This is a genomic window from Streptomyces sp. NPDC111507, from assembly GCF_055638955.1.
Genome location: NZ_JBVKBU010000012.1, coordinates 1 through 225,241, shown reverse-complemented (window position 1 = coordinate 225,241; position 225,241 = coordinate 1). Strand labels below are relative to the sequence as shown.

Annotated in this window: 209 protein-coding genes, 1 rRNA gene, 4 pseudogenes and 1 riboswitch (1 of these 215 cut by a window edge); of the genes and pseudogenes, 80 read left to right on the top strand and 134 right to left on the bottom strand. The window is 70.6% G+C overall.

The annotated features are described in order from the left end of the window. Both ACZ7M2_RS36955 and ACZ7M2_RS36950 read left to right on the top strand, forming a co-directional pair. Positions 1–252: the 3' end of an alkaline phosphatase D family protein gene (locus ACZ7M2_RS36955; protein ID WP_471599000.1), read on the top strand. The gene continues 1,347 nt to the left of window position 1, outside the view; 252 of the gene's 1,599 nt are visible here — the last part of the coding sequence; the start codon falls outside the window, past its left edge; its stop codon occupies positions 250–252. 224 nt (positions 253–476) lie between these two features. Next, positions 477–1,913, top strand: a complete 1,437-nt coding sequence (locus ACZ7M2_RS36950; RefSeq protein WP_471598999.1) for a GNAT family N-acetyltransferase — start codon at positions 477–479, stop codon at positions 1,911–1,913. Positions 1,914–1,961: 48 nt separating this feature from the next. Here the strand turns inward: ACZ7M2_RS36950 and ACZ7M2_RS36945 are convergent, their stop codons facing one another. Then, positions 1,962–3,302, bottom strand: coding sequence for a trans-sulfuration enzyme family protein (locus tag ACZ7M2_RS36945; RefSeq protein WP_471598998.1), 1,341 nt, complete (start codon positions 3,300–3,302; stop codon positions 1,962–1,964). Between ACZ7M2_RS36945 and ACZ7M2_RS36940 the strand changes: the two genes are divergently transcribed. Both ACZ7M2_RS36940 and ACZ7M2_RS36935 read left to right on the top strand, forming a co-directional pair. Beyond that, positions 3,264–3,782, top strand: coding sequence for an Lrp/AsnC family transcriptional regulator (locus tag ACZ7M2_RS36940; RefSeq protein WP_471598997.1), 519 nt, complete (start codon positions 3,264–3,266; stop codon positions 3,780–3,782). The two genes, ACZ7M2_RS36945 and ACZ7M2_RS36940, sit on opposite strands and share 39 nt — an antisense overlap. A 63-nt stretch (positions 3,783–3,845) precedes the next feature. Next, complete coding sequence (locus tag ACZ7M2_RS36935; RefSeq protein WP_471598996.1) at positions 3,846–5,537, top strand: DUF885 domain-containing protein; 1,692 nt, start codon at positions 3,846–3,848, stop codon at positions 5,535–5,537. A 94-nt stretch (positions 5,538–5,631) separates the two neighbouring features. Here the strand turns inward: ACZ7M2_RS36935 and ACZ7M2_RS36930 are convergent, their stop codons facing one another. After that, entirely contained in the window at positions 5,632–6,564 is a 933-nt protein-coding gene (locus tag ACZ7M2_RS36930) for an MBL fold metallo-hydrolase (RefSeq protein WP_471598995.1), read from the bottom strand. A 148-nt stretch (positions 6,565–6,712) separates the two neighbouring features. Here ACZ7M2_RS36930 and ACZ7M2_RS36925 point away from each other — a divergent pair, with 148 nt between their 5' ends. After that, positions 6,713–7,582 carry a LysR family transcriptional regulator gene (locus tag ACZ7M2_RS36925; RefSeq protein WP_471598994.1) on the top strand — a complete coding sequence of 290 codons (870 nt, stop codon included), beginning with the start codon at positions 6,713–6,715 and terminating at the stop codon, positions 7,580–7,582. A gap of 6 nt (positions 7,583–7,588) precedes the next feature. Here the strand turns inward: ACZ7M2_RS36925 and ACZ7M2_RS36920 are convergent, their stop codons facing one another. Continuing rightward, positions 7,589–8,095 carry a rhodanese-like domain-containing protein gene (locus ACZ7M2_RS36920; protein WP_471598993.1) on the bottom strand — a complete coding sequence of 169 codons (507 nt, stop codon included), beginning with the start codon at positions 8,093–8,095 and terminating at the stop codon, positions 7,589–7,591. Positions 8,096–8,257: 162 nt separating this feature from the next. Between ACZ7M2_RS36920 and ACZ7M2_RS36915 the strand changes: the two genes are divergently transcribed. After that, positions 8,258–8,704 carry an Lrp/AsnC family transcriptional regulator gene (locus tag ACZ7M2_RS36915; protein ID WP_095858239.1) on the top strand — a complete coding sequence of 149 codons (447 nt, stop codon included), beginning with the start codon at positions 8,258–8,260 and terminating at the stop codon, positions 8,702–8,704. Positions 8,705–8,723: 19 nt separating this feature from the next. On the opposite strand, the gene ACZ7M2_RS36910 is transcribed toward ACZ7M2_RS36915, so the two are convergent. The 3 genes from ACZ7M2_RS36910 to ACZ7M2_RS36900 form a co-directional block, all read right to left on the bottom strand. After that, a complete protein-coding gene (locus ACZ7M2_RS36910; protein WP_471598992.1) occupies positions 8,724–11,726 on the bottom strand; it encodes an AAA family ATPase in 3,003 nt (1,000 codons plus the stop codon). A 70-nt stretch (positions 11,727–11,796) separates the two neighbouring features. Continuing rightward, the gene (locus ACZ7M2_RS36905; protein WP_471598991.1) at positions 11,797–12,960 is read right to left on the bottom strand and encodes an exonuclease SbcCD subunit D; all 1,164 of its coding nucleotides are present in this window, start codon (positions 12,958–12,960) and stop codon (positions 11,797–11,799) included. Positions 12,961–13,029: 69 nt separating this feature from the next. Next, positions 13,030–13,656, bottom strand: a complete 627-nt coding sequence (locus ACZ7M2_RS36900) for a YigZ family protein (protein ID WP_099924016.1) — start codon at positions 13,654–13,656, stop codon at positions 13,030–13,032. 567 nt (positions 13,657–14,223) lie between these two features. Between ACZ7M2_RS36900 and ACZ7M2_RS36895 the strand changes: the two genes are divergently transcribed. Continuing rightward, positions 14,224–16,215 carry an APC family permease gene (locus tag ACZ7M2_RS36895; RefSeq protein WP_471598990.1) on the top strand — a complete coding sequence of 664 codons (1,992 nt, stop codon included), beginning with the start codon at positions 14,224–14,226 and terminating at the stop codon, positions 16,213–16,215. 10 nt (positions 16,216–16,225) lie between these two features. Here ACZ7M2_RS36895 and ACZ7M2_RS36890 read toward each other — a convergent pair whose 3' ends face one another. Together ACZ7M2_RS36890 and ACZ7M2_RS36885 are read right to left on the bottom strand one after the other, a co-directional pair. After that, positions 16,226–16,771: a SixA phosphatase family protein gene (locus tag ACZ7M2_RS36890; RefSeq protein ID WP_471598989.1), complete on the bottom strand. Its 546-nt coding sequence runs from the start codon at positions 16,769–16,771 to the stop codon at positions 16,226–16,228. After that, positions 16,768–17,448, bottom strand: coding sequence for a hypothetical protein (locus ACZ7M2_RS36885; protein ID WP_471598988.1), 681 nt, complete (start codon positions 17,446–17,448; stop codon positions 16,768–16,770). Before ACZ7M2_RS36885 ends, ACZ7M2_RS36890 begins: the two co-directional genes overlap by 4 nt. 256 nt (positions 17,449–17,704) lie before the next feature. Here ACZ7M2_RS36885 and ACZ7M2_RS36880 point away from each other — a divergent pair, with 256 nt between their 5' ends. The 3 genes from ACZ7M2_RS36880 (at position 17,705) to ACZ7M2_RS36870 (ending at position 20,846) form a co-directional block, all read left to right on the top strand. Beyond that, a complete protein-coding gene (locus tag ACZ7M2_RS36880) occupies positions 17,705–18,385 on the top strand; it encodes a response regulator transcription factor (RefSeq protein ID WP_471598987.1) in 681 nt (226 codons plus the stop codon). Positions 18,386–18,498: 113 nt separating this feature from the next. Further along, positions 18,499–19,674: an acyl-CoA dehydrogenase family protein gene (locus ACZ7M2_RS36875; protein WP_471598986.1), complete on the top strand. Its 1,176-nt coding sequence runs from the start codon at positions 18,499–18,501 to the stop codon at positions 19,672–19,674. 2 nt (positions 19,675–19,676) lie between these two features. Then, positions 19,677–20,846 (top strand): acyl-CoA dehydrogenase family protein, encoded by a 1,170-nt coding sequence (locus tag ACZ7M2_RS36870; protein WP_471598985.1) that lies wholly within the window; start codon positions 19,677–19,679, stop codon positions 20,844–20,846. 224 nt (positions 20,847–21,070) lie between these two features. Here the strand turns inward: ACZ7M2_RS36870 and ACZ7M2_RS36865 are convergent, their stop codons facing one another. Continuing rightward, positions 21,071–21,589: a MarR family winged helix-turn-helix transcriptional regulator gene (locus ACZ7M2_RS36865; RefSeq protein WP_471598984.1), complete on the bottom strand. Its 519-nt coding sequence runs from the start codon at positions 21,587–21,589 to the stop codon at positions 21,071–21,073. 84 nt (positions 21,590–21,673) lie between these two features. Continuing rightward, positions 21,674–22,339, bottom strand: a complete 666-nt coding sequence (locus tag ACZ7M2_RS36860) for an SDR family NAD(P)-dependent oxidoreductase (protein WP_471598983.1) — start codon at positions 22,337–22,339, stop codon at positions 21,674–21,676. Between the two features lie 201 nt (positions 22,340–22,540). Between ACZ7M2_RS36860 and ACZ7M2_RS36855 the strand changes: the two genes are divergently transcribed. Then, positions 22,541–22,948: a CoA-binding protein gene (locus ACZ7M2_RS36855; RefSeq protein WP_352053563.1), complete on the top strand. Its 408-nt coding sequence runs from the start codon at positions 22,541–22,543 to the stop codon at positions 22,946–22,948. A gap of 75 nt (positions 22,949–23,023) precedes the next feature. Next, entirely contained in the window at positions 23,024–23,464 is a 441-nt protein-coding gene (locus ACZ7M2_RS36850; protein ID WP_352053562.1) for a GNAT family N-acetyltransferase, read from the top strand. A gap of 30 nt (positions 23,465–23,494) precedes the next feature. Here ACZ7M2_RS36850 and ACZ7M2_RS36845 read toward each other — a convergent pair whose 3' ends face one another. The 3 genes from ACZ7M2_RS36845 to ACZ7M2_RS36835 all read right to left on the bottom strand — a co-directional run bounded on the left by ACZ7M2_RS36845 (position 23,495) and on the right by ACZ7M2_RS36835 (position 26,947). Further along, the gene (locus ACZ7M2_RS36845; protein WP_471598982.1) at positions 23,495–24,343 is read right to left on the bottom strand and encodes an alpha/beta fold hydrolase; all 849 of its coding nucleotides are present in this window, start codon (positions 24,341–24,343) and stop codon (positions 23,495–23,497) included. Positions 24,344–24,480: 137 nt separating this feature from the next. After that, the gene (gene katG / locus ACZ7M2_RS36840; protein ID WP_471598981.1) at positions 24,481–26,703 is read right to left on the bottom strand and encodes a catalase/peroxidase HPI; all 2,223 of its coding nucleotides are present in this window, start codon (positions 26,701–26,703) and stop codon (positions 24,481–24,483) included. Next, positions 26,687–26,947 carry a hypothetical protein gene (locus ACZ7M2_RS36835; protein WP_471598980.1) on the bottom strand — a complete coding sequence of 87 codons (261 nt, stop codon included), beginning with the start codon at positions 26,945–26,947 and terminating at the stop codon, positions 26,687–26,689. Before ACZ7M2_RS36835 ends, katG begins: the two co-directional genes overlap by 17 nt. A gap of 135 nt (positions 26,948–27,082) precedes the next feature. On the opposite strand from ACZ7M2_RS36835, the gene ACZ7M2_RS36830 reads away from it, so the two are divergent. From ACZ7M2_RS36830 to ppk2, 4 genes are all read left to right on the top strand, one after another. Continuing rightward, entirely contained in the window at positions 27,083–27,499 is a 417-nt protein-coding gene (locus tag ACZ7M2_RS36830; protein ID WP_352053558.1) for a Fur family transcriptional regulator, read from the top strand. 197 nt (positions 27,500–27,696) lie between these two features. Beyond that, a complete protein-coding gene (locus ACZ7M2_RS36825) occupies positions 27,697–28,851 on the top strand; it encodes an inorganic phosphate transporter (RefSeq protein WP_471598979.1) in 1,155 nt (384 codons plus the stop codon). A gap of 19 nt (positions 28,852–28,870) precedes the next feature. Then, complete coding sequence (locus ACZ7M2_RS36820; protein WP_095855944.1) at positions 28,871–29,107, top strand: hypothetical protein; 237 nt, start codon at positions 28,871–28,873, stop codon at positions 29,105–29,107. A 21-nt stretch (positions 29,108–29,128) separates the two neighbouring features. Beyond that, complete coding sequence (ppk2, locus tag ACZ7M2_RS36815; protein ID WP_352053556.1) at positions 29,129–30,013, top strand: polyphosphate kinase 2; 885 nt, start codon at positions 29,129–29,131, stop codon at positions 30,011–30,013. Positions 30,014–30,030: 17 nt separating this feature from the next. Here ppk2 and ACZ7M2_RS36810 read toward each other — a convergent pair whose 3' ends face one another. Then, positions 30,031–30,390, bottom strand: coding sequence for an ArsR/SmtB family transcription factor (locus ACZ7M2_RS36810; RefSeq protein ID WP_352053555.1), 360 nt, complete (start codon positions 30,388–30,390; stop codon positions 30,031–30,033). A 17-nt stretch (positions 30,391–30,407) separates the two neighbouring features. Here ACZ7M2_RS36810 and ACZ7M2_RS36805 point away from each other — a divergent pair, with 17 nt between their 5' ends. Then, on the top strand, positions 30,408–31,619 hold the full coding sequence (locus tag ACZ7M2_RS36805) for a cation diffusion facilitator family transporter (protein WP_471598978.1): 1,212 nt from the start codon (positions 30,408–30,410) through the stop codon (positions 31,617–31,619). Positions 31,620–31,630: 11 nt separating this feature from the next. Here the strand turns inward: ACZ7M2_RS36805 and ACZ7M2_RS36800 are convergent, their stop codons facing one another. Then, complete coding sequence (locus ACZ7M2_RS36800) at positions 31,631–32,188, bottom strand: YbaK/EbsC family protein (protein WP_267061231.1); 558 nt, start codon at positions 32,186–32,188, stop codon at positions 31,631–31,633. A 43-nt stretch (positions 32,189–32,231) separates the two neighbouring features. Further along, on the bottom strand, positions 32,232–32,804 hold the full coding sequence (locus ACZ7M2_RS36795) for a helix-turn-helix domain-containing protein (RefSeq protein WP_054229045.1): 573 nt from the start codon (positions 32,802–32,804) through the stop codon (positions 32,232–32,234). 116 nt (positions 32,805–32,920) lie between these two features. Here ACZ7M2_RS36795 and ACZ7M2_RS36790 point away from each other — a divergent pair, with 116 nt between their 5' ends. Beyond that, on the top strand, positions 32,921–33,778 hold the full coding sequence (locus tag ACZ7M2_RS36790; RefSeq protein ID WP_471599039.1) for an EamA family transporter: 858 nt from the start codon (positions 32,921–32,923) through the stop codon (positions 33,776–33,778). Positions 33,779–33,794: 16 nt separating this feature from the next. On the opposite strand, the gene ACZ7M2_RS36785 is transcribed toward ACZ7M2_RS36790, so the two are convergent. After that, complete coding sequence (locus tag ACZ7M2_RS36785) at positions 33,795–34,562, bottom strand: acyltransferase (RefSeq protein WP_470057172.1); 768 nt, start codon at positions 34,560–34,562, stop codon at positions 33,795–33,797. 130 nt (positions 34,563–34,692) lie between these two features. Here ACZ7M2_RS36785 and ACZ7M2_RS36780 point away from each other — a divergent pair, with 130 nt between their 5' ends. Continuing rightward, positions 34,693–35,223: a gamma carbonic anhydrase family protein gene (locus ACZ7M2_RS36780; protein ID WP_471598977.1), complete on the top strand. Its 531-nt coding sequence runs from the start codon at positions 34,693–34,695 to the stop codon at positions 35,221–35,223. A gap of 48 nt (positions 35,224–35,271) precedes the next feature. On the opposite strand, the gene ACZ7M2_RS36775 is transcribed toward ACZ7M2_RS36780, so the two are convergent. From ACZ7M2_RS36775 to ACZ7M2_RS36760, 4 genes are all read right to left on the bottom strand, one after another. After that, positions 35,272–35,922 (bottom strand): DedA family protein, encoded by a 651-nt coding sequence (locus ACZ7M2_RS36775; protein WP_095855938.1) that lies wholly within the window; start codon positions 35,920–35,922, stop codon positions 35,272–35,274. A 74-nt stretch (positions 35,923–35,996) separates the two neighbouring features. Further along, entirely contained in the window at positions 35,997–37,622 is a 1,626-nt protein-coding gene (locus tag ACZ7M2_RS36770; protein ID WP_471598976.1) for a carboxylesterase/lipase family protein, read from the bottom strand. Further along, complete coding sequence (locus ACZ7M2_RS36765) at positions 37,619–40,090, bottom strand: beta-glucosidase (protein WP_471598975.1); 2,472 nt, start codon at positions 40,088–40,090, stop codon at positions 37,619–37,621. The genes ACZ7M2_RS36770 and ACZ7M2_RS36765 overlap by 4 nt, the downstream gene beginning before the upstream one ends. 331 nt (positions 40,091–40,421) lie before the next feature. Then, entirely contained in the window at positions 40,422–42,266 is a 1,845-nt protein-coding gene (locus ACZ7M2_RS36760) for a TIGR03767 family metallophosphoesterase (protein ID WP_471598974.1), read from the bottom strand. A 507-nt stretch (positions 42,267–42,773) separates the two neighbouring features. On the opposite strand from ACZ7M2_RS36760, the gene ACZ7M2_RS36755 reads away from it, so the two are divergent. Beyond that, on the top strand, positions 42,774–45,161 hold the full coding sequence (locus tag ACZ7M2_RS36755) for a beta-galactosidase (RefSeq protein ID WP_471598973.1): 2,388 nt from the start codon (positions 42,774–42,776) through the stop codon (positions 45,159–45,161). A gap of 214 nt (positions 45,162–45,375) precedes the next feature. Continuing rightward, complete coding sequence (locus tag ACZ7M2_RS36750) at positions 45,376–46,461, top strand: LacI family DNA-binding transcriptional regulator (RefSeq protein WP_471598972.1); 1,086 nt, start codon at positions 45,376–45,378, stop codon at positions 46,459–46,461. Positions 46,462–46,557: 96 nt separating this feature from the next. Here ACZ7M2_RS36750 and ACZ7M2_RS36745 read toward each other — a convergent pair whose 3' ends face one another. After that, complete coding sequence (locus ACZ7M2_RS36745; RefSeq protein WP_352051852.1) at positions 46,558–47,010, bottom strand: DUF4442 domain-containing protein; 453 nt, start codon at positions 47,008–47,010, stop codon at positions 46,558–46,560. Positions 47,011–47,176: 166 nt separating this feature from the next. Here ACZ7M2_RS36745 and ACZ7M2_RS36740 point away from each other — a divergent pair, with 166 nt between their 5' ends. Then, entirely contained in the window at positions 47,177–48,202 is a 1,026-nt protein-coding gene (locus ACZ7M2_RS36740; protein WP_471598971.1) for a DUF8017 domain-containing protein, read from the top strand. Positions 48,203–49,410: 1,208 nt separating this feature from the next. Here ACZ7M2_RS36740 and ACZ7M2_RS36735 read toward each other — a convergent pair. Beyond that, the gene (locus ACZ7M2_RS36735) at positions 49,411–49,626 is read right to left on the bottom strand and encodes a hypothetical protein (RefSeq protein WP_352051850.1); all 216 of its coding nucleotides are present in this window, start codon (positions 49,624–49,626) and stop codon (positions 49,411–49,413) included. Between the two features lie 66 nt (positions 49,627–49,692). Here ACZ7M2_RS36735 and ACZ7M2_RS36730 point away from each other — a divergent pair. Next, positions 49,693–49,830: pseudogene (locus ACZ7M2_RS36730) on the top strand (IS481 family transposase); the annotation flags it as partial. Between the two features lie 211 nt (positions 49,831–50,041). Further along, entirely contained in the window at positions 50,042–50,539 is a 498-nt protein-coding gene (locus ACZ7M2_RS36725; RefSeq protein ID WP_471598970.1) for a hypothetical protein, read from the top strand. Positions 50,540–50,722: 183 nt separating this feature from the next. On the opposite strand, the gene ACZ7M2_RS36720 is transcribed toward ACZ7M2_RS36725, so the two are convergent. The 3 genes from ACZ7M2_RS36720 to ACZ7M2_RS36710 form a co-directional block, all read right to left on the bottom strand. Continuing rightward, the gene (locus ACZ7M2_RS36720) at positions 50,723–51,568 is read right to left on the bottom strand and encodes a spermidine synthase (RefSeq protein ID WP_352051848.1); all 846 of its coding nucleotides are present in this window, start codon (positions 51,566–51,568) and stop codon (positions 50,723–50,725) included. Positions 51,569–51,712: 144 nt separating this feature from the next. Next, positions 51,713–52,882 carry an elongation factor Tu gene (gene tuf, locus ACZ7M2_RS36715; RefSeq protein ID WP_471598969.1) on the bottom strand — a complete coding sequence of 390 codons (1,170 nt, stop codon included), beginning with the start codon at positions 52,880–52,882 and terminating at the stop codon, positions 51,713–51,715. Between the two features lie 318 nt (positions 52,883–53,200). Then, positions 53,201–53,935, bottom strand: a complete 735-nt coding sequence (locus ACZ7M2_RS36710; protein ID WP_471598968.1) for a DNA alkylation repair protein — start codon at positions 53,933–53,935, stop codon at positions 53,201–53,203. Positions 53,936–53,984: 49 nt separating this feature from the next. On the opposite strand from ACZ7M2_RS36710, the gene ACZ7M2_RS36705 reads away from it, so the two are divergent. Beyond that, positions 53,985–54,764, top strand: coding sequence for a TVP38/TMEM64 family protein (locus ACZ7M2_RS36705; protein WP_471598967.1), 780 nt, complete (start codon positions 53,985–53,987; stop codon positions 54,762–54,764). 71 nt (positions 54,765–54,835) lie between these two features. On the opposite strand, the gene ACZ7M2_RS36700 is transcribed toward ACZ7M2_RS36705, so the two are convergent. Next, positions 54,836–56,005 (bottom strand): thiolase family protein, encoded by a 1,170-nt coding sequence (locus ACZ7M2_RS36700; protein WP_471598966.1) that lies wholly within the window; start codon positions 56,003–56,005, stop codon positions 54,836–54,838. Between the two features lie 102 nt (positions 56,006–56,107). On the opposite strand from ACZ7M2_RS36700, the gene ACZ7M2_RS36695 reads away from it, so the two are divergent. Continuing rightward, positions 56,108–56,569, top strand: coding sequence for a winged helix-turn-helix transcriptional regulator (locus ACZ7M2_RS36695; RefSeq protein ID WP_471598965.1), 462 nt, complete (start codon positions 56,108–56,110; stop codon positions 56,567–56,569). A 67-nt stretch (positions 56,570–56,636) separates the two neighbouring features. Here ACZ7M2_RS36695 and ACZ7M2_RS36690 read toward each other — a convergent pair whose 3' ends face one another. Genes ACZ7M2_RS36690 through ACZ7M2_RS36680 form a run of 3 tightly spaced genes read right to left on the bottom strand, consistent with a single transcriptional unit; the run spans position 56,637 to position 59,505 of the window. Next, on the bottom strand, positions 56,637–57,368 hold the full coding sequence (locus ACZ7M2_RS36690) for a cupin domain-containing protein (RefSeq protein ID WP_471598964.1): 732 nt from the start codon (positions 57,366–57,368) through the stop codon (positions 56,637–56,639). Then, complete coding sequence (locus tag ACZ7M2_RS36685; protein WP_471598963.1) at positions 57,365–58,306, bottom strand: DUF6807 domain-containing protein; 942 nt, start codon at positions 58,304–58,306, stop codon at positions 57,365–57,367. Before ACZ7M2_RS36685 ends, ACZ7M2_RS36690 begins: the two co-directional genes overlap by 4 nt. Continuing rightward, positions 58,303–59,505 (bottom strand): Gfo/Idh/MocA family protein, encoded by a 1,203-nt coding sequence (locus tag ACZ7M2_RS36680; protein WP_471598962.1) that lies wholly within the window; start codon positions 59,503–59,505, stop codon positions 58,303–58,305. The genes ACZ7M2_RS36685 and ACZ7M2_RS36680 overlap by 4 nt, the downstream gene beginning before the upstream one ends. A 378-nt stretch (positions 59,506–59,883) precedes the next feature. Here ACZ7M2_RS36680 and ACZ7M2_RS36675 point away from each other — a divergent pair, with 378 nt between their 5' ends. Further along, the gene (locus ACZ7M2_RS36675) at positions 59,884–60,759 is read left to right on the top strand and encodes an undecaprenyl-diphosphate phosphatase (RefSeq protein ID WP_352051839.1); all 876 of its coding nucleotides are present in this window, start codon (positions 59,884–59,886) and stop codon (positions 60,757–60,759) included. An 89-nt stretch (positions 60,760–60,848) separates the two neighbouring features. Here ACZ7M2_RS36675 and ACZ7M2_RS36670 read toward each other — a convergent pair whose 3' ends face one another. Next, a complete protein-coding gene (locus tag ACZ7M2_RS36670) occupies positions 60,849–61,412 on the bottom strand; it encodes a carboxymuconolactone decarboxylase family protein (protein WP_471598961.1) in 564 nt (187 codons plus the stop codon). A gap of 74 nt (positions 61,413–61,486) precedes the next feature. On the opposite strand from ACZ7M2_RS36670, the gene ACZ7M2_RS36665 reads away from it, so the two are divergent. After that, positions 61,487–61,978 (top strand): winged helix-turn-helix transcriptional regulator, encoded by a 492-nt coding sequence (locus ACZ7M2_RS36665; protein ID WP_471598960.1) that lies wholly within the window; start codon positions 61,487–61,489, stop codon positions 61,976–61,978. A 161-nt stretch (positions 61,979–62,139) separates the two neighbouring features. Beyond that, the gene (locus ACZ7M2_RS36660; protein WP_075032584.1) at positions 62,140–62,319 is read left to right on the top strand and encodes a hypothetical protein; all 180 of its coding nucleotides are present in this window, start codon (positions 62,140–62,142) and stop codon (positions 62,317–62,319) included. 60 nt (positions 62,320–62,379) lie between these two features. On the opposite strand, the gene ACZ7M2_RS36655 is transcribed toward ACZ7M2_RS36660, so the two are convergent. The 4 genes from ACZ7M2_RS36655 to ACZ7M2_RS36640 all read right to left on the bottom strand — a co-directional run bounded on the left by ACZ7M2_RS36655 (position 62,380) and on the right by ACZ7M2_RS36640 (position 65,706). Further along, positions 62,380–63,120, bottom strand: a complete 741-nt coding sequence (locus tag ACZ7M2_RS36655) for an SDR family NAD(P)-dependent oxidoreductase (RefSeq protein WP_471598959.1) — start codon at positions 63,118–63,120, stop codon at positions 62,380–62,382. A gap of 132 nt (positions 63,121–63,252) precedes the next feature. Beyond that, entirely contained in the window at positions 63,253–63,798 is a 546-nt protein-coding gene (locus ACZ7M2_RS36650) for a hypothetical protein (RefSeq protein ID WP_471598958.1), read from the bottom strand. 201 nt (positions 63,799–63,999) lie between these two features. Further along, positions 64,000–64,701: a maltokinase N-terminal cap-like domain-containing protein gene (locus ACZ7M2_RS36645; RefSeq protein ID WP_471598957.1), complete on the bottom strand. Its 702-nt coding sequence runs from the start codon at positions 64,699–64,701 to the stop codon at positions 64,000–64,002. A 3-nt stretch (positions 64,702–64,704) separates the two neighbouring features. Beyond that, entirely contained in the window at positions 64,705–65,706 is a 1,002-nt protein-coding gene (locus ACZ7M2_RS36640; RefSeq protein WP_471598956.1) for an LLM class flavin-dependent oxidoreductase, read from the bottom strand. Positions 65,707–65,822: 116 nt separating this feature from the next. Between ACZ7M2_RS36640 and ACZ7M2_RS36635 the strand changes: the two genes are divergently transcribed. Next, a complete protein-coding gene (locus tag ACZ7M2_RS36635; protein ID WP_388557996.1) occupies positions 65,823–66,308 on the top strand; it encodes a nuclear transport factor 2 family protein in 486 nt (161 codons plus the stop codon). 127 nt (positions 66,309–66,435) lie between these two features. Continuing rightward, positions 66,436–68,046: an apolipoprotein N-acyltransferase gene (gene lnt, locus ACZ7M2_RS36630; protein ID WP_471598955.1), complete on the top strand. Its 1,611-nt coding sequence runs from the start codon at positions 66,436–66,438 to the stop codon at positions 68,044–68,046. On the opposite strand, the gene ACZ7M2_RS36625 is transcribed toward lnt, so the two are convergent. Then, positions 67,964–68,875, bottom strand: a complete 912-nt coding sequence (locus ACZ7M2_RS36625) for a Gfo/Idh/MocA family protein (RefSeq protein WP_471598954.1) — start codon at positions 68,873–68,875, stop codon at positions 67,964–67,966. The two genes, lnt and ACZ7M2_RS36625, sit on opposite strands and share 83 nt — an antisense overlap. A 197-nt stretch (positions 68,876–69,072) precedes the next feature. Here ACZ7M2_RS36625 and ACZ7M2_RS36620 point away from each other — a divergent pair, with 197 nt between their 5' ends. Together ACZ7M2_RS36620 and ACZ7M2_RS36615 are read left to right on the top strand one after the other, a co-directional pair. Further along, positions 69,073–69,585, top strand: coding sequence for a DinB family protein (locus ACZ7M2_RS36620; RefSeq protein WP_471598953.1), 513 nt, complete (start codon positions 69,073–69,075; stop codon positions 69,583–69,585). Between the two features lie 131 nt (positions 69,586–69,716). After that, entirely contained in the window at positions 69,717–70,199 is a 483-nt protein-coding gene (locus ACZ7M2_RS36615; RefSeq protein ID WP_471598952.1) for a hypothetical protein, read from the top strand. Positions 70,200–70,221: 22 nt separating this feature from the next. Here ACZ7M2_RS36615 and ACZ7M2_RS36610 read toward each other — a convergent pair whose 3' ends face one another. The 7 genes from ACZ7M2_RS36610 to ACZ7M2_RS36580 form a co-directional block, all read right to left on the bottom strand. Further along, positions 70,222–70,821, bottom strand: coding sequence for a hypothetical protein (locus ACZ7M2_RS36610; RefSeq protein ID WP_471598951.1), 600 nt, complete (start codon positions 70,819–70,821; stop codon positions 70,222–70,224). Between the two features lie 151 nt (positions 70,822–70,972). Further along, positions 70,973–71,656: a uracil-DNA glycosylase gene (locus ACZ7M2_RS36605; protein ID WP_471598950.1), complete on the bottom strand. Its 684-nt coding sequence runs from the start codon at positions 71,654–71,656 to the stop codon at positions 70,973–70,975. Between the two features lie 113 nt (positions 71,657–71,769). After that, positions 71,770–73,350: an ABC transporter substrate-binding protein gene (locus ACZ7M2_RS36600; protein WP_471598949.1), complete on the bottom strand. Its 1,581-nt coding sequence runs from the start codon at positions 73,348–73,350 to the stop codon at positions 71,770–71,772. A 209-nt stretch (positions 73,351–73,559) separates the two neighbouring features. After that, a complete protein-coding gene (locus ACZ7M2_RS36595) occupies positions 73,560–74,321 on the bottom strand; it encodes an SDR family oxidoreductase (RefSeq protein ID WP_352051826.1) in 762 nt (253 codons plus the stop codon). Between the two features lie 16 nt (positions 74,322–74,337). Then, a complete protein-coding gene (gene fabG / locus ACZ7M2_RS36590; RefSeq protein ID WP_352051825.1) occupies positions 74,338–75,099 on the bottom strand; it encodes a 3-oxoacyl-ACP reductase FabG in 762 nt (253 codons plus the stop codon). 189 nt (positions 75,100–75,288) lie between these two features. Next, on the bottom strand, positions 75,289–75,672 hold the full coding sequence (locus ACZ7M2_RS36585; RefSeq protein WP_471598948.1) for a DUF3037 domain-containing protein: 384 nt from the start codon (positions 75,670–75,672) through the stop codon (positions 75,289–75,291). Next, on the bottom strand, positions 75,669–76,433 hold the full coding sequence (locus ACZ7M2_RS36580; RefSeq protein WP_471598947.1) for a HipA family kinase: 765 nt from the start codon (positions 76,431–76,433) through the stop codon (positions 75,669–75,671). The genes ACZ7M2_RS36585 and ACZ7M2_RS36580 overlap by 4 nt, the downstream gene beginning before the upstream one ends. A 224-nt stretch (positions 76,434–76,657) precedes the next feature. Between ACZ7M2_RS36580 and ACZ7M2_RS36575 the strand changes: the two are divergent. From ACZ7M2_RS36575 to ACZ7M2_RS36535, 9 genes and pseudogenes are all read left to right on the top strand, one after another. Beyond that, positions 76,658–76,780, top strand: a pseudogene (locus ACZ7M2_RS36575) (IS982 family transposase); the annotation flags it as partial. Between the two features lie 709 nt (positions 76,781–77,489). After that, complete coding sequence (locus ACZ7M2_RS36570) at positions 77,490–77,933, top strand: carboxymuconolactone decarboxylase family protein (RefSeq protein ID WP_471598946.1); 444 nt, start codon at positions 77,490–77,492, stop codon at positions 77,931–77,933. Beyond that, the gene (locus ACZ7M2_RS36565) at positions 77,930–78,667 is read left to right on the top strand and encodes an SDR family NAD(P)-dependent oxidoreductase (RefSeq protein ID WP_471598945.1); all 738 of its coding nucleotides are present in this window, start codon (positions 77,930–77,932) and stop codon (positions 78,665–78,667) included. Before ACZ7M2_RS36570 ends, ACZ7M2_RS36565 begins: the two co-directional genes overlap by 4 nt. A gap of 335 nt (positions 78,668–79,002) precedes the next feature. Beyond that, positions 79,003–79,941: a hypothetical protein gene (locus ACZ7M2_RS36560; RefSeq protein WP_471598944.1), complete on the top strand. Its 939-nt coding sequence runs from the start codon at positions 79,003–79,005 to the stop codon at positions 79,939–79,941. Then, entirely contained in the window at positions 79,938–81,554 is a 1,617-nt protein-coding gene (locus ACZ7M2_RS36555) for a flavin-containing monooxygenase (protein WP_471598943.1), read from the top strand. The genes ACZ7M2_RS36560 and ACZ7M2_RS36555 overlap by 4 nt, the downstream gene beginning before the upstream one ends. Continuing rightward, positions 81,554–82,495, top strand: a complete 942-nt coding sequence (locus tag ACZ7M2_RS36550) for an SDR family NAD(P)-dependent oxidoreductase (RefSeq protein ID WP_471598942.1) — start codon at positions 81,554–81,556, stop codon at positions 82,493–82,495. The genes ACZ7M2_RS36555 and ACZ7M2_RS36550 overlap by 1 nt, the downstream gene beginning before the upstream one ends. Next, positions 82,492–83,427: a cyclase family protein gene (locus ACZ7M2_RS36545; RefSeq protein ID WP_471598941.1), complete on the top strand. Its 936-nt coding sequence runs from the start codon at positions 82,492–82,494 to the stop codon at positions 83,425–83,427. The genes ACZ7M2_RS36550 and ACZ7M2_RS36545 overlap by 4 nt, the downstream gene beginning before the upstream one ends. Before the next feature lie 7 nt (positions 83,428–83,434). Continuing rightward, entirely contained in the window at positions 83,435–83,848 is a 414-nt protein-coding gene (locus ACZ7M2_RS36540; RefSeq protein ID WP_471598940.1) for a nuclear transport factor 2 family protein, read from the top strand. Positions 83,849–84,673: 825 nt separating this feature from the next. Beyond that, positions 84,674–86,131 carry an MFS transporter gene (locus tag ACZ7M2_RS36535; protein ID WP_471598939.1) on the top strand — a complete coding sequence of 486 codons (1,458 nt, stop codon included), beginning with the start codon at positions 84,674–84,676 and terminating at the stop codon, positions 86,129–86,131. A 744-nt stretch (positions 86,132–86,875) separates the two neighbouring features. Here ACZ7M2_RS36535 and ACZ7M2_RS36530 read toward each other — a convergent pair. Next, the gene (locus ACZ7M2_RS36530) at positions 86,876–87,742 is read right to left on the bottom strand and encodes a mycofactocin-coupled SDR family oxidoreductase (protein WP_471598938.1); all 867 of its coding nucleotides are present in this window, start codon (positions 87,740–87,742) and stop codon (positions 86,876–86,878) included. A gap of 205 nt (positions 87,743–87,947) precedes the next feature. Here ACZ7M2_RS36530 and ACZ7M2_RS36525 point away from each other — a divergent pair, with 205 nt between their 5' ends. After that, positions 87,948–89,090, top strand: a complete 1,143-nt coding sequence (locus ACZ7M2_RS36525; RefSeq protein WP_471598937.1) for a serine hydrolase domain-containing protein — start codon at positions 87,948–87,950, stop codon at positions 89,088–89,090. 77 nt (positions 89,091–89,167) lie between these two features. On the opposite strand, the gene ACZ7M2_RS36520 is transcribed toward ACZ7M2_RS36525, so the two are convergent. From ACZ7M2_RS36520 to ACZ7M2_RS36505, 4 genes are read right to left on the bottom strand one after another with little or no spacing between them, the layout of a single operon-like run. After that, positions 89,168–89,779: a GTP-binding protein gene (locus ACZ7M2_RS36520; protein WP_471598936.1), complete on the bottom strand. Its 612-nt coding sequence runs from the start codon at positions 89,777–89,779 to the stop codon at positions 89,168–89,170. Beyond that, on the bottom strand, positions 89,760–90,134 hold the full coding sequence (locus ACZ7M2_RS36515; RefSeq protein WP_352051805.1) for a DUF742 domain-containing protein: 375 nt from the start codon (positions 90,132–90,134) through the stop codon (positions 89,760–89,762). Before ACZ7M2_RS36515 ends, ACZ7M2_RS36520 begins: the two co-directional genes overlap by 20 nt. Further along, positions 90,131–90,568, bottom strand: coding sequence for a roadblock/LC7 domain-containing protein (locus ACZ7M2_RS36510; protein WP_352051804.1), 438 nt, complete (start codon positions 90,566–90,568; stop codon positions 90,131–90,133). Before ACZ7M2_RS36510 ends, ACZ7M2_RS36515 begins: the two co-directional genes overlap by 4 nt. Continuing rightward, positions 90,565–92,967: a sensor histidine kinase gene (locus ACZ7M2_RS36505; protein WP_471598935.1), complete on the bottom strand. Its 2,403-nt coding sequence runs from the start codon at positions 92,965–92,967 to the stop codon at positions 90,565–90,567. The genes ACZ7M2_RS36510 and ACZ7M2_RS36505 overlap by 4 nt, the downstream gene beginning before the upstream one ends. 739 nt (positions 92,968–93,706) lie before the next feature. Between ACZ7M2_RS36505 and ACZ7M2_RS36500 the strand changes: the two genes are divergently transcribed. From ACZ7M2_RS36500 to ACZ7M2_RS36490, 3 genes and pseudogenes are all read left to right on the top strand, one after another. Next, on the top strand, positions 93,707–94,501 hold the full coding sequence (locus tag ACZ7M2_RS36500) for an electron transfer flavoprotein subunit beta/FixA family protein (RefSeq protein ID WP_471598934.1): 795 nt from the start codon (positions 93,707–93,709) through the stop codon (positions 94,499–94,501). Between the two features lie 38 nt (positions 94,502–94,539). After that, a pseudogene (locus ACZ7M2_RS36495) lies at positions 94,540–95,355 on the top strand (electron transfer flavoprotein subunit alpha/FixB family protein); the annotation flags it as partial. A gap of 158 nt (positions 95,356–95,513) precedes the next feature. Next, positions 95,514–96,083 (top strand): annotated as a pseudogene (locus ACZ7M2_RS36490) (response regulator transcription factor); the annotation flags it as partial. Positions 96,084–96,093: 10 nt separating this feature from the next. Here the strand turns inward: ACZ7M2_RS36490 and ACZ7M2_RS36485 are convergent. The 4 genes from ACZ7M2_RS36485 to ACZ7M2_RS36470 form a co-directional block, all read right to left on the bottom strand. Further along, entirely contained in the window at positions 96,094–96,843 is a 750-nt protein-coding gene (locus tag ACZ7M2_RS36485) for an NADPH-dependent F420 reductase (RefSeq protein ID WP_471598933.1), read from the bottom strand. Continuing rightward, a complete protein-coding gene (locus ACZ7M2_RS36480) occupies positions 96,840–98,333 on the bottom strand; it encodes an MFS transporter (RefSeq protein WP_471598932.1) in 1,494 nt (497 codons plus the stop codon). Before ACZ7M2_RS36480 ends, ACZ7M2_RS36485 begins: the two co-directional genes overlap by 4 nt. 257 nt (positions 98,334–98,590) lie before the next feature. Next, positions 98,591–99,832 (bottom strand): cytochrome P450, encoded by a 1,242-nt coding sequence (locus tag ACZ7M2_RS36475; RefSeq protein ID WP_471598931.1) that lies wholly within the window; start codon positions 99,830–99,832, stop codon positions 98,591–98,593. A gap of 245 nt (positions 99,833–100,077) precedes the next feature. Next, on the bottom strand, positions 100,078–100,473 hold the full coding sequence (locus ACZ7M2_RS36470; RefSeq protein ID WP_471598930.1) for a carboxymuconolactone decarboxylase family protein: 396 nt from the start codon (positions 100,471–100,473) through the stop codon (positions 100,078–100,080). 179 nt (positions 100,474–100,652) lie between these two features. Here ACZ7M2_RS36470 and ACZ7M2_RS36465 point away from each other — a divergent pair, with 179 nt between their 5' ends. Beyond that, positions 100,653–101,534, top strand: coding sequence for an NAD(P)-dependent oxidoreductase (locus ACZ7M2_RS36465; RefSeq protein WP_471598929.1), 882 nt, complete (start codon positions 100,653–100,655; stop codon positions 101,532–101,534). A 249-nt stretch (positions 101,535–101,783) separates the two neighbouring features. Here the strand turns inward: ACZ7M2_RS36465 and ACZ7M2_RS36460 are convergent, their stop codons facing one another. From ACZ7M2_RS36460 to ACZ7M2_RS36450, 3 genes are all read right to left on the bottom strand, one after another. Beyond that, positions 101,784–103,388 (bottom strand): FAD-dependent oxidoreductase, encoded by a 1,605-nt coding sequence (locus tag ACZ7M2_RS36460; protein WP_471598928.1) that lies wholly within the window; start codon positions 103,386–103,388, stop codon positions 101,784–101,786. Between the two features lie 286 nt (positions 103,389–103,674). Beyond that, positions 103,675–104,520, bottom strand: coding sequence for a mycofactocin-coupled SDR family oxidoreductase (locus ACZ7M2_RS36455; protein WP_471598927.1), 846 nt, complete (start codon positions 104,518–104,520; stop codon positions 103,675–103,677). Further along, positions 104,517–106,376, bottom strand: coding sequence for a flavin-containing monooxygenase (locus ACZ7M2_RS36450; protein ID WP_471598926.1), 1,860 nt, complete (start codon positions 106,374–106,376; stop codon positions 104,517–104,519). Before ACZ7M2_RS36450 ends, ACZ7M2_RS36455 begins: the two co-directional genes overlap by 4 nt. A 260-nt stretch (positions 106,377–106,636) precedes the next feature. On the opposite strand from ACZ7M2_RS36450, the gene ACZ7M2_RS36445 reads away from it, so the two are divergent. Both ACZ7M2_RS36445 and ACZ7M2_RS36440 read left to right on the top strand, forming a co-directional pair. Next, complete coding sequence (locus tag ACZ7M2_RS36445; RefSeq protein WP_471598925.1) at positions 106,637–107,653, top strand: LLM class flavin-dependent oxidoreductase; 1,017 nt, start codon at positions 106,637–106,639, stop codon at positions 107,651–107,653. Between the two features lie 57 nt (positions 107,654–107,710). Continuing rightward, entirely contained in the window at positions 107,711–107,965 is a 255-nt protein-coding gene (locus ACZ7M2_RS36440; RefSeq protein ID WP_471598924.1) for a NifU family protein, read from the top strand. Positions 107,966–108,051: 86 nt separating this feature from the next. Here the strand turns inward: ACZ7M2_RS36440 and ACZ7M2_RS36435 are convergent, their stop codons facing one another. From ACZ7M2_RS36435 to ACZ7M2_RS36390, 10 genes are all read right to left on the bottom strand, one after another. Next, a complete protein-coding gene (locus ACZ7M2_RS36435; RefSeq protein WP_471598923.1) occupies positions 108,052–108,615 on the bottom strand; it encodes a flavin reductase family protein in 564 nt (187 codons plus the stop codon). A gap of 29 nt (positions 108,616–108,644) precedes the next feature. After that, entirely contained in the window at positions 108,645–109,826 is a 1,182-nt protein-coding gene (locus ACZ7M2_RS36430) for an acyl-CoA dehydrogenase family protein (RefSeq protein ID WP_471598922.1), read from the bottom strand. Continuing rightward, complete coding sequence (locus tag ACZ7M2_RS36425; RefSeq protein WP_471598921.1) at positions 109,816–110,715, bottom strand: alpha/beta fold hydrolase; 900 nt, start codon at positions 110,713–110,715, stop codon at positions 109,816–109,818. The genes ACZ7M2_RS36430 and ACZ7M2_RS36425 overlap by 11 nt, the downstream gene beginning before the upstream one ends. A gap of 106 nt (positions 110,716–110,821) precedes the next feature. Next, on the bottom strand, positions 110,822–111,832 hold the full coding sequence (gene dmpG, locus ACZ7M2_RS36420) for a 4-hydroxy-2-oxovalerate aldolase (RefSeq protein WP_471598920.1): 1,011 nt from the start codon (positions 111,830–111,832) through the stop codon (positions 110,822–110,824). Beyond that, positions 111,829–112,770, bottom strand: a complete 942-nt coding sequence (locus ACZ7M2_RS36415; RefSeq protein WP_471598919.1) for an acetaldehyde dehydrogenase (acetylating) — start codon at positions 112,768–112,770, stop codon at positions 111,829–111,831. The genes dmpG and ACZ7M2_RS36415 overlap by 4 nt, the downstream gene beginning before the upstream one ends. Further along, complete coding sequence (locus tag ACZ7M2_RS36410) at positions 112,770–113,567, bottom strand: 2-keto-4-pentenoate hydratase (protein ID WP_471598918.1); 798 nt, start codon at positions 113,565–113,567, stop codon at positions 112,770–112,772. The genes ACZ7M2_RS36415 and ACZ7M2_RS36410 overlap by 1 nt, the downstream gene beginning before the upstream one ends. A gap of 114 nt (positions 113,568–113,681) precedes the next feature. Next, positions 113,682–114,512 carry an IclR family transcriptional regulator gene (locus tag ACZ7M2_RS36405; protein WP_471598917.1) on the bottom strand — a complete coding sequence of 277 codons (831 nt, stop codon included), beginning with the start codon at positions 114,510–114,512 and terminating at the stop codon, positions 113,682–113,684. 77 nt (positions 114,513–114,589) lie between these two features. Next, positions 114,590–115,438 (bottom strand): SDR family NAD(P)-dependent oxidoreductase, encoded by an 849-nt coding sequence (locus tag ACZ7M2_RS36400; RefSeq protein ID WP_471598916.1) that lies wholly within the window; start codon positions 115,436–115,438, stop codon positions 114,590–114,592. 9 nt (positions 115,439–115,447) lie between these two features. Then, a complete protein-coding gene (locus ACZ7M2_RS36395) occupies positions 115,448–116,239 on the bottom strand; it encodes an SDR family NAD(P)-dependent oxidoreductase (protein WP_471598915.1) in 792 nt (263 codons plus the stop codon). An 83-nt stretch (positions 116,240–116,322) separates the two neighbouring features. Continuing rightward, positions 116,323–117,342 carry a GDSL-type esterase/lipase family protein gene (locus tag ACZ7M2_RS36390; RefSeq protein WP_471598914.1) on the bottom strand — a complete coding sequence of 340 codons (1,020 nt, stop codon included), beginning with the start codon at positions 117,340–117,342 and terminating at the stop codon, positions 116,323–116,325. Positions 117,343–117,579: 237 nt separating this feature from the next. Between ACZ7M2_RS36390 and ACZ7M2_RS36385 the strand changes: the two genes are divergently transcribed. Then, on the top strand, positions 117,580–118,359 hold the full coding sequence (locus tag ACZ7M2_RS36385; protein ID WP_471598913.1) for an SDR family NAD(P)-dependent oxidoreductase: 780 nt from the start codon (positions 117,580–117,582) through the stop codon (positions 118,357–118,359). 65 nt (positions 118,360–118,424) lie between these two features. Here the strand turns inward: ACZ7M2_RS36385 and trxA are convergent, their stop codons facing one another. The 6 genes from trxA to ACZ7M2_RS36355 all read right to left on the bottom strand — a co-directional run bounded on the left by trxA (position 118,425) and on the right by ACZ7M2_RS36355 (position 126,249). Beyond that, positions 118,425–118,751, bottom strand: coding sequence for a thioredoxin (gene trxA / locus ACZ7M2_RS36380; RefSeq protein WP_471598912.1), 327 nt, complete (start codon positions 118,749–118,751; stop codon positions 118,425–118,427). A 34-nt stretch (positions 118,752–118,785) separates the two neighbouring features. Beyond that, complete coding sequence (locus ACZ7M2_RS36375; protein ID WP_471598911.1) at positions 118,786–120,489, bottom strand: UGSC family (seleno)protein; 1,704 nt, start codon at positions 120,487–120,489, stop codon at positions 118,786–118,788. A gap of 63 nt (positions 120,490–120,552) precedes the next feature. After that, positions 120,553–121,938, bottom strand: coding sequence for an MFS transporter (locus ACZ7M2_RS36370; RefSeq protein ID WP_471598910.1), 1,386 nt, complete (start codon positions 121,936–121,938; stop codon positions 120,553–120,555). A 69-nt stretch (positions 121,939–122,007) separates the two neighbouring features. Beyond that, positions 122,008–122,943: a zinc-dependent alcohol dehydrogenase gene (locus ACZ7M2_RS36365; protein ID WP_471598909.1), complete on the bottom strand. Its 936-nt coding sequence runs from the start codon at positions 122,941–122,943 to the stop codon at positions 122,008–122,010. Positions 122,944–122,956: 13 nt separating this feature from the next. Continuing rightward, a complete protein-coding gene (locus tag ACZ7M2_RS36360; RefSeq protein ID WP_471598908.1) occupies positions 122,957–124,894 on the bottom strand; it encodes a flavin-containing monooxygenase in 1,938 nt (645 codons plus the stop codon). Between the two features lie 560 nt (positions 124,895–125,454). Beyond that, a complete protein-coding gene (locus tag ACZ7M2_RS36355; protein ID WP_352051664.1) occupies positions 125,455–126,249 on the bottom strand; it encodes a FadR/GntR family transcriptional regulator in 795 nt (264 codons plus the stop codon). A gap of 186 nt (positions 126,250–126,435) precedes the next feature. Here ACZ7M2_RS36355 and ACZ7M2_RS36350 point away from each other — a divergent pair, with 186 nt between their 5' ends. The 4 genes from ACZ7M2_RS36350 to ACZ7M2_RS36335 all read left to right on the top strand — a co-directional run bounded on the left by ACZ7M2_RS36350 (position 126,436) and on the right by ACZ7M2_RS36335 (position 130,971). Further along, complete coding sequence (locus ACZ7M2_RS36350) at positions 126,436–127,563, top strand: acyl-CoA dehydrogenase family protein (RefSeq protein WP_471598907.1); 1,128 nt, start codon at positions 126,436–126,438, stop codon at positions 127,561–127,563. Further along, positions 127,560–128,744 (top strand): acyl-CoA dehydrogenase family protein, encoded by a 1,185-nt coding sequence (locus tag ACZ7M2_RS36345; protein WP_471598906.1) that lies wholly within the window; start codon positions 127,560–127,562, stop codon positions 128,742–128,744. Before ACZ7M2_RS36350 ends, ACZ7M2_RS36345 begins: the two co-directional genes overlap by 4 nt. 65 nt (positions 128,745–128,809) lie before the next feature. Next, a complete protein-coding gene (locus ACZ7M2_RS36340; protein ID WP_471598905.1) occupies positions 128,810–130,000 on the top strand; it encodes an acyl-CoA dehydrogenase family protein in 1,191 nt (396 codons plus the stop codon). Between the two features lie 38 nt (positions 130,001–130,038). Next, positions 130,039–130,971, top strand: a complete 933-nt coding sequence (locus ACZ7M2_RS36335) for a cyclase family protein (RefSeq protein WP_471598904.1) — start codon at positions 130,039–130,041, stop codon at positions 130,969–130,971. 109 nt (positions 130,972–131,080) lie between these two features. Here the strand turns inward: ACZ7M2_RS36335 and ACZ7M2_RS36330 are convergent, their stop codons facing one another. Both ACZ7M2_RS36330 and ACZ7M2_RS36325 read right to left on the bottom strand, forming a co-directional pair. After that, entirely contained in the window at positions 131,081–131,851 is a 771-nt protein-coding gene (locus tag ACZ7M2_RS36330; protein WP_471598903.1) for a crotonase/enoyl-CoA hydratase family protein, read from the bottom strand. Continuing rightward, positions 131,848–132,615 (bottom strand): SDR family oxidoreductase, encoded by a 768-nt coding sequence (locus tag ACZ7M2_RS36325; RefSeq protein WP_471598902.1) that lies wholly within the window; start codon positions 132,613–132,615, stop codon positions 131,848–131,850. The genes ACZ7M2_RS36330 and ACZ7M2_RS36325 overlap by 4 nt, the downstream gene beginning before the upstream one ends. Before the next feature lie 145 nt (positions 132,616–132,760). Between ACZ7M2_RS36325 and ACZ7M2_RS36320 the strand changes: the two genes are divergently transcribed. Next, positions 132,761–134,326 carry a class I adenylate-forming enzyme family protein gene (locus ACZ7M2_RS36320; protein ID WP_471598901.1) on the top strand — a complete coding sequence of 522 codons (1,566 nt, stop codon included), beginning with the start codon at positions 132,761–132,763 and terminating at the stop codon, positions 134,324–134,326. Further along, a complete protein-coding gene (locus ACZ7M2_RS36315; protein ID WP_471598900.1) occupies positions 134,323–135,564 on the top strand; it encodes an FAS1-like dehydratase domain-containing protein in 1,242 nt (413 codons plus the stop codon). The genes ACZ7M2_RS36320 and ACZ7M2_RS36315 overlap by 4 nt, the downstream gene beginning before the upstream one ends. 16 nt (positions 135,565–135,580) lie before the next feature. On the opposite strand, the gene ACZ7M2_RS36310 is transcribed toward ACZ7M2_RS36315, so the two are convergent. Then, positions 135,581–136,384: an enoyl-CoA hydratase/isomerase family protein gene (locus tag ACZ7M2_RS36310; protein WP_471598899.1), complete on the bottom strand. Its 804-nt coding sequence runs from the start codon at positions 136,382–136,384 to the stop codon at positions 135,581–135,583. A 129-nt stretch (positions 136,385–136,513) separates the two neighbouring features. Here ACZ7M2_RS36310 and ACZ7M2_RS36305 point away from each other — a divergent pair, with 129 nt between their 5' ends. After that, positions 136,514–137,596, top strand: a complete 1,083-nt coding sequence (locus tag ACZ7M2_RS36305) for an acyl-CoA dehydrogenase family protein (RefSeq protein WP_471598898.1) — start codon at positions 136,514–136,516, stop codon at positions 137,594–137,596. On the opposite strand, the gene ACZ7M2_RS36300 is transcribed toward ACZ7M2_RS36305, so the two are convergent. The 4 genes from ACZ7M2_RS36300 to ACZ7M2_RS36285 all read right to left on the bottom strand — a co-directional run bounded on the left by ACZ7M2_RS36300 (position 137,577) and on the right by ACZ7M2_RS36285 (position 142,705). Then, complete coding sequence (locus ACZ7M2_RS36300) at positions 137,577–138,632, bottom strand: LLM class F420-dependent oxidoreductase (protein ID WP_471598897.1); 1,056 nt, start codon at positions 138,630–138,632, stop codon at positions 137,577–137,579. The genes ACZ7M2_RS36305 and ACZ7M2_RS36300 overlap by 20 nt on opposite strands. Before the next feature lie 76 nt (positions 138,633–138,708). Next, positions 138,709–140,352, bottom strand: coding sequence for an AMP-binding protein (locus ACZ7M2_RS36295; protein ID WP_471598896.1), 1,644 nt, complete (start codon positions 140,350–140,352; stop codon positions 138,709–138,711). A 34-nt stretch (positions 140,353–140,386) separates the two neighbouring features. Next, the gene (locus tag ACZ7M2_RS36290) at positions 140,387–141,535 is read right to left on the bottom strand and encodes a thiolase family protein (RefSeq protein WP_471598895.1); all 1,149 of its coding nucleotides are present in this window, start codon (positions 141,533–141,535) and stop codon (positions 140,387–140,389) included. A 60-nt stretch (positions 141,536–141,595) separates the two neighbouring features. Beyond that, complete coding sequence (locus ACZ7M2_RS36285; RefSeq protein WP_471598894.1) at positions 141,596–142,705, bottom strand: CaiB/BaiF CoA transferase family protein; 1,110 nt, start codon at positions 142,703–142,705, stop codon at positions 141,596–141,598. Between the two features lie 56 nt (positions 142,706–142,761). On the opposite strand from ACZ7M2_RS36285, the gene ACZ7M2_RS36280 reads away from it, so the two are divergent. After that, complete coding sequence (locus ACZ7M2_RS36280; RefSeq protein ID WP_471598893.1) at positions 142,762–143,949, top strand: acyl-CoA dehydrogenase family protein; 1,188 nt, start codon at positions 142,762–142,764, stop codon at positions 143,947–143,949. A gap of 88 nt (positions 143,950–144,037) precedes the next feature. Here the strand turns inward: ACZ7M2_RS36280 and ACZ7M2_RS36275 are convergent, their stop codons facing one another. The 5 genes from ACZ7M2_RS36275 to ACZ7M2_RS36255 form a co-directional block, all read right to left on the bottom strand. Then, positions 144,038–144,979: an SDR family NAD(P)-dependent oxidoreductase gene (locus ACZ7M2_RS36275; RefSeq protein ID WP_471598892.1), complete on the bottom strand. Its 942-nt coding sequence runs from the start codon at positions 144,977–144,979 to the stop codon at positions 144,038–144,040. 203 nt (positions 144,980–145,182) lie between these two features. Continuing rightward, complete coding sequence (locus tag ACZ7M2_RS36270; protein ID WP_471598891.1) at positions 145,183–145,377, bottom strand: ferredoxin; 195 nt, start codon at positions 145,375–145,377, stop codon at positions 145,183–145,185. Between the two features lie 19 nt (positions 145,378–145,396). Further along, complete coding sequence (locus tag ACZ7M2_RS36265; protein ID WP_471598890.1) at positions 145,397–146,584, bottom strand: NAD(P)/FAD-dependent oxidoreductase; 1,188 nt, start codon at positions 146,582–146,584, stop codon at positions 145,397–145,399. Between the two features lie 238 nt (positions 146,585–146,822). Then, positions 146,823–147,563, bottom strand: a complete 741-nt coding sequence (locus ACZ7M2_RS36260; protein WP_471598889.1) for an SDR family NAD(P)-dependent oxidoreductase — start codon at positions 147,561–147,563, stop codon at positions 146,823–146,825. A 114-nt stretch (positions 147,564–147,677) separates the two neighbouring features. After that, complete coding sequence (locus tag ACZ7M2_RS36255) at positions 147,678–148,070, bottom strand: carboxymuconolactone decarboxylase family protein (protein ID WP_471598888.1); 393 nt, start codon at positions 148,068–148,070, stop codon at positions 147,678–147,680. Positions 148,071–148,362: 292 nt separating this feature from the next. Here ACZ7M2_RS36255 and ACZ7M2_RS36250 point away from each other — a divergent pair, with 292 nt between their 5' ends. Further along, complete coding sequence (locus tag ACZ7M2_RS36250) at positions 148,363–150,024, top strand: flavin-containing monooxygenase (protein ID WP_471598887.1); 1,662 nt, start codon at positions 148,363–148,365, stop codon at positions 150,022–150,024. A 74-nt stretch (positions 150,025–150,098) separates the two neighbouring features. Here ACZ7M2_RS36250 and ACZ7M2_RS36245 read toward each other — a convergent pair whose 3' ends face one another. The 7 genes from ACZ7M2_RS36245 to ACZ7M2_RS36215 form a co-directional block, all read right to left on the bottom strand. Next, entirely contained in the window at positions 150,099–150,248 is a 150-nt protein-coding gene (locus ACZ7M2_RS36245) for a hypothetical protein (RefSeq protein WP_471598886.1), read from the bottom strand. A gap of 73 nt (positions 150,249–150,321) precedes the next feature. After that, positions 150,322–151,335, bottom strand: a complete 1,014-nt coding sequence (locus ACZ7M2_RS36240) for a hypothetical protein (protein WP_471598885.1) — start codon at positions 151,333–151,335, stop codon at positions 150,322–150,324. Between the two features lie 126 nt (positions 151,336–151,461). Further along, positions 151,462–152,199, bottom strand: coding sequence for a TetR family transcriptional regulator (locus ACZ7M2_RS36235; protein ID WP_471598884.1), 738 nt, complete (start codon positions 152,197–152,199; stop codon positions 151,462–151,464). A 316-nt stretch (positions 152,200–152,515) separates the two neighbouring features. Beyond that, positions 152,516–154,513 (bottom strand): alpha-ketoacid dehydrogenase subunit alpha/beta, encoded by a 1,998-nt coding sequence (locus ACZ7M2_RS36230; RefSeq protein ID WP_471598883.1) that lies wholly within the window; start codon positions 154,511–154,513, stop codon positions 152,516–152,518. Between the two features lie 267 nt (positions 154,514–154,780). Next, the gene (locus ACZ7M2_RS36225) at positions 154,781–155,935 is read right to left on the bottom strand and encodes an acyl-CoA dehydrogenase family protein (RefSeq protein WP_352051639.1); all 1,155 of its coding nucleotides are present in this window, start codon (positions 155,933–155,935) and stop codon (positions 154,781–154,783) included. A gap of 1 nt (position 155,936) precedes the next feature. Continuing rightward, positions 155,937–156,995, bottom strand: coding sequence for a 2,3-butanediol dehydrogenase (locus ACZ7M2_RS36220; protein ID WP_471598882.1), 1,059 nt, complete (start codon positions 156,993–156,995; stop codon positions 155,937–155,939). Next, a complete protein-coding gene (locus ACZ7M2_RS36215) occupies positions 156,992–157,819 on the bottom strand; it encodes an enoyl-CoA hydratase/isomerase family protein (RefSeq protein WP_471598881.1) in 828 nt (275 codons plus the stop codon). Before ACZ7M2_RS36215 ends, ACZ7M2_RS36220 begins: the two co-directional genes overlap by 4 nt. Positions 157,820–157,983: 164 nt before the next feature. On the opposite strand from ACZ7M2_RS36215, the gene ACZ7M2_RS36210 reads away from it, so the two are divergent. From ACZ7M2_RS36210 to ACZ7M2_RS36195, 4 genes are all read left to right on the top strand, one after another. Then, complete coding sequence (locus ACZ7M2_RS36210) at positions 157,984–159,522, top strand: acyl-CoA synthetase (RefSeq protein WP_471598880.1); 1,539 nt, start codon at positions 157,984–157,986, stop codon at positions 159,520–159,522. Further along, entirely contained in the window at positions 159,519–160,289 is a 771-nt protein-coding gene (locus tag ACZ7M2_RS36205) for an SDR family NAD(P)-dependent oxidoreductase (RefSeq protein ID WP_471598879.1), read from the top strand. The genes ACZ7M2_RS36210 and ACZ7M2_RS36205 overlap by 4 nt, the downstream gene beginning before the upstream one ends. Positions 160,290–161,104: 815 nt before the next feature. Continuing rightward, positions 161,105–162,562 (top strand): MFS transporter, encoded by a 1,458-nt coding sequence (locus ACZ7M2_RS36200; RefSeq protein WP_471598878.1) that lies wholly within the window; start codon positions 161,105–161,107, stop codon positions 162,560–162,562. Positions 162,563–162,734: 172 nt separating this feature from the next. Then, positions 162,735–163,559: a mycofactocin-coupled SDR family oxidoreductase gene (locus ACZ7M2_RS36195; RefSeq protein ID WP_471598877.1), complete on the top strand. Its 825-nt coding sequence runs from the start codon at positions 162,735–162,737 to the stop codon at positions 163,557–163,559. Between the two features lie 47 nt (positions 163,560–163,606). Here the strand turns inward: ACZ7M2_RS36195 and ACZ7M2_RS36190 are convergent, their stop codons facing one another. The 3 genes from ACZ7M2_RS36190 to ACZ7M2_RS36180 form a co-directional block, all read right to left on the bottom strand. Then, positions 163,607–164,614, bottom strand: a complete 1,008-nt coding sequence (locus tag ACZ7M2_RS36190; protein WP_471598876.1) for a zinc-dependent alcohol dehydrogenase — start codon at positions 164,612–164,614, stop codon at positions 163,607–163,609. A 150-nt stretch (positions 164,615–164,764) separates the two neighbouring features. Continuing rightward, positions 164,765–165,634 carry a sugar phosphate isomerase/epimerase family protein gene (locus ACZ7M2_RS36185; protein ID WP_471598875.1) on the bottom strand — a complete coding sequence of 290 codons (870 nt, stop codon included), beginning with the start codon at positions 165,632–165,634 and terminating at the stop codon, positions 164,765–164,767. Continuing rightward, positions 165,634–166,437 carry an SDR family NAD(P)-dependent oxidoreductase gene (locus ACZ7M2_RS36180; protein ID WP_471598874.1) on the bottom strand — a complete coding sequence of 268 codons (804 nt, stop codon included), beginning with the start codon at positions 166,435–166,437 and terminating at the stop codon, positions 165,634–165,636. Before ACZ7M2_RS36180 ends, ACZ7M2_RS36185 begins: the two co-directional genes overlap by 1 nt. 351 nt (positions 166,438–166,788) lie before the next feature. Here ACZ7M2_RS36180 and ACZ7M2_RS36175 point away from each other — a divergent pair, with 351 nt between their 5' ends. After that, positions 166,789–167,622, top strand: a complete 834-nt coding sequence (locus ACZ7M2_RS36175; protein ID WP_471598873.1) for a mycofactocin-coupled SDR family oxidoreductase — start codon at positions 166,789–166,791, stop codon at positions 167,620–167,622. Positions 167,623–167,651: 29 nt separating this feature from the next. Next, positions 167,652–168,410: an enoyl-CoA hydratase/isomerase family protein gene (locus ACZ7M2_RS36170; protein ID WP_471598872.1), complete on the top strand. Its 759-nt coding sequence runs from the start codon at positions 167,652–167,654 to the stop codon at positions 168,408–168,410. Between the two features lie 104 nt (positions 168,411–168,514). Here the strand turns inward: ACZ7M2_RS36170 and ACZ7M2_RS36165 are convergent, their stop codons facing one another. From ACZ7M2_RS36165 to ACZ7M2_RS36140, 6 genes are all read right to left on the bottom strand, one after another. Next, entirely contained in the window at positions 168,515–169,339 is an 825-nt protein-coding gene (locus ACZ7M2_RS36165) for an SDR family oxidoreductase (protein WP_471598871.1), read from the bottom strand. A 207-nt stretch (positions 169,340–169,546) separates the two neighbouring features. Then, positions 169,547–170,785, bottom strand: coding sequence for a cytochrome P450 (locus tag ACZ7M2_RS36160; protein WP_471598870.1), 1,239 nt, complete (start codon positions 170,783–170,785; stop codon positions 169,547–169,549). A gap of 45 nt (positions 170,786–170,830) precedes the next feature. After that, a complete protein-coding gene (locus tag ACZ7M2_RS36155) occupies positions 170,831–171,025 on the bottom strand; it encodes a ferredoxin (RefSeq protein ID WP_352053446.1) in 195 nt (64 codons plus the stop codon). A gap of 18 nt (positions 171,026–171,043) precedes the next feature. Continuing rightward, complete coding sequence (locus ACZ7M2_RS36150) at positions 171,044–171,565, bottom strand: SDR family oxidoreductase (protein WP_471598869.1); 522 nt, start codon at positions 171,563–171,565, stop codon at positions 171,044–171,046. 42 nt (positions 171,566–171,607) lie between these two features. Next, positions 171,608–172,024, bottom strand: a complete 417-nt coding sequence (locus ACZ7M2_RS36145; protein ID WP_471598868.1) for a carboxymuconolactone decarboxylase family protein — start codon at positions 172,022–172,024, stop codon at positions 171,608–171,610. A 180-nt stretch (positions 172,025–172,204) separates the two neighbouring features. Then, entirely contained in the window at positions 172,205–172,597 is a 393-nt protein-coding gene (locus ACZ7M2_RS36140; RefSeq protein WP_352053449.1) for a nuclear transport factor 2 family protein, read from the bottom strand. A gap of 254 nt (positions 172,598–172,851) precedes the next feature. On the opposite strand from ACZ7M2_RS36140, the gene ACZ7M2_RS36135 reads away from it, so the two are divergent. Next, the gene (locus ACZ7M2_RS36135; RefSeq protein WP_471598867.1) at positions 172,852–173,898 is read left to right on the top strand and encodes a cyclase family protein; all 1,047 of its coding nucleotides are present in this window, start codon (positions 172,852–172,854) and stop codon (positions 173,896–173,898) included. A gap of 184 nt (positions 173,899–174,082) precedes the next feature. Beyond that, positions 174,083–174,790 carry a TetR/AcrR family transcriptional regulator gene (locus ACZ7M2_RS36130; protein ID WP_352053451.1) on the top strand — a complete coding sequence of 236 codons (708 nt, stop codon included), beginning with the start codon at positions 174,083–174,085 and terminating at the stop codon, positions 174,788–174,790. A 65-nt stretch (positions 174,791–174,855) separates the two neighbouring features. Here ACZ7M2_RS36130 and ACZ7M2_RS36125 read toward each other — a convergent pair whose 3' ends face one another. Continuing rightward, a complete protein-coding gene (locus ACZ7M2_RS36125; RefSeq protein WP_471599038.1) occupies positions 174,856–175,611 on the bottom strand; it encodes an IclR family transcriptional regulator in 756 nt (251 codons plus the stop codon). 301 nt (positions 175,612–175,912) lie between these two features. Next, a complete protein-coding gene (locus tag ACZ7M2_RS36120) occupies positions 175,913–176,569 on the bottom strand; it encodes a TetR/AcrR family transcriptional regulator (RefSeq protein WP_471598866.1) in 657 nt (218 codons plus the stop codon). Positions 176,570–176,798: 229 nt separating this feature from the next. On the opposite strand from ACZ7M2_RS36120, the gene ACZ7M2_RS36115 reads away from it, so the two are divergent. After that, positions 176,799–177,671: a VOC family protein gene (locus ACZ7M2_RS36115; RefSeq protein WP_471598865.1), complete on the top strand. Its 873-nt coding sequence runs from the start codon at positions 176,799–176,801 to the stop codon at positions 177,669–177,671. A gap of 54 nt (positions 177,672–177,725) precedes the next feature. On the opposite strand, the gene ACZ7M2_RS36110 is transcribed toward ACZ7M2_RS36115, so the two are convergent. Beyond that, positions 177,726–177,914 (bottom strand): ferredoxin, encoded by a 189-nt coding sequence (locus ACZ7M2_RS36110; RefSeq protein ID WP_471598864.1) that lies wholly within the window; start codon positions 177,912–177,914, stop codon positions 177,726–177,728. 153 nt (positions 177,915–178,067) lie between these two features. Between ACZ7M2_RS36110 and ACZ7M2_RS36105 the strand changes: the two genes are divergently transcribed. Beyond that, complete coding sequence (locus ACZ7M2_RS36105; protein ID WP_471598863.1) at positions 178,068–178,931, top strand: mycofactocin-coupled SDR family oxidoreductase; 864 nt, start codon at positions 178,068–178,070, stop codon at positions 178,929–178,931. Positions 178,932–178,952: 21 nt separating this feature from the next. Here the strand turns inward: ACZ7M2_RS36105 and ACZ7M2_RS36100 are convergent, their stop codons facing one another. From ACZ7M2_RS36100 to mftA, 11 genes are all read right to left on the bottom strand, one after another. Next, the gene (locus tag ACZ7M2_RS36100) at positions 178,953–180,425 is read right to left on the bottom strand and encodes a FadR/GntR family transcriptional regulator (protein WP_471598862.1); all 1,473 of its coding nucleotides are present in this window, start codon (positions 180,423–180,425) and stop codon (positions 178,953–178,955) included. A gap of 162 nt (positions 180,426–180,587) precedes the next feature. Next, positions 180,588–181,790, bottom strand: coding sequence for a cytochrome P450 (locus tag ACZ7M2_RS36095; RefSeq protein ID WP_471598861.1), 1,203 nt, complete (start codon positions 181,788–181,790; stop codon positions 180,588–180,590). 172 nt (positions 181,791–181,962) lie between these two features. After that, on the bottom strand, positions 181,963–183,225 hold the full coding sequence (locus ACZ7M2_RS36090; protein ID WP_471598860.1) for an amidohydrolase family protein: 1,263 nt from the start codon (positions 183,223–183,225) through the stop codon (positions 181,963–181,965). 307 nt (positions 183,226–183,532) lie between these two features. Beyond that, positions 183,533–184,273, bottom strand: a complete 741-nt coding sequence (locus tag ACZ7M2_RS36085; protein ID WP_471598859.1) for a hypothetical protein — start codon at positions 184,271–184,273, stop codon at positions 183,533–183,535. 82 nt (positions 184,274–184,355) lie between these two features. Further along, on the bottom strand, positions 184,356–185,537 hold the full coding sequence (locus ACZ7M2_RS36080) for an acyl-CoA dehydrogenase family protein (RefSeq protein WP_471598858.1): 1,182 nt from the start codon (positions 185,535–185,537) through the stop codon (positions 184,356–184,358). 64 nt (positions 185,538–185,601) lie between these two features. Next, entirely contained in the window at positions 185,602–187,050 is a 1,449-nt protein-coding gene (gene mftF, locus ACZ7M2_RS36075) for a mycofactocin biosynthesis glycosyltransferase MftF (protein WP_471598857.1), read from the bottom strand. A 164-nt stretch (positions 187,051–187,214) separates the two neighbouring features. Then, positions 187,215–187,994: a mycofactocin biosynthesis peptidyl-dipeptidase MftE gene (gene mftE / locus ACZ7M2_RS36070; RefSeq protein WP_471598856.1), complete on the bottom strand. Its 780-nt coding sequence runs from the start codon at positions 187,992–187,994 to the stop codon at positions 187,215–187,217. Positions 187,995–188,011: 17 nt separating this feature from the next. Further along, positions 188,012–189,244, bottom strand: coding sequence for a pre-mycofactocin synthase MftD (mftD, locus tag ACZ7M2_RS36065; protein WP_471598855.1), 1,233 nt, complete (start codon positions 189,242–189,244; stop codon positions 188,012–188,014). Next, on the bottom strand, positions 189,237–190,424 hold the full coding sequence (gene mftC / locus ACZ7M2_RS36060; protein WP_471598854.1) for a mycofactocin radical SAM maturase: 1,188 nt from the start codon (positions 190,422–190,424) through the stop codon (positions 189,237–189,239). The genes mftD and mftC overlap by 8 nt, the downstream gene beginning before the upstream one ends. Next, positions 190,421–190,696 (bottom strand): mycofactocin biosynthesis chaperone MftB, encoded by a 276-nt coding sequence (gene mftB, locus ACZ7M2_RS36055; RefSeq protein ID WP_471598853.1) that lies wholly within the window; start codon positions 190,694–190,696, stop codon positions 190,421–190,423. The genes mftC and mftB overlap by 4 nt, the downstream gene beginning before the upstream one ends. A gap of 9 nt (positions 190,697–190,705) precedes the next feature. Continuing rightward, complete coding sequence (mftA, locus tag ACZ7M2_RS36050; protein ID WP_352053090.1) at positions 190,706–190,843, bottom strand: mycofactocin precursor MftA; 138 nt, start codon at positions 190,841–190,843, stop codon at positions 190,706–190,708. Positions 190,844–190,967: 124 nt separating this feature from the next. Here mftA and ACZ7M2_RS36045 point away from each other — a divergent pair, with 124 nt between their 5' ends. Together ACZ7M2_RS36045 and ACZ7M2_RS36040 are read left to right on the top strand one after the other, a co-directional pair. Then, entirely contained in the window at positions 190,968–192,575 is a 1,608-nt protein-coding gene (locus ACZ7M2_RS36045) for a GMC family oxidoreductase N-terminal domain-containing protein (protein WP_471598852.1), read from the top strand. Positions 192,576–192,950: 375 nt separating this feature from the next. Further along, complete coding sequence (locus ACZ7M2_RS36040) at positions 192,951–193,448, top strand: Rieske (2Fe-2S) protein (protein WP_352053088.1); 498 nt, start codon at positions 192,951–192,953, stop codon at positions 193,446–193,448. 18 nt (positions 193,449–193,466) lie between these two features. Here ACZ7M2_RS36040 and ACZ7M2_RS36035 read toward each other — a convergent pair whose 3' ends face one another. Then, the gene (locus ACZ7M2_RS36035; RefSeq protein WP_471598851.1) at positions 193,467–194,105 is read right to left on the bottom strand and encodes a cysteine hydrolase family protein; all 639 of its coding nucleotides are present in this window, start codon (positions 194,103–194,105) and stop codon (positions 193,467–193,469) included. 153 nt (positions 194,106–194,258) lie between these two features. On the opposite strand from ACZ7M2_RS36035, the gene ACZ7M2_RS36030 reads away from it, so the two are divergent. Further along, complete coding sequence (locus ACZ7M2_RS36030) at positions 194,259–194,726, top strand: pyridoxamine 5'-phosphate oxidase family protein (protein WP_471598850.1); 468 nt, start codon at positions 194,259–194,261, stop codon at positions 194,724–194,726. A 152-nt stretch (positions 194,727–194,878) separates the two neighbouring features. On the opposite strand, the gene ACZ7M2_RS36025 is transcribed toward ACZ7M2_RS36030, so the two are convergent. Beyond that, positions 194,879–195,781, bottom strand: coding sequence for a LysR family transcriptional regulator (locus ACZ7M2_RS36025; protein WP_471598849.1), 903 nt, complete (start codon positions 195,779–195,781; stop codon positions 194,879–194,881). A 74-nt stretch (positions 195,782–195,855) separates the two neighbouring features. On the opposite strand from ACZ7M2_RS36025, the gene ACZ7M2_RS36020 reads away from it, so the two are divergent. Further along, on the top strand, positions 195,856–196,791 hold the full coding sequence (locus ACZ7M2_RS36020; protein WP_471598848.1) for a DMT family transporter: 936 nt from the start codon (positions 195,856–195,858) through the stop codon (positions 196,789–196,791). 53 nt (positions 196,792–196,844) lie between these two features. Here the strand turns inward: ACZ7M2_RS36020 and ACZ7M2_RS36015 are convergent, their stop codons facing one another. Beyond that, complete coding sequence (locus ACZ7M2_RS36015; RefSeq protein WP_471598847.1) at positions 196,845–198,176, bottom strand: aminotransferase class I/II-fold pyridoxal phosphate-dependent enzyme; 1,332 nt, start codon at positions 198,174–198,176, stop codon at positions 196,845–196,847. A 35-nt stretch (positions 198,177–198,211) separates the two neighbouring features. On the opposite strand from ACZ7M2_RS36015, the gene ACZ7M2_RS36010 reads away from it, so the two are divergent. Then, a complete protein-coding gene (locus ACZ7M2_RS36010) occupies positions 198,212–198,901 on the top strand; it encodes a pyridoxamine 5'-phosphate oxidase family protein (protein ID WP_471598846.1) in 690 nt (229 codons plus the stop codon). Positions 198,902–198,975: 74 nt separating this feature from the next. Here the strand turns inward: ACZ7M2_RS36010 and ACZ7M2_RS36005 are convergent, their stop codons facing one another. The 3 genes from ACZ7M2_RS36005 to ACZ7M2_RS35995 form a co-directional block, all read right to left on the bottom strand. After that, a complete protein-coding gene (locus ACZ7M2_RS36005) occupies positions 198,976–199,956 on the bottom strand; it encodes a DMT family transporter (RefSeq protein WP_471598845.1) in 981 nt (326 codons plus the stop codon). Between the two features lie 229 nt (positions 199,957–200,185). Next, positions 200,186–201,196, bottom strand: a complete 1,011-nt coding sequence (locus ACZ7M2_RS36000; protein WP_471598844.1) for an EamA family transporter — start codon at positions 201,194–201,196, stop codon at positions 200,186–200,188. Positions 201,197–201,242: 46 nt separating this feature from the next. Further along, positions 201,243–201,869, bottom strand: coding sequence for a peptidase (locus ACZ7M2_RS35995; RefSeq protein ID WP_471598843.1), 627 nt, complete (start codon positions 201,867–201,869; stop codon positions 201,243–201,245). Positions 201,870–202,234: 365 nt separating this feature from the next. Between ACZ7M2_RS35995 and ACZ7M2_RS35990 the strand changes: the two genes are divergently transcribed. Beyond that, positions 202,235–202,663 (top strand): type II toxin-antitoxin system Rv0910 family toxin, encoded by a 429-nt coding sequence (locus ACZ7M2_RS35990; protein WP_471598842.1) that lies wholly within the window; start codon positions 202,235–202,237, stop codon positions 202,661–202,663. A 101-nt stretch (positions 202,664–202,764) separates the two neighbouring features. Here the strand turns inward: ACZ7M2_RS35990 and ACZ7M2_RS35985 are convergent, their stop codons facing one another. Then, complete coding sequence (locus ACZ7M2_RS35985) at positions 202,765–203,418, bottom strand: PadR family transcriptional regulator (protein ID WP_075032588.1); 654 nt, start codon at positions 203,416–203,418, stop codon at positions 202,765–202,767. Positions 203,419–203,593: 175 nt separating this feature from the next. Here ACZ7M2_RS35985 and ACZ7M2_RS35980 point away from each other — a divergent pair, with 175 nt between their 5' ends. Then, entirely contained in the window at positions 203,594–204,409 is an 816-nt protein-coding gene (locus ACZ7M2_RS35980) for a PhzF family phenazine biosynthesis protein (RefSeq protein WP_471598841.1), read from the top strand. A 96-nt stretch (positions 204,410–204,505) separates the two neighbouring features. On the opposite strand, the gene ACZ7M2_RS35975 is transcribed toward ACZ7M2_RS35980, so the two are convergent. Beyond that, a complete protein-coding gene (locus tag ACZ7M2_RS35975) occupies positions 204,506–205,306 on the bottom strand; it encodes a CPBP family intramembrane glutamic endopeptidase (protein ID WP_471598840.1) in 801 nt (266 codons plus the stop codon). A 199-nt stretch (positions 205,307–205,505) separates the two neighbouring features. Between ACZ7M2_RS35975 and ACZ7M2_RS35970 the strand changes: the two genes are divergently transcribed. Continuing rightward, positions 205,506–207,275 carry a substrate-binding and VWA domain-containing protein gene (locus ACZ7M2_RS35970; RefSeq protein WP_471598839.1) on the top strand — a complete coding sequence of 590 codons (1,770 nt, stop codon included), beginning with the start codon at positions 205,506–205,508 and terminating at the stop codon, positions 207,273–207,275. 344 nt (positions 207,276–207,619) lie between these two features. Here ACZ7M2_RS35970 and ACZ7M2_RS35965 read toward each other — a convergent pair whose 3' ends face one another. Continuing rightward, complete coding sequence (locus tag ACZ7M2_RS35965) at positions 207,620–209,140, bottom strand: glutamate-cysteine ligase family protein (protein WP_471598838.1); 1,521 nt, start codon at positions 209,138–209,140, stop codon at positions 207,620–207,622. A 537-nt stretch (positions 209,141–209,677) separates the two neighbouring features. Between ACZ7M2_RS35965 and ACZ7M2_RS35960 the strand changes: the two genes are divergently transcribed. Both ACZ7M2_RS35960 and ACZ7M2_RS35955 read left to right on the top strand, forming a co-directional pair. Continuing rightward, on the top strand, positions 209,678–210,262 hold the full coding sequence (locus tag ACZ7M2_RS35960) for a hypothetical protein (RefSeq protein ID WP_471598837.1): 585 nt from the start codon (positions 209,678–209,680) through the stop codon (positions 210,260–210,262). A gap of 392 nt (positions 210,263–210,654) precedes the next feature. Continuing rightward, positions 210,655–210,861, top strand: coding sequence for a DUF5999 family protein (locus tag ACZ7M2_RS35955; RefSeq protein WP_054229126.1), 207 nt, complete (start codon positions 210,655–210,657; stop codon positions 210,859–210,861). 99 nt (positions 210,862–210,960) lie between these two features. Here ACZ7M2_RS35955 and gcvP read toward each other — a convergent pair whose 3' ends face one another. Continuing rightward, positions 210,961–213,846 carry an aminomethyl-transferring glycine dehydrogenase gene (gene gcvP, locus ACZ7M2_RS35950; RefSeq protein WP_471598836.1) on the bottom strand — a complete coding sequence of 962 codons (2,886 nt, stop codon included), beginning with the start codon at positions 213,844–213,846 and terminating at the stop codon, positions 210,961–210,963. Between the two features lie 180 nt (positions 213,847–214,026). After that, positions 214,027–214,122, bottom strand: a riboswitch (glycine riboswitch). 114 nt (positions 214,123–214,236) lie between these two features. Between gcvP and ACZ7M2_RS35945 the strand changes: the two genes are divergently transcribed. Continuing rightward, the gene (locus ACZ7M2_RS35945) at positions 214,237–214,608 is read left to right on the top strand and encodes a PRC-barrel domain-containing protein (RefSeq protein ID WP_352053071.1); all 372 of its coding nucleotides are present in this window, start codon (positions 214,237–214,239) and stop codon (positions 214,606–214,608) included. Positions 214,609–214,718: 110 nt separating this feature from the next. On the opposite strand, the gene ACZ7M2_RS35940 is transcribed toward ACZ7M2_RS35945, so the two are convergent. From ACZ7M2_RS35940 to rrf, 11 genes are all read right to left on the bottom strand, one after another. After that, positions 214,719–216,113, bottom strand: coding sequence for a DNA polymerase IV (locus tag ACZ7M2_RS35940; protein WP_471598835.1), 1,395 nt, complete (start codon positions 216,111–216,113; stop codon positions 214,719–214,721). 44 nt (positions 216,114–216,157) lie between these two features. Continuing rightward, on the bottom strand, positions 216,158–216,841 hold the full coding sequence (locus tag ACZ7M2_RS35935) for a MerR family transcriptional regulator (protein WP_471598834.1): 684 nt from the start codon (positions 216,839–216,841) through the stop codon (positions 216,158–216,160). 290 nt (positions 216,842–217,131) lie between these two features. After that, entirely contained in the window at positions 217,132–217,605 is a 474-nt protein-coding gene (locus ACZ7M2_RS35930; protein ID WP_006123076.1) for a bifunctional nuclease family protein, read from the bottom strand. An 85-nt stretch (positions 217,606–217,690) separates the two neighbouring features. Next, positions 217,691–218,455 (bottom strand): transcriptional regulator FtsR, encoded by a 765-nt coding sequence (gene ftsR, locus ACZ7M2_RS35925; RefSeq protein WP_403700871.1) that lies wholly within the window; start codon positions 218,453–218,455, stop codon positions 217,691–217,693. A 42-nt stretch (positions 218,456–218,497) separates the two neighbouring features. After that, positions 218,498–219,463, bottom strand: coding sequence for an FHA domain-containing protein (locus tag ACZ7M2_RS35920; protein ID WP_471598833.1), 966 nt, complete (start codon positions 219,461–219,463; stop codon positions 218,498–218,500). Between the two features lie 61 nt (positions 219,464–219,524). Further along, positions 219,525–220,367: a DUF881 domain-containing protein gene (locus ACZ7M2_RS35915; RefSeq protein ID WP_403700874.1), complete on the bottom strand. Its 843-nt coding sequence runs from the start codon at positions 220,365–220,367 to the stop codon at positions 219,525–219,527. A 5-nt stretch (positions 220,368–220,372) separates the two neighbouring features. Continuing rightward, entirely contained in the window at positions 220,373–220,705 is a 333-nt protein-coding gene (locus tag ACZ7M2_RS35910) for a small basic family protein (protein ID WP_003988855.1), read from the bottom strand. Next, positions 220,702–221,598 (bottom strand): DUF881 domain-containing protein, encoded by an 897-nt coding sequence (locus tag ACZ7M2_RS35905; protein WP_351312001.1) that lies wholly within the window; start codon positions 221,596–221,598, stop codon positions 220,702–220,704. The genes ACZ7M2_RS35910 and ACZ7M2_RS35905 overlap by 4 nt, the downstream gene beginning before the upstream one ends. A 107-nt stretch (positions 221,599–221,705) precedes the next feature. After that, a complete protein-coding gene (locus ACZ7M2_RS35900) occupies positions 221,706–224,201 on the bottom strand; it encodes a mannose-1-phosphate guanyltransferase (protein WP_352053065.1) in 2,496 nt (831 codons plus the stop codon). Positions 224,202–224,317: 116 nt separating this feature from the next. Then, on the bottom strand, positions 224,318–224,926 hold the full coding sequence (locus ACZ7M2_RS35895) for a CDP-alcohol phosphatidyltransferase family protein (protein ID WP_067379101.1): 609 nt from the start codon (positions 224,924–224,926) through the stop codon (positions 224,318–224,320). A gap of 164 nt (positions 224,927–225,090) precedes the next feature. Next, positions 225,091–225,207: ribosomal RNA gene (rrf, locus tag ACZ7M2_RS35890) — 5S ribosomal RNA — on the bottom strand. Between the last annotated feature and the right edge of the window lie 34 nt (positions 225,208–225,241).

The following is a 225,241-nucleotide window of genomic DNA, read 5'->3' as shown; positions in this document are numbered from 1 at the left end:
TTCTGGGAGTTCGTCTCCGGACCGCTCAACGCGGGCGCCTTCCAGGCGAACGCACTGGACGGCACCTTCGGCCCCGACCGGGTCTTCGTCAAGGCTCCCGCCACCGCCAATGTCTCGCCGGCGGACGGTTACCAGTTCTTCGGCGAGGTCGACATCGACGGCGACAGCGGGGAGCTGACGGTGCGGCTGCGCGACCTGGACGGCACGGTGCTGTTCACACAGACGTTGCAGCCGGGGCGTGTGGGTCAGTAACGGCGCCCAACTCCCGTACCCTGGAAGGGTCGGGCCGCGCACCGGAGTCATCCCCCGGTGCGCGGCCGCTCTTGTGACCAGGCACGTAAGCCAGGTGATCCGAGGCAGGCAAAACAAGGGCAAAAAGAACCGCAAAAAGGATAGAACGACACTTTACCGATCAGTCACAGACCGTTCGTGATCACGCAACACCATTCCTTCACAGTGGTTGCATGACTCCAGACATGTCTGATGTAACCCGGGCGAAGCACGGACGCCCCGTCCACCACTGGCGACGCGACGTGGTCGAGCTCGCCGCGCTGTTCACGGCCGTCGCGGTCGCCGACGCCGTCGCTAACCTGATCGGACACGGCCCCGACGGCCCGGCCCTGCTGGTGATCTCGTCCGTGGTCCTGGTGGCCACGGCCGGATTCCACACATGGTGGGCACGCCGCCACGGTCACGCGCCGCCCACGGGCGATACCGGTGCCCGGACCCTCGCCGTGGGGCGAGAGGCCGGGCGGGCCGACCGGACCACGGCGGCGCCGGAGGCCGTCACGGGAGAGACCGTCCTGTGGCGGATGCGGACGACGGTGAAGGACGAGCCGGGTTCGCTGGCCGCGCTGTGCGTGACACTGGCCCACCAGCGGGTGGACATCCTGAGCCTGCAGACGCACCCGCTCGCCGAGGGCACGGTCGACGAGTTCCTGCTGCGCGCCCCCGTCGAACTGGACGCGTCCGAGATCACCCGCGCCGTCTCGCTGGCGGGCGGCACCGGGACCTGGATCGAACGGGCCGACGCCCACGACCTGGTGGACGCTCCGACGCGCGTCCTGGGGCTGGCCACGCGCACGGCTTTGGACGCGGCGGAACTTCCGCTCGCCCTCCGGCAGTTGCTCGGTAGGTGCACCATTCGTTCGCTGCCCGCCCGCTCCCCCGGGTCGGGCCGGGCGGAAGAGGGTGCGCCGGTCGAAGGAGTGCTGGAAGACACGGTGATGCGGTTGCGCGCACCGGAGGGTGGGGTGATCACGGTGGAACGGCCGTATCTGCCTTTCACGCCGACCGAGTTCGCTCGGGCGCGGGCGTTGGTGGAGCTGGACGCGCGGCTGGGTCCGCGCATCCCGCTCAGCCAGGACATGCTGACACTGCCGGAGGGTCCCGCGATCACGGTGCGTCGCGCCGACGTCTCCGATCTCGCCGCGGCGAAGGCGATGCACGAGCGCTGCTCCTCGCGCACGCTGAGCATGCGCTACCACGGGCCTGTCGGTGACGCGGACCGTTATCTGAACCACCTGCTCAGCCCGCGCTTCGGACGCACCCTCGCCGTGCAGACGGCTTCGGGACGCGTCGTCGGGCTCGGCCATCTCCTCTGGGACGGCGACGAGACGGAGATCGCGCTGCTCGTCGAGGACGACTGGCAGCGGCGCGGGATCGGCGCCGAACTGCTCGGCCGACTCGTGACGATGGCCGTCGAGGCGGGCTGCGAGAGCGTGTACGCCGTCACGCAGGCCTCCAACACCGGCATGGTCGCCGCCATGCGCGGCCTGGACCTCCCCCTCGACTACCAGATCGAGGAGGGCACCCTCGTCATCACGGCCCGCCTGGACGCCACACCGGTGACCTCCCGACTGCCCTACGACCAGGAGCAGAAGCAGGGGCAGGGGCAGAGGCAGAGGAAGTAGGACGGACACCGGGAGGCCCCGGGCACCTCGCCCGGGGCCTCTGCCTGGTCACCGCCCCAACGCACCGTCCAGATCGGCCCACAGGTCCTCCACGTCCTCCAGCCCCACCGACAGGCGCAGCAAGCGGTCACCGACCCCCGACTCGCGGCGGTCGTCGGCGGCCACGATGCGGTGGCTGATGGACGCCGGATGCTGGATCAGGCTGTCGACACTGCCGAGGCTCACCGCCGGGGTGATCAGGCGGACCCCGGCGATGACCTCGTGCGGGTCACCGTGGACCTCGAAGGCGATCATGGCACCGCCGATCCGCGGATAGTGGACGCGCTCGACGCGCGGATCGGCGGCGAGCCGGCGGGCGAGTTCGGCGGCGTTGGCGGACGCGGCCCGGACCCGTACGGGCAGGGTCGACAGGCCGCGCAGCAGCAGATACCCGGCCAGTGGATGCAGCACGCCCCCGGTCGCGAACCGCACTTGGCGCAGCCCCCGGGCGAACTCCTCGTCGCAGGCCACCACTCCGGCCATGACGTCCCCGTGTCCGCCCAGGTACTTGGTGGCGCTGTGCAGGACCAGGCGGGCCCCCTGCTCCGCGGGGCGTTGCAGCACGGGTGTGGCGAAGGTGTTGTCGGCGAGCAGCGGTACGGAGCCACAGGCGTGCGCCACGGCGCGCAGGTCCAGTTCGGCGAGCGTCGGATTGGCCGGGGACTCGACCATGACGAGGCCGGTGTCGGGGCGCAGGGCGTCCGCGATGCCCGCCGGGTCGACCCAGGTGACCTCGGAGCCCAGCAGCCCGGCGGTGAGCAGGTGGTCGCTGCAGCCGTACAGGGGCCGTACGGCGACGACATGCCGCAGGCCGAGCGCGTTCCGCACGAGCAGTACGGCGCTCAGCGCGGCCATGCCGCTCGCGAAGGCCACCGCGCTCTCGGTTCCTTCGAGGCGGGCGAGGGCGGTCTCGAAACGGGCGACGGTCGGGTTGCCGAGGCGCCCGTAGACGGGCGGCCCCTCCGGCTCGGCGCCGTCGGCCGCGAACGCGTCGATACGAGCGGCTTCGCCGCGGCTGTCGTACGAGGGGTAGGTCGTGGACAGGTCGATCGGCGCGGCGTGCAGTCCTTGCCGGGCGAGGTCCTCGCGCCCGGCGTGCACGGCCTCGGTGGCGAGGGCACGCGGCGCGCGGGCACGGGTGCCCTGAACGTCGTGGAGGTCGTGGAGGTCGTCCCGACCGTCATAGGAGTCGCCCCGAGGGTCGCAGGATTCGTCCTGAGCTTCGTATGCGTCGTGCACCACGGATTCCATGCACAGCAGACTGAACACCGGCCGGGGCCCCGGACGCACACTCCGTGTTACGTTCGGGCCATGGCCGAATCTGTCGTACTCGATCCGGTGGATCTTCATCTGCTGCGGCTGCTCCAGAACGACGCACGGACGACGTACCGCGATCTCGCCGCGCAGGTCGGAGTCGCGCCCTCGACCTGCCTGGACCGGGTGACGAGGCTGCGCCGTGCGGGGGTGATTCTCGGCCATCAGCTGCGCCTCGATCCGGCGAAGCTCGGGCGGGGCCTGGAAGCCTTGCTGTCCGTGCAGGTCAGACCGCATCGACGGGAGTTGGTCGGGCCGTTCGTGGAGCGGATCAGGGCGCTGCCGGAGTCCCGGACCGTCTTCCACCTCACCGGGCCCGACGACTACCTCGTCCTGGTCGCCGTCGCGGACATGGCCGACCTGCAACGGCTGGTCCTCGACGAGTTCACGTCCCGGCGTGAGGTGGCCCGGGTGGAGACCCGGTTGATCTTCCAGCAGTGGGACTGCGGCCCCCTGCTCCCGCCCTCCCCCGCGTCGCCCTCGTCCGCGGCCCCGACGTCGGCAAAATCAGGCTGATGCCCGCCCCATGCCCGGGCGACCGGGCTGACGCGGCACCCGTCCTCGTATGAGGATGTCGGCATGTCAGAGACGAAGAGCCCGCTGCCCCGCGAGGTCGCCGACGCGTATGTCGACGATCTCATCGCCCTCGATCCGGTCCTCGGTACCTACCTCGGTGTGAAGGAGAGTGCCGACAAGCTCCCCGACACCTCGCCCGCGGGGCAGGAGGCCGTCGCGGAGCTGGCGCGGACGACGCTCGCCCGGCTCGACGAGGCGGAGCGGCAGCCGGGGGCGGACAGCGACATCGAGCGCCGCTGCGCCCGGCTGCTGCGCGAGCGGCTCACCGCCGAACTGGCTGTCCACGACGCCGACGAGGGCCTGCGGGCCGTCGGCAACATGCAGACGGCCGCGCACTCCGTGCGCCAGGTGTTCACCATCGCGCCGACCGAGACGGACGAGGACTGGGCCGCGATCGCCGAGCGGCTGCGCGCGGTGCCGACCGCCCTCACGGGGTACCGCGAGTCCCTCGCCCTCGGCCTGGAGCGCAAGCTGTACGCGGGCCCGCGCCCCACCGCGACCTTCATCGAGCAGCTCACCGAGTGGTCGGACCCGGACGGGCAGGGCCGTGGCTGGTTCGAGGACTTCGTGTCCGCGGGGCCCGACGCCCTGCGGGACGAGCTGGACACGGCCGCCCGGACGGCCACGCGGGCCCTGCTGGAGCTGCGCGACTGGATGCGTGACGTCTACGCGCCCACGATCGAGGGCGCGCCGAACACGGTGGGCCGCGAGCGGTACGCGCGCTGGGCACGTTACTTCAACGGTACGGATCTCGACCTCGACGAGGCGTACGCGTACGGCTGGTCCGAGTACCACCGGCTCCTCGCGGAGATGAAGTCCGAGGCCGAGAAGATCCTGCCCGGCGCCGAGACCCCCTGGGTGGCGCTCGCGCACCTCGACGAGCACGGCAGGCACATCGAGGGCGTCGACGAGGTCCAGGCGTGGCTCCAGGGTGTGATGGACCGGGCGATCGAGGCGCTGGACGGCACCCACTTCGAACTCGCCGAGCCGGTACGGAAGGTGGAGTCGCGCATCGCGCCGCCCGGCGGCGCGGCGGCGCCGTACTACACCGCGCCGTCCTCGGACTTCTCTCGGCCCGGCCGCACCTGGCTGCCCACCATGGGGCAGACCCGCTTCCCCGTCTACGACCTCGTCTCGACCTGGTACCACGAGGGCGTCCCCGGCCATCACCTCCAGCTCGCCCAGTGGGTGTACGTGGTCGACGACCTCTCGCGCTACCAGGCCACCGTCGGTCTTGTCAGCGCCAACGCCGAGGGCTGGGCGCTGTACGCGGAGCGGCTCATGGACGAGCTCGGCTTCCTGGAGGACGCGGAGCAGCGGCTCGGTTACCTGGACGCGCAGATGATGCGCGCGGCCCGGGTCATCGTCGACATCGGCATGCACCTGGAACTGGAGATTCCGGCAGACTCCCCCTTCCACCCGGGCGAGCGCTGGACCCCGGAGCTGGCGCAGGAGTTCTTCGGCGCGCACAGCAGCCGTCCGGCGGACTTCGTGGAGAGCGAGCTCACCCGGTACCTCTCCATCCCGGGTCAGGCCATCGGCTACAAGCTCGGTGAGCGGGCCTGGCTGCTGGGCCGCGAGAACGCGAAGAAGCGGCATGGCGCCGCCTTCGACGCCAAGGCCTGGCACATGGCGGCCCTGTCCCAGGGCTCGCTGGGCCTGGACGACCTGGTGGACGAACTGTCCCGGCTCTGACGGACACCGGCGGCGGCCGGGCTCACGGTGACGACCGCGAGCCCGGCCGCCGCGTATCGAGGACGGGGAACATCAAGTACGGGGAGTACCGGAACTACTGGGCGTGCTCGGTGTGTTCGGCGTGCTCGGCGTGCTCGGCGTGCTCGGAGCACAGGCAGCCGACGCCCTTCTCGATCCACTCCCGGCCGACCCACTCCGGATGCCGTTCGATCATCAGTGCCGAGATCTCCTCGACGATCGTCCGCTCGGCCACGGCGGAGTCGCGGCGGGCCCACGTCTCGTCCCGCAGCAGCCGCAGGTAGTCGCGCACGTCGGCCAGCAGCCCCGCACCGCCGATCTCGCCGTGGCCGGGCACCACGATCCGGGGAGCCTGCGCCGCCAGCCTCTCCATCACCGCGATCCAGCGGGTTCCGGACACGTCGGTGTCGTACGGCGGGAACCAGGGGAAGATCGCGAACTGCCCGGCTTCCACGAGGTCCCCCGTGAACAGGACGTCCGCGTCCGGCACCCTGACCACCTGGTCGCCCCTGCTGTGGGCCCGGCCGGTGGCCCGCAGCTGCACCACCCGCCCGCCCAGATCCAGGTCGTACGCCCGGTCGTAGACGACATCGGGCCGCGCTGGCTCGACGCTCCGGAGCCGGCGCTCGACCGGCTTGCCGAGCCCCTTGAACATCTCCAGGTAGCCCGGCCCCTTCACCTTCAGGTCCTCGGCCTGGTCCCGGTTGAGCAGGAACGTCGCTTCCCCGGCGAAGGCCTGCGCCCCGAAGGCGTGCTCGGGGTGAAAATGCGTCGTCGTCAGGTAGATCCGACGTCCCTCGGCATGGTCGGCCGCGAACTCCAGCACTTTTTCGCCGTTGCTCGGGCCCAGGCCGGTCTCGACGACGAGCACGGCACCGTGACCGCCGATGACGCCGATGTTGGGCACGAGCTGCACCCGCCGGTCGGGGATGACCACCAGGTCACGGGCCAGCTCCTGAACACCCTCGACGTGCACGACGGGGTCCGTCGTCACCGCTTCCTCAGACACTGCGACTCCTCGGTGTTGCGCTGAGTCACCAGTCCAGCGCGGGACGTCCGGGGGCGTCCAACACCGATCTCGCAGACCCGATACCGCGCGGGTATCGTCGCAGTTGAGCGAAGTCGAGAGAGCGGCTCGGGACGGCGATGGAGCGATGATGGAGCTGCGGACCCTGCGCTACTTCGTGGCGGTCGCCGAAGAACTCCACTTCGGCCGCGCCGCCGCGCGACTGCACATGACCCAGCCCCCGCTGAGCCGGGCCGTCAAGCAGCTGGAGACCGACCTCGGCTGCGAACTGCTGCGCCGCTCGCCCTCGGGCGTCACCCTCACCCCGGCCGGGGCCCTCCTCCACGACGAGGCGTGCACCCTGCTGGCGCGGGCCGACCAGGCCCGGGCCCGGGTGGCCGCCACGGCCGGCACGGCCACCCTGACCATCGGCACCCTCGCCGACAGCGCCGAGCAGGTCGGCACCCGGCTGGCGGTCGCCTACCGGCACCAACACCCCGCCGTGCGCATCCGCATCCGCGAGGCCGACCTGACCGACCCGACCATCGGACTGCGGGCCGGACTCGTCGACGTGGCCCTGACGCGGGCGCCGTTCGACGACACCGGCATCACCACCCGCGTGCTGCGGTCGGACCCGGTCGGTGTGATCCTGCGCGCCGACGACCCGCTGGCCGACCGCGACCGGCTGCGCCTGGACGAACTCGCCGACCGCCGCTGGTTCCGGTTCCCGGAGGGCACGGACCCGGTGTGGCAGGCCTTCTGGACGGGCCCGCCCGGTGCCGACGGACGCCGTGACGGTCCCGTCATCCGCACCGCCCACGAATGCCTCCAGTCGGTCCTGTGGAACGACACCGTCGGACTGATGCCCCTCGCCCACTCCCAGCCCCTGCCCGAGGGCCTCACGGTGATCCCCTTGGCGGACGCGCCGCCCAGCGACCTGGTGATCGCGTGGAACAGCGCCCACACCACTCCGCTCATCCGCTCGTTCGTCAGCCTCGCGACGGGCCTCACGCGCTCCTAGGAGCGATCAGCAGCCGCAGTCCGCCGCGTCCACCGGAGCCGTCAGCGGGTCCGCCGCGCGCCGCTCGTCTCCCTCCCAGGTCTCGTACGCGAAGCCCTCGCGCACCCAGTACTCGAAGCCCCCGAGCATCTCCTTGACCGGGAAGCCGAGTTCGGCGAGGGCGAGTGCGGCACGGGTCGCGCCGTTGCAGCCGGGCCCCCAGCAGTAGGTGATGACGGGCACCGACCTGTCGAGGAGCTGCTCGGCCTGCTCGGGGATGAGCGCGGTGGGCAGGTGGATCGCACCGGGCACGTGCCCCTGGTCCCAGGACGCGGTCGAGCGGGAGTCGAGGACCACGAAGCCGGGGTCGCCGCCCGCCGCCAGCGCGGCGGCGACGTCGGAGACATCGGCGTGGAAGGCGAGGCTCGCGCCGAAGTGGGCGACGGCCGCGGCCGGGGACGCCGGGGCGACCCGCAGCACGGGGTTCGTCCTGGTCGCGGCGCTGGTCACAGTGGTGTCGACGGTCACAGTCATGGTCCGGCCTTCCCTCCGTGCCCCGCCGAACCGGCACCTTCGCGGCACCGGCCCCACGGGGACCTCCTGGCCAGAAATCTACGGCCGGTGATCCTCTTCCTGAAGTGGCGATCCACGGCATCGCTCTTGATCGGCCGGGGTTCTCCCTGCTATCCATCGCTCATGACCGCGTATTCCCCGGACGCCACCGACTGGCACATCCTCGACGTCCTCCAGCGCGAGGGCAGGGCCAGCTTCGCGGAGCTGGCCCGTGCCGTCTCGATGTCCGCGAGCGCGGTCACCGAGCGGGTGCGCCGTCTGGAGGAGGCGGGCGTCATCCAGGGGTACGCGGCCGTCGTCGACCCGGAGAGCCTCGGTCTGCCGATCCTCGCTTTCGTGCGGCTGCGCTATCCGAACGGCAACTACAAGCCGTTCCACGACCTCGTCGAGGCGACGCCCGAGATCCTGGAGGCGCACCACGTCACGGGCGACGACTGCTTCGTCATCAAGGTCGCGGCGCGCTCGATGAGCCACCTGGAGAAGATCTCCGGCCGGATCGGCACCCTGGGCTCGGTGACCACGAGTGTCGTGTACTCCTCGCCGCTCCCCCGGCGCCCCCTGGGGCACTGATCCCCCGGCGATCCGCGACTCAGTCCTGGACGCCCCGCTGCCGTACGACCGATCCCGTTCTGCCCTTCACGACCTCGAGCTGGGCGTGGATGCGCCGCCGCAGGTCGGCGACATGGCTGACGATGCCCACGCTGCGGTCACGCTCCCGCAGGGAGTCGAGCACGTCGAGGACCTCGTCCAGGGTCTGGTCGTCGAGGCTGCCGAAGCCCTCGTCGATGAAGAGCGTGTCCAGCCGCACCCCGCCGGCCTCGTCCGTGACGACGTCCGCGAGACCGAGGGCCAGCGCGAGCGAGGCGAAGAACGTCTCGCCCCCGGAGAGTGTCGCCGTGTCGCGCTCCCGGCCGGTCCAGGCGTCCACGACATGCAGTCCGAGCCCGCTGCGGCCACGGCCCGCGCGGTCGTCGGAGTGGACGAGGGTGTAGCGCCCGGAGGACATGCGCTGAAGTCGTACGGTCGCGGCGGCGGCCACCTGTTCCAGGCGGGCGGCGAGGACGTACGACTCCAGACGCATCTTGCGCTCGTTCTCCGCCGAGGTGCCCGCGGCCAGCCCGGCCAGGCGTGCCACCCGGTCGAACTCCTCACGCAGCGGCGCGAGCCGGCGTACGGACGTGGCCGCGCGCGTGGACAGCCGGTCCAGCTCCGTGCAGCGTCGGGCGGCCTCGTCCTGGGCGGAGGCGGCCTCCCGCAGCCGTCGGGCGGCGGACTCGGCGGCCCGTTCGGCGGCGGCCAGGTCGGCGGCCGGCCTCTCGGCGGCGGCCGCCGTGTCGGCCTCGGCGAGCACGGCGCGCACCGCGCTGTCCTCCAACTGCCAGACGTCCAGGCGTCGTTGGAGGTCCCGGTGGGCGGTGTCGTCGAGGAGCGCGGTGGCCGCGGCCTGGGGGGTGTCGAAACCGGCACGGAAGGCCGCGTCGGACAGACGGGCGTCGGCGTCCTTGAGACGCTGCGCGGTGTCCTCGGCCACGCGCACGGCCTCGGCGGCCTCCGTGAGCAGGGCGGCCTGCCGCTCCAGCTGCGTGGCGCGCACGGTGACGCTGTCGGCGGCGCCCCGCGCCTGCGCCAACTCCTCCTCCAGGGAGGCCCTTTCGCGGTCGTTCCGGTCGCGATGGGAAACCCGGGCGGCGGATCGCAGCGCGATCTCCTGCTGGGCCGCGACCCGCCGTTCGTGCTCGAGTCCCGCCTGCGCGAGCCGCTCCCGCGCGGCATGCAGCCCGGATCCCGCAGCCCGCGCCTCGGCGTACCGCAGCTCCAACTCCTCGGCCTGCTCGGCGAGTCGCGCGGTCGGTGCGTCGCCCGCCTCGGCGGTGGCGGCCGCCAGCGCCTCGCGTACGACGCCGAGCCTGCGCTCGTCCTCGGTGGCCTGTTCGTCGGCGCGCTGGTACGCGGCGAGGGCGCGCTCCTCGGCCTCCCGGTCGACGTGTCCGGCGTCCTTGCGCGCGGGTGCGGGGTGCGCGGAGCTGCCGCACACGGCGCAGGGCTCGCCGTCGACGAGACCGGCGGCGAGTTCCGCGGCGATGCCCTGAAGACGCTGTTCCTTCAGATCGAGCCAGTGGACCCGGGCGTCCGTCGCGCGTTCACGGGCGGCGAGGGCCTGGGCGTGGGCGGCTTCCGTGTCCCGCGCGAACTGGTCGCGCTGCCGGGCGGCCCTGAGCCGCGCCTGGGCGGGATCGCGACGCTCGGCGAGCTGCTCCGCGCGTGTGGTGGCCTCCTGCGCGGACTCGATGCGCGCCTGGAGCTCCACGCGGGTCGCCTCCCACGTGGCGAGCCAGCTCTCGGCGTCCTGGCGGACGTCCTCGTCCTCGCGCTCCTGGCGGTCCAGGGAGGCGCGCTCCCGGGTGAGTTCGCCGAGCCGGCGCTCCGCTCTGCGGGCCGACTCCAGTCCGCCGAGCTCCTCGGCCGCCTTGCGCGCCGCTGCCGCGAGCCCGGGCGCACCGGCTCCGGCGTAGGTGTCCGGCAGGGCGAGACGCGCGCGTGCCTCGTCCGTGGCCGCGCCGCGGTGCTCGGCCTCGGCGGCGTCGCGCAGATCAAGCGCGGGGGCCACCGTCTCCGCCTTGCGCGCCCGCTCCATCCGCGTCTGCGCCTCCCGATGGGCGTCGGCACGCTCCTCCAGCCGCGCGGCGCGCTCCCGCGCCTCGGTGAACCTGCGCTGCAGCCGGGCCACTTCGCGTACGCCGTCGAGTACGCGGTCGGTGGCGGCCTGCGCGGACTCGGCCGCCGTACGCGCGGTGTGCGCGAGGGTCAGCCGCTCGCGGGCCGTACTGCGGGCCACGGCGGCCCAGGTCAGGACGGCGTCGGCGAGGCCGGGCTCACCGGGCGTGAGAGCGGGCGGCGACACCTCGACGATGTCGCCGGCGGCCTGCCGCATGCGGTGCGCGTCGGCGAGCAACGCGGCGTCGCCCTCGCGTACTTCGGCCTCCGTGGCCCGGCGCCGCTCGGCGAGCCGCTTCTCGACCTCGGCGAAGCGGTGGGTGTCGAAGAGCCGGCCGAGCAGCTTGCCGCGGGCCTCGGCGTCGGCCCGCAGGAAGCGGGCGAAGTCGCCCTGGGGCAGCAGCACGACCTGGCAGAACTGCTCACGGCTCATGCCGAGCAGTTGGGTGATCTCCTCGCCGATCTCCTGGTGGGAGCGGCTGAGGTCCTTCCAGGTGGCCGCGGACGCTTCGTACTCGCGCAGCCAGCTCTGCGCCTTTTCGGTGGTCGTGCCCGTGCCGCGCTTCTTGGGGCGGGCCCACGGCGGCTGCCGGGTGACCTCCAACCGGCGTCCCGCGACGGTGAGTTCGAGAGTGATCTCGGTGCGCGTCCCGGGCGCCGCGTGGTCGCTGCGCAGGGTCAGGCCCTGGCCGCTCTGGCGGGCGCCCGGGACCGCCCCGTACAGCGCGTAGCAGACGGCGTCGAGGACGGACGTCTTGCCCGCGCCCGTCGGGCCGTGCAGCAGGAAGAGCCCCGCGGTCGACAGCTCGTCGAAATCGACGCTCTGGGTGCCGCCGAACGGCCCGAAGGCCGTGATGTCCAGGCGGTGCAGCCTCATCGGGCCTCCTTCGGGTCCAGCGGGTCCTGCGCGTCTCGCGGCGCGTCTCCTGTGTCGTGCGTACGTGGGGTCACCGGGCGACCTCCCGGACGGACTCATCGGCGCGGACGGCGTCGAACGCGTCTCTCAGTACGGCCTGTTCGTCGGCGTCGGGGCCCGCGCCGCGCACATGGGCCACGAAGTCCTCCGCGATCTCCTGCTCGCTGCGGCCCGCGAGCCGCCGGGCGTAGGAGACGTCCGGGTCCTCGGGGGCCCGCTCCGGTTCGAAGACGAGGCTGAGCGTGTGCGGGAAGCGCTCGGTCAGCCGGGCCATGGGCTCCGTGGGGCGGACCGGGTCGGTGAGGGTCGCCTCGACCCACGCCTCCTCGTGGCGCGCCAGCCGCGGATCGGCGAGCAGGTCTTCCAGGCGCCCCCGGACCCGGGCGAGCTTCCGGGGAACGGGACAGTCGACCCGCTCCGCGCCCACGAATCCCTCCGGCCCCAGGTCCACCAGCCACATGCCCTTGCGGTGGTCGACCTCCGAGAAGGAGTACGGCAGCGGGGAACCGGAGTAACGCACGCGCTCGGTGATGGTCTGGCTGCCGTGCAGATGGCCCAGCGCGGTGTAGTCGACGCCGTCGAAGACCCCGGCGGGTACGGCGGCGACCCCGCCCACGGTGATGTCCCGCTCACTGTCGCTGGCCGCCCCGCCGGTGACGAAGGCGTGGGCGAGGACCACGGAACGGGTGCCCGGCGCGCGCGTGGCGAGGTCGGCGCGGACCCGGTCCATGGCGGCGGCGAGGACGGTCTCGTGCCCCGCCTTCTCGACACCGAACTCGGCCTTGACCAGGGCCGGTTCGAGATAGGGCAGTCCGTAGAAGGCCACGTCGCCGTGGTCGTCGGCGAGCAGCACCGGCGTGCCGCAGGCGGAGGGCTCGGTCCGCAGATGGATGCCCGCGCGGCCTATGAGCCCGGCGCCGACGCCGAGCCGGCGCGCCGAGTCGTGGTTCCCGGAGACCATCACCGTGGGCACTCCGAGGTCGGCGAGCCGGTGCAGCGCGTCGTCGAAGAGCTCGACGGCGGCCAGCGGCGGCACCGCCCGGTCGTACACGTCCCCGGACACGACCACCGCGTCGACGTCGTGCTCACGCACGGTCGCGACGAGGTGACCGATGAACCCGGCCTGGGCATCGAGCATGTTCACCCGGTGGAAGGCCCGGCCGAGATGCCAGTCGGACGTGTGCAGAATCCTCATGATCCCCGAGACTAACGGGCGGGTCGGACATCACGGGCGGCTACTCCCGTATCGGTCCGCGCCGCCCGCCTATGCGTCCCCGTACGCCTCTCCACCCAGTTCGAACCCGGCCGTCCCGGCCGTCGCATCGGCGAGCCACGCCCGGAAGGGCTCGACGTCGGTGTCCGGCAGTCCGATCTCGATCGTGACGGCCTCGCCGTACCGGACGTCACGGACCTCGCGCCCGGTGGACCGCAGGTCGTTCTGAATCCTGCCGGCCCGCTGGTGGTCGACCGTGACCGTGGCCAGCCGGAAGCGTTTGCGCGTGAGTGTGCCGAGGGCGTCCAGTGCCTCGCCCACCGAGCCTCCGTACGCCCTGATCAGTCCGCCCGCGCCGAGCTTGACCCCACCGTAGTAGCGGGTGACGACGGCGACGACGTACCGCATGTCGCGGCGCAGCAGCATCTGGAGCATGGGCACGCCGGCGGTGCCGCCGGGTTCGCCGTCGTCGCTCGCCTTCTGGACGGCGGCGTCGGCTCCGATGACGTAGGCGTAGCAGTTGTGCGTGGCGTCGGCGTGCTCCTTGCGGACGCCCGCGATGAACTCCTGGGCCTCCTGCTCGGTGGCCGCCGGGGCGAGAGCGCACAGGAAGCGGGAGCGGTTGACCTCGGTCTCGTGCACGCCCGCGTGGGCCACTGTGCGGTACTCGTCCTGCATCACGCCAGCGTATGCGCTTGTCGCGCGCGTGCGGCACGGCGGACCCGGACCGCGCCGCACACGCGTGTGCGGCGCGGTCCGGGAATCTGGCAGACCCGGCGAGGGGGCGCGCTCCGACGCGCGGAGGTCGCGGCGCGCTCGACCGCTCGCGGCGCGGCCGGTTTCCGGCGCGGACGGCCCCGGTGACCGCGCACCCGGCGGCTCCGAGACCGCGACCGCGGCGGGCCGGCCGCGCGCCGTGGCTCCGCCGAGCACCGCACCCGGCCGCGGCGGCGGGTCCGCCGGTGATCACCTCCGGCGAGGGCACCACGCTCCTCCGGGCGCACAAGGCCCCCGTGGAGGCGCCCCGAGCCCCACGCCATCGCCCCGGCGACAGCACGACGGCCCCGGTCGCCTCGCGGACAACCCGTGTCACCCCGCGGCCGATGCCCGTCGCCGCCCCGGTCTCCGCGGGGCCCCTCCGGACGTCCGGACCCGGCTCAGGTGCGAGGGGCGGGGTGGTGGATACTCGCTCCTCGTTGCCCGAAGCCGGATCGCCGGCCCGACCGATCGCAGGGAGATCGCAGCATGACCGGCACCCAGGTGGACAGTTCGGACTCCGCGGAGCCCCTCGAACGGGAGCCCTCCGCAGCCGCGCCGCGCTGGCGGGCGTGGCTTCTGGAGGGACTCAGCGAGCAGTCGGCCAAGCACCCCGGCCCGCACGCCACCCCGGACGCCGAGCACCAGGGCCACAAATGGTGGCGGGTGATGTGCCTCACCGGCGTCGACTACTTCTCCACACTGGGCTACCAGCCGGGTATCGCGGCCCTCGCTGCCGGACTGCTCTCCCCGCTCGCGACCCTCGTCCTGATCGGGCTCACCCTGCTCGGCGCGCTGCCGGTCTACCGTCGCGTCGCCAAGGAGAGCCCGCACGGCGAGGGTTCGATCGCGATGCTGGAGCGGCTGCTGCCCTGGTGGGCCGGGAAGATCTTCGTCCTGGTGCTGCTCGGCTTCGCGGCCACCGACTTCCTGATCACGATCACCCTGTCCGGAGCGGACGCCTCCGCACACGTCGTGGAGAATCCTTTCGCTCCGCACTGGATGCACGGTGGGAACACCTGGATCACCCTCCTCCTCATAGCCGCGCTCGGCGCGGTCTTCCTGAAGGGCTTCAAGGAGGCCATCGGGATCGCGGTGGCGCTCGTGGCCACCTATCTCACCCTCAATGTCGTCGTTCTGGCCGTCTCCGCCTGGCAGGTGCTCAGCCACCCGGTGAAGATCGGCGACTGGACCGACGCGATGACGGCCGCACACTCCTCGCCGCTCGCCATGATCGGCGTGGCGCTCCTCGTCTTCCCGAAGCTGGCGCTCGGCATGTCCGGCTTCGAGACGGGCGTGGCGGTGATGCCACAGGTCGAGGGTGACCCGACGGACACGTACGAGAAGCCGACGGGCCGGATCCGCGAGACCCGCAGGCTGCTCACCACGGCCGCCGTGATCATGAGCTGTTTCCTGCTGCTGTCCAGCCTGGCGACAACGATCCTGATCCCGCAGGACGAGTTCAAGAGCGGCGGTTCGGCGAACGGCCGCGCCCTCGCCTACCTGGCCCACCAGCACCTGGGCGAGGCGTTCGGCACGGTCTACGACCTCTCGACCATCGCGATCCTCTGGTTCGCGGGTGCCTCCGCGCTCGCCGGTCTCCTCAACCTCGTCCCGCGCTACCTGCCGCGTTACGGCATGGCCCCCGAGTGGACGCGCGCCGTCCGCCCCCTCGTGCTCGTCTTCATGGCGGCCGCGGTCCTCATCACCCTGTGGTTCAACGCGAACGTCGACGACCAGAGCGGCGCGTACGCGACCGGTGTGCTGGTCCTGATGCTCTCCGCGTCCTTCGCCTCGGCGGTCGCCGTGCACCAGCGGGGCCACCGCGCCGCCGCGATCGGCTTCGGCGCGATCACCGCGGTCTTCGGCTACACCCTGGTCACCAACGTCATCGAACGCCCCGACGGCATCAAGATCGCGCTGATCTTCATCCTGGCGATCCTGATCACCTCGTTCGCCTCGCGGGTGCGCCGCGCCTTCGAACTGCGCGCCGCCGAGGTGACGTTCGACGAGGCCGCGGCCCGTTTCGTCGACGAGGCCGCGGCGAGCGGACCGCTGCGGCTGATCGCGAACGAGCCGCACGAGCACAGCACCCGGGAGTACCGCGCCAAGGAGTACAGCCAGCGCGAGCAGACGCACATCCCGGACGGCCGTCCCGTGCTGTTCCTGGAGGTGTTCGTGACCGACTCCTCGGACTTCACCGCCGACCTGGCCGTGCACGGCGACGAGAAGCACGGGGTGCGCAGGCTGCGCGTCGAGGGCGCGACCGTGCCCAACACCATCGCGGCCGTCATGATGCGGCTGCGCGACCGCACCGGCCAGGTCCCGCACGCCTACTTCAACTGGACCGAGGGCAACCCCCTCAGCCACCTGGTCCGCTTCCTCGTCTTCGGCGACGGCGAGGTCGCCCCGGTCACCCGCGAAGTGCTCCGGCGCGCCGAGCCGGACCCCGAGCGCAGGCCCCGGATCCACGTGGGCTAGCTCTGTCTCCTCAGTCCTTCTTCTTGCCCCGCGGCACGGTCACGCCCGTCAGCAGCGCCGTGCCCGGGGCGAGCGCGTCCCAGGAGTCCCCGTGCCAGGCGAGGACCGCCGTCGCGGAGGTCGGGAACTTCGTCCGTACGTCGTCCAACGCGTCATCGAGACTGTCCCCGGCCAGTTCGAGCACGAGTTCCTCCACTCCGGGGTTGTGCCCGATCAGCAGCAACGTCCTGATCTGGTCGGGGACTTCGTGCAGGGCCGCCAGCAACTCCGGTACCTCGGCGCCGTACAGCCGCCGGTCGAACCGTACGGGCGGCGGGGTGCCCCACTGCCGGGCCGCCAACTCCCAGGTCTGGCGGGCGCGTACGGCGGTGGAGCACAGGGCGAGGTCCGGCAGACAGTCCGACTCGGCGAGGGCGCGTCCGGCGGCCGGGGCGTCGCGGCGGCCGCGCGGGGCGAGGGGCCGCTCGTGATCGGCGACACCCGTGGGCCATGCCGACTTGGCGTGCCGCAGGACGACGAGTCTGCGCAGCGGGCCCGCTCCGGCGCGCGCGATCACCGCTGCGCCCCGATGTCACGCGTGAGTTCGAGCCCGAGGAGACGGTCCGCGTAGGCGTACGTCTCGAAGCGGGCGCCGTCCGGCACGTCGTCCGCGTGCTCGACGCGCCGCAGCACCTCGAGTACGGCGGGTACGTCGAGGTCGTCCTCCCACGCGGCGCGCAGTTCCTGGCGTACGCGCTCGGGGACGGGCTTGGACGGCCGGGTGGCCCAGGTCGCGACGGACTTGCGCCAGCGCGCCAGCGTCTCGCGGGCGCCGTCGAGGTCGGCGGCAGCGAGGTCGACGGACTGTCGGCGCGGGGCCGCGAGCAGGACCATCCTCAGCAGCGCCGGGTCGGCCGTGCCGTGCACCGGGCCGACCTCGATGCGGATGCCCTCCACGGTGGTGGCGTCGGGCGCGAGCACATGCAGGGCCGGGCCCGCACCGCTCCGGTCGCCCTCGGCCCGGCGGATGCCGAGCGCGTCGGCGCGCGCCCGGAGTTCCGGGGGCGGGTCGGCCACCGTGACGACGGGGGTCCCACCGAGTTCCAGGGTCCTGGCGAGCACGTCGGCGACCAGCAGCACGCGTAGGGCGGACAGATCGTCCCGCTCCACGTGCGCCTCGACGCGGGTCAGGCTCCGGCGGGCAGGGACGGCGTCGATGGGCTCGCCCGTTCGGGCGTCGGTGATACGCAGCACGGAGCGAGCGTAGGCGGGCGGGAGCCCGGGCGCAGGGAGGTCGGACCCATTCCGGACACGCGGGCTTCCCCTGCCGTCCCGCGTACGGGAGGTGGGTGGTTCCACCCCGGGAGGTGTAGCCCACTGCACCAGGGGTTCGGGAGATCGCTCTCTCGTGGGCGCGGCCGGGGGACGCGAGGGTTGATCCCGACGGACAACAGCCCGTCGAGATCAACCCTCCTCACCCTTCTTCGGCCCGGAAGAGGACCGCATCCCCATGACCATCCGTGTCCTGCTCGCCGACGACCAAGCCCTGTTGCGGGCGACGTTCCGCATCCTGATCGACTCCTGCTCCGACATGGAAGTGGTCGACGAGGCCGCCGACGGCCGGGCAGCGGTCTCACTCGCGCGTACCCACCGCCCCGACGTCGTCCTCATGGACATCCGTATGCCGGGGGCCGACGGGCTCACCGCCACCGCCACCATCTGCGCCGACCCCGGCCTCGCCACCACCCGCGTCCTCATCCTCACGACGTTCGAGACCGACGAGGACGTGGCCCGGTCCCTGCGTGCCGGAGCCAGCGGCTTCCTCGGCAAGGACGTCACCGCGGACGAACTCCTGAGCGGCATCCGCACCGTGGCGGCGGGCGACGCGCTCCTCTCCCCCCGGGCCACACGCACCCTGGTCACCCGGTTCCTCGCGTCCCCCGCACCCGGTGCCCAACCGGCGCTTCCCGGACGGCTGGCGGCTCTCACCGCTCGCGAGCGAGAGGTGACCGCGCTGGCGGCCGAGGGAAGGTCCAACGACGAGATCGCCGAGGAACTCGTCGTCAGCCCGCTGACCGTCCGCACCCATGTGCACCGCGCCATGACCAAACTCCACGCCCGCGACCGGGCTCAACTGGTCGTCATCGCCTACCGGTTCGGACTCGTACAGATCTCACGCCCCCCGGAGTGAGCGAGCCCGGCCCGCACGTCGTCCCCCTGGCCACAGCGCCCCACCGTGGGTGAGAATGCCGTATGCCAGAATTGGAGAATGTGACTTATGTCACTCACTAGGGGGCACGACTCGTGGACCTGGACTTCACGGACGACCAGAGTGCGCTTCGCGACACGTTGCGCACGTTCTTCGAGAAGGAGTCGTCCACCGCGGCCGTACGGGCGGCGGAGCCACTCGGGTTCGACGCGGCGCTGTGGCGGAAGGTCGTCGACCTGGGGCTCGCCGCGATCGCCGTACCCGAGCACCTCGGTGGCGGCGGTGCCGGTTTCGTGGAACTGGCCATCGCGGCGGAGTGCCTCGGGCGCTCCCTGGCTCCGGTGCCCCTGATCGAGGCGGCGGTGGCGAACGACCTCATCGCATCGCTGTCCGACATCGCATCGCTGTCCGACGGAGGTTCGCCGCTGCCCGGCGGGGGCTCGTCGTCGGCCGGCGCGCCGGATGCCCGTGTGGAATCCCTCACCGCGCGCGCCGTCGCGGGCGAGCTCCTGGCGACCCTGGCGCTGCGCCCGGCGACGGGCGACCTCGCGCGGCTGGTGCCGGCGGGCGCGGTGGCCGATCTCGTGGCCGTCCTGCGGGGTGACGAACTCCTCCTGCTCCGGCAGCCGGACCGCGGCCCCGCCGCGCCGGGCGGGGCCGTCCACAATCTCGGGGCACTTCCGCTCGCCGACTGCCCCATCGACACGGAACACGCCCTGGTGCTGGCGCGCGGACCGGCCGCCGTCCGCGCCTATCGCCGCGCCCTGAGCCGGTGGGAACTGCTGACCGGCGCGGCGCTCTTCGGCCTCGGCTCGAAGGCCCTCGACATCGGCGTCGACTACGTGATGCAACGCAAGGCGTTCGGCGTGCTCATCGGCACGTTCCAGACCATCCAGCACCGCCTGGCCGACAACGCGATCGCCCTCGACGGTGCCCGTCTGCTGGCCTACGAGGCTGCCTGGGCCCAGGACGAGAACCTGCCCACGGCCGACACCTCGGCGACCATGGCCTTTCTGTTCGCCGCGGAGACCGCCCACAAGACGGCGTCGGAGGTCCTGCACTTCCACGGCGGATACGGCTACACGCTGGAGTACGACATCCAGCTCTACTTCCGGCGGGCCAAGGCCTGGTCACTCGTCGCGGGCGACTCCCGCGCGGCGTACGCGCGGCTCGCGCACCGCGTCTTCGGCGCGACACAGGACCAGGGACAGGCACAGGCCCAGACCCAGGCACCGGCACCGGCACCGGCACCGGCAGAGAGGGCGGGCTGACGATGGACTTCCGCGAATTCGACGAACTGGCCTCGCACCGCGAGGCGGCCTGCGCTTGGGTCGAGGCCCATGTGCGACCGGAGTGGGGGGAGGAACAGCGCCGCTCCGGCACGCATCAGACCGCCGAGCTGCACACCCTGCTCGCGCGCGACGGGATCCTCGCGGCCGACTGGGCGCCCGAGTACGGCGGGAGCGGGGTCGATCCCGGCTTCGCCCGGGCCGTGTTCGACGAACTCGGCCGCAGAGGGCTCGCCTCCGACGGCTGGTCCACGACCTCCATGGTGCTGCGCACCATCGAGCACGTGGGAACCGAGGAGCAGAAGCGCGAGTACATCCCGGCCGCGCTCCGCGGCGACACGCTCATCGCCCTGGGCTACAGCGAGCCGGACTCCGGCTCGGACGTCGCCGCGGCGAAGACCACCGCGGTCCGGGACGGCGACGAGTGGGTCATCAACGGCCAGAAGATGTTCACCAGCACCGCCCAGCTGTGCAGCCATGTGTTCGTGCTGGCCCGCACCAGTCCGGACGTGCCCAAGCACAAGGGGCTGTCGATGTTCCTCGTGCCGACCGACAGCGCCGGGTACGACATCCAGCCGATCCACACGCTCGGCGGGCAGCGCACCAACGCCACGTTCTACGCCGACGTGCGGGTCCCGGATTCCGCACGCCTCGGCGGGGTCGACGGCGGGTGGGGCGTCATGCACGTGGCGCTGGTCCACGAACGCTCCGCGTCCAGCCCCGGCTCGGACGGCGGTTCCCTGGTCGGGGATCTGGCCGCCTGGGCACGCACCGCGCGACGCCCCGACGGGACGACGGTCCTCGACGACCCGCTGGCCGCCGAGCGGATCGGCAGGATGGCGGTCGACGAGGAGGTCACCCGCCTGCTCGCCCTGCGCAACCGGTGGCGCGCCCAGAAGGGCGACCTCCCCGGTGTCGAGGGGTCGATGTGGAAGTTGTTCGCCACGGAGGCCGCGCAGCGCCACTCCAGCGACATCCTCGACATCCTGGGCCCCGAGGGCGTACTGGCCCCGGACGCGGCCGGCGCCCCCGCGGGCGGCAGATTCGAGAAGGGCTTCCGGGCGGCGGTGGTCGGCACCATCTACGGCGGGACCAGCGAGATCCTCCGCGAGATCATCGCGGAGCGCCACCTCAGGCTGCCCAGGAACCGCTGACGGTACGGGGTCCTGCGGGGCGGCGGTGAGCGACATACGGCAGGCGCCCCTGACCTGCGGCGCCGAGGCTCGACCGGGCCTCGGCGCCGAGAAGCCGGACCCAGGAGCGCGACACCGGCCCCGAGGACCGCAACGGCGTTGTGGCCAGAAACGGCCCACGCGTCCGCCGGGACACGGCCACCGCGTCAGCCGGGTGACCCCCGCGTAGGCCGGCACCCCCGGCGTCAGGCCTTGCGAGGAGCCTCGGGCAGCAGGTCGATCTCGTCCTCGGCGTGTGCGAAGAAGTCGTCGGCCAGCCGATGGCACAGCGTGGCGAGCCGCTCCAGGTCTCTCGGCGACCAGTCCGCCAACGCGACCGACATGCCTCGGCAGCTCGCCTCCCGCACGCGGTCGACCGCGTCCCGGCCGGCCGGCGTGAGTTCGATGCGCTGGGCCCGGCGGTCGTTCGGGTCCGGGACGCGCGTCAGATAGCCGGTCTTCTCCAGCTGCTGCACCTGCCGCGTCACGTGGGACGCCTCGACGGACAGCAGATTCGCCAGCTCACTGGGCCGCAGCGAGCCGGAGTCGGCGACCTGTCGCAGCAGCGCCACGGCGGCCCGGTCCAGCGGCAGTCCGGCCAGCGCCATGAGGCGCTCATGCTGACGAACCCTGCTGGTCAGATACGAGATACGGGTGAGCGCACGCTCGATCTCGGCCACGTCCGTCAGCGCGGGATCTGCTGGTCTGGGCGGTGGTGTCGACATGGGACGACTCTAACGTCTACTTGCATAAGTCAAGCAATATCGAGTGAGGCCGAAAGGTCATGAGGACTGCTCGGGCCCCGCCTCTCAGGAGTCGAGGTCGTCGGCGAAGTGCCGGTAGCCGTGCCGGTCCTGATGGATGTTCCAGAGGGCCTCCGCGAGCGCGGCGGGATCCTTCCTGGGATGTCCGGGGCTGATCGCGCCGGGGATGACGAGTTGCGCGACATGGATGCCCTCGTCGGCGAGCGCACCGTGCAACAGGTGTCCGTAGGCGCTCTCGGCGGCGAAGGCGAGGGACGTACCGGCCCGGTCGGGGTGGGGTACCGCGGCGGTGCCGCCGTTGACGAACAGGATGGTGCCGCGGCCGAGGGCGCGCATGCCGGGCAGCACCTGGAGCACGGCGGCGACGGGGCCGTACACCGAGAACTCGATCGGTCCCACGAGGTCGGCCGGGGTGGTTTCCAGGACCGGCCGCATGAACTCCCGCTGCGGGACCGGGCTGTACTGCATGACCTCGATGGGCCCCAGGGTCGCGGTCGCCGCGTCCAGCGCCGCTTCGAGAGCCTTCGGATCGCGTACGTCGGCCGCGAAACCGCGCGCCGTCAGGCCCTCCCCCACCAACTCGGCGGAGAGGGTCTGCGCCCGGTCCGTGGTGCGGGTGATGAGGGCGACGTCGAACCCCTCGCGGCCGAACCGCCGTGCGACGGCGACTCCGAGGCCGGGTCCTGCTCCGATGATGGCGATGGTGGTCATGGTCTTCCTTGGGGCCGCGGGGGTGGGGCTGCCTACGAGGGGCAGCATGCCCCCCGTAGGCCCCCGCCGCTCGTCACTCACGGACAGGGCCCCCACGCCACGGGGAATCACCGTGTGCCTCATGCTGTTCTCCGGCTGAGCACGCAGAACAGGCCAAGCGGGCCCATGACAGTCCTTGACACCAGACCCAGGAGGCCGACCGTGTACGGCGACCCGGCAACGATCCGCAAGATCCTCACCGAACTCGGCGACACCTGGGCGATCGTGGGCCTCTCGTCCAACGAGGGGCGCGCGGCGTACGGAGTCGCCGACGTTCTCCAGCGCTACGGCAAGCGGATCGTCCCCGTGCACCCGAAGGCGGAGACCGTTCACGGCGAGAAGGGCTACCCGTCGCTGGACGCGATCCCGTTCGACGTCGATGTCGTCGATGTCTTCGTCAACAGCGACCTCGCGGGGCCCGTGGCCGACGAAGCCGCCGCCGCCGGTGCCAAGGCCGTCTGGTTCCAGCTCGGAGTCGTCGACGAGGGCGCGTACGGCCGCACCCGCGCCGCCGGACTCGACATGGTCATGGACCGCTGCCCCGCCATCGAGATCCCGCGCCTCGGCTGAGCGGCGTCCGCACGGCGAGTCGGTTCGGGGCAAACCCGGTTGACGGCCGGTGGCGGGGATCGGTTTGCTGCTCCGGTGTCCACACTCACCTTTCAGCAGTCGGACGACGAGGCCGGTCTCAAGGACTGGCAGTACGTCCACAATGTCATCGTGCCGCCCGCCGCCCTGTCGCTCGACGAGGTCCGTGAGCGGGCCGGGCGCAACCACCTGGAGATCGCGTACCTCGGCGACGTCCTGGTGGGCTGCTCGACCGTGCGTCCGCCCAAGGACGGCGGCGCGACGGCCACGGTGATCGCCCGGGTCCTGCCCGCACACCGTCGGCAGGGGTTCGGTGAGGAGCTCTACGAGCGCGGACTGAAGCAGGCGCGGGCGCTGGGCGCGGACGTGATCGAGACGGTCGTACTGGCGTCCAACGAGGACGGGCTGCGGTTCGCCGTGCAGCGCGGGTTCGTCGAGATCGAGCGGTATGTGCTGCCGGGCGAAACGGCCGAGTGGGTCGACCTGCGACTGGCCTGAGCCCGGCCGGCCCCGGTGACCGCGCCCCGGTCACCGCGCCCGGTCGAGGAACGCCGTCACCGTTTCCGTGAAGCGCCGGGGGTCGTCGAGCCACGGATGGTGGCCGGCCCCCGGCTGGACGATCAGCTCCCCCTCGGGGAACAGCTCCGCCACGGTGGCGGCCACGCGCGGCAGGGGCCCACTGTCGAGTTCACCCGCGAGCAGCAGGACCGGGGCGTCCAGCGTGGCGGCGACGGCGCGGGCCACGGCGGGTTCGAAGGCACCCGCGGACGCGTACAGGTCCGCGGCCTCCTCGTTGGTCTGTTCGACCTCGGTCCCGGCGTGCGCCTGCGCGGTCGCGTCCCAGCGGCCGTAGAAGAACGGGGCGACGGCGTCCCAGTCGGCATCGTCCGTCGAGCCCGCCCAGATCCGTTCGTAGGCGTCGTACGCCGCCGCGAACCACGGCTCGGCCCCGCGCCGCGCGGCGGCTTCCCTGCGGTGCTCCTCGGTGAAGTCGATACCGAGGGCCCGGGCGCGCCCGGTGACCGAGGTGAGGGTGCGGATGCGGTCCGGATACCGGGCCGCGTAGAGGAGCGCGAGGTCACCTGCCGCCGAGTGGGCGAGGAGATCGACCCGTTCCAACCCCAGGTGCGCCCGGAAGGCCTCGACGTCGTCCACCTGCCGGTCGCAGCGGTACGTCGCCGGGTCGGCCGGGACGGCGGAGTCACCGGTCCCCCGCAGATCCAGCAGGAGCAGCCGACGGTGCCGCGACAGCCCGCCGAGATCGCCGAGATAGGCGGAGGCACGCATGGGCCCACCGGGCAGACAGAGCAGCGGCTCTCCCTGGCCCGTGACGTGGTAGGCCAGTTCGGTCCCGTCGGGGGCGGGGAAGATCGGCATTCCGTCATCCTCATGACGACGGGACGCTCGGGGCAAGCGTTTTTGCGCGGCGCCGGGGGAGGTCACCGGACCAAAAACGTCCAGGCCGACCGGTACGGGTCGGCCTGGACGTCCTGTCCTGGATGATCAGACGAGCATCAGACCAGGTCGAACCGGTCGAGGTTCATGACCTTGTCCCACGCCGCGACGAAGTCCTTCACGAACTTCGCGTTGGCGTCGTCGCCCGCGTAGACCTCGGCGATCGCGCGCAGCTCGGAGTTCGAGCCGAAGACGAGGTCGGCACGGGTGCCGGTCCACTTGACCTCGCCGGTGGCGTCGTCGCGGGCCTCGAAGGTGGTCGCGTCCTCGGTCGTCGGCGTCCACGTCGTGCCCAGGTCGAGCAGGTTGACGTAGAAGTCGTTGGTCAGCGTGCCGGGGTTCGCGGTGAGGACACCGTGCGCCGACTGCTGGTGGTTGGCGCCCAGGACGCGCAGGCCACCGACGAGGACCGTCAGCTCGGGAGCGCTCAGGGTCAGCAGGTTCGCGCGGTCCAGCAGCAGGTACTCAGCCGGGAGGCGGTTGCCCTTGCCGAGGTAGTTGCGGAACCCGTCGGCGGTCGGCTCCAGCGCGGCGAAGGACTCCGCGTCGGTGTGCTCCTCCGTCGCGTCGACGCGGCCCGGGGTGAAGGGCACCTCGATGTCGTGACCGGCGTCCTTGGCGGCCTTCTCGACGGCGGCGCTGCCGCCGAGCACGATCAGGTCGGCCAGGGAGACCTTCTTGGCACCGGTGTTGAACTCCCGCTGGATGCCCTCCAGCGTGCGCAGCACCGCCGCGAGCTGGTCGGGGTCGTTGGCCTCCCAGCCGCGCTGCGGCTCGAGGCGGATGCGCGCGCCGTTGGCGCCGCCGCGCTTGTCGCTGCCGCGGAACGTCGAGGCCGACGCCCAGGCGGCGGAGACCAGCTGCGGGACGGTCAGCCCCGAGTCGAGGATCTTCGCCTTGAGGGCGGTGACGTCGTCGGCGCCGATGGCCTCGCCCTCCGCCTCCGGCAGCGGGTCCTGCCACAGCAGGGTCTCCTCCGGGACCTCCGGGCCGAGGTAGAGCGACTTCGGGCCCATGTCACGGTGGGTCAGCTTGTACCAGGCGCGGGCGAAGGCGTCCGCGAACTCCGCGGGGTTCTCGTGGAAGCGGCGGGAGATCGGCTCGTAGATCGGGTCGAGGCGCAGCGACAGGTCCGTCGTGAGCATCGACGGGGCGATCTTCTTCGAGGCGTCGTGGGCGGCCGGGACGGTGCCCTCGCCCGCGCCGTCCTTCGGCTTCCACTGGTTGGCGCCGGCGGGGCTCTGGGTCAGCTCCCACTCGTAGCCGAAGAGGTTGTCGAAGAAGCCGTTGCTCCACTGGGTGGGCGTGGTGGTCCAGGTGACCTCCAGGCCGGAGGTGATGGCGTCCGCGCCCTTGCCGGTGCCGTACGTGCTCTTCCAGCCCAGGCCCTGTGCCTCGATCGGGGCGGCCTCGGGGTCGGCGCCGACGCTCTCCGCCGGGCCCGCGCCGTGGGTCTTGCCGAAGGTGTGACCGCCCGCGATGAGGGCGACCGTCTCCTCGTCGTTCATCGCCATGCGGCGGAACGTCTCACGGATGTCGCGGGCCGCGGCGATCGGGTCCGGGTTGCCGTTGGGGCCCTCGGGGTTGACGTAGATGAGGCCCATCTGGACGGCGCCGAGCGGGTTCTCCAGCTCGCGGTCGCCGGTGTAGCGCTGGTCGTCGAGCCAGGTGGTCTCGGGGCCCCAGTACACGTCCTCCTCGGACTCCCAGACGTCCGCGCGGCCGCCGGCGAAGCCGAAGGTCTCGAAGCCCATCTGCTCCAGGGCCACGTTGCCGGTGAGGATCATGAGGTCGGCCCAGGAGAGGCTCTGGCCGTACTTCTTCTTGACCGGCCACAGCAGGCGGCGGGCCTTGTCGAGGTTGCCGTTGTCCGGCCAGCTGTTGAGGGGGGCGAAGCGCTGCTGGCCGGCGCCGGCGCCGCCACGGCCGTCGCTGATGCGGTAGGTGCCCGCGCTGTGCCAGGCCATGCGGATCATGAACGGGCCGTAGTTGCCGAAGTCGGCCGGCCACCAGTCCTGCGAGGTGGTCAGCACCTCGGCGATGTCCTGCTTCACGGCCGCCAGGTCCAGGGTCTTGAACGCCTCGGCGTAGTCGAACTCCTCACCGAGGGGGTTCGCGACGGCGGGGTTCTTGGCCAGGATCTTCAGGTTGAGCCGCTCCGGCCACCACTGGCGGTTTCCGCCGCCCTGGGTCGGATGCGCGGCGCGCCCGTGCGCGACGGGGCAGCCACCTGCGCCCTCCGACTTCGCATCGGTGACGATTGCATCATGGTTCTCGGACATGGGAATCCTTCCGGACGGGGCGGATCACTGTGCTCAGGAACTGCGGGCGGTGGAACAGTCGGTCGAAACAGTCGAAACAGCCGGGGCACTGCCCCCTGGGGATGTCGTCGACGACACCGTACGACCGGCGCATGACGTAGTGGTGGCAGTCGCCGACGCGTCGCTCGAACCGGGTCGGGCTGCCGGGCTCGGGGGTGCGCTCGCGACTGAAGTGGGCGAGCTCCACCCGTCTTCTGAACGTCACGTGCCTTTCCCTGCTGTTGTCCGGTCCCTTGGCTGTCGCCAGAACTGATCCTACGATGGACCCAGTCCAAGTCAATACGAGAACCAGACCCGTACGGATTCATTCGTCGGACGATGCATGATGAGGCTGGTGAGCATGAGTGACCTGCTCGAACGACTTCGCGGACGCGGCTGGCGGATGACCGCCCAGCGCCGGGTGGTCGCCGAGGTACTCGACGGCGAGCACGTGCACCTCACCGCGGACGAGGTGCTCGCACGCGCCACCGCCCGGTTGCCGGAGATCTCCCGCGCGACCGTCTACAACACCCTCGGCGAGCTCGTTTCGCTCGGCGAGGTGATCGAGGTGGCCACCGACGGCCGCGCCAAGCGCTACGACCCGAACGCCCACCACCCCCACCAGCACCTGGTGTGTTCGGGCTGCGGCGCCGTCCGGGACGTCCACCCCCACGGCGACCCCCTGTCCGATCTGTCCGCCTCCGAGCGGTTCGGCTTCACCGTCTCCCATGTCGAGGTGACCTACCGGGGCCTGTGCCCCGACTGCGGCCGCGCCTAGGACGGCACCGAGCGGAGGACGGGTACCGCACGCAGGACGAGTACCGCGCGTAGGTCGAGTTTCAGCCACCGCACACAGACCGCTCCCTGAGCCCACCGCGTCAAGGCCCGACCCCTCTACCGTCACCTTCACTCCGGCTCACACCGCCTTCGCCTCCGGTTCGCCCGGCGTACGCCTGCGCTCGCTTCCATGAAGGGATGGACCACATCACGTTCCTCGTGGCGGTCGTCATCGTCACGGCGCTGGCCTTCGATTTCACCAACGGATTCCACGACACGGCGAACGCGATGGCCACGTCCATCGCCACCGGGGCACTCAAGCCGAGAACAGCGGTCCTCATCAGCGGCGCCCTGAACATCGGCGGAGCGTTCCTGTCCACCGAGGTCGCCAAGACCATCTCGGGCGGCATCGTGGACGACACCCTGGTCACCCCAGGAATGATCTTCGCGGGCCTGGTCGGGGCGATTCTGTGGAATCTGCTGACCTGGCTGCTCGGGCTGCCCTCCAGTTCCTCGCACGCCCTGTTCGGCGGACTGATCGGGGCGGTCTGGGTCGGCGCGGGCGAGCACGGCGTGCACTTCGACAAGGTGGTGGAGAAGGTGCTGATCCCGGCCGTGGCCTCGCCGGTCGTGGCGGGCGTCGCGGCGCTGCTGGCCACCTACCTCGCGTACAAGATCACCGCACGGGCCCGCCAGGACTCGGTGACCAAGGGCTTCCGGCTCGGCCAGATCGCCTCGGCCTCGCTCGTCTCCCTGGCGCACGGCACGAACGACGCCCAGAAGACGATGGGCGTCATCACGCTGACGCTGATCTCGGCGGGGGCGCTGGGTCACGACGCCGGTCCCCCCGTGTGGGTGATCGCGTCCGCCGGTCTCGCCATCGGACTGGGCACCTACCTCGGCGGCTGGCGGATCATCCGCACGATGGGCAAGGGGCTCACCGACATCCAGTCGCCCCAGGGCTTCGCGGCCGAGGCCGCCGCCACCACCGTGATCCTCACCTCCGCCCACCTGGGTTTCGCGCTCTCCACCACACAGGTCTGCTCCGGCGGCATCCTCGGCGCCGGCCTGGGCAGGCGGCTGGCCGAGGTCCGCTGGGGCACGGCGGGCCGCATGGTGATCGCCTGGCTGGTCACGCTGCCCGCCGCCGCACTGGTCGGCGGGGTCTCGGCGAGCGTGGTGAAACACGGCGGCACCTTCGGCACCGTGGTGATCGCCCTGTGCGCCGCCGCCGTCGCCGCGTTCATCGTGCTCGCCTCGCGCCGCAACCCGGTGCGTGCGGACAATGTGAACGACGCCCACGAGGTCACCGTCCGTACCACTGGGCCGACGACCGTCGGCACCGTCGCCTGAGCCAGGGGGAAGTCGTACGATGCATGTGGACTGGACCGCACTGGGCGAGGTCACCGCGGTGAGCATCGCCGTCACTGTCGGAGTGGTGGTCGTCTTCGCGCTCGGCGTGCTGGGTGTCTCCCAGGTCGAGGCGGCACGTGAGAAGGACGCCGACGGCACCCACGCCCTCGGCTTCGCACAGGCCGGACTGTGTTTCCTGGCCTGCGCGGCGGTCGTCGCGTACGGAATTTACCTGATCGTGCCGCAGTTCCACTGAAATGAAGCCGGGGAGGCCGCGATGACACCATTGCTGACGGGTTTGACCGTCGATTACAGCGACCATGACGACCCGGTACTGATCCGGTCGGACGGCAGTCCGGTCGAGACCTGGCGTGAGAACTACCCGTACCACGAGCGCATGGAGCGCAAGGAGTACGAGTGGCACAAACGCCTCCAGCAGATAGAACTGCTGAAGCTGCAGAGTTGGATCAAGGCGACAGGCCGTCGCCTGGTCATCGTCTTCGAGGGGCGTGACGCAGCCGGCAAGGGCGGCACGATCAAGCGGTTCACCGAGCATCTCAATCCGCGCGGTGCCCGGGTGGTGGCGCTGGAGAAGCCGACCGAGCGCGAGCGCGGCCAGTGGTACTTCCAGCGGTACGCGGAGCATCTGCCGACCGCGGGCGAGATCGTGATGTTCGACCGGTCCTGGTACAACCGGGCCGGCGTCGAGCGGGTGATGGGCTTCTGCACGGACGACGAGTACCGCCGCTTCACGCGGCAAGCACCCGCCTTCGAACGGATGCTCGTCGACGACGGGGTGGACCTGATCAAGTTCTGGTTCTCCGTGTCACAGGGCGAGCAGCGCACCCGTTTCACGATCCGCCAGGTCGATCCCGTACGACAGTGGAAGCTCAGCCCGATGGACCTGGCTTCCTTGGACCGCTGGGACGACTACACCGCCGCCAAGGTCGCCATGTTCCGCGAGACGGACACCGAACAGGCCCCCTGGACCGTGGTGAAGAGCAACGACAAGAAGCGGGCGCGCGTCGAGGCGATGCGCAGCGTCCTGGCCCGCTTCGCCTACACGGACAAGGACGAGGAGGTCGTCGGCAGCCCGGACCCGAGCATCGTGGGCGCGGCGGCGAACCTGCTGGAGGCGGGCGAGGACGACACCGGTCACTGAACGCGGCGGGGGTTCACTCAGTCGTGCGACGGGCGATCGGTGAGGCGGTGGTCGGCCAGGTTCAGCGCCTCGTCGACCACCCGGCGCAGATGGCCGTCACCGAGTGAGTAGATGACCCGGCGGCCCTCCTTCCGGGTGCTCACCAGACCGGCGAGACGCAGCCGGGCCAGATGCTGGCTGACGGCCGGGCGCGCGGCCCCGCACGCCTCGGTGAGCGTCGTGACGTCGGCCTCTTGGCCGGTCAGCGCGTGCAGGAGGGCGAGCCGGGTGCGGTCGCCCAGGAGGGCGAGGAGTTCGGCGGCGAGCGCGAACTGTTCCTCGCCGGGGGTACGCGGATGCGCATCATGCGCAGGTGATAGGTGCATGCGTGCGCTCATACGCACATAATGGCCCCATGGACGCCGACACGTCCACTCCCGCGCACCGGAAGGGGACCCCCGTGAGCGACCCGCAGCACCAGCACGGCCACGACCACAGCGGCGGTCACGGCCACTCCCACGATCACGGCACGCCGCACGGCCATGACCACGGTCACGGCGACAGCCACGACCGCTCGGGGCACGACCACCCACAGCCTCATCCGCATCCGCATCCGCACCCCCACGCCCACAGCACCTCTTCCGGGCCCCTCTCCCGTCTCCGTCATCGCCTCACCCCCCACTCCCACGAGACCGGCGACAAGCTCGACTCCGCGCTGGAGTCCTCGGCGCGCGGTATGCGAGCCCTGTGGGTGTCCCTCGTCGTCCTCGGTACCACCGCCGTGGCGCAGGCGGTGGTGGTCGTGGTCTCCGGATCGGTCGCGCTGCTCGGCGACACGGTGCACAACGCCGCCGACGCGCTCACGGCCGTCCCCCTCGGCATCGCGTTCGTGCTGGGCCGGCGCGCGGCGACGCGGCGCTTCACCTACGGCTACGGCCGGGCGGAGGACCTCGCGGGCATCGTGATCGTGCTGACGATCGCCGCGTCCGGCGCCTTCGCGGCCTGGACCGCGGTCGAGCGGCTGATCGACCCGCGCCCCCTGCACCACATCCCGGTCGTCGCGGCGGCCGCGCTGATCGGCTTCCTCGGCAACGAGTGGGTCGCCCGGCACCGCATCCGGGTCGGGCGCGAGATCGGCTCGGCCGCCCTCGTCGCGGACGGCCTCCATGCCCGTACGGACGGATTCACGTCACTCGCGGTGCTGGTGGGGGCGGGCGGCGCGGCACTGGGGTGGCAACTCGCCGACCCGCTGGTGGGCCTGGCGATCACGGCCGCGATCCTGCTGGTGCTGCGCGACGCGGCCCGCGAGGTCTTCCGGCGTGTGATGGACGCCGTGGACCCGGAGTTGGTCGACTCGGCCGAACGGGCCCTGCGGGAGATCCCCGGCGTGCACGGCGTGGGTGAGCTGCGGCTGCGCTGGATCGGGCACCGGCTGCGCGCCGAGGTGGCGGTCGTGGTGGACGGCGAGGCGAGTGTGCGACAGGCACACCGGATCGCCGTCGAGGCCGAACACGCCCTGCTGCACGCCGTACCGAAGCTCACCGCGGCCCTCGTACACGCCGATCCCGCCCCCGCGCCGGGCGAGACGGACCCGCACCTGGCGCTGGCGCATCACATGGTCGCCTAGGACCTGTCCGGTCAGGCGATGCCCAGCCCCTCCAGCACCACCGCGTTCGGCAGTTCGGCGAACGCCTTGCCCGGCACCAGCAGCTTCCCGCGCCGCCGGCCACTGCCCACCAGGACGTACGGCAGCTCGACGACCGCCGAGTCCACCAGCACCGGCCAGTCGCCGGGCAGCCCGATCGGGGTGATACCGCCGTACTCCATGCCGCTCTCGCCGGTGGCGGTGTCCATCGGGGCGAACGAGGCCTTGCGGGCGCCGAGTTGGCGGCGCACGACGCCGTTGACGTCGACGCGGGTGGCGGAGAGGACCACGCAGGCGGCAAGCGTGGTCTCGCCGCCGCGCTTGCCCGCGACGACCACGCAGTTGGCGGACTGGTCCAGCAGTTCCTTGCCGTAGTGCTCGACGAAGGTCGCGGTGTCGGCCCACTCGGGGTCCGTGTCGACGTACACGATCTGGTCGGCGGGGACGGTGCCGCGCCAGTGGCGTACACCGTCCGCGACCGGGCGGGTGAGCTCGCCGAGGCAGTCGGGGGCGGCCGTGGCGTGGTCGAAGTGTCCGATGGGAGCGCGCATGGCGGCACGCTAACAGCCGCTCCGGTCCGCCCGGTGGGGCGTCTCAGTGCACGAGCGGGACCGACACCGCCATGACCATCTCCACCGGCACGTCGCCCTTGTTGGCGTACGTATGGGGGGTGTTGGCCTCGAAGGACACGCTCGCGCCCTCGGGGACGCGGTAGTCGGTCCCGTCGACGACGAGAGTGAGGTCGCCCGCCATGACATGGACGAGTTCGACCGTCCCCGTGGGGTGCGGGTCCGAGGGGCTGCCGTCGCCCGGCATGAGCCGCCAGTCCCACATCTCCAGCGGTCCGGGCGCCTCGGTACCGGCGAGGAGGCGGTTGTAGCTGCCCGCGTCCGTGTGCCACAGCCGTACGGCCTGCTCGGCCGGGACGATCCGGACCTTGGGGCCCTGCTCGTAGTCGAGGAGAGTCGTGATGCTGACGCCGAGCGCGTCACCGATCTTCACGACGGTACCGATGCTGGGGTTGGTCCTGGCCTGCTCGATCTGGATGAGCATGCCGCGGCTGACTCCGGCGCGGCCGGCGAGCACGTCCAGGGTGAAGCCGCGCTCGGTGCGCCAGCGCTTGACGTTGCGCGCCAGCGACTGGGTCAGCAGGTCGAGATCCGACACATTCCGTCCATGAGTCCGCGTCCAATATTCTAGATTACAGAGTTCAATAGAATGAACTATGCTGTGGTGCACCTGATCGTTCACTGAACTGTACTGCGAGGGGCCCGATGACGGCACTGACAGTGCTCTTCGCCCTGGCCACCAGCCTCCTGTGGGGCCTGGCCGACTTCGGCGGAGGGCTGCTGACCCGGCGTACGCCCGCGCTCACCGTGGTCGTCGTCTCGCAGTCGATCGCGGCGGCGGTACTGGGCGCGGTCGTGGTCGTGACCGGCGGCTGGAGCGCGGCGGGACCGCAGCTGTGGTTCGCGTTCGCCGCCGGACTCGTGGGACCGGTCGCGCTGCTCTCCTTCTACAAGGCGCTCGCCCTGGGCCCGATGGGCGTCGTCTCCCCACTCGGCTCCCTGGCCGTGGCCGTCCCCATCACCGTGGGAATCCTCCTCGGGGAGCGCCCCGGGCCGACGCAGGTGGCGGGCATCGCGGTCGCCGTCGTGGGCGTCGTACTCGCCGGCGGGCCCCAGCTGAGAGGCGCCGCCGTGCAGCGACAGGCGATCCTCCTCACCCTGATCGCCGCGCTCGGCTTCGGCACGGTGTTCGTGCTAATCGCGGAGGCGTCCTCGTCGGTGACCGGGCTGTTCCTCGCGCTGTTCGTGCAGCGCCTGACCAACGTCGCCACCGGCGGCGCGGCGCTCCTCGTCTCCGTGCGGCGCGGCGCCGCCGCCCTTCCCGAGGGCGGCTTCCCCTGGCGCTCCCTGCCCGCGCTCGCCTTCGTCGGCCTCGCGGACGTCGCGGCGAACGGCACGTACTCCGTCGCCGCCCAGCACGGCCCGGTCACGGTGGCCGCCGTCCTCGCCTCGCTCTATCCGGTGGTCACGGCCCTCGCCGCACGGGGCTTCCTCAGCGAGCGGCTGCGCGGAATCCAGGCGGCGGGCGCGGGCCTGGCGCTGGTCGGCACGGTACTGCTGGCCACCGGCTGATCCCTGCCGATCGGCTTCAGGACGACTCGGCGTCCAGCTCCGCCAGCCGCTCCACGGTCTCCTCGTCCAGCTCCGACAGCGCGAGCAGTTGCTCCGGGGTCACCCCGTCGGGAATCGGGACCGGCGCGGGCGTCCGCAGCGGCGGCTGCCAGCCACAGGCCGCGTCCCAGCGCCGTACGACCCGGGCGGGAGCCCCCGCCACGACCGAGTGGTCCGGCACCGTGCCGCGCACCACCGCACCGGCCGCCACCACGACGTTCCGCCCGATCCGCGCCCCCGGCAGGATCACCGCCCCGGTGCCGATCCAGCAGCCGGATCCGATCTCCACCGGCTCCATCCGGGGCCACTGCTTGCCGATGGGCACATGCGGATCGTCGTACGAGTGGTTCGTGGACGTCACGTACACATACGGCCCGAAGTAACAGTCGCTGCCGATCGTGACCGTCGTGTCGGCGATGACGTGGCTGCCGCGGCCGAGCACGACACCGTCGCCGACGCGCAGGATCGGGTCGGCGCCGAGGTCGAGGTCGGGCATCAGACCGGCGGTGAGGGTGACCTGTTCGCCGACGATGCAGTGGGCGCCGAGATGGATCCAGGGTTCACCGAAGACGGTGCCGAGCGGGAAGGCGAGTCTGGTACCCGTTCCCATCGCGCCGAAGCGCAGCCGCCCCGGGCGCTCGGCCGTCACCGAACCCGTGCGCTGCACCCAGGCCCAGCACGCGTGGACGGCGCGCTGCGCGAGGCGGCGCCGCCATGATGAGAACACGTTCCTGTTGCTGGGCACCCGCTCACCGTACTCAGGGCGGCCTGGGCCCAGCAGAGATCACCGCTGTGATCTTCGCCCCACCGGGGCCGGGAGCGATGACATACGGTGCCGCTGTACCGACGCCGACGACGACGACGAGGAGACGCTGATGACGCAGCAGGCGCTGATCATGGGGATCGGCGGCAAGGACCCGCAGGTGGACCCGGAGGCGTTCACGGCACCGATGTCCGTGGTGATCGGGGACGTCACCCTGCACGCGGGCGCGAGCGTCTGGTACGGCGCGGTACTGCGCGCCGACTTCGGTCCGATCGTCGTCGGCGCCGACAGCAACATCCAGGACAACTGCACCCTGCACGTCGACCCGGGCTTCCCGATCACGGTCGGCGAGCGCGTCTCGGTCGGCCACAATGCCGTGCTGCACGGCGCGACGGTCGAGGACGACTGCCTGATCGGCATGGGCGCCACGGTCCTCAACGGCGCGGTGATCGGCGCCGGTTCCCTGGTGGCGGCCCAGGCCCTGGTCCCCCAGGGGATGCGGGTCCCGCCGGGTTCCCTGGTGGCCGGAGTCCCCGCCAAGGTCAAGCGCCCCCTGACGGAGGAGGAACGCCAGGGCCTCACCCTGAACGGCACCTTCTACGTGGACCTGGCAAAGACGCACAAGGAAGCACACGAGAGCTGAAGCGCCTCTTTAGCCACGGACAACCCGCACACACACGACGGCGGAAACCTACTCGGCAGCCGCCACCGGCTCCCGCTCCCCCGTCTCGATCTCCGCCGCCGCCTTCTTCGCCTTGCGCTTCACGATCAGCATCGAGGCAAGCCCGATGAGGACGGCCACCACGAGCCCGACCCACGAGAACCGCTTCAGCCAGGACTCGGCGACGACACCCACGTAGTAGATGACCGCGGTGGTGCCCCCGGCCCAGATGATCCCGCCCAGCACATTGGCGATCAGGAACTTCCAGTACGGCATCTTCAGCACACCCGCGAGCGGCCCGGCGAAGATCCGCAGCAGCGCGATGAACCGGCCGAAGAAGACGGCCCACATGCCCCACTTCTGGAAGGACCGCTCGGCGGTCGCGACGTGCCCCTCGCTGAAGTGCCTGGGGAACTTCGCTCCCAGCCAGGCCAGCAGGGGGCGCCCGCCCTTGCGGCCGATGGCATACCCGATGGAGTCGCCGACGATCGCGCCGATGCTGGCGCACGCCCCGAGGATGACGGGGTTGATGCCCGAGTGCTGCGAGGACAGCAGCGCCGCCGAGACCAGGATGATCTCACCGGGCAACGGGATGCCCAGGCTCTCCAGGCCGATGACCAGGGCCACCAGCGCATAGATGCTGACCGCGGGCACCGTCTCGAGCCAATGCTGGACGTCCAACGCCGGTTCCTCCCGAATCGCACACTTCCCGGCGTGCGCCCGCGACGACGGGCACACGCCGGGAAGCCTACCGCTCAGCCTCGCGCGGCGGCGTCCCACAGGTCGCACCGATGCTCCCGGTGGACGGTCGTACTCACGAAGTTTCCGCCCCGGGAGGCGGTCCGCAGCGAGAGCACCGGACCGGCTCCGCCGGGCATCGCGGGCTGCCCGTCGGCCCGCGGCACCCCGCCCCTGACGAAGGACCCCCAGTACTGGACCATCTGCCGCGACAGCACCCGCTGCTCCGCGTTCAGCGGGGTGATGAGCCCGAAGTGCTTGAAGAGGTACTGCACCTCGTTCACATGGGTCGCCCCGAAGTCGAAGCCCGTGTGGAGGTCGCGCAACGAGGCGAACGGCGGCGAGGTGCGGTCGGCGAACTCGTACGCGTACACGGGCCCGCGCCCGGCGAGCACCGCGTCGAGCCGCAGCGCCGGACACGCCATGAGGTAGTCACCGAAGGCGGTGGCGTAGGCGAGGGTCGGCGACGGGTAGCCGTCGAGCGGATAGCGCTCGAGCACTCGCTCACCCAGATCGGCGCCCCAGGCCTCCTTCACGACCGCCGGGTACCCCTCGGCGGTGAGCGGGGTGCCGGCATGGTCGAACCGGGCGAACGCGAACAGCCGCCCCTCGTCCTCGTTCGCCCCGTTCAGCACGGGGACACGGGCCGCAGCCCCCTTCGCGTACGCCTCGAAGGGCTGTACCGGCAGGAAGGCGCCGCCCACGACGGGCCCCCAGTCGAATCCGCCCTGGGCGGCGAGGATCTCCGCGGACGACTTGCCGCGCAGACACGCCGCCGACAGATCGACGCAGCCCACCTTCCGTGCGAAGACCGCCCCGGCGGTCACGGCCGCCTCATGGGTGCGCGCCGCGCAGTTCCCATAGGCGCCGCTCTCGACGATCCCCGCCCGGTACAGGCCCTTCGAGGTCGGCGAGGCCAGCTGGGTGCAGACCGAACGGCCGCCCGCCGACTCGCCCGCGACGGTGACGCGGCCGGGATCACCGCCGAAGCGGCCGATGTCGGCGCGCACCCAGCGCAGTGCGGCCTGTTGGTCGAGCATCCCGAAGTTGCCCGAGACCCCGTCGCGTGCCTCGCCGTCGAGTCCGGCCGTGGCCAGGAATCCCATGGCGCCGAGGCGGTAGTTGACGGTCACGACGACCGTGCCGGTCTGGCGGGCGAAGGTGTCGGGCACGATGTCCTCGCCCGCGCCCGCGGTAAGCCCGCCGCCGTGCAGCCAGACCATCACCGGCCGGCTTCCGGCGCCTTCGGGGACGTACACATTGAGGTCGAGGCAGTCCTCGGTGTGGCTGGGCTGCTCGTAGCCGGGGTCCCAACTGGCCGTCTGCACACACCGGTTGCCGAAGTCCCGTGCGGTGCGCACACCGCGCCAGGGTGCGACCGGCTCCGGGTTCCTCCAGCGGAGAGCGCCGACGGGCGGCTGCGCGTACGGGATGCCGAGGAACTGGCGTCCCTCGGCGGTGACTTCGCCCCGGACCAGGCCGGCGGCGGTGCGCACGACGGTCGGGCCCTGCGCGGCGTGCGCCGGGGCCGGGGCGGCAAGGGCCGGTGCCGGGGTCGGGGCGGCGAGCGCGGCGGCGAAGACCGTCGCCCCCACCACCAGCGCGCGCAGGCGGCCGGACCGGGCGATCTGCCCCCTGTTCACGCGCCCACCCTCACGCTGCCGCGCAGCCGCAGGTCCCGCGACGACGACCCCACCCACACCGCGCGCCGCCCGGTGCCGAGGACCCAGTCGTGCCGCCCCGCGTCCCAGGACGACAGCGTGCGCGGGTCGAGGCGCACCGTCACCCGCCGTCGCTCCCCCGCTCGCAGCGTCAGCCGCCGGTACCCGGCCAGCACCCGTACGGCCTGGTCGAGCCGGAGATCGGGCGACGGCCCCAGGTAGACCTGCGCCACGTCGACACCGTCGCGCCGCCCGCTGTTGCGCACGGTGAAGCCGACCTCTCTCCCCCGGACCCGCAGATCCTCGTACGCGAACGAGGTGTACGAGAGTCCGTGCCCGAAGGGGAACAGCGGACGCACGCCCTGCGCGTCGTACCAGCGGTAGCCGACGTGGATCCCCTCCGAGTACTCCTCGGTGCCGTTCACGCCGGGATAGCGGTGCGGGTCGCCGGCGACCGGGTGGTGGGCGTCGTCGACCGCGAAGGACTGGGTGAGCCGGCCGCCGGGATCGCAGTCGCCGAACAGGACGGCGGCGGTTGCGGCCGCGCCCTCCTGGCCCGGGTAGTACATCTGGAGCACGGCGGCCGTGCCCTCCAGCCAGGGCATGGAGGTCGAGGAGGAGGTGTTGAGGACGACGGCCGTCCGGGGGTTGGCCGCGGCGACGGCCTTGATTAGCCGCTCCTGGTTGCCGGGCAGCGCGAGGGTGCCGCGGTCCAGGCCCTCGGTGGCGTCCTCGTAGGCGAAGAGGACGACGCTGTGGGCGGCGCGCGCGGCGTCGACCGCCTCGGCGACGTCCTGCGCGCGGGTCGCGCCGGTGATGCGCCGCAGCCGGAACAGCTGTCCCGTGTCGGCGCCCTGGGCGGTGATGGAGACCTGGTGCGCGCCTCGGGAGAGGTTCAGGGCCTTGCGGCGTACGGCGAGTCCGTCGGGCGCCGCGGAGACCAGACCGCCGCTGAAGTACTCGCCGAAGCCGGGCAGCGGCGGGAAGAGCTCGACGCCGTCGACGAGCACCGTGGGCCGGATGCCGGAGTAGTGGATGACGAAGGTCCACTCGTCGGCGTCCGCGACGGTGAGGGTCCCCGTGTACGTCCAGGCCCCTCCGGCGGCGACACGCTGGCCCTCGGTGTCGATGCCCGCGGTCAGCGCCCCGTCGGGGATCGCCTTGCCGAACAGGTCCTCACCGAGCGCGTACGACACCCGGGCGCCGCCTCCCGCGCGGGAGCGGATGGCGTCGAGCGGGCTGTCGGCGTGGTCCGGGACGACGTGCGCGCTGCCGCCGCCGCTGATGAAGGGCAGGGAGCCGGTGGGCCCGACGACGGCGATGCTGCGGGCGGCGGCGCCGGTCAGGGGCAGCGCGTGTCGCTCGTTGCGCAGGAGCGTCGCGCCCGCCTTGGCGACCTCCAGGGCGACGGCCGCGCCCGCCTTCGGGTCACGGGCGGGACGGGGCGGGACGCTGTCGTCGAGCAGCCCGAAGCGGTCCATCACGGCGAGGACGCGGCGTACGGCCCGGTCGACGTAGGACTCGGCCACGGCTCCGCTCTGCACGGCCGTCTTCAGGGCGGCCCCGAAGTACGTCCCGTCCGGCATCTCCATGTCGAGGCCCGCGGTGAGGGCGGTGACGGTGCTGTGGGCCGCGAACCAGTCGGTCATCACCCAGCCGCCGAAGCCCCACCGCTCGCGCAGGATGTCCGTGAGGAGCGTCTTGTTCTCGCAGGCGAAGGTGCCGTTGACCTTGTTGTACGCGCCCATGACCGCGCCGGTGCGGGCGGCGACGGCCGCCTCGAAGCCGCGCAGTTCGACCTCGTGCATGGTCTGCTCGTCGGCCCGCACGTCGATGGACATGCGGTCCTGCTCCTGGTTGTTCAGCGCGAAGTGCTTGACGGTCGCGATGAGGCCCTCGCCCTGGATACCGCGGATCTCGGCCGCGACCAGGTCGCCGGCGAGCAGCGGGTCCTCGCTGAAGGTCTCGAAGTTGCGGCCCGCGTACGGGGTGCGGATGAGGTTGACCATCGGGGAGAGCAGCACGTCCTGGCCGAGGGCACGGCCCTCGCGCCCGATGACCTGCCCGTACCGGCGGGCCAGGCCGGGGTCGAAGGCGGAGGCGAGAAGCACCGGGGCGGGCAGCGCGGTGGCGTGCCGGGTGACGCGGACTCCGGCGGGGCCGTCGGCCAGGCGGAGCGGGGGGATGCCGAGGCGGGGTACTCCGGGTACGTATCCGGCCTGGCCGAGCGAGGCGGGGTCGGTGGCGCCGTGCAGCAGGGAGATCTTCTCGTCAAGGGTGAGCTTGACTATCAAACCCTCTACGCGAGGGCCGGCGCCGGATCTGGACTCCGCCCGGGCGAGCGGAACGGGGCCGGCGGCGGTGGTGGCCGCCGCGGCGACCGCGATGGCGCCGCCCAGCAGACGCAGGGTCGAACGCCGGGAGAACCCATCGGAAGCAGCGTGGGACATGAGCCGTCACTCCTTCGGTGCGCGGACACGCCGTCGTGAACCGCGGGTACACGCGCCGACGACAACGGCCGCGTTCGGCCCTTGAACACACCGGGCATCAGCCCGGACGTGACACGCCGTCACACAGCACGGGTACGGCGCGAAAACTATGACCGCCGGTGACTCGTGTCAATGAAATGAACAAGAACCGCCGACACCCCGACAACAACCGAAGGGACCACAGCAGCGAGCGCAGTAGGGAGCGCCGCAGGGACCAGAGCAGCGAGCACAGTTGGGAGCGCCGCGGGGACCGCAGGAGGAACCGCAGCACGGACCCCGCAGCGAGGGCGGGTCATACCGCCGCCGGGCCTCCCGCCACCACCAGTTCCGCGTTGCGGTCCCCGGCACCTCCCGCCCAGCCCTCCTGGACGCCGTCCTTCATGCTCTCGGCGAGGCCGGGAGCGTTGTAGGCCACTTCCCGGTACAGAGAGGCGAGTCCCACCGCGGACAGGTCGTCGAAGTCCCGGGCGATGCGGTGCGGCGCGGCGGACTCGACGAGGGTGGTGAACAGGGACACCGTCCCGTCCCCGTTGTCGGTCAGCTCGATCAGCCGGGCATGGTGCGGATAGTCCACATGGGAGGCGGTGTTGACCTCCCAGAAGGAGCGGGCGGGCGTCGCGTGCGCGTGCGGCGTGATCCGGTTGACGTGACTGTGCCCGTTGATCCAGGCCACGACGTTCGGGAACCGGCTGAGCAGGGCGATGACCTCCGCTCCGTCGTGGCGCGGCTCGTCCGTACGGGCGGCGTCGGGACGGCGGGTCATGCTGGGGCTGTGATGGTGGCTGAAGACCAGGATGTGGGCGTCGTCGGCCCCGGTGTTGCGGACGAGTCGGCCGTCCGCGTCGTAGGACCGGGAGCTGTGCGCGGCCAGGGTCCTTTCCAGCCAGCGGAGTTGGTCGCTGCCGAGTGAACCCTCGTAGTGGCCGCTGCGGTACGTCGTGTCGATGCTGATGCCGAGGACGTTCTCGGCCACCTTGAAGGAGTAGTACATCCGCTCGCCGTCCAGGTTGTCCTGGGTGTAGCCGTGGCCGACCGGACCGGCACCGGCGTGAGCGGGGTCGAGATGCGCGGACAGATAGTCGTGCGGGGTGCACAGCCGGCGCCGCTCGTCGGCGGTCACGGTCCGCGCCGAGGCCGCGTTCCTGGTCAGGATCGCCTTGAGCACCTCGCTCTTCGGATCGTCGCCCGACCCGAGCGCCTTGGCATAGGCGGCCGCGTCCGCGGCGGACACCGACAACAGTTTGCGGGATCCGACGGCGAAGTCGTTCAGTGCGGGCGACAGGCAGCCGCCGGGAAGGTCGTCGTGGTTGCCGACCGTGGAGTACCAGGGGATGCGCAGCCCCGGGCTGGCGATCGGGCGGGTGGCCGCGGCGAGAAACCCGGGGATCAGGGGCAGCCCGCGCCGCTTGTCCAGGTCGCGCAGGTGGGGGTCCCCGGGGTGCCAGTACAGGGGGAGACCGGAGTTCTGGGCGCCTTCGTACGCCCGCGGGTCACCAGTGTTCGGCGTGATCCGGCCACCGCTCATCACGGTCAGGAACCACTCCAGCTCGATCGCGGAGTTGTTGTCGACGTTGTCGCCCGTGGTCATCACGAAGGCGGGGCGCAGCCTGGTGTTCGGTCCACCGCCGAGCGCGTTCACCTGCTCGACGAGCGCGACCGCCCCGGCCACCGTCAGCGCCTCCTGCGCCCGCCACGACGAGGCTCCGCGCGAGCGCAGGAACTCGGTGCGCAGCGGGTTCTGCACGTCGGCGAGATGGAGGTCGGTGAACTGTACGAAGCACGCGAGCGGGGTACGCCGGTCCTGGCGCCCCGCGCCAGGCCTGGCGAGCTCCTTGCGGACGACCAGGGGCCAGCCGGGGCCCGAGACCATCCGTCGGTAGGTGCCGGTGTGGGCGCTGCCGCCGAGGCGGGCCGTCGTCTCCAGGGTGGTCAGGGCGTAGGGCGCCGCCCGGGGGGCGGTGCGGGGCAGTGGCTGGGCGACGGTCCGTGCGGCGGGCTCGACGGCGGGCTGTTGGCGCTGGCGCGGCAGAAGCGCCCCCGCGCTGGTTCCGGCGACGCCGGCCGCTGCCGTGGCGCCCGAGGCGAGCAGAAATCGACGACGGTTGACGGCGGCGGATACGGGTTCGGTTCCGGCCATGGGGCGACCCTCCGGTGCCTCCGAGCGATTCACTTGCTGGAACCACTCAGCCAGGCCGCGGGGACACGGGCGTGGCCTCGCCGTGAACGCCTCCGGAACAGGCGGAACGCCACGTGGCCCCGGTGTTTCCGAGGGCGTCGCCCGGCCCGCGGGAGGTCCGGCGCGACGCGGACCACAGCCTTCCGGGGCCGTTCCGCCATCGACCCCAAAGTCCCTTGACGCGCCCGATGTTACCGATAACATCACTGAGTCTGGGAACGCTCCCAAACCCCAGGCTCGAGAGCGGGAACGGGACTGGGACCGGTACCGGGACTGGGGGTACCGGGAGTGGGATCGGTCCGGGTCCGGGACTGGGACTGGGACCGGGACCGGGACCGGGGCTGGGGACGAGTCACCGCACCCCACCGCACCCGCACCCCGTCGCACCCGCACTCGCATTCGCACCGCGCCGCACCCGCACCCCGCCGAAACCGACGCCCGCCCCCAACTCGGACCGGAGAAGTCCCGATGCCGCATCTCCTGCGCGTCCCCGCGCCCCCCGCACCGCCCCTGACCGGCCATCTCCCCTTCACCGACGCCCCGGGGGCGCCCGATCCCATCGAGGTGACCAGCCGCTACCTCACGCGCGGCGGCCGCCCCTGGTTCCCGGTCTCCGGCGAGTTCCACTACGCGCGCTACCCGGCCCGGGACTGGGAGGAGGAGCTGCTGAAGATGAAGGCGGGCGGGGTCACCGTCGTCGCCAGTTACGTCATCTGGATCCACCACGAGGAGATCGAGGGCCGCGTCCGCTTCGACGGCGACCGCGATCTGCGGCGCTTCGCCGAGTTGTGCGCCCGGCACGGCCTGGACTTCATCCCGCGCATCGGCCCCTGGTGTCACGCGGAGGTCCGCAACGGCGGCTTCCCGGACTGGCTGCTCGCCCGCACCCGCGCGCCCCGCACCGACGACCCCGCCTATCTGGAGCCCGTACGCGGCTGGTTCACGGCGATCGCGCGACAGCTGCGCCGGCTGGACCGGGCGCACGGTGGTCCGATCGTCGCGATCCAGATCGAGAACGAGCTCTACGACCAGCCCGGCCACCTCCTCACCCTGAAGCGGATGGCCCAGGAGGCGGGTCTGAGCGCGCCGCTGTGGACGTCCACGGCGTGGGGCGGGGTCCGACTGCCGCCCGACGAACTGCTCCCGCTGTACGGCGGCTACACCGAGACGTTCTGGACGGAGGCGGACGGCGGCTGGCCGGACACCTGCCGCAAGCACTTCTTCTTCACCCATCAGCGCGACGACGAGGGCATCGGCGCCGACCTGCGCCCGACGACCGTACGCGGCGGCGACCCCACGCCCGCGGACCGCTTTCCCTGGGCCACCTGCGAGCTCGGCGGCGGCATGGCCGTCGCCTACCACCGCAGGCCGCGCGTCGAGCCCGACGACATCGGGGCGCTCGGCCTCACCAAGATCGGCTGCGGTTCGGTCTGGCAGGGCTACTACATGTTCCACGGCGGCACGAACCCGGCGGGTGAACTCACCACGCTCCAGGAGTCCCACGCCACCGGCTACCCCAACGACCTGCCCGTCCTCACCTACGACTTCCAGGCGCCGCTGGGCGAGTACGGCCAGGTCCGGCCCTCGTACCACGCACTGCGCCTCCAGCACCTGCTGCTGGCCGACTTCGGCGACCTGATCGCCCCCATGGAGTCCGTGCTACCCGAGCGGCAGCCCGCCTCCCAGTCCGACCGGGAGACCCTGCGCTGGGCCGTGCGAGGCGACGGCGCCTGCGGCTTCCTGTTCGTCAACAACCACCAGCCGCACGAACCGCTGCCGGCCCACCCGGACACAACCTTCACGGTCGACTTCCCCGGCGCTCCCGCCCTGACGTTGCCCAGCGCCCCGGTCACCGTCCCGACCGGCGCGTACTTCTGCTGGCCGCTGCGTCTGGACGTCGCCGGTCTGCGGCTCGACTGGGCCACCGCCCAGCCGGTGTGCCGGGTCCAGGACGACGGGCGTACGGTCCTGGTGCTGGCCGCCACCGACGGCATTCCGGTCGAACTCGCCCTGGACGCGGACACGGTCGCGTCCGTCGACACGCCCTCCGGCGAGGTCACCGAGGCCGGCGGCCGGATCCTGATCACCGGTCTGCGCCCGGGCACCGACGCCCTGGTCCAGGTGAAGACCGCGGACGGCGACGCCATCGGCCTGCTCGTGCTCGACGCCGACAGCGCGCGCACCGCCTACCGGGGCACGGCCTGGGGCGCCGAGCGGCTGGTGCTCTGCCCGGACGGGGTCGTCTTCGACCAGGGCGGACTTCGCGTGCACAGCTCGGCGACGCGGCCCTCCTTCGCCGTACTCCCCGCGCCGGAAGGGGTGTTGACGGTGGCCGGCACTCCGCTGTCGACTACCGCCGACGGCCCGTTCACCCGCTGCACGATCGCCGAAGGGGTCGACGCCGAGGACACCGCGCTCGCCGCCACCCTGGTGCGTCCCGCGGGACCGCCGCCCACGCTCACGAAGGGTCCTCTGGGTCGGGCGAGCGCCCCGGCGGACGAGCACTTCACGACCTCCGCGGCCGAGTACCGCGTGGAGGTCCCGGACGAGCTGCTGAGTGAACCGTCCGGCACCCTCCTGCGCTTTCACTGGACGGGCGACGTGGGCCGCGCGTACGTCGGGGACACCCTCGTCGCCGATCAGTTCTTCTCCGGCCGCGTCTGGGACCTCGGTCTCGACCGGCTCCCCTCCGAAGCCCTGCGCACCCATGGCCTGACGCTGCGCCTGCTGCCCCGGGCCGCCGGCGCTCCGGTGTACGTGCCCGAGCAGGCGGGCGACGTCACGGGACGGGCGGCCGTGTGGCGCGTCGAGTGGGTGACCACCCGCGCCTGGACGATCACGACGGACAGGGCCTAAGCGCTCCGCTGGAAGTGCCGGGATGTGCCGTCGATCGTCTGCGGCGCTTTCGTGGCTGGTCGCGCAGTTCCCCGCGCCCCTTCAGGGCACTGCCGAACCGCAGCGGACTTCACCCGACCCGCTCAGGCGGCCGACGCGCCAGGCGGGCCTATCCTGTGGGCCTGCCGGGCGGATCGGGACAGACCGCCACCGTGACGTCGGAGGAAGCGCCCCCATGACCCGAGGTGCCACGGACGGCGCCGTCCCCCAGGGAACCGAGGGCCCCAAGGGACGCAGCCGGCGCAGCTTCGCGGGGGCGCGCCCGGTGATGGACGACGTGGCCCGTCTGGCAGGTGTCTCGAAGCAGACGGTCTCCCGGGTGCTCAACGACAGTCCCGCGGTGCGGCCCGAGACCCGGGAGGCGGTCGTGGCCGCCATGCGCACACTCGGCTACCGGCCGAGCCGCAGCGCGCGCTCCCTGGCCAGTGGCAGGACGCGGATGCTCGGGGTGATCTCGTTCGACGCGGCGCGCTACGGGCCCGCCTCCATCCTGACCGCGATCAACTCCGCCGCCCAGGAAGCCGGTTACCTGGTCAGTTCCATCGCGCTCGACACGGCCGACCGGGACACCCTGGTGCGCGCCGTGCACACGCTGTCGGCCGAGGGGGCGGACGGACTGCTCGCCATCGCACCGCAGCGCTGGGTGGGCAGGGCCTTGGCGGAGGCGGCGCTCGACGTCCCCCTGATGGTCCTGGAGAACGACCTCGGGGACGACGCCTCCTACGTCACCGCGGACTCCCGCGACGGGGCGCGGCAGGCCACCGAACACCTGCTGAAGCTCGGCCACGGCACGGTTCACCACATCGCGGGCCCCACGGGCTGGCTGTCCGCCGAGCGCCGATTGGAAGCGTGGCGGGACACCCTTCGGGCGGCGGGGGCCGGGGTTCCCGAGCCGCTCATCGGCGACTGGAGCGCGGACTCCGGGTACGCGCTGGGCCGCCGGCTGGCCGCGCGCCCCGAGGTCACGGCGGTGTTCGCCTCCAACGACCAGATGGCGCTCGGCGTGCTGCGCGCCCTGCACGAGGCCGGGCGGCACGTTCCGGACGACGTCAGCGTCGTCGGCTACGACGACATCCCCGAGGCCGCCCACATGCTGCCCCCGCTGACGACCGTGCGTACCGACTTCGCCGCGACAGGCCGCCGTTCGCTTCAGCTGCTGCTGTCGCGCATCGACGGTTCGGCGGAGCCCCGGGTCGATCACATCGAGCCGGTCCGGCTCGTCGTACGCCGCAGCACGGGCCCCGCACCGCTGGGGCGGTAACGCGGGGGCAGCGACACGGCGGCGAACGCCGGGCGGGCCCGCCCGGCGCCAGGGGGTGACGTTCGGGCGGACCCGCCGCCGTTCCGTTCGCTCGGCTCAGCCGTTCGGCCGCAGGGTCCAGACGACGGTCATCTCGCCCGTGACGGCGCCGTCCGCGCGCTGGATGGCGACGGCCACGGGGAACTCGGGGCGCTGACCCGCGTCGAGCTCGGCGATGACCTCCGCGGCCGGGCGGCCGAGGGTCGCGGTGGCCGTCACGGGGCCCATCGCGAGCTTCTTGTACGCGATCTCGGCCCTGACCGCGAGCGGCACGGCGCGCGACAGCTGCTCACCGAACGCGGCGAGGACGATCGCCCCGCTCGCCGACTCGCCGAGGGTGAACATCGCTCCGGCGTGCGGCCCGCCGACGTGGTTGTGGTAGTCACTCTGGTCCGGCAGGGCCACCACGGCCTTGTCCGGCGTGGTCTCCACGAACTCGAGGTTCAGTGTCCGGGCCATCGGCACCGTGGCGGCGAGCATCTCGCCGATCGTCATCTGTTCTGCGTTCATACCCACATGTTACCCGTGAGTAGATAGTCACGACAGGCGTCCACCGGTCGATCTCCGTCGCCGAGTGTGAAGAAATCGAAAAAATGCGCCCCGATTCCTGACCGGTACATGGCTGACGAGCTCCGGTGACCGAAACGTGTCGCAGGCGCCACTAGGGTTGTGGCCCATGTGGCCAGGAGAGCAGCCGCCCGGGGGCGAGCAGAACCCGCAGGACCAGAACCCGTACCAGCAGCCGGGTTACCAGCAGCCGAATCCGTATCAGCAGCCCGGATACCAGCAGACCGGGTACCCGCAGCCGGCCCCCTACGGGCCCCAGCCGGGTCAGCCCCAGTGGGGAACTCCGGCCCCCGCGGGCGCGCCCCAGCCGCCGGGCGGTGGCGGAAACAGGACCAAGGTCATCGCCATCACGGCGGCCACCGCCGTGGTCGTTGCCGCCGGTGTGACGGGCTTCCTCGTCCTGGGCGGCAGCAAGAAGGACGACAACGCGGGCAAGGACGCGTCCAAGTCGCCCAGCGCGTCCGCCTCCACGTCCCCCAGTGCGAGCGGAAGCGGTGACAACCCGCGCGGCACCGAGGAGGAGAAGCCGACGATCGCGGGCTGGAAGGTCGTCATCAACCCCAAATGGGGCACCGCCTTCGACGTCCCCCCGGACTGGAACGTCCGCACGCCCGGCACGTTCATCGGCTTCGACGACGAGCAGAAGGGTGACGGCTCCGCGTACATCGGCATGTCCGCGCCCGCTTTCCTCAAGGAGAAGTGGTGCACGTCCGACGACGACAAGGACGGGCGCACGGACGACACGGCGCTGGCCGCGGTCGGCACCAAGGGGGAGAGCGGCGCCAAGAACACCGACACCATCGCCCGCGGTGACTCGGCCTCCTGGGCCTTCGGCGGCTACACGGACCAGTCGAAGGCCTCGGAGAAGCTGCTGAAGATCGGCAAGCCCCAGCCGTTCACGACGGCTTCGGGCATCAAGGGCAGCGTCGCGACGTCGTCCACGGCCGGTGTCCCCAAGAAGGGCAAGTGCGACTCCGACGGCACCGCGACCTCGTTCGGCTTCAAGAACTCGGCGGGCGACTTCGTGTCCTGGTCGTTCTACGGCGCGAAGGGCGTCAGTGACGAGGTCCCGGACGCGACCGTGCGGAAGATCCTCAGCACGGTACGGCTGCACGGTACCCCGACGGGTTCCTGAGCCCCCCACCGCACGGGGACGCGCTGCCGGACGGCGACCGGCCCTCGCGCAGGTGTGAGGTCCTCGCGCGATCGGTTGGGCAAGCGGGGGGCCGCGGCAGCGACAGTCGGCCGGCGATCTCCGCCGCCAACGCCTCCTGCCGCTCCCACCGCTCCCGCCGCCCTGCCTGGGCCGGCCGCAATCACACCCTGCTGACCGCCGCCGCGGTCGTCACCAGCCCGGGCAGCCAGGGCGCGCTGGGAAGCTGAGGTGCTCCCGGAGCTGCTGCCCCGTTGACCTGGGACGGAATGCTCTCGGTGCCTATTAAGACCTTCGGCTGACGCCGGCGATGAGGCCGATCCCGACTACGACCAACGATGGGTGCCTGAAACCGCCGCATGCCACGAGCAGCGCCCCCGCTCCCCAGAGTCTCGGCTGCCGAACGCGACGCTGTAGCCATTGGCCCGGCATACGTCCGAGAAGCAAGCCATGCACGCCGAGAACAGCACATGCGAGCCAGAGCGTCCCCACCAACAGAACGAGCGGCAGCAGGAAGATCGCAAACGGCGGCGACACGGTCTAATCCTCTGGCAAACTGGCGATTTGGTTCCGGCGCAGCAGTCTCGCACGCCCGTGCAGATGGCTACGTCTGGACCTCTTCGTCCCGAAGCGGCTTGGGCGGGCGTCCGACCCTGAGTCGCCGTGCCTCTCTAGTCGGACACGCACGCCAGGCCTGGGCACCGACTCCGCTCAATCGACCTCGGCGCGCTGCAAAGCCTCCCGAAGAGATACGCCCAGTCGCACCGCTGTGATCCGTCTGGCGCGTACTTCCGCAGGTGTGCGCGGCCGGAACCCTGGACCACCACAGCCGCACGAATGAAAGGTCAGTCCCGCGCTCAGTACGACGCTGAGGGCCTTCCAGCCGGCGGCGTCCCGGCGGCGTGGAACAGCGAGATCCTGCCCAGCGTCCATCATGGCGGCACTGCAACGCGGGCAAGGCTGCTCACGTGCGTCCGGCCAGTCGCGTTTGAACGACGATCGGCACGCGAGACACACGAAGTGGCGTCCGGCCTGACTTGCGAGGTGCGCGGTTGGTCCTCTCGGTACGGCCATGTGCACCGGTGTTGCAGTCAACGTCATGGGGTCTCGGAGCTGCGGTTTGGCCTGGCGGAACGCCGGCTTGTGCGTGCTCCAGGTTCTCGCTCAGGCTCCCGTGGTCCCCCATGGAGTCAGGGACGGTAGTGGTCGGTCATGGTGGGCGAAGAGCCGTGCACTGCGGCGGCGTTGTAGGAGACCCTGTCGTTGTACGCCTGCACCCGCCGCGCTTGCTCGATCAGGCGACCTTCGACGTTCTCCGTGTTGCCGTTTCTTCGGCGCAGGAGCACGAAGAGCAAGACCAGTACCGCTGTCACCAACAGACCAAAGAGCACGCTGAGCTCGACCACAGACGGCCCCCCGAGTGAGTGTGTGGCGCTCCAGGATAACGAGCAGCCTGAAAAGTGCCTAGGTAGCTGCGCAAGTACGAGCAGTCGGGCCTTGCGGGGCTGGCGGACCGGTTGCATCGTCCGGTCTCGTGTCCGCACCGGAACGCCGGGAAGGTGGAGGCGGTGGTGTGTGAACCGGAGTGGCGGGACCGGTCGCCTCAGCATCTGGTTGTAAGCGGCGATCGAGGGGAGGGCGGGTGTCCGCGAGCAGGGCTGCCCGGCGGTGCTGTGTCAGAGAGGTGACCTGCGGGCCGGCGATGGAGCTGCGGCCGCCGGGCCACATGCGGCAGCCGATCTGGAGGAGGCTGCTGGCCAGTGGTAAGACTGGGTGACTTTGGTTGTGGAGCCATATGTTGTTGGTGCTGAGGAGGCGGGCATGTTCGATGAGGCCAGCGAGAACGAGCTCCTGCTCGCCGCGCTGATGCAGCTCGGTGCGAAGGGCGGCTCGATAGGAGCTGCCGCTGGAGGGGCGGCCACCGGAACGCACGGTTTGGGCCGAGCCGGGGCACGGGGCGGTGCTCGTGGAGCCGCGCGAGGCTTCAAATGGACAAAGAAGGACGTCAGTACCACGCTTGTCGAGTTGTCCGGACCGGTGACGGCGGTCTCCCAGCTGGTCCACGCGACTCTGGCCGACATAGGGAATCTGACAGCCACGGAGGCCCGAGACAACGGGGGCATCGCCGTACGAGCGGTGGTCGGTGTGGGGATCGGGGGCCTGAACCCCACCGTTGTGACCGCCTTTGTGACCGCAGATCCCGAAGGTGCCGCGGTGGTGGAGCTCCGCGCCGCAGGCCGTGAAGGGCTCATCAAACAGCACCCCGCCGAAAAGGCTCTGGGCAAGATCACCGCTCAGCTCAAAGCCGCCTCGCGGTAACGACGGCCGCACGGACCCAGCCCAGCGGGCGCCTCAACGTGTGCCCGGCTCTCTACGCCGCGTAACGCAGCCGGGTCGGCCGACCGATGATCCTTTGCCACCCGAGGGCGGTGACACCCCAGGCTGCCCCGGCGGACCAAGGCGGTGGCCCACGGGTCACCGGTGGCGGAGTTCGAGCTCCGGTCAGCCGATGCTGAAGGCACCGCCGGGCGGCTCGGGTGAGGGAACCGCGTCCTCGTCACGCACGGGTGCGGCCGAGCCGATGAACTCCCGCAGCGCGGCGCCGCTTTCGACGCGAGCCGGGAAGGCGTCGGCGGCCGTGCGGCGGGCGAGGACGGCCGTGTCGAGCGGGCGGTGGGAGGCCACAAGTACCGCGTTGCCGAAGCGCCGGCCACGCAGCACACCGGGTTCGGCGATCAGGGACAGCTCCTCGAACACGGTCGCGAACGTGGCGAGTTGAGAGCGCAGGAAGGCGAAGGGCGCGGCGTCGGCGAGGTTGGCCAGATAGACGCCGTCCTCGCGCAGCACGCGCGCGGCGGCCCCCGCGTATGCCGTGGACGTCAGGTGCGCCGGGACGCGCGCGCCCCCGAAGACGTCCGCGATCACGATGTCGGCGGAGGCGGGCGCGGCGGATTCCAGCCAGCCCCGCGCGTCCGCGCCGTGCAGCGTGATGCCCGCGTCCTCGGGCACGGGCAGGTGCTCGCGGACCAGGTCCAGCAGACCCAGGTCGGCCTCCACCACGTCCTGCCGTGAGCCGGGGCGGGTCGCGGCCACATAGCGGGGCAGCGTCAGGGCTCCGCCGCCGAGGTGGAGCACGTCCAGGGGCCGTCCCGGCGCCACGACCGTGTCCAGGACGTGCCCGAGCCGTCGGGCGTACTCGAACTCCAGATGGGTCGGCTCGTCCAGATCGACGTACGACTGCGGTGCGGCGTCGACCGTGAGCAGCCAGGCCCGCTTCCTGTCCACGTCCGGCATCAGCTTGGCGGTTCCGTGGTCCACGGTCCGTGTCACGGGTATCGGCTCGTCCACGGGTCCATTGTGCCGCCCCTTCAGGAGCGCGGTCGACGCTGCCGGACCCCACGCGGGCCGCGGCCTCTGCGACGGCGATGGGTACGGGCCGGTGCCCGCTCCCGCCGTAGCGGGAGCGGGCACCCTCGTCCTGCCCCTCGGCCGTCAGCCCACCGAGGTCACCGTCCCCGCGCCGACCGTCCGGCCGCCCTCGCGGATCGCGAAGCCGAGCCCCGGCTCCAGCGGCACCTCGCGCCCGAGCTCGACCGCCATCGTGACGGTGTCGCCGGGCCGGGCGACGGCCCGCTCGCCGAGGTCGACGTCGCCGACCACGTCCGCGGTGCGGATGTAGAACTGCGGCCGGTACCCGGTGGAGACGGGCGTCGTACGACCGCCCTCGCCCGTCGACAGGACGTACACCTGGGCCGAGAAGCGGCGACTGGGGACGACGCTGCCGGGCGCGGCCACGATGTGCCCGCGGCGTACGGCGTCGCGGGGCACCCCGCGCAGCAGCAGCGCCACGTTGTCCCCTGCCTGCGCCTCGTCCATCGGCTTGCCGAAGGTCTCCAGGCCGGTCACCACCGTGTCGACGGCCGCGCCGAGCACTTCGACGCGGTCGCCGACCCGGATCGTGCCGCGCTCGACCGCGCCGGTGACGACCGTCCCACGTCCGGTGATCGTGAGCACGTTCTCGACCGGCAGCAGGAACGGCGCGTCGAGGTACCGCTCGGGCATGGGCACATAGGTGTCCACCGCGTCGAGCAGCGCGTCGATCGCCGCCGTCCAACGGGGGTCCCCCTCAAGAGCCTTGAGGCCGGACACCCGTACGACGGGTACGGACTCGCCCCCGTAGCCGTGCGCGGAGAGCAGCTCGCGGACCTCCAGCTCCACCAGGTCGGTGAGTTCCTCGTCGCCCGCGTCGGCCTTGTTCAGGGCGACGACGATGTGGTCGACGCCCACCTGCCGGGCGAGCAGCACGTGCTCGGCGGTCTGCGGCATGATCCCGTCGAGCGCGGAGACGACGAGGATCGCCCCGTCGAGCTGCGCGGCGCCGGTGACCATGTTCTTGACGTAGTCGGCGTGACCCGGCATGTCCACGTGCGCGTAGTGGCGGGTGTCGGTCTCGTACTCGACGTGCGCGATGTTGATGGTGATGCCGCGCGCGGCCTCCTCCGGCGCCCGGTCGATCCGGTCGAACGGTACGAAGGTGCCGGAGCCGCGCTCGGCGAGGACCTTGGTGATGGCGGCGGTCAGGGTGGTCTTGCCGTGGTCGACGTGACCCATCGTGCCGATGTTCAGGTGCGGTTTGGTGCGGACGTATGCCGTCTTGGGCATGGCGGTACCTCGAAGCCTCTTGAGTGTCAGCGGAGCTGAGTGATGGCCCCGGCGCTCAGCGGCCGGGACGGGGACCCCAAGGACTTGCCGACCCTCCCCCTGCGGGGTCCGCCGGACGATCCGGGAAGGGTCAGCTTCGGGCGCCGTCGACGGCGGCCACGATGATCGGGACGGCTGCCTTCGGCGCATCCGCGACTGCGGATGCTGCGAGGAGGAAGGCGTGCCGGAACATGAGGCGATCATCGCCGACGTATCCGGCCACGTCGAATGGTTTTTCCCGCCACGGAAGCAGATGTGGCGGGTGTTTCTGCCGATGCGTCAGGGACCGATGTTCTTGAGTGCCTCACGTACGGAGAGGGGAGCGAGCCGCTCCCGTTCCCGGGCGACGAAGGCCCGTACCGCCTCCGGATCCGTCTTCGCGTACTCGCGCAGACACCAGCCGATCGCCTTGCGGATGAAGAAGTCGGAATGTCCGGACTGCCGTACGCAGTAGGCGAAGAGCCGCTCGGTGTCGGTCGTCTCCTTGAAACGGAGCTGGTGGAGCAGGGCCGTACGGGCGACCCATAGGTCGTCGTCCTCGATCCACGCGTCCATGTCGCTCCTCAGCTTCGGATCGGCGGCCACGAGGCCTCCCACCACGTGGGAGGCGAGTGCGTCGACGGTGTCCCACCAGGAGACCGTGCCGACGAGATGGCGCGTCACCGGGAGGAAAGCGGAAGAGAGTTGCCTCACATGGCGGCGCAGGTAGTCGACGGCGAAATAGTGGTATTCGCGCTCCGGCAACGCCCAGCAGCGCAGGGCCACGGCGGTGCAATCGGCCTCTGCAGGGGCCGCTGTCGCGTGGAGGACCGTGCGGGACACCGCGCGGCGATCGGCCGTGGTCAGACCGAGGAAAGGGGCGATGTCCTTCATGTACGCGCGCATGGACACGGCCCGTTCCGGATCGGCCGCCGCGCCGTAGGTGGCGGTGAGCCGTTCCAGCACGGTGTCCGCGAGGGAACTGTTCGGCACCTCGAACCGCGCACCCGACGTTCCGGAAGCTGTGACGCCCATGAGACGAACCATACGGCGATCACACACACGAGTCGGTTAGTGTCGCCGAATGCTCGATGCCACCACCCGCTCTGGGGGCACCGCCACAGCCGCTCCCCCGGCTCCCGTCGCTGAGCTCTCCCTCGCCTCGGAGTTCGCCGTCTCCACACCCACGGGCCTCGCCGCCCGTTGCACGAGAGTCCTGCTCTCGCCCTGGTCCCGGCTCTCCCTGCTGCTGGTGCTGCTCGCGGCGGCCGCGTCGAGCGTGCTGCTCTTCGAACCGCAGCGGCTACTCTCCGACGGCTGGCCGCCCCAGCTCAGCGGCGCCGCGGCGGCCGTGGTGTTCGCGGTGGCGTACGGACTGTGCACGGTGGCGTTCGTGCCCCGGCCGCTGCTCAACCTCGCGGCGGGCGCGCTCTTCGGCTCGCAGCTGGGCCTCGGTACCGCGCTCGCGGGCACGGTGCTCGGCGCCGGCGTGGCGTTCGGGCTCGGCCGGATCCTCGGGCAGGACGCGCTGCGCCCGCTGTTGCGCGCCCGCTGGCTGAAGGCGGCCGACGGACAGCTCAGCCGGCACGGCTTCCGGACGATGATGATGGCCCGGCTCTTCCCCGGTGTGCCCTTCTGGGCGGCGAACTACTGCGCGGCCGTCTCCCGCATGGGCTGGCTGCCGTTCCTCCTCGCCACCGCCCTGGGATCGATCCCGAACACCGCCGCGTACGCCGTCGCGGGCGCCCGGGCCTCGGCGCCGACCTCCCCCGCCTTCCTGATCGCCATGGGCTTCATCGCGCTGCCGGCCCTGGTCGGCGCGGTGGTGGCCTGGCGCAAGCGCCACCACCTGCGCGGAGACTGATCGGCCTCCGGCACTGATCAGTCTCCGGCACGGCGGTTCTCGGGACGGCGGACGACCGGTGCCGTCCGGGGTTACACGGCCTCGATGACCATCGCGTTGGCGAGTCCGCCCGCCTCGCACATCGTCTGCAGGCCGTAGCGGGCTCCGCGCTCGCGCAGCGCGTGCACGAGGGTGGTCGTCAGCCGGGTGCCGCTCGCGCCGAGCGGGTGGCCGAGCGCGATCGCCCCGCCGTGCACATTGACCCGGGACAGATCCGCGCCCGTCTCCTGCTGCCAGGTCAGGACGACGCTCGCGAAGGCCTCGTTCACCTCGAAGAGGTCGATGTCGCCGAGGGCGAGCCCCGCCTTGCGCAGCACCTTCTCGGTGGCCGGGATGACGCCCGTGAGCATCAGCAGCGGGTCGGAGCCGGTGACGGCGAAGCTGTGCAGGCGGGCGAGCGGGCGCAGGCCGAGCCTGGCCGCGGTCTCGCTCGACGTGATCAGCACGGCCGAGGCGCCGTCGTTGATCGGGCTCGCGTTGCCCGCCGTGACGGACCAGTCGATCTGCGGGAAGCGCTCGGCGTAGGCCGGGTCGTAGTAGGCGGGCCTGAGTCCGGCGAGTATCTCCGTGGTGGTGGCGGGCCGGACGCTCTCGTCGCGCGTCACGCCCTCCAGGGGCGCGACCTCGGCGTCGAAGAGGCCGTTGCCCCAGGCCGTGGCCGCCTTCTGGTGCGAGCCCGCCGCGAAGGCGTCCATCTGTGCGCGCGACAGACCCCACTTGGCGGCGATGAGCTCGGCGCTGATGCCCTGCGGCACCAGGCCCTCGGGGAAGCGCGCCGCGATCCCGGGTCCGAAGGGATCCTCGGTGCCTCGGACGTTCGAGCCCATCGGCACACGGCTCATCGACTCCACACCGCAGGCGATGACCATGTCGTACGCCCCCGACAGGACGCCCTGGGCCGCGAAGTGCACGGCCTGCTGGGACGAGCCGCACTGGCGGTCCACGGTGGTCGCGGGCACCGTCTCGGGAAAGCCCGCCGAGAGTGCCGCGTACCGGGTGATGTTCGCGGCCTGCTCGCCCACCTGGCTGACGGTGCCGCCGATGACGTCGTCGATCAGCGCCGGATCGACTCCGGAGCGCTCGACGAGCGTGCGCAGTGTGTGGGCGAGGAGCTCCACGGGGTGGACGTGGGCGAGGGAGCCGTTCGGCTTGCCCTTGCCGATGGGGGTGCGTACGGCTTCGACGATGACGGCGTCACGCATGGCTGATCTCCAAACTCGCCGAGTTTGTTTTCCAAACCCACTAGGTGACTCAAGAGTAACTCAGCGGGTTGGACAAACCAACCCACCCCCTAGACTGGTGGCATGAAGGACGCCCGCCCCTGTTCGATCGCCGACACCCTCGCTCTCGTCGGCGAGAAGTACTCCCTGCTGGTACTGCGCGAGGTGTCGCTCGGCGCCACCCGCTTCGACCAGCTCGTCCGCAACATCGGCGCACCGCGCGATGTGCTCACCGCCCGCCTGAAACGGCTCGTCGACGCGGGCGTACTGCAGAAGGTCGAGTACAGCGACCGCCCGAAGCGCTATGAGTACCGGCCCACCCAGGCCGGTCTGGAACTGGAACCGGTGCTGCACACGCTGATGGCGTGGGGCGACCGCCATCTCCAGGAGGGCGGATTCCGTCCCATGGTGCTGGAGCACACCTGCGGCCATGAGCTGGTCCCGCAGGTCGTGTGCCGGGAGTGCGGCGAGGTGGTCGAGCACGGCGACCTGACGGCCCACCCGCAGACCCCGGGCTGGACGGCGACGGGGCCTGCGGTGGCGTAGGAACGAGCCTGCACCGGCTCAGGGACGGGCCGGCGGCGGCGCGGGCCCGGGAGAACCCCCGTGGGGGCTAATCGGTCCCCTTGTAGACGTCGAGCCGTCCGCACATCCCGAACTTGCCGTGCGCGGACGGCTGTTCGGCCCGTACGAGGGCGTCGGCGAGGTGGGAGACGTCGCCCCGCTCCAGCCGGTCGAGCTGCTCTCCCGTGGCCGCGGCGGCGGCCTCGGCACCGCGCCGCCAGCGCTCGCGCCACGCGGCGAGCCGGGGCCGCACCAGCGCGGCCGCGGCCCGGTGGAACGCGGCGAGCGGCTCGGGCCCGTCCGCCGCGCGCAGCGCCCGGTAGCCCTCCAGGGCGAGGTCTCGCCGGGCTCGGGCGACCCGCTCCTGCTCCGCCTCGGGCGCGTCGGCCGGGATCACCGTCGCGGCCGCGTACGTCTCGGGGTCGGTCAGGTACCGCGGAGGCAGGGTGAGCACGGCGTCACCCGCTTCGGGGAGGCCGTTGTTCTGCATGAGGACGGTGATGCGCAGGTCGTCCTCATTGACCAGGCGATGGATGGTGCCGGGTGTGAACCACGCGACGGTGCCGGGTTCGAGCGGTGTGACCTCGTACCCGGACGTCGTCAGCGTCTGCACCGCTCCACGCCCGCCGGTGACGACGTACGCCTCCGAACAGGTCAGGTGCAGATGAGGGGTCCCGCCGGAGACTCCGTCGGGGGCGGGCCAGTCGTACACGCAGAGGTGCGAGACGGCGACGGCGCCCGGCAGCCCGGTGAACACCGGGGTCTCGTGCGCGCCGCTCACCACGGGTGCTCCTCCAGGTACTTGGCGACCTCCTCGCGTTCCCAGGCCCCGTCGGCCACGACGACACGGTAGCGGCGGGTGAGGGTGGCGCCGGGAGCGAGTTCGAGTTCTTCGAAGAAGGCGAACGAGGGGGCGACGGCGGCGAACGGATCGTTGCGCACGAACCAATGGGCCGGGTGGGCGCCACCCGCCCCGGTGTGGTCGTTCTCGGGACCGTGCGCGAAGACGAGCGTCGCGTGGCCGTCGGCGCCGTCGTGCTCGCCGGAGTACGCGATCCAGGGCGCCTGCTGCCCCATCAGGCCGGGCCCTTCGGAGTCCGGCCCGATGATCCGGCCGTCCCGGAAGGCACGCGGTCCGCGCCAGAACAGGCCCGTGTAGCCGGCCATCTCCCGCCCCGCGGTGGTCGGGCTGCCGAAGCGCAACGCCTCGTCCCGCCGGTTGGTGACCGCGGTCGTCCAGGTCAGCGCCCAGGAACCCGACGCGGGATCGACGTCGTGCACCTCGACGCGGCGCTCCTCCTCGGCCCACAGCTCACCGTCGTACGGATGCCAGGTGAGGCGCTCGGCGATGACCGCGCGGCTCCCGTCCGAGACCACCTCGTCGAAGCCGACGTGGGCCATCGACCCGACGCGCTCCGGGAGTTCGAGGTATCCCTCCCCGTGGACGTACGTGTTGCCGCCCCACAGGTTGGAGCCCGACAGGTGGGAGGCCGTCATCTGGAGCCCCTTGTGCCAGCGGTGGTCGTTGGGCCGGTAGTCCGTGACGATGTCACCGGCCAGCGTCCTGAGGGGGTGCAGATACGGCTTGGGGGCCTCCCAGGCCGCCTCGGGCCGGTAGACGTAGCTCAACAGCTCCACGCCGTTGGTCGTGTCGCTGATCGTGATGCGATCACCATGAGCGTGGACGATACGCAGCCCACCCTGTGCGGACTCGGTCATGCCGACCCCTCCTGGCTCACGGTGGACGCGGACTCACCGGCGGACGCGGCAGGCGGCGCCCAGCCCGGCGCGCCCCCGTGCAGGGCCGTGTAGAACGGGTCCCCGGGCCCGACCTCCCCCGCGCGGACGGTCGTGTCCGTGAACGCCGACTTGTAGAGCGCGGTGATCAGTTCCAGACTCGTACGCCCGTCGGCGCCGCTGCTGCGCGGCCGCTCACCCGCGCGCATGCTCGCGACCAGTTCCCGCAGCTGCTCCAGATGCGAGCTGGGCACGTCCGTACCGAAGTCGCGCCAGGCCGCCGCGTCCTCGTCGGACACGTCGGGGGCCGGGGTGATCCGCCAGTTGTCGTTGCTGTGGCCGTAGAGGTGCGTGAGCTCGACGGTGGCGCGTTCGCAGTCGATACGGATGCGGCTCACCTCGTCCGGGCTCAGGACGCTGTTGACGATCGTGGCCAGCGCGCCGCTCTCGAAGCGGACGAGGGCGGTCGAGACGTCCTCCGTCTCCACGTCGTGCACCAGGCGCCCGGCCATCGCCCGCACCTCGCTCCACGGCCCCATCAGGTCCAGGAGCAGGTCCATCTGATGGATGCCGTGCCCCATCGCGGGCCCGCCGCCCTCGGTCTCCCAGCGCCCGCGCCAGGGCACGGCGTAGTACTCGGCGTTGCGGTACCAGGTGGTCTGGCAGTGCGCGACGAGCGTGCGGCCCATGGTCCGCTCGGCGATGAGGCGCCGCACATGCCGGGACCCCGAGCCGAACCGGTGCTGGAAGACGATGGCCGCGTACGGGCCCCCGGCCTTCCCCTCCTCCGCCTCGACGGCGTCGAAGTCGGCGAGCGTCAGGACCGGCGGCTTCTCGCACCAGACCCAGGCTCCGGCGCGCAGCGCGGCGACGGTCTGGTCGCGGTGCAGGGTCGGCGGGGTGCAGATCGCGACCAGGTCCGGCCGCTGCTCCTCCAGCATGCGGTCCAGATCGGTGTACGCGTGCGGGATGCCCTCCTCGGCGCAGAACTTCTGGACGGCGTCCTCCGCGATGTCGACCGCGGCGACGATCTCCGTCTCGCCCTCCTCGGCGAGCCGGGCGAGCGCGGGAACATGGCTCCCGCGCGCGATGGCGCCCGTACCGATGACGGCGGCCCGGATACGGCGGCCCTCGAACGGGGTCGCGGGACGGTTGGGGGCGGACTCGGTGCTCTTACTCATGTACGTGATCAGCGCTCCATCGGACGTGACGTCAGACGTTGGCCAACGCATGGTGTCACCGAGACGGAACCGGCAGCAGCAAGCGCTTTCTCTTCTACTGCAACGTATGTGCCGGTCCAGCGGCAGGTCAACACCCCGGTCACCCGGTGGACAACGTTGCCCACCGTCCCGGCACAGGACCGTCACGGCCCGCCCGCCAAGTCCTGCCGCCGTCCACTCACTGCCCGTCCACCGCCCGGCCACTGTCTGCGCACGAAACCCCTGTGGCCGAGCCGTCCTTGGGGGACGCTACGCTGCCACCAACACCCGTGATCACCGCACACAGCGGCCCGGCGTGCCCGTCGCCCTTTCCGATCAGCGCTTGGACCACCTCACTTCATGTCTTGGTTTGAATCCCTCATCCTCGGACTCGTCCAGGGGCTGACCGAATTCCTTCCCGTGTCCTCCAGTGCGCATCTGCGCCTGACGGCGGCGTTCTCCGGCTGGGAGGACCCCGGAGCGGCCTTCACCGCGATCACCCAGCTCGGCACGGAGGCGGCGGTACTGATCTACTTCCGCAAGGATGTCGGCCGGATCCTCGCGGCGTGGTTCCGCTCGCTCACGAACAAGGAGATGCGCCGGAACCACGACGCCCAGATGGGCTGGCTGGTCATCGTCGGCTCCATACCCATCGGCGTGCTCGGCCTGACACTCAAGGACCAGATCGAGGGCCCGTTCCGCGATCTGCGGATCACCGCGACGATGCTCATTGTCATGGGCGTGGTCATCGGCATCGCCGACCGGCTCGCGGCGCGTGACGAGACCGGCGGGAAGCACCGGGCACCCAAGCAGCGCAAGGCCCTCGAGGACCTGAACGTCAAGGACGGCCTGCTGTACGGCGTCTGCCAGGCGATGGCCCTGATCCCCGGCGTCTCCCGGTCCGGCGCGACCATCAGCGGCGGCCTCTTCATGGGCTACACCCGCGCCGCGGCGGCCCGCTACTCCTTCCTCCTCGCCATGCCGGCCGTGCTCGCCTCGGGTGCCTTCGAGGTCAAGGACGCCACCGCGAACGGCCATGTGGCGTGGGGGCCGACCATCTTCGCGACGGTGATCGCGTTCGCGGTCGGTTACGCCGTCATCGCGTGGTTCATGAAGTTCATCTCGCACAAGAGCTTCATGCCGTTCGTCTGGTACCGGATCGCGCTCGGCATCGTCATCATCGCGCTGGTCTCGACCGGCGGCCTGAGCCCCCACGCGGCCGAGTCCGCGGGCTAGGGCCGGTCCGGCGGATCAGGTCAAAGGGCGTGCCGGACCCCGGGTCTGCGGCATGGTCCACCGGCCAGGCGCCAGCGGCTCACCACCCCTCAGGCGCCCGAGCCGTCCGTCCCCGGCAGGGCGAGTGCCCAGGGTTCCGGCTCGATCCGCGCGCCGTTGGCGACGTACGCGATCGTGCGGTACCAGCCCGCGAGGACCAGCAGTTCGAGGACTTCGGGCTCGTCGAGGTGCTCCCGCAGTCCGCTCCAGGCCGCGTCGCTCACCTGGGCCGTGTCGTGCAGTTCGTCGACGGCACGGAGCAGCGCCGCCTGTCGGCCGGACCAGGCTGGATGGCCGGGTCCGCCCGTCGCCGTGAGCGTCACCTGCCGCGGGGTGAGTCCGGCCGCCTCGGCGTACGTCGCCATGTGGACGCCCCACTCGTACGCGCATCCGGAGCGGGCGGCGACGCGGGCGATGACGAGTTCCCGGTCGGCGTCGCTCAGCCGGCCATGGACGAGGAGGCCCGCGCCCAATGCCCGCATGCGTGAGGCGAGTTCCGGGTGGCGCTCCAGCACCTTGAACAGCATCAGGGGATCACGGGCGACACCGGGCGGCATCCACCGGTGCAACGCGCGCTCGTAGGGCGGCGTGACGCCGTCGATGCGCTGCTTCATGGCTCGCAGCCTTGCGCTTCTGAAATCGAAGCGCAAGAGTGGGAGGCGACCGACTCCCAGTGAGAGGTGGGCACTTGGGCACGACACCCACGCCGAACGATGCGCCTTCCGGCATTCCGCGGCGGGGCGGTCCGGGCCCCGGCAGCCCTCTCGAGGGCACGGGCGCCCCGGCTCCCGGCAACCCCCATCAGGACGCGGACGCTCCCGCCCCCGTCAGCCCCGCGTCGAGCGCTCCCGCCCCCGGCCGCCCCGTGCGCGGCTCGGCCGGCGGCCGTCCCGTCATGGCGGCGCTGGATCTGCTCGGTCGGCGCTGGACACTGCGGGTCATCTGGGAACTGCACCGCAACGGCGCCCCGGTCGGCTTCCGGGACCTCCAGCGCCGTTGCGACGACATGTCGTCCAGCGTCCTGTCCACGCGTCTCACGGAACTGCGCGAGGCGGGCATCGCCGCGTCGACACCGACGGCGTCGCAGTCGGCGTGGCATCTCACCGCGCTCGGCGACGACCTGGTCACCGCGATGGGGCCGCTGCTGGACTGGTCCCGCGCCTGGGCCGCACGACGGTGATCGACGAGGCCTTCCGGGGCGCTCGACTCCGGGGCCGGTGTGCCGTCGTACGGACCGACTGAGCCCGTTCGCGTCACTCCGCGTCGGCCGTGACGAACCGCATACGGGATGCGTAGCCGCCCGGTAGCGCAGTGTCAGTCCTTGCCCCTAGGCTGGTGCGCATGTCCCCCGATTTAATGTCCTCTGGTTCCGTGCGGTCCGCTGCGGCGCTGAACGAGCAGATCCGCGCCTTGTGGATGCGCGCGGGCGGCTCCCTCTCCGCCCAGGAGCGCGCGGAGTACGAGCTGCTGGTCGTGAAGTGGGCGGAAGCGATACGCGGAGAGGTTGTCGAGGCCGCGTGAGATCGGGCCTGGGGACCCGCACGAACTCCAAGGGCCGGTGACCGGCACCCCGGTCGGGGCTCACCGTCCCCCGGACACCCGCAACACCGCCCCCGTCGCGTACGAGGCATCGGGCGACATCAACCACGCGATGGCCGCGGCGACTTCCTCCGCCTGACCGACGCGGCGCAGCGGAATCGACGAGGCGGCACGCTCGGCGCGGCCCGGATCTCCGCTGCTCGCGTGCATCTCCGTGGCGATCATGCCGGGTGCGACCGCGTTGACGCGGATGCCGTCCGGGCCGAGTTCCTTGGCGAGGCCCACCGTCAGGGCGTCGACGGCGGCCTTGGTGGCCGCGTAGTGGACGAACTCACCGGGGCTGCCGAGTGTGGCCGCCGCCGAGGACACATTGACGATGACGCCGCTCCCCCAGGCCGCCATGGACCGGGCGGCCCGCCGCGAACACAGCAGCGTGCCCAGCAGGTTGACGTCCACCACACGGCGTAGATCGGCGGGGTCGGTGTCCGCGAGCCTGCCGAGCGTACCGGTCACACCGGCGTTGTTCACCAATCCCGTCACCGGCCCGAGCCGGTCCGCAGCCGTGTCGAAGAGCCGATCGACGTCGTCCTCGTCGGAGGTGTCCACGCGTACCGTCACGCAGCGGGCCCCCGCCGCGCGGACGGCGCTCGCGGTCCACTCCGCGGCGGCGCCGTCGCGCACGTACCCCACCGCCACGTCGTGTCCGTCCGCCGCGAGACGCGCGCACGTCGCGGCACCGATCCCCCGGCTGCCACCCGTGACGACAGTGACATGGCGTGTCATACGTGCCTCCTGGTGGCGAACGGGCAACCCGGGTCGGTAGCGAGCCCATACTCGTCTTCGATCACTCTACGATCGGGGACGCGCCTCCGGGCAAGGGGTGGGGGTGCGCCAACACGCCATCATGGACACGTCCTAGGCGGCGGGGTCCGCGGCGACGTAGGGCACGCGGAACACACAGCCTCGGAGCCCCCGCAGCCCGGGGACGCCCTGCCACAGCACGGCCTCGTGCGCGCGCTCCCAGCCCGCGGTCGCCCGGGACCGCGCCCACTGGGCCAGGGCAAAGGTGACCAGCATGATCGGCGGCAGCACTTGATGGGACACCAGGCCGATGAACAGCAACCAGCAAGCCATGACACCCGCGAATCCCGCCGTGCGCCGCAGAGACAGCCGCCGCACCGCGTCCTGCCCGTCGCGCGGTGCGGCGACGCTCTCGATCGGCACGGCATCGTCGTAGGTGCGGCGCAGCCGGGAGGGGAGACGAAGACACATCGGCAGCAGCACCACGGACACGAAAACGATCGCTGTCGCTCCCACCATCAGCGGCGCGCGGTCCTGAGCCGTGCCGACCACGGCAAGCAGCACCGCTTCGGACAGCACCGCGCCCGCGGCCATCATCAGCGCGGAGATCCGCTCCACGTACACCACGCGTATCAGCCCGTCGCGCGCGTCACCGGCCACCGTCGTACCCCTCTCACCACCCGGACGCCCCCACGGGCAGGCAAGATCCAACTCCGGGCGGAACGCGAGGTCAATACGCGAGAGTTCGAGAATGCGCGGTCTTGACCACCACTTGGCCGAAGACCGGCCGAGCTGCGAGCATCGCGTTCGACCGACCACTCCGGGTGGGAGAGGGGACTACGTCGGCGTACGGGAGTCCGGTCAACGCGTCGTGTCGCGCAGGACGACGAACAGGCCGCGGCTCTCGTCCCCGTTCTTCGCGCGCCAGTCGGCGACGACATGTCCTCGGGCCGACCTGGCCGCGGGGGAATGGGCAGCCTGTGCGTCGGACCGGAGGACACGCGTCACGTCGATGGTCACGGCGCCCGCCGGCTGACGGTGCGGCCCGGCTTCTTCCTTGGTTTCCACCACGATGGCGGTGCCGTGCTGCCGGTCGTCGACGGCTGTCGACGCGATCACGGTGGAGAAGCCGACTCCAGTGAAGTGACTCGCGACGGAGGGGGCGGGAGTGTCGGTCTCGCTCTGCGCCTGCGGCTCGGCGCGGCCCTGGAGGAGATCGAGCAGTTGAGCGACGAGGACCGGGTCATGGGTCCCGTCGTACACCCACCGCCGTCCCAACACCCCGTGCTCGGACGTGCCGATGAGCGCCCGATCGGCTCCGCCGAGCGGCGCCCCGCGGTAGCTGAGCGGCACGTGGTAGGAGCGCGGTCGCTCGCCGGAGTTGTCCGTGACCGCCATGAACTCGATTCCCACCTCCCCTTGGGGATCATCGAGCCGAAAACCACCGGCCTTGGTCAGGTGCGGCTCACTCGCCGTGCCGATGTACCACGGCTGCCTGGGAAGCCAGGCGGCGAGGAGCTCCAGCTTGCTGGGCGTCATCGTGGTCTTGTAGATCACAGCCATACTTCATGAACGTCGCCCGTCGGCATGAGGTTCCTCCATGACGTGCTGCTTGACGAGTTCGTACGACCTCAGTCGGTCGGCCAACGCGTAGACGGGCGTCACCAGCATGAGTTCGTCCGCACCCGTCAGGTCCGCCAGGTCCTTCAGGTGCTTCGCGACGGTCTCGGGTGAGCCGTGTGCCTGATGAGCACGGAAGCTCGTCAGCACCCGCGCTTCTTGCGCGGTGAACGAGTGGGCCGCTGCTTCTTCGGGCGTGGGGAAGGGAATGTCGCCTCGCCCCTTGAGGAGTCCGGCCTTGACGACATCCATCGGGCCCGCCAGCCGGGCCGCCTCCTCATCGGTCGCGGCGCATACCGTTTCCACGCAGATCAGCACGCGCGGGCGAGCGCACCAGCGGGAGGGGGAGAAACGCTCGCGATAGTGGCTCAGCGCGGCCAGGGTGTGGTCGGGACGAATGTGATGGGCGAAGGCGATCGGCAGCCCGAGTTCCGCGGCGAGCGCGGCGCCGGCCGTGCTCGAGGACAGCAGCCATGGCTCCGGGAGCGGGCTGAGCGCGACTTCCTCCACCAGGAAACGCAGAGTCGACGACACGTCGTCGTGGTACTCGTCGTCCGTTGTCGGACCGGCCCCGCGGCGCAGGGCCCGCGCCGTGGAATCATCGAAGGTACCCGGGCCTCGGCCGATGCCCAGGTCGATCCGGCCCGCGTGCAGTGCGGACAGCGTGCCGAATTGCTCCGCGAGCATGATCGGGGCGTGGTTCGGAGCGAGAACGCCCCCCGAGCCGAGACGGATGGACGACGTCGACGCGGCCGCGTGGGCGGTCAGGACGACGGGCGGGAACGCTCCGATGGCCGGGGAGTGGTGATGCTCGGCGTACCAGAGTCGCAGGTACCCGAGGTCTTCCAGGCGCCGGACGAACTCGGTGGTGTCTCGTAACGTGTCTGCGGCTCGGGTGCCCGTCTGGACCATGGCCACTTCGAGCGCGCTGAGCGGTACAGTGATCATCCGATCAGTATAGAAATCGCCCATCCGCACCAACTCCCGTTGCTGGCGAGGCGGAGTTATGCGCCTGTTGGCGCACGCCCCTTGGCTGCGCACCCCTCGTGGCCAACACTGAGCCGATGACGCAGCGTGTGGAGCTCGCGACCGTGATGGACCGATTCGCCGTGGACGGACTCGTCACCGAGTACGCGGTGGCCGTCGACGACGGCGACTGGGAGGCGTACCGGAGGCTGTTCGCACCGGACGGACGCGCCGACTACCGCTCGGCCGGCGGCATCGAGGGCGGCGCCGACGAGGTCGCGGGATGGCTCGCGCAGAGCATGGAACTCTTCCCCATGCGCCAGCATCTGATCGTGAACCGGCGGCTGCGGTTCGGGTCGCTGGACCAGGACACGGGGGACACGGCCCGGGTCCAGGCGGACTACATCAATCCGATGCGGTTCGCGGGCCACGACGGCGGGTCCACCGCGCCCGACTTCGTGTGCGGCGGCCGGTACGCCTTCGGACTGGTGCGTACGGACCTGGGCTGGCGCCTGCGCGAGGTCGTCGTCCAGGAGAAATGGCGCCGCGCGCCGCAGCCGGGCCGGGAACCCGCCGCCACCTGACCGGACGCGCCGACCGCAAGCCGCCCGAGTAACGCCCTCTGACCGGAAAGCCCTGACGGGATGCCCTCTGTCGGAGATCGTCGCCGACGCGCACACTGGAGGCATCCCCCGGGGAGGGAGGCCCTGTATGAAGCGGCCCGAGCGTTGGCCCGAGCGTTGGTTGGGCAGTGGACCCGATCTGTGGCTCGCCTCCCCGTGGCGGCGCGCGATCGTCGCCGTACTGGCCGGCGCGCTGCCGATGCTCGCCTTCCCCGCCCCTTCGTGGTGGTGGTTCGCGTACGTCGCCCTGGTGCCCTGGATCCTGCTGGCCCGCGCGGCCCCGACGGGCAGGCGGGCCGCCTACGACGGCTGGTTCGGCGGGCTGGGTTTCATGCTGGCCGTGCACCACTGGCTGCTGCCGAGTCTGAATGTATTCACGGTCGTCATAGCGGCACTGCTCGGCGCGCTGTGGGCGCCCTGGGGCTGGCTCGTCCGGCGGTTCCTCGGCGGGGTGCCCTCGGCGGGGCGGGTCGGGGCCGCGCTCCTCGTCCTGCCGTCGGGGTGGCTGATGGTCGAACTCGTCCGGTCCTGGCAGGGTCTCGGCGGGCCCTGGGGACTGCTCGGGTCGAGCCAGTGGCAGGTCGGGCCCGCGCTGCGGCTCGCGTCGGTCGGCGGGGTGTGGCTGGTCAGCTTCCTGGTGGTCGCCGTCAATGTGGCGGTCGCGGTACTGGTCGCGGTGCGTGAGTCCCGTGTGCCCGCCGTCGCCGGACTGGTCGCGACGGCCGCCGTGACCTCGGCGACCTGGGTGTGGTCGCCGCGCCCGGACGTGACGGGGCAGGTCCGGATCGCCGTCGTACAGCCCGGGGTGATCGGCGGCGCGGACAGTGCCGAGGCGCGTTTCTCACGCGAGGAGGCCCTCACCCGCACCCTCGCCGGGCAGGATCCCGACCTCGTCGTCTGGGGTGAGAGCAGCGTCGGCTTCGACCTCGCGGACCGCCCCGACCTGGCGAAGCGGCTCACCGCGCTGTCCCGGCTGACCGGCGCCGACATCATGGTGAACGTCGACGCGCACCGCTCCGACCGGCCCGGGATCTACAAGAGTTCGGTCCTGGTGGGACCGCAGGGTCCGACCGGCGACCGCTACGACAAGATGCGGCTCGTCCCCTTCGGCGAGTACATACCCGCGCGTTCCCTCCTCGGCTGGGCGACCTCGGTCGGGAAGGCGGCGGGCGAGGACCGCAGGAAGGGCACCGAGCAGGTCGTGATGAACGTCGGGCACGGACTGCGTGTCGGCCCGCTGGTCTGCTTCGAGACCGCCTTCCCCGACATGAGCCGCCATCTCGCCCAGGACGGCGCCGGAGTGCTCCTCGCACAGTCCTCGACCTCGACCTTCCAGCACAGCTGGGCCCCCGAGCAGCACGCCTCGCTCGCCGCGCTGAGGGCCGCCGAGACCGGCCGCCCGATGGTGCACGCCACGCTGACCGGCGTCTCCGCCGTCTACGGCCCGAGCGGCGAGCGGATCGGCTCCTGGCTCGGCACGGACGCGAGCGCGGCAGTGGTGTACGACGTACCGCTCGCGCGCGGTGTCACCCCGTACGTCCGGTTCGGCGACTGGCCGGTGCACGCGGCGCTGCTGATCCTGGCGGGACTGTGCGCGACGGAGGGCTTCCGGGCGTTCAGGCCCCGGCGGACCGCTCCTGAACCGCTCGTACCACCCGCTCGCACAGTTCATGAGTCGCCAGCGCGTCACGGGCGCTGAGTACCTTGCCGGCGCGCACCGCGTCGAGGAAGGCGAGCACGCCCTGCTCGATGCCGCGCTGCCGGGCCACCGGCACCCAGTCCCCGCGCCGCCGCACCGAAGGCTGCCCCTTGTGGTCGATGACCTCCGCGAGGTTGACCACCTGACGCTTGGTGTCCTGCCCCGAGACCTCGAGGACCTCCTCCGTCGAGCCGCTCAGCCGGTTCATCACGCCGAGCGCCGTGAAGCCGTCCCCGGCGAGTTGCAGCACGACATGGTGGACCAGGCCGCCCTCGGCCCGGGCCCGCACGGTCACGTCGTCGATCGGCCCCGGCGCCAGGAACCGCAGGGTGTCCACGACGTGGATGAAGTCGTCGAGGACCATCGTGCGCACGTCCTCGGGCAGCCCTATGCGGTTCTTCTGCATCAGGATCAGGTCGCGGGGGTGATCGGCGCACTGCGTGTACCCGGGCGCGTGACGCCGGTTGAAGCCGACGGCGAGGCTGAGGTTCCGCTCCTCCGCGAGCCGCACCAGACGCTCGGAGTCGGCGAGTTCGTACGCGAGCGGCTTGTCGACGAAGGTCGGCACGCCCGCTTCCAGCAGCCGCGTCACGATCTCGGGGTGCGCGACGGTGGCCGCGTGCACGAAAGCCGCGTCGAGGTTCTGCGCCAGCAGATCCGACAGGTCGGTGTGCCGCTGCTCCGACGGCAGGTGGAGGCTGTCGCCGACCCGGGCCAGGGTCGCGGGCGTCCGCGTCTGCAGATGCAGCTCGACCCCCGGCTGGACAGCGAGCACCGGCAGGTACGCCTTCTGCGCGATGTCGCCGAGTCCGATGCAACCGACCTTCACGGGGGTCTCCTTCAGTGACGACGCGGGCCTCGCCGGAAGCATACGGCCGCTGCGGCGGCCGCCGGCCGACGATGCCGTCGAAGCTCCGCGGGAAGAGCGTGACCCGGCGCCGCAGTGGCAGGCGGGCAGGGGCTCGGCGACCGTCGGGAGTAGGAAAATCCCTGGTGAACGACCGTGCGCTGGACGAAAATACGGGCATGACGAAGCAGCGCACCGAACCCGCAACCAACGCCGACGAACGGTCCATGCTGGAGGGCTGGCTCGACTACCACCGCGAGACCCTGGAGATGAAGTGCGCGGGCCTCGACGACGCCCAGCTCAAGACCGCCTCGGTCGAACCCTCCGAGTTGTCCCTGCTCGGTCTGGTGCGGCACATGGCGGACGTGGAGCGCGGCTGGTTCCGCAAGGTTCTGGTGGGCGACGATCCGGGGCCGATCTACTACAGCGAGGAGGACCGGGACGGAGAGTTCCATCTCACGGACGCGGACACCTGGGACGAGGCGTACGCCACCTGGCAGGCCGAGATCGGGATCGCCCGGCGCAACGCGGCTCGTTTCGCGCTGGACGACGCCTGCGAGGGCAAGAGCAAGTTCACCGAGGACCCCATCAACCTGCGGTGGATCTACACCCACATGATCGAGGAGTACGCGCGTCACAACGGTCACGCGGATCTGATCCGGGAGCGGATCGACGGCGTCACGGGTGAGTGAGGCAGGGTGATTCGGCGTCGGGTCACCCTGCGGACACCGGCGCCCTCCGCAGGGGCGGAAGGATCACCCGTGTGGGGCAACCTCCGCTTGTCAGCTCCCCAAAGCGGGCCGGACGCAGCAGAGTTGAGCGGGTGCATCGAACGACGACCGCCGCTACGCTCCTGGTCACCGTGGCCACCGCCGCGCTCTGCGGCTGTGTGACCGTCCAGCGACCGCCCGCTCCCACCCTGCCGACCGCGCCGTCCCGGCCGTCGCCGCCGCGTCCCGACGGCAAGGCCGGGCCGCAGGTCGTGCAGGCACCGGCGCGCGAGGCACTGGAACTCATCGGGCCGTCCCGGAAGCCGTCACCGAGCGCTCCGGCGCCGCACCATGGACCCGTCCCGGCGCCCGCCGCCCCGCAGGCCCCTGCGCGCCACCCGGGCGCCGCCCATCACCCACGCCCAGGGCCTCACCCCCACCCAGCGCCCTCTGGGCCCGCGCCCCGCACCGATGTCCCGCCCGTCGCCTCCGAGCAGCCGAACAGCACGGACGTGTGTGCCCTCGGCCGGAAGTACGGAGGCTGGAAGGCGGACAGCCCGGAGGCGGTCATCTGCAAGGGGTCGTACGGGCATTGACCACGGCCGGTGTCCGCATGCTCTAGGGGCACTGCCTCGGCGGCCCCAGGGTCTCCCCTCCGGACCCGCCGAAGGGACCGGGCCGCTCGACGGCGCCGGGCCGCTCGACGGCGCCGGGGTCCTCCCCCGGCCCTCCGTGCGACGGGCCCGCCCCGTCGAGTCTCAGCTCCAGGCGGCCGATCGCCGCGCGTACGCCGTCGCCGTAACGGTCGTTCCCGAGGGCTCCGGCGGCGCCTCGGGCGCGGCGCAGATGGCTGCGGGCGGCTTCGGAGCGGCCGAGTTTCACATAGTCGGCCGCCAGATTCAGATGCAGCGACGGATAGAACGCGCGCGCCGCGAGCGACCGGTGGCGCTCGGCGACGTCGCCGTCGGTGAGTTCCTCGGCGGCCGACAACGCCCGCAGGTCCCAGGACAGTTCGTCCGCGGGGTCGTCCTGCGTGTCCGCCAGGTAGTGCGCCAGGGTGCAGCGGTGCAGGGGGTCGCCGTCCTCGCCGATCTCCCCCCACAGGTCCAGGAAACGCCCCCGAGCCTCCTCACGGTCGCCACCGTGGTGCAGCATGACGACCTGACCGATCCGGGTCATCATGGCGTCCGGCGCCGCCTGCTCCTGTTGCTCCGCCACCGCGTCCTCCAGGCTCGTCGCTGTCCCTTCCGACGCTAACCGGACACACTGACAATGACGCTCAGGCGCCCCCGGACACCACTGAGCCGCCCCGGTGACGGCCGGACCGTACGCCCCACCCGGCCCGACCGCTTTCCGGTCCGGTCCCAGATCAGCCGAGGTCCGGAATCCGCCAGTCGATCGCCTCGTGGCCCTGCCCGGCAACCGCCTCGTTGATCTGCGTGAAGGGGCGGGAGCCGAAGAACTTCTTCGCGGAGAGCGGCGACGGGTGCGCGCCCTTCACCACGATGTGCCGCTTCTCGTCGATGAGCGGGAGCTTCTTCTGCGCGTAGTTCCCCCACAGGACGAAGACCGCCGGGTCGGGCCGGTCGGCCACGGCACGGATCACCGCGTCCGTGAACTTCTCCCAGCCCTTGCCCTTGTGCGAGTTGGCCTCACCGGAGCGCACGGTCAGCACCGCGTTCAGCAGCAGGACGCCCTGCTCGGCCCACGGCATCAGATAGCCGTTGTCCGGGATCGGGGTGCCCAGCTCCTCCTTCATCTCCTTGTAGATGTTGCGCAGCGAGGGCGGGGTCTTCACTCCCGGGCGGACCGAGAAGCACAGGCCGTGGCCCTGGCCCTCGCCGTGGTACGGGTCCTGGCCGAGGATCAGCACCTTCACCCGCTCGTACGGAGTCGCCTCCAGCGCCGCGAAGACCTCCTCGCGCGGAGGGTAGACGGGACCGCCCGCACGCTCCTCCTCGACGAACTCGGTGAGTTCCTTGAAGTAGGGCTGCTGCAGTTCGTCACCCAGGACGCCGCGCCAGGACTCGGGCAGCATGGCGGTGTCGGTCACGTCAAGTTCCTCCGATGTGCGGTCACTTCCAGGTCTCAGAACCTACAGGCGACCACTGACAATCGGCCCCGCACCCCGGAGGACCACGCCACCCGCCGGGTCCTGCCCGTGACCTACCAGCTGGTCTTGCGGTGCAGCTCCCACATCATCATGATCGTCGACGGGTCCAGGGCCTGTTCCCCGCCCGAGATCTCCTCGCTCGCCGCCACGAACTGCTTGCCCTGCCACAGCGGCAGCAGCCGTGCGTCGTCGACGAGGATCTGCTGGGCCGCCTCGAACTCCTTGACCACCGCTCCACGGTCGCTTTCGCGGCGCGAGGCGGGCAGCAGAGTGTCGGTGATCCGGGGCGCCGGATAGGGCGTGCCGAGCGCGTTCTGCAGGCCCACGAAGGGCGCGATGAAGTTCTCGGCATCCGGGAAGTCCGGGAACCAGCCGCGTCCGAACACCGGGTACTCGCCCTTGCGGTAGCCCTCCTCGTACGTCTTCCAGGGGCGCCCGTTGAGCGACACGCGGAACAGACCGGAGCCCTCGAGCTGCCTCTTGATCTCCTGGAACTCCGGGGCGGTCTCGGAGCCGTAGCGGTCCGTGGTGTACCAGAGGGTGAGGGGGACGCGCTCGGTGATGCCCGCCTCCGAGAGGATCTGCCGGGCCTTGGACGAACTGGGGTCTCCGTAGTCGTCGAAGAAGCCCGTGGTGTGACCGGTCAGGCCCGCGGGGACCATGGAGTACAGCGGGTCGACCGTGTCCTTGTAGACCGTGTGTGCGATCGCCGCGCGATCGATGACCTGGGCGACCGCCTTGCGCACCGCGAGCTTCTTGGCCCACGGATCCTTCGGGTTGAACACCAGGTAGCTGATCTCCATGCCCGCGCCCTCGACGAGCTGAAGGCCGTTGTCCGCTCCCTTGCTCCGGAGCGAGACGATGTCCTTGGAGGCCAGGCCGCGGAACGTGACGTCGATCTTCTTGTCCTTGAGGGCGTCGACCATCTGCCCCGAGTCCTGGAAGTAGCGGATCGTGACCGCGTCGTTCTTGAGCTCGGCGAAGCCCTTGTAGTGGTCGTTCCTGACGAGTTCGGCCTGCTTGCCGTCCTCGTAGGAGCGCAGGTTGTACGGCCCGGACCCGACGACCTTGCCGTCCTTGCGCAGCGAGTGCGCGGGGTAGTCGTCGGGGTCGACGATCGACATGGCCGGGGTGGCGAGGACGAACGGGAAGGTCGCGTCCGATTTGTTCAGGTGGAAGACGAGTTCACGCGCGTTCAGTACCTGGATCCGGTCGAGGCTGCCGAGGAGACCGGCGGGGCCGCTGGGCAGGTTGATCTTCTTGATCCGGTCGATCGAGTACTTGACGGCCTGGGCGTCCAGGGTGTCGCCGTCGGAGAACTTCATGTCGGCGCGCAGCTTGCAGTGGTACACGAGGTTCGAGGTGTCCGCGAACCCACAGCTCTGGGCGGCGTCCGGCTCGGGCGTGGTGGCCCCGGAGGGGTAGCTCAGCAGCGTCTGGTAGATGTTGCGGAACAGCTCCCAGGAGCCGTCCCAAGAGGCGGCCGGATCCAGCGTGCTCGGGGCACTGGTGGTGCCCACGACGATCGGTCCCTTGTCGTCGGACGACGCCGAGGACAGGACGCCGCACCCGGCCACCAGGGTGATGGACGTGACCGCCGCCAGGTGCCGCAGGCATGGGTACCGGTTGAACACGCGCACGCTCCTCGATCTGCCGTACCAAGGGTCGGCAGACCATACCGCAGCGCCACACCGGTGGATCCGTGTTCCTGGCAGGGCACTTGATCAGCGCGTTTGTGACTACGTTGTCATTTGGCTGTACGTCTTCATACGTCGACGCGAGCGCCGATTTCGTCCATCAGCGCCCGCGTCGATGCTCCGTTCGTCCCGTCTCGGGCCTCCGGTCAGCCCACTCCGGCGTTCAGGAAGATGCCGCCGTCGACGACGAGCGTCTGACCGGTGATCCAGTCCGACTGCGACGAGGTGAGGAACGCGGCGGCGCCTCCGATGTCGGAGGGCACACCGAGTCGGCCGAGCGGGTAGGACGCGGCCGCCTCCGCCTCCCGGCCTTCGTACAGGGCCTGCGCGAACTTGGTCTTGACGACGGCGGGCGCGATCGCGTTGACCCGCACCTTGGGCGCGAACTCGTGCGCCAGCTGCACGGTCAGGTTGATCATGGCGGCCTTGCTCATGCCGTACGCGCCGATGAAGGGCGAGGGGGCGATGCCGGCGACGGACGCGATGTTGACGATCGCGCCGCCGTTCTCGCTCTGCCAAGCCTTCCAGGTCAGCTGGGCGAAGCCGAGCGCCGAGACGACGTTGGTCTCGAAGACCTTGCGTGCCACGTCCAGGTCCAGGTCGGCCATCGGGCCGAACACGGGGTTCGTACCCGCGTTGTTGACCAGGTAGTCGACGCGGCCGAAGGCCTCCATGGTGCGCTCGACGACGGTGGCCTGGTGGGCCAGGTCGTGCGCCTTGCCGGCGACGCCGATGACGCGGTCGGCACCGAGTGCCTCGACGGCCTCCTTCAGGGCGTCCTCGTTGCGGCCCGTGATGCACACGCGGTCACCGCGCGCGACGAGGGCCTCCGCGACGCCGTAGCCGATGCCGCGGCTCGCGCCCGTGATGAGCGCGACCTTGCCGGAGAGTTCGGGGAGTGTGGTCATGTCGTGCCCTCCGGCGTCAGTTGAGCGGTCCGCCGGCCACGTACAGGACCTGGCCGGAGACGAATCCGGCGGCCTCGCCGGTGAAGAAGGCGATCGCGTTGGCGATGTCGTCGGGGTTGCCGACGCGCTGCACGGGGATCTGGGTGGCGGCCGCGGCCTGGAAGTCCTCGAAGCCCATGCCGACGCGCTCGGCGGTGGCCGCCGTCATGTCGGTGGCGATGAAGCCGGGCGCGACGGCGTTGGCGGTGACGCCGAACTTGCCGAGCTCGATGGCGAGGGTCTTGGTGAGGCCCTGGAGACCGGCCTTGGCGGCAGAGTAGTTGGCCTGGCCGCGGTTGCCGAGCGCCGAGGACGACGACAGGTTGACGATCCGGCCGAACTTGGCGTCCACCATGTACTTCTGGCAGGCCTTGGCCATCAGGAAGGCGCCACGCAGGTGCACGTTCATGACCGTGTCCCAGTCGGACGCGGCCATCTTGAACAGCAGGTTGTCGCGGAGCACGCCCGCGTTGTTCACCAGGACGGTCGGCGCACCGAGCTCCTCGGCGATCCGCGCGATCGCGGCCTCGACCTGGGCCTCGTCGGAGACGTCGCAGCCGACCGCGAGGGCCTTGCCACCGGCGGCGGTGATCTTCTCGACGGTGTCCTTGCACGCGGCCTCGTCGAGGTCGATGACCGCGACGGCGCGGCCCTCGGCGGCCAGTCGTACGGCGGTCGCGGCGCCGATGCCGCGCGCGGCACCGGTGACTACGGCGACACGCTGCTCAGTGGTGGACATTGCTGGTTCTCCTCGCCCTTGAAAAGCCCTGCGGCTTGAAATGCCCTGCGGTGGAATGTCCTGCGCTGGAATGTCCTGCGGCTCACACGGTACGCCCATCCGGTGAGCGACCGCTTAGTACCTTCAGTAGACGTGACGCTAGAAGCCCTGGCACCCGGTGTCAACGGCACACCACGCGGGTGTGATCCATTACCTGACCAGCAACTGGAGCAACCGCTCCGTCTCGGCCTCCGGATCGGCGGTGAGTCCGGTGTGCACGGGCCCCGGCTGCACGACCGTCGAGCGGGGCGCGATCAGCCAGCGAAAACGCCGCCCGGCATCGTCACCAGCCGCCTGACCGGCCGCTTTACCGCCCGCACAGACCCCCTCGACCGCCCGCAGCGCGGCCTGTACGCCGGCCACGTCGGCCTCCGGGTCCAGGGCCAGCAGTTTGGTCTCGTCCAGATGGGTGCGCACCCCGACGAAGGACTTGGCACGGCAGTACACCAGTACGCCCGCGTTGAAGCACTCGCCGCGCTCGACCCGCGGCACCACGCGCAGCAGCGCGTACTCGAAGACGTTCCGCTCGCTCACTTGTCCCCCTCGAAGCCCTTGATGCGCCCCTCGATCACGCCGGCCCGCGCCAGCAGCGGCTGCGCGTAAGCACGCCGCAGGGCGTCCGGCGAGTCGAAGCCGGGTTCGTCGGCCAGCCACGCATCGGGGATCTCCGCGGTCACCTCGGCCAGCAGGTCCTCGGTCACCAGCGGCGCCAGCTCGGCCGCGGCCGAGACGATGTCCGGGCCGAAGGGCGCGAGCGCGTGGTCGGAGGCGTCGTAGGGCTTGGCCGCGGAGGTGGCCGCGCCCGGCCAGTGGTGGTGCCAGATCATGGTGGCGCCGTGGTCGATGAGCCACAGGTCGCCGTGCCACATCAGCAGATTGGGGTTGCGCCAGGAACGGTCGACGTTGTTGACCAACGCGTCGAACCAGACGATCCGCCCGGCCTCCTCGGGGCTCACCTCGAAGGCGAGGGAGTCGAAGCCGATCGCGCCGGGGAGGAAGTCCATCCCGAGGTTCGGTCCGCCGCTCGACTTGAGCAGCTCCTGCACTTCCTGGTCCGGCTCCCCGAGCCCCAGGACCGGGTCGAGGCCGAGTGTCACCAGGCCGGGCACGCGCAGGCCGAGCCGGCGGGCGAGTTCACCGCAGACGACCTCCGCGACGAGCGTCTTGCGCCCCTGCCCCGCGCCGGTGAACTTCATGACGTACGTCCCGAGATCGTCGGCCTCGACGAGCCCCGGCAGCGAGCCGCCCTCACGCAGCGGCGTGATGTAGCGGGTCACAGTGACATTGGTCAACATTTTCCCAGGCCATCCGAGTCTCTAGCCTTACAGTCCACGACCCACTCCAGACACGCACACTCTGGGGAGTCTGGCGCGATCAGCCCTGGGGAGAATCTGGGGAGTTTCGACTGGCACGCTGATCTCCCTGCCCCCCGAGCGTCCCGTCAATGACGACGCGCCCCTTGCTCCCGGCCTCCGGCATGAAGTGAGCATAGTAACCGAGGGTGACCGCTGGTGAGGAGTGCCCGCTCGCGATGATGCAGGCCGCGCCGGGCTTCACCTCCGAGGCCAAGTGGCTTCGCTACACCCACTCCCACCCGCGGCATCTCTTCCCCTGCCCGCCGAAGCGGCCCGGCTACAACAAGCCGAGCTTCAACAGACCGACCGCGGCCAGGAGCAAGACGCCTCCACGAACAGCGGCCGCGGCGAAGCGCAGCCACAGACGAGTCGGGCTGTACGCCGGGCATGTCTGACGCACCTTTCTTACCTGCACATTCTCAAGCCGGATCGGCTGTGACCCGCTTCGTCGGGCTGCAGTGGCGATCAGAGACAGCCAGAGAAAACCGCTTCGCCTCGACCCCGGTTCGAACCGGATCACCCTGGGCCGATTCGAGGCAGTCATCCTCTGTTCCGGCAGCGAGTGGGCCCAGTGCCGGTCGGTGCCAGTCGGGCGCCGTCGCTCCATGACGCCCAGCGTGGTCCGACCGACCGCTCCCGGGGCAGTGCGGACCGCTGAGCGGGACGGTGATTCGGGCCGAAGCCGTACGCCGCCGGGCCTCTTCCGGCTGCCGTACCCGTGCCCGCACCGGGCGGGACGGGAAGCGCTCCAACCGACCGTTGTCCGGGGCATTGCCCGCGGCCACTCCTGTGACATACGGTCTAATCAGATAGCTAATTTCACCTATCTAAATTATATGGAGTCACTGGTGGCGACGCTCCGCGGACCAGGGCCACCGCACGTGCCGCGCCCCGTCTTCCGCGGACTTCTGGCTCCCGGTGCCATCACGTCATGCCTCCCCTGTGGAAGCCGAGAAGAGGGTGCGGCCGTATGCAGCGAACCCAAGGCCCTGAGCGATGACCGGCGTCGGCGGCCGGGCCGCCAACGCAAGGCAGAGACACGACGACCTGCGTCGGCTGGGCCTGGAGACGATGTTCTCCGTCGCCTCCGCCTCCGCACCGCCCGGTGACGTCGACCTGCGCGACGGCGCGCTCGGTGAGGACCTCGTCGAAATCGGTCTGATCAGTGTCTGGGCCCAGTTGTGGGCGCGCGAAGGACTCGCTCACCGCGATCGCAGTCCGGTCACTCTGGGAGTCCTCATCGCCCTGGGCGCCGAGGACGAACTCATCAGTCACGTGCGGATCGCCCAGGAGAACGGACTGTCCGAGAAAGAGATCGCCGAAGTCATCCACCACACCGCCGGCTACGCCGGGTTTCCCCGGGCTATGGCCGCGCGCAAGGCCGCTCGGACGGCAGTGGGCCACCGGGCGGAGCAGGGGGACACGAAGGAGACGCGATGACGTTGTCGGGAAGGAACGCGGTCGTCACGGGCGGCGGCCGTGGACTTGGGCGCGCGACCGCGATCGTCCTCGCCGCGCGGGGTGCGGCGGTCGCCGTATGGGATCGGAACGCAGCGGGTGCGCAAGAGACGGTCGACACGATCCGCGAGGCGGGCGGCAAGGCAGTGGCCATCGCCGGTGACTCGGCCGACGCCGAGGCCGTGGCGGTCTCGGCCGCTCGAACGCACGCCGAAGTCGGCCCGGTCGGCATTCTGGTGAACAACGCCGGTATCACGAACTACGTACCGTTTCTGCATCTCACCCATGACGTCTGGGACGAGATGCTCAGGGTGAATCTCAAAGGCCCGTTCCTGGTGACCCAGGCATTCGTGCCCGACATGCTCGACGCGGGCTGGGGACGCATCATCAACATCTCCTCCTCGTCCGCGCAGACCGGGGCACCCTCCATGGCCCACTACGCCGCGTCGAAGGGCGGCTTCATCGGCTTCACCAAGGCACTCGCGATCGAGTACGCCGACAAGGGCATCACCGTCAACAACGTCCCTCCGGGGTTCGTCGACACACCCCTGCTGCGCGAGGCCTTCGACCCCGACGAGGTCACCCCGAGCCTGCCCATGAAGCGCGCCGGCATGCCTGAGGAAGTCGCTCATGCCGTCGCCTACCTGGCCTCGGAAGAGGCCTCCTACGTGACCGGCCACACCCTCAGCGTCAACGGCGGCCGTTACCTGCTGTGAGCGCGTCCGCGCGAGTCGGTGCGCCGATCCGCGGCTTCGGACCCGCCGTACACCGCAGGACACGACCGGAGCGACAACTGGAGCGCTCAAGAAGGGGACTCCACGATGACCGAGATCGCAGTCGGCACGGGCGCTGCCGAAGACCTGCCCGAGTACCCGGCACCCGGGTCGAGCGGATGCCCGTTCGCACCGCCGCCCGGCTTGCTCGCGCTGCGGGACGCGGACAAGCCGGGGATGCGGATACGCACTGGACGGCAGCACTCCGTGGCTGGTCCTCAGCCAGCGATCGACAGCGGCTCGCGTTCCAGAGAGTGAACGAGAAAGGGAGCAGACGTATGTCTGACGCACGTTTTCATGTGACGCGGTTGTACCACCCGAGTCATCACGTGACCGATCTCAACGAGAGCGAGGCCTGGTTCGAGCGCGTCTTCGGCCGCCCCAGCCGGCCGATGGCCGAGATGACCCGCAACGCCCCGGCGAGCGACGGCTATCCGACGGACTACTCGACGTTCACGCCCATCAGCGACGTCCTCTTCGACATGATCGACCCCGAGCGCTACGTGCTTCAGGGCGTGCAGCGGTACGCCACGGTCGACAAGCCGCATCTGAAGGGCTTCGGCTGGTACGTCGAAGGGATCGCCGACGCCTACCGCGCGCTCCGGCGGCTCGGTGTCGGGATGGTGGGCCAACTGGACGAGCCCGCCGAGGGCGACGACCCGCCCACCGCTCCGGGCTCACCGATGCCGATCTTCTTCACGAAGCCGGAGGACGCCGGACTGCGTTACGAGTTCCTGCCGCAGATCCCCTTCCCGCTCGACCACCGGCTGGCTCCGGGCTGGGAGGTCCCGCCCGTGTCGGACGACGATCCGCTGGGGATCGAGCGGTGTTCGCACCACACCGTGCTGACCGACCGTCCGGAGCGTGGCCTGCGTGTGGTCGTGGACGCCCTGGGCGGCACCGTGGTCCACGAGGGACGCGACGAGGTGCTCGGCGCGCACAGCACGTACGTCCGGCTCGCCGACGCGGTGTTCCAGTACGCGGTCCCCGACACGGGAACCCCCGCGCACGCCGACTGGGCCGCAGGCGCGCCGAACGACACGTACCACGCGATCACCTGGAAGGTCGCCGACCTCGACCGGGTCGCGCGCCATCTGGAGGCGCAGGGGGTGAAGGTACGCACGCGGTCCGACGAGTCCCTCGTGACGGACCCGGAGACCAGTCTGGGCATCCCCTGGGGCTTCACCACGGCACTGCCGCCCGGGGACACACGGTGACGGACGGCCCCGACGTCGAGGTGCTGGTCGTGGGCGCCGGCGTGACCGGCATCCATCAGTTGTACCGGGCCCGGGAAGCAGGCTTCACGACCCTGCTCCTGGAGGCCGGCCAGGGCGTCGGGGGTGTGTGGTACTGGAACCGGTACCCGGGTGCGAGGCTCGACTCCGAGAGCTACACCTACGGCTACCTGTTCTCGGAGGAACTCTTCGAGGGCTGGGAGTGGCGGGAGCGTTTTGCCGACCAGCCGGAGAACGAACGCTACTTCAACTACGCGGTCGACCGGTTCGGGCTGCGTGACCTCATCCGGTTCGGGGCGCGGGTGACCTCCGCGGTGTACGACGAGGACTCGACGACCTGGCTGGTGCACGCCTCGGACGGCACCGTGACGCGCGCGCGATTCGTTGTCGCGGCCACGGGCGTGCTGTCGGCACCGGTCTTCCCGAACGTGCCCGGCCGCGAGGACTTCAAGGGCGTGGCGCACCACACCGGCCTGTGGCCGCATGATCCGGTCGACTTCCGGGGCAAACGGGTCGCGGTCGTCGGTACGGGCTCCAGCGGCGTCCAGGTGGTCCCGGCCATAGCCCCCGAAGTCGCCTCTCTGACGGTCTATCAGCGCACCCCGAACTGGTGCACACCCTTGAGCAACGAGCCGATCACCGAGGAGAAGCAGGCCGAACTCAAGTCCGACTACCCGCTCCTGCGGGACGTGCTGAACGAATCCGTGAGCGGTTTCCTGCACGAAGGCGTCGAACGTACGACGTTCCAGGACCCCGAGCCGGAACGCCGTGAGTTCTACGAGCGGATGTGGAACAGCCCCGGATTCTCCAAGGTGATCAGTCACTATGCCGACATACTCACCGACAAGGCGGCCAACGCCGACTGGTGCGCGTTCATGGCCGACAAGATCCGCTCCATCGTGAAGGATCCGGCGACCGCCGAGCGCCTCATCCCCAAGGATCACGGCTGGGCGGGGAAGCGCCCGCCCTTCGTGACCGGGTACTACGAGACCTTCAACGACCCGAAGGTCACGCTCGTCGACATCCGTGAGACGCCGATGGTCCGGGTGACGGAGAAGGGCATCGAAACAACCGACGGGCCAAGGGAGTTCGACGTCATCGTGTGGGCGTCGGGCTTCGACTTCGGCACCGGCGCGCTGAACCGGATGGGCGTGCGCGGGCGCGGCGGACTGCCCCTGGAGGAGTACTGGGCCGACGGGCCGCGCACCTTCCTGGGTCTGATGTGCCACGGCTACCCCAACTTCTTCTTCCCTGGCGGCCCGCACGGCGCGGCCGGCAACAACCCGAGATACGGCGGAGACCAGGTCGACTTCATCGCCGACGCGGTCACCTACGCGCGCGATCACGGCTGCCGCGTGATCGAGGTGCCCGCCGGCACGGAGGAGAGTTGGAACGAGATGGTCGCGGAGCTGGCCGCCTACTCCCCGTTCGGCGAACACAGTTACTTCTTCGGGGCCAACATCCCCGGCAAGCCTCGCCGCTTCCTGCTCAACCCGGGCGGCCGGCCGAAACTGCGCGAGGTCATGCAAGAGGTGCTGGAGGCGGAGTACGCGCCCCTCCTGACACCGGCGACGTCCATCGAGGGAGCACAGTGATGACATACGCATTCCACGACCGCGTCGCCGTGGTCACGGGCGCCGGGCGCGGCATCGGGCGGGCCTACGCCCTGCTGCTCGGTGAGCTCGGCGCCAAGGTCGTGGTGAACGATCTGGGCGGTTCGACGGAGGGCGTCGGCGGTGACGCGGGCCCCGCTGAGAAGGTCGCCGAGGAGATCAACGCCGCCAGCGGCACGGCGATCGCCGACACGAGTGACATCTCCACACCGGAGGGCGGCCGGCGACCGGTCGACCGCGCCGTGGAGGCCTTCGGGCGTATCGACGTCGTCGTCAACAACGCGGGGAACGTACGGTTCGCCGGACTTCCCGCCGTCGACGCCGAGAACATCGACAGCCACCTGGGCGTGCATGTGCGCGGCGCGTTCCACACCACCAGGGCGGCCTGGCCGCACATGCTGGAGCAGAACTACGGCCGGATCGTGCACACTTCGTCGATCGGCATGTTCGGTCTCCCGGACAACCTCGGATACGCCACGGCCAAGTCCGCGTTGATCGGGATGGCGCGCAGCATGACGGTCTCGGCCGGGGACCACGACATCAAGGTCAACGTGATCGCCCCCAACGCCATGACCAGGTTGGCCGGCGGCCCCTCGGAGGGCATGGACCAGCTGCGGGACCAGGGGCCGGGCCCCGCCGTCGCGGACGCGATGGACCCGGCGCAGGTGGCGCCCATGGTCGCCTACCTCGCGCACGAGGTCTGCGAGGTCAGCGGCGAGGTGTTCCTCGCCGGTGCCGGACGCTTCGCGCACCTCTTCGTCGGCGTCACCGAGGGCTATCTGCATCCCGGTTCGGCACCGGCGTCGGTCGAGGACGTGGTCAAGAACCTGGATCGGATCAAGGACCATTCCGGCTACTACGTACCCACCACTCTCATGGATTGCGTGGGCCACTACATGGCTCATCGTCAGGAGGAAAAGTGAGCGAAGAGAAGGTCTGGCCCCACCACGAGCTGGGCAAGAAGCTGAACAACTGGGGGCGTTGGGGCGAGGACGACCAGATCGGCACCCTGAACTTCGTCACTCCGCAAAAGCGCGTCGAGTCCGCGAAGCTGGTGCGCACCGGCAAGTCGTTCGACCTGGGCATGCCGTTCGACAGCGAGGGGCCCTTCAAGGGCGGCGGCTTCCGCAACAACCCGATCCACGTCATGACGCTGCTGCCGTCGGACACGGCGATGGCGTCGGACACCATGATCTCGGCGGACGACATGATCGTCACCGGTCTGCAGTCGGCCACCCAGTGGGACGGTCTGGCCCATGTGGGCTACGGCGGCTTCTTCTACAACAACGTGCCGGCCGGCGCGGTCAACAACTTCACGGGCGCCAGCCGCAACTCCTTCCACCACGCCGTCGAGCGGCTGGTCTCCCGCGGGGTCCTGCTGGACATCGCCCGGCTCAAGGGCGTGGACCGGCTGGAGGACTCCTACGAGATCACCGAGGCCGACTTGCTGGCCGCCGAGGAGCGCCAGGGCGTGCGGGTGGAGTCGGGCGACATCGTGCTGCTGCGCACCGGCTCCTACAAATGGTTCCTGGAGGGCGACCGGGAGCGCTACCTGGGCAACGCGCCGGGCCCGTGCCTGGACACCTGCCGCTGGCTGTACGAGCGCGAGGTGGCGGCACTGGCGATGGACAACTTCTCCGGCGAGGTGTGGCCGAGCCCGATCGAGGGCTCGACGATCCCCTTCCACCAGGTCGTGATCCGCGACATGGGGCTCACCCTGGGCGAGATGTTCAACCTGGAGGAGCTGGCGGCGGACTGCGAGGAGGACGGCGTGTGGGACGGCCTCCTCGTCGCCCCGGGCCTGAAGGTCACCGGCGCCACCGGCTCCCCCATCACCCCGCTCCTGCTCAAGTAGGGCCGCGATGACCACTTTCGCCGAGGTGCAGGCCGGGGTGCTGGCGACGATCGCCGCCCATGCCCAGGCCCAGGACGACGGGCGCGTCGAGGACATGGTCGGCTGCTACCTGCCGGACGCCGTGCTGGAGATACCGGGGATCGCGACGCTCAAGGGCGTCGAGGCCATCCGGGAGGCGTTCTCGCAGCCGGGGTGGCTGCCCGACCCGGACCGGCCGCAGCGCCATGTCACCAGCAACACCGTGGTGACGGAGTGGGACGAGCGGAGGGCCGCGGCGACCAGCGACGTCACGATGATCAAGAACGACGGCACGTCCTGGTCCATAGCGGTCGTCGCGCGCTACCACGACGAGTTCGAGGAGTCGGCGGGTCGCTGGCTGCTGCGCAGACGGCGTGACGAGTACGTCGCCTTCCAGCCCTGAGCGGCGGCACTGCGCACTGCGGCCCGGTGGGAAACCCCACCGGACCGCAGTGCGCAGTGCCTTCAGAGCTGTACGACGTCTTCAGAGCTGCACGACGACCGTCTTCGTCGCGGTATAGGCGTCCAGTGCCTCCACGCCCGACAACTCCAGGACCCGCAGATCGCCGATCGGTGGAACCGGCGACAGCGGTCCTCCTGCGACGAGTCGAGATCATGGGGAGATCCATGGGGTAGATCAGTTAACGATTTTAGATAATTTCCCCGGGCCCATTGTTCGTACCGACCGACTGGTCTACTTTACGGGCAGCCACATCGCTGGTCAGGAGACCCGTATGTTCAACAAGGATCATGCGAGGAACGACGTCGCTGACCGTCCTCCGCACAGGCCGTCCAGCTCCGCCCATTCGCCCGCACCCGGGCCATCCCGCCTGAACGCGCCGCCGTACACGCTCCGCACCATCCCCGACCAAGGGCTGGACGACGCGACGGGGACACTGGACGGACCGGCACACCGCGCCTCACCTCCCTCAGCACGGCCCTTCCCTGTCGTTCCTCCTTGCCACCGCATCGACTGACGCGGACGGCCCCGGCGGCGACAAGAGCCGACAAGCCAGCGTGGACCCCGACCGGTCCCCTGCACCTGCACCTTCCACCGGTCCGGCCCGACGCGGGAGACAGCACGCCGCAACCGAGCCGGCTCCCCTTGCCCGGGGTCACGGCCACTGCGCACGACACATCCGCAGCATCGATGCCGCGCAAGGCGTCCCCCCGGGGCGCCTGGAACAGAGCCGCTCCGGATCTCCTCTCACCCACGGAAGGTCCTTACATGTCCCAGACAAAGATCACGGCAACGCGGGCCTCGGAGCGAGACCGCTCCGCGTCGCGCAACGCGCTCGTCGTCGTCGCCCTGTTGTGGGCGGTGCAGTTGGTGTCGCTCGTCGCCGCGCTGTCGGGCATCGCGCAGGCCGAGGTGGCGATCCACTTCCATACCACCCAGATCGCCTGGTTCACCCTGATGACCCTGCTGACCGGGACCTTCTTCCTGCCCTTCGTCATCAAGGCAGCGGCCCTGTTCGGCAAGAAGCGCGCGCTGCTCGTCGCCACCGCGCTGGGCCTCGCCGGAGACCTGGTCGCCGCACTCGCCACCGACTACCGCACGCTGCTGATCGGGCGCGGCATCGCGGGCGTCTACGCGGCGGCCACTCCGATCTGCTACGCCCTCGCCCGCGACGTCTTCCCCCGTCGTTGGGTCGGACTGGCCAACGGGATCATGGCCGGCGGTGTGGGCCTGGTCGCCTTCGGCGGGCCTTTCCTGTCCGGCTGGCTGCTCGACAGCTACGGTTTCCGCGGCATTCTGTGGTTCATGTCGATCAGCACGGCCGTGAGCCTGGTCCTGGTGACGTTCCTCGTCCCGGAGAGCCCGGTCCGCGAGCCGGGCGGCCGGATGGACTGGGTCGGCGCAATTCTCCTTGGCGGTGGCGTCACCCTCGTCATCTACGCCGTGGGCGAGGGCTCGAACTGGGGCTGGGGCAGCGGTAAGTTCATCGGTTTCATGGTCGGCGCGGCCGTCTCACTGATCATCTTCGTGTTCGTCGAGCGCCGGGTCGCCGAACCGCTGTTCCCCCTCGCCATGACACGGCGCCGCGCGGTGTGGGCCACCCTGCTGGCCAGCTCCGTGGCGGCGGGTTCGCTCAACGCGGTCGGCGTGGTGATGCAGTTGCTGGTACTGATGCCCAGGATCCCCAGCGTCTCGGAGGGCCTGGGATGGTCCGGAACCCACAACGCCATCGTCACCAGCCCGGTCAGCGGCATGATCATCCTCAGTGCCGTGGCGACCGGCGCGATCGCTCGCAGGGCGGACAGCCGGATCCTGCTGGCCACCGGTGCCGTGCTTGCCATCCTCGGCTACGGCATGATCGCGCAGTACCACCAGACCGCCGCCCAGATCATCTCGTGGGGCGTGCCCGCGGGAGTCGGCACCGGTATCGTCGTGGCCGTCGTGCCCATCATGATCATCGAAGTGGTCCGCCCCGAGGAGCAGGCCCTGGCAAACGGTGCGCAGAACCTCGGTCAGGGGGTGTCGCAGATCATCGTCTCCCAGCTGGCCTATGTGGTGATGGCACAGCACGGCACGGTCCTGAAGGGCACTCAGTTCTACCTCGACAAGGGCTTCACCAACGGGCTCTGGCTGGTCGTCGGCTGCTGTGTCCTCGGCGGACTGTTCGTCGCCCTGGTCCCGAAGGCCGAACGTCTCGACGACGCTGAAGTCGGCCAGGCCGCTTGATCGTCTTCCCCGGCGGGTGCCCCTTCGAAGACGCGCAGGACGCGTCCTCGCCGCCCGCCTGGGCACGAGCGATCGCCAAGACGTCCATCCCACACGTGCGAGGCCAGGAGTTCAAGTGTCCCGTGACCGGATCGGGCTCCCGCAGCCGCTGCCCGCGGCGCCGGAGCCCGATCCCGGGACAGCGCGCGAAGCCGCCGGGCCGACGTCGGTGAGCTGGATGCGCCGGGCACGACGGCGTCCGGGTCCGGAACACGGGTCCGCGGCGTAGATGGTCTGTCAGCGGGCCACTTCGAGGTTGGTCAGGACGAGCAGGGAGCCGGTGACGACCACCGCCTCGCCGTCGTCATCGTTGATCCCGAGGAAGCCCAGGTCGACCAGCGCCCCCAGTCCGGCTTCGCGCAGGTGGGCGACTTTCTTGTCGCGGCGGGCAGCGGTGACGTCGTGGGTGCGGCCGGGCCGCCGAGATCCGGATCAGGCGGCCCTTCTCGTCGGTCAGGGCGAGGAAGCGCAGGCCGTGGCGGTGGTGCGTGATGCCCCTGGGTTCGTCAAGTCGCGGCCGGAACGACCCGGCCATCATCCTCACAGCCGGAGTAGTTCGGGCGGTCGTCCTTGCCTGTGCGGCGCCGGGTGGGGATCCGGGTCCGTCGGCCAGCGACCTCCCCGACCGGCAGCGGCGCCGTGTCCCCGGCACGCTCAGTTCTGCTCGTGATCCGCCCCGCCGCTACGGCCGGCAGAGGGCGAGCCTCAGGCCGGCGCCCCCGAGGTGCTCCTCCTCAGGATCGCGCCGGCGTCGACCTTCATCTGAAGGCCCGTCACATAGCGGGACTCGTCCGAGGCGAGGAACAGCACGGCGTTGCTGATGTCCGAGGTGTCGACGTACGGGATCGGCATGACCTGTGTGCTGCGAAAGGCCTCCACGGCGTCCTCACGCGTCGGATCCTCCAGGTCGGGACGGAAGATCCGGTACATGAGCCGGCTCTGGAGCATGTCCGTGTCGCAGTTGGTCGGATGCACGGCGTTGACCCGGATGAATCCCGGCCCCAGCTGCACGGCCAGATCATGCACGAAACGAGCCACTCCCCGCTTGGCGTGGGAGTAGCCCGAGCCTCCGGGCCCGGTCTCGGGGCCGTCGACGCTTCCCACCATCAGGCCGGCCGACGATCCGATGCAGATGACGGACGCACCCGCGCCGAGGTGGGGGTAGGCGGCCTCGACGGTGTTGATGACGCCGACGAGGTTCACGCTCACCGCGTCCAGGAAGCCTTCCGCGGGCACGTCCAGGCCCACCGGGGCGATGCCGGCGTTCGCCACCACGACGTCCAGGCGGCCGAGTTCGGAGACTCCGGCGGCGACGGCGGCGGCGAGCTCCGAGCGTTCGCGGACGTCCGCGCGGCGGGCGACGATCCTGCGGCCGAGCCTCTCGACGAGCCGAGCGGTCTCGGCCAGATCGGCCTCGCCGGCGAGCGGATAGTGGGCGGTGCCGATGTCCGCGCAGACGTCGACAGCGATGATGTCGGCACCCTCCTCGGCCAGCCGCAGCGCGTGACTGCGACCCTGACCGCGTGCGGCACCGGTGATGAATGCGACCTTGCCCTCGACTCGCCCGGACATGCAGGCCCTCCCTGTTGCTCGCGACGGGCGACGGCCTCGCACCACAGGTTCGCCGACGCCCGTCTGCCTTCCCTTCGTGGCACGCACAGACCCTAGACCATAGCGCCAATTCAGTGAACTATATACACTCATACATCTAGTGATGACGATCAGGAGTCCGTCGGGTTCCGGTCCGTCGGAACGACGCGATCACAGGGGGGCGGCTGTGGGCAGACGAGTGGCGACGAACACCGATCCGAGGATCGGCAAGGCACTGGAACAGGCCCTGGACGCCGGCGAGATGGGCGTGCAGATCGCCGCGTATCTCCACGGTGAACTGATCGTCGACGCCTGGGCCGGTGAGGCCGGCGACGGCCGGGACGTCGATGGCGACACCCTGTTCCCCGTCTTCTCGGTGACCAAGGCCGTCGCGGCCTCGACGGCACACCTCTACGCGCAGCGCGGCCTGCTCGATCTCGACCGTCCGGTGGCGGAGGTCTGGCCCGAGTACGGGGCACACGGCAAGGGCGGCATCACCTTCGACCATGTCCTCAGCCATCGGTCGGGGGCGCCCACGATCGGGGCGGACACGACGCTGGAGGAGCTGTGCGAGTGGGACGCGATGACCGCCCGGGTCGCCGATCGGACACCGGTGGCCGAACCCGGTGCCCAGAACGCCTACAGCCCCTTCGCCTTCGGCTGGGTGCTCGGGGAGGCCGTGCGACGCGTCGATCCCGAACGACGGCCGTTCCTCGACATCGTCCGCCGGGAGGTGCTGCTCCCGCTCGGCATGGACGACTTCTTCCTCGGCCTGCCCGACCAGCAGCGCCCGCGGGTCGCCACACTCGTCGGCGACAGCGCACCCACCTCCGACGACCCGCTGCTCCAGGCGGCGTCACCGGCGCACCTGCCGTTCGCCCCCTCGATGTTCAATCTGCCCGAGGTACAGCGGGCGGGTCTGCCGTCGGCCGGCGGCATCGCCACCGCCCGGGCAACGGCACGGCTCTTCGCCGCCTACGCGGCGTCCGGACGCGACGGCGGTGACCCCTTCTTCACCGCCGACACCCTGCGCCGGTGCCGTACACCGCGGCCGGCCGACGTCGATCGTACGTATGGCTTCGGCATGCCGGTCGGACACGGCGGGCTGTGGCACTTCGCCCCCGGTGTGAGCGACACGAGCCCGAACGGGGCGCTGAGCGAGGGTGTGCTCTCCCACACGGGAGCCGGTGGCACGGTCGCCTGGGCGGAACCCGCACTCGGGCTCTCTGTGGCCGTCCTGCACAACCGGATGTTCTTCGGCCCACAGCCCGTCGCCCCGTTCGGGGCGATCGGAGACGCGGTGCACGCCGTGGCCGCCGACCGGAGCTGACACCGCACGGTTCTTCGCGATGCGCGCTCGCTCCCGGCAGCCACGGGCGAACCCGCCCAGGGCCTGTGGCGAGCGGGCTACACCGGCTGCCGGTCCGCCGAGTCCTCGGCCGCCAGCCCGCGCATGACATGTTCGAGCAGCGCGAGCAGCACCCCCTTCACCGACTCCTTGTCTCGGGCGTCGCAGAGCACGAGCGGCACCTCGGGCGGCAGGTCCAGCGCCGTACGGATGTCCTCGGGATCCTCTTCGCACATGCCGTCGAAGCAGTTGACGCCGACGGCGAAGGGAATGCCGCGGTGCTCGAAGAAGTCGACGGAGGGGAAACAGCTGTCCAGCCGCCGGGTGTCGGCCAGCACGACCGCGCCGAGCGCGCCGCGGGACAGGTCGTCCCACATGAACCAGAAGCGGTCCTGTCCGGGCGCTCCGAAGAGGTAGACCACGAGGGCCGCACTCAGGGTGATCCGGCCGAAGTCCATGGCGACGGTCGTGGTGGTCTTGCGCTCCACACCGGCCAGGTCGTCGATGCCGACGCTGGCCTCGGTGATGAGCTCCTCGGTGCGCAGCGGCTCGGTCTCGCTGATGGTGCCGACGAGGGTGGTCTTGCCGACGCCGAAGCCGCCGGCAATGAGGATCTTGGCCGTCGCCGCGTCGGGCGAGACCGCGGTGAGGTCAGAGTCTACGAATGCCATCGATCACTGCCTGAAGGAAGCGGGCGTCGGGGACTCCGGCCGCCGGGGGTGAGGAAACGGAGACGAGTTCGGTGTCGAGGAGGTCGCCCAGCAGGACTCGTACGACCGCGACGGGCAGGTCCAGGTGTGCCGAGACCTCCACCAGGGCCGTCGGCCTGCGGCACAGCGCGAGCAGCCGGTGCTGTTCGGGCTGGAGCCGCTGGGCCCGGGTCGGCGGGCGGACGGTGCTGATCAGTGCGATCAGGTCGATGTCGGTGCAGGCCGAGCGGGTACGGCCCCCGGTCACGGTGTAGGGGCGGATCAGGCGTCCGGGATCGTCGTCCGCCCATGGGTCTTCCTCGGACCAATGTCTCATTCATGCTCACCTGTGTGTGGACCACTGGCGTATGGGGGAAAGCGCGGCGCGGCGCTCAGGAACTGGCCCACCTGCCGCACGAGCATCGTCATCTCGTAGCCGACGTTTGCCACGTCCACCGCCGAGCTGGCGAGCACCGCGAGCCGAGCGCCGCCGCCGGCCGTGGTGACGAAGAGGAAGAGGTCATCCATCTCGATGACCGTCTGCTGGACCCGCCCCCCGCCGAAGTGGCGGCTGGTGCCCTGGGCGAGGGAGTGGACTCCCGAGGCGATGGCCGCGAGCTGTTCGGCGTCGGCCCTGACCAGTCCGGCGGAGGAACCGACCAGCAGGCCGTCCTCCGACAGCACGATCGCGTACCGGGTCTCCGGGATCCGGTCGATCAGATTGTCGAGAAGCCAGGACAGACCTTCGCGCGCGGTATTGGTTCGTGTCATGGAGTGGTGTTCCTTGTCGGGCTGGTGCGGGTGGGCGACGGACGCTGGTGGGACGGGGGCGCGGGCCACCGCGGTGCGGGCACTTCCTCCTGTGCGCGGGCTCGACGGGTGCCGTCCCGGAGCGCGGCGAGCATCGAGCGGGCCTGTTCCGGGCGGCGCTCCTCCGCCCCACGGGCCGGACCCTGGTCCGGTTCCTCGTGCCGTTCCCGGAGCTGGGGGGCGAGGTTGGCCAGCCGGACCCGGCGCGGAAGACGGCTCGGGCCACCGGCGCGGGAACCCGCCGGAGGAGAGCTGCCGGGATTGGCTCCGGTCCCGTTGCCGCGCCCGGCCGCCGGGGGCCGGGCCGGTACGCCGTCGTGCGGAGCGGACGCCGTCGTGCGGGTACGCCTCGGCATACCGCCGACCATCGCCTCCTCCGGTGGGGTGGTGTCGACGACCGAGGCCAGATGGCGCTCCGCACGCGGGTCCAGCGTCGTGGGCGGGAGGTCGGCGACCGGCTCGGTCAGGTCGTGCGGGAGGATGACGACGGCCAGCGATCCACCGTAGGACGACGCCTGCAGGCTGGCCCTGATGCCGTGCCGCTGGGCGAGATGGCCGACGGTGAACAGCCCCAGGCGCGGGTCCTCGCCCAGCGAGGTGATGCTGAACTCCCGGGGATTGTGCAGCAGGCCGTTGGCGGCTTCGTACTCATCCGGCGACAGCCCGAGGCCCCGGTCCTCCACTTCCACCGCGTATCCCTGCGCCACCGGCAGAGCGCGGACCCGCACTTCCGTGTGCGGGGGCGAGAAGGTCACGCCGTTCTCGATCAGCTCCGCCATGAGGTGGATGGCGTCGCCGACCGCCGGACCGGCCACGGCGATCGCCGGCATCGGTTCGACCACCACCCGCGTATAGCCCTCGATCTCGGACACCGCGCTGCGCAGCAGGTCCGCGAGTGACACGGCCTGCTTCCAGCGGCGCCGGGGTGCCGAACCCGACAGGACTGTCAGGCTCTCCGCGTTGCGCCGCATACGCGTGGCCAGGTGGTCGACGCGGTAGAGGTCGGCAAGGAGCTGGGGATCCTGCTCCTTGCGTTCCATGCCGTCGATGACCGTGAGTTGTCGGTGCACCAGGATCTGGATGCGCCGGGACATGTTGAGGAACACCTTCCGCGACCCCTCGCGCAAGTCGGCCTGCTCCAGCGCGACACTCACCGCGATCTGCTGAGCGCTGTTGAAGGCCTCCGCGACCTTGCCCAACTCGTCGGTTCCATAGTCGAGTTCGGGCAGATCGTCGAGGCCCGCCTGCTTGCCGTCGGTGCGCAGCCTGCCGATCAGCTCGGGCAGCCGTTCCTGGGCCAGGTCGAGGGTCGCCTCACGCAGGCCGGTCATACGGCCGATGAGCGACCGCGTGATGCGCCAGGACAGCACGGCGACCACGAGCACCGCCAGCAGGGCAAGGGCGCTGCCGCCCAGCACCCTGTACAGCAGCTCCTGGTTCCTGTCCTCGTTGTTCTGGGTGACCCGGGCCAGGTACTGGTTCTCAGTGTCCTGCACAGCGGTGAACACATGGCTCGGTGCGGCGGCTCGGGCAGCCGTGAGGTGGGGGACCTGGATGCTGTCCCCGCCTCCCTCGGCCGCCGTGGGGAGAGACGCTTCGAAGGCGTTCAGCTCGGCCCAGTCGCGGCTGTCCATGGTCTTCTGCAGCGCGGCTCGCATGCTCGCCGGCAGATACGGAGTGACCTCGTTGGCGACGGTGGAGCTGCGAACAGCTGCTGCCGAAGCCAGAGTTGTCCGCTCCTTGACACTCAACCGCCCACCGGCCGCGGCACCGTCGAGGGCGGCTCTCTCCTCCGCGAGCGCCTCGGTCGCCCGCAGGAACGACAGGGCGTGTGCGGCTTCCGCCGCCGTGGCCCCGCTGCCGTTGTCCGTGCTCAGCGTGCCGAAAAGGTTCAGAACCGACTGGATCGTCCCGGAGTAGACGTCGAAGGCGTGCCGCCGGTCCGCCTTCCCGCCGTCGACCGCGGTCCGTTCCGTCGTCAGGGCGTCCAGTTGCTTCCGGACGGTCGCCAACTGGGCCTGGTACTGGGCCGATCCGTCACTGGCCGATACGGCGTCCGCCTTGCGGAAGTCGGCGAGAATGCCGTCGGTGCGGGCCCGCTGGGCGACCAGCGCGGCACGGCTTCCGTGCGATGACAGCAGCATGACCGTCAACTGCCGTTCCTTCTGGAACTCCGCGACGCCCGGCACCAGCGCGTACGTCGTCTTGGCCGCCTGCCCGACTTGGCCGGCCTGACGCCACTGGCTGAACAGCACGGCCGAGCCGCTGAACCAGAGCAGGATCATCGCCACGGCCGGGACCAGCGCGAGTGAGATCAACGAGGCACGGATGCTGCGGCCTCGGCCGGTGCTCGGCCTCATGCGTACGGCCTTTCCCCTGTGCCTGTTCACTTCGCCTGCCGGCGTGTGACGGAGCGGGGGCGGAAGCAGTCTGTGGCGTGGAGCTGGGGCACCGGGAGCTTTCCTTTCCGGAGGGGAGGCGCGCAGTGCGTCGGCATCACTGGACATGCGGGCATGACGGAACATGCCGACGAGTGACGGGAGTTGAGCGGAGCGCGGATGAAAGGTCGGGAAGGCGGCTGCTGATTCACGGCGGGCCACCCGCCCCGTCGCGCAGTTGAGGTAAGCATGAAACCGAGCCCGCCGAGCAGGGTCAAGCCAGTGCGCGGACATGCGGTAATGGCTGTTTAGGGCACTCAGTACACTATGCGCGTAGATGTTTCTGGCCGCCCCCCATGCCGAAAACCCCCTCACCGTCGCGTTGTGGCTGATTACGCGTGGTGAAGCGACGAGGTGCGGCACGTCGGCCAGCGACAAGGGGCCCCACATCGCGTCACGGGTCACATCCATCACCCCGGGACAGGAGTGACGCAGATCACATTATGCGGAAGGCGTGAAAGCCCTTCCATCGCCCTTCACCGCCTCGCCACAGGCCGCGAACCGGATGCACGGTGATTCGGCCAGGCCGATTGGATCGATCGGTCGAAACGATCAGCCCCGACCTTGCGTCAGGTTTTATTGACCGTTCGGTACACGATTCAATAGCATGCGGGTGACCCGGCGTCCGGTCGATCACTGCGCTCCTAGGAGGACTTGAGGCATGAACATCGTCGCCTGTGTGAAGTACGTGCCCGACGCCACTGGCGACCGGCGGTTCGCCGATGACCTGACCCTCGACCGTGACGACGTGGACGGTCTGCTCTCCGAGCTCGACGAGTACGCGGTCGAGCAGGCGCTGCAGATCGCCGAAGACCAGCGGGGAAGGGGGGACGACGACGTCGAGGTCACCGTCCTGACGGTGGGCCCCGAGGACGCCGGGGACGCACTGCGCAAGGCGCTGTCCATGGGCGCGGACAAGGCGATCCACGTCGAGGACGACGACCTGCACGGCACCGACGTCATCGGCACCTCGCTGGTGCTGGCGAAGGCGATCGAGAAGGCCGGCTTCGACCTGGTCGTGTCCGGCATGGCCTCCACCGACGGCACGATGGGTGTCGTACCTGCGCTGGTCGCCGAGCGGCTCGGGGTCCCGCAGATGACGCTGCTGTCCGAGGTGTCCGTCGAGGACGGGGTGGTGGTGGGGCGCCGGGACGGGGACGCCGCGTCGGAGCAGTTGGAGGCCTCGCTTCCGGCCGTCGTGTCGGTGACCGACCAGTCGGGTGAGGCGCGGTATCCGTCCTTCAAGGGCATCATGGCGGCCAAGAAGAAGCCGGTTCAGTCCTGGGACCTGTCCGACCTCGACATCGAGGCCGAGGAGGTCGGCCTCGCGGGTGCCTGGACCAAGGTCGAGGGCGCCGCCGCGCGTCCGGCCCGTACCGCCGGCACGATCGTCAAGGACGAGGGCGAAAGCGGGAAGCAGCTCGCCGAGTTCCTCGCAGGCCAGAAGTTCGTCTGATCCATCAGGAGTTGCTGTCCCATGGCTGAAGTTCTCGTCTAAAGGTCCTCACGCACGACGCCGCCGAGTACGCCGACTACCTGGTCGTCCCGAAGGTGGACGCGCTCCAGGCCGCGTACGAGGTGGTGTCCGCCGGGGGCTCCCCGGCCGCGGTGCTGGTGCCGTCCTCCGCCGAGGGCAAGGAGATCGCGGCGCGCCTCGCGGTCCGCATCGGCTCCGGCATCATCACGGACGCGACCGACCTGGAGGCCGGTGACGAGGGCCCGGTGGCCACGCAGTCCGCGTTCGCCGCCTCCTTCACCACCACGTCCCGTGTCGCCAAGGGCACGCCGGTCATCACGGTCAAGCCGAACTCGGCCGCCGTGGAGGCCGCCCCGGCCGCGGGCGCCGTCGAGGCCCTGACGGTGTCCTTCTCCGAGAAGGCCACCGGCACCAAGGTCACCGCGCGCACCCCGCGCGAGTCGACCGGCCGCCCCGAGCTGACCGAGGCCGCGATCGTGGTCTCCGGCGGCCGTGGCGTCAACGGCGCCGAGAACTTCTCGATCATCGAGGCGCTCGCCGACTCCCTCGGCGCGGCCGTGGGTGCCTCGCGTGCCGCGGTGGACGCCGGCTGGTACCCGCACACCAACCAGGTCGGCCAGACCGGCAAGAGTGTGTCGCCGCAGCTGTACATCGCCTCCGGTATCTCCGGCGCGATCCAGCACCGCGCCGGTATGCAGACGTCGAAGACGATCGTGGCGATCAACAAGGACGCCGAGGCGCCCATCTTCGACCTGGTCGACTACGGCGTGGTCGGCGACCTCCTCGACGTCGTCCCGCAGCTCACCGAGGAGATCAACACCCGCAAGGGCTGACCACCACCGGGCTGTCCCAGAGCCCCGATGGTGCAGCCCACTGCATCCTCTGGTGGCCGTACTGCTCCACCGCGCCCGGCATTCCGGTCGCCTGTCGTTGATCGCATGGGGAAAGCGGTCTGCCAGGCCGGACGGGCCACGGGACAGCCGGCCCGTTTCACGACGTGGTGGCTGCCGTCGGCAGCGGGCCCGAGCTCCTGCCGGCGCTGCTGGAACACCGCCCGGACGCGGCCGTGCTCGACATACGCATGCCTCGGCACTTCCGCGACGAGGGACCGCGCGCGGCACGGGAGGCGCGCGAGCGGATTCCCGTGCTGGTCCTGTCCCAGTACGTCGAGGAGTCCTACGCGGCCGAACCGCTCCAGGACGGCGCTGCCGGGCCCGACTACCTCCTCAAGGACCGCGTGGGCCGGGCGGGCGAGTTGCTCGACGCGCTGGAACGCGTCGCGGCGGGAGGGACGACCCTGGACCCCGAAGTGGTCGGTGAGCTGCTGACCCGCCGCCGCGACACGCCCCTGGACTCGCTCACGCCGCGCGAGCGCGAGGTGCTCGCGCTGATGGCCGGGGGCCACGACAACGCCACCGGCGCCCGCATGCTCGTCGTCACCGAACGGGCCGTGAGCAAGGACCTCGGCAATGTCTTCCTGACGCTGGGGCTGCCTGCCGGCGACAGCGGGCACCACGGGGTTCTCGCCGTGCCTGCCGACCTGAACAACCCGCGGGCCTGAGGAAGGACGGTCAGTTCAGACGCTCCCGGGCGGCGGCCGGGAACTGGCGAGAGGCCGTACGCACCAGTGCCTCGACACGGCCGGCCGACAGCACGGCACCGGGGCATCGCAGGAACCAGCGCATGGTGTCCTCGTCTCCGCTCAGCCCCTGCGGGCGGGGTGGCAGATACGGCTGCACGTAGACGGGGGTGTTCGGCTCGAACCGCCAGCTTTCCGCGAGCGTCCCGGCGTCCACGGCGTCGTAGCCGAGCAGGTCGAGCAGGTCGCGCGCCTCGGTCTTGGCCCGCTCGTCGTCGCCGGCCACCGGCAGCGCGCTGCGGTCGGCGGCCCCTGAGGGCCGGGCGAGGAGTTCGAGCCGACGGAAGTCGATGTTGTTGAAGGCCTTGACCACTCGTGAGCCGGGCAGTTGCCGCTGCACCAGCTCACTGGAGGTCAGCTCTCTCCTGTCCAGCTCGGCGACGGGCCGGTCACGCTCGGGGTAGTAGTTCATCGTGTCGATCACCGTCTTGCCGGACAGTTCGGCGACGGGGAGCGTGGCGTAGCCGCCCAAGGGCACCGTGACCACGACGAGGTCCCCGGCCAGCGCGGCGTCCCGCACGTCTGCGGCCTGTGGCCGTGGGCCCCATGACCTCACCAGGTCCGTGAGCGTCTCCGGTCCCCGGGAATTGCTCACGACGACGTCCAGGCCCGCGGCAGTCGCCAGTCTGCCCAGAGCGCTTCCGATGCGGCCTGCTCCGATCAGTCCGAGGACGGTCGTCACTTCGACTGTCCTTCCGCCAGGGCCACCGGGACCGGGGCGACCTCGTCCCGGGCCGTCCGGTGCCGGCCGGGCGCCAGCACGGTGAGTGCGAGCAGGACGCCGCCGAGCGCGAGACCGGTCATGAGCAGGAGGGCTCCCCGGATACCCGGCTCGGCGTAGAGGACACCGGCCGGGGACACGGTCGAGGAGCCCGCCATGATGGCGAACATGATGACCGGGACGATGCTGGCGAAGCCGCTCTGGCACACCTGCACGCTGCCGGCGATGGAGGCCTGTTCCTCCGCCGGGGTCTCCGCGATGACCATGTTCGGTACGGAGCCGTAGGCGAGTCCGGTCCCGAGACCGTCGCACACCGCGCCGGTCAGCACCGGCCCCTGGGTGTCGTGGAAGAAGACGAGGAGGAGGCCGGCGGCCGCGATCAGCGAGAGCCCGGCGACCATGCACCAGCGGGCCGCCAGGCGCCGCACGGCCCGGCTGACGGTGACTCCCCCGACGACCTGGGCGAAGGCCTGTGGTGAGGCGATCGAGGCGAAGGCGAACGCGGTCATGCCCAGGCCATAGGTGCGGCCGGCGGAGGCGGGCGTGAGCGAGAGGATGGGCAGGATCGTCGCGGGTACGACCGTCGCGCCGTAGGCGGTGGCGCCCGTGACGGCTGCCAGGAGGATCGGCCGCCGGGTGAACAGCGCCACGTCGAGAATGGGTTCGGCCGTCCGGCGGGCCAGTGCCGCGAAGCCCGTGAGCGCCGCGAGGCCGGCGGCGAACAGTCCGATGACGGAGCCCGAGGACCATCCCCACTGCTGCCCCTTGCTCACCGCCACCAGTACGAGAGCGAGCCCGCCGCCGAGCAGGACGGCACCGACGTAGTCGACCCGCGCCCGGTGCCGCAGCGCAGTCTCCGGTGTGCTGAACCGGATCACCACGGCCAGGACCACCATCACGATCACGTTGAAGGTGTACATGCCCCGGAAGCCGAACGTGTCGAGCAGCCAGCCGACCAGGAACGGCACGCCGACCCCGAAGGCTCCGATTCCGGTCACCGAGATACTGGCGGCGAGGGGCAGCGTGCGCGGCGGATAGACATCACGCATCAGCGAGTACGTGAGGAACATGCCGGAGATGGCGAACCCTTCGAGGCACCGGCCGGCCAGCAGCACCCCGAACGCCGGCGCCGTCGCGGAGACGGCCGCGCCCGTCGCGGCCACGGCCATGGCACCCAGCAGCACCCGCCTCTTTCCGTGCAGATCGGCCAGTTTGCCCAGCAACGGGCTGACCACCGCGCCCGTGAGCATGTAGCAGGTGAGCAGCCATCCGCCCTGGCCGGTCCGGAAGTGGCGGGTGACCGAGGGAAGGGCCGTCGACGTCATCGTGTAGCTCAGGGCGACCAGTTCCACCACCATCACCATGGCTACGGTCGACGCCGCGAGTCGTGGGGTCCAGCCCTGCGTGTCGGTGGGTTCCGGGTGGGCCGTTCGGGATTGCCGTCGCGTCATCGTCACTCCTTGAGTGATCGGCTCGGTGAAGCGACGGTATTGGCGTGTTCTCGCCCCTATCAATCGGCGCTCCCGGTGGCCGGGAGACTGGGGACGGCCGTCGTGCGGTGAGACGGGTGAGGCGACTGACGGAGTGCTCGCAAGAGCGGCCGCGGTGTCCCGCACTGTCCGGCCGGCCGCCGTGACGGCCGGGGATGGCGCGGGACACCGCTCACTCGCACCGGGTGCCGCGTCGCACGCGAACGCGCCGAAGCGGACTACCAGGCGATGGGCAGCTCGTAGATGCCGTAGGCCTGCGAGTCCTCCTTGAACTTCAGCTCCGAGACGTCGCCCGCCATCCGCAGCGTCGGGATGCGGTTGAACAACGTGCTGAAGACCACGTGGAGTTCGATACGGGCCAGCTGCTGCCCGATGCACTGGTGCGGACCCCAGCTGAACGACATGTGGTGCGAGGCCTTGCGGGTGAGGTCGAGCTTGGCCGGCTCGGGGAACGCCTCGGGGTCCCAGTTGGCGGCCGGCAGGGACGCGATGACGCCGTCACCGGCGCGGATGATCTCGCCGTCGATCTCGATGTCGTCGACGACCGCGCGCCGGGCCAGCAGATGCGGGATGGTCAGGTAGCGCAGCAGCTCCTCGACCGCGTTGGCCACGAACTTCGGGTCACCGCTGTTCTCCCGCAGCAGCGCGAGCTGGTCGGGGTTCTGCAGCAGGAGCGCGGTACCCAGGGTGATCATGTTGGCGCTCGTGTCATGACCGGCGACCAGCAGGATGTGTCCGAGCGGAGCGGCCTCCGACATGGCGAGATCGCCGGCCCTGACCCGCTCGGCGAGGTCGCTGAGCACATCCTCACCGGGGTTGTCCATCTTGGCCTCGATCAGCCCGGAGATGTACTCACGCAGCACACGGGCCGTCTCCGCCGACTTCTCGGCGCTCTCGTACCGGGCGTTGGTGACTCCGGCGTGCTCCTGGAAGAAGTCGTGATCCTCGTAGGGCACGCCGAGCAGCGCGCAGATCATCAGCGACGGCAGCGGCAGCGACAGCGCCGCGTTCAGCTCGGTGGGGTTCGGGCCCGCCACCATGCGGTCGATGAGGTCGTCGGTGATCTGCTGGATCTCCGGACGCAGTTTCTCCATCCGGTGACGGGTGAAGGAGCTCGTCAGCATCCGGCGCCAGCGCTGGTGCTCGGTGCCGTCGGTGTTGTTGATGGACGGCTGCATCTCCGCCGCGTGCGCCTTCATCGCAGCGGTGGTGTGCGGATATCCGGCCCCACCGATGTTGGCGCTGAGCCGCGGGTCGGCCAGCAGCCGGCGCAGCGCGTCATGGGTCGTGGCCAGCCAGGGCGTGCTGCCGTCCCAGGTCTCGACCTTGCGCACCGACTTGCCCGAGTCATGCAGCGCGAGCAGGCTCGGCGGCGGCGCGAACGGGCACTCCGCCGCTCGTGGCGACGGGAACTTCGGCAGCTCCTCGGCCGTGCCGGCGCCGGTCGTCTTCTCAGCCATGTCCGCACTCCTCTTTCTCGACTTCGTCATCGGACGGCGATGGTCCACGCGCGTTCGTCATGACGTCGGCGGATCTGCCCGCCTCGCCCTGCCCGGTCGACGGCGGCTGCCGCAGGACGGCCATGGCAGGTCGTGTGCGGCTCCTGGCCAGCGGCACGGCGATGTGCACGGACCCAATATTACGTCGACCGATCGGTACAATCAATCCCGCCGAGTCTTTCCCGCCGCTCCCGGGCACACCGCTCCTACTCGGCACCTTCCTTCTCGTGATCCGCTATGGCGTCCTCGATCCCCCGGTCCACCGCGGTCGCGTTGCCCCAGCCCGTGTAGAAGGCGAGCTGCAGCACCCCCTCCCGCAGCTCGTCACGAGTCAGCTCGCCGTTGCGCAGTGCGCCGAGGGCCTGGATGCGGATGAGGTCCGCCCGCCCGAGCGCGGCGGTCGCGCCGATCACGAGGAGCCTCCGGTCGCGGATCGAGAGCCCCGGACGTGACCAGATGTCGCCGAAAAGGTGCTCCACCGTCTCCCTGTGGTACGGCTGCGTCCGCGCGACCGCGTAGTACGTCGCGGAGAAGCCCTCCCCGTACACGTCGTCCAGGACTTCCTTGCCCCGGCTCCAGCGGTCGTTCTCGTCCGTGGCCATCTGACCTCACCTCCGATGCGCATGCCCCCCCGGTCCGCTTCCGGAGGGCCGATGTCCCGGAAGTTAAGCGACGGTCCCCGCGGCGGACCGGTCGGTGTCTCGCTGACAGGGACAGCCGATCCGGCCCCGCGCGTGGGACGGCTACCGTGACCCGTCCACACACGGAGAAGGGGGCGGACGTGAGGGCCCAGCCGGACGGAACACACAGGGACCCCGTCGCCGCGGGCGTGATCGGGCTCGGCATGATCGGCGGTGGCGCGGCGCGGAACATCGCCGCGGCGGGCCTGCCACTGACGGTCTACGACATCCGCTCCGACGCCGCGGAAGGACTCGACGGCGTGGCCGCACCCCTCGGCTCCCCCGCCGACGTGGCGCGTGCCAGTGACGTCGTACTGATCTCGGTGGTCGACGCCGGGCAGGTCCGGGAGGTCCTGACCGGCAAGGACGGACTGCTCACCGCCGACAGGCCGGGGCTCGTCGTCCTGCTGCTGTCCACCGTGGCGCTCTCGGCCGTGCGGGAGTTCGCCGCGCTGTGCGCCCGGCACGGGGCAACGCTGCTGGACGCGGGTGTGACGCAGGCGGGCGAGGGGCTGCTGGTCTCCATGATCGGCGGGCCCGCCGAGGTCGTCGAACGGGTCCGGCCCGTGCTGGACGCCTTCTCCAGGGCCGTCGTCCACTGCGGCCCCGTGGGCTCCGGCATGGTGACCAAGATCGCCCGCAATGTCGTGACCTACGCGAGCTGGGCGGTCGTACGCGAGGCCACGGGCATGGCCGTGCGGGCCGGTGTGGATCCCGAGCGGCTGATCGAGGTACTGGACACGGCCGTGGCGGGCGGCACCTCCCCGCTGTTCCTGCTCCGGGACCATCTCGACGCCCAGGGCGTCATCCGCCGCCAGGCTGTCTACATCGAGGCGCTCGCGCAGAAGGACCTGGCGGCGGCGCAGGAGCTCGGGCGGGAGATCGGGTCCGGCACTCCGGTCGTCGACACGGTGCGTCCTTGGATGTCCGCCGTGCTGCAAGGACGCTACGGGTACGAGAAGCCGGTGCAGGGCTCCGCCTAGGTCCTGGTCAGGTGCGTGTTGTCGGCGTGCCGCGCGGAGTCCTCGTACCGGATGTACTCGGGCTTTCGCCCGGTGCGGCGAAGGGGGTCCCTCCCTGTTCGAGCGAAGCCTGGAACTCGGGGGCACGTGCACGGCGTCGCGGGGCGGACGGGAGTGTGCCGACAGGGCCTGGGAACGCGGACCCCGGAGGGCCGGAGACCGCGCCGCCGTGCGGGGCGCGACCTCCGGCCCTTTCCGTGCGCGGGACGGTCAGCCCGTCTGCTCGCCGACGAGGTCGAGCACGGCGCGGTAGGCGAAGGCCAGGCTGCTGCCGATCGGTGTGCCGGCGCCCGGATACACCCGTCCCGACATGGCCGCGGCGGTGTTGCCCGCCGCGTAGAGCCCCGGGATCGCTTTACCGTCCGGCCTCAGGACGCGCGCGTTCTCGTCCGTCTTCAGCCCGCCCTTGGTGCCGATGTCGGAGAGCACGATCGTCGCGGCGTAGAACGGCGGGGTGTCGATCGGCAGGAGCACCTGATTGGCGAAGCCCGGCGTGGACTTCGCCGGGTAGTTCATCACGGGTCCGGCCGGGAAGCCCACGATGTGGTGGCTCATCTGGTCGAAGGGGGCCTCACCCCGGTGGAACCGTTCGTCCACACCGCTGCCCGAATAGCCGTTGAACTCCTCGACGGACCTGCGCAGCGCGTCGTACGGCACCCCGATCAGCTCCGCCAGTTCCTCCAGGGTGTCGGCCTTCTTGAGCGCGCCCGACTCCCACCATGCCGGGTTCGGCGGCTGCTCGGGATCGCCGCCGAAGCTGTCGCGATCGAGGTGCCGCTGGTCGAACACCCAGTGAGAGGGGATGTGGGAGACGCCGGTGGTCGTGTGCAGCCGCACCATTTCGTGGCCGATCTGGTCGTAGGGACCGGTCTCGTTCACGAATCGCTCGCCGGCGCCGTTGACCCAGATGCCGCCCCGGGTGCCCATGTGGAACACCGGCAGCCCGTCCGGCTGGACGAGACCCGGCACGTACCACGCCTCGTCGAGCAGGTCGGTGGCCGCGCCCACCGCCACGCCGGCCTGGAGCGCGTCGCCGGTGTTGGCCGGGCAGCCGTTCGACCAGGTTCCGTCGAGCGGCACCGGGTGGTACTTCGCGCGGAGTTCCGCGTTGCGTTCGAAGCCGCCTGCGGCGAGCAGCACGCCGCGCCCGGCGCGGAAGGTGATTCGCTCGTCCTCGCTCGTCGCCGTCACACCCACGACCCGGTCATCCTCCAGCACCAGGCTCTCCAGCCGGGTGTTGAGCCGGAGCGTGCCGTTCCCGGTCTCCAGGAAGGCGGCCAGGGCCCGGCCGATCAGGGCACGGCCGCCGGTGAACACCGGGCCCCGCTCCACGCCGCGGCGTTCACGGGGGATGCTCCCCCGGACCAGCTCGGCCCGGTCACCGAGCTCCGCGACGACGACGTCGGGCGGGAAGATGGTCCGCCCCGCGGGCGTGGCACCCGGGACCGACGCGAAGTAGTCGGGTACGGGACCGTGGACGAACGACTGGAACCAGGGGTTCTCCTCCAGTTCGGCGATCAGCCTCCGGCCGGCCTCCAGGTAGGCATCCTGCAGGTGTTCCCTGGTCTCGTCCGCCACCACGGTGCGCAGATAGGTCCGGGCGTCCTCCGGACCCTCCTCGATGCCCGCCCGCTTCAGCGGCGCCGACCCCGGGTACCAGACGCCCGCGCCGGAGTAGGCCGTCGTACCGCCGACGCGATCCGTCTTCTCGATCACGAGGGTGCGCAGGCCTCGTGACGCCGCGACATAGGCGCCGACGAGCCCACCCCCTCCCGATCCGACGACGACGACGTCGTAGCTCTCCCCACTGGCCATCACTGTCCTCCTCCTGTGCTGCTCTCAGGGTTGCGCTCCGGGCACCCGTGCAAGGGCGCCCGGAGCGCCGGTGACCGTCCCTTGTCACCTCGCCCGGCGGAACGCGCCCGGGAGCGTGACGTCTTGCGGTACGCACGCCGCGTGGCGGAGATCGATCGGCAGGGTCGCCGGGAACACCCCGGCTCACGTTCGGGCGCGGCCGCCTGAACAGTGTGATGGCGGCCTCATTCGCCCGGGTGGCCGGATTCCGGTGACCGGAATGGATTGCGTGGAGGCTCTCGCGGGGTCAGCGGTTGGTGCGGCCCAGGTCCACCGGCAGCTGGACTCCGGTGATGTGGCGGGCCTCGTCCGAGGCGATCCAGGCCACGGCCGCCGCGATGTCCTCGGCCTGGCTGACACCGTCGGGCAGAACTCCCTGGAAGAAGGCGCTCAGTTCCGGGTCCTTCTCGAGGACCGGGCGGATCCCGGGAACGAGCTTGGTGTCGACGCCGTGCGGGTGCACGGTGTTCACCCTGATCCGGTACGAACCCAGCTCGTTGGCCAGGGTTTTGGCCAGTCCGGTGACACCGTGCTTGGCCGCCACGTAGTCGGCCAGCAACGGCAGTCCGCGCAGTCCGGCGACCGAACTGGTGAAGACGATCGCGCCGCCGGTGGCCTGCTCGATCATCAGCGGCACGGCGGCCTTCACGGTGTGGAAGGCACCGGTCAGGTTGATGTCGAGCGTCGCGTTCCAGTGGTCCAGCTCGATCTCCCAGGTACGGGCGAAGGTGGTCATGCCCGCGTTGGCCACCACGACGTCCAGCCGCCCGAGTTCGCGGACGCTCGCCTCCAGGGCCGACCGCACGGCGGGGAAGTCGCGGGTGTCGGCCTTGTGGGTGAGGATGCGCCGGCCGAGCTTCTCGACCAGGCGGGCGGTCTCCGCGAGGTCCTCGGCGGTCGCTCCCGGGTAGTCCGTGGTGGACAGGTCCTCGCAGATGTCCAGCGCGATGATGTCGGCGCCCTCCGCGGCGAAGCGCACCGCCTCGGCGCGGCCCTGACCGCGGGCCGCTCCGGTGATGAAGACGACCTTTCCCTGGAAGCGGCGGGCGGTCGGCTCGCCCGGGACGGGTGCCTCGGGAACGATGGCGGTCATCGGATGTCTCCTTCGTTCTCGGCCTGCTCGGCCGGCGGGGTTGTCGAGGCCTGCTTCGGTGCGGGGGTGAGGCTCAACCCGGTGAGTTCACCGCTCTGCCGCCACTCCGCCAGCATGCTGAAGTAGGCGCTGGAGGTGCCCGGGTAGTTGACGTTCTTCCGGGGGCGGGCTTCGGGGTCCCCCTCGTTGTTCCAGCGTCCGGGTGTGCAGTCCTTCAGGAAGTTGCCGCCGCCCAGGAGCGCGAGGCCGGAGCCCTCCACGACGCGGCGGACGTAGGCCTCCTCATCCTGCCTGGCGGGGTCGGCGATCACTCCGCGGCGTTCGAACTCCTCGACGCAGGCGGCGACGTGCTGGGTGGTCTCGTCCAGGGTGTGGCAGAAGTTCACCGCGGCGGTGCCCTGGGTGTAGTTCGGCGGCAGGATGAAGAAGTTGGGGAAGCCGCTCGTCATCACGCCGTGGAAGGTCTCCGGTCCGTCCTGCCACTTTTGCGAGAGCGTGGCTCCCCCACGGCCGGTCACGTCGAAGCCCACCCGGTCGACGTAGGCGGAGTCCTGGTCAAAACCGGTCGCCAGGATGAGGCAGTCGACCGGGTACTCCACGCCGGCGACCTCGACGCCGCGCGGGGTGATCCGCCGGACGCCCTGCCCCCGGGTGTCGATCAGCCGGACGTTCGGCTGGTTGAAGGCGGGCAGGTACTCGTCGTGGAAGCAGGGACGCTTGCACTGGTAGCGGTAGTACGGCTTGAGGGCCTCGGCCGTCGCCGGGTTGCGTACGACCTCGTCGATGCGGGCCCGGATGTTCTCCATGTGCTGAAGATCGGTCAGCTCCCGCTTCTCCGCGGCCTCCTCGGGACTCAGGTCACCGTACGAGTCGCTGCTGAGCAGCGCGTGGTAGAAGACGGTCCAGCCGTCCCCCACCAGGTCCTCGGTGATCTGCTCGCCGTTGGTGACCAGGGTGAAGTTCTCCCGCCTGCGCTTCTGCCAGCCGGGCTGCCGGCTCCGCGCCCAGTCCGGGTCGGTCTCCCGGTTGTTGCGGACGGCGACCGTGGAGGGGGTCCGCTGGAAGACGAGGAGTTCTTGGGCCGACTCGGCGAGCGGCGCCACGATCTGGACCGCGGTGGCGCCGGTGCCGATGACGCCGACCGTCTTGTCGGCGAGCTTGGTGAGGGGGCTCGCGGCGTCGCCGCCGGTGTAGTCGTAGTCCCATCGCGACGTGTGGAACAGCCTGCCCCGGAAGCTGTCGACGCCCTCGATCGCCGGCAGCTTCAGCGAGGTGAAGGAGCCGTGCGCCACCACCACGTATCGGGCCCGGAACTCGTCGCCCCGGTCGGTGCGCACGATCCACCTCGCGGTGCCCTCCTCCCACCGCAGCCCCGTCACCGAGGTATGGAAGAGCGCGTGGTCGTAGAGCCTGAAGTGGCGGGCCATGCGCCGGGCGTGGGCGAGGATCTCGGGGCCGTAGGCGTAGCGGTGCCGGGGGATGTAGTCCAGTTCCTCCAGCATCGGGAGGTAGACGTAGGACTCGACGTCGCACATCGCTCCCGGATACCGGTTCCAGTACCACACGCCGCCGACGTCCCCGGCCTTCTCGACGATGCGGATGCGGTCGAGTCCGGCCTTGCGCAGATGCGCGGCGGCGAGCAGACCGCCGAATCCGCCTCCCACCACCATCACGTCGACCGTGTCGTGCAGCGGCTCACGCCGCACGACCTCCATGAAGGGGTCCTCGACCAGTTCCTTGTGTTCCGCGAGGTCCAGGACCTCCCGGCGCGAGGGATCGAGGCGCTTGTCCCGCTCGGCCCGGTACTTGGCACGCGCCCGATCGAGATCCGTGGGCGCTGCCGAGGTCTGCGTCATCCCTGTTTCTCCGTCCTGGGGAGAGCTGCGGCGGCACGAACGGCGTGCTGCGGCATGGGGCCGGGCCTGGGCGTGCGACGTGGCGGTCCAGGCCCGGACGTCCCGTCTGTCCGGCTCGACGGCCTTCCGGCCAACTGGAGCGATTTTATAAGAACAGCTAAATCATGTGAAGGTATCCAACCTCTTCAATTAGCTAACTCAATGCTACGATTGTTGGGCACAGTCGAGCGGCACACGGACTTCCGGGAGGAACGGACCACATGACTGAGTTCGGCATGCCGTGGCCGGGAGCCGAGGTCGGCGCGCAGGCGGAGGCCGCGGGCGCGGCGGCGTTCTGCACCGGCGAGTTCGTCGACCACGACGCCTACGTCACGGTCGCCGGGATGGCGGCCTCGACCCACACGGCACTGGTCGGCCCGGCCATCGCCTACGGGTTCTCCCGCACCCCGTTCGCCCACGCCACGGCGATCCGCACGCTGTGCAACCAGGCTCCCGGACGCGTCTTCGCCGGCCTGGGCTCGGGCGCGTTCGCCATCAACCGTGACTGGTGCGGTGTGCCTGCCGACCGCCCGGTGGAGCGGATGTCCGAGCTCGTGGCGGCCGTACGAGCGTGGCTCCACGCCGAGAACGGTCAACGGGTCCGCCTCGAGGGCGAGTTCTACCGGATCGACGCGAACGTCAAGGCGCCGGTGCTGGGCCGGATCGAGGTGCCCGTCCTGCTGGCCGGGTTCCAGCGCAGGATGGCGGCGGCGGCCGGCCGCACCGCCGACGGAATCATCGGCCACGGGCTCTTCACGGACCGCTGGTGGGACGACGTCGTCCGCCCGGCCACCGAGGCCGGCTTCCGCGAGAGCGGACGGGACCGGCGGCCGCTGGAGCACGGATGGCTGTTGACGGCCATCGACGACGACGATCCCGAGCGCGCCGTCACGGACATGCGCCGCATGATCGCCTTCTATCTGACCGTGCGCACCTACGACGCGTTCGCCACGCACCACGGCTGGACCTCCCAGGTCGAGAAGATCAGAGAGGCGTTCGCCGACGGCAGGATCGACGACATGGCGCGGGCCGTGACGGACGACATGGTCGACGCCGTCGCGTTGTGCGGGAGCACGTCCGACGCCGCTGCCGCCCTGCGCCGGCGCCGTGGCTCCATCGCCCGTGACGTCGCCTACTTCGCGCCGCCGTCCTTTCTGGTCAGCGAGCGCCGCCGGCAGGCCTACGCTCGCGCCAGTCTGGCCCTGCTCCCCGCGCTGACGCCCGGCGAAGGGCTCTGAGCTCCGTACGCGCGTCCACGACATCCCCACGCACACCCACGCCAGAGGAGACCTGTGATGCCGCAAGCCGAGGAAGTCGTCGAGGAAGTGCTGGCGCTGCTGGAGCCGATGGTCGCTCCCGACGGTGGCTCCATCCGACTCGCGGAGTTCGCACCCGAGCAGTCCCGGCTGACCGTGGACTACTCCCGCGGGCACAACGACGCCTGCTCCACCTGTGTGCTCGACGGCGATTCGCTCAAGGCGTTCATCGAGGAGGGGCTGCAGACCCGGGGCGTCGAGCTGACGGAAGTGACGGTGCGCGAGCCGAGCTGAGGCCGGCACCCGGTAGCGAAATGGCGGGCGGGGCACGGTGAGACACCGTGCCCCGCCCTCTTTCTCTCCCCCCGCCACCCCGGGCGTCACCAGCCGACGAGACGATCCAGCAGCACCGATGTGCTGGAGAAGTAGTCGCCGTAGCCACCGCGGAAGAACAGCAGCGGGGTCTTGGCCGACTCAGCGCGCAGGGCGTGGACCCGGCCGACGGCCAGATGGTGGTCGCCGATCTCCACGACCTCCGCCAGCTCGCAGTCGATCCAGGCGACCACCCCGTCGAGCACGGGATTCCCCAGGGGCGACCGCCGCCAGGCGATCCCGTCGAACCGGTCGGCGCCCCGCGTCGCCATCGACCGGCACAGCAGCTCCTGGTCGGACGCCAGGGCGTTGACACAGTAGCGGCCGGCGGCACGGATCTTCGGGAAGGTCCGCGAGGAGCGGTCGGCCAGGAACGCCACCAGGGGCGGTTCGAGGGAGACCGAGGTGAACGACCCGACGATCATCGCCTCGGGCCGGCCGTCCGGGAGCGTCGCGGTGATGGCCACCACGCTGGTCGGGAAGTTTCCCAGCACCTGCCGGAAGTAGGACGCGTCGTCGGGAGAGTCCGGGGAACCGGGGGAATCGGGATGGGGTGCGCCCTCGGTGTGCATGTGCTTCCTCCTCGCCCGCGGGGCGGCGTTCAGAGCATCACGCGCAGCTGCGGGGGCAGGTCGACCCCCATCTGCGCCAGCGAGTTGGCGTGGTACGCCACACCGGGAACATGGATCATGTGGGAAAGTCCCACATGCGCGTCCCGCCAGTAGCGCTGCAGCGGATTGTCGCGCCGGATCGCGTTCCCGCCGGACCTCGCGAAGATCTCGTCGAGCGCCGACACCGCCCGCCAGGCGCAGCGCACCTGGTTGCGCCGGACGTCGGAGCGCTCCTCGATCGAGACCGTCTCCCCCGCCACCACCCGGTCGTAGACCCGGCTGATGCCGTCGATCAGCTGCACGCGCGAGGCGGCGATCTCCGCGGCGGCCTCGCCGGCCGCGTAGAGCACATAGGGGTCGTCGCGGACCTGGACGCCGGTCACGGCGACCCGGTCGCGCTGCTGGGCCAGGTGGACGTCGAGGGCGCCCTCGCAGATGCCGATGACCGCCGAGGTGATCCCGAGCGGGAACATCGAGGTGAACGGCAGGCGGTACAGGGCCTCGCCGACGCCGTTGCTCACCGCCGCCTCCCCGGCCGAGACCTCGTCCTGGTTGACGGTCCGGTAGGAGGGGATGAAGGCACCGTCGACCACGACGTCCTTGCTGCCGGTGCCGCACAGTCCGATCACGTCCCAGGAGTCGTCGATGATCTCGTACGACGACCTGGGCAGGATCACGTGCAGGACCTGCGGCGGGGACGCCGGCCGCCCCTTGCCGTCCCCGACGAGTGCGCCGAGGAAGACCCAGTCGGCGTGGTCGGTGCCCGAGGAGAAGGGCCAGCGCCCGGACAGGACGTACCCTCCGTCCGCCGGCTCGGCGATCCCGTTCGGCATGTAGGGGGAGGCGATCCAGGTTTCCGGGTTCTCGCCCCAGATCTCCTGGGCCACCCTCGGGTCCATCTGGGCGGCCTCCCAGGGGTGGACGCCCACGACCCCGCACACCCAGCCGGCGGCACCGTCGTGACGGGCCACGGCCATGACCGCCTCGGCGAAGTCGCGCGGATGGGCCGCGTAGCCACCGAACTTGACGGGCTGCAGCAGGCGCAGCACACCGGCGGAGCGCAGCAGACCCACCGTCTCGTCGCTCAGCTTGCCCAGTTTCTCGTTCCCGGGGGCGAGTTCCGCCAGCTTCGGGCCGTACTGCCCGACCCGCTGAACCACCTCATGCGCCATGTCGCGTACCGTCCGCTTCCGGGGTCGTCTCGGACGTCTTCCGGGTGAGGAACTCCAGCACCACGCGCTCGAACTCGGCCTTCCGTTCGATCTGCGCCCAGTGACCGCAGCGGGAGAAGGTGTGCAGTTCGACGTCCGGGAGCAACCGGTTGGCGAAGTGCGCCTGGTCGTAGGGGAGCATGCGGTCGTCGCGCCCCCACAGCAGCAGGGTCGGGGTGGTGAAGGACGCCGCCCTGGTCCACAGAGGCGTGTACTTCTGCCGCAGCCCGGGGGTGAACATCGACCCGATGATCGCCCTGGTCCGGTCGATCACGCCCTTCTGAAGGGCGTTGTGCATGCGTTCGTCGATGAGTTCGTCGGTGATCAGGCGGTGGTCGCTGACCATGGTCCTCACCCAGGCGGTCATGCGCTCCCGGGTCGGGTCGTCGAGGAACTCGAAGAGCCGTACGAAGCCTTCGCTGGGTTCGGCGCCGAACAGTCCCACGGACAGTCCACCGGATCCCATGATCGCCAGCCTGCGGGCCCGCTCGGGATACAGGGCCGCGAACTCCGCCGCGACCGCACCGCCCATCGAGTTGCCGACGAACAGCCCGGACTCGATGCCCAGGCTGTCCATCAGCCCGGCGATCCGGCGCGCCGCGGCCACCGGGTAGACCTCGTCGAGTTCCGGCAGCCCGGTGCCTCCGAAGCCCGGGAGGTCGGGCATGACGGTGCGGAAATGCCCGGCGAAGACGGGGAGGTTGTAGCCGAAGTTCGACCAGGCGCTGACGCCGGGTCCCGACCCGTGCAGCATGATCAGTGGTTCGCCCTCGCCGGCCTCGTGGTAGGCGAAGGTGAGCCCGTCGACGTCCTTGGTGACCCTCGTCGACTCGAAGGTGGGAGTCGTCATCGTCCACCCTCCTTCACCTGACGCTGGGGACCGGGGTCATATCCGGGTTCGGGCATGGCTGTGCTCCTTGTGACTGCGGATCGGTGCGGGCGGAGTCCCGGAGGCGTCAGGCCTTCTGACTCTGGAGGTTCAGCGCGATGTCGGTGAGCATGTCCTCCTGGCCGCCGACCAGTTGGCGGCGCCCGGCCTCGACGAGGATCTCCCGGGTGTCCACTCCGTAGAGCCGCGCCGCGATCTCGGCATGGCGCAGGAAGCTGCCGTACACCCCGGCGTAGCCAATGGTGAGGGTCTCGCGGTCGACCCGGACCGGCCGGTCCTGGAGCGGCCGTACGAGATCGTCGGCGGCGTCCTCCAGCGTGAACAGGTCGCAGCCGGTCTTCCAGCCCTTGAGGTTGGCGACCGCGACGAAGGGTTCGATGGGGGTGTTGCCCGCGGCGGCACCCTGGCCGGCCAGGGACGCGTCGACGCGGTGGACGCCCTCCTCCACGGCGGCGACGGAGTTGGCCACGCCGAGCGAGAGGTTCTCGTGGGCGTGGATGCCGACCTGGGTGTCGTCGTCGAGGACGTCCCGGTAGGCCCGCACCCGGTCGCGGACGTCGTCGGAGGTGAGGCGGCCTGCGGAGTCGGTGATGTAGACGCAGTGCGCTCCGTAGGACTCCATCAGCTTGGCCTGCGTGGCGAGTTCAGCCGGCGGGAGCATGTGGCTCATCATCAGGAACCCGGACACGTCCATGCCCAGGTTGCGGGCCTCGGCGATGTGCTGGGCCGCCACGTCCGCCTCGGTGCAGTGGGTGGCGATCCGTACCGAGCGCACTCCGAGGTCGAAGGACCTGCGGAGTTCGGTGATGGTGCCGACGCCGGGCAGCAGCAGCGTGGTGATCACCGCGCGGGGCGCGTTGGCGACGGCGGCCTCGATCCACTGCCAGTCGGTGTGGCTGCCCGGGCCGTAGTTGAGACTGGCGCCGGCCAGGCCGTCGCCGTGGCTGACCTCGATCGCCGCCACTCCGGCCCGGTCGAGGGCGGCGACGATCCTGCCGACCTGTTCGGGCTCGATGCGGTGCCGGATGGCGTGCATGCCGTCGCGCAGGGTGACGTCCTGGACGTAGATCTCGGTCATCGGGCCACCAGTTCCGCTCGCTCGACGATCCGCTCGGCGACGCGCATCGCGGCGGACGTCATGATGTCGAGGTTCCCCGCGTAGGCGGGCAGGTAGTGCGCGGCGCCCTCGACCTCCAGGAACACCGAGACCTTGGTGTCGACGGGGCCTGCCGCCTCGGGCAGCAGTGTCGTGACCTCACCCGGTTCGACGGGAGTGAACTGGACCTGCTGCACCAGCCGGTAGCCCGGTACATAGGTGGCCACCTCCGCCACCATCCGCTCGACGGACCGGCGGATCTCGTCGTGGTCGGCGTCTCCCACGAGGCAGAACACCGTGTCCCTCATGATGAGCGGCGGTTCGGCGGGGTTGAGGACGATGATCGCCTTGCCGCGCCGGGCCCCACCCACCGTCTCGATGGCGTGGGCCGTGGTCTCGGTGAACTCGTCGATGTTCGCGCGGGTGCCCGGACCGGCGGAACGCGAGGCGACGGACGCGACGATCTCGGCGTACGGCACCTCGGTCACCCGGGAGACGGCGGCGACGACCGGGATCGTGGCCTGACCGCCGCAGGTGACCATGTTGATGTTCGGGGCGTCGAGGTGTTCACCGAGGTTGACCGGCGGGACCACGAACGGGCCGAGGGCGGCCGGTGTCAGATCCACCAGTCGGCGGCCGTGCGGCTCCAGTACCCGCGCGTTGGCCACGTGCGCGGCGGCGCTGGTGGCGTCGAGCACGATACGGACCCGCTCGAACTGCGGCATGCGGATCAGGCCCTCGACCCCCTCCGCCGTCGTCGCCACGCCGAGCCGGGCGGCTCGGGCGAGACCGTCCGAGTCGGGGTCGATGCCCACCATGGCGAGCACCTCAAGGTTCTTCGAAGCACGTTTGATCTTGATGAGCAGGTCGGTTCCGATGTTGCCCGACCCGATGATCGCCACTCCCACCCTGTCCGTCATCACTCTCCCTTGTCCGAGAAACGGGCGGTGATGGTGCCGAGCGGCTCGATCGTCACCTCGAAGACATCGCCGGGCAGCACCGGGACCATGGGTCCCAGGGCGCCGGACAGCACCAGGTCACCGGCGCGCAGCGGGGAACCGAACTCGATCGCGGTGGCGGCGAGCCAGCCGAGCGCGTTCAGCGGGTCTCCCAGGCAGTCGCGCCCGGTGCCGCTGGAGACGACCTCGCCGTCGCGGAGCATCGTCATGACCAAGTCCACCGGCGCGAAGGCGCCCAGCGACCGTCCCCGGCCGCCGATGACGAAGACCCCGGAGGAGGCGTTGTCGGCCACGGTGTCCGTGATGCCGATCTTCCAGTCGGCGATGCGGCTGTCGACGATCTCCACCGCGGGGAAGGCCAGTTCCACGGCATCGCGTACGGCGGAGAGGCCGGCGGCGTCGGTGAGATCGTGCCGGAGCAGGAAGGCGACCTCGGCCTCGGCCTGCGGCTGGAGCAGTCTGCCGTAGGGCACCTCGTCGCCGTCCTCGTAGCGCATGTCGTCGAAGAGGACACCGAAGTCCGGCCGGTCGACGCCCACCTGCGACTGGACGGCCGCGGAGGTCAGTCCGATCTTGCGCCCGATCAGCCGGGCGCCGGCGGCCAGCCGGTGCTCCGTGACGATCCGCTGCACCTGGTACGCGGTTGCGATGTCGGTCCCGCCGATGAGGTCGGTGAGCGGCCCGCAGGCCAGCCCGGTGGCACTCGCGCGTTCCAGCCGGGCGGCGGCCGCGAGGACGGCCTCCGTCCCGGCGGTCATACGAGCCCTCCAATGCCCGCGGTCCGCCGCGCGGCCGGTGTGCCGCGGCGGTGGATCGCTTGTGGTGCCGGCCGTCGGGGGTTCGTGGTTTTCACCGCTTCGTCCATCACCCATTCATCGTGCTGCGTCCGCCACGCCGACCGACGCCATGTTTCCGCTGAGCGGGACAGAGCTGATCAGCGGCCGAGACCGCGGCCGCGGCCTGGGCGGCACCGTCAGACGCCGGGAGATCTCGGCGGCTGCCCACTTGACGCGGAACTTCAGCTCGTCGACGCGGACGCGCTCCTTGGGGCCGCACACCGAGACGGCGGCGATCGCCCGGTCCATGACGACGACCGGTGCGGCCACGCACGCGACCGTGGCCACGGCCTCGCCGGTCTCCGAGGCATATCCCATCCCGTGGATCCTCGCGAGGGCGGCCTCCAGGGCCTGCGCCGTCGCGATGCTGGCGTCCGTACGCCGGCACAGGCCGCTCCAGAGGTACTCGTCCACCACGTCCTTGGGGGAATACGCGAGGATCGCCTTGCCCACCGCCGTGCAGTGGGCGGGGAGGCGGCCGCCGATCCGGGACGGCAGGGTGCTGGCGAACGCTCCACCGACCCGTTCCAGGTAGACCACGTCCTGCTGGTCGAGCACCGCCAGGTGCACCACGTGACCGGTGGCCGCGCAGAGGTCCTGCAGCAGTGGCCTGGCGGCGTCGCTCATCCGGGTACGGTGCACGACCAGGCTGCCGATCTCGAACATGCGCAGCCCGAGCCGGTACTCGTTGTCGTACCTGATCAGCAGGCGGGCGTTGACCAGCTGCTGGAGAATACGGTGCACGGAGGAGCGCGGCAGACCACTGCGGACGCTGATCTGGCCCAGGTTGAGCGGTCCGGTGGACCGTTCGAAGACACCCAGGATCATCACGACCCTGTCGACCATGCTGGAGGGGGATTCGGACACTGCGACCTCCTGAGCATCCCTGGACGGCGAACCGTTCGGCACGGCCGTGGTCCAACGGGTCCCTCATGGGAAAGACTTCATCGGCTCTGCTTCGTCGGATCGCTGCGGGCTGCGCGGAGCCCGCACTCGGTCGGAGCGGCTCGCTCTGACCGGGTCACACCGGTAACTCCCGGTAGGGACCGGCGAGGTGACCGCCGTCGGCGGTGAACTGGGCCCCGGTGCAGTAGGAGGACTCGTCCGAGGCGAGGAAGAGGGCCAGGGCCGCGATCTCCTCCGGCCGTCCCATCCGGGTCAGGGGCTGGCGTCCCACGGTGCGGGCCAGCCGTGCGGAGCGCGCCTCGCCGATTCGAGCGGACCAGCGGTGTGTCGATGATCCCGGGGTGCAGCGAGTTGACCCGGATTCCGAGGGGGCCGAGGTCGATCGCCAGAGACCGGGTGAGGCCGGTCAGCGCGTGCTTCGAGGCGACGTAGCTCGCCATCGAGCCGACGCCGGTCAGTCCGTCGATCGAGGACACGTTGACGACCGACGCGCCGTGTCCTTTCCGCAGCAGGGGCAGCAGGGCGCGGATGCCGTAGAACGCCCCGTGCACGTTGACGTCGAACAGCCTCAGGTGGTCCTCGATGTCGAGCTCGTCGAACCTGCCGAGCCGTGCGGGTGCGATTCCGGCGTTGTTGACCAGGACGTCCAGGTGTCCGAACCGCTCGCGCACGACGTCGGCGGCCGCGCCCCAGTCCGCGGAGGAGGTGATGTCGAGGTGGAGGTAGCTTCCCTTCGCCGAGTGCGCGGTCGCCTCGCCGAGGTCGTCCAGGACGTCGGTGACGATCACCTCGGCGCCCTCCTGCGCGAACAGGGCGGCCTCGCAGGCGCCCTGGCCGCGCGCGGCGCCGGTGATCAGCGCCACCCTGCCGTGCAGTCTTCCTGTCATGATCGCCCCTCAGGTCATCGAAGCTCCGCCGTTCACGCGGATCACGTGTCCGGTGACGAAGCGGCTCGCCTCGGACGCCAGATACAGGACCGCGTAGGCCGAGTCGACCGACTCGGCGACCGTGCCCAGGGGCGAGACGGTGGCCATCTTGCCCGCGAGTTCGTCGAACCGGTCCTGCTCGAAGCGGCCCGACGAGTCCGTGTGCCGCTCCCGGGTGATACCGGTGTCCGTCCAGCCGGGTGCGACACCGTTGACCCGGATGCCACGGGCGCCCAGTTCGACCGCGAAGGTACGGGTCAGCGCCTCGCCGCCCTTCTTCGCCGCGGCGTAGGAGCCGGTGCCGGCGGTGGCGAAGTCGATGATGGTGGAGAGTGTGTTGACGATGCTCGACCCGGGTCGCATGACGCGCGCGGCGGCCTGGCTGCCGTAGAGCACGCTCTTCAGGTTGACGGACAGGACCCGGTCGAACTCCTCGGGCGGGACCTCCGTGAGCGGGCGGCGGATCATGATGCCCGCGTTGTTGACGAGGACGTCGAGCTGTCCGAGACCGGAGACGGTCTCGTCGACCAGGGCGGTCACGGCGGCCGGATCGGCCACGTCCACCTGGCGGGCCACGGCTTCCCCGCCGTTCTCCTTGATGCCGGCCGTGGTCGCCTCGGCGCTCTGCGCGTCGAGGTCGGCGACCACGACCCGGGCGCCGGCCGCGGCGAGCACGTCCGCGCTCGCCCGGCCGATGCCGCTGCCGCCTCCGGTGACCACCGCCACCTTGCCGTCCAGCCGGAATACGGTCCCCGGATTCATCTCGCTCCTCCCCCGCCGCGGTACGGCGGTGCTGATTTCGTACGATCTCCGGTGTGCGGGACGAGCGAGCCGGGAACGGCTCGTCATGTCGCCCCCGCCCGCACCCGGTCGGCGTCCGGTCCGAGTCCGGCGGCGACCTGCGCCGTCACGCCCTCGGCGAGGGCGCGGTGTCCCTCGTCACCGGGGTGGATACCGTCCACGAGCTGTTCGGCCGGCACGAGGTCCAGGCCCGGAACGAGCGTCACCCGGCCGTCCCCGGCCGTCGCGGCGAACCGGTGCACCGTTTCCTCCAGGGCCGCGCGGAGATCGGCGAGAGTGGCGCCGAAGCGGTTGGGGACGGTTTCCGCGTCCGGCCGGACGATGGGGCTCACCACCACGATCGGGGCCTCGGGAAGCCCTTGGCGCACGGCGGTGAGATAGAGCCGCATCGTTTCGGCGATCCGGGCCGCGCTCGTCGGCAGCGAGGTGTACGCGTTGGTGCCCCACGCCACGGCCACGGCGTCGGCCCCGGAGGCGGCCACGGTGTCGGCGGTCGGGAGTTCGCCCCGCGCCGCCCCCGCGAAACCGAGGTTGACCAGGTCGAGCCCGAGGGTGTCGGCGACCCGTGAGGGCCACGCGAGACCGGGCTCCGTGACCGACCAGCCCTGGGTGATGGAGTCGCCGTACACCACCCAGAGGGGTCCCCGGGGAGCGGGTTCGGGCCGGCGGTCCCCCGCGAGACCGACGACCGCGACCTCGGCGCACTCCGGCAGGTACACGCGTACGACGTCGTCCGGATCCCGCTCCGGCAGGGCGATGCGCACCACCGCCCCGTCGGCCGGCAGCGGAACCCGCCGGGACGGGCTCCCCGGCACCCGCACCACCAGGGCCTCGGGGAGCGTGGGCGCGGGCACGGTGGTCCGCTCCCCCACCGACACCGTCAGCTCGACCGCCGACACCGGGCCGGTGAAGGCGAGGTGCAGACCGGCGGGCACGCGGGCGGCCCGCACGGTGTCCGCCGTCAGCTTGGCGCATGCGGCGACGGGCAGCCGCGAGCCGCTCTCCGCCCACGACACCGCGGGCAGGACACCGCGCAGGAAGCGTTCCGGCTGAACCCGGATCATTCGGGGACCACCTCTCACTCGGGCGGCGGAGACGAATCCGTGCAACGGCACGATCGCGGCGTCACGCTTCCTCGGTCCGGGCTTCGGCCCGGGGCGTTGAACGCTTCTCTGCGATTCATCTAAATTACCTAACGGATATCGCTATATTAACGAGGTGGCTCCATCCGGCGTCAAGGAACGTGTCAGCACCTTCCGGAGCGCTTCCGCAAAGGACCCCTCGGCAGCCAGGGAGGCACGATGGGCATCAGCGAACTCACCCCCGACTACCGCGGTTTGATCGATCTCACGGACAAGCACGTCCTCGTACTCGGCGGAGGTCTGGGCATCGGCCGGCAGACCTGCCTCGCCGCCGCGGGTGTCGGCGCCAGGGTGTCCGTGGTCGACACGGACCACGCTCGCGCCAAGGCGGTCGCCGATGAGGTCGGCGGACTGGCGCTCACCGGCGACGCGACGAGCCGAGCCGACGTCGAGCGGTTCGTCGAGGAGGCCGTGACGCACTTCGGCCCCGTCCACGGGCTGGCCGACATCATCGGCATCTCCGACAACGGTCCGCTGAGCGAGGTGACCGACGAACTCTGGCAGCGCGGACTCGACCTGAATCTCCGTCATGTGTTCCTCGCTCTGCAGATCGGCGCGAAGGCCATGACGGAGGGCGGCTCGATGGTGTTCGTCGGCTCGGTCTCGGGTCTGCGCTCCGCCCCGGGCCACGCCGTGTACGGGGCCGCAAAGGCCGGTCTCGCCAATCTCGTCAGCACGGCCTCGCTCGAACTCGGCCCCGACATCCGCGTGAACGTCGTCGCACCCGGTCAGACGGCGACCCCGCGGGTGGCCGAGCGCCACCCGGAGCCGGGCTACTACGACAAGGCCGCCGAGCAGGTGCCGCTGGGGCGGGTGGGCCGCACGAGCGACATCGCCTCGGCCATCCTGTTCTTCCTCACTGACCTCTCGGAATGGGTCACGGGGCAGACTCTGGTGGTCGACGGCGGTGCGGGGCGGAGGTTCGCCTACCGGCTCTGACACACCGACACGAACGGGGTGGCGCGAACCTGGAAGCCAGGTCCGCGCCACCCCGTCGTCGTCCGTCACAGATGGTCGGCGACAGCCTTCTCGATCACCGTGCGCGGCTTGGCCCCGACGAGGGTCGTCACGAGTTCGCCGCCGGAGAACAGCAGGAGCGCGGGGATGGAGGAGACTCCGAATCTCTGCGCCGTCTGCGGGCTCTCGTCCAGATTGACCTTCACGATGTCCAGGGTCCCCTCGTGAGCGACGGCCATGGTGTCCAGGATCGGGCCCATCACCCGGCACGGGCCGCACCACGGCGCCCAGAAGTCCACGAGCACCGGCAGGTCAGCCCCTTGGACGACCTCGTCGAAGTCGTCGTCGGTGACCGCGCGAACTACTGCGGGCATGGTCTCGCCCTCCTTTCCCCGCCTCGCCGCGGGACTATCCGATCGCGATGATCTTCTCGGTGATGGGCGTGGTCATCGTGCCGAAGACGAACTCCTTGGGTGTGCCGTGTCCGGCGACGGCGATGTTGATCGCGGCCGGGTCGTTGAACGCCTGCACCGACTGGCTGCGCTGCTCCTCGGGAGTGAGCTGGAACATCCACTCCCATTCGGGCCGCACCAGACCGCGCTCCCGGAAGTCGATGAAGGGCGCGATGACGTCGGCGATGCGCGGCCGCATGTTGTGCAGCAGGAACCGTTTCACCGCCTCCTTGCTCAGTCCGGCGTCCGAGAACTTCTTCGCCGTCTCCGGGGGCAGCAGGTAGAAGAGCCCGTCCTCGTTGCCCAGAAGACCGGCCAGGGTGCTCGTCATGAACCCGACCTGGGTGAGGGTGGGCGTGCGCGCCGCGATGGAGCGGATACGGCGGTCGGCCGGCCCGTGGTTGGAGCCGAGGTCCCACTCACCCACCGTGTGCACCACCGTCACCGTGCTGTCGTCGGGACGCAGGCCCTTGCCCACCTGGTACGGCTCCCACGGGCTTTCGTCCTCGTTCTCCCCCAGCACCTGGATGTTCTTGCGTACGGTGCCGATGGTGTCGAGGTCCATCCGCCCGGGAATCCACGCGCCGAGGTTGCGCAGCGTCAGCGCGACCGCCCGGCCGATGCGGATGTTGACCCGGTTGTTCAGACCGGGGCCGAGCGGGCTGCGTCCGCTGTTGATGCCGAGCCTCTTCACCAGGGGGCCGTTGACGAGGATCACCGGCGCGAAGGCCCCGGTCGACATCAGGACCGAGAGGTTCATCGGAGGTGGGCACGCGGCGATCGCCTTCAGCGCGGCGATCACGACGGGCAGCTCCTCCGGGCGGCACCCGGCCATCGCGGCGTTGACCGCGATCCGCTCCAGGGTGCCCTTGCCGTGCAGCGGGGGCACGGTGAGGATCAGCTCGTCGCGAGGGCGCCCCTGGGCCTCGATGATGGCTTCCACCTTCGCCCGGGTCGGCGGATGGAGCGGCAGGCCGTCGCCGAAGTCCTGTTCCAGGTAGAACGTGTTGAAGGCGTCGACCGCCTCCACCGCGTCGCCTCCGTGGAAGGTGTACGACTCCTGCCACTCGCCGGCCTCCTCCGGTTCTTCGACGGCGGCCTCACCCCGTTCCGGGGACTCGGTGAGGGCCCGGATGATGTCCTCCGTGACCGGGAGGGTCTGCTCGGCCGCCTGCTCCGCCGTGAGCGCGGTGAAGACGCGGGGCACCACCACGTAACGCAGGCCGGGCACCCCGAACACCTTGGCGCTGGTGTCCGTGTCCCGCTCGAATCCCCGGGCCACGATGGTGACCTGTGGGACACCGGCCTTCTCCGCCTGGGCGCCGTCATGGATCAGCCAGGAGGTGCAGGCGCCGCAGTCCGCCGTGGCGCCTATCAGGGCGTCGCTCTCCTCGATGGCCCGCCGCAGCAGTTCGGGCTCGAAGCGGATGGATCCGGGAAAGAGACGGATCTTGAGGTCGGGATACGTCTCCTTGATCTTCTCCGCGACCGCGCGCAGCGCGACCTCGGCGTTGGGCTTGCTGTTGGACAGCAGTCCCAGCACCTTCCCGTTCAGTGTGTCCAGTCGCGGGGCGATGGGCGACCCCGCGGAATCCTGCTTGTCCGCGGTCGGATTGACCACCTCGACGGTGATCTGCTCTGCGCCGGCTTGGCTCGTCACGACCCTCTCCTCAACAGGTGGAGTCCGGCGAGAACGTACCGCCACCCTCCGGACTTTAACAGTTCAGTTATCTGTATCAGTTATACGATTGAGTGTGCCGTCGCCGTCAATACCGCGGCCGGAGATCGCAGACTGCCGGCCCCTCGACGTGAGCAGCGACATCACCGTGACCCCGGTGACCGCGGCGGCCACCACCAGCCAGCCGGCCGCGCGTGGGCCGGCGGACTGTGTCAGCCGGGCGGCCAGATAGGGCGTGAGACCGCCACCGGCGACGGCGCCGGCGTTGTAGGCGAACGACGCGGCGGTGTAGCGCACCCGGGTCGGGAACGCCTGGGTCAGGGTGACGTACATCGCCGGGGCCGCCGCGTAGGCGAAGGCGAGCGACAGCACGTACAGGGCACCCGCTCCGACCAGTGCCCAGGCGCCGCCGGACGCCACCCCCCGCATGCCGTACAGCAGCGGGAAGACGAGAGCGGCGCAACCGCCGTATCCGAGCAGCATCGCCGATGCGCGCCCGAACCGGTCGGTCCACCAGCCGCCCACGAGGAACCCCGAGGCCCCGAGGAACAGACATACCGCCGAGAGCCAGTAGACCCGCATGGAGGGCACGTGCAGGACGGACAGCAGGTAGACGCTCATGTAGTTGACCAGGACGCCGAGCACCGTGGTGACGACGAGATTGAGCACCGCCGCGACCGCGATCATGCGCCAGTGGCCGCGCAGCGCGGCGCGCACGGGCGAGCGCTCGACCGCCTCGGCGGCGGCCAGCGACCGGAACTCCGGCGAGTCCTCGACCCGGACCCGGTAGACCACGACGGCGAGGGTCATCGCCGCCGACAGCAGCAGCGGGACGCGCCAGCCCCAGCGCTCCATGTCCTGCGTGCCGAGAACCGTCACCAGTACGCCGACCACGGCGGGCGAGACCGCCACGCCGAGGCTCGACCCCAGGGGAATCAGCGCCTGGAGGCGTCCCCGTCTGCGGCCGCCGTCGGACTCGGAGACCAGGGTGGCCGCACCCCCGATCTCGCCTCCCGCGCAGAAGCCCTGCACCATCCGCACGAGGACCAGCAGGACGGGCGCGGCGACGCCGGCCGTGCCGTAGGTCGGCAGCAGTCCCATGACGGTCGTCGCGCCGCCCATGCCGATGACGGTGAAGATCAGGGCGGAGCGCCGCCCCAGCCGGTCGCCGAGACGGCCGAAGAAAAGCGCGCCGAGGGGGCGGGCGAGGTATCCCACCCCGTAGACGCCCAGCGAGGTGAGAATGCTCGTGGTCCGGTCGCTCGCCGGGAAGAAGAGCGGGGCCATGTAGACGACCAGGAAGCCGTAACAGGTGAAGTCGTAGAACTCGATGAAGGTCCCGAGCATGCTCGCGGTCCCCACCCGCGCGGCAATGGAACCGGTGCCTGCCGCGCCGGGCAGCACACGGGGGTTCGGCACGGCTTTCGACATCTTCGTCTCCGCCCGACGGTGTGGGTGTCTGACTGAGCGGGTGCGCGCCACAAGGCCGGCCCGTGGGCGTCACGGGTGCACGACGACCTTGAAGGTCCCCGGCGGTCTGGAGGCGGCTACCTCGAAGGCGCGTGCGGCCTCTTCGATGCCGAACCGGTGGCTGATCAGGGTCCGGGCGATCTCGGGCCGGTCGGCCAGCAGTTGCGCGGAGTGGGTGAACTCCCGTGTGCCCGTGGCGTCCCGCGCGTATCCCATCGACGGCACGACGCGTACCTCCTTGAGGAACGCCTCCCGGTAGGGCCAGGTGACGTCGGGTGGATAGACACCGACCGTCGTCACCGTGCCGAGCGACCGGGCGAGTTCGACGGCACGGAACAGTCCGCTCTCGCTGCCGCTCGCCTCGACGACGACGTCGTACAGGCCCGACGGGCGGGTCAGGCCGAGGCGTTCTCCCGCCTCGGCCTGATACGGATGCCTGGCCACGAGGGCCACTTCGGGAGCGCCCATCCGCTGGGCCGCGGCGGCGGCCAGCATGCCGATGGTGCCGGCCCCCACGACCGCGACCCTGGTGCCGGGACCGACCTCGCCCTTGCCGCAGGCGTGCCAGGAGACGGCTCCCGGTTCGACGAGTGTCGCGTCCTCCAGGGACAGTCCGGCCGGCAGCGGTACGAGCGCCGACGACGGCGCCCGGAAGCACTCCGCCATCCCGCCCGGCACCGTCATGCCGACGATGTCCCGGCCCGCGAGCCGGCACATGTTGTGCCGGCCGGCCGCGCACCACTCGCAGCCGCCGCACCTGGCGATGGCCTCGACGGCCACAGGCATGCCGTCCGCAGCCGTGGCGGCGATCTCGTGCCCGGCGATCTGGGTGCTTCCGCGCCTCAGATACCTCAGGTCCGAGCCGCAGATGCCCACGGCGGCCACCCGGACCAACTCCCCTTCCCCGCCGGGTTCTTCGGTCTCCACGACCTCGACGCCCGGGGGTGCGCAGCGAACGGCTCTCATGACGGCCCGGTCCTCACGCGAAGTCGTAGTCTTCGGGGCGGAACTTCGCCAGCAGCTCGTGGTACTCCTCCAGCCGCCAGGGCACGTTGACCTGCTGTCGGCCGAACTCGTTCACGTAGTAGTTGCGGTCCTTGGACCCCGGGTCGTACCAGATGAGGGAGAGCATCGCCTCATCCAGCCGGCGGTTGTAGTCCTCGAAGACCTCCTCGCGCACGGACAGCCGGCTGTGGCCGCCCTCGATCAGGGCGATCAGACCCTCGGCTGTGTAGCGCGCCCAGGTCTCCATCCACACGATCAGCGAACCGGACCGGTTCTGCGAGTTGGGCCCGTACATGATGAACAGGTTCGGGAAGCGCGGCACCGTGATGCTGAGGTAGGCGCGTGGCCCGCCGGCCTCCGGGTCGTTCCAGCGGTCCTCCAGGGTCTCCCCGTCCAGGCCCTGGTACCGGGTGGGCCACAGGTACTTCTGGGTGGCGAAGCCGGTGGCGGTGAAGACGAGGTCGTAGGAGCGCTCCTTGCCGTCGGCGGTTCGGATGCCGGTCGGGGTGAACCGCTCGATGGACTCCGTGACCAGCTCGACGTTGTCCTCGAGGAGCGAGGCGTACCAGTTGTTGTCGACGATGAGCCGGCGGGCCATGGGTGCGTGCCGCGGGATGAGCTTCTCCCACAGGTCGGGGCGGTCGCCCAGCTTGGACTTCACGTACGTGGTCAGGCTCTCCCGGTAGCCGTCGTTCGCCTCGTTGACGAGTCCGCCCGCGGCCTGCCACTCGGGGTCCGGTTCCTGGAGGACCTGGCCGCCCAGGCGGAGGGTGGCGATGGAGTAGCAGTACCAGTTCCAGTAGTAGGGCATCGTGTCCAGCAGCCAGCGGGTCTGAGGGGTGATGGCCTCGCCGTAGCGGTCCCGGGGGCTGATCCACTGCGGGGTGCGCTGGAAGACTCCGACGCTCCGGGCCCGCTCGCGCACGGACGACATCATCTGCACACCGGTCGAGCCGTTGCCGATGATGGCGACGTCACGGCCGTCGAGCCGTTCCTGGCCGGTGCATTCGGCGGTGTGCACGATCTCGCCCTGGAAGTCCTCGATGCCCGGGACGTCGAGGCGTTTGGGCGTGGCGAACAGGCCGCTGGCGCTCACCACGGCGTTGGCGCTGAGCCGCCGTGGCCGGCCGTCGAGCACGACGTCGAGCGACCAGCGGCCGGTCTCCGCGTCGAAGACGGCCTCCTTGACGTCGCTGTCGAAGCTGATGTGCTCGAAGACGCCGTACTTCTTGGCCACGTGCTGCAGGTACTCGCGCACCTCGCCGGCCCGCGCGAAGTACTCGGTCCACGGGTAGTTCTTCTCGAAGAAGAACTGGTAGAGGAAGTTGGTGGTGTCGACCCGGACGTCGGGGTAGGCGTTGATGCTCCAGGTGCCGCCCAGCTCCGGGCGCCGCTCGTAGACCGTGTACGGGATACCGAGGCGCTCCAGCTGGACGGCGACGGCGATGCCGCCGAATCCGGCGCCGATGACGGCCACCTGGAAGCCCTCCGGGATGGACGGCTTGGCGCCCGTCCACCGGGCGAGCCTGGGGTGGTCGTCGAAGGCCGCGAGGTCGCGTCGGTAGGCCCAGTCCCGGTCGGTGAGTTCCTCGTCGCGGAACGCCTCGTACATGCGGCGCAGCTCGGTGTCGTCCGGCTTCTCCTCGGTGAAGCCGGACGGCCTGTGGAGCAGGAACTCCTTGGCACGGGCCCGCAGGTGCGGTACGGCCTCTTCGGCGACGACGGTCTGGTTGAGCGCGCCACCGTACATGGGGGTCGCCGTGAGCGGCATTTCGAGCAGGGACTCGTCCCGGGTGACTTGGTACAGCGCGAGCCTCAGCGCGTTCAGATCGGCTTCGTCCAGCGCGCGGTCGATGAACGCCTCGTCCACCTGCCGCGGCGTTCCCGTCGCGAGCCTGCCGTTCTCGGTCATACGACTCCCTCCCTGCCGGCGCACCCGTGGTGACGGGCGATCATCCACACATCAAGCTTATTGAGTTAACTTAATCGACTCATAGATCTGGATTCAAGACGGCTGCGCGCTCTTCGGAGCCCACCGGCACACCAAGGCCGAACCCCCAGGGGAATGACGGCGACGCCCACACGGGTGAGCCGGAATCCGGTCACCGAGCGGCTGGACAGAAGGGCTGCGCAAGAGTGGGCGCGCCACCACGAGGGAGGGGGACCCGGCTTCGTCAAGGCTTCGGCAGCACGCTGCCGACACGTTTCACCGGGCCGGGCACACAGGAGTTCGGCCGGGCCGGCGAGGCTCCGGCATCATCGCGTCGCATCGCGGCACTCCCGGGATCTCGCGGTCGTCGCGACGGGTGCGGAGCCCGGTCGGCTGGATCCGATACGAGGAGAGTAGGTGGCCGCAGCTTGCGGCCGGGGTCGCGTTCCACTGACCGGGACACCGGTCGGTACACCGGTCTCGACACCGGCCTTCGTGCGGCGCGCGGGCATGGTGCCGCACGCGGGCACCGGTGGCCCCGGTCAGGCGAAGAGTTCCACCACGGGCTTGTTGTGCAAGTCGTCCTTGAGGAGATAGGTGGCCGCGACCTTCATGTGGTTGCGCCAGTGCCGCTCGGCACCCTCGGCGTCCCGGGCCTCGACCAGCATCACGAGGCGCTTGTACGCCTTGATCGCGCGCTGGAAGCGCTCGGGCGACTCGTTCTTGTCGAAATTGCGCGCGACGCGCAGTTCGAGATGGGTCGCCACGATCTCCTGGAGCACGGCACCCTGAACCGCCAGGGTCCTGTTGCCGCACCGCTCCATGATCAGCTCATGGAACCGGTAGGTGAGCCGCGACCACAGGGCCGGGTCGGGTACGGCGTCGTCCTTCGACTCCACCGCGGACTGCAGTTCCGTCACCACTTGTTCGAGGTCGGCGAGGTCCTGCTTCGTGCGGCGCTTGGCCAGCATGCGCGCACAGGCGGGCTCCGCGATCATGCGGGCCTCGTAGACGTCGTCGACGGTGGTCCCCTGCATCTGCAGCAGCAGGCCGACATGGCGGGCCGCCACCGAGGAGTCCGGGGCCATGACCTGAGCGCCGCCCCGGCTGCCGCGCCGGACCCTGATGAGCATCTCGGCCTCGAGAATGCGGAAGGCCTCGCGCAGGGTGGGCCGCGAGACACCGAACTGCTCCATGAGCTGGATCTCGGGCGGCAGGGTCTCGCCGGGCGTCAGCTCACCCTGGACGATCCGGCGGCGCAGCTGTGCGGCGATCAGCTCCGCCGTCTTGGGCGCGCGGACCGTCTGACCGATGTGCGGACCCAGTGTGGCACTCATGGCAATGAGTGTACTTGATTAGAGACTCTCATCACCTGCATCGATGAGGCCGCGTTCCGCCTCTTCCGGGCGCTCCCGCTGACCGGGACAGCCTGCCGTCTCCACCTTCGAATCAGTTTACTGATTTATCCGATCGCTGCTAAGGTCACGATGTGTGAAGGTCACGACGATGCCGGTGGACCCGCGATGAGCCTGAGTCTCGACGAGGACCAGGAGGAACTGCGCGGCCTGGTGCGCAAGTTCCTCGACGACAAGGCCATGATGCACAGGCCGCCGCCTTCCGGCACCCGTCCGGAGGAGTACGACGAGGGCCTCTGGCGGCAGCTCTCCGGCCGGCTGGGCCTCACCGGTCTCGCTGTGCCCGAGCGGCACGGGGGCGCCGGCCTGGGGCCCGCCGAACTGGGCGTCGTACTGGAGGAGATGGGCCGTACCCTCTGCCCGAGCCCGTTCTTCGCCACCGTGGTGCTGGCCGGCCAGACCCTCGCACGGTGCGCGGACGCCGCGGCGCAGGAGCGCTGGCTGCCGGGCATCGCCTCGGGCGCCCTCACCGCCACCCTGGCGACGGCCGAGCCGGACGGCTCCTGGGAGCCGGACGTCCTCACGACCACGGCCGAACGGCGTGCCGGCGGCTGGTCGCTGACCGGCACCAAGAGCCACGTGGTCGACGGGCACACCGCCGACCTGCTGCTGGTGACCGCGCGGTGCCCCGACGGGGTCGGGGTCTTCGCCGTCCCGGGCACCGAGACCGGCGTGACCCGGACGGTGCTGGACGTCCTGGATCCGACCCGGCCGCTGGCCAGGATCGGCCTGGCCGCCACCCCTGCGACCAGGATCGGTGCCGGCGACGCGTCGGAGCCGCTCGCCGCGGTGCACGACCTCGTCCGCGCGGCGGTCGCGGCGGAGCAGGTCGGCGGCGCCGCGGCATGCCTGGACATGGCGGTCGCCCATGCCAGGACGCGTGAGCAGTTCGGGCGCCCGATCGGCTCCTTCCAGGCGATCAAGCACAAGTGCGCACAGCTCCTCGTCGAGGTGGAGTGCGCCCGGTCGGCGGCCAGGTTCGCCGGATCCGTGGTGGGCACGCCGGGGACCGAGGCCGCGATCGCGGCCGGCGTGGCGCGCGCCTACTGCTCGGAGGCCTTCACCCACGCGGCGAAGGAGAACATCCAGATCCACGGCGGGATCGGCTTCACCTGGGAACACCGGGCGCACCTCTACCTGCGCCGCGCGAAGTCGTCCGAGCTGCTGTTCGGTACGCCGCGCGAGGAACGCGCGCGGCTCGCCCGGCTCACCACGGCAGGAGGGACCCGCCCATGACGACCACCGCCCCACGCCCGCAGAACCGTGAGTCGCTCGACGCGTTCCGGACCCGGTTGCGGGAGTTCCTCGCCGGTCACGGACCCGGGCGCCGGCCACGGGATCCCGAGGAGCGTTTCGCCTGGACCCGGGCCTGGCAGGCCGCTCTCTTCGACCACGGACTCGCCGGGCCCGGCTGGCCCGAGGAGTACGGCGGCATGGACCTGCCGTTCGCCCACCAGGTGGTGTACCAGGAGGAGTTGGCACGCGCCCGGGTGCCCGGACCGGTCGGGACAGGCCTGGGGATCGCCGCGCCGACGATCATCAAGTTCGGCAGCGCCGAGCAGAAGCGGCGCTGGCTACCCGCCATGCTGCGCGGGGACACGGTCTGGGCCCAGGGCTACTCGGAGCCGGAGGCCGGTTCAGACCTGCCGAGTCTGCGCACCACCGCGCGCCGCGAGGGCGACACGTACGTGGTGAACGGGCAGAAGGTGTGGACCAGTCATGCCGCCAGGGCGGACGTCTTCTTCACGCTCGTGCGGACGGGTACCCGCGCGTCCCGGCAGCGCGGGATCACCTACCTCGTCGTCGACGCCCACGCGCTGGGCGTGGAAGTCCGGCCCCTGCGCGACCTGACCGGAGGGCACCTGTTCGCGGAGGTGTTCTTCGACGACGTCCGCGTGCCCGTCGCCGACCGGGTCGGCGAGGAGAACGGGGGCTGGCCGCTGGTCCGTACGAGCCTGGGCCACGAGCGTGCCGCCGGTGCCATGAACCAGGCGGCGACCTACCGCCGAGTCCTCACCGAACTTCAGCAACTCCTCGTGGACAGGGGCCTGTCGGACGACGCTGACGTGCGGGACCGGATGGCCGGCTTCGAGATCCGGGTGCGCATCATGCACTACAACGGGCAGCGCACGATCTCGGACATCCTCACCCACGGCGAACCGGGCCCGGTCTCCTCCGTGTCCCGGCTGCACATCAGCGCCTTCGAACAGGACATCCACGAGTTCGCCGTCGACGTACTGGGCCCGGCCGGGCTGCTCGGCCCCGGGTCCGAGGAGGCGGTGCAGCGTGGCAGATGGCTGTACGGCTTCCTGCGCGCGAGGGCCTCGACGATCGGTGCGGGCACGGCCGAGATCCAGCGGAACACCCTCGCGGAACAGGTTCTCGGGCTGCCCCGCGATCCCGGAATGCCGGTCTGAGCCCGGCACGGCGGGCTTTGCTCCCGTGCCGGGGATGCCGTCGCCCGCCAAGGACAGGAGAGACGATGAGGTTCGACGCCGACGCCGAACTCGACGCGTTCCGCGCCGAGGTGCGTGCGTTCATCCGCGCCCACGCGCCCGGCACGAGGACCCACGCGGGTGTCCGGGCCCCCGTCGCCGACCTGGTGCCCGAACTGCGGCGATGGATCGCCCTGTTGCACGAGGCCGGTTATCTGGGCAGATCGTGGCCGGCCGAGTTCGGCGGCCTCCCCGATCCGCGGCCCGAGCCCGCGTTCGTCGTCGCCGAGGAACTGGCCCGGGCGCGGTCCTGGGGGCAGATCGGTGCCGGTGCCCTGGCTTCGGGCGCGCTGCTGGCCCATGGCTCGCAGGAGCAGAAGCGCCACTTCCTGCCCCGGCTGCGGTCCGGCGCGGACCTGTGGTGCCAGCTGTTCAGTGAACCCGAGGCCGGCAGCGACCTGGCGGGGCTGCGCACCCGGGCGCGCCGGGAGGGCGACCACTTCGTCGTCGACGGCCAGAAGGTGTGGACGACCAACGCCCAGCACGCCGACGTCGGGTATCTGCTCGCGCGCACCGATCCCACGGCACGCAGGACCCGGGGCATCACCGCGTTCGCGATGGACATGCGCACGCCGGGGGTGGAGGTCCGGCCGCTCCGGGAGATCACCGGCACCGCCGACTTCAACGAGGTGTTCCTGGACGGCGTGCGCATCCCCGCCGACCGGGTGATCGGCGAGGTCGGCGACGGGTGGCGGGTCGCCGGCGCCAGCCTGGCCCAGGAGCGGGGCTCGGTCGCCGCGCGGAGCGCCGAACTGCTCAACGACCTCGACGGGCTCATCGATCTGGCCGCCGAGCCCGGCCCGGCCGGAGAGCCCGCGTTGAGTGACGGCGCCACACGCGGCCGGCTTGGACGGCTGGCCGCACGGGTGTACGTCGCCGACCTGATGAGCAAGGCGGTGCAGTCCCGGATGGCGGCCGGTACCGACGAGCCCGCCGACCCCGCGATGGTGAAGATCTTCTACAGCGAGACCAACCTCGACGCCGTCTCCCTCGGAGTCCAGTTGCAGGGACTCGACGGCCTCCTGACCGAGGGCGACGAGCGTGCCGTGGCCGGGGGTTACTGGCAGGACGCCCTTCTCTACTCGCGGGCCTACACCATCGCGGGCGGCGCCAACGAGGTACTGCGCGACACCGTCGCCGAACGAGCCCTGGGGCTGCCCAGGGAACCCCGTTCCTGATCCACCGGAAGAGTCACAGCGGCCGAGAGGCGGAAACCGTGCTGAGCGTTACCGAGTTCGACACCTTGGCCGAGCGGGTCAACAACTGGAAGCGCTGGGGCGCGGACGACCAGCTCGGCACACTCAACTTCGTCACCCCCGAGGTGGTCAAGAAGGCCACGGCCTCGGCGGTCACGGGCGAGACCTTCTCCCTGTCCATGTCGCTGTCGCTGGACGGCCCGCAGCAGTTCGGCACCAGCGTCCCGGGGCGCATCAACCCGGTCCGGACCATGCTCGCGATCAACACGCCGATGGCCGCTTCCCCGGACTCGGTCGCGTACAGCGACGACATCGTGATGACGCCCACCCAGGCGGCGACGCACTGGGACGCCCTGTCGCACTGCAGCCACCGCGGCGTCATGTACAACGGCATTCCGGCGGACGTGATCGACGCCTCCGGCGCGGCCAGGCTCGGCATCGAGGCGGCCGGCACCATCGTGTCGCGCGGCATCCTGCTGGACGTGGCCCGGTACCAGGGCGTCGACCGGCTGCCCGGCCGGTTCGCGGTGACGCGCGCGGTCCTGGAGGCCGTGGAAGAGGCCCAGGGAACGCCGGTGGAGGAGGGCGACATCGTCCTCGTACGGACCGGGCAGGTGTCGTACTTCCTCGCGGGCGACGTGCCGGGCTATCGGCGGCCTGTGCCCGCGCTCGACCACGACGCGCCGCTCTTCCTCCACGAACGTCGGGCGGCCGCCGTGGCGATCGACAACATGCCCATGGAACTGCTGCCCTCGAACGTCGAGGACGTCATGCTGCCCGTCCACATCCTCTGTCTGGTGATGATGGGCATGATCCAAGGGCAGAACTGGGTGCTGGAAGACCTCGCGGCCGCCTGCGCCCGCGACCGCCGCTACACGTTCCTGCTCAACGCGACCCCGGAGCGCTTCCTGCGGAGCACCGGCGGACTGGTGAACCCCGTGGCCGTCCGCTGACGGGCGACGCCCGGCTGCCGTCCGCCGACGGGAGGGCGATGCGGCGGCGACAGCCCAAGGGAGACCGCCGCCGCACCGGCCCGTCTGCGTCATCGGGTGACGGGCTCTCCTAACTCCCCGTCCACACGGGATCTCTGCGTTCCACGAAGGCCCGTGCCCCTTCCTTCGCGTCCTGCGATGCGAACACGGCGTCGGACAGCGGCGCCTGCCGCAGCCAGACCTCGTCGTGCGGCCAGCCGGACGCGGCGCCCGCCACCGCTTTCGCGCACCGGACGGCCAGGGGCGCGTTGCCGGCGACGCGTCCGGCGAGGTACAGGGCCGCCTCCAGCGCCTGCCCCTCGGCCACGACGCGGTTGACGAGTCCGAGCCGCTCGGCCCGGGCCGCGTCGATGGGGTCGCCGGTCAGCAGCAGTTCCATCGCGACCGAGCGCGGCAGGCGCTGCGGCAGCCGGATCATGCCGCCGCCGCGCGCGACCAGGCCGCGCCGGACCTCGGGCAGTCCGAAGCGGGCCCCCTCGGCGGCCACCACCATGTCGCAGGCCAGGGCCAGTTCGAAGCCGCCGCCGAGCGCCCAGCCCTCGACGGCGGCGATGATCGGCTTCTTCGGGGGTGCCTCGACGAGCCCGCCGAAGCCGCGGCCCGGCACGGCGGGCCGCTCCCCCTGGGCGAACCGTTTGAGGTCCATGCCCGCGCAGAAGGTCCCGCCGGCACCCGACAGCACGGCGACGGACAGGTCCGGTGAGCCGTCGAGGAGGTCGACGGCCTCGGCCACGACCTGCGCGGCCGTCAGGGTCATGGCGTTCTTCTGCGCGGGTCTGTTGAGGCTGATCACGAGGATCCGGTCCTGCCGGTCGACCAGGACCTCGGGCTCGCCGCTCATCGCGGGCCCATGCGCAGCGCGCCGTCGAGGCGGATGGTCTCGCCGTTGACGTAGCGGTTGCGCACCAGGGTCAGCGCCAGGTCGGCGTAGTCCTCGGGATTCCCGAGCCGCCTGGGGTGGGGGATGGTCTCGGCGATGCTCCGGCGGATGTCCTCGCGGAGCCGGGCGAGCATGGGGGTGTCGAAGGTGCCGGGCGCGATGGTGTTGACCCGGATCGCCCAGCCGGCGAGGTCGCGGGCCGCCACCAGCGTCATCGCGTGAACCCCGCCCTTGGAGGCGGCGTACGAGGTCTGGCCGATCTGCCCCTCGAAGGCCGCCGCGGAGGCGGTGAGCACGATCGCTCCCCGGTCGCCCTCCTCGACGGTGTTGCCCGCCATGGCGGCGGCGGCCAGCCGCAGGACGTTGTAGGTGCCGACGAGGTTGACCTCCAGGACCTGCCGGTAGCTGTCCAGCGCGGCGGGCGCTCCCGACTTGTCGAGGATGCGCAGCCGGTCGCCGCCGCGGCCGGCGCAGTGCACCACGGCCCGCAGGTTCCCGGTCTCCTGGGCCGCTTCGAGCGGAGCCCGCAAGCCGGCCTCGTCGGTGATGTCGGCCGGCACGAACCGTACTCCGTCGCCCAGCGCGGCAGCGGTGTCGGCGCCGGGCGAGCCGGGCAGGTCGGTGATGACCACTTTGGCGCCCGCCTCGGCGAATGCCGCCGCGGTCGCGGCCCCGAGGCCGGAGGCGCCGCCGGTGACGAGTGCGGTGATCGCGTCTAGTCGCATGGTTCTCCTGGAGTCGGGCCGGCCGCGGACCGGCGCACGGGCGGGAACACCCTCATGTCGACGCCTCTTGGCCGCACCTGGACAGCATCGGTACAATCAAGTAACTAATTTACCTCAAACGGCCGCCTCTCCGTAGAAGGGTGCCATGACGAAACAGGCCCGCTCGCTTCCCGTCGGGCGCAGCTTGCCCGCGCTCTCGAACTGGCTCCGCCGCGTGATGGACATCGAGCCGACCGCGACGGCACTGACGTTCGCGGAGTCGGACTTTCCGTGGTCGTACCTCGCCGGCACCGCCCGTGCGCTGGACACGCTGCTGCGTGACCATCCCACCGCCCGGCGGGTCGGCCTCGTCCTGCGCAACAGACCCGGTCAGCTGGCCGCGCTGCTCGCCACGATCGCCACCGGCCGACAGGTCGTCACCCTCAGCCCGCACGTGGGCGACACAGGGCTCGGCGACGACATCCGCGCGCTGCGCCCGGACGTCGTCATCGCCGACGAGGAGGACTGGGGCCGCGACTCCGTCCGCGCCGCCACCGAGCACACGCGCGCCCTCCCGCTGGTCGTCTCGGCGGGGTCGGGCCTGCGGCCCCACCCGGTGTCCTGGGTGCCCGAACCGGCCGGGCTCCCCGTGGACGACGTCGCCGTGGTGATGATGACCAGCGGCACGACCGGCACGCCCAAGCGTGTCTCCCTGAGCTATCCACAGCTCACCGCCGCCTTCGAGGCCGCCGGCACGGTGCTCGACGACAGCACGGGGCCGCGCCTGCGCCAGGGTTACGTCATCCTGTGGTCGTCCCTCGCCCACATCAGCGGGCTCTACTTCGCGATCACCCACGCCGTCGACGGGCGGTCCGTCGCGCTGCTGGAGCGCTTCCAGGTCGAGGAGTGGGCCCAGTTGGTGCGCCGGCACCGGCCGCGTCAGCTGCGGCTGCCGCCCACCGCCCTCCGCATGGTGCTGCACGCGGACCTGCCCGCCGACACCTTCAGCAGCGTTCGTGCGATCGGCTCGGGCACCGCGCCCCTGCCGCCGGAGCTGGCCGAGGAGTTCGAGCAGCGCTACGGGGTGCCGATCCTGCCCACCTACGGCGCGACCGAGTTCGCCGGTGCCATCGCCGGCTGGTCGTTCGCCGACCACCGCGAGTGGTCCGGGTCCAAGCGCGGGAGTGTGGGCCGTGCGCACCCCGGTATCGAGTTGCGGATCGTCGACCGCGCGACTCAGGAGGTACAGCCGCCCGGCGGTATCGGCCTCCTGGAGGTCCGCGGTCCTCAACTGCCCACCGCCGACGATGGCTGGCTGCGCACCAACGACCTCGCCTCGCTGGACGAGGACGGTTTCCTCTTCATCCACGGCCGCGCGGACGACGCGATCAACCGGGGCGGCTTCAAGATCCCGCCGAGTGTGATCGAGGACGCGCTCCACCAGCATCCGGCCGTCAGCGACGCGACCGCCGTCGGTCTCGCCGACGAGCGGCTGGGAGAAGTGCCGGTCGCGGCAGTGACGTTGTGCGGCCAGGTCAGCGAGCGGGAACTGCTCGACCATCTCCTGGCCCGGCTGACGCGCTATCAGATGCCCGTGGAGCTGAGGATCCTGGACCAGTTGCCACGGACCCCCTCGCTCAAGGTCGATCGCCCCCGCCTCCAGGAGATCTTCGGCGCCGCGCGGACGCCGGAGGGACAACCGCCCGTCTCACCTATGGAGGAGCGAAGTTGACCACGTTGACGGACCGGCCGGACTACGGCCTTCTCACCGATGAGGCCGTCGAGCGCTCGCGCCGCCGCATCGGTGTCCCGCAGCGCCGACTGCCGCCGCACAACCTCGAGGTGACGGCCGACGGGATCCGGCACTTCGCGCTCGGCTACGGCGACGACAACCCCCTGTGGTGCGACCCCGCACACGGTCCGGGGACCCGCTGGAAAGGCACGATCGCACCGCCGAACTTCCTTTACACCATGGGCGAGAACGCCGTGCAGCAGGACGACCGGGCCAAGGCGGTCCTCAAGGGCGACCCGTTCGCCGGGCTCGGGGCCTACCAGGCGGTCATGGAGTTCGAGTACTACCGCCCCCAGCGGCTCGGCGACCGCTGCTCCTGTCTGCGGACCCAGGTCGGTGTGCAGGTCAAACCGAGCTCCTTCGGGGGCCGGGCCGCCCACGTGACCAACGACTTCCTGTTCGCCGACAGCGCGGGACAGGTGGTCGCGGTGCAGCGCGGCACCTGGATCCACACCGAACGGCACAGCAGCAGAGAACGCGCGGACGAGAAGAAGCCCCTGGACTTTCCGCCGTACACCGAGGAGCAGCTGGCCGAGATCGACGCCGCGTACGACGCCGAGGCCCGCCGCGGGGCGCGCACCCGCTACTTCGAGGACGTCGACGTCGGCGACGAACTCCAGCCCCGGGTCAAGGGCCCGCTGACCGTGACCGACGTGGTCGTCTGGCACGTCGGCTGGGGCATGCAGCTGACCCCGCCGGGGGCCTTCGCGATCGCCCGGCGCGTGCGCCGCAAGGCGCCCGGTCTCTACCCGCCCAACGCCAGGAACATCCCGGACACCGTGCAGCGGCTGCACTGGGAGCCCGAACGCGCCCATGAACTGGGCATCCCCATGAGCTACGACTACGGCGGGATGCGCGAGACCTGGCTGACGCACGCGCTCACGGACTGGATGGGCGACGACGGCTGGCTCTTCAGACTCCGCTGCGAGCACCGGAAGTTCAACTACATCGGGGACACCACCTGGGTGCGCGGCACCGTGGTGGACAAGGTGGTGGTCGACGGCCGCAACGAGGTGCACATCGAGGTGTCGTGCCACAACCAGCGCGGCGAGGTCTCCACGCCCGGCCGGGCGGTCGTCCTGCTGCCGACCCGGCAGGCACCGGTGCGTCTGCCGGATCCTCCGGCAGACAACCTCGGCGATCTGCTCGACCTGGAGATCGCGCGGTTCGCGCAGTGACCGGGGCGATGCCCGGTCAGCGCAGCGTCCACCTCGGCTTGACGAAGTTCTCGCGCGAGACCTGCGGCTTGCCGAGGGGATTGCCGATGGTGGTGTAGTGCCAGCCGAGCGCCTGGGCCGCCTCGCGGTCCAGGCCGTGCGTCTCCCAGATCGCGCGCACGGTTCCCTGCACGGCCGCCGGAGGCTTGGCCGCGATGATGCGGGCCAGCTCGTCGGCCCGGCCCCACAGGTCCGCGTAGGGCACCAGCTCGGACACCAGTCCGATCTCCCGCGCGCGTGCGGCCGACATCCGCTCGTCCAGCCCGAGCAGCGCCCACCGCAGCGCCTCGCCCAGGGGAATGCGGCGGGCCAGCCCGATGGGCTCCAGCGCGGACGTCATGCCGTAGCTGACATGGGGGTCGAAGAAGGTGGCGTCGTCGGCGCCGATCACGATGTCGCAGTCGTTCAGCCAGTAGAAGGCGCCGCCGGCGACCATGCCGTGCACCGCGGCGACGACGGGCTTCCAGACCCTGTTCTGTTTGGGGCTGAGCCCCCGTCCGGGGTCCTCCTGGCTCCAGACGTTCTCGGCGAGGTGGATCCGGTCGTTCACGTCGGTGCCGGTGCAGAAGGCGCGCTCGCCCGCCGCCCGCAGCACCACCACGTGGACGGCGTCGTCGGCGCGCACCCGCCCCCAGAGGTCCCGGAACTCGTCCACCATGAGCTGGTTGAACGCGTTGAGCTTGTCCGGGCGGTTGAGCGTCACGGTCGCGACATGCCCCTCCACCTCGAACAGCACGGTCTCGTAGCCGTGCGCGGTACCGCCGGGCTGCTGATCCGACATCGTCGCTCCTCTCCCCCACCGGGTTCCGGGCCCACGGGCTTCTCCGGGGCCGATATCCTAGATAGCTTAATCATTGCACTCAATCACAAGCCAGTGATCCACAACCGGTGCCTCAGGAAGGAACGGCCGATGGTCGACTTCGAACTCTCCGAGGAACAGGCCGCACTGCGCGGGATATCGCGCGACCTCCTGGCCTCGGACTGCCCGCCGCGCACCGTCCGGTCGGTCGCCGAGGCGGGTCTGGACGTCGACGACAAGCTGTGGGAGCGGGGGGTGCGGATGGGCTGGACGGGCCTGGCCGCTCCCGAAGCCGCGGGGGGCGCCGGTCAGGGGCTGGTGGAACTCTGCCTGGTCGCCGAGGAACTCGGGCGCGCGGCGGCGCCGGGCCCCTTCCTGGAGACGGCGCTCGCCTCCCGCGCCGCGGCGTGCGGCCCGGCCCCGCTCGCGTCGGAGCTCGCCGAGGGGCGTCTGAAGGCCGCCTTCGTGCACCAGGGTTCCCTCGCCGTACGCCGGGCGGGGCAGGGCGTGGCGCTGTCGGGCCGGGCCGCGGCCGTCCACGCCGCCGGCTGCGCCGACTGGCTGCTGGTGGCACTCACCGGGGACGAGCCGTACGTGCTGCTGGTGCGGGCGTCGGCCGTCCGCACCGAGCGGCGCACCACCCTGGACCTGACCCGGTCCTGGTACGACGTCCTGTTCGACGACGTGGTCGTGGAGCGCACACGGATCCTGTCCCGGCACGCCGACGCGGCACGCCGCCTGGTGGACGCCATGGCGGTCCTGACCGCGGCGGACGCCCTGGGCGTCGGGGAGCGGCTGCTGGAGATGACGATCGGCCATGTCACCGTGCGCGAGCAGTTCGGCCGCCCGCTGGGCGCCTTCCAGACGGTGAAGCACAAGGCCGCCGACATGCTGATCGCCCTGCGCGGACTGCGGGCCGCCACCTACTACGCGGCGATGGCCCACGACGCGGAGCGCGCCGACGCGACGGCGGCGGCCTCCGTGGCCAAGGCCTTCGCGAGCGAGGGCCTCCCCGGGGTCGCCGGGGAGGCCCTTCAGTCGCACGGCGGCATCGGCTTCACCTGGGAGCACGACCTGCACCTGTACCTGCGGCGGGCGACGGTCGACGCGCTGGTCCACGGCACCGCCGCCCACCATCACGAGCGGGTGCTCTCGCACCTCGAACGCGCGCGGCTCACCGGGCCAGCCGCTTGAGCAGCTCCATGTCCGCGACCCGCCGATCGTGGGTGTCCGCGATCGGCGAGGCGTTCAGGCCCGTCACCCCGCTCTCGCGGTAGGCGGCCACCCGTTCCGCCACCAGGCCGGGGGGTCCCACCAGGGCGACCTGGTCGACCAGGCCGGCCGGGACCGCGGCGGCGGCCTCGGCCTTGCGGCCCGTCTGGTACAGGTCCTCGATCAGGGCCGCCGACTCCTCGAAGCCGTAGCGGGCGACGAGCGCGTTGTAGAAGTTCCCGCCCCGGGCGCCCATCCCGCCGACGTACAGGGCGATGTACTCCCGCACCCGCTCCCGGCCGGCCGCGAGTTCCGCCGCGTCCTCGCTGATCAGCACCTTGGTGTCGGGGACGATCCGGAGCGGCGGCAGCCATTGCGCGCGCCGGGCCTGCCCGGCCGCCAGGGACGGTCCGAACACCTCCTTGGCGGCCTCCGGGAGATAGAGGGTCGGCTGCCAGCCCTCGCACAGTTCGGCGGCCAGTTCCACGCTCCGGGCGCCCAGCGCGGCCAGGACGATCGGGATGCCGGGGCGTACCGGGTGGTTGATCAGCCGCAGAGGACGGCCGGCCCGCCCGGTGCCACCGCGCTCGGCGGTCAGCGGCAGCTGGAAGTGCCGGCCCTCGTGCCGCAGGGGTTCGCGCCGCCACACCGTCCGGCAGATCTCGATCACTTCTCTGATCCGGGTCAGCGGTGAGGTGTACGGCAGCCCGTGGAAGCCCTCCACCACCTGCGGCCCCGACGCGCCGAGGCCCAGCTCGAACCGTCCGTCCGACACGAAGTCGAGTCCGGCGGCGGTCATCGCGAGGAGTGCGGGGGTGCGGGAGTAGGCGTTGAGGATGCCGGACGCGATGCGCATCCGCTCGGTGCGGGCGGCGAGATAGCCGAGCTGGCTCACCGCGTCGAAGGTGTAGGCCTCGGGCAGCAGCACCGAGTCCACCCCGGCCGCCTCGAAGTCGCCCAGCCGCCGGGCGGCTTCGGCGAAGCCGCCCGAGTAGCTCATCAGCAGTCCCACGTCCACGGCGAACCCTTCTCTCTCGGCCGGAGCGGTCCGGTGCGGTCCGGCCGCGGATCACGGCGGCCGGGGCTGTCGCGGGTCATGGGCGGACGCCTTCGGTGGCTTCGCCCGCCGGCCGCAGCCGGTCACGCAGCTCGAACTTGCGGACCTTGCCCGACGGGGCCCGCGGCAGCTCAGGCACGACTTCGATACGCTCCGGGGCCTTTTGGGGTGCGACCCGGTGGCGGGCGAACAGTTCACGGACCTCCTCGACGTCCAGCGTGCCGCTGTCGAGGACCACGAACGCGGCCACCCGTTCCCCGTACCGAGGGTCGGGTTCGGCGACCACCGCGGCGTGCCGGACCCGGGGATGGGTGGCCAGGATGTCCTCGACCTCCTTGGAGGCGATGTTCTCCCCGCCCCGGATGATGATGTCCTTGATGCGATCGGTGATGGTCAGGTGCCCGTCCTCGTCGAGCCGTCCGACGTCGCCGGTGCGGAACCAACCGCCCGGCGCGAACGCCGAGGCGTCGTACGCCGGGTCGCGGTAGCCGACGAACTGGCTGGGCCCGCGGGTCAGCACCTCGCCCTCCGCCCCCACCGGCAGCGGACGCAGGTGCTCGTCGACGATCCGCACCTCGTCGCCGAACCGCACGAGGCCGTCGGTGAGCGACCGCCGGCGCGCGGAGGCGTCCAGCGGGGAGGTCGCGCACCGGGGGTGCTCGGTACTGCCGTAGGCCCGCGCGACGACGATGCCGGCGGCGTCGGCCCTGGCGACCAGCGCGGGCGGCACGTTGGCGGCGCCGATCTGCACGAACCGCAGGCTGGCGATGTCACGGCCGTCCTCCTCGGCGGCCCTGAGCAGCGCCGCCACGTGCAGCGGGGTGCCGCTGGTGATGGTGCAGCGGAACATCTCGATCAGTTCGACGGCGCGGTGTTCCTGCCAGCGGTCCATGTGCACCGTGTCGGTACCGCCGACGATCCCGCTGCACGCGGCCAGCAGCCCGGCGACATGCCCCGAGGGCCAGGGGATGAGGCGGGTGTCGTCCGGTCCGGCCTCGTTCATCAGGTCGCCCTTGCGCAGCTCGTGCAGCAGGGTGTTGTGCGTGTGCTGCACGCCCTTGGGGGCGCCGGTCGTCCCCGAGGTGTAGATCACCGCGCAGACGTCGTCGGCGTGGACACCCTCGGGCGGGGGCACCTCCTCCACCGCGTCGAGGAGTGCGGTCCAGGGGACCGCCTCCGGCGCCGTCCGCTCACCGATCATGACGACGTGTTCGAGGGTCGGCCCCGCGTCGAGACGGGCCACCCGCTCGGCGAAGTCGATCGAGCGCCAGGCGTCGGGGAGGACCAGCACCTTCGCTCCGGCGTCCCGGAGGATGACGCCGACCTCGGCCGAGTCGTAGATGTGGGTGATGGGCAGGACGACCGCGCCGGCCAGCCATGCCCCGAAGTACGAGACCACCAGTTCCAGGCGGTTGGGTACCTGGACGGCGACCACGTCACCGGGCCGCACCCCCAGCCGGCGCAGTCCGGCGGCCGCGCGTCGGCCGAGCGCCAGCACGTCGGCCAGCGTCACCGTGGTGGTCGCCGTCTGCGTGGCGAACACGAAGCGGGTCTCGGGGACGCGTCGGCCGGCGTCCTCCAGGGCCTCGGCCATGGTGCGCGAGGAGTAGTGGCCCTCCCGGTACCACCGGTCCCGCAACAGCGTGAGATCGCGCCGCCGTTGCTCGGGTGTCACGCTCACTGCCGCCCCTTCCGCCGTCGGTGTTCCGCCCATGTCAGTCGGCCAGTTCGAAGACGGTGGCGTTGGCCGTGCCGCCGCCCTCGCACATGGTCTGCAGCCCGAACCGGATGCCGTCGCGGCGCATGTGGTGCAGCAGCCGGGTGGCGAGGACGGCACCAGAGGCACCGAGCGGGTGTCCCACCGCGATGGCGCCGCCGAGGGGGTTCACCCGGTCGGGATCGGCCTTCAGCTCGGACTGCCAGACGAGCGGTACGGGCGCGAAGGCCTCGTTGACCTCGAAGGCGCCGATGTCGTCGATCGTGAGACCCGCCCGGCCGAGTACCTTGCGGGTGGCGGGGACGGGGGCGGTCAGCATCATCACCGGGTCGTCCCCGACGACGGCGCCCGCGCGGATGGTGGCCAGCGGCCGCAGGCCGTGCCGGCGGGCCAGCTCGTCGGTCGTGATGAGCAGCGCGGCGGCTCCGTCGGAGATCTGGGAGGCGTTGCCCGCGTGGATGACGCCGTCCTCCTGGAACGACGGCTTCAGCCTGGCCAGGGTCTCGGGCGAGGTGCCGCGGCGCAGCCCCTCGTCCTGTGTCAGGTCCGGTGCGGCGGGCACGGCGACCAGCTGGTCGTCGAAGACCCGCGCGTCGATGGCCGCGGCGGCCAGTTCGTGCGAGCGGGAGGCGTACTCGTCGAGCCGGTGCCGGCTCAGCCCCCACTTGCGGGCGATCATCTCCGCGCCGGTGCCCTGGTCCAGACGGTCGGTCCCGTAGCGGTCCAGTACCGTCTGGCCGTAGGGAAGTCCGCTCTGGCGGGCGGCCCCGAGCGGGACGCGCGACATGGTCTCGACGCCGCCTGCGATCACCCAGTCGTAGGCGCCCGCGATGACGGCGTGCACCGCCGACTCGATGGCCTGCTGGCTCGATCCGCAGGCCCGGTTGAAGGTGACCCCCGGAATGCTCTCGGGCCAGCCGGCCGCGAGGGTCGTGAACCGGGCGATGTTGCTGGACTGGTCCCCCAGTTGCGTGACGCAGCCCCACATCACGTCCTCGACGTACTCCGGCGGGATCCCGGTACGGTCGACCAGCGCGCGCAGGACCACCGCCGACAGATCCACGGGATGGACCTCGCTCAGTGATCCGTTGCGTTTCCCGATGGGGGTGCGAACCGCGTCCACGATCACTGCCTGACGTGCCGTCATCTCTCCTCGCTCCCACTTCACAGGTTCCGTCGCCCGGCGGCGGTCGCACGGGCGCTCGAGTCAGGTGCCGGTGCTCCCTGTCACGGCTCTCGGCGGGTCCCACCGGGCGAGCACCTCCGCGGCCGACCGCGCGGGCGCCGCTCCCGCCGTCCGCCCGGCCACGAACCGACCACCGCCCAGGGTCGGCCGCCAGCCCGGCAGACCGTCCGGCGCGGGCACCAGGGCTCCTCTGGCGCGCAGGTGCGGGTGACCGGCCGCCTCGTCCAGATTCAGGACGGGAGTCAGACAGGCGTCGGTGCCCTCGGCGGCGTCCGCCCATTCGTCCCGGGTGCGCCGGAGCACGGCCCGGGCGATGTCCCGGCGCAGTTCGGGCCAGCGGGCGGGATCCTCGCGCACGCCGGTCCAGGCGGGGTCGAGTCCGAGCAGTTCGGCCAGCGCGGCGAAGAACGGCGCCTCCAGAGCGCCGATTGCGACGTGACCGCCGTCGGCGCAGACGTAGACGTCGTAGTAAGGAGCCCCGGTGTCCAGCCGGTTGGTGCCGGCGACGTCGGACCAGGTGCCCCGGGACCGGTACTCGTGCAGCATGGCGGTGAGGTAGGTCGTTCCGTCCACAATGGCCACGTCGAGCACCCGGCCCGCACCGGTGCGCGCGCGCTCGTGCAGCGCGGTCAGGACCGACACCACGAGATACATGCCGCCCGCGCCGAAGTCCCCGAGCAGGTTGGCGGCCGGTGTGGGCGCCTCGCCGCGCCGGGCGGCGTGGTGCAACGCGCCGGTGATCGCTATGTAGTTGATGTCGTGTCCGGCGGTGGGCGCGAGCGGGCCGTGCTGTCCCCAGCCGGTCATGCGGGCGTAGACCAGCCGCGGGTTGCGGTCGTGGACATCGTCCGGGCCCAGCCCCAGCCGTTCCATGACGCCGGGGCGGAAGCCCTCGATCAGGACGTCGCAGTTCTCGGCGAGCCGCAGCGCCCGCTCCCGGCCGTCGGCCGACTTGACGTCGAGTTCGACGACGGGACGGTTCTCCGCCAGTGCGGGACGGGCGGCGCCCGGCCGGGACACGGCCAGTACGTCGGCCCCCAGATCGGACAGCAGCATGCCGGCGAACGGCCCGGGACCGAGGCCGAGGAACTCCACGACCCGCAGATCGCCGAGGGGTGGAACCGGTGACATCGGTCCTCCTATGATGACTCGACGCCATAGGGTATATCAGTTAACGATTTTAGATAATGACCCGGGAGCAGCCGATGCCGTACGCCTTCTACGACGACGATCACGCAGCCTTCCGCCGGACCGTGCGCAGCCTGGTGGAACGCTCGGTGCTTCCGCATCTGGAGGACTGGGAGGAGGCACGCCTCATCGACCGTTCGGTCTGGAAGGCCGCGGCATCGGCGGGCGTGCTGGGGCTGCGCATCCCCGAGAGGTTCGGCGGGGCGGGCTCCGCCGACTACCGCTTCCGTTGTGTGATCCAGGAGGAGCTGGCCGAGGTGGGGGCGGCCGCGCTGGCCTCCGGTTTCGCCATCAACGAGGACATCGTCGCCTCGTACCTGGTCCGGTTCGGGACCGAGGAGCAGCAGGCCAGGTGGCTGCCGGGGATGGCCGCGGGCGATGTGGTCACCTCGATCGCGATGACCGAGCCGGGCGGCGGGAGCGACCTGCGGGGCATCCGCACCGCGGCGCGGCGGGACGGTTCCGACTGGGTCATGAACGGCGCCAAGACATTCATCACCAGCGGGTCCAGCTCGGACCTGGTGGTCGTGGCCGCCCGCACCGGGGAGGCGGCCGGCCGCGCCCGGCTCTCCCTGTTCCTCGTGCCGTCGACGGCACGAGGATTCCAACGGGGTCCGAAACTCAAGAAGCTGGGGCTGCACGCCCAGGACACCGCGGAGCTCTACTTCGACGACCTGCGGCTGCCCGCGCAGGCCCTGCTCGGTGAGGAAGGGGCGGGCTTCGGTCAGCTCACCGCGCAACTGCCGCTGGAGCGGCTGTCCATCGCCTGGCGTGCGGTGGCGGCGGCGCAGGCGGCCGTGCGCTGGACGGTGGAGTACACCCGGGAACGCCAGGTGTTCGGGCAGCGGCTCGTCGACTTCCAGAACACCCGGTTCCGGCTCGCCGAGCTGACGACGGAGGTCGAGGTGACCCGCGGCTATCTGGAGCGCTGCATCCTCGATCTCGACGAGGGGACGCTCGACGCCGTCACCGGGGCCAAGGCCAAGTGGTGGGCCACCGAACTCCAGAACCGGGTGGTCGCCGCCTGCCTCCAACTGCACGGCGGCTACGGCTACATGGACGAGTACCGGATCTCGCGCGCGTACGCGGACGCGCGGGTGCAGACCATCGTCGGCGGCACCACCGAGATCATGAAGGAGATCATCGGCCGTGACCTCGCCGGGCCGCGGCCGGACCGGAAGGCATGAGTGAGAGGGGGCACCCGCGCCGCTCAAGCAGGGTGCCCCCTCTCGGTCCGAGGTCCGCACGCCCGGCGAAGGGGCGCCCGGCTGCGGGTCAGGAGGCCTCGGTGCCGGGCTTCTCGCTGAACTGGTGCCCGAGGAACGCGCCCGTCCACGCCATCAGGTCGGAGGGGACGTAGTAGTCCTTCTCGTCGTTGATCGCATCCCAGTTCCTGACGACGTCCTCGATCGCGGCGAGGCCGCCCTCGTGCACGTAACCCGGCGTGGAGCCGATGAAGAAGCGGGCGAACCGTCCCGCGCCCGCCGCGTAGATCTCGCCGTTGACCGGGCAGTCCTCGTGCGCGAGATAGGCGACCAGGGGCGACACCGCCTCCGACGTCATGCCCGCCTGCTGGGCCGCCGCTTCGGCGGTGGCCTCGTCCTCGATGCCGCCCATCCGGGTCAGCGCGGCCGGGGCGATCACGTTCACCTTGATGCCGTGGGGCTCACCGGCGAGCCTGGCGCTGCGGGCCAGACCGATCACACCGCCCTTGGCCGCGGCGTACGAGAGGTTGTTGTCGATACCGAAGACGCCGGCGGACGTGGTCAGCACCACCCGCCCGTAGCCTTGTTCGATGAAGTGCGGCCAGGCCGCCTTCATGGTGTTGAAGGAACCGAGCAGGTGGACGGCGAGATGCCGTTCGAGGTTGTCCAGGTCGACCTCGGGCAGGCCGGCCCACCGGATGATGCCGGCGTTGTTGACGACGATGTCGATCCGGCCGAAGGCGTCCAGGGCGGAGTCGACGATGGCCTTGCCGCCCGCCTCCGTGGAGACGTCATGGGTGTCGGCGACGGCCTCGCCGCCCGCCGCCACGATCGAGTCGACCACCTGCTGCGCCGGGCCGGCGTCCGTCCCCTCGCCGGCCATCGATCCGCCGATGTCGTTGACGACGACCTTGGCCCCCCGCTCGGCCAGCAGTCGGGCATGGGCGCGGCCGATCCCCCTGCCCGCCCCGGTGACGACGGCCACGCGTCCTTCGAAGCTCAACTGGTCCATCGATGACTCCTGTCGTACTGCGCTGTCCCGCGAAGCGCCGGTGAAGGAGCACCGGCCCGCGATTCTGACGAACCGTCAAATATGGTGTCCCCGCCACCGGGTGGCGGCAGGAAACGCTGCGGCACGGGCGTCGTGCCGGGTACCGAGGGACTGCCGGATCCCAGGACTACGGCAGTCCCCGCGTGGGGCGCGGAGGCGGCCCGTCACTCCTCGATGCGGATCGCGACCGCTGGGCACACGGCCGCCGCGCTGCGGACGTCGTCCGCGAGCTCCGGCCCCGGGGTCTCGTTCAGCAGGACGACGATGCCGTCCTCGTCACGCTGGTCGAACACGTCCGGGGCGGCGGCGACACACTGCCCGGCGGCGCAGCACTTCTCCTCGTCGATGACAACTTTCATGGCGCTTCTCCTGGTTGGTTCAGGGGGTGGACAGCGGGGCGTGAAGGCCGTCGACGACCTCCTGGCGGCGCAGCCGCGACTGCTTGGGCATGTTCCAGCCGAGGACTCCGGTGACGACGCCGTCGCTGGTGTACCTGGCGACGAACCGCCGGGCGGTCACATCGCCTTCGACGATCTCCACATCGGCGTCGGCCGGCAGCATCCCGTGCACCTGGAGCTTCGCGTCGAACTGGTCGGTCCAGAAGTAGGGCACCGGCACATGCGGCCGGTCCTCGCCGAGAATCGCGCCGGCGACGGCCGCCGCCTGCTCGGTGGCGTTCGTACGGTTCTCCAGCCGGATCAGGCGGTCGTAGCCCTCGTGATGGAACCGGGCCACATCGCCGACCGCGTAGATCCCGTCCGCCGCGCGGCACCGGGAGTCGCACACCACGCCGTTGTCGAGGGTGAGCCCGCTGTCCGCGAGCCACTGTGTGGCCGGGGACGCACCGATCGCGACGACCACGACGTCGGCCCGCAGGGTCTCCCCGGTGCTCAGCTCCACCCCGGCGACCCGGCCGTCCCGGCCGGTCAGTGCCGCGACGCCCGCCCCCAGCCGCAGCCGTACTCCGCGCTCGGTGTGCAGGTCGGCCAGGAGCCCGGACACCATGGGGCCCACCTGCAGGAACATCGGGGCGCTGAGCGGGCCGGTGAGGGTGACGTTCAGCCCGAGCGTGCACGCGGTGGCCGCGATCTCGGATCCGAGCACACCCTCGCCGACCACGACCAGGCGCGCCCCGGGCCGCAGTTCCCGCTTCAGGGCAAGGGCGTCGTCGAGGCTGCGCAGCACATACACGCCGGCCAGACCGTCCTGCCCGGGCAGGGTGCGCGCCCGGACGCCGGTGGCGATCACGACCGCGTCCGCCGACAACTCGCGTCCGGACGCCGTCCGCACGGTGTGGGTCGCCACGTCGAGGGCGACCGCTTCCTCGCCGAGCACGAAGTCGGCGTCGAGACCGGCCAGGGCTTCGTCCGTGCGCAGCGTCGCCCGATCCGCCTCCCAGGCGCCGGAGAGGACCTGTTTGGACAGGGGCGGCCGGTCGTAGGGCGCGTGCGGCTCGTCGCCGATCACGACGATCTCACCGGAATACCCCTTGCGCCTCACGGCCTCCACGGTGGTCAGCCCGGACGCCGACGCGCCCACCACCAGGAGCCGTGCGGGGGCGGTCATACGGCCACCCCGGCGGCCACCGGCCGGACGGGCAGCCGTCGGCCGCCGTCCGGGAAACCGTGCTCGATCCTCATACCGTCACTCCGATGCAGCTTCGTGCGACCTTGCCAAGTAAATTATACTTATCGGTCGAAACAATGAAATGGGGCGGCCCGTTCCGCGAGGTCGCCCGCCCCGGGGCCGACGGCCTGATCCCCCACGCCGGGCCGACGCCCTCGCGGCCCCGGCCCGGCGGATGTCACACGAGGTGGCGTCCGCCGTTGGTGCTGAGGGTCTGGCCGGTGACGTAACCGGCCTCCTCCGAGGCGAGATACGCCACCGCGTAGGCGACGTCCTCCGGCTGCCCGGCCCGCTTCATCGGCATGTGCGCCGCGGCGGCGTCGATGTCCACGGGCCCCTGACGCGCGAGCGGCGTGTCGATGAAGCCGGGCGGGACGTGGTTGACGGTGATGCCCTTGTCGGCATACTCGATCGCCAGCGCCCGGGTGAGCCCGATGACCCCACCCTTGGACGCCGCGTAGTGGGCCATCGCCGGCGCCCCCGTCTGCGCGGACGAGGACGAGATGTTCACGATCCGCCCCCAGCCCGCCTCCAGCATGTCGGGCACCAGCTCCCTGGTGACCAGGAACGGCCCCTTCAGATTGATGCCGATCATCCGGTCCCACGCGTCCTCACCCATGCTCACGAAAGGCTGATAGGCGGTGACCCCGGCGTTGTTGACAAGGATCGCGACGGACCCCAGCTCCCGACGGATCCGGGCGGCCGCCCCGGCGACGGCGGCGGCATCGGCCGCGTCACCCCCGACAGCGATCGCCACACCGCCCGCCTCCTGGATCGCGGACACGGTCTTCTCGGCACCTTCGAGGTTCAGGTCCCATACCGCGACCGACGCACCCCGGGCGGCCAGCACGGCCGCGACAGCCTGCCCGATACCACGGGCGCCACCCGTGACGACAGCGACTTTTCCTTGCAGTGACATGCGTGCTCCTCATCTTGCGTGACGCCGCGCGACCGCCCACGTCGGGCCGGGATCGCGTGGCCGGTGGTTCGTCCCCGTGTGTTCGTCCGGCGCCTCACAGGGCGCCGCCCTACGTCAGTCGGGGAATGCCTCGCGGGCGGCGGTCCGTGCCGCCGTCGCGGCCGGGAAGCCCGCATAGCCCGCGGCGTGGTAGATGACCTCCGCGATCTCCTCGCGGGTGAGGCCGTTGGTGACGCCCACGCGGAAGTGGGTGCGCAGTTCGGTCTCGGCGCCCAGCGCGATGAGGATTCCGAGGGTGACCAGGCTGCGGTCGCGCGGGCTGAGCCCCTCACGAGCCCAGAGCGCACCCCACACGCTGGTCAGGCCGATCTCGACGAGTTCTTCTCCCAGACGTCCGTCCCGCAGGTCGACGTCCCCTTCGGGGAACACGCCCGGCAGCGCGTCTCGCATGGCTTTGAGTCCCGCTTTGCGCAGGTCGGTGGGCTCTTCGGCATTCGTGGCCGTCATGTGCGACTCCCGTTGGCACGACGCTGTGTGCTCCCCCGAAAGGAAAGTTAGATCAATCGGTCGGTACAATCAACGCCCACGACAGCAATTACCTGTCGGCCGGGGTGCGGAACCGCCACCGGAGGGGCGTCGCACGAGATCGACATCACCCCGGAGGGCGCCTCCCTGCGACACGGCCATTGATCGAGTCAGCACCCTGCTCTACCCTCGCCTCAATATTCGATCGATCGGTCGAATAAATAAACTCGGGCTCACGCGGGCGGAGCAGCCCCCTGTGCACTGTGGAGGGCAGATGAGCAACACGACGAAGACGACGGCCGCGGCACCCGGAGGTCAGGCCGATACGGCCGACCTGCTGGATGTCGTGGTCATAGGCGCGGGCGTCACCGGCATCTACCAGCTGTACCTGGCCCGCGAGGCGGGCTTCTCGGCGAAGCTGCTGGAAGCGGGCAGCGGCGTCGGCGGTGTGTGGTACTGGAACCGCTACCCCGAGGCGCGTTTCGACTCCGAGAGCTACACCTACGGCTACCTCTTCTCCAAGGAGCTGTGGGAGGAGTGGGAGTGGTCGGAGCAGTACGCCGGCCAGCCGGAGATCGAGCGCTACTTCAACCACGTGGTCGACCGGTTCGACCTGCGCCGCGACATCGCCTTCAACACGAAGGTGACCTCGGCGGTCTTCGACGAGCAGACCGGCACCTGGACCGTGACGGCCGAGAACGGTACGACGGTCCGGACCCGGTTCCTGGTCGCGGCCACCGGCAATCTGTCGGTTCCCTTCATCCCCGCCATCCAGGGCCGCGAGGACTTCAAGGGCGAGCAGTACCACACCAGCCGCTGGCCCGAGCAGCCCATCGACTTCACCGGCAAGCGCGTGGCGCTCGTCGGGACCGGCTCCAGCGGCGTTCAGGTCGTCCCCGCCATCGCCGACGCGGTCTCGGACCTGACGGTCTACCAGATGAAGGCCGACTGGGTGACGCCGCTGAACAACAGGCCGATCACGGACGAGGAACAGGCCGCTCTGAAGGCGGACTTCGAGCGGATCCGGGACACCCTCAACACCTCCCCCAGCGGTTTCCTGCACGCCCTCAACCCGGTGAGCGGCGCGGACGTCAGCGCCGAGGAGCGCCAGAAGTTCTACGAGAAGATCTGGAACAGCCCCGGCTTCACCAAGCTGACCGAGCACTACCGCGACATGACGTACAACCCGGAGGTCAACGCCGAGTGGTGCGCCTTCATGGCGGGAAAGATCCGCGGCATCGTCGACGATCCGGAGACGGCGGAGAAACTGACCCCGAAGGACGGCGGCTACGGCGCCCGGCGTCCTCCGTTCGGCACCGGCTACTACGAGGCGTACAACAAGCCGGCCGTCTCCATCGTCTCCCTCCCCGAGGAGCCCATCGTCCGGTTCACCGAGACGGGCATCGAGACCTCGGCGGGCGTGCGTGAGTACGACATCATCATCTGGGGCACCGGCTACGACTTCGGCACCGGAGCGCTCAACCGGCTCGGGCTGCGCGGACGCCAGGGCCTGGCGCTGGAGGAGTACTGGGCGAACGGCCCGCGCACCTATCTCGGTGTCGCGACGGCCGGCTTCCCCAACTTCTTCTTCCCCGGCGGCCCGCACGGCGCGCTGGGCAACAACCCCCGCTACGCGGGCGACCAGGCGGACTTCACCCACGACGTCCTGATCCACGCACGCGACTACGGCTACGACGTGGTCGAGGCCAAGGCGTCCGCGGAGAAGGAGTGGACCGACCTCATGAACAACAGCGACAACATGTCCATCTTCCAGAAGGCCAGCTACTTCTACGGTTCCAACATCCCGGGCAAGGCAGTCAGCCAGCTGCTGAACCCGACCGGCCGGTGGAAGCTCCAGGAGCTGATCGGAGAGGTCAAGGAGAACGAGTTCAACACCTTCGACCTCTCCAAGGCGGGTACGGCGGCCGACGCCTGATCCCATGACAGCGATGCCCGGCCGGTCCCTGGGCCGGCCGGGCATCGGGTCTTCGGCGACCGCCTCACGGCAGCTCACGGCAGGAAGGTGCCGACCCTCCGCCGGAAGCGCCACTCGCCGTCCCGGCGCCGCAATGCGTCGTCGTAGCGGCCCTTGAATGCCTGGCGGATCGCCTCGTACCCCTCGGAAGGAAGCCCCTCGCGCCCGTCGCCACCGTCTGACATCACGGGCGGCCCTCCGGCGCTGCCCCTGCGATGCCCCCGGAATCCGGTTCCGGGGGCATCGGTGTGTGCGGCCTCAGGCGGCTCGGCCGGCCTCGGAGAAGATGAACGCCCCGAACGCGTCGTCCGCGGTCATCACGGAATCCCGGGACCGGCCGCCGTTCAGGAGAGACGAGACCAGGGTGCCGCGCACCAGATCTGTCCATTCCTCCTCGGCCGCGAGCCCCACCTCCACGACCTCACGCCCGGTGTCGCGCGCGTGCAGGAGGGCCCCGGTGACGAGGTCCACCTGGTCGCCCGGGTGACGAGGGTTGTCGGGCAGGCCGTGCGGCCCGCCGGGGAAGAAGAAGTTGGGGAAGCCCGCGGTCATCACGCCGAGATAGGTGCGCGGGCCGGCCGCCCAGTACCCGGAGAGCCTGAGTCCGTCCCGTCCGCGCACCCCGAGCCGCGTCAGCGCGCCACCGCCGAGGGCACGGTCGCCGACGGCGAGGATTCCGCCCCCGCACACGCCCAGGTCGCCGTACGCCCCGAATCCGGCACCCGGTGCCCCGCCCGCCCTGCGGCCGGCGTCAGTGGTCTCCGACAGCGGCACCAGCAGGGCCCCGGTGGCGGCCACCACATAGCGCGCCCGGTACGCCTCACCGCCGCTTGCCAGCACCGACCAGGTCCCGGTCGAGTCGTCGTAGACCGCCGAACGGACTCTCGCGCCCAACCGGATGTCACGGCGCAGATCGTGCCGGTCGACCAGGTGGTTCAGGTAGCGCTCGATCCCGGGCTGCCCGGCGCCCTCCGGCGGCCGCTCCCGCTCCGCCCCCAGCTCCGCCGAGAACAGGTGACCGCGCATGCTGCTGTCCGCCTCGAAGCAGGCCTCGAAGGAGTTGTTCCAGTACCAGATCCCGCCGACGCCGAGGCCGGCCTCCAGCAGCAATGCGGAGAAGCCCTCGGTCCGAGCGCGGTAGAGCTGATAGAGGCCCGTCGCGCCGGCTCCGATCACCAGCATGTCGACCTCGGCCGGTCGGCGCGCGGCGTGTGCCGACCGGCCCCTCGCACGCGTCGCCTCTCCGCCGGGAACGTTCGTCAGTCCAGTCATGGAATCCTCCACGTGCAGAGCAGTCGTCCACTGCCCAGCGGGGATTAGACCGATCGGTCGGCGAATTAAAACGCGGTCACACTACCCGGCCCTCGCCTCGCGAGGCAATGCCCGGAACACGGGCGGTCAGCCGCGTCTGGCCGCCCGGCGGCGCGGCGGCGACGCCGGGCCGGATCCCTGCGCGTGATGGATCGGCTCGGGGGTGGCGGTCTCCCTCTTCGCGAGGAACTCGCTCATCCGGTCCTCCAGGTCGTCGAACCCGTAGCCGGGCCCGGCGAAGCCCCGGAAGAGGGTCGCGCAGTACTCGCGCGAGAGGCGGCCGGCGTCCCACTCACCGGCGGGATTGATCCACTGGTAGGTGTGGTTGTGCATGTTCAGGAACTGCAGGGTGGCGAGCCGCGGATCGAGCTTGCGGAAGGACCCGTCCTCCATCGCGGCCACCAGCAGCTGCTGGACGACGTCCTCGAACTCACGACGCTGGCTCAGGAGCCGGGAGCGGTTGACCCCGCGCAGGTTCCGGTAGTCGTGCTCGTAGACCCAGACGTGGTCCAGGCGGGCCAGGATGTTCTCCAGCAGCGTCTGGGACAGCATCCGGAGCCGGAGGACCGGATCCTCGTCCAGGGCGGCGATTCGGTGGACGTTGGCGAGCATGGGGCGCATCACCCGGTCCTGGATCTCGACGAGGAGATGTTCCTTCGAGCCGATGTAGTAATACAGCGCACCCCTGGCCAACCCGGCGACATCACCCACCTCCGCGATACCGGTGGCGGCGTATCCCTTCCTGGCGAACAGCGCGGCCGCCTTGTCGATGATCTCCTGCCGCTTGATCTCGTAGCCCGGTCCATGCCCTGGTGGTCTTGCCATGACTCCGCAGTCTAGGTGCTTCGGTGAGGTGATCGAAGAGCCGCTCCGGATCTTCGTTCACGACGGGACGCGCACGTCGGCGCGTCCATGGGGTCGCGCTCGTGAGGCGACCACGGGACAGGTTTTTGGACCATTCGGTCTATTAGGCATTTCAGTAAAGATTCTCTGATGTCATCAATCATTGACCGGCGGTTACCGCATCACTAGAATTCTTTTAGTCCGATCCAACCGTGGGGTCCTGCCGATTCAACCGGGCCGGGTTCGGGCTTCTGCAGCAAAGATGCCTCCGGGAATTCTCCCGGAGGCATCTTTGTCCTCAGACCGCAGCGATACGGCGCAGGGTCTCCGCGATCGTGTCGCGTGAGGGCAGCCACGCACGCTCCAGGGACGGCGCGTACGGGGCCGGTACCGGGGGCGGCGCCACGCGCGTGACGGGAGCGTCCAGGTGCCAGAAGCCCTCGTCGACGGCGAGGGCGGACAGTTCGGCGCCGACGCCGAAGTCCCGTACCGCTTCATGGGCGATGACCAGGCGGTTGGTCTTGGCCAGGGAGGCGAGGACGGTCTCGCGGTCCAGTGGCGCTATCGTGCGCAGGTCGACGACCTCGACGCTGACGCCCTCGGCGGCCAGTTGCTCCGCGGCCGCGAGGCAGTCCTGGACCATCCGGGACCACGAGACGAGCGTGATGTCGGTGCCCTCGCGGACGACCTTGGCCTTGCCCAGTGGGACCAGGTGATCGACCCCGGGGCGCGGGCCCTTGAAGCCGTACTGGAGGCGGTTCTCGACGAACACGACCGGGTTCGGGTCCTGGATGGCGGCCCGGAGCAGCCCGTACGTGTCCGCGGGGGTCGAGGGCATGACCACGGTCAGCCCGGGAATGTGCGCCAGGATGGCCTCCAGGCTCTGCGAGTGCTGACTGCCCGAGGAACGGCCCGCGCCGAACTGGGTGCGCACGACGAGGGGCATCGAAGCACGTCCGCCGGTCATGAAACGGAGCTTGGCGGCCTGGTTGAGCAGCATGTCCAGGCAGACGCCGATGAAGTCCATGTACATGATCTCGACGACGGGCTTCATGCCGGCCATGGCCGCGCCCACCGCCGTACCGAGGATGGCGCTCTCACTGATCGGGGTGTCGCGGACCCTGCCGGGGAACGCCTGGGCCAGCCCGCGCGTGAGCCCGAAGACGTTGCCGCCCGCGCCCACGTCGATCCCGGCCACGAACACCGAGGGATCCGCGGTGAGTTCGTGCTCCAGGGCGAGACGTACGGCGTCCATCGACCGGAAGATCTCGGCGTCGGCCGGGAGCGGGGCCGGCTCGGGCAGGGGTGCGCGCGGGGCGAAGACGAAGTCGTGGAGGGTTTCGGGGGCGGGCTCGGGCAGGCTCCGCGCCCATTCCACCGCCGCCGTGATCTCCTTGTCGATCTCCTGGTCCACCGCGTCGGCCAGGGACTCGCCCACCCCGGCCGCCGCCAGATGCCGGCGGGCCACGAGCAGGGGGTCGCGTTCCTTGGCGGCGGCGACCTCCTCCGCGCTGCGGTAGCGCTGCGGGTCACCCTCGTAGTGGCCGTGCCAGCGGTAGGTCTCCGCCTCCACCAGGACCGGACCGCCACCCTGCCGGATCCCCTCCACCACGTCAGTCATCATCCCGGTCACGGCCAGCACGTCGTTGCCGTCGATCTGCGCGTAGCCGATGCCGTAGCCGGCGGCCCGGGCCGAGAGCGGCGCCCGGTGCTGCTCCGATTCCGGCGAGAACTCCGAGTAGTGGTTGTTCTCGCAGAGGAAGACGACCGGCAGGTCCCATACGGCGGCCAGGTTGACGGCTTCGTGGAACATGCCCTGGGCCACCGCCCCGTCCCCGAAGAACGCCACCACGACGTCACCGGCGGCACGCAGTTTGGCCGCGGTTGCCGCGCCCACGGCGATGGGCAGGCCCGCGCCGACGATGCCGTTGGCGCCGAAGATGCCGAGACCGGGATCGGCGATGTGCATGGAACCGCCGCGGCCGTGGCAGGTGCCGGCGTCCTTGCCCATCAGCTCGGCCATCATCGGGGCCACGTCCAGCCCCTTGGCGAGCACATGCCCGTGGCCGCGGTGCGTGGACGTGATGCCGTCACTGTCCCGAAGGGGCCAGCACGCGCCGACGGCAGTGGCCTCCTGACCGATCGACAGATGCAGGAAGCCCGGGATCTCGGTGGCCTTGTACAGCTCCGACGCCCGCTGCTCGAACCGGCGGATACGGCTCATCCGCCGGTACATTTCCAGGAGTTCGTTCGCATGCGTGGATTCCACGCCGGTGATCTGCGGTGCCACAGTCATGTGCGTCCTCGCTAAGCTCACGCAGGCGATGCGCCTGGAGCACCGCCTCGGTCATCATTTAATGTACTGAACGGTCTAGACGTACTGAACGGTCCAACAAGCCGAAGCACGTCCTGGAAGCCGTCGAGGAACAGGCCGAGGCGTTCAAGCGCGACCGGCCCGAACTCCCCCTCGACCCCGAGGCCTCCTGGGCGCCGGTCCCGGTGGGAGGCTGATCCGGTCCGGCGGTACGTGACGACGCACCGCCGGAAGGGGCCGCGCCGAGCCTCACGCCCGCCGGACCAGGTCCCTGGCGATGACATTGCGCTGGATCTCGTTCGTTCCCTCGCCGATCTCCAGGATCTTGGCGTCGGCGTAGAAGCGTGAGATCTCCGACTCGCGCATGTACCCGTAGCCACCATGGATCTGTACCGCCTGGGAGGCCGCGCGGTTGGCGACCTCGGAGGCGTACAGCTTCGCCATCGCCGACTCCGTGGCGTGCGGGCGCCCCTGGTCGGCGAGCCAGGCGGCGCGGTAGACCATGCACCGGGCGGCCTCGAACTCCGTACCGATGTCAGCGATCTTGTGCGCCACGGCCTGGAAGGCGGCGAGCGGACGCCCGAACTGCTCACGTTCCCTGGCGTGCTGGATCGCGAGCGCGAGCGCCGCCTTCGCCAGCGACATGCTCAGCGCGGCCACGCTGATGCGGCCCTTGTCCAGCACGGACAGGAACTGGCGCAGTCCCCCGCCCTCCTCGCCGATCAGATGGTCGTCCGGCACGAAGCAGTCGGTGAAGACCAGCTCCCGGGTGTCCATCGCGTGCCAGCCGAGCTTCTTCAGCTTGCGCCCCACGGTGTAGCCCGGCGTGTCCGTCGGCACGTAGAACGTCGCGAACTGCTTACGGCCCTCGTCGTCGAGGCCCGTCACCGCCAGCAGGGTCACACCCTGGCTGATGTCCGTACCGGCGTTGGTGATGAACATCTTGGTGCCGTTGATCACCCAACCCCCGTCCGCCCGGCGGGCGGTGGTGGCGATGCCGGCCGCGTCGGAGCCGGCGCCGGGCTCGGTCAGGCCGAAGGCTCCGATGGCCTCGCCCCGCGCCAGCGGCGCAAGCCAGCGGTGCTTCTGCTCCTCGGTTCCGTAGGCGAGCAACGGCAGGGTGGCGATCGTGGAGTGCGCGTTCCACGTCGAGGCCACGGACTGATCGGCCGCGCCCAGTTCCTCCATCACCGCCACGTAGGACACCATGTCGGATCCGGCGCCGCCGTACTCCTCGGGCACGAGCATGCCCATCAGCCCGAGTTCGCCCAGCTTGGTGAAGATGTGGGTGGGGAACTGCTCGTTCTCCGACCACTCGGCCGCGTGCGGCGAGATCTCGCGAGCCGCGAACTCACGGACCATCTGCTGCAGCGCCTGCGTCTCTTCAGGCAGGTCGAAATCCATGTCAGAGTCCCTTCGGAGTCAGCAGAACCTTGAGATGAGAGGCGCGGTCCCTGGCCAGGTCCGCGAAGACCCCGGCGCCCTCGTCCAGCGAGAATCGCCCGGTCAGCAGCGGTGAAGCGTCCAGGCGCCCGGTGCTCATCAGGTCGATGACCCGGGGGATGTCGAAGTTGTAGCCGAGCGTGCCGAGCACGGAACGCTCGTAGAAGACGAGCTGTCCCATGTCGATCTCGACACTGCCGTGGCCGACACCGGCGAGGACGACCCGGCCGCCGCGCCGGACGGTGGCGACCGCCTGTGCCGCGAGGGACGCCACGCCGGTCGCGTCGATCACCACGTCCGGGCCGATGCGGCCGGTGCGCAGGAACACCTCGCGCCGTACGTCCGTCTCCCTCGGGTCGTAGGCCTCGGTCACGCCGAGGTTCAGGAGCTTCTCCCTGCGTTCCTTCAGCGGTTCGCTCACATAGAGGCCGGCCGCTCCGGCGAGCCGGGCCGCGAGTACGACGGCGAAGCCGATCGGTCCGCCTCCGACCACCAGGACGTTGTCGCCGGGGCCGACCTCCGCCCGGGTCACCGCGTGCAGGCCGACCGCGAGGGGTTCCGCGAGTGCGGCCATCTCGTCGGTGACGTTGTCGGGAAGGCGGGTCAGCCCGGCCAGGGGCACGGTGACGCGCTCGGCGAACGCGCCGGAGGAGGCGAGGCCGACGGAACCGCTCTTGGGGCAGATGTGGTATTGGCCGCGCACGCACCAGTAGCAGGTGCCGCAGCGCCAGACCGGGTCGGCGGTCACCCGGTCACCGACCCCGAGGCCGGGTACCTCGCTGCCCAGGGCCAGCACGGTCCCGCTGAACTCGTGCCCCAGGGCCAGCGGCGGCTCGGCCCCGGTCAGCGGATGCGGGCCGGTACGGATCATGTGCGGGCCTTCGAGGAACTCGTGCAGATCGGTGCCGCACACGCCGCACCAGGAGACCTCGATGACCGCTTCGTGCGGCTTCGGTCGCGGCGGTTCGGGTACCTCTTCCAGCCTCAGGTCCCTCGCGCCGTGCCAGCGCAGTGCCTTCATGCCTCCTGCCCCTTCGTGTCGTCGTGCTCCTTCGCGCCACCGTCCCGCGCGGCCTCGCCGAACTGGGCCTTCCCCGGGCCGTGCTCAAGGAAGGAACGGAGCCCAGTGGCCGCGTCCGCCGTGCCGAAGACACCGGTGAACAGGGACCGCTCCAGCGCGAGGCCGGTGGCCACACCGGCGTCGGCACCGTGGTCCACGGCCTCCTTGATCGCCTCCAGGGCCGCGCCCGGCCCCTCGGCGAGGGTCCGCGCGTATCCGAGCGCGGCCTCAAGCACCTGATCGGCGGGGACAACCTCGTCCACGAGGCCGATCCGCAGGGCCTCCTCCGCCCGGACATTACGGCCGGTCATCAGCAGGTTCTTGCTCCGGGCCGGGCCGAGCAGGCGGGTCAGCCGCTGTGTGCCGCCGGAGCCCGGCATGATGCCGAGCCGTACCTCGGGCTGGCCGAGCACCGCGTCTTCGGCCGCCACCCGGTAGTCGGCACACAGCGCCAGTTCCAGGCCGCCGCCGAGCGCATATCCGGTGATCCCCGCCACCACCGGCATCGGCAGCCGGGCGACCTCGTCGAAGGTCCGCTGCAGCGCCCGGTTCCAGCCGCGTATCTCCTCCGGCCCCATCGCGGCCAGGGCCTTGATGTCAGCGCCGGCCGCGAACAGCCGTTCCCCTCCGTAGAGGACCACGGCCCGCACATCACGGGCGTCCGCCAGCTCGCGCGCGGCGGCGGCGAGCTCCTCGCGCTGCACGGAGTCGAACGCGTTCAGCGGCGGATTGGCCAGCTGAAGGACGACGACAGGCCCGTGGACCTGCAGACGAATGCGTGGCACAGAAACCCCCTTCTCGGCGGAAGCCGCCCCACTGACGGTTGTAGCCGGCAGCGGAGCGTCGTAAAGTGCCGCTACTGGTTTTATAGACCAATGGGTACACGAAAACTTTGCAGCGGGCAACCGACCGGTCGGGACAATGCCGGTCACCGAACAAGAGAGTCGCCGTGGACAATTTCGCGAGCATCCTCGACTACCACTCGGCCCATCGGCCCGAGGCCGTGGCCGTCGTGCAGGACGAACGGCACCTGACGGTGCGCGAACTCCATACAAGGGTCAACCAGCTGGCAGCCGGCCTCACCGCACTCGGCGTGGGCCGCGGCGACATCGTCGGGCTGCTGCTCTACAACCGGCCGGAGTTCCTGGAGCTGGTGTACGCCGTCAACCGGATCGGCGCCGTCTTCCTGCCGCTGAACTACCGGCTGTCGGAGGACGAATGGCAGTACATCCTGGACCACTCCCGCGCGAAGGTGATCGTCACCGAGTCGGAGTTCGTCCCGGCGGTGGACCGGATCGCCGGTGTACTGACCGGACTTCACCACCGGATCCAGGTGGCGGATGACGCCACCGTTGCGGGGTGGACCGGTTACGAGGACCTGCTGGCCCGGCACCAGGGCGCCGTGGTGGAACCCGTCGACGTGGAGCCGGGCGACCTGCAGCGGCTGATGTACACCTCCGGCACCACCTCGCGGCCGAAGGGCGTGTGCATCACCTACGGGAACCTGCAGGCGAAGAACCTGGCGCACATCGTCCACTTCGGGCTGACCGCCGCGGACACCACGCTGGTGTGCGGCCCCCTGTACCACGTCGGCGGCCTGGACATGCCGGCGCTCGGTGTCCTGTACGCGGGAGGAAAGGTCGTCCTTCAGCGCAAGTTCGACGCCCGCGGCGTCCTCAAGGCGATCCAGGAGCAGCGCGTCACCAACCTGTGGCTCGCCCCCGCCATGGTCAACTCCGTTCTGGAGGTGCCCGACCGGGAGTCGCACGACACCACCTCGGTCCGCTTCGTGCTGGGTGGTGGCGAGAAGACCCCGGAGCCCGTACTGCGGCGCGTCATGACCGCCTTTCCCAACGCCTGGTTCGCCGATGCCTACGGGCTCACCGAGACCGTCTCCGGCGACACCTTCCTCGACCGCGAGCACTGCCTGTCCAAACTGGGCTCGGTCGGCCGCCCGGTGCCGCACACCCGGGTCCGGATCGTCGACGACAACGGCCAGGAGGCGCCGACCGGGGAACTCGGCGAGATCACCCTGCGGGGCCCGAAGGTCTTCGCGGGCTACTGGCGCGACGAGCGGGCGACGGCGGCGGCGCTGAAGGACGGCTGGTTCCACACCGGGGACATCGGGCACGTCGACGAGGACGGCTTCCTCTACATCGACGACCGCAAGAAGGACATGATCGTTTCCGGCGGCGAGAACATCGCCACGCCCGAGGTCGAACGCGTCCTGTACGAGCATCCGGCCGTCCTGGAGGCCGCCGTGGTCGGCCTCGCCCACCCTCGCTGGGGAGAGGTGCCGCGCGCCTTCGTGGTCTTCCGTCCCGGTACGAAGGCCGAGGCGGAGGAGCTCAGGGAGTTCTGCCAGGCGCGGCTGGCCAAGTTCAAGGTGCCCGCCCGCTTCGACGTCGTCGACGAACTCCCGCGCACCCCCTCGGGAAAGGTCCTCAAACGGAACCTGCGCAACCTGCCTACGGAGGTCCAGGCATGACCGACGTGACGAATGATCTGCGCCTCGACGGCAAGACGGTCTGGGTGACCGGCGCCGGAAAGGGGCTCGGCCGGGCCATGGCCGTAGCCCTCTCGCAGTCCGGAGCGACCCTGGCCGTGACGGCACGCACGGCCGAGGACCTGGAGCGACTGGCCTCCGAACTCGCCGTCCATGGGGGCAAGGTACTGGCGGTGCCCGGCTCCGTGGCCGACCCGGAGACCGTGCGGACCGTGGTCGGCCGGATCACCGAGTGGGCGGGCCGGCTCGACGCGGTGCTCAACTGCGCCGGTGTCAGCCCGCACTTCACCCGGAGCGAGAAGGTCACGGACGAGGCCTGGCAGCAGGTCCTCGACATCAACCTGACGGGCACCTTCCACTGCTGCCGCGAGGCCGGCAAGGTCATGCTGGAGCAGGGGTCGGGCTCGATCGTCAACGTCTCGTCGGTGCACGCCGCTGCCGGCTTCGAGAGGATCGCCGCGTACGCCGCCAGCAAGGGCGGTGTCGAGGCGCTCACCAAGTCGCTCGCGGTCGAGTGGGCGGACCGGGGGGTACGGGTCAACGCCCTCGCGCCGGGCTACTTCCGCACCGACCTGAGCTCGGGTCTGCTGGACAGCCGCTGGGGTGAACGCATCGTGGGCGGCACCCCGCTCGGCCGGGTCGGCGAGGCCCACGAACTGGGCGGCGCCGCGGTGTTCCTCGCCTCCGACGCCTCCCGGTACGTGACCGGCACCACGGTCACCGTGGACGGCGGCTGGACGGCCTGGTAGCGGACGGGAGGAGGCCGGGCTCCGCGGCGGGCCCGGAACAACCGCATACGCATGGCTGAGGGACGGTCCGTGAACCGTCCCTCAGCCATGCGCTGTTCGGGGCCGCGAAGGGCTGTGGGCCGTACTTCCGCCCGCCACTCATCGTGCCGACGAAACCGCTGGTCACAGGGATGGACAGAGACACTTGCCCCTGCTGTCCGCGCAAGCGAGCGCTTTTTCTTGACCAACCGATTGATTGTACCGACCGTTGGGTCTATTTTACCGGCAGCCGCATCGCTGCTGCCAGGAGAGACCCGTATGTTCAACGAAGATCATGCGCGAATCGGGAGCACCACCCCGCCTTCCCGCACCCGACCTCCGGCTCCGCCCACTCCCGCCCGCACCCGGGCCACCCAGCCGGAACACGCAGCCCCGTCGCACCGAGCCCGTCCTGCCGCGCGGCAGGACGGTGCAGCGCAGACGTCATACGGGCCGGCACACCGCACAACCGTTCCTGCGTCCCCACGCTTCGACGACACACCGTCCGGCCGGCGCATCGGCTGAGGCGGGCGGTCGAAGCCGCGCCGACACGAACCGCAACAAGGCGTCGGCCGTCGACCGGTGCGTCACCGCGTGCTCGCTCCCTGGTCCGCCCTGATCCGAGCAACTCAAGGATCCAAGCAACGCAAGGCCGTGCCCCAGCCGTGCCCTCTTCCGGGTCCGCGGCCATGCGCAACGGCACGATCCGCAGGGACCGATCCTGCGCCGGACGTCCTCCAAGGCCGCCTGGACCAGCGCCGCTCCCTGGACCTCCGCTCACCCACGGAAGGCCTCTCATGTCCCAGACACAGACCACCCCACCCCAGAGCCCGGAGAGATCCCGCTCCGCCATGCGGAACGGGTTCATCGTGGCCGCCCTGCTGTGGGCGGTTCAGCTGGTCTCCCTCGTCGCCGCCCTGTCCGGAACCACCCAGGCAGCGATCGCGATCCACTTCGAGACCACCAAGATCGCCTGGTTCACCCTGATGACCCTGCTGACGGGCACGTTCTTCCTGCCCTTCGTGGTCAAGGGGGCGGCTCTGTTCGGCAAGCGGCGGGCCCTGCTCGTCGCCACCGGTCTGGGCTTCGCAGGAGACCTGGTGGCCGCCATGGCCACCGACTACCGCACCCTGCTGATCGGGCGCGGCATAGCCGGCATCTACACGGCGGCCACCCCGCTCGCCTACGCCATCACGCGTGACGTCTTCCCGCGCCGCTGGGTCGGACTCGCCAACGGCATCATGGCCGGCGGTGTGGGCCTGGTCGCCTTCGGCGGCCCGTTCCTGTCCGGCTGGCTGCTCGACAACCACGGCTTCCGTGGCGTCCTGTGGTTCATGGCCATCAGCACAGCCGCGGCCTTCGTTCTGGTGCTCGCCCTCGTCCCGGAGAGCCCGGTCCGCGAACGGGCCGGCCGGATGGACTGGGTCGGCGGACTCCTGCTCGGCGGCGGGGTGACCCTCATCGTCTACGCCGTGGGCCAGGGCTCGGAATGGGGCTGGGGCAGCGGCAAGTTCATCGGCTTCGTCGTCGGCGCCGTGATCACTCTCGTCGTCTTCCTGCTCGTCGAACGCCGCGTCGCCGAGCCGTTGTTCCCGCTGGCCATGATCCGGCGCCGCCCGGTGTGGTCCGCCCTGCTGGCCACCGCGGTGGCGGCCGGCGCGCTCAACGCGGTCGGTGTGGTGATCCAGCTGCTGGTGCTGATGCCGAGGATCCCCCATGTCTCCGACGGTCTTGGCTGGTCCGGTACGCACAACGCGATCGTCACCAGCCCGATCAGCGCCATGATCATCCTGGGTGCGGTCGGCACCGGCAGCATCGCGCGGCGCATGGACAGCCGGATCCTGCTGGGCATCGGTGTCGCGCTGGCCATCGTCGGCTACGGCATCGGCACGCAGTACCACTCGACCGCCGGCCAGATCATCTCCTGGGGTGTGGTCGCGGGGTTGGGTACGGGCGTGGTCGTCGCGGTCGTGCCCATCATGGTCATCGAGGTGGTCAGCCCCGAGGAGCAGGCCATGGCCAACGGCGCGCAGAACCTGGTCCTGGGCGTGGCGCAGATCATCGTCTCCCAGCTGGCCTACGTGGTGATGGCGCAGCACGGCATGATCCTGAAGGGGACCCAGTTCTACCTCGACAAGGGCTTCGTGAACGGGATCTGGCTGGTCATCGGGTGCTGTGCGTTCGGCGGGCTGCTCGTCGCCCTGGTCCCGAAGGCAGAGCGCCTCGACGACGCCGAGGTCGGCCAGGCCGCCTGACCCGGACCGGGCTCCCGCACCGCCGCTCGCGGTGCGGGAGCCCGCTCGCGGGTCCCGTCCCACTGAGTGGGCAGGCGCCGTCCGGTGTGCCAGGGCGACGATCACACTTCTTGCCGGTGTACGGAGTGTCGGAGAACGACGCGATGGCGTCGAATTCGGGAGGCGGGACAGCATGGCCGGGTCACTTGCCGACAGGGTCGCGTTCATCACCGGTGCGGCCCGCGGTCAGGGCAGGGCGCACGCGGTGCGGTTGGCGCGCGAGGGTGTCGACATCATCGGGGTCGACATCTGCCGCGACATCGACACCATGGACTACCCGAACGCCTCCTCGGAAGACCTGGCCGAGACCGTCCGGCTGGTCGAAGGGCAAGGGCGCAGAATGGTCGGTCTGCCCGCCGACGTACGCGACTACCAGGCTCTGAAGTCGGCGTTCGACGAGGGCTACGCCGAGTTCGGGCGACTGGACTTCATCCTCGCCAACGCGGGCATCGTGCGCTTCGCCGCCGAGGACGGCGACGAGTTCGTGCGGATCTGGCAGGACATCATCGACACGAACCTGACGGGTGTCTTCCACACGGTCCGGGCCGGCCTGCGGGCCATGATCGACGGTGGCCGCGGAGGCTCGATCGTCATCACGAGTTCGAGCGCCGGTATCAAGGGCACCGGCTCGCCGAACGCGGGCGCCCAGGCCTACACCGCGGCCAAACGCGGCCTCGTCGGCTACATGCAGACCCTCGCCAACGACCTGGCGCCCCACATGATCCGGGTGAACACCATCCACCCCACGGGCGTCGTCAGCGGGATGACGCAGAACGAAGCCCTCGCGAAGAAGGCCGCGCAGCGCGGCAGCGAGATCGCCCAGATGCAGAACGCCCTGCCCATCGAGATCCTGCAGCCGGAGGACATCGCCAACGCGGTCGCCTGGCTGCTGAGCGACCAGGCGTCCTACGTCACGGGAATCCAGCTTCCGCTGGACGCTGGATTCTGCGTCCGCTAGGCGGCCGACCCCGCCGGTGCGGAGAACCGCTCGCGGATGTGGTCGGTTCAGTACGCGATCGCCACGTGCAGGGCGTGTTCACGGTCCGCGGCCGTTTCCACGGCCTCGACGATCCGGTCGAGTGCGAAGGTGTGGGTGATGATCGACGCGAGATCGAACGTTCCGCTCGCCATGATGTTCATGACGTCGATGACGTCCTCGGGCCGGTACCCGCCCGGACCGATGATCTCCTGTTCGCCGTACGCGAGCCGGACGAGGTTCACCGGGACCGGCTCGGGGTGCACCGCCACGACACCGATCCGGGCCCCCGGCTTGGCCATGTCCTGGATGGTGGCCAGCAGTGCGTCGGCTCCCGCCGCCTCGATGTAGATGTCGGCGTCGGGGCAGGTACCCAGCAGCGTCGTCACCTCGCCCATGACCTCCGCCGCCCGCTCCCGCACCTCCTCCTGGGAAGAGTTGCAGGTCGTGAAGCCGAGGCCGGCGGCCTTCCGAAGGCGGAGGTCCGCGAGGTCCACCACCATGACCTCGTCGACACCGAAGCTCCGCAGGGCGACGGCGGCACCGATCCCGATGGTGCCGGCGCCGAAGACGACGGCCTTCTCGCCCGGCCGGGGGCGGCAGCGCCGTACCGCGCGGTGAGCGACGGTGAAGGGTTCGACGAGCCCGGCGACAGGTGTCGGGATGCGGTCGTCCACGGGGAAGACCTGCTGTCCCACGCGGCAGTCGGGCACCAGGATGTATTCGGAGAATCCGCCGATGCAGCCCGCCTTGCGCGGGTCCCCCTTCGCCAGAAGGGGGTACGGGTACACCCGGTCTCCGACGGACAACCCGGTCACCTCGGACCCCACCTCGGCGACCTCGGAAACGACTTCGTGCCCGAACTCCGCACCCTGCAAAATCTGATGCGCTCCGGGACCGTGCAGATAGACCGACACGTCCGACCCGCAGATGCCGGCGTGCAGATTGCGGAGCAGTACATCCCTCGGCCCGCAGCTCGGCGTCTCGCGCTCGGTGACAATGATGTCGAAAGGCCCGTTGTATATCGCGGACTTCATGGCGTGGAGTCCCCCTTCTCGCAGTTCGTGGGCGCCTGTTTCCTCGTGTTCCGTGGGCGCCTGTTTCCTCGTGTCCTGTGGGCGCCTGCGAAAAGCTACTGCGGGAAAAGGGCGGAACAGCCGTGGCTTCCCGCTGTGCGGACGGGTTTGTCAGCGATCTCCACCGTGCGCCCCCGGCCGTGTCCGTCGTCGCCAGGCCCTCGCCACGACCCGACGGCTGCGGTCCAGAATCCGCCGAGCGCGTTCCTCCGGTGAGACCCCGGCCCGCTCGAGGCGGCGCAACGGGACCTCCGCGCTGATCGTCACGTCCTCGGGAATGAGCGGCAGGATCTCGTCCAGGGGGAACTCTCCGTCGCCGGGAACGGTCCGGTCGTGGTTGGTCTCGTCTAGGTAGGCCGAGGGACTCCCGGACGCGAGGGCACCGTCGCTCAACTGGCAGTAGCCAATGAGACGTCGGTCGATCCCGCCCAGTTCGGCCGGTCCTTCGCCGGCGCGTACGAGGTGGAGGGTGTCGACGAGGATCCTGAGGTTCGGCTGGTCGAGCTGCCTGACGACCGCGACCGCCGCCGCCAGTGACGGCACATGCGAGAGCGGCGTGAACTCGAGCAGTACGTCCACGTGCGCGGTCCGGGCGATCCGGCAGAACTCGCCCAGCAGATCGGCTGTCGCGCCCGGATCGCGCGGGGCGTTCACATCGGGCTCGTACGCGCAGGTGTTGGCCAACGGGGCACGCATGTCCGAGAGCACGTCGAGCTGCCGTCGGAGGGGGTCCAGCCCGGCCCCGGGGCTGAGGAGGAATCCGTCCGCCATGGCGATCGGGATGGCGAGCGCGTCGAGCTGGGACACGGTCTCGCGCAGTACCTTCCGGTCTCGGGCGCCGGGGTGTCTGACGCTCAGACAGACGCTGGCGGCGTCGCCCGCCGCAGCGGCGGCGACGAACACGGACAGTAGTTCCTCGCGAAGGGTCAGGTGCTCCAGGCCGACCATCGGACGAAGGCACTGATCGCTGTCGCTCGGCATCAGGCGCCGAGCATCTGCAGGCCGCCGTCGACCGCGATCAGCTGACCTGTCATGAACCGGGCCCCGGTACCGGCCAGGAACACCATGACCGGCCCGAGATCCGTCTCCGGATCGCCGAGTTCACCTCTGAGCGGCATTGCGGACCGCAGGTTCTGCCTGAGCGCCGCGGCACCCTCCTCGCCAAGGTGTTCCCACAGCCGGTCGGCCCCTGCGGTCTGCACCGCCGGCGCCAGGGCGTTCACCGTGATCCCGTACCTTCCCCACGCCGCCGCCACGGACCGGGTCCAGGCGTGGACGCCTGCCTTCGCGACCGCGTAGTGCGGCGCGAGAGGGTTCCCGCGCACTCCCTCGCCGGATCCGAGATTGATGATCTGCCCGCCGCCGTGTCGCATCTTCTCGAACGCGGCCTGGTTGGTGAGGACCGTGCTCCGGAGGTTGACGTCGAGCATCGTGTCGAGTTCGTCGCCGGACAGTGACTCTGGCGTACCGGGCCACCAGCCCCCCGCGGCGTTGAGCAGGACGTCCAGACCGCCCAGGACGGTGGCGGCCCGCTCGAAGGCCGTATCGACCGAGTCGCGGGAGCGCGCGTCACAGGGCAGCCAGTGGCAGCGGGCCCTGAGCCCGTCCGGCGGCGGTGTCGAGTGGAACAGGCCAACGACGCGTGCCCCGGCCGCGAGGAACACGGACACGGCCGCCGCCCCGATTCCGCCGGCCGCTCCGGTCACCAGCACGCGCCGTCCGGCGAGCGGCCGTTCCTGGGGTACCGCGACCGGCGACCGGTCGGGGGCTGTCACTTCCGTCACGCGCACTCCTTTGCCGGGGCTGCGAACGTGGCTCACTGTAACCACGAATCAGTCAATTGAATACACTCAGTTCGTCGAAGCGGCACATGACGAACGCCCCCTCGACTCGCGTGTTCCACTGAGTGGACACCTTCGCCGGAAGCGCACGACACGGCGATCACACTGCTGCTCTGGACGGCGCCGCACCGCAGCCGGACGGCCCTGCGGCACGCACGGCGCCATCCCTCGAACGGCGTCCCGACACGTGAATTCGGCCTCCTGCAAGCGGAGTTCCGCGTCTGTGAGCCGATGTCCACAAGCCCATGTCCATGAGCCGGCATCCCTGTGCCGATCACCCTCGAAGGAGAGACCATGTCCGAGGAACTCACGGGAAAGGTCGCCTTCATCACGGGAGTCGCCCGCGGTCAAGGGCGGGCCCACGCCGTGCGGCTGGCCCGGGAGGGGTGCCACATCATCGGGGTGGACATCTGCGCGGACATCCCCACGATGACGTACCCGAACGCGTCGGAGGACGACCTCGCCGAAAGCGTCCGACTGGTTGAGCGGGAGAATCGCCGTATCGTCGCACGCAAGTGCGACGTGCGGGACTTCGCAGCCCTGCAGGCCGCGTTCGACGAGGGGTACGCCGAGTTCGGCCGGCTGGACATCATCATCGCGAACGCCGGCATCATCCGGCTCGGTGACGAGTCCGAGGACGTCCTCGCGGACTGGAACGACGTGATCGACGTCAACCTCACCGGCGTCTTCCACACGGTGCGCGTCGCCCTTCCCTCCCTACGGGCCGGTGGCCGCGGCGGATCGATCGTGATCACCAGTTCGTCGGCCGGGCTGAAGGGCACCCCTTCGCTGAACACCAGCGGCGTGGCCTACACCGCCGCGAAGCGCGGGCTCGTCGGCCTGATGCAGAACCTCGCCGGTGCCCTCGCCCCGGAGTGGATCCGGGTCAACACGATCCATCCCACCGGCGTGCTCAGCGGCATGACCCAGAACGCGGCCATGGAGAAGCTCATGGCGCAGGCCGCCTCCGGGGAGAACAACCTCGTCTCCGGCATGCAGAACGCCCTGCCGCTCGACGTCCTCCAGCCCGAAGACGTGGCCGACGCGGTGGCCTACCTCGTCTCGGAACAAGCACGTTTCATCACCGGCATCCAGTGGCCGCTGGACGCCGGTTTCAGCATCCGCTGAAAACGCCCTACGACCGTGAGGATTCCCGAATGGAGACCCCGGCTTACTTCGACGGCTTCCCGGACTTCGCCCTCGAACGCACCAAGAACGGAGTCCTGACCCTGCGGCTCCACAACGGCGGTGGGCCCGCCGCTCTCAGCGTGCGGATCCACCGCGACTTCCCCCGCGTCCTGAGGGAGATCGCCGACGACCGGGAGAACCGGGTCCTGGTCCTCACGGGCGCCGGCGACCGTTTCATGACCGAGATGGACATGACGGTCGATCGCCAGGTGTTCAAGCCGCTCAACTGGGACGATATCTACTGGGAAGGCCGCCAGGTGCTCCGAGCCCTGGTCGATCTCCCGATGCCGATCATCGCGGCGATCAACGGACCGGCCACTTTCCACTCGGAGTGGGTCCTGCTCGGCGATATCACGATCGCCTCGGACACCGCGCACTTCCAGGACTTCCCCCACCTCGCGGGCGAGGTCGTACCGGGAGACGGCGTCCATGTCGTCTGGGAGGAGCTCCTCGGCATCAACCGGGCGCGGTACGCGGCCCTGACCCAGCAGGTGATCCAGGCCGACGAGGCTCTCCAGCTGGGCATGGTCAACGAGGTCGTCCCCTTCGCGGAGGTTCTCCCCCGCGCGCTGACGCTGGCCGAACAGCTGGCCTCCAAGCCCTCATTGCTGCTGCGCCTCACGCCGCTGGCGCTCCGACAGCGGCTCGCCCGACGGCTGGACGAGGGTACGACGCTGGGCATGGCCCTGGAAGGACTGACCTTGGCCGACAAGCCCTATCAGAGCTGAGCCCGCTTACGGTTCAGCCCGCATGCGCCGCACGCCCGCATGCGCCGCACGCCCGCATGCGCCGTGCGGCCGTGCGGGCGAGCTCGCTGTGGACCCGGCTGGCGTCAGTCGTCCTGTACGGCCGCGTACAGGCCACCGTCGACGACGATGTCGACGCCGTTCACGAAGCTCGCCTCGTCCGAGAGCAGGAACGCGGCGACGGCGGCGACCTCCTCGCACCGGCCGGTGCGGCTCAGCGGCGTGCGCCGGATCAGCTGCCGGACCGACTCGTACCGCGCCGCCTCCATCCGTGTCTCGGGCGTGTCGATGGCGCCGGGCGACACGGAGCACGCACGGGCTCCCGTCGGCCCCAGCCGCACCGCCTCCGCACGGGCGAGGCGGTGCACGCCGTACGTGGCCCACGGATACGCCCACGCCGAATCCTCGACGGCCGGGCCGATCGCGTCCCGGAGCCGGACGAGGAAGTCGCCCTCCAGCGCGGTGTCCAGGACGGCGGCGACCGCCGGATCGGGGTCGATGTGAGCGATCAGCGGAGACACCGAGGCGAAGTACACGAAGGCCGTGCCGACGGTGGCCAGCGGGCGGAGCACCTCGGCGACGAGCGCGGCCGAGACGAAGTCGACCTCGAGGATCCGGCGCCAGTCGGCTTCCTCCGGCGGCACGTTCTCGGCGTGCGCGACGGCCCTCAGCGTGCCGAGTTCACTGACGCGTCCGGCGAGCCGTGCGAGGTCGTCCCGGTCGGTGACGTCCACCCCGAGCGGCTCGACGGCCGTGCTCCCGCCGTGTCCGGACAGGTCCTTGGCCATCGCGGCCGCGGCCGCTTCACTACGGTCGGCGAGCAACAGCACGTCCACCATGTCCACCAGGCGCTTCGCGCATGCCTCGCCCGTCCCGCGCCCGACGCCGGTGGCGATCCCCACTGTGGTCATGCGTCACTCCTCACCAGAGACACTCGTCACAGGACGAGTGTCTCGCGAGTGACCCGGCGCACGGGCATCACGACGTGCACACGTTCTTCGGCCCGTCGGCCGCGGCGTCGATCCCCCCTCCGCCACGAGGGAGCGATCTCCCCGAGCCGGGGTGCAGCCCGCTGCACCCCGGCGTACCCCCCCCACACGGAGAGGCGGTTGCGTCGCCTACCAGGTGACCGGCAGCTCACGGATGCCGAACGCGAGCGCGTCGGCGGGACGGAACGCGAGTTCGTCGCGGTCGACCGCCAGGCGCAGAGTGGGGATGCGCCGGTAGAGGGTGCTGTAGACGACCTGGAGTTCTATACGGGCGAGTTGCTGGCCGAGGCACTGGTGGATGCCCCAGCCGAAGGCGTGGTGGTGGCGGGAGTCACGGGTGAGGTCGAGGTTCTCCGGCTCGGGGAACGCCTCCGGGTCCCAGTTGCCGGCGGGCAGCGGGACGACGATGCCGTCGCCGGCCTTGATCCGCACGCCCTCGAACTCGAAGTCCTCTGCGGCGATGCGCCGTTGCCCGAACATAGCGACGGTCAGGTATCGGAGGATCTCCTCGACCGCGGGCGCGGCGTCCTTCGAGTCCTCGATCTCGCGCAGCCGCGCCAGTTGCCCGGGGTTCTCCAGCAGCAGGGCGGTACCCAGCGTGATCATGGTCGCGCTGGTCTCATGACCGGCGATGAGCAGGATCATGCAGAGCAGGGTGGCTTCGGGAAGGGTGAGGTCGCCGTCCTTGATGCGCACGGCGAAGTCCGAGAGGACGTCCTCGGTGGGCTCCTCCATCTTCTTCTGGAGCATTCCGGCGAGATAGCCGCCGAGCGCTTCGTTCGCCTGCCGGTCCTCCTCCGCGGTCTTGTCGCTCCGGGTGGCGACGGAGCCGTGCTTCTGGAAGAACTCGTGGTCCTCGTACGGCACTCCGAGCAGCGCGCAGATCATCAGCGAGGGCAGCGGCAGCGACAGCGCGGTGGCCAGGTCCACCGGCTTGGGACCGGCGAGCATCTTGTCGATGAGGTCGTCGGTGAACTTCTGGATCTCCGGCCGCAGGGCCTCCATCCGGGGCCGGGTGAAGGGGCGTGTCATCATGCGGCGGATCCGCGCGTGGTCGGTGCCGTCGGCGTTGAAGACGGTCAGCGGATGGTGATGGGCGTTCTCGGCCATGGCCTTGTTGGGGTACGGGAATCCCGGCCGTTTGTCGTCCGAACTCACCCGGGGGTCGGACAGGATGGCGCGCTGTGCGGCGTGGCCTGTGACCAGCCAGGGGGTGCTGCCGTCCCAGATCCGCCCCCGGGAGACGGGGGCCTTCTCGTTCAGGGCGCGCAGACCGGGCGGCGGGGCGAAGGGGCACTTGGCGTCGCGGTCGTCCTGGTAGTAGTAGACCTGCTCGTCAGGGGCGGGTCGGGCCTCTGCCTGGGCCATGGGTTCTCCTACGGTGGTGGGGGGAAGGGGCAGGCTCGGGACGCGCTATTCCTCGATGCGGATGGCCAGGGCGGGGCAGACCGCGGCCGCGTTGCGGACGTCGTCGGCCAGTTCCGCCGACGGTTTCTCGTTGAGCAGGACGACGATTCCGTCGTCCTCACGCTGGTCGAACACGTCCGCGGCGGCCGCCACGCACTGTCCGGCCGCGACGCATTTCTCTTCGTCGACGACAACCTTCATGGGATCTCTCCAGATCGTTCAGTGGGTCGGGGCGGCGGACTCGAAGGCGTCGCCGACGTCCACTCGGCCTGCGACGGGAGGAAGCCGGGCACCTGGAGCCCGGAAGCCGGACCGCCGGCTCAGACCAGGTGGCGTCCGCCGTTGGGTGCTGAGGGTCTGGCCGGTGACGTAACCGGCCTCCTCCGAGGCGAGATACGCCACCGCGTAGGCGACGTCCTGCGGCCGTCCGGCCCGCTTCCTCGGCAGGTGCGCCGCGGCGGCGTCGATGTCCACGGGCCCCTGACGCGCGAGCGGGGTGTCATCGGGCACCAGTTCCCTGGTGACCAGGAACGGCCCCTTCAGATTGATGCCGATCATCCGGTCCCACGCGTCCTCACCCATGCTCACGAAAGGCTGACAGGCGGTGACCCCAGCGTTGTTGACAAGGATCGCGACGGACCCCAGCTCCCGACGGATCCGGGCGGCCGGCACGGCCGCGACAGCCTGCCCAACACCACGGGCGCCACCGGTAACAACAGCGACCCTTCCCTCCTGTGACATGCGTGCGCCTTGTTCACCTGGTTCGGATGCCGTTCGGAACCGCTATTCGCCCAGCGCCTCGCGCACCGCGGTCCGGGCCGACACCGCGGCGGGGAAACCGGCGTATCCCCCGGCGTGGTAGAGGACCTCGGCGATCTCGTCCTTGGTCAGCCCGTTGGTGAGTGCGATCCGGGCGTGGGTCTTCAGTTCTGTCTCGGCGCGCAGCGCGATCAGCACGCTCAGCGTGACCAGGCTGCGGTCCCGGGGGCTGAGGCCCTCGCGGCCCCACAGCGCACCCCAGACAGCGGTCAAGCCGATGTCGACGAGCTCCTCGCCGAGACGGCCGTCCCGCAGGTCGACGTCCTCTTCCGGGAAGACCCCCGGCAGGGCCGCACGCATGGCCTTCCAGCCGGCGGCTCGCAGATCGTCGGGGGCCCCGGACACCGCTTCGGCGGGTTCCTGGACGTCCTTGGGTGCCATACGCGACTCCTCTACACGGCCTTGTGTGGTTCGCCAGAGCGAAAGTTAATTCAAGCGGTCGGTACAATCAATGCTCTTCGTCGATCCCATCGCGTCGCGCTGCCGTCGCCGACGAGACAGCGACACACGCGGGAGCGGCGACCGACGTCCCATCGGAGGGCGGTCGCCTCCCCAGCCGCGTCAGTTGAACGTCGTGACCCGCTTGCGGAACTTCCACGCGTCACCGACGCGGACCAGCGTGTCCTCGTAGGTCCCCACGAGCTGCACCGCCCAGCCCTCCTCGCCGCGCACGAAGAACACCAGGTTGCTGCTGGCGGTCACCTCGTCGCCGGGCGGCGAGGTGAGCAGGGTGTTGCCGACGAGGTGCAGCTGCGGGCCCTGCGGCGTGAACGCCCCATAGACCTTGCGGATGGCCTCCCGGCCCTCGAAGGTTCCCTGGCCCACGATCTCGGCGACGCCGTCCTCGGTGAAGAGGTCGGGAATGACCTCGGTGCGGCCGGCATCGATGGCTTGGGCGTAGGCGGCGATGGTGGCCTGCACACCGGCCAGTGCGGCTTCGGCGGAAATGGTCATCGGTCTTCTCTCCCAGGGCAGTTCAGGGGTGGAGTGGTTCAGGGATGTGCGGTTACGCCCCGCAGGGTGGTCAAGAGTCGTCGCAGCAGCCGCGACCCATACCCCGAACCCATATTTTGAACACACAGTCTATTGATGCCACGGACCCAAAGGGAGGGTTATCCGCAAGCAACTTTTCTTGTTGACCGATCGGTACAATCTTATTAGCATGCCGACGGCCGGTACCGGGACTGTCACCAGAGGAGGCGTTTATCGTGACGAAGCGTTGGAAGCAGCGTCCGCCGGGTTCGACGTGGGGCGACTGGGGTGAGGACGACGAGCTGGGCCGTATCAACCTGCTCACCCCCGAGAAGGTCCTTCAGGGCGTGCGCGAGGTCGAGCACGGGATCAGCTTCAGTCTGAGCCTGCCGCTCGACTATCCCGGCGGGTCGGCCATGAACCAGCGCCGCTACCCGCCCATCCTGCGCCCCACCGAAGACCTCGCCCACACCCAGGACGTCTTCTACAACGTCGTCGCCCGTGAGCAGATCGACCCCTCCCTGATCGACGTCTGGTCGGACGACGTCGTGACCCTGTGGCTGCAGTACTCGACCCAGTGGGACTCGCTCGCCCACCAGGGCGCCGAGTTCGACGCGGACGGTGACGGGGTCGCCGAGCCGGTCTACTACAACGGCTACCGGGCGGGCACCGACCTCGTCGGGCCGCAGGAGGATGCCAAGGGGGACGGTAGCGGGAGCCTCAGCTTCGCCCGCCACCTCGGTCTGGAGAAGATGGCGGAACACGGGGTCCAGGGCCGGGGTGTCCTCATCGACATCGCCCACCACCTCGGCACCGGCTACCAGCCCGTCAACCTGAAGCAGCTCCAGGACATCATGGCCGCGGACAACGTGGTCGTGGAGCCCGGAGACATGCTTCTCCTCCACACCGGCTTCGCCACCCAGATCCTCGCCTGGGAGAAGAACCCGGACCCGGTGGCGATCCACCAGACGGCCGCCTATCTCGACGCGGACGACCCGGACCTGCTCGAATGGATCGCCGAGTCGCAGATCTCGGCGCTGATCTCGGACAACTACGCGGTCGAGGGCGTGGGCGTCACGCAGGCGCAGGGCCCGCACACACTGCTGCCGATCCACCACCTCTGCCTCTTCAAACTCGGCGTCCCGCTCGGTGAACTCTGGTACCTGCACGACCTCGCCGCCTGGCTCCGCGAGCACCACCGCAGCCGCTTCCTCCTCACCGCACCACCCCTCAACCTCCCCGGCACACAAGGAAGCCCCCTCACACCCGTCGCCACCGTCTGACACCACCCCGACGGCTGCGACTCACAGAAGAGGCCCCGGGACTTTGGTCCCGGGGCCCCGTCCGCGCCGTGGGGAGGAAGGCACTTTGGGTTCACTTCCCCCGAATGTGCCGAGGGCTGTTCGACGCGGGCTGCGGGAGCCTGTTTCAATCGACACGTCGTCACGTCGAGCGGGGAGAGAACCAATGCCACGACCGCCGGGCCACGGACCGGGCTTCGAGGTCAGACGCCAGAAGATCATCGACATCGCGGCGTCGCTGTTCGCGCAGCAGGGCTACGCGGCGACCTCGATCAACGACCTGGGAAGTGCGGTCGGGCTCGCCAAGGGCGCCCTGTACTACTACATCGGGTCCAAGGAGAACCTGCTGGTCGAGATCCAGTCCCGGGTGATGGGCCCGTTGCTCGCCCGCGCCCGGCAGATCGCCGCGCTCGACGCCGGCCCCCTGCTGCGGCTGCGTCTGCTGTCGGAGTCACTGCTGACGATCATCTTCCGCAGGCTCGACCACATCTGGGTCTACGAGCACGACTACCGCTCGCTCAGCGGCGAGGAGCTCAAGACCCTGCTGGGACAGCGTTCCGACTTCGAGCAGGTGATCTCGGGGCTGCTCTCGGAAGCCATGGAACAGCACGTCTTCCGGACGATGCCGCCGCGGCTGGCCACCTTGCAGTTCCTCAACCTGCACAACCACACCTACCAATGGGTGAACCCGGACGGAGAGTGGGACGCGGCGTTCCTCTCCCGCGAGTACTGCGGGACTCTGTTCCGCGGATTCGGTGCGCCGGACCATGCCCTGCCGAAGATCGAGGAGCAGGCCGAGGAGTTCAAGCGGGACCACCCCGGCCTGTCGCTCGACCCCGAGTCGGGGTGGGAACGGGTCCCCGCCGCCGGCTGACCTGTCGAGGCCCCGACCCGGGTGGTCGCCGCGGAACGGACCGCTGCGGCCGGCGGGCCGGGACGCTAGCCGACCAGCTCCGGCATGTCCCGGCGTTCCGGCCGCGGGGCCGCGAACAGATCATCGGAGACGGCCCGCACCGCGTTGACCACCAGCGGAGCCACGAGTTCCAGTGCGGAACGGCCGTCCCCGACCACCGATATCGCGCCGAGAGGCCCTTCGGGGCCGCGCAGCGCGACGCCGACGCAGCCGAGATCGGGGAAGCACTCCCCCCGGTCGATCGCCAGTCCGTTGCGGCGCCGTACCAGGCCGAGTTCACGGTGCAGCTCGTCGAGGCGGCCGATGCTGTGCGGGGTACGGCGCTCCATCGCCTGCGTGTACCGGGCGTCGATCTCCTCCGGCGGGAGCCAGGCCAGCATGGCCTTGCCGAGCCCGGTGCAGTGCGCGACCGCCCGGCCGCCGACCTTGGACGGTATGTCCACCGCGGCCCGGCCACCCACCTTGTCCAGGTAGTAGATCTCCGGCCCGTCCAGCACGGCCAGGTGGACGACCATTCTGGTGCGCACCGCCAGATCCAGCAGGTGCGGTGCGGCAGCGGCCCGCAGCGCGCTGTGGCCGATCTCCCGGCCGCCCAGACCGAGCGCCCGGGGTCCCAGCGTGTATCCGGCCGCCGTGTGGCGCAGCCAGTCCAGCCGGACCAGTTGGTCGAGTATCCGATGAGTCGTCGAGCGGGGCAGATGTGTCCGACGGGACACCGCTTCGAGCGTCAGGTGGGTCTGCGGACGTTCGAAGAGATCCATGATCAGTGTCACGCGCTCCATCATCGACGGAGGCAGCGCATGGCCGTCGGCCTCGGTTGCACGCACGCTCAGGCGAAGGGCAGACGTCATCGTCGGTGCCTCTCTGCTCAAACTGAAATCAATTCTAGTTCGACGCCGACGTCAAACTACCAACGCCGTCGGCCGTGAAGAAAGAGTCATGCACCGACTCATTAGGGTAGTTGGTCTATTATTCGGCGAACGCAAAAAAATGTACCGCTCACCGGGAAACCCCCTCCCGCAGCGGTCCATCAGGTGGTAGTCGACCGGGAGCGATGTCCCGGGCGATGCCGTCGTCCGCCTCTCACGGCATCGTGATCAGCCGCGCGGCCAGCCGCAGGTCCGCGTTGCCCTGCTCGGTGGAGATCTCCTCGGTCAGCATGGCCACGAACACGCCCCACCAGTTGTAGACGAGCAGCCGCACCCTGCTGCGCTCGGTCCGCGCATCCACACGGCCCGCGAGTACACGCAGGAGTCTCTGGCCCAGCGCGCTCTCCACGATGTCGATCCGCGTCGGGACGACGCTCGTGTATTCCGTGAACGACGACAGCGCCACCGCCGAGGCCAGCAGCCGGCTCCCCAGCAGCTTGCCGCTGAGCGCGACGAGCATCTCGCCCACCTCGGTGCCGGTGTCCACCGCCTCGCAGGCCCCCGGACCGCCGTCGCCGTCGCCGTCACGGTCGCGGTCGCGGTCGCGGTCGCGGTCGCGGTCGCGGTCGCCCAGGAACTGCTCGATGTGCCACTCGAGCACCGCCAGGAACAAGTACGGCTTGGACGGGAAGTAGCGGTACAGCGTGGCGATCGCGACGCCGGCTTCCTTGGCCACGTCGTGCATCTGCACGCTCGCCAGTCCCTCGCGTGTGCCGAGATCGGACGCGGCACGCAGGATGCGGACCCGGCGGGCGGCCTGACGGCTCGATATCGGCGCCGCGGGCCGTCGTACCGCTACGGGTCTCGCCACTCTTTCCCTCTCCGCCGTGCGCCGGATGCGGCCGCCGTCGGCTCTCAGCCGGCCTCCGGGCGCGTCAGGAGGGCCACCGTCCCACCGGGGCGTACTGGTCGCCGTGTCCCTCCCGATCAGTGGGACGGCCCCGGCAGCGGCGGTATCGGGCTGTCTACCGTCGCAGACGTAGCGATACCGGGGGCCCGACGGGCCGCCCCGGATCTGACCAATGTGAGGGGAGGACCTGATGGGCGTTCGCTCACTCGGGTACCTGCGTCTGGAGTCCAACGACCTCGACAAGTGGAAGGCCTTCGGAGCCGACTTCCTCGGCCTGATGCAGGTCGAGGGCGGTGATGCCGAGTCCCTGTCCTTCAGGATGGACGACTACCCGGCCCGTATCGTGGTCTCTCCGGGGGCCCAGAGCGGGATGACGGCGCTGGGCTTCGAGGTTCTCGACGAGCGGGAGCTGGCGCGTCTGGTCGCCGACGTCGAGAAGGCGGGGATCAAGGTGACCGTCGGCACGGAGGCCGAGGCGGCGGATCGGAAGGTGACGGGCTTCGTCAAGTTCAACGACCCGGGCGGGAACCCGGTCGAGCTGTTCTACGGCACCGTCCTGGACCATGTGCCCGTGCAGACGCCGCTCGTCTCGAAGTTCGTCACCGGTGACATGGGATTCGGACACGCGATCATCTCCGCCGAGGACGCGCGGACCACGTTCGACTTCTACGTGAACGTCCTCGGCTTCATCGAGCGGAACACGATGCGGTCACCCGGTGGTACGACGTGGTTCATGGGGTGCAATCCGCGGCACCACACGCTCGGTGTGACCCCGATGCCGGGTCCCGGGCGGCTGCTCCACTTCATGGTGGAGGCCGTGACCCTGGACGACGTGGGACGCGCTCTCGACCGGGCGGCCACGTACGAGGTGCCGATGATGCACTCGCTCGGCAAGCACACCAATGACCACATGGTGTCGTTCTACGTCTGGTCGCCGGAGAACTACGCCGTCGAGTTCGGCTGGAACGGCCTGAAGGTGCCGGAGCCGGTGCCCGTGTACGAGATCACGGACGGGGCCTTCTGGGGCCACCACTTCACGCCGCCACCGCAGCCTGCCGGCTGAGCCCACGGGCATGGGTGAGCCCCGCGGCCGACGGGCCGCGGGGCTCAGCCGTGTTCACCGGACGGTGACAGCCCGTTCCGGGCAGGCCGTTTCCCCGTCGCGGGCCGCGTTCTCGAGTGCTTCCGGAACCTCCGCGTCGTAGGGCACCGCGTAGCCGTCGTCGTCCAGGCGGAAGAGCTGCGGCGCCGCCGCCGCGCACCGGGCGTGACCGGAGCACGCCGCCGTGTCAATGGTGATCTTCATATGCCAACTCCGCTTCCCGCATTGTGTGCACTGAACACTCCCAATCAACCGAGAGCAATCGGCAAACTCCCATATAGGGCGGCGATCTTCGGGTGCCACGCCGCCCCGAATTCCATATTCAGGATACTCTTTTCTTCAGCTGAAGGAGACCCCATGGGTCGGGTACAGGGCAAGGCCGTCTTCATCACGGGAGCCGCGCGGGGTCAGGGCCGGGCCCAGGCGATCCGGCTCGCCGCGGAGGGCGCCGACATCGTCGCCGTGGACCTCTGCGAGGACATCGCCACCAATGGCTATCCGCTGGCCACCGAGAAGGACCTCGTGGAAACGGTGCGGGCGGTCGAGAAGCTCGGCCGGCGCATCGTCGCCCGCAAGGCGGACGTACGGGATCCGGCCGCGCTCAGGGCGGCCGTGGCCGAGGGGGTGGCCGAGCTGGGGCGGCTCGACGCCGTCGTCGCCCAGGCCGGGATCTGCCCGCTGGGGCCTGACCGGACCGCGCAGGCCTTCCTCGACGCGGTCACCGTCGACTTCAACGGTGTCGTGCACGCCGTCGACGCGGCGCTGCCCCATCTGCCCGACGGCGCCTCGATCGTCGCCACCGGATCGCTCGCCGGGCTGACCCCGGCCACCACCGACAACCCGGCCAACGGGCCCGGAGGGCTGGGCTATTCGCTGGCGAAGCGCCAAGTTGCCGCGTTCGTCCACGACTTGGCGACGGTGCTGGCGCCCCGGCGGATCCGGGTCAACGCGCTGCATCCCACCAATGTCAACACCGACATGCTCAACAGCGACCTCATGTACCGGACGTTTCGCCCCGATCTTGAGAACCCGAGCCGCGAGGACGCCCTGCCCGCCTTCCCCGCGACGACGGGTTTCGGCATCCCCTATGTGGAGCCGGAGGACATCGCCGAGACCGTGCTGTTCCTCGTCTCCGACGAGTCCCGCTACGTGTCCGGCATGCAGATGCGCGTGGACGCCGCCGGATACGTCAAGAGGCGTCCGCAACCTCCCACGTTCTGAGGGCCGTTCGGTTCCGTTGCATCAGTGCCACCAGGGGATCAGCGCGTCGAGGTGCCGGCGCATCCGATGGCGGGCCATCCCGGCGTCTCCCTGCACGATCGCGTCGAGGATGCGCTGGTGGACGTCGCGGACCTCGTCGGCGGCCGTGTCCCCGGGCAGCTGCCGGTCGTGTCCGGAAGCGTGCCGGCGGAACAGCTCGGTGATGATGGCGAGGAAGAGCGACAGCACCGGATTGTCGGCCAGGGCCGCCAGTTCGGAGTGGAAGAGGTCGGCCTTGCGGGGGTCGTCGGGCGGGCCCTCGACGGTCCAGCGGACGGCCTTCCCGAGGCGTTCGGCGACCTCCGGGTCCCCCGCGACCTGCCGGGCGGTCACCTTCGCGACGATGCCGAGTTCGATGGCGTTGCGGACGATCCTCAGATCGTCGGCGGCGACGCCCTGGTACTCCAGGAAGAGCGCCATCGTGTCGACACTGGCCTGCGGTTCGGGTTCGGTGACGATCAGCCCTCCGCCGGGACCGCGGCGCGTCCGGGCGACCGAGTGGTACTCCAGGAGCCGTACGGCCTCCCGCAGGACGGCCCGGCTGATCTCGTAGCGGGCCAACAGATCCGCCTCCGAGCCCAGGACCGTGCCGACCTGCCAGCCGCGTGCGGCGATGTCGTCGTGGATCCGGGCGGCCACGACTTCGGCGAGTTTGGCCCGTGATCCCTCGGCGAGTTCGGGCTCGACCACGTTCCCCGAGATGCGCGGCCCGCGGCGGACCCGGTGCTTCTCGATCCACGCGGCCACCGACTCCAGATGAGCGGTCAGCTCGGCCTGCGCGCGGGCGCCGCCGTCGGCGATGACGGCGTCCACGACGGCACGGTGCTCGCGGTGCGAGACCTCCTTCGCCGCATACGTCTCCGCCTTGGACAGACGCCGTGAGGTGTGCGCGTAGCGGGCGGTGAGGCGGGTCAGTACATCGATGAACAGGTGCAGCACCGGGTTGCCCGACAGGCGGCCGAGCATCGGGTGCAGCGGATCCTGCGAATGGACCGACGGGGCGTCCCAGTGCTCGAGTTCGAAGTCGAGGGTGGCCCGGAGCGTGCTGATGCCCTCTTCGGTGATCCGGTCGGCGGCCAGGCCGGCGGCGATCGGTTCGAGGAGCAGGCGGGCCTGGAGCAGGTCGGTCACGCTGGTGCCGACGTATTCGAGGTAGATCACCATGGCCCGGGTCGCCGGTCCCGCGTCGGGCGCGCAGACGATGAGGCCGCCGCCGGGGCCGCGCCGCATCCGGGCGACCTGGTGGTGCTCGACCAGCCGCACCGCCTCGCGCAGCACCGCGCGGCTCACCCCGAACCGCTCCCGCAGCTCACCCTCGGAGCCCAGCGACTCACCGACGGGCCAGCCCCGGCGAATGACCTCCGCCTCGATGCGCTGCGCGGTCTGCGCGGCCAGCTTGCCGACCGGGACGTCCGTCTCGCCGCCGGCGGATTCGCGGTCGACGGCAGTCGCCATGGCCAGCTCCTCTGGGGAATATTGCGGATCCCCAGTCTATTCACCACCTGCGTCAAGGGGCGGGAAACAGGCATCCGGTGCCGTGATCGGGGCACTGATTCCGCCGTGGCGTCTGCCGCGACGGCACCGCCGACGGGACTCCCCGGGGTCCGCGCCGGGCGTTCACCACTCCAGCCGGAGGGACTTGATGCCGTACATGTTGCCGTGCTGCCACAGCTCCTGACCGGGCACGATCCGGTAGTCCGGGATGCGCCGGTGCCACTCCTCGACCGCCACGTTGAGTTCGAGGCGGGCGAGGTGCGAGCCGAGGCAGCGGTGCGGGCCGGAGCCGAACGCGATGTGGTTGGTGGCCTTGCGGTGCAGGTCCACCTCGCGCGGGTTCTCGTAGCGGCCGGGGTCGCGGTTGGTGACCGCGAGCGGGAGCATCACCATCTCGCCCGCCCTGACCGGGCAGCCGCCGACCTCCACGTCCTGGGTCGCCTTGCGGGCCGGGACGACGAACGAGTAGACGCGCAGGATCTCCTCGACCCCGGTGGGGATCAGCGAGGGGTCGGCGACGATCTCCGCGCGCTGCTCCGGGTGCGTGGAGAAGTGGTACAGCGCCCAGCCGATGGAGATCGGCACGGTGTCGAAGCCGGCCTGGAACATCAGGAGGCAGAAGGCGTGCATGTCCCGGTCGCTGATCGGCTCGCCGTCGATCGTCCAGGTCATGGCATGGGAGAGCAGGTCGTCGAGCGGTGTCCTGCGGCGCAGGGCGATCTGTTCCTCGAAGTAGACCGACACCTCCCGCATGGCGGTCATCTGGCGGGCGCCGTCCGGGTCCTCGCCGTGGGAGAGGTGCAGCAGTTCCCGAGTCCATGCGAGGAAGGTGGACAGGTCCTCCTCGGGCAGGCCCATCAGGCGCATGAAGACCAGGGTCGGGAAGCGGCGGGCGAACTCGTCGAGCACGTCGCCGCCGTCGCGGTCCTTCAGCGCGTCGATCATCTCCGCCGCGATCCGGCGGACCTCTGGTTCCCGGGCGGCCACGGCACCCGGGGAGAAGTAGCGGCCCAGGAGGCGCCGCCACACACCGTGCGTGGGCGGGTCCAGCATTTCGGGGATCCAGAGGAACTTCGGGTCCGGATCGAGCACCGTCACCGACTTGCTGGAGAACGTCCGCCAGTCCTGGAGTGCCTGCTGCACGGCCGGGCCGTCCGTGACGACCCAGAAACCCCGGGCGACGGTGCTGCGGAACCCGGAGTGGGTACCGGCCATCTCGTCCCAGCGCTCCTGGTGGCTGAGGACCGGGCCGCCGAGGCGGTTGTCGAAGTCGTAGGCGGCCGCGCCCTCGTAGATTCCGTCGGGCTCGTCGAGTGTCGTACTCATGTCGGCTCCTCTCGGCCTGCGCGTTCCGCGAGCTGATGCGCCCGGGTGCGGCCGACCGGTATCAGGCGGCACCGAGCAAACCAGAAAAGAGTGTACTACTCTCTTCGTTCCTGTCGACATTGCTGCGATAGATTGAGCCCAATGGAGCCTCAGTTCGCAAAATAAGGTCACTTTATCGCGAGGTGCTCCACGGAGGAGCCAGCTTCCTGCTCGTGTCGAAGCCGACCACCCTCGCGAGGGTGCCGCCGAGGATGGCGGCGCGGTCCTCGTCGCCGACTCCCTCGAAGTTCTCGGCGACACACTCGGCGCTGTTGCGGAAGGTCCCTTCCGCGTGCGGGTAGTCGTTGCCCCACATGACCGTCGAGAGGCCGGTGATGTGACGGGCCTTCACGGCCGTCGGGTCGTCCGCGAACTGCACATGGATCTGGCGCCGGACGTACTCGGTGGGCTTGAGCGGGTAGGGCCACCGGTCGTTGACGGCGAACAGCCGTCCCATGGCGAGCTGTTCCCTCGGGGCACGGCTGTCGTCCCAGAAGCCGAGCCACCAGTCGGGGTCCTGGCCGGTGCCGGTCTTCCAGGCCTTGTCCATGTAGCCCATGAAGGAGACGAGCCAGCCGGCGGTGTACTCGATCAGGTTGAAGTGCAGGTCGGGGAAGCGCTCGCAGACGCCACCGCCGACGAGGCTGGCGACGATGCCCTGGGGACCGGCCACTGCCGACCCCACCGCGCTGCCCATGGTGCGGCCGGCCACCATGTCGTCGGTCAGGTTGCCCTTGCCCATGTTCATGGCCGTCATCAGCCCCCGGACGGTCAGCGCCGTCTCGGACACCTCTTCCTTGACCATCACCCCGCCGGTGGCCACGTGGATGAACACCGGCATCCCGTGCGCCTGGGCTGCCGCCCAGACCGGGTCATACTCCCTCGCGAAGTACGGCAGGGGCGGGATCTCCGGCAGCAGGATCGCGCCGAGCCCCAGCCGTGCGCATCGCTCGATCTCCGCCACCGCCTCGGGGACGTTCGTGAGCGGTATCGCCGCCGTCGGACGCAGCCGGTCCTTGTACGGGAGATACCGCTCGACGAGATAGTCGTTCCAGACGCGGGCGTGGGCCATGGAGAGCTCGTGGTCGTCGGTGAACAGGACGAACAGCGACAGGTTCGGGAACATCACCGAGGCGTCGACGCCGTCGAGGTTCATGTCCCGGATGATGTGGTCCGGATCGCCGTCCGGCGTCTCCCCGCCGAGCTGGCGGTACTTGGAGATGGTCCAGCCGTCGAAGCCGATGGTGTGCAGCTTCTTGAACTCGGTGTGCCCGCCGTCGACGATCGGCTCGTCGAGCGTGAACTCCTCTTCCCACAGAGCCCGTTCGCGAAGGTGCCGGGGAAGCCGGGACTTGAAGAGATCGACCGGCTCGATGATGTGCGAGTCGCCGGACACGACAAATTCCTTGAACACAGACGGTACCTCTTTCGAACCTCGTCGTTCGTGGCAGAACTTCACCGCGGATGATGCGAAGTTAGCTGTACCGTCCGGTCTAGTCAATGATTCAGTATACGGAATAGGGGAAACATGTCAGTATCCGGAATCCTGACAGATTGCTGACCAGTAGGTAGCTACATGCGGCTCCTCTCGCCAATTCAATTACGTACACTGAAATGATGAGTGTCCGGCGCCACCCACGTCGTCTGTGGCCGGGCCCCGCGATCGGCGGCGCGGGACCCGGCCACAGGCGTCGGTACGGGTTCTAGACGGTCACCGGTTCATCGGCCTCGGTCCCGGCCAGCTCCTGTTCCTCGGACGTGATCGCCTTCAGCAGCACGTACGGCGTGGCGATCTTCCAGAAGACGTACGCGATCGAGGGGAGCAGGTAAGCGAGCAGTCCGTTCCAGGCGAGCGGCCCGGACTGGTTGAGGAAGACGAAGGCGCCCGGGATGAGCAGCACCCCCAGCACCATGCTGAGCCAGCCGTACCAGCGCGGGAAGACCGGCTTGGCGCGGCGGTGGTCGATGAACGCGGCGTACCCGATCGACCAGACCTGCAGCACGAAGATGCAGGCGTTGCCCACGAACATGAGCCAGAAGGTGTCGGTCATCGCGGACAGGACGTCCGGGGAGTGGATCTCCGGCCGGTAGGCCGCGGCGGCCAGGATCGCGAGCGGGAAGAAGAACCCGAGCGGGGCCACCACACCCGTGGTGAGCTGGATCATGGAGAGCAGACCCCAGCCGCCCTCGACCCGGCGCAGCTGCATGCTCGTCACGACGACGTACGGGTATTCGAACGGGACGAGCAGGACCATCAGGGCGACGCAGGTGAGGATGCCCGTGCGGTGGTCCTTGAGGAAGGTGACGATGTCGTCGGGGCTCTCCGTCGGACTCATCGGCGGGGTGAGGTGCCCCACGGCGAAGGCCGCGAAGAATCCCAGGAACAGGATGACTCCGCACCACGCCGACACGCGTTGCAGTCTGAAATGCAGGTCTTTCTTCATCTGCGGCTCCCTTTTCTACCGACCGATCTGGTCCCGGCCACGGAGTCCACGTCCGCCGTCCGGGGTCGCGCCGCTCCACCGCTCACACCAGGGCGCGCATCGACGCGGGCAGCTCAAGTCCCATCTGTGCGAGGGCGTTGGCGTGGTATGCGGTGCCGGGTACGTGGATCATGTGCTGGAGTCCGACGTGGGCGTCCCGCCAGTACCGCTGGATGGGGTTGGTGCGGCGGATCGCGTTGCCACCGGACCTCGTGAGGATCTCGTCCAGCGCCGAGACCGCACGCCAGGCGCAACGGACCTGGTTGCGCCGTACGTCGGCGCGGTCCGCGATGGTGACCGGCCTGCCGGCCTCGACCTGGTCGTACAACCGGCTGATGCCGTCGATGAGTTGCACCCGTGAGGCGGCGATCTCCGCCGCGGCCTCGCCGGCCGCGTAGAGCACGTAGGGATCGTCGCGCACCTGGACACCGGTCACCGCGACCCGGTCGCGCTGCTGGGCCAGGTGGAGCGCGAGCGCGCCCTCGCAGATGCCGACGACCGCGGCCGTGATGCCGAGCGGGAACATCGAGGTGAAGGGCAGCTTGTACAGGGTGTCGGTCAGTCCGACCGCCTCGGCGGCCGCCCCCTCCTGGACCATTTCCTGCCGGATGGTGCGGTACTCGGGGATGAACGCCCTGTCGACGACGACGTCCTTGCTGCCGGTGCCCGCGAGGCCGATCACGTCCCAGGTGCCGTCGATGATCTCGTAGTCCGAGCGGGGCAGGACCACGTGCATCACGGTGATCGGCCCGGCGGGCTTCCCCGTGCCGTCCCCGAGGAGCGCTCCGAGGAAGTCCCAACGGCAGTGATCGCTGCCGGAGGAGAACGGCCAACGGCCGCTGAGGACGTAACCGCCGTCCACCGGCTCGGCGATGCCGTTGGGCATGTACGGCGACGCGATCCAGGTGTCCGGGTCGTCGTCCCACACCTCGTGGGCGAGCCGCGGGTCCAACTGGGCCAGTTCCCACGGGTGGACGCCGACGACTCCGCTCACCCAGCCGGCGGCCCCGTCGTGGCGCGCGACCGCCATCACCGCCTCCGCGAAGTCCCGGGGATGCGCGGCGAACCCACCGAACTCCTTGGGCTGCAGAAGCCGGATGACCCCGGTGGAACGCAGCAGTTCGACGGTCCGGTCGCTCAGCTTGCCGAGTGACTCGTTCTCGTCGGCGAGTGCGGCCAGTTCAGGGCCCGATTCCTCGATACGGCCGACCACTTCATGCGTCACTCCGCGCACCTCCCGGTGACTGGTCCCTCACACGCATCGCCGCGCCGCCCGCGGCGGAATGACCTCAGTGTCGGGGCACAGGACCGGCGTTCGTCGCGCGTTTTCCGCTGACCGGGACAGGTACGCCGGTACGGGTGACACGGGGTCGCAGGGCGGTGGACGAGCGGCCTCGGAGGGCGGAGAACCACACACCGGCGCCGTAGGCGAGGTCGTCGAGACGGCGCGCGACCCCGTAGCGCAGCGGATCGAGCATGGCCTGATCACGTCGGTATTCCAGTGCGATATCGGCCACCGCGGCGATCGCTGTGGCCCGTCGTACCCGGCCGGAGATCGCACAGCCGACGGCCGTCAGCGGCCACCAGTGGCGGGTCAGGAGCGCGGAGGTCTGCGTCAGGGTGGCGAGCGCTCCGTTGCCTGTGAGCCGCGCGGCCAGCCGGTAGGGGTGCCGGGTGCCGTCGAGCCTGCGGGCGATGCGCACGGTGACGACGCCGAGGACGGCCGCCCCTGCCGGAACGGACCAACGCCGCCCGGCGAGCAGCGCGGCGGCGAACGCCGTGCTCCACGGGGCGAACACGGCGGGCGCGACGAACTCCGGGTGCCGCTCGGCGAGGGGCTGGGCCCCGGTACCGTAGACGGCCTTGCGCAGGAACCAGTCCCGGGTGCGCACGCGGTGCTCGTGGGCGGCCCGGACCGTCGGCTCGTAGCGCACCCGCCGGCCCGCTGCGACCAGGCGCCAGCACAGGTCGACGTCCTCCCCGACCCGCATGCTCTCGTCGAACCCCTCCCCCAGCGCGTCGACCCGCGCCACGACGCACGCGGAGGGGGCCCAGGAGACGGGGGTGCCTGGGCGTACCGAGGCCGGGTGGGCGCCGAGGTCGAGGGACGACCGGGCGTTCTCGTACCGGGCGATCCAGGTCGGGGCGGCCGTGGGCAGACCGGCGATGCGGGGTACGGCTGCCGCGACCCGGGGGTCGGCGAAGTGCCGGAGCAGGGTGGGGACCGTGTCGGGCTCCAGCACGATGTCGGAGTCGGCGAAGACCACGTACGGGGTGGTGACGAGCCGGAGTCCGGCGTTGCGCGCGCCGGCGGGCCCGGTGTTGGCGGCCAGGGCGACCAGCCGGGCGCCGTGCGCGGCGGCGACTGCGGCCACCTCCGTCGGCCGCAGTGAGGCGTCGTCGACCACGATCACGGGGTGGCCGGTGCCGATGGTCCGCAGCAGCCGGTCGAGTTGGCGCGGGCGGTCACGGACGGGTACGACGACCGTGTACCAGGGGTCGGGAGGCGCCGGGAGCGAGTCGGCGACGGGGTGGGCCATGCCGGTCTCGAGCATCCGGTCCGCGAGGAGCCCGCTCGCCGCGTCGCGCACGGGCAGCCTCCGCCCGTTGAGCAGCCGGCGCGCCCTCGGGGTCAGCCTCAGCAACCGCGTCGGGAATCCGCCGAGGAGGGCCGCGCCGCCGTCGACCACCCGGGTGTGCCGGTCGAGCTCGACGACGAAGCCGAGGGGAAGCCTCATCGGCGGATACCTTTCCCTCCGGGAGGATGCGTCATCGGCGGGTGCCCTTCCGTCCGGGAGGAAGTGTCATCGGCGCGCCCTTTCATCCGGGGAAAGCCTCATCAACGTGCCCTTCCGCGCGAGGGAAGGGCTCATCAGCGGGTGTCCACGCGTCCGAGGGGGTGTCATCGGCACACGGACTCCGGTGGCCGGTCCGCCCCGGCGGGGTCGATCGGCGACCGATCCCCGGCGGGGTCGGCCAGACGCCCCCGGCCGTCGACAGTCCACGCGGTGATCCGGCGGACCGTGGCGGACGCCATCGCGTCCAGCGTCCGGCGTCCTTCCTCGGCCGAGGCACCCGCCGGATCGCCGAGCACCCCGGAGGGCGAGACCGCATGGACGCCACGGGCCATCAGCTCCGGGAGGAGGACGGCGAGCGGTCGCGGGTCACCGGCGACGGCGTCGTCGAGGCGTACCCGCTCCGGTTCGAGGTGCAGCAGTACGGAGGTCTCCGTCCGGCCGGCGTGCGCGTCGCCGCCAGGCATGTCGCAGCCGGTCCAGACCGCGTCGTGGCCCTCGGCGCGCAGCAGGGCGAGGGCCGCGTCGAGCGTGGCCGTGTTGCCGCCGTGGCCGTTGACGAACACCACGCGGCCCGCCCACAGGGCAAGCGAGCGCGCCAGTTCCACGATCACCGCGCGCAGTGCCTCGTGCCCGATCGAGACGGTCCCGGGGAAGTCCGCGTGCTCGCCGCTCGCGCCGTACTCCACGGCAGGCGCCACCAGCGGTGGGCCGTACGGGCCGGCGGCGAGGGCGGCGGCAACCCGCCGGGCGACGGTGCGGGCGACGACGGTGTCGGTGTCGAGCGGCAGGTGCCGACCGTGCTGCTCGGTGGAACCGACCGGCACCAGTACCAGCGCACCGGACGGCACGGCCGGCCAGACGGTGTCGGCCAGGACTCGCGGCATGGCGTCCCCCGGCACGGTCAGGCGGCCGGTGACTCGGTGCCGACCGGGACGGCCTGAGGGGCTGTCGGTACGTCCCCGCCTCCCAGGGTCAGCCGGAAGCCCGGAGGTATCACCAGGTCCTCGGGCCCGAGGTCGTGCACGGAGCGGTGTCCGAGGCCCAGGACCGCCGAGTCGAGTCCGCCGCGCAGGATGTCCAGGACGTTCTCCACGCCGGGCTGTCCGTTCGCGGCGAGCCCCCACAGACAGGCGCGGCCGATCAGCACGGCACGCGCGCCGAGGGCGAGGGCCTTCGCCACGTCGCCACCGCGGCGGACACCGCCGTCCAGCAGGACCTCGACCTGGTCGCCGACGGCTTCCGCGATGGCGGGGAGGACGCGGATGGTGGCCGGGGTGGTGTCGAGGTTGTTGCCGCCGTGGTTGGACACGGACAGGGCGGACACACCGGCGTCGACCGCCCGCTTGGCGTCGTCGACCCGGGTCACGCCCTTGAGGAGGAAGGGTCCGTCCCACTCGGTGCGCAGCCACGCGAGGTCGTCCCAGGTGGGTGGCGTGGTCCCCATCCATTCGCCGTAGGCGCCGAAGAAGGTGGGGGCGTCGGCGCCGGGAGCCGTCAGGTTGGGCACGGTGAGGTCGGGAAGGTGACCGGAGCGGGCGAACCGCCACAACCAGCTTGCCCTGGGCAGCACTTGGGGGGCGAACCGCAGCATGGTCTTGAGGTCGAGCCGGTCCGGGATGGCGGGGCTGCCCCAGTCGCGGCCGTGGGAGAAGGACCAGTCGAGGGTGACGATGAGGGCCTTGGCGCCGGCCGCCCGGGCCCGGCCCATGCGCCGCACCATGGTCTCGCGTGAACCGCTCCAGTACAGCTGGAAGAAGAGGTCCGGCTGGGCGTCGGCGACCTCCTCGACCGGTTTGCTCGCGAAGGAGCTGAGTCCCATGATGACGCCCCGGCTCGCCGCGGCCCGGGCTACGGCGACCTCGCCGTCCGGGTCGACGGCCTGTACGCCGGTCGGCGAGATGAGCACGGGCAGGGAGGTGGGCACGCCGAGCACGGTCGTGGACAGGTCGCGTTCCGCGTGATGGCCGACGACGCGTGGTGCGAAGCCCAGTTCGGCGAAGGCCGCCGTGTTGTCGTCGATCGTACGTCCGTGCTCCGAGCCCGCGACGAGCGCGCCGTACACCGAACTCGGCAGTTGCCGCTTGGCCCGGCGCTGGGCCTCGGCGACCGTCTCGAACCACGGGTTCCTAGGCATGGGTCCCCTTCCTTCCCGTCGGGGTGAGCTGCAGCCCGGCCAGCGGGTCCTCGACGCAGTCGCGCACCGGTACGCCGCTCCCGCGGGAGTGGTCCCCGGACGGCTTGGGAAGGCCCGCCCCTCCGGCCGGGCGCACGGCGAGCAGCTTCTCACCGTGTCCCTGCACGCATTCGGGGTCGGGGCCGTCCAGCGGCAGCCCGGTGAAGAACTTCGCGGCCATGCAGCCGCCCTTGCAGCTGTCGTAGAACGCGCAGGACGCGCAGGCGCCGCCGTGCTGCGGGGTGCGCAGCCGCCGGAACAGTTCGGAGCCGCGCCAGACCTCGCGGAAGCCGCCGGGTGCGCGGACGTTGCCGGCCAGGAACTCGTCGTGGATGGCGAACGGGCAGGCGTAGACGTCCCCGACCGGGTCGATCAGGCAGACGACGCGTCCGGCGCCGCAGAGGTTGAGCCCGGGCAGTGCCTGGCCGTAGGCGGACAGGTGGAAGAAGGAGTCGCCGGTCAGCACGTCGTCGCCGTGCGCCAGCAGCCAGTCGTACAGCTCTCGTTGCTGTCCTGCCGTCGGATGCAGCTCGTCCCAGACGTCGGCGCCACGTCCGGAGGGCCGCAGCCGGGTCAGACGGAGCTGGGCGCCGAAGCGGTCGGCGAGGGCCTTGAAGTGGTCCAGCTGCGGGATGTTGTGCCGGGTGCAGACCACGGAGATCTTGAAGTTGCGCATACCGGCGGCGGCAAGGTGCTCCATCGCCCGCAGCGCGGTCGCGTACGAACCGGGGCCGCGCACCGCGTCGTTGACGTCCGCGGTCGCGCCGTCCAGGGAGATCTGGACGTCCACGTAGTCGTTGCGGGCGAGCCGCTCGGCGGCCTCCCGGGTGATCCGCACGCCGTTGGTGGAGAACTTCACGCCCACATGGTGGGCGGTGGCGTAGTCCAGGAGCTCCCAGAAGTCGGCGCGGACCGTGGGCTCGCCGCCGCCGATATTGACGTAGAAGACCTGCATGGCCTCCAGTTCGTCGATGACGGCCTTGGCCTCCTGCGTGCTGAGCTCGCGAGGGTCGCGGCGGCCGGAGCTGGACAGGCAGTGGGCGCAGGCCAGGTTGCAGGCGTAGGTGAGTTCCCAGGTGAGGCAGATCGGTGCGTCGAGCCCGTACTCGAACAGGTCGACCAGCCGGGACGTGGTGGTCATGAGGTCCTTCCGACGACCATCGACGACTGCGCGAGGACGGCGAGAGCCCGCCCGTAGCGGGGCAGCTCGTCCTCCTCGAGACCGGCGGCCAGGCAGGCGGCACGGGCCGTGGGCGCGTGGGCGAGGGCCTGGACGACGGCGAGGAGCCGACGGTCCTTGAGGAACGAGAGCTTGCGGGTGCCGAAGTGGTAGAGCAGCGCGCCGAAGGGTTCCGGCCGTACCGAGACCTGCGGATGCAGGTCCCAGGCGTGGTCGAGGTCCATTCCTGTCATGGGCGGCACCTAGTAGACGCCGCACATGCCGTCGATCGAGACCTCCTCCAGGAGGTCCTCGGCCTCGATCAGCGAGACGGTGAGCGCGGTGTCGTCGGCCTCGGGGCCCATCTCCTCGGCCGCCGGGGCGAGGTGAAGCTCGTTCATACGGGTCTCCTTTCGTCGGACTCCGCTGACGCTAGGTCACGGCCGCACGCGCTGCGGGGGCCCGTCCCGGCCACCGGGACGCGCCGTTGTGCGGGGCGGTCACCGCGCCTTGAATCACCTGACCATGAGACGGACGGGACATGTGGGGGGCCGGGCGACCCGCCCGGACGTCATCGTGGTGGGCGCCGGGGCCGGTGGGGCGGCCCTCGCGGCCCGGCTCGCCGAGGATTCCGACCGCACCGTGCTGGTATTGGAGTCGGGTCCGGTGCCCGGGGTCTGGTCGAAGGCGGGTCAACCGCTCTCCGCCCCCGCGGGCGCGGATCAACCTCCTTCGTTCGCACCGGAGTTGCTGGACGCCCGGCTGGTCCCCGGCGCGCAGCCCGGGCATCCCGCCGTGCAGCCGTACCCCACGCACCTGACCCCGCACCGCCCGTACACGGTCGTCCGGGGCCGGATCCTCGGCGGCTCGACCACCGTCAACGGCGGCTACTTCGTCCGTGCCCGGCGGGAGGACTTCGACCGGTGGGCGGCGGTGGGCGGTGCGGTCTGGTCGTACGACCGGATGCTGCCGTTCCTGCGGGCGCTGGAGACCGACCTCGACCATGGCGCCGGCCCGCTGCACGGCGACCGCGGGCCGGTGCCGGTGCGCCGCACGGATCTGCGTCATCCGGCCGCCGCCGCGTTCGGGGCGGCCGCCCGCCGTCTGGGCTTCCCCGGGGAACCCGACAAGAACGCCCAGGCCCCGCCGGGGTTCGGTCCCGTGCCGTCCAACGCCGTGGACGGGGTGCGCGTCAACACCGGTCTCGCTTACCTGTCAGGAATGTCCGGCCGCTCCAATCTCCGCGTGGAGGGGGACAGCACGGTCCTCGGGATCGTCGTCGAGCGGGGGCGCGCGGCCGGTGTCGTGGTCGAGCGGCACGGGCGGCGCAGGACCGTGCGCGGTGGTGAAGTCGTGCTCTGCGCAGGGGCGTTGCACTCCCCACAGCTGCTCCGGCTCTCGGGCATCGGGCCGCGCGCGGAGCTGGCCGCTCTCGGGACACCGGTCGTCGTGGACCTGCCGGCCGTGGGCGCCCGGTTCGGCGACCATCCGCAGGTGGTGCTGGAGTGGCTGCCCCGGCGGTCTGTGCCGGAGCCCGTCGGCTCGTGGCTCGGCGGTGCCCTGCATCTGCCCGCGTCCGACGGCGACCACCCGGACGGCGATCTCGAGATACTCCAGTCCCTCGTCCCCATGGCCGGGCTGACCAGCGGTCGGATGTCCGCGCCGGGGGCGCCGCTCGCGTTCCTGGTCTCCGTCCAGACTCCGCGGGCGAGCGGCCGGTTACGCCTGGACTCGGCGGATCCCGCGGCGCCGCCGCGCCTCGACCACGGCTATCTGTCGACCACCGAGGACCGACGGCGTATGCGTGAAGTGGTCCGGGTCACCGCCGAGTTGGCCGCCACGGCCGACTTCGCGGAGGTCGGCGGCGGGCTCACGGACCCGGTACCGAAGGTGCTGGCCGACGACCGTCTGCTCGACGAGTGGATCCTCGGGCACCTCGGCACCTGCCACCACACCTGCGGGACGGTTCCCCTGGGCCAGGCTGTCGACGCCTACGGCAGGGTGCACGGCGTGGCAGGCCTGCGGGTCGCGGACACCTCGATCCTGCCGACGCCTCCGCTGCGGGGCCCGGCGGCCACCGCCGTCCTCGTCGGCGAACTCGTCGCCGACGCCATGCGGCGCGGTCTGACGTGATCAGAACGCCGCGCCGTGGACGCCCGTGCTGCCCCGGGAACCGGCCGGGGTCCGTGACGTCCGGTGCCCGGACATCACTTGTCGAGGACGGCCGCGAAGACACCGCCGTCGACGAGGATGTCGATGCCGTTGAGGAAGCTCGCGTGCTCCGACCGGTCCGAGCACATCACGCGACACGAACCTACGTCCCGAGATCGTCGGCCTCGACGAGCCCGGCAGCGAGCCGACCTCACGCAGCGGCGTGACGCAGCAGATCGGCGCGGCTGTCGAACCGCTGTCGATTCGGTCAAGAACTCCTCAGCTCCTGAACAGGGCAGACGGGCGGACCGTACCTCTGTACGGATCACCATCACGTCCGTTGAAGGGAATGTCAGCATGACCAGCGAATCGCTTCACCCCGTTCCGGCCCCGGCCCGCCGCACCGTCGTGGCGGCGGTCGGCACGGCGGGACTCGCCGTCGCGCTGACCGCGTGCGGGTCGGACAACAAGTCCTCCGACTCCACCAGCTCCAACTCCGGCTCCGGCGCGAGCGCGAGCAGCGGGGGAACGGGCGGGGGCGACAACGCCGCGGCGGGCAACGCGGGCGGCACGGTCCTCGCCAAGACCACCGACATCCCGGAGGGCGGCGGCAAGGTCTTCGAGTCCCAGGGCGTCGTCGTCACCCAGCCGACCGCGGGCACCTACAAGGCCTTCTCCTCCAAGTGCACCCACCAGGGCTGTGCGGTGAAGGGCATCGCGGACAACGTGATCACCTGCCCGTGCCACAACAGCCAGTTCTCCGCGACCGACGGCAGCGTGAAGAAGGGGCCCGCGACGCAGCCGCTGGCCGCCGCCAGCATCACCGTGGACGGGGACTCGATCAAGCTCGCGTGACGCGGCCGGGGCTGCGCCTCAGCGGCGCGGCCTCTCGAAGCAGGCCAGCACGTCGTCGGTCGTCGTGATCGTGGCGACCAGGGCGAGCGTGTTGCGGATGATCGCGGGGGTGTAGTCGGAGGGCACCCCCGCGATCGCGTCCGCGGGCACCACGGCGGTGTAGCCGCGGTTCACGGCGTCGAACACGGTGTTGGGGACGGCCACGTTGGCGGAGACTCCGGTCACGACGAGGGTGCGACAGTCCAGGTTGCGCAGCAGCGCGTCGACGTCGGTGCCCGCGAGCGGCGACAGGCCGTGCAGGCGACGTACGACGAAGTCCTCCTCGGCGACCTCGATCGGCGGCGCGACGCGGACCGCGGTGGTGCCCGACAGCTGTCGCACGGGCAGCCGTTCGGCCGCGCGGAACAGGCGGGCGTTGCGATTGGCCCCCCGCCCGTCGGGCCGTCGCTCGGCGATCGCGTGGATCACCTGGACGCCGCCGCGGTGGGCACCGGCCACCAGCCGGGCGATGTTCGCGAGCGCCCCCGACGACCGGGCCTCCTTGGCGAGTTCGGGCAGTGCGCTGTCCGGGCCGACGACACCCTGCTGGCATTCCACGGTGAGCAGAACGGTCCCGTCCGGGTCGAGGAGTGTGCTGAGCTGTTCACGCGGCGGCATGACTCCCCTTGTCGTCGAGGGTCGGGCGGGCGAGCGTAACGAGCATTGCGCAAGGACGGAAGACGGCCCATGCTTTTCTGACGCACTGTCAGAGGATCTCTGTCGACGCAGAAGATCGACGCATCAGGTCGACATGAAAGAAGAGGTGACCGCATGACCGTCACTCAGCGCAGGGGTCGGAAGATCATGATGACCCCCGGCGAGCTGGACGAGTTCCTCACCACCCAGCGCACCTGCCGTGTCGCCACGGTGTCGAAGGACGGCTCCCCGCACGTGAGCGCGCTCTGGTTCGTCTGGGACGGCACCTCGCTGTGGCTGTACTCCGTGGTACGCAGCAAGCGCTGGACGGAGCTGAGCCGCGACCCGCGGGTCGCGGTGGTGATCGACACCGGCGAGGAGTACGGGGAGCTGCGCGGCGTCGAGCTGTCCGGCACGGTGGAGTTCGTGGGCGAGGTCCCCCGCACCGGGGAACTGTGCGCCGAACTCGACGTCCCCGAGACCTTGTTCACCCGCAAGAACTTCGGCCTGGAGGAGATGCCGCACGACGGCCGCCACGCGTGGGCCCGACTGACGCCGACAGCCATAGCCTCCTGGGACTTCCGCAAGCTGCCGCCGCTCTAGGACATGGGCGGGCGCGGCCATGCCACCGCGGAGCTCCCCTCAGCCGCCCCGCACCGCGCGAGGCGTCGACAGCACCCATCGCCGCGGGGCCACAGCAACCGGCCCCGCGGCCCCACGCGTCCAGGCCGCCCCGCCACCCCGCAGGTCACCGCTCAGCCGATGCTCTCCCCCGCCGCCCGCAGCGCCGCGACCGCCGCTCTGATCGACGGGCGGCGGTCGGCGTCCGCGCGCCAGATCACGTAGACATGCCGCCGGACGGCCTGCCGCAGCGGCACCGTGACGACTCCGTCCGGCATCGGATGGCGCCCGAGCAGCGGCGCGATGCAGACGCCGAGCCCCGCGGCGACCAGGGCGAGCTGGGTGTGCGTCTCGGCGGCGCGATGGCCGATGTGCGGCTCGACGCCCCGGGAGCGCAACGTGAACATCAGCCACTCGTGGCAGAACTCGCCCTCACCCCAGGTGATCCACTCGTCGTCGGCGAAGTCGCCGAGGTCGACCTCCGCGCGGTCCGCGAGCCGGTGGGCGACCGGCATCGCCACGTCGGCCGGGTCGTCGAGGATCGGGGCCTTGACCAGGCCGTCGGGCAGCGGCATCGGCTTGTTGTACCAGTCGAGCACCACCGCCAGATCGAGGTCGCCCCGGATCACTCCGGCAACCCCGGCCTCGGGCTCCAGCTCGCTGGAGCGCACCCGCAGCCCGGGGTGATCGGCGCGCAGCGCGGCGAGCGCGGTGGGGAACAGCCCGCGCGCGGCGGTCGGAAACGCGGAGAGCCGCAGCTCACCGACGACCTGACCGCGCTGGGCCTCCAGGTCGGACTGGGCGAGCTCGACCTGCGACAGGATGCGCGCGGCATGCTCGGCGAGCAGCCGCCCGGCATCCGTGAGACGCACCCCGCGCCCGTTCTTCGCGAGCAGCTGCTGCCCTACCTCGCGCTCCAGCTTGGACATCTGCTGGGACACGGCCGACGTCGTGACGTGCAGCCCCTCGGCCGCACCGCTCACCGAGCCGTGCCGGGCGAGGGCGTCGAGGGTGCGCAGACGCTCCAGATTCAACATGTAAGCAATACTACGAGATACCGCTCGACAAATCTCGCTTGTGCTACGAGATGGCCTGCTTCATCGTTACGTCCATGAGCGCCGTGACCACTCCCCGAACCGACACCCCCACCTCCACGACCCCCCGCCGTCGCACCGCCCTCGACTGGCGGATCCGCTTCGGCGCCCTCTCGCTGATCTGGGGTTTCAGCTTCCTGCTCATCAAGGTCGGCACGGAGGGCTACGCGCCGTTCCAAGTCACCTTCGGACGGCTGCTGTTCGGGACGGCGGTGCTCGCGGCGGCGATGGCGGTGAAGCGGGAGCGACTGCCGCACGGGGCCCGCACCTGGGGCCATCTCACGGTCGCGGCCTTCCTGCTCAACGCACTGCCGTTCTCGCTCTTCGCCTACTCCGAGCTGACGATCCCGTCCACGCTCGCAGGCATCTGCAACGCGACCTCGCCCCTGTGGGGCATGGCCCTGTCCCTGGTCGCCCTCTCCGAGGACCGTCCGACCCGGCGCAGGGTCGCCGGTCTCGGCATCGGCTTTCTCGGCGTCCTGACGGTCCTGGGCATCTGGCAGGGCTTCCACGGCCTGGACGCCACGGGCACGCTGATGGCCCTGCTGGCCTCGCTGAGCTACCCGATCGGCTGGATCTACGTCCGCCGCACCCTGGCCGGCACCGGCCACTCGCATCTGTCGATGACCGGCGCCCAACTACTGCTCGCCACTGCCCAACTTGCCCTCGTCACACCGCTGTTCACCACGCTGCCGAGCCGCTTCCCGGTCGTCCCGCTGCTCGCGATCGCCGCCCTGGGGGCCCTCGGCACGGGCCTGGCCATGCTCGTCCAGTACGGCATCGTCGCCGAGGTCGGCCCGACGACGGCCCAGATGGTCACGTACTTCATCCCGGTGATCGCCACCGCCGCGGGCGTCGCGATCCTCGGCGAGTCGCTGAGCTGGTCCACGCCGGTCGGCGCGGTGATCGTCCTCGCCGGCGCCGCGCTCACCCAGGCTCGGCCGCGCCACTGACCGAGCCCTCAGGGCGTACGGACCGACTCACACCCAGCCGCGTACGGACCCACTCACACGTAACCGCGTGCGGGCGCCGGTCCGACGGCGGAGGCGACGGCGTTTGCCAGCGGCTCGATGTCGTCCGGCGTCAGAGTCGAGACGGTGATCCGTATCCCGGGCGGCGCGCTTATCCGGAAGCGCGCCCCGGGCGCGACCGCCCAGCCCGCGTGCAGCAACCGCGCGACCGCTCCCGTCTCGTCCGGGACGGGGATCCACACGTTCATCCCGCTGCGCCCGTACGCCTCGATGCCACGCCGCTTCAGGGCGTCGATCAGCGCGTCCCGGCGCCGCCCGTACGCCGCCGCCACAGCCGCGACGTCCACCGCGCCGTTCGCCCACAGGTGCACGACCGCCCGTTGCAGCAGATGGCTCACCCAGCCGGGCCCCAGCCGCTGCCGCCCGTGCACCCGGTCCATGGTGACGGGGTCCCCGGTGAGGACGGCGAGCCGCAGGTCGGGGCCGTAGGCCTTGGCGACGGAGCGTACGAAGGCCCAGTCGCGGGTCACCCCGGCCAGGGGGTGCAGCGGCAGGTCGACGATCCGATGCCCGTGGTCGTCCTCGACGAGCAGGACGTCCGGGTTCTCCTTCAGCACGGAGCGCAGGGCACGCGCGCGTGCGGCGCCCACCGCGGCGCCGGTCGGGTTCTGCGCCCGGTCCGTGACGATCAGCGCGCGGGCACCGGCCTCCAGGGCATGGCGTACGTCGTCGGGGACCGGCCCCTCGTCGTCGACGCGCACCGGGACCGTGCGCAGCCCGAGGGCCGGGGCGAGGTCGAACACGCTGCCCCAGCCGGGATCCTCGACGGCGACGGCGTCCCCGGGCTTGAGATGGGCCGCCAGCACACGCTCGATGGCGTCGAGCGATCCGGAGGTCACGACGACGGGCCCGTCGGGCACGCCGTCCGCGTCGAGATCGGCGCGCGCGAGCCGCTCCAGCTCCGCCTCGACGGCGGCCTCCCCGTACATCACGGGATCCCGGTCCGACCGTCCCGCCGCCGCCGCGAACGCCTCGGCGAGGGCGGGCAGCAGTGCCGGGTCGGGGTTGCCGTCGGCCACGTTCCGCACGCCCTCCGGCACCTCGACCCGGATGTAGTCGCGTCCCGTCGTGGCCGGCTTCGAGCGGATCCGGCTGCCTCGACGCCCCGCGGTCTCGATCACCCCGCGTTCGCGCAGGGTGCGATAGGCGGCGGCGACGGTGTTGGGATTCACCCCGAGCCGCTCCGCCAACTCCCGCATGGGTGGCAGCAGTTGCCCAGGTTCGAGGTCCCCGCTGCCCACCGCACGCTCGACGCTCGCGGAAATGTCCGCTGCGCGACGCCCTTCGATCCGATACTCTTCTAGCACAAAGAAGATTATGCACTAGTGCAATGGAGAGCGCAATGTCGGAGACGAGCACTCAGCCCGGGACGACGCGGCCCGCCGCCTACACCCCGACCGATCGCACCGTCCCCACCCGTTCCAAGGAGCGCGCCGCGTACGACCACGAACTGGTCCACGCGATACTCGACGAGGGGTACGTCTGCCACCTCGGCTTCGTCCGGGACGGCGCCCCGGTCGTGCTCCCCACCCTCTACGGACGGGTCGGCGAGCGCCTCTACGTACACGGCTCGACGGGTTCACGCCCGCTGCGGATGACCGGCCAGGCCGACCCCGGGCTGCCCGTGTGCCTGACCGTGACCCATGTCGACGGTCTGGTCCTGGCCCGCTCCGCCTTCCACCACTCGATGAACTACCGCTCCGTGGTGGTGCACGGCATCGCCCACCAGGTGACGGACCCGGACGAGAAGCGGGAGGCCCTGGACGCGCTGGTCGACCAGGTCGTCCCGGGCCGTTCGTACGACTCGCGCCCTGCCAACGCCAAGGAGCTCGCCGCCACCGCCGTGATCCGCCTCGACCTGAACGAGGTCTCCGCGAAGCTGCGCACCGGCGGCCCGAACGACGACGCGGAGGACCTCACCCTCCCCCACTGGACCGGAGTCGTCCCCCTCACCAAGGGACACGGCACCCCGATCCCCGCCGACGACCTGGCCCCCGGCATCGAGCTCCCCGACTACCTCACGACCCTGTGACGCCGAGGCGGCCGAGGCACCGGGCGGGGTCACCCCCGGCGCCTCGGCCTGATGCCTCATACCTGCCGCATCCCTCAGACGAGCGCCCGTTCCTCCTCGGGCACCCTCCGGGTGTCGCCCCGGATACCGCGCGTCTCGGCCACCGCGAGACCCGCGACCGAACCCAGCATCAACAGGGTGCCCGCGAGCGTCGTCATGGTCAGTCGTTCGCCGAGCAGACCGACGGCCAGCACGGCCGCGCTCACCGGCTCCAGGAGCATGATCACGGAGACGGTCGCGGACCGGACCACGGCGGCGCCCGCGAAGAACAGGGCGTAGGCCAGCGCCGTGGGGACGGCGGCGATATAGACCAGCAGGGCCAGCACGTGGGCCGGTTGGGCAGTGTGCGGGACCAGCCCCTCGGCCAGGCCGAGCGGCAGCAGGCAGACGGTGGTGACGGCGAACGTCCACACGGTCGTACCGGAGCCGTCGACGCGGCCGTCGCGTCCCCACCACCGGGTGAGCAGCGTCATCGTGGAGTATCCGGCCGCGGACACGACCGCGAGCACGACGCCCCAGGGCCGCACCGTGGCGCCCCCGGCGCCCAGTGCGAGCACCGCGAGCCCGCCGAGCGCCCCGGCGACTGCGGCGCTCCCCCCGCGCCCGAGCCGCTCCCCCAGGGTCAGTCGCGCGCCCAGGGCGATGAGCACGGGCCCGGCGCCCAGGGTGACGACCGTCGCCACCGCGAGTCCGGTGGCCTCGACGGCGGCGAAGTAGGCGGTCTGGAAGACGGCGAGCCCAAGGCCCGTGACACCGATCCGCAGGGCCTTGCGGCCGAGCGGCTCCCTGCTGGCGGGCGTGACCCGCCGGCGCCACCGCCGGTGCCGCGGCAGGCGCACGGCGAGCAGCAGCACGAGTCCGCCCGCGCAGCGCCAGAAGGAGAGGGCGATCGGCCCCATGTCACTGGCCCGGTAGACCAGTGACGCGGCCGCGCCCGCGGTGCCCCAGGCGGCACCGGCGACGATCAGATAGAGGAGGCCTCGCCCGAGGGGCAGGCCGGAAGCAGCTTGCAACACGTGTTTCTCTCCGCGGATACGCGCGGCCGCGCACAAGGCGGCCGCGCAGAAGTTCGGGAAGGACCACATCGCAGCCCGTGCCCAGCGGGCGGGGGCGTACGGGAAGGTCCTCGGACTTCTTCTGCGGGCAGCGCCGTGCCACCTGGCACCAGGCCGGGTGGGAGCTCCGGAGGGCCCGCCTCAGGCGGCGGGAGGCGGCAGAACGAGCGTCGAAGGCATGGTCAGCACCTTAGACGGCGGTTCCGTGGATCGACAAATCCCTCTCGGCGTCGCTCCCGCCGCTCGCGACCGGCCCGTCCGAGGGCTTCGCGGGCGCCGACGACTGTGCGATGAACGCGCCGATCAGCACCACCGCACCGCCGACGATCTGCGGCGCCGCGAGATGTTCGCCGAGCAGGACCCAGGCGAGCACGGTCGCGATGACCGCCTCCAGGCAGGCCACGACGCCCGCGACCTGCGGGGAGAGCCTGCGCACGGAGAGCACTCCGGTGACATAGGCGACGACGGTCGCGATCAGCACGATCCAGCCGAGCAGCAGGGAGGCGGCGACGGAGGTGCCGTTCATGTCCGCGCTGCCCCCGAGCAGCGACCAGTCCATGGTCCAGGGACGTGCGACGACCGTCAGCACGAGGGTGCCGACGAGCAGGCCGTACGCGATGACGCCGAGGGGGTCCGGTGCCTCCTCGCCCGCGTCGCTGCCCTGGTCGGACAGGACGAAGTAACCGACCTGGCAGCAGGCGGCGCACAGCGCGAGCAGCAGCCCGACGGCGTCGAAGCTCAGTCCGGACCACACCTGGACGACACAGGCGAGCCCGCCGACCGCGAGGACGACTCCGAGCGCCGCGGCGCGTGTCACGGGCCGGCGCTGCACGAACCGCACCCAGCCGAGCACGAGCGCCGGCGCCAGGTACTCGACGAGCAGGGCGACACCGACGGGGATACGGGAGATCGCGGCGAAGTAGCAGGCCTGGACGCCCGCCACGGCGAGCAGTCCGAACCCGACGAGCAGGGCGGGGCGCCGCCGTACGAGAGCGCGATGGCGCACGGCCAGCGGCAGCATCAACAGGGCGGCGCCCGCGACCCGCAGCCACACCACGTGGAGCGGGTCGAGCCCCGATTCGATCAGCGGCTTCGCCGCGACACCCGATCCGCCGAAGGCGACCGCCGACGCGAGCGCGAGGCCCAGCCCGACGCCCTTCCCACGGTTGCCCTGACTGCCCTGAGAGGTATGCACCGGCACATGATGACAGGCGACGACATGAGCGTCACCCCCGATGACACCTGTCTCAACGATTGGACTGGCAGCCCGGGTCGCCGCCGACGTACGTCTCGAAGTCGAGGCGGAACTCGCACGCGAACTCGTCCTCGACGTCAAAGGCGTTCTCGATGCGCAGAAGCAGCATCCTGGCGTCCACGCCGGCCCGTCGCAGGACCTCGACGGCCCGCGCCTGCGGATCGGTGACGATCGAGGCGAGCAGATCGAGACAGCGGGCCCGTTCGTCGCCCCGCCGTTCGGCGCGCCCGCACGCGCTCTCCATGGCTCCGGCCGCCACCGGCGACCATCCCGCCTCGGCCACGACCCGCGACCAGCCCGCCTCGGCCACGACCGGAACCGCCCCCGAATCCTCGACGCCGCTCTGCCAGCGCAGTCCGTAGCCGATGCTGCGCTGCACGAGATAGCCGAGCAGCCGCGCGACCTGCGGGGCGCCGTCGAAGGCGGCGCGCACCTGGGGGTCGGCCTCCAGCAGTGAGTGCAGCAGATGGGCGGTGTCGATCTGCCGGTCGCCGTCCCGCAGCGCCCGCCTGCGTGCGCCGGAGACCACCGACGCCAGCTCGGCACTGAGCCTGGTGTCGGGTTCCGTGCGGTGGGAGCCGCTCTCGGCGGCGGGCTGCTGGGGGATACGCGGTGGCACAACCCCTACCCCATCAGTCCCGGCGACCCGGGTCATCCTCGGTGGGCAGCATCTTCACGTCCCACACAGGGTGGGCTTCCGCGAGTACGTTCTCCTCCTTACGGATGACTTCGCACCGTTTCTCCCCCAGGTTCCCCCTCAGGGCGCGCGCCGCCTTGCCTCGCGCCCCGTACGCAACCGCGCCGCTTCGGCTCTCGTCCCTTCCCGCGCGCCTGGGACCTGTTCGACGCGGCGGTGATACGCCAGGTGGGCCGAGTTCACCATTCCTGACGGTTCATCAGTATTGAATGTTCCGAGGGCTGCGGCTACGTTCCGCGACACCGTAGCTGCGCCGGGCGCAGCGCCTGACACAAAGGGGTGGTCGCATGGCCGAAGTCAGCGCGGAAGCACGCGTCGAGGCGCCTGCCGAGAAGGTCTGGGCGCAGCTCACGGACTTCTCCTCGTACGGCGAGTGGAACTCGACCCACACCAACTTCCCCAAGGGTGGCCCCTCCTCACTCGAGGTCGGCGGCACCTTCCAGGAGAACATGAAGCTCATGGGGTTCCCGGCCGAGGTCGAGTGGACCATCGAGGAACTGGAGCCCGCCCGCATCCTGGCCATCCGCGGCAAGGGTCCGATGGCGGTGACCGTCGCCACCCGCTACACCCTGACCCCCGACGGCGACGCCACCTCGGTGCGGATCGACGGGGAGTTCACCGGCGCGGCCGTCTCGCTGATGGCGGGCAAGCTCAAGGACTCGGCGACGGCCGCCCTCAACGAATCGCTGCGCAAGCTGGCCGGACTGGTGACCTGAGTCCCGCACCTGCCCCGGGACGCGCACCCAGCCCCCGTACATCGACAGGCGCCCCGCGGAAACACTTCCACGGGGCGCCGTCAGATACCACAGCATGCCCTTCAGTCCTCGTCGGCGAGGATCAGGTACAGCTTCTTGCGGGCTTCGTTGATGACCGCCAGCGCCTTGTCGCGCTGGTCCTTGCTGCCGGTCTTCCAGACCTGGCCGAAGGCCTCCATGAGACCGAAACCGGCCTGCCGGATCTCGTGCAGCGTCTCCCAGTCGACCCCGCGCCCGGCCTCTTCCCACGGCGCCTCGGGGCCCGCCTCAGCCGCTTCGCGGCCTTCGTCGGTGAGCGAGAACAGCTTCTTGCCGCCCTCGGCCGCACTGGTGATGAGGCCCTCGTCCTCCAGCAACTGGAGGGTCGGGTAGACCGAACCCGGGCTGGGCTTCCACGCCCCGCCGCTGCGCTCGGCGATCTCCTGGATCATCTCGTAGCCGTGCATGGGCCGGTCCTTGAGAAGGGCCAGGATCGACGCGCGTACGTCACCGCGCCGCGCCCTGCCGCCCGGACCGCCCCGGCCGCCGCGCCGGCCACCCCAGGGGCCCGGCCCGAAGCCGAACCCGGGGCCGCCGGGGCCACCACCCGGACCACCCGGACCGAAGGGCCCGAAAGCCCCGCGCCGCCCTTCGAAGCGGCCCCGGTCACGCGGACCGGGCCCACCGTGTCGGCCATGTCCACGTTCGAATCCAAATTCCTGTCCTTGGGGACGCATCGCCATCACTCCATTCGTTCGTTGATCGGTCGCGATGCGTCAACGATATATCGGAATAGCTCGCTTGACAAGACCCGAGGATCCGGGCAGGTCAGGGGGCCGGACGGCCACAACCGGTCCAGATCCACGGAATTGGCCTTGTCCCGCGGCCTGCTCGGGCCGCTAGCGTCGGGGCATGCGCATGCGAATCGTCGACGCCTTCACCGACCGTCCCTTCACGGGCAACCCGGCCGGGGTCCTCCTTCTCGACCACGACACCTTCCCCGAGGACAGCCGGCTCCAGAGCGTCGCCCTGGAGGTCAACCACGCGGAGACGGCCTTCGCGCACCGCCTTCCCGAGGGCGGCGACGCCGACTGGGCGCTGCGCTGGTTCACCCCCGTCGCCGAGGTCGCGATGTGCGGGCACGCGACCCTCGCCACCGCACACGTCCTGCGCACCACGGGCGCCCACACGGGACCGGTGCGGTTCGCCACGCTCAGCGGCGTACTCATCGCCACGCCCCACGAGGACGGTTCCCTGACCCTGGACTTCCCCACCGCTCCGCTCACCCCGGTCGAGGCCCCGGACGGCGTCGCCGAGGCCTTGGGCGCCGAACCGCTCACGACCTTCGACACCGGCCCGAACACCGGCGACCTGCTGATCGAGGTCGCCGACGAGAAGACGGTCCGGGGACTCACCCCCGACCACAAGGCCCTCGCCCTGTACTCCGAGCGCGGCATCATCGCGACCGCCCGCGCCGAAGACCCCTCCCAGGGCTACGACTTCGTCTCGCGCTGCTTCTTCCCGAACATCGGCATCGACGAGGACCCGGTCACGGGCAGCGCCCACACCGCCCTCGCGCCCTACTGGTCCGAGCGCCTCGGCCGCCCCGGCCTCACCGGCCTGCAGGCCTCCCCGCGCTCCGGCCTCGTCCGCACCGAGCTGCGCGGCGGCCGTACGCTCCTCACGGGCCACGCGGTCACGGTCATCGAGGGCGAGCTCCTCGCGTAGCGACGCACGGAAAAGCCGTACAAGAAAGGGGCGTACGAGACTCTCGTACGCCCCTTTCGGACCCGCTCACGCTGTCGGACCCGCTCACACCACCGCTCAGGCGGTCGGCAGCCAGCCCACCTTCCCCGCCAGCAGCGCGTATCCCACGAACGCCCCGATGTCGAGCAGCGAGTGCGCCACCACGAGCGGTCCGACCCGGCCCCACCGCCGATACAGATAGACGAAGACCACGCCCATCGCCATGTTCCCGATGAAGCCGCCGATGCCCTGATACAGGTGGTACGAGCCGCGCAGCACCGCGCTCGCCACCAGCGCGGTCCCCGGCGTCCAGCCCAGCTGCCCGAGCCGGCGCAACAGGTACCCGATGACGATGACCTCCTCCAGTACGGCGTTCTGCACGGCCGACAGGATCAGGACCGGGTACTTCCACCACACGTCGGGCAGCGCTTCCGGCACCACGGTCAGGTTGGCGCCGAACCCCCGGGCCGCCAGGTAGAAGGCGATGCCCGTGCTACCGATCACCGCCGCGATCGCGGCCCCCCGCCCGAGGTCGGGCCAGGGCCGCGAACGGTCGAACCCGATCACACGCAGTGCCTTGCCCTCCCTCATCAGGAAGTGCGCGACCAGGGCGACCGGGACCAGGGCCGACGCGATGCCGAACAACTGCCATGCCAGATCCAGCCAGGGGCGACCCGGCGCGGCCGAAGCGTTGAGGGTGGCCGCCTGATCCTTGAGACCCCCCGGTTTGGTGACCGACCCGACAAAGCTGATCAGCGCGGACACTCCGCTCGCCCCGAGCGACAGGCCGAGGACGAGCAGTGTTTCGTCCCGGAAAATCCGTCGCGTCAGCCGCTCCTCGGGAAAAGAATCGGCCACCGACCCCGCCTCCACCTGCACTCCCGCCTCCAGTTGAGTAATCCCGCCTCATCCCCATCTTCGCCCCGCTAGGGTCTCGAAAGAAGTTGCGAAGATCGTGCGCGACAGGCCGTCGGGGGGACGGACGCCGTACGGGCGTACCTCCCCCTCGCCTTCTGCCTCACGGCCGTATCTACGGCTTTCTCGCGACTCCGGCTCATCCAGGGAGGGCACCACCGTCATGGGACGTCACAGCTTGCCCGATGCGTACGGGGCGGGCGCGGCCGACCCCCGTCCACGCGCACGCCGCCGTACGGTGGCCATCGCGACGGTGTTGGTGCTCACGGTCGCCGCGGGCACGGCGGTCGCGGTCCGCGGTGGTCTGCTCTCCTTCGGCTCGTCCTGCCGGGACGACGCCGTACCCCTCGAGATCGCCGCGTCCCCGGACATGGCGCCCGCCCTCAGGGCGGTCGCCGAACACGCCCGCGACCACAACATCACCTCCGACGGCCACTGCATCGCCGTGACCGTGACGGCGCGCGAGTCGTACAAGGTCGCCGACGCCCTGAGGTCGGGCGACAAGTCCGACGTCCAGGCGTGGGTGCCGGACTCCGCCCTGTGGGTGAACCGGGTCAGTGGTGAGAGCAACGCGACCCGGGTGACCGCGGCGGGCAGCGTCGCCTCCTCGCCGGTCGGCGTCGCGATGGTCCCGTCGGCCGCGAAGTCGCTGGGGTGGCCCGAGAAGACGTACACCTGGACCGAGTTGGCGGGCGCCGCGCTGCGGGACGACCGGCTGAGGCTCGGTGCGGCCGACCCGGTGCGCAGCGCGGCCGGCCTGCTGGCGCTGACCCAGCTCAATACCGCCGCGGCCACCATCAAGGGAGGTGACACCCAGGCGGCGGCCATGGCGAAGACGCTCTCCCAGCGCACGTCCGGCAGCGACAGCCAGGTCCTGGACACCCTCCCGCGCGACTCCTCCGGCACCGAGCAGGGCAATCCGCAACGCAACCAGGCGCTGATCCTCTCCGAGCAGTCGGCGTTCGCGTACAACTCCTCGGCCGGCGGCGGCGCCGGACTCGACCTCTTCTACCCCGAGGACGGGTCACCGCGACTCGACTACCCGTTCACCCTGGTCGACGAGTCACGGCTGAACACCGACACGAGCCGTGCCGCCCTCCGGTTCATGACGCTGCTCGGCGAGTCGGACGGGCAGCGGATCCTGGAGCGGTACGGGTTCCGCACGGACGACGAGAAGGTCTCGCCCGCGCTGGTCACCAAGGCCGGGGGCCGAGCCCCGCAGCCGTTCGCGCGCGCCGCGCCCGAACCCACCCCGGCGAAGGCGGTCGACGAGGCACTCGGCACATGGACGATCACGGTGCAGAGCGCCCGGATCACTACGGTCGTCGACGCCTCCGCGTCCATGGCGCAGCCGGTGCCGGGCACCGGCCAGTCCCGTATGGACGTCACCAGGGCGTCCCTGCTGCAGGCCCTCGCGACGTTCACCTCGCAGGACGAGATCGGGCTGTGGAAGTTCTCCACCCGCCTGGACGGCGACCGCGACTACCGGGTGCTCGTGCCCACACAACGCCTGGGCGACCGCAAGGGCAACGGAACCCAGCGGGACAGGCTGTCGGCGGCGTTCAGCTCCCTGTCTCCCGTCCCGAACGGCGCGACAGGCCTGTACGACACCACACTCGCCGCGTACAAGGCGGCCACCTCCTCCTATGTCAAGGGGAAGTTCAACGCGCTGGTGCTGCTGACCGACGGCGTCAACCAGGACCCGGGAAGCATCTCGCGCTCCGCCCTCGTCACCCAACTGCAGAAGCTCACCGACCCACAGCGCCCGGTGCCGCTCATCGCCATCGCCGTGGGCCCGGACGCCGACAAGGCGGAGGTCCAGGAGATCGCCAAGGCGACCGGCGGCTCCGGCCAGCAGGTCAACGACCCCACGCAGATCCACTCGGTGATCCTCAGGGCGATCGTGGCGGCGGGCAGCCAGAACCAAGGCTGACACCCCAAAAAAAGCCACCCCCACAGCCCGCCCGGGACAGCGACGCAGGCCACCCGGCCCAGGGCGCACCGCCACACCCCGCTGGACCCGGCGCACGGGCCCGGGCGGCCCTAGCCTGGCCACCACCACAGCCCAGTCGGCCCAGGGACCATCCCGCGGACCAACCCGGTCCAGGGACCCCCACACAGGCCATCCGCCCCAGCCACACCCACGCAGGCCACCCGGCCGGCGACCATGTCACCAGTGGCCTGGCCAGGGACGACCGCTCGGGGCACACTCCGCCCCCTGAACACCCACCACGAGCAGCCCACCCCAGAGACACCGCCGCAGGCAGACCGCCCCGATCAGCCCAGCGGTACCGGCTCCGACAGTCCCACCGGCCAGGTGTGCACGGGCTCGCCGAGGTGCATCAACTCGCCGTAGCGCCGGGTGGTCGCGGCCAGCGCGGCATCCCTCGCGAGCCCCTTCTCCAGCGCCTGGTGGAAGGTGGCCGCCTGCCAGGTCGCCCCGTTGGCACGCAGCCGGCACCGGTCCTCGATCACCCCCAGGTAGTAGTCCCGGTCGGCCGGCTCGACGCCCCACGCGTCCAGCCCCGCCGCGGCGAGCGGCAGCAGTTCGTCACGGACCAGGTGCACGGCCTCGACCTGCGCGGTGGTACCCCCGTACCGTCCCCGCCGCGGCCACTCCAGCCGCGCGTCGATGCCATGGCGGCAGGCCGCGTCGAAGTTGGCCGCCGCGGACTCGAACGACAGCCGTGTCCACACGGGCCGCGCCTCCTCGGCGAGCGCACGCACGACCCCGTAGTAGAACGCCGCGTTGGCGACGACATCGGTGACGGTGGGACCGGCGGGCAGCACCCGGTTCTCGACGCGCAGATGCGGGACTCCGTCGGCGACGTCGTACACGGGCCGGTTCCAGCGGTAGACCGTGCCGTTGTGCAGCACGAGTTCGGCGAGCCTGGGAATGCCTCCGGCGTCGAGGACCGCGAGCGGGTCCTCCCCGTCGCTGATGGGCAGCAGAGGCGGGAAGAAGCGCAGGTTCTCCTCGAAGAGGTCGTACGCCGAGGAGATCCACCGCTCGCCGAACCAGGTGCGCGGACGCACCCCCTGCGCCTGGAGCTCGGGCGGCCGGGTGTCGGTGGACTGCTGGAACAGCGGCGGCCGCGACTCGCGCCACAGCTCACGGCCGAACAGGAACGGCGAGTTGGCACCGATCGCGACCTGCACGGCGGCAACGGCCTGCGCCGCGTTCCACACGTCCGCGAAGCGCGCCGGGGTGACCTGGAGGTGCAACTGCACAGAGGTGCAGGCGGCTTCGGGCGCGATGGACTTCGACGTACAGACAAGGCGCTCCACCCCGTCGATGTCGAGCACGAAGTCCTCGCCACGGGCGGCCACGATCTGATCGTTGAGCAGCGTGTAGCGATCGACGTCCGACAGGTTCGAGGAGACGAGGTCGTCACGGTCGAGCGTCGGCAGAATCCCGATCATCATGATTCCCGCGTCGAGTTCGCCGGCCTTTCGATGGGCATATGCGAGCGAGGTGTGCAGCTCCTCGGCGAGCCGGTCGAATACCCGCCCGTCCAATCGATGTGGGGCTATGTTGACTTCCAGGTTGAACATGGCAAGTTCTGTTTGAAAGTCTCGGCTCGCAATCCTTTCGAGTACTTGCGCATTCATCATCCTGGGCATGCCGTCGGGTCCCGCGAGATTCAGTTCGATCTCCAGACCCATGAGATTCTTCGGGCGATCGAACCGCTTCTCCTCCAGCAGCCGCGCCAGCCCCGTCAGACACTGCCGGAGCTTGCCTCGGTAGTGCTGGCGATCGGACAGGTCGAACGACGCTGCCACGACCTTCTCTCCCATCGAAGCGTCCCTCCTCGAATGGGCAGGCCGATCCTCCGGCCCCTGCCGTCCCGGAGGATGATGCCCAGGCAACACGATCGATAACGCCCTGTACAGCCTCGTCGACCGCTACCCTGGTACCCATTGTCCGGAGGCACATTCACGGGGCATGAACCAGAGCACGGTTTCAGCCTGACACGATCTCGTGAAAAACGCCGACGAGAATCGGCCGACCGCTCCGACAAAGCAATCCGAGGTCACCGGCGGGCCCCGACACAGAATCGGGATGAACGTCTCGTTTCGTCGACCGAATATCGCCTTGCTCTTCATATTCAGGACAGCTAGATGAAACACCATCTGAACACGTGTCGTATAAACTCCGCAAACGAGGCGGAGAGTTGGCGCTCGCGGTCCCAGGTCCTGTCGTCGAGGTGACATGCGGCAGGCGACATCCTGTCGGCAGATCCAGACCCCTCGCCCCTCCGACCCCGAGAGCTGACAGCGCCGTCCGCCCCGGCCCTCGCGTCACTGTGCCTGTCGAATGAGAGGCGACCCACCATGCCGCTGCTTGTCCCCCCGGCTCCCTCGCCCGCCCTGCGCACCGTCCTCACGGCACTCGGTTCCCCCACCGCAGTCCGCGAGGCCCGCACCCCGTCCCTACGCATGGCCCAGGGACCCGTCACCCCCGAACTCCCGTTGCCCGTACACGTTCTGGACCGCATCGCACCGGTCGGCGCCTCCACCACCCGGCTCGCCGGGTGGCGCTTCCTGATCCGCTGCGGCGAGCGGTCGGTGGCCGCGGCCGACACCATGCTCACCCCCGACGGCTGGGCCTTCTCCCACTTCTTCGAAGGCCCCTACATCGCCTCCACCGAGCGCGCCCTGCGTCACGCCGAGAACATGAGCCAGCCGTACCAGCCGCGGCTGTTGTCCGTTCCGGAGCTCTACATGCTCACCCTCTGGCTGCACGGCGACTGCGCCGCGGACGGCGCCACCGGGCACCCGGCCGCCACCGATCTCCTGGTACCGCTGGCGCCCGCACCGCCCGGTATCGCCGCGCATCGCCCGCACCGCGTCGCCGAACTCCTCCCGGTCCTCACGCACCGGCTCACTCCCGCCCCACTGCTCAGCTCGCCCGCCTGATCACCCACCCGGAGAAGCACACCAAGCGCATCGCCCCGTGCCCCGCCACCGTTGCCCCGGTCGCGGGGCACGCTGCCGCCCGAACCCGTCCGCTCGTTCGGGCCCCACAGCGCTCGTACGAGGGAGAACGCCCCCTCCACCCCGACCGGACTAGCCCCATCCGGCCACCGCGAACCCCCCGAAGGGACCGTGCAGTTGGACTGAACCGTCCGCACGGGTGACGCGTCTCCAATCTGTGAGGAGCGCTGCTGCGAAATCCCTGCGGATTGACGTCCGTAGGGCAACACTGGGTTCCATACACATGCCACCGGGGGGCGGCCATGAGCACTTCAAGCCGCGGGAAAGACACCACAGCCACCACTCATCTCTCATCCCAGCGAAAGATCCCATCCATGTGCCAGCACCAGCCACCGTGTCCGACAGCCGAATCAGCCGACCGGGAGTCCGCCCGCCTCGTGGCGCACCACCCGGAGCAGGGATGGAGCCTGCTGTGCAACGGCGTTCTGCTCTTCGAGGACACCGGTGAGCTCCTGCCCGACGGCCAGATCATCGCTCCGCACCGCCCCCAGGGCAGCGAGCACGTGATGACGGCCGCCTGAGCCGCACAACCGGGTGGCGGTGACCGCCGCCCGGACATGGAGAGGGGCCGGCCCGGAGACGTGATCTCCGAACCGGCCCCGACGCGTATCCGAGGGTGACTACGCTTCGTAAGCGTCCAGCGGCGGGCAGGAACAGACCAGGTTCCGGTCGCCGTACGCCTGGTCGATGCGGCGCACCGGCGGCCAGTACTTGTCCGCGGCCGAGACACCGGCCGGGAAGACGGCCTCCTCGCGGGTGTACTCGTGCTTCCACTCGCCACCGAGCGCGGCGGCGGTGTGCGGCGCGTTCCGCAGCGGGTTGTCCTCGGCCGCCCAGACGCCCGAGCCGACCTTGTCGATCTCCGCACGAATGGCGATCATCGCGTCGCAGAACCGGTCGAGCTCGATCAGGTCCTCGGACTCGGTGGGCTCGATCATCAGCGTGCCGACCACCGGGAAGGACATCGTCGGCGCGTGGAAGCCGTAGTCGATGAGCCGCTTGGCGATGTCGTCGACGCTGACGCCGGTCGCCTTGGTCAGCGGACGCAGATCGATGATGCACTCGTGCGCGACGAGCCCGCCGGGACCGGTGTAGAGCACCGGGAAGTGCGGCTCCAGGCGCTTGGCGATGTAGTTCGCGGACAGCACCGCCACCTGCGTGGCCCGCTTGAGGCCCTCGCCGCCCATGAGACGAACGTACGCCCAGGAGATGGGCAGAATGCCCGCCGAGCCCCAGGGAGCGGCGGAGATCGGTCCCACGCCGGTCTCGGGGCCGGCCGCGGGCTGCAGCGGGTGGTTCGGCAGGTACGGCGCCAGGTGCGCGCGTACGCCGACCGGGCCCACGCCCGGACCGCCGCCGCCGTGCGGGATGCAGAACGTCTTGTGCAGGTTCAGGTGGGAGACGTCACCGCCGAAGTGGCCCGGCTTGGCGAGGCCCACCAGCGCGTTGAGGTTGGCGCCGTCGACGTACACCTGCCCGCCCGCCTCGTGCACCTGCGCGCAGATGTCGGCGACGTGCTCCTCGAACACACCGTGCGTCGAGGGGTACGTGATCATCAGCACCGCGAGCTCGTCGCGGTGCTGCTCGATCTTCGAGCGCAGGTCCGCGACGTCGATCTCGCCGTCCCCGGCGGTCTTCACGACGACGACCTTCATGCCGGCCATCACCGCACTCGCGGCGTTCGTGCCGTGCGCGGAGGACGGGATCAGGCAGACCGTGCGCTGGTCATCGCCGTTGGCCCGGTGGTAGCCGCGTACGGCCAGCAGCCCGGCCAGCTCGCCCTGGGAGCCCGCGTTCGGCTGGAGCGACACCTTGTCGTACCCGGTGACCTCGGCGAGCCGCTCCTCCAGCTCCTGGATGAGGGTGAGATAGCCCTGCGCCTGCTCGGCGGGCACGAAGGGGTGCAGCTGGCCGAACTCGGGCCAGGTGACCGGCTCCATCTCGGTGGTCGCGTTGAGCTTCATGGTGCAGGAGCCCAGCGGGATCATGCCGCGGTCGAGCGCGTAGTCGCGGTCGGACAGCTTGCGCAGGTAGCGCAGCATCGCGGTCTCGGAGCGGTACTGGTGGAAGACCGGGTGTGTGAGGTAGTCGTCGGTGCGCAGCAGCGCGGCGGGCAGCGTGTCCTCGGCGACGGCGTCCAGCGCCTCGATGTCACCGTCGACACCGAACGCGGTCCAGACAGCGCCCACCTGCTTGCGGGCGGTGGTCTCGTCGCAGGCGATCGACACGTGGTCGGCGTCGACGAGGTGGAGGTTGACGCCTCCGCTGCGCGCGCCCGCCACGACCTCGGCGGCGCGGCCCGGCACCCGCGCGGTCAGCGTGTCGAAGTAGGCGCCGTGCACGACCTCGACCCCGCCGGCCGTCAGGCCCGCGGCGAGGATCGTGGCGTACCGGTGCGTACGCCGCGCGATGGTCCGCAGACCCTCGGGACCGTGGTAGACGGCGTACATGCCGGCCATCACCGCGAGAAGCACCTGCGCCGTGCAGATGTTGCTGGTCGCCTTCTCGCGGCGGATGTGCTGCTCCCGCGTCTGCAGGGCGAGCCGGTACGCCTTGTGTCCGTCGGCGTCCACGGAGACGCCCACCAGCCGGCCGGGCAGGCTGCGCGCGAACGTCTCACGCACCGCCATGTATCCGGCGTGCGGACCGCCGAAGCCCATCGGCACGCCGAAGCGCTGGGTCGTACCGATCGCGATGTCGGCGCCGAGCTCACCGGGCGAGGCGAGCAGCGTGAGGGCGAGCAGGTCGGCGGCGACCGTGACGACCGCGCCGAGCTCGTGCGCCTGCTCGATGACGGGCTTCAGGTCGCGTACGGCGCCGGAGGCACCCGGGTACTGGATCAGCACGCCGTTGATCTCACGCCCGGCGATCTCGGCGGGGATGCCCTCGCCCAGGTCGGCGACGACGATCTCGACGCCGGTCGGCTCCGCGCGGGTCTCGATGACGGCGACGGTCTGCGGCAGGGTGTCCGCGTCGACCAGGAAGAGGCCCTTCTTGTTCTTGCCCATGCGCCGGGACAGCGACATCGCCTCGGCGGCGGCGGTGCCCTCGTCGAGCAGCGAGGCACCGGAGGTGGGCAGCCCGGTCAGCTCGGCGACGACGGTCTGGAAGTTCAGCAGCGCTTCGAGCCGCCCCTGGGAGATCTCCGGCTGGTACGGCGTGTACGCGGTGTACCAGGCCGGGTTCTCCATGACGTTGCGCAGGATCACCGGCGGCGTGAACGTGCCGTAGTAGCCGAGGCCGATCATCGAGTCGAGCACCTGGTTGCGGTCCGCGAGGGAGCGCAGCTCGGCCAGTACCTCGGCCTCGGTGCGCGCGCCCGGCAGCTCCAGCGCCTCGGCGTTCTTGATGACGTCCGGCACCGCGGCGGCCGTCAGCTCGTCGAGCGAGCCGTACCCGACCTGCGCGAGCATCTTGGCCCGCGCCTCGGGGTCGGGCCCGATGTGGCGCTGCTCGAAGGGGATTCCCTGTTCGAGCTCGGAGAGCGGAATGCGATGGGCGGTCATTGCGGAGGCCTCCTGGTCTGACACGACCTTCGAGGGGCACCACGGCGCGGGTACCCCGACGGCCTCCCCCTCTGTCATCTCAACCTGAGAGCTTCACCGGCCCGCCCGCTCGCTGCGACCCGGCTTTCACCGTCGGTGAGGGCGGAGGCCTTCGACACCCGCCCTGCTTTCCAGAGTGACCTCGTCCGTGCGGTACGTGTGCCTGAGAGATTCCGGGGAGGATTTGCTCCTTCGGCGCCTCCGGTGATGTCTGGAGGACTCTCCCGCACGGGGTCAGCAGCCGCTTGCCAGCCTACCAGCGAGGACAACGTACGAGCTTTCGAGTGGCCACCTTCCCGAATGTGCTCTTTTGTAGTGCTTACGGATGAGTTGCTAGCGAGTGGAGGGACCGTGCAGACCGACATCGATCCGCGCAACCTGATCGGCCGCAAGGCGCTCGACCGCAACGGCGCCAAGATCGGCACGGTCGACGAGGTCTATCTCGACGACGCGACCGGCGTCCCGGAGTGGGCCGCCATACGGACGGGCCTGTTCAGCAGGGACGCCTTCGTCCCCCTGGAGCCCAGCGAAGTCGTCGAGGGCACGCTGCGTGTCCCCTTCGACCGTGCCCTGATCAAGGACGCCCCCGACTTCGGCGTGGGCCGCCACCTCTCCCCCGAACAGGAACTCCAGCTCTACCACCACTACGGCCTGGACGTGACACCCCCGTCCCCACCCCCGGACCGCGACTTCGGCCGCCTGGCAGGCACGGACGAAGGGTGACTTCTCGGTTTGCGCCCCGCTGACGCGCCCCTCCAGGGGCGCGGGGCTCTGACATCATGCGGCTCCGCCGCGTGGCCGCGACCAGCCACATACCGCCCGCAGCGCCGACCTCACCCCCCGCGGCGATCGCACACGGCCCCCATCACCAACGGCAACGGATCAGCCAACTCCAACGCGACATCATCCGTACGAAACGTCCGCACACGCCCCGGCTCGGAGTAAGGCGTCTCGAACCGCACGGTCACCCTCCCGAGCCCGCTCCCCTGCACCCATCCGTGCCCGTACTCCGCATGCCGCACGTCATGCCCCGCAGGCCACCGGCGCTCGGCAGCCGGCGTCTGCTCGGCAGCTACTTCCTCCGCCCCGTCCTCGTCCGGATGCTCCAGCACCGCCGCCTCCCCCGCGGCGGCCTCCGCCTCCGCTTGCGCCTGAGCCTGGGCCTGGGCGAAAAGGTCCTCCTGCGTGTAGTCCGCGAGCCCCGAGACGCCGACCCCCAGCAGCCGCACGCCCCCGGTCGTGTCCACCGCCTCCAGAAGCCGCGCGGCAGCCTCCCGTACGACGCCGGGGTCGTCCGTCGGCCCCCGCAGCGTCTCCGACCGGGTCAGCGTCGAGAAGTCGTACCTCCGCACCTTCAGCACGATGGTCCGCCCGGACAGCCCCGCATCCCGCAACCGCCGCACACACCGGTCGGCGAGCCGCTGCACCTCCAGGCCGACCCGCATCCGGTCGTGGATGTCCACGTCGTACGTGTCCTCCACCGACACGGACTTCGTCTCCCGCTCGGCCACCACGGGCCGCTCGTCGTGCGCCAGCGCCATCGCGTACAGCGCGTGCCCGTGCGCCTTCCCCACCAGCCGTACGAGTTCGTCCTCGCCCGCCTCGGCGATCTCGTCGACCGTGGTGATCCCGGCCCGCCGCAGATGGTCCCCGGTCGCGGGCCCGACACCCGGCAGCGTCCGCACCGACATCGGCCCCAGCAGCGCGCGTTCCGTCCCAGGTTCTATGACCACGAGACCGTCGGGCTTCGCCTGCTCCGAAGCGATCTTGGCGAGCATCTTGGACGCTGCGAGCCCCACCGAACCCGTCAGCCCCGTCACGGCCCGGATGTCCGCGCGCAGCTTCGCCCCGACCAGCCGCGCGGAAGCCTCGTCCCAGGCCGCTTCCCCCGCCTCCAGATCGACGAACGCCTCGTCCAGGCTCAGCGGCTCCACCAGCGGCGACAACGCCCCCAGCAGCCCCATCACCTGCTCGCTGACCTCCCGGTAGAGCGTGAAGCGGGGCACGAGATACGCGGCGTTCGGCGCCAGGCGACGTGCCTGGGCCATGGGCATCGCCGAGTGCACCCCGAACACCCGTGCCTCGTAGGAGGCGGTCGAGACGACTCCGCGGGGTCCGAGCCCGCCCACGACGACGGCCTTCCCGCGCAGGCTCGGCTTGGCTGCCTGCTCCGCCGAGGCGAAGAAGGCATCCATGTCGAGATGCAGGATCGTAGGCGCGGTTCTCACATGTCCGATGCTGCCCTACGCCACTGACAATGCCTCCGCGGACCTCAGACGGCCCGATTGCGCCGACGCGCCAGCTCGTCCGTCGGGTTGTGCCCGACGAGTGTCTCGCCCGTGTCCACACGCTCCCCGTGCAACTGCGAGAGCGCGCTCTCGACGTCCCGCCACACCACGCCCACGGCGATCCCGAAGACGCCCTGACCGCCCTGCAACAGGGCGTGGACCTCGTCGGGCGAGGAGCATTCATAGACGGTCGCGCCGTCGCTCATCAGCGTCATCCGCTCCAGGTCCCGGAAGCCGCGTTCCCTGAGGTGCTGGACCGTGGTGCGGATGTTCTGCAACGACACTCCCGTGTCGAGGAACCGCTTCACGATCTTCAGGACGACGACATCCCGGAAGCTATAGAGCCGCTGGGTCCCCGACCCATAGGCGGGCCGCACGCTCGGTTCGACCAGACCAGTCCTGGCCCAGTAGTCCAACTGCCGGTAGGTGATGCCCGCGGCGGCACACGCCGTAGGACCGCGGTAGCCGATCTCCTCGGCAGCCGCCCCACCCTCACCGGACTCACCAGGCACCGCTGTCGGCCGCTGCGGAATGTGATCGGCCGCGCTGCCGTGATGGGGGTACCCCCTGCTCGAGCTGAGCCGAGAGCTTGGGGGAGGGTACGGGCCGCTCTCCCCCAGACTTCGTCCGGGGGCACCCCCAGCCGTACCGTCGCCGCTGCTTCTCACGCCGACCTCCGTCCTTGACCTGCCCTCTCGACGGTAGGCAGTCACCGGGGGTGCGTCAACGATCGCCACACTCGGCACGCCGAGTGATAATCACCCTAGGAGTGGTTTCCCGTGTCCCACCGCGGGGAAAGGCTAGCCGAATGCTCTCGGAGCGGGCCGCAGCGCGCCACACGGGCCACGGGCAATTGCCGCCCCGGAGTCCTGCGATCCAGCGGCTCGCCAGGGGTGTGCGCCACTGCCTGCTCCCGAGCCCGGGTGTCCGACCGCCCGCCTTCGGGCGATCGGTCCCCTCACTGGCTGTTGGTCCCGAAGTCCTCGGGCGAGATCTGGTCGAGGAACTCGCGGAACTTCTCCACCTCGTCCTCCTGCTCGTCCGGGATCGCGATGCCGGCGTCGTCGAGCACACCGTCACTGCCGTAGATCGGCGTCCCGGTGCGCAGCGCCAGCGCTATGGCGTCGGACGGACGGGCACTGACCTCGACCCCGCTGGCGAACACCAGCTCCGCGTAGAAGACCCCCTCGCGCAGATCAGTGATGCGCACCTCGGTGAGCTCCTGGCCGACGGCTTCCAGCACGTCCTTGAACAGGTCGTGGGTCAGCGGTCGCGCGGGGGCCATGCCCTGCTGGGCGAAGGCGATCGCCGTCGCCTCCCCCGGTCCGATCCAGATGGGGAGGTAGCGGTCGCCTCCCACTTCACGCAGGAGCACGATCGGTTGGTTGGAGGGCATTTCGACCCGGACACCTACGACATCGAGCTCGTTCACACAGCAACCCTAGGCCGTGCCCGGGATGTTTGGGTAGTCGGGCACAGAACGGGGGCCGATCCGGACGCCCGGCGGGCACATCGGGTCAGGGCAGCCGGACGCCCAGCGCGGTCTGCACCAGCGCCGCGTGCAGCTTCACCGTGAGCCCCGCCAGCTCCTTCGTACGGGCCTCGGCGTGCGCCCTGGTCTGCGGATTGCGGTGGCGCCGCAAAGGGGCCACCACCTGGTCCACGAGCCCCGCGTCACGTTCGGCCGCGGCCTTCATCGCGCGCAGATGGCGCGGCTCGATACCGAACCGCCCGAGCTCGACGACGAGCGCGGCGACCGTCACCGCCTCAGCGTCATACGCCCCGTCCGCGAGTGGGGCAAGGAGTCCGTACGACTCCCACTCCTGAAGCTCCTGCTCGCCGATCTCGGCGGCGGCCAGCAGTTCCGCACGGCCCACCCGGGCCGCTGTGGGTGCCTCGGGCTCCCCGAAGAGGTCACCGAGCCCACCGAACGGCTCCCCGTCGCCGGAGTCGCGCTGCCGCCCCACGGACGGCAGCCGCACCGGCTCCCCACGCTCCAGAGCGTCCAGATGCTCGCGGATCACCTTCAACGGCAGATAGTGGTCCCGCTGCATCCGCAGTACATGCCCCAGGCGCTCGACGTCGGCCTGGCTGAACTTGCGATACCCCGAGGGGGTCCGCTGCGGCTCGATGAGCCCCTCCGACTCCAGGAACCGGATCTTGGAGATCGTGACTTCGGGGAACTCGTCGCGCAGCGTGTTCAGCACCGAGCCGATGCTCATCAGCCCACTGTCCGCTGCGGCGGTACCGCTCCCGGCACCGCCGCTCGGTGATCGAAGCATGGACCTTCCTGAGGGTCCCCCCGGACGGAGTCCGGGGGAGGGTCAGATGCCTCGCTGGCTCGCGTAGAAGACCAGCCGGTACTTGCCGATCTGCACCTCGTCACCGTTGGACAGCGGGACCGAGTCGATTCGCTCCCTGTTGACATACGTACCGTTCAGGCTGCCCACGTCGGCGACCGTGAACGAGCCGTCCGCGGCACGACGGAACTCCACATGACGACGCGACACGGTCACGTCGTCCAGGAAGATGTCGCTCTGCGGATGACGCCCGGCCGTGGTCAGGTCGCTGTCCAGCAGGAAGCGGCTGCCCGAGTTCGGACCGCGGCGCACCACCAGGAGCGCCGAACCGAGCGGCAGCGCGTCGACGGCCGCCTGCGCCTCCGGGGAGAGCGTCGGCATCTGCGTCTGGCCGGTGACCTCGGCATCGTAGGCCTCGATGCCCGAAATGGAGATCGTGGATGTGGTCTCGGACGCACGCTCCGGGACGGCGCCGGGCCGCAGCGGCGCACCACAGTTCGAGCAGAAGCGGCTGTTCTCCGCGTTGCGGTTACCGCACCTCGTACACACCAGGGCCGACATGGACGGATCCTCCTGCCGCGGCTGCCCCCCAGGGGCATGGGACGCGTACGGGTCGGAGGCGAACCCTCCACCCGCACTTGAGGCTGACGGTTCCCCGAAACCTATGCGTCCGGACTGGGCAGGGTCAACAGACGGCGCGCCCTGACCACCGGGAATGTCACCGACCTGGTCCCGGAACAGCGGGCGATCGCCGCTCTGGCCCTCCGCGTCTCCATGGCGTGGTGCACGGTGTCGGGCAGTCGCGTTGTCGCTGCCCTCTCCTCGTGCGCTCTTGCCGAACAACTTCGCAAACAACTTCACGGGCGATTCCCCTTGACCGAAATAGACCCGCCCGTGGGGCAGGACGAACACTGATTGAACACACCGGTCGACCCGGACATCCTCACAACGTCCGTATCCACCAGACAGTTTCCACCACGCACCACCCATTCGGTGCGCCGACCCCCCGCAACCTCATGCCCTCGCCGGACGTCGCCCATGCACCCCCGGTTCACTGGGAGGACGACCGAGCGTAGTCAGGCTGCTTCGCAGCCCGCAAGGCATCCACAATGATCTTCGTCGCACGCTCCACCGTGACGGTGGCCTGCTCCTTCTCGAGAGTCTGCACCACACCTCCCGGGATGTTGAGCGCCGGCTCAAGGTCCTGCGGCTTACCGATGACCTTGAAACGATAGGGCTGGGTGATCTTGTTCCCGTCGACGCTCACGCCCTTGCCGGAGTCGGCCAGATAGGTACTGGCGACGACCCGTACACCGTTCACCTGGATCGCCTCCGCACCGGCGGCGCGCAGCTCCTGGATCGCGTCAAGCAGCATGTCCGCCTTGACCGTCCCCTTCGTGTCGTTGATCGTCAACGTGATGCCGGGTCCCTGCGCCGCCACCGTGCCCGCCAGAATGCCGAGTTGCTTCTCCTTCTCGGCGGTCTGCTTGCGGGCCTCCGCGGCCTGGTTCGAGCTGTTCTCCAGCTCGGTGCGCTGATCTTCGAGACCCTGCTTCTCGTCTTCTAGACGCTGCGTACGGTTGTCGAGTTCATCGAGGATGCGTACGAGATCTTCTTGACGCGCGCCGCGCAGGGCGCTGCCGCTGTCGCTGTTGGAGGCCACCTGGACGGCCAGACCGAAGCCGAGACCGAACAGCAGCACGGCGACGATGAGTTGCGCGCGTGTGACCCGTGGTGGCCACACCCCCTTCACCAGCCGCTGGCGGCCGGTCAGCGACGGCTCGTCCTTCTCGTCACGCTGCTCGGGTCCCGAACTCTCGGGAGCCGCGGCCGGGACCTCTTCGGGAAGCTCCCTGCGCAGCCGGTTCTCGGGTGTCTCGCCTTCGTTGCTCATCGGCCTCACGCCCGGAAGACGTGCCGGCGGATCGCCGCGGCATTGGAGAAGATGCGGATACCGAGGACGACCACGACGCCGGTGGAGAGCTGGGCGCCCACGCCCAACTTGTCGCCCAGGAAGACGATCAGTGCGGCCACGACCACGTTCGACAGGAAGGAGACCACGAAGACCTTGTCGTCGAAGATGCCGTCGAGCATCGCCCGCAGCCCTCCGAAGACGGCGTCCAGCGCCGCCACGACGGCGATCGGAAGGTAAGGCTCGACGACCGCCGGAACCTCGGGCCGGACCAACAATCCAGCCACGACTCCCACGACGAGGCCCAGTACGGCGATCACGATGTGCCCTTCTCTGTGCTCGGCTGTGCTGTACGTACGATCACACTTGGTGCTGCGGACAACTGGACGTCCTTTTCGACGGAAATGGCGGTCCGGATGCCGTAGTTCTCCTGCAGGGCGTGCAGATACAGGCCGTCGGCACTGTTCTGGAACCTGGTGCTGAGCCGCTCGCCGTCCCCCACCGCCAGTACCGTGTAGGGCGGCACCAGCGGCTTGTTGTCGACCAGTATCGCGTCACCCGCTGCCCTGATCGCCGACAGTGCCGTCAGCCGCTGCCCGTTGATCGAGACGGCCTCCGCGCCGGACTCCCAGAGCCCGTTGACGACTCGCTGCATGTCGCGGTCGCGGACGCGCCCGGTGTCGGAGAACCCGCTGGTCTCCCGAGGATTCCCGTCGCCGCCCTCGGTGGCTTCCTTGGCGTCGTCCACGACGAGCTTCACACCGGGCCCGTGGACGGCGACGGCACCCGACAGGACGCCCACCAGATCGGCCTGGCCACTGCCCCCCTGCTTCTTCAGCGCCTCGTTCTGCCGGGCGCTCACATCGTCGCGCAGGGTGTCGACGCCGCTCTCGAGCTTGTCCGCGGCCGCGGTCTCTCGCTCGACGCGGTCGATGAGTTCCTGGCGCTCCTTAGCGACGACCGGTGCCGCGATCCGCGCGTTCGCCGCGCCCACGGTCACCACCAGGGCCGCAAGGACGAGACCGGCCGCGAGGCCGAGCTTCGCCCTCACCGTTTTCGGCATGCCGCCGGCACCCTCGGTCTGCCTACGGGCGGCGGCCTCGGCATATCCGTCGTCGAGGCTGTGATCCATGACGTTGGTGAGCAGCGACATGGAGGCGTCCGGGCGCGGGGGGCGCGGAGGTGTGCTCCGAATGGGGGGCTGCTGCGGCATGCCGCACATCGTCGCACGTCGTGGGCGCTACCTCCGAATGGCCCCACCGGCGTGCCGGACAGGCCCCTTTGGGGGCACTTGTCCGGCACGCGCGTGTGCTGTCCCTTTTAGCGACCGGCGCTGTCCACGACGGCGGCCCACTCGTCGAGCAGGGCCTCCGCGGACGCGTCGTCAGGCCCCTCCGCCCACAGATGCGTCACCGCCTCGGCGGGGTCGGGGAGCACCATCACCCAGCGCCCGTCCGTCTCCACGACTCGCACGCCGTCGGTCGTGTCCACGAACCGGTCCCCGGCCGCCTCCACGACCCGGCGCATCACCAGGCCCTTGACGGCCCAAGGAGTGGCCAGGTCCCGCTTGAGGACGTGCGCCCGCGGAATCCGCGCGTCGATCTGGCTCAGCGTGAGCTGTGTCCGCGCCACCAGCCCGATCAGTCGTACGAAAGCCGCCGCGCCGTCGAAGACGCTGCTGAACTCCGGAATGATGAATCCGCCGCGCCCGTCGCCGCCGAAGATCGTCGACTCCTCGCGTCCGACCCTCGTCAGGTCGTCCGGAGACGTCGTCGTCCACTCCACCTGCGTCCCGTGGTACGCCGCCACCTGCTCGGCGATCCGCGTGGTGGTCACCGGCAGCGCCACCCGCCCGCTGCGCCGCTCCGCGGCCACCAGGTCGAGCATGACGAGAAGGGCCCGGTCGTCCTCGACGATCCGTCCCTTCTCGTCGACGAGCGAGAGCCGCTCGCCCACCGGGTCGAAACGCACCCCGAACGCGGCCCGCGCGGACGCGACGATCTCGCCCAGCCGCACCAGACCGGCCCGCCGCGTGTCCGTCGTCTCCGTGGGCCTGGATTCGTCGAGACCGGGATTGATGGTCAGGGAGTCCACACCGAGCTTGCCCAACAGACTGGGCAACACCAGCCCCGCACTGCCGTTCGAGGCGTCCACGACCACCTTCAGACCGGATTCGGTGATACCGGTGGTGTCGACATTCCTGAGCAGTGATCCGGTGTACGAGTCGAAGACGCTGGCCGGGAAGTGCAGATCCCCGATCTCCCCCGGGAACGCACGCCGGTACTCCTGCCGCGCGAACACCCGGTCCAGCTTGCGCTGCCCCCCTTGCGACAGGTCGGCACCCTGTCCGTCGAAGAACATGATGTCGACGGAGTCCGGTACCCCGGGCGTCGTACGGATCATGATCCCGCCCGCACTGCCCCTGGCGGTCTGCTGACGAGCCACTGGCAGCGGTACGTTCTCCAGATCGCGTACGTCGATGGCGCTGGCCTGCAGCGCCGAGATGACCGCCCGCTTCAGAGCACGGGCGCCTCGGGAGTGGTCGCGGGCCGTGGTGACGGTGGAGCCCTTCTTGAGCGTCGTCGCGTACGCCCCCGCCAGGCGCACGGCGAGCTCCGGAGTGATCTCCACGTTCAGGATTCCGGTGACACCGCGGGCGCCGAAAAGATGCGCCTGACCGCGCGACTCCCAGATCACCGAGGTGTTGACGAAGGCGCCGGCCTCGATGGTCTTGAAGGGATAGACGCGCACGTTTCCCTGGATGATCGATTCTTCACCGACGAGGCATTCGTCGCCGATGACAGCGCCGTCCTCGATCCTCGCGGCCCGCATGATGTCGGTGTTCTTCCCGATCACGCAGCCCCGCAAATTGCTGTGCTGGCCGATGTACACGTTGTCGTGGACCACGGCCCTGTGCAGAAAGGCTCCGCTCTTGACGACGACGTTGGAGCCGACGACGGTGTGCTCACGGATTTCGGCGTCCGCTTCGACCTTGGCGTAGTCGCCGATGTAGAGCGGGCCGCGCAGTACGGCGTCGGGGTGCACTTCGGCGCCTTCGGCGACCCATACGCCCGGGGAGATCTCGAAACCGTCGATCTCGACGTCGACCTTGCCCTCGAGGACGTCGGCCTGCGCTTTCACATAGCTCTCGTGGGTGCCGACGTCCTCCCAGTAGCCCTCAGCGATGTAGCCGAAGACCGGCTTGCCCTCCTTCATCAGCTGAGGGAAGACATCGCCGGACCAGTCGACCGAAACATCGGCCTCGACGTAGTCGAAGACTTCGGGCTCCATCACGTAGATACCCGTGTTGACGGTGTCGGAGAATACCTGGCCCCAGGTGGGTTTCTCCAGGAAGCGCTCGACCTTGCCCTCTTCGTCCACGATGGTGATGCCGAATTCAAGGGGGTTCGGCACACGCGTCAGACAGACGGTGACCATCGCACCCTTTTCCTTGTGGAAATTGATGAGGTCGGTGAGATCGAAGTCGGTCAGGGCGTCACCGGAGATCACCAGGAAAGTGTCGTCCTTCAACGCCTCCTCGGCGTTCTTGACGCTCCCGGCAGTACCGAGTGGCTTCTCCTCATTGGCATAGGTGAGCTCCATACCGAGCTCCTCGCCATCACCGAAGTAGTTCTTGACCAGCGAGGCCAAGAACTGGACAGTAACGACGGTCTCGTTGAGCCCATGCCTTTTGAGCAGCCGCAGCACGTGCTCCATGATCGGGCGGTTCACCACCGGCAGGAGCGGCTTGGGCATGCTTGAGGTCATGGGACGAAGGCGTGTGCCTTCGCCTCCGGCCATCACGACGGCCTTCATGTCGGAAGCGTCCTCCTTGAAGAGACGACGGTCTGGCCGACTTCACCCGTCCTGATTGTCCCGCAGTTTTCGAGTGCGGGCCATCCGGGAGCTTCAACTGCCCCATCGGGCCGAGCTCAATCGGCCATGGTGTCCGCCCTGAGAAGCCGGCGGACCTGGACCACGTAGAGGACTCCTGCCCACCAATAGAGGGTTGTACCCCACCCGGCGAACGCCCATCCGAAAATCGCGGCGAGTGACGCGAGCCATCCGCTTCCGTCGCTGAGCAGCAACAGAGGGAAGGCGTACATCAGGTTGAAGGTGGCCGCCTTCCCGAGGAAGTTCACCTGCAGCGGCGGATAGCCGTGACGCCGGAGGACTGCCACGACCACCAGCAGAACCAGCTCTCGCGCCAGCAGCACGGCCGTCAACCACAGCGGCAGAATCTCGCGCCAGGTGAGCCCCACAAGAGTGGACAGAATGTAGAGCCGGTCCGCCGCGGGATCGAGCAGCCGGCCGAGGCTGCTGATTTGATTCCAGCGCCGCGCGAGCTTCCCGTCGAGATAGTCGCTGACGCCGCTCAACATGAGCACGAGCAGCGCCCAGCCGTCACTCTTGGGACCGCCGAACTCAGGCCGGAGGATCAGCCACAGGAAGACGGGTACGCCGACGAGGCGCGCCATGCTGAGGATGTTCGGGATGGTGAGGACCCGGTCCGTCTGGACGCGGGTCTCCTGGACCTCCACCCGGGGGCCTCCTGTGGGAAACGAGCCAACGATGCCCCCTGACCTTACCCGCAGCGCTCGCGTCGAGGTGCGGAGGGGTGGCGGAGCCACCGCAAAACAGACCTGGCCCCGAACGCAGAAAACCCCCGTACCGATTCCCGGTACGGGGGTTCTCCCTACAATTAGTTCGGCGGCGTCCTACTCTCCCACAGGGTCCCCCCTGCAGTACCATCGGCGCTGCGAGGCTTAGCTTCCGGGTTCGGAATGTAACCGGGCGTTTCCCTCACGCTATGACCACCGAAACACTATGAAACTGTAACTACCGCACCACACCCA

Bases quoted from the DNA above. Each gene is read 5' to 3' on its own strand.
- ACZ7M2_RS36475 (WP_471598931.1), bottom strand. From the start codon at position 99,832: ATGGCTGAGAAGACGACCGGCGCCGGCACGGCCGAGGAGCTGCCGAAG.
- ACZ7M2_RS36330 (WP_471598903.1), bottom strand. From the start codon at position 131,851: ATGAGCGGCGAGCCCGAGGTCCTGGTCGACCGGCAGGACCGGATCCTC.
- ACZ7M2_RS36950 (WP_471598999.1), top strand. From the start codon at position 477: ATGTCTGATGTAACCCGGGCGAAGCACGGACGCCCCGTCCACCACTGG.
- ACZ7M2_RS36150 (WP_471598869.1), bottom strand. From the start codon at position 171,565: ATGTCACAGGAGGGAAGGGTCGCTGTTGTTACCGGTGGCGCCCGTGGT.
- ACZ7M2_RS36705 (WP_471598967.1), top strand. From the start codon at position 53,985: ATGCTCGATGCCACCACCCGCTCTGGGGGCACCGCCACAGCCGCTCCC.
- ACZ7M2_RS36685 (WP_471598963.1), bottom strand. From the start codon at position 58,306: ATGACCGAGTCCGCACAGGGTGGGCTGCGTATCGTCCACGCTCATGGT.
- ACZ7M2_RS36570 (WP_471598946.1), top strand. From the start codon at position 77,490: ATGACCGGCGTCGGCGGCCGGGCCGCCAACGCAAGGCAGAGACACGAC.
- tuf (WP_471598969.1), bottom strand. From the start codon at position 52,882: ATGCCCAAGACGGCATACGTCCGCACCAAACCGCACCTGAACATCGGC.
- ACZ7M2_RS36740 (WP_471598971.1), top strand. From the start codon at position 47,177: ATGTGGCCAGGAGAGCAGCCGCCCGGGGGCGAGCAGAACCCGCAGGAC.
- ACZ7M2_RS36500 (WP_471598934.1), top strand. From the start codon at position 93,707: ATGAACATCGTCGCCTGTGTGAAGTACGTGCCCGACGCCACTGGCGAC.
- ACZ7M2_RS36110 (WP_471598864.1), bottom strand. From the start codon at position 177,914: ATGAAGATCACCATTGACACGGCGGCGTGCTCCGGTCACGCCCGGTGC.
- ACZ7M2_RS36095 (WP_471598861.1), bottom strand. From the start codon at position 181,790: ATGAGTACGACACTCGACGAGCCCGACGGAATCTACGAGGGCGCGGCC.
- ACZ7M2_RS36470 (WP_471598930.1), bottom strand. From the start codon at position 100,473: ATGGCCACGGACGAGAACGACCGCTGGAGCCGGGGCAAGGAAGTCCTG.
- ACZ7M2_RS36905 (WP_471598991.1), bottom strand. From the start codon at position 12,960: ATGAGGATTCTGCACACGTCCGACTGGCATCTCGGCCGGGCCTTCCAC.
- ACZ7M2_RS36450 (WP_471598926.1), bottom strand. From the start codon at position 106,376: ATGACGCAGACCTCGGCAGCGCCCACGGATCTCGATCGGGCGCGTGCC.
- ACZ7M2_RS36355 (WP_352051664.1), bottom strand. From the start codon at position 126,249: ATGAGTGCCACACTGGGTCCGCACATCGGTCAGACGGTCCGCGCGCCC.
- ACZ7M2_RS36305 (WP_471598898.1), top strand. From the start codon at position 136,514: ATGGTCGACTTCGAACTCTCCGAGGAACAGGCCGCACTGCGCGGGATA.
- ACZ7M2_RS36540 (WP_471598940.1), top strand. From the start codon at position 83,435: ATGACCACTTTCGCCGAGGTGCAGGCCGGGGTGCTGGCGACGATCGCC.
- ACZ7M2_RS36760 (WP_471598974.1), bottom strand. From the start codon at position 42,266: ATGGCCGGAACCGAACCCGTATCCGCCGCCGTCAACCGTCGTCGATTT.
- ACZ7M2_RS36935 (WP_471598996.1), top strand. From the start codon at position 3,846: ATGTCAGAGACGAAGAGCCCGCTGCCCCGCGAGGTCGCCGACGCGTAT.
- ACZ7M2_RS36430 (WP_471598922.1), bottom strand. From the start codon at position 109,826: ATGGCGCATGAGGTGGTTCAGCGGGTCGGGCAGTACGGCCCGAAGCTG.
- ACZ7M2_RS36320 (WP_471598901.1), top strand. From the start codon at position 132,761: ATGACGAAACAGGCCCGCTCGCTTCCCGTCGGGCGCAGCTTGCCCGCG.
- ACZ7M2_RS36190 (WP_471598876.1), bottom strand. From the start codon at position 164,614: ATGAAGTCCGCGATATACAACGGGCCTTTCGACATCATTGTCACCGAG.
- ACZ7M2_RS36260 (WP_471598889.1), bottom strand. From the start codon at position 147,563: ATGTCACTGCAAGGAAAAGTCGCTGTCGTCACGGGTGGCGCCCGTGGT.
- ACZ7M2_RS35965 (WP_471598838.1), bottom strand. From the start codon at position 209,140: ATGGGAGAGAAGGTCGTGGCAGCGTCGTTCGACCTGTCCGATCGCCAG.
- ACZ7M2_RS36780 (WP_471598977.1), top strand. From the start codon at position 34,693: ATGACGCAGCAGGCGCTGATCATGGGGATCGGCGGCAAGGACCCGCAG.
- ACZ7M2_RS36845 (WP_471598982.1), bottom strand. From the start codon at position 24,343: ATGCCGATCTTCCCCGCCCCCGACGGGACCGAACTGGCCTACCACGTC.
- ACZ7M2_RS36205 (WP_471598879.1), top strand. From the start codon at position 159,519: ATGACCGACGTGACGAATGATCTGCGCCTCGACGGCAAGACGGTCTGG.
- ACZ7M2_RS35980 (WP_471598841.1), top strand. From the start codon at position 203,594: ATGCGCATGCGAATCGTCGACGCCTTCACCGACCGTCCCTTCACGGGC.
- ACZ7M2_RS36275 (WP_471598892.1), bottom strand. From the start codon at position 144,979: ATGGACCAGTTGAGCTTCGAAGGACGCGTGGCCGTCGTCACCGGGGCG.
- ACZ7M2_RS36170 (WP_471598872.1), top strand. From the start codon at position 167,652: ATGGAGACCCCGGCTTACTTCGACGGCTTCCCGGACTTCGCCCTCGAA.
- ACZ7M2_RS36350 (WP_471598907.1), top strand. From the start codon at position 126,436: ATGAGCCTGAGTCTCGACGAGGACCAGGAGGAACTGCGCGGCCTGGTG.
- mftA (WP_352053090.1), bottom strand. From the start codon at position 190,843: ATGAACGAGCTTCACCTCGCCCCGGCGGCCGAGGAGATGGGCCCCGAG.
- ACZ7M2_RS36505 (WP_471598935.1), bottom strand. From the start codon at position 92,967: ATGAGGCCGAGCACCGGCCGAGGCCGCAGCATCCGTGCCTCGTTGATC.
- ACZ7M2_RS36945 (WP_471598998.1), bottom strand. From the start codon at position 3,302: ATGAAGATCCACCGGATCGAGTACGACAGATTCGGCCATGGCCCGAAC.
- ACZ7M2_RS36195 (WP_471598877.1), top strand. From the start codon at position 162,735: ATGGCCGGGTCACTTGCCGACAGGGTCGCGTTCATCACCGGTGCGGCC.
- dmpG (WP_471598920.1), bottom strand. From the start codon at position 111,832: ATGACCGAGATCTACGTCCAGGACGTCACCCTGCGCGACGGCATGCAC.
- ACZ7M2_RS36520 (WP_471598936.1), bottom strand. From the start codon at position 89,779: ATGGCATTCGTAGACTCTGACCTCACCGCGGTCTCGCCCGACGCGGCG.
- ACZ7M2_RS36270 (WP_471598891.1), bottom strand. From the start codon at position 145,377: ATGAAAGTTGTCATCGACGAGGAGAAGTGCTGCGCCGCCGGGCAGTGT.
- ACZ7M2_RS36045 (WP_471598852.1), top strand. From the start codon at position 190,968: ATGAGACGGACGGGACATGTGGGGGGCCGGGCGACCCGCCCGGACGTC.
- ACZ7M2_RS36425 (WP_471598921.1), bottom strand. From the start codon at position 110,715: ATGACGACTCCCACCTTCGAGTCGACGAGGGTCACCAAGGACGTCGAC.
- ACZ7M2_RS36565 (WP_471598945.1), top strand. From the start codon at position 77,930: ATGACGTTGTCGGGAAGGAACGCGGTCGTCACGGGCGGCGGCCGTGGA.
- katG (WP_471598981.1), bottom strand. From the start codon at position 26,703: ATGTCCGAGAACCATGATGCAATCGTCACCGATGCGAAGTCGGAGGGC.
- ACZ7M2_RS36435 (WP_471598923.1), bottom strand. From the start codon at position 108,615: ATGCACACCGAGGGCGCACCCCATCCCGATTCCCCCGGTTCCCCGGAC.
- ACZ7M2_RS36800 (WP_267061231.1), bottom strand. From the start codon at position 32,188: ATGCGCGCTCCCATCGGACACTTCGACCACGCCACGGCCGCCCCCGAC.
- lnt (WP_471598955.1), top strand. From the start codon at position 66,436: ATGAAGCGGCCCGAGCGTTGGCCCGAGCGTTGGTTGGGCAGTGGACCC.
- ACZ7M2_RS36440 (WP_471598924.1), top strand. From the start codon at position 107,711: ATGCCGCAAGCCGAGGAAGTCGTCGAGGAAGTGCTGGCGCTGCTGGAG.
- ACZ7M2_RS36595 (WP_352051826.1), bottom strand. From the start codon at position 74,321: ATGACCACACTCCCCGAACTCTCCGGCAAGGTCGCGCTCATCACGGGC.
- ACZ7M2_RS36290 (WP_471598895.1), bottom strand. From the start codon at position 141,535: ATGACGGCACGTCAGGCAGTGATCGTGGACGCGGTTCGCACCCCCATC.
- ACZ7M2_RS36085 (WP_471598859.1), bottom strand. From the start codon at position 184,273: ATGAAGAAAGACCTGCATTTCAGACTGCAACGCGTGTCGGCGTGGTGC.
- ACZ7M2_RS36125 (WP_471599038.1), bottom strand. From the start codon at position 175,611: ATGGAGCGCGTGACACTGATCATGGATCTCTTCGAACGTCCGCAGACC.
- ACZ7M2_RS36230 (WP_471598883.1), bottom strand. From the start codon at position 154,513: ATGACTGTGGCACCGCAGATCACCGGCGTGGAATCCACGCATGCGAAC.
- ACZ7M2_RS36200 (WP_471598878.1), top strand. From the start codon at position 161,105: ATGTCCCAGACACAGACCACCCCACCCCAGAGCCCGGAGAGATCCCGC.
- ACZ7M2_RS36655 (WP_471598959.1), bottom strand. From the start codon at position 63,120: ATGACACGCCATGTCACTGTCGTCACGGGTGGCAGCCGGGGGATCGGT.
- ACZ7M2_RS36395 (WP_471598915.1), bottom strand. From the start codon at position 116,239: ATGAATCCGGGGACCGTATTCCGGCTGGACGGCAAGGTGGCGGTGGTC.
- ACZ7M2_RS36670 (WP_471598961.1), bottom strand. From the start codon at position 61,412: ATGAAGCAGCGCATCGACGGCGTCACGCCGCCCTACGAGCGCGCGTTG.
- ACZ7M2_RS36040 (WP_352053088.1), top strand. From the start codon at position 192,951: ATGACCAGCGAATCGCTTCACCCCGTTCCGGCCCCGGCCCGCCGCACC.
- mftF (WP_471598857.1), bottom strand. From the start codon at position 187,050: ATGAGGCTTCCCCTCGGCTTCGTCGTCGAGCTCGACCGGCACACCCGG.
- ACZ7M2_RS36915 (WP_095858239.1), top strand. From the start codon at position 8,258: ATGACCGCGTATTCCCCGGACGCCACCGACTGGCACATCCTCGACGTC.
- ACZ7M2_RS36550 (WP_471598942.1), top strand. From the start codon at position 81,554: ATGACATACGCATTCCACGACCGCGTCGCCGTGGTCACGGGCGCCGGG.
- ACZ7M2_RS36725 (WP_471598970.1), top strand. From the start codon at position 50,042: ATGTTCGATGAGGCCAGCGAGAACGAGCTCCTGCTCGCCGCGCTGATG.
- ACZ7M2_RS36145 (WP_471598868.1), bottom strand. From the start codon at position 172,024: ATGGCACCCAAGGACGTCCAGGAACCCGCCGAAGCGGTGTCCGGGGCC.
- ACZ7M2_RS36580 (WP_471598947.1), bottom strand. From the start codon at position 76,433: ATGTTGACCAATGTCACTGTGACCCGCTACATCACGCCGCTGCGTGAG.
- ACZ7M2_RS35920 (WP_471598833.1), bottom strand. From the start codon at position 219,463: ATGGGTGGTGCGTGGTGGAAACTGTCTGGTGGATACGGACGTTGTGAG.
- ACZ7M2_RS36925 (WP_471598994.1), top strand. From the start codon at position 6,713: ATGGAGCTGCGGACCCTGCGCTACTTCGTGGCGGTCGCCGAAGAACTC.
- ACZ7M2_RS36265 (WP_471598890.1), bottom strand. From the start codon at position 146,584: ATGACCGCCCCCGCACGGCTCCTGGTGGTGGGCGCGTCGGCGTCCGGG.
- ACZ7M2_RS35900 (WP_352053065.1), bottom strand. From the start codon at position 224,201: ATGAAGGCCGTCGTGATGGCCGGAGGCGAAGGCACACGCCTTCGTCCC.
- mftC (WP_471598854.1), bottom strand. From the start codon at position 190,424: ATGACCACCACGTCCCGGCTGGTCGACCTGTTCGAGTACGGGCTCGAC.
- ACZ7M2_RS36865 (WP_471598984.1), bottom strand. From the start codon at position 21,589: ATGTCGACACCACCGCCCAGACCAGCAGATCCCGCGCTGACGGACGTG.
- ACZ7M2_RS36370 (WP_471598910.1), bottom strand. From the start codon at position 121,938: ATGTCGAAAGCCGTGCCGAACCCCCGTGTGCTGCCCGGCGCGGCAGGC.
- ACZ7M2_RS36755 (WP_471598973.1), top strand. From the start codon at position 42,774: ATGCCGCATCTCCTGCGCGTCCCCGCGCCCCCCGCACCGCCCCTGACC.
- ACZ7M2_RS36645 (WP_471598957.1), bottom strand. From the start codon at position 64,701: ATGGCTGTGATCTACAAGACCACGATGACGCCCAGCAAGCTGGAGCTC.
- ACZ7M2_RS36620 (WP_471598953.1), top strand. From the start codon at position 69,073: ATGACGAAGCAGCGCACCGAACCCGCAACCAACGCCGACGAACGGTCC.
- ACZ7M2_RS36805 (WP_471598978.1), top strand. From the start codon at position 30,408: ATGGACGCCGACACGTCCACTCCCGCGCACCGGAAGGGGACCCCCGTG.
- ACZ7M2_RS36325 (WP_471598902.1), bottom strand. From the start codon at position 132,615: ATGCGACTAGACGCGATCACCGCACTCGTCACCGGCGGCGCCTCCGGC.
- ACZ7M2_RS36895 (WP_471598990.1), top strand. From the start codon at position 14,224: ATGACCGGCACCCAGGTGGACAGTTCGGACTCCGCGGAGCCCCTCGAA.
- ACZ7M2_RS36530 (WP_471598938.1), bottom strand. From the start codon at position 87,742: ATGTCCGGGCGAGTCGAGGGCAAGGTCGCATTCATCACCGGTGCCGCA.
- ACZ7M2_RS36765 (WP_471598975.1), bottom strand. From the start codon at position 40,090: ATGTCCCACGCTGCTTCCGATGGGTTCTCCCGGCGTTCGACCCTGCGT.
- ACZ7M2_RS35960 (WP_471598837.1), top strand. From the start codon at position 209,678: ATGCCGCTGCTTGTCCCCCCGGCTCCCTCGCCCGCCCTGCGCACCGTC.
- ACZ7M2_RS35985 (WP_075032588.1), bottom strand. From the start codon at position 203,418: ATGCGTCCCCAAGGACAGGAATTTGGATTCGAACGTGGACATGGCCGA.
- ACZ7M2_RS36400 (WP_471598916.1), bottom strand. From the start codon at position 115,438: ATGACAGGAAGACTGCACGGCAGGGTGGCGCTGATCACCGGCGCCGCG.
- ACZ7M2_RS36675 (WP_352051839.1), top strand. From the start codon at position 59,884: ATGTCTTGGTTTGAATCCCTCATCCTCGGACTCGTCCAGGGGCTGACC.
- ACZ7M2_RS36285 (WP_471598894.1), bottom strand. From the start codon at position 142,705: ATGTCACCGGTTCCACCCCTCGGCGATCTGCGGGTCGTGGAGTTCCTC.
- ftsR (WP_403700871.1), bottom strand. From the start codon at position 218,455: ATGCTTCGATCACCGAGCGGCGGTGCCGGGAGCGGTACCGCCGCAGCG.
- ACZ7M2_RS36245 (WP_471598886.1), bottom strand. From the start codon at position 150,248: ATGTCAGACGGTGGCGACGGGCGCGAGGGGCTTCCTTCCGAGGGGTAC.
- ACZ7M2_RS36155 (WP_352053446.1), bottom strand. From the start codon at position 171,025: ATGAAGGTTGTCGTCGACGAAGAGAAATGCGTCGCGGCCGGACAGTGC.
- ACZ7M2_RS36900 (WP_099924016.1), bottom strand. From the start codon at position 13,656: ATGCAGGACGAGTACCGCACAGTGGCCCACGCGGGCGTGCACGAGACC.
- ACZ7M2_RS36480 (WP_471598932.1), bottom strand. From the start codon at position 98,333: ATGACGCGACGGCAATCCCGAACGGCCCACCCGGAACCCACCGACACG.
- ACZ7M2_RS36410 (WP_471598918.1), bottom strand. From the start codon at position 113,567: ATGACCGCCGGGACGGAGGCCGTCCTCGCGGCCGCCGCCCGGCTGGAA.
- ACZ7M2_RS36445 (WP_471598925.1), top strand. From the start codon at position 106,637: ATGACTGAGTTCGGCATGCCGTGGCCGGGAGCCGAGGTCGGCGCGCAG.
- ACZ7M2_RS36695 (WP_471598965.1), top strand. From the start codon at position 56,108: ATGAAGGACGCCCGCCCCTGTTCGATCGCCGACACCCTCGCTCTCGTC.
- ACZ7M2_RS36235 (WP_471598884.1), bottom strand. From the start codon at position 152,199: ATGGCAAGACCACCAGGGCATGGACCGGGCTACGAGATCAAGCGGCAG.
- ACZ7M2_RS36700 (WP_471598966.1), bottom strand. From the start codon at position 56,005: ATGCGTGACGCCGTCATCGTCGAAGCCGTACGCACCCCCATCGGCAAG.
- ACZ7M2_RS36165 (WP_471598871.1), bottom strand. From the start codon at position 169,339: ATGACCACAGTGGGGATCGCCACCGGCGTCGGGCGCGGGACGGGCGAG.
- ACZ7M2_RS36185 (WP_471598875.1), bottom strand. From the start codon at position 165,634: ATGCCGAGCGACAGCGATCAGTGCCTTCGTCCGATGGTCGGCCTGGAG.
- ACZ7M2_RS36030 (WP_471598850.1), top strand. From the start codon at position 194,259: ATGACCGTCACTCAGCGCAGGGGTCGGAAGATCATGATGACCCCCGGC.
- ACZ7M2_RS36310 (WP_471598899.1), bottom strand. From the start codon at position 136,384: ATGTCGGATCAGCAGCCCGGCGGTACCGCGCACGGCTACGAGACCGTG.
- ACZ7M2_RS36025 (WP_471598849.1), bottom strand. From the start codon at position 195,781: ATGTTGAATCTGGAGCGTCTGCGCACCCTCGACGCCCTCGCCCGGCAC.
- ACZ7M2_RS36105 (WP_471598863.1), top strand. From the start codon at position 178,068: ATGGGTCGGGTACAGGGCAAGGCCGTCTTCATCACGGGAGCCGCGCGG.
- ACZ7M2_RS36385 (WP_471598913.1), top strand. From the start codon at position 117,580: ATGGGCATCAGCGAACTCACCCCCGACTACCGCGGTTTGATCGATCTC.
- ACZ7M2_RS35905 (WP_351312001.1), bottom strand. From the start codon at position 221,598: ATGCCGCAGCAGCCCCCCATTCGGAGCACACCTCCGCGCCCCCCGCGC.
- ACZ7M2_RS35970 (WP_471598839.1), top strand. From the start codon at position 205,506: ATGGGACGTCACAGCTTGCCCGATGCGTACGGGGCGGGCGCGGCCGAC.
- ACZ7M2_RS36365 (WP_471598909.1), bottom strand. From the start codon at position 122,943: ATGAGAGCCGTTCGCTGCGCACCCCCGGGCGTCGAGGTCGTGGAGACC.
- ACZ7M2_RS36860 (WP_471598983.1), bottom strand. From the start codon at position 22,339: ATGACCACCATCGCCATCATCGGAGCAGGACCCGGCCTCGGAGTCGCC.
- ACZ7M2_RS36415 (WP_471598919.1), bottom strand. From the start codon at position 112,770: ATGACGGACAGGGTGGGAGTGGCGATCATCGGGTCGGGCAACATCGGA.
- ACZ7M2_RS36460 (WP_471598928.1), bottom strand. From the start codon at position 103,388: ATGGCCAGTGGGGAGAGCTACGACGTCGTCGTCGTCGGATCGGGAGGG.
- mftD (WP_471598855.1), bottom strand. From the start codon at position 189,244: ATGCCTAGGAACCCGTGGTTCGAGACGGTCGCCGAGGCCCAGCGCCGG.
- ACZ7M2_RS36825 (WP_471598979.1), top strand. From the start codon at position 27,697: ATGGACCACATCACGTTCCTCGTGGCGGTCGTCATCGTCACGGCGCTG.
- ACZ7M2_RS36115 (WP_471598865.1), top strand. From the start codon at position 176,799: ATGGGCGTTCGCTCACTCGGGTACCTGCGTCTGGAGTCCAACGACCTC.
- ACZ7M2_RS36510 (WP_352051804.1), bottom strand. From the start codon at position 90,568: ATGACACGAACCAATACCGCGCGCGAAGGTCTGTCCTGGCTTCTCGAC.
- ACZ7M2_RS36830 (WP_352053558.1), top strand. From the start codon at position 27,083: ATGAGTGACCTGCTCGAACGACTTCGCGGACGCGGCTGGCGGATGACC.
- ACZ7M2_RS36160 (WP_471598870.1), bottom strand. From the start codon at position 170,785: ATGGCCCAGGCAGAGGCCCGACCCGCCCCTGACGAGCAGGTCTACTAC.
- ACZ7M2_RS36640 (WP_471598956.1), bottom strand. From the start codon at position 65,706: ATGATCACTGTACCGCTCAGCGCGCTCGAAGTGGCCATGGTCCAGACG.
- mftB (WP_471598853.1), bottom strand. From the start codon at position 190,696: ATGACAGGAATGGACCTCGACCACGCCTGGGACCTGCATCCGCAGGTC.
- ACZ7M2_RS35990 (WP_471598842.1), top strand. From the start codon at position 202,235: ATGGCCGAAGTCAGCGCGGAAGCACGCGTCGAGGCGCCTGCCGAGAAG.
- ACZ7M2_RS36810 (WP_352053555.1), bottom strand. From the start codon at position 30,390: ATGAGCGCACGCATGCACCTATCACCTGCGCATGATGCGCATCCGCGT.
- ACZ7M2_RS36870 (WP_471598985.1), top strand. From the start codon at position 19,677: ATGGACTTCCGCGAATTCGACGAACTGGCCTCGCACCGCGAGGCGGCC.
- ACZ7M2_RS36225 (WP_352051639.1), bottom strand. From the start codon at position 155,935: ATGGATTTCGACCTGCCTGAAGAGACGCAGGCGCTGCAGCAGATGGTC.
- ACZ7M2_RS36820 (WP_095855944.1), top strand. From the start codon at position 28,871: ATGCATGTGGACTGGACCGCACTGGGCGAGGTCACCGCGGTGAGCATC.
- ACZ7M2_RS36880 (WP_471598987.1), top strand. From the start codon at position 17,705: ATGACCATCCGTGTCCTGCTCGCCGACGACCAAGCCCTGTTGCGGGCG.
- ACZ7M2_RS36345 (WP_471598906.1), top strand. From the start codon at position 127,560: ATGACGACCACCGCCCCACGCCCGCAGAACCGTGAGTCGCTCGACGCG.
- fabG (WP_352051825.1), bottom strand. From the start codon at position 75,099: ATGTCCACCACTGAGCAGCGTGTCGCCGTAGTCACCGGTGCCGCGCGC.
- ACZ7M2_RS36250 (WP_471598887.1), top strand. From the start codon at position 148,363: ATGAGCAACACGACGAAGACGACGGCCGCGGCACCCGGAGGTCAGGCC.
- ACZ7M2_RS35915 (WP_403700874.1), bottom strand. From the start codon at position 220,367: ATGAGCAACGAAGGCGAGACACCCGAGAACCGGCTGCGCAGGGAGCTT.
- ACZ7M2_RS36240 (WP_471598885.1), bottom strand. From the start codon at position 151,335: ATGACTGGACTGACGAACGTTCCCGGCGGAGAGGCGACGCGTGCGAGG.
- ACZ7M2_RS36010 (WP_471598846.1), top strand. From the start codon at position 198,212: ATGTCGGAGACGAGCACTCAGCCCGGGACGACGCGGCCCGCCGCCTAC.
- ACZ7M2_RS36680 (WP_471598962.1), bottom strand. From the start codon at position 59,505: ATGAGTAAGAGCACCGAGTCCGCCCCCAACCGTCCCGCGACCCCGTTC.
- ACZ7M2_RS36255 (WP_471598888.1), bottom strand. From the start codon at position 148,070: ATGACGGCCACGAATGCCGAAGAGCCCACCGACCTGCGCAAAGCGGGA.
- ACZ7M2_RS36535 (WP_471598939.1), top strand. From the start codon at position 84,674: ATGTCCCAGACAAAGATCACGGCAACGCGGGCCTCGGAGCGAGACCGC.
- gcvP (WP_471598836.1), bottom strand. From the start codon at position 213,846: ATGACCGCCCATCGCATTCCGCTCTCCGAGCTCGAACAGGGAATCCCC.
- ppk2 (WP_352053556.1), top strand. From the start codon at position 29,129: ATGACACCATTGCTGACGGGTTTGACCGTCGATTACAGCGACCATGAC.
- ACZ7M2_RS36220 (WP_471598882.1), bottom strand. From the start codon at position 156,995: ATGAAGGCACTGCGCTGGCACGGCGCGAGGGACCTGAGGCTGGAAGAG.
- ACZ7M2_RS36920 (WP_471598993.1), bottom strand. From the start codon at position 8,095: ATGACTGTGACCGTCGACACCACTGTGACCAGCGCCGCGACCAGGACG.
- ACZ7M2_RS36020 (WP_471598848.1), top strand. From the start codon at position 195,856: ATGAGCGCCGTGACCACTCCCCGAACCGACACCCCCACCTCCACGACC.
- ACZ7M2_RS36515 (WP_352051805.1), bottom strand. From the start codon at position 90,134: ATGAGACATTGGTCCGAGGAAGACCCATGGGCGGACGACGATCCCGGA.
- ACZ7M2_RS36710 (WP_471598968.1), bottom strand. From the start codon at position 53,935: ATGGGCGTCACAGCTTCCGGAACGTCGGGTGCGCGGTTCGAGGTGCCG.
- ACZ7M2_RS36035 (WP_471598851.1), bottom strand. From the start codon at position 194,105: ATGCCGCCGCGTGAACAGCTCAGCACACTCCTCGACCCGGACGGGACC.
- ACZ7M2_RS36455 (WP_471598927.1), bottom strand. From the start codon at position 104,520: ATGACCGCCATCGTTCCCGAGGCACCCGTCCCGGGCGAGCCGACCGCC.
- ACZ7M2_RS35955 (WP_054229126.1), top strand. From the start codon at position 210,655: ATGTGCCAGCACCAGCCACCGTGTCCGACAGCCGAATCAGCCGACCGG.
- trxA (WP_471598912.1), bottom strand. From the start codon at position 118,751: ATGCCCGCAGTAGTTCGCGCGGTCACCGACGACGACTTCGACGAGGTC.
- ACZ7M2_RS36635 (WP_388557996.1), top strand. From the start codon at position 65,823: ATGACGCAGCGTGTGGAGCTCGCGACCGTGATGGACCGATTCGCCGTG.
- mftE (WP_471598856.1), bottom strand. From the start codon at position 187,994: ATGCCGCGAGTCCTGGCCGACACCGTCTGGCCGGCCGTGCCGTCCGGT.
- ACZ7M2_RS36390 (WP_471598914.1), bottom strand. From the start codon at position 117,342: ATGATCCGGGTTCAGCCGGAACGCTTCCTGCGCGGTGTCCTGCCCGCG.
- ACZ7M2_RS36175 (WP_471598873.1), top strand. From the start codon at position 166,789: ATGTCCGAGGAACTCACGGGAAAGGTCGCCTTCATCACGGGAGTCGCC.
- ACZ7M2_RS36560 (WP_471598944.1), top strand. From the start codon at position 79,003: ATGTCTGACGCACGTTTTCATGTGACGCGGTTGTACCACCCGAGTCAT.
- ACZ7M2_RS36750 (WP_471598972.1), top strand. From the start codon at position 45,376: ATGACCCGAGGTGCCACGGACGGCGCCGTCCCCCAGGGAACCGAGGGC.
- ACZ7M2_RS36745 (WP_352051852.1), bottom strand. From the start codon at position 47,010: ATGAACGCAGAACAGATGACGATCGGCGAGATGCTCGCCGCCACGGTG.
- ACZ7M2_RS36940 (WP_471598997.1), top strand. From the start codon at position 3,264: ATGGCCGAATCTGTCGTACTCGATCCGGTGGATCTTCATCTGCTGCGG.
- ACZ7M2_RS36910 (WP_471598992.1), bottom strand. From the start codon at position 11,726: ATGAGGCTGCACCGCCTGGACATCACGGCCTTCGGGCCGTTCGGCGGC.
- ACZ7M2_RS36280 (WP_471598893.1), top strand. From the start codon at position 142,762: ATGACCCGGGAGCAGCCGATGCCGTACGCCTTCTACGACGACGATCAC.
- ACZ7M2_RS36360 (WP_471598908.1), bottom strand. From the start codon at position 124,894: ATGACCGAGAACGGCAGGCTCGCGACGGGAACGCCGCGGCAGGTGGAC.
- ACZ7M2_RS36130 (WP_352053451.1), top strand. From the start codon at position 174,083: ATGCCACGACCGCCGGGCCACGGACCGGGCTTCGAGGTCAGACGCCAG.
- ACZ7M2_RS36100 (WP_471598862.1), bottom strand. From the start codon at position 180,425: ATGGCGACTGCCGTCGACCGCGAATCCGCCGGCGGCGAGACGGACGTC.
- ACZ7M2_RS36340 (WP_471598905.1), top strand. From the start codon at position 128,810: ATGAGGTTCGACGCCGACGCCGAACTCGACGCGTTCCGCGCCGAGGTG.
- ACZ7M2_RS36140 (WP_352053449.1), bottom strand. From the start codon at position 172,597: ATGACCATTTCCGCCGAAGCCGCACTGGCCGGTGTGCAGGCCACCATC.
- ACZ7M2_RS36660 (WP_075032584.1), top strand. From the start codon at position 62,140: ATGTCCCCCGATTTAATGTCCTCTGGTTCCGTGCGGTCCGCTGCGGCG.